This window comes from Flavobacterium sp. GNP008 (assembly GCF_056428965.1).
The window spans coordinates 115,344-346,029 of sequence record NZ_JBWJVL010000001.1 but is presented as its reverse complement, the minus strand read 5'-3'; the positions used below and the strand labels follow the sequence as shown (position 1 = coordinate 346,029).

Annotated in this window: 203 protein-coding genes and 2 tRNA genes (2 of these 205 only partly in view); 150 read left to right on the top strand and 55 right to left on the bottom strand. The window is 33.6% G+C overall.

The window, feature by feature from the left end:
• A protein-coding gene (locus tag AC0608_RS01580; protein WP_417961077.1) for a MarC family NAAT transporter crosses the window boundary here: on the bottom strand, nt 1-24 show its 5' end (the start). 606 nt of this gene lie to the left of the window's left edge; only the first 24 of its 630 coding nucleotides appear in the window; its start codon is at nt 22-24; the stop codon falls past the left edge of the window.
• Nucleotides 25-168: 144 nt separating this feature from the next.
• Between AC0608_RS01580 and AC0608_RS01575 the strand changes: the two genes are divergently transcribed.
• The gene (locus tag AC0608_RS01575) at nt 169-534 is read left to right on the top strand and encodes a CoA-binding protein (protein WP_417961239.1); all 366 of its coding nucleotides are present in this window, start codon (nt 169-171) and stop codon (nt 532-534) included.
• 110 nt (nt 535-644) lie between these two features.
• On the opposite strand, the gene AC0608_RS01570 is transcribed toward AC0608_RS01575, so the two are convergent.
• The gene (locus tag AC0608_RS01570; RefSeq protein ID WP_417961075.1) at nt 645-2,153 is read right to left on the bottom strand and encodes a sodium:solute symporter; all 1,509 of its coding nucleotides are present in this window, start codon (nt 2,151-2,153) and stop codon (nt 645-647) included.
• Between the two features lie 100 nt (nt 2,154-2,253).
• On the opposite strand from AC0608_RS01570, the gene recR reads away from it, so the two are divergent.
• The 82 genes from recR (at nt 2,254) to AC0608_RS01160 (ending at nt 92,846) form a co-directional block, all read left to right on the top strand.
• Nucleotides 2,254-2,874 (top strand): recombination mediator RecR, encoded by a 621-nt coding sequence (gene recR, locus AC0608_RS01565; protein WP_478287920.1) that lies wholly within the window; start codon nt 2,254-2,256, stop codon nt 2,872-2,874.
• Between the two features lie 71 nt (nt 2,875-2,945).
• Entirely contained in the window at nt 2,946-3,737 is a 792-nt protein-coding gene (locus tag AC0608_RS01560; RefSeq protein WP_478287919.1) for a polysaccharide biosynthesis/export family protein, read from the top strand.
• Nucleotides 3,738-3,753: 16 nt separating this feature from the next.
• Nucleotides 3,754-6,210 carry a polysaccharide biosynthesis tyrosine autokinase gene (locus AC0608_RS01555; RefSeq protein WP_478287918.1) on the top strand — a complete coding sequence of 819 codons (2,457 nt, stop codon included), beginning with the start codon at nt 3,754-3,756 and terminating at the stop codon, nt 6,208-6,210.
• 24 nt (nt 6,211-6,234) lie between these two features.
• The gene (locus AC0608_RS01550; protein WP_478287917.1) at nt 6,235-7,230 is read left to right on the top strand and encodes an SDR family oxidoreductase; all 996 of its coding nucleotides are present in this window, start codon (nt 6,235-6,237) and stop codon (nt 7,228-7,230) included.
• A gap of 81 nt (nt 7,231-7,311) precedes the next feature.
• Nucleotides 7,312-8,703 carry a UDP-glucose 6-dehydrogenase gene (locus AC0608_RS01545; RefSeq protein ID WP_478287916.1) on the top strand — a complete coding sequence of 464 codons (1,392 nt, stop codon included), beginning with the start codon at nt 7,312-7,314 and terminating at the stop codon, nt 8,701-8,703.
• A gap of 108 nt (nt 8,704-8,811) precedes the next feature.
• Nucleotides 8,812-9,276 (top strand): UpxY family transcription antiterminator, encoded by a 465-nt coding sequence (locus AC0608_RS01540; protein ID WP_478287915.1) that lies wholly within the window; start codon nt 8,812-8,814, stop codon nt 9,274-9,276.
• A gap of 539 nt (nt 9,277-9,815) precedes the next feature.
• Nucleotides 9,816-11,099, top strand: coding sequence for a nucleotide sugar dehydrogenase (locus AC0608_RS01535; protein WP_478287914.1), 1,284 nt, complete (start codon nt 9,816-9,818; stop codon nt 11,097-11,099).
• Nucleotides 11,100-11,138: 39 nt separating this feature from the next.
• Nucleotides 11,139-11,570: an adenylyltransferase/cytidyltransferase family protein gene (locus AC0608_RS01530; protein WP_478287913.1), complete on the top strand. Its 432-nt coding sequence runs from the start codon at nt 11,139-11,141 to the stop codon at nt 11,568-11,570.
• A gap of 61 nt (nt 11,571-11,631) precedes the next feature.
• Nucleotides 11,632-12,642 (top strand): mannose-1-phosphate guanylyltransferase, encoded by a 1,011-nt coding sequence (locus AC0608_RS01525; protein WP_478287912.1) that lies wholly within the window; start codon nt 11,632-11,634, stop codon nt 12,640-12,642.
• A gap of 222 nt (nt 12,643-12,864) precedes the next feature.
• Nucleotides 12,865-15,276, top strand: a complete 2,412-nt coding sequence (locus AC0608_RS01520; protein ID WP_478287911.1) for an SLBB domain-containing protein — start codon at nt 12,865-12,867, stop codon at nt 15,274-15,276.
• Between the two features lie 116 nt (nt 15,277-15,392).
• Complete coding sequence (locus tag AC0608_RS01515) at nt 15,393-16,463, top strand: Wzz/FepE/Etk N-terminal domain-containing protein (protein ID WP_478287910.1); 1,071 nt, start codon at nt 15,393-15,395, stop codon at nt 16,461-16,463.
• Between the two features lie 36 nt (nt 16,464-16,499).
• On the top strand, nt 16,500-17,687 hold the full coding sequence (locus AC0608_RS01510; protein ID WP_478287909.1) for a UDP-N-acetylglucosamine 4,6-dehydratase: 1,188 nt from the start codon (nt 16,500-16,502) through the stop codon (nt 17,685-17,687).
• A gap of 2 nt (nt 17,688-17,689) precedes the next feature.
• Complete coding sequence (locus tag AC0608_RS01505) at nt 17,690-18,832, top strand: LegC family aminotransferase (RefSeq protein ID WP_478287908.1); 1,143 nt, start codon at nt 17,690-17,692, stop codon at nt 18,830-18,832.
• Nucleotides 18,822-19,445 (top strand): acetyltransferase, encoded by a 624-nt coding sequence (locus AC0608_RS01500; RefSeq protein WP_478287907.1) that lies wholly within the window; start codon nt 18,822-18,824, stop codon nt 19,443-19,445. Before AC0608_RS01505 ends, AC0608_RS01500 begins: the two co-directional genes overlap by 11 nt.
• Nucleotides 19,446-19,447: 2 nt before the next feature.
• Complete coding sequence (neuB, locus tag AC0608_RS01495; RefSeq protein ID WP_478287906.1) at nt 19,448-20,470, top strand: N-acetylneuraminate synthase; 1,023 nt, start codon at nt 19,448-19,450, stop codon at nt 20,468-20,470.
• Nucleotides 20,467-21,579 (top strand): UDP-N-acetylglucosamine 2-epimerase, encoded by a 1,113-nt coding sequence (neuC, locus tag AC0608_RS01490; RefSeq protein WP_478287905.1) that lies wholly within the window; start codon nt 20,467-20,469, stop codon nt 21,577-21,579. Before neuB ends, neuC (AC0608_RS01490) begins: the two co-directional genes overlap by 4 nt.
• Nucleotides 21,566-22,612, top strand: a complete 1,047-nt coding sequence (locus AC0608_RS01485; RefSeq protein ID WP_478287904.1) for a nucleotidyltransferase family protein — start codon at nt 21,566-21,568, stop codon at nt 22,610-22,612. The genes neuC (AC0608_RS01490) and AC0608_RS01485 overlap by 14 nt, the downstream gene beginning before the upstream one ends.
• Before the next feature lies 1 nt (nt 22,613).
• A complete protein-coding gene (locus tag AC0608_RS01480) occupies nt 22,614-23,336 on the top strand; it encodes an acylneuraminate cytidylyltransferase family protein (RefSeq protein ID WP_478287903.1) in 723 nt (240 codons plus the stop codon).
• Nucleotides 23,333-24,256, top strand: a complete 924-nt coding sequence (locus AC0608_RS01475; RefSeq protein ID WP_478287902.1) for a Gfo/Idh/MocA family protein — start codon at nt 23,333-23,335, stop codon at nt 24,254-24,256. The genes AC0608_RS01480 and AC0608_RS01475 overlap by 4 nt, the downstream gene beginning before the upstream one ends.
• On the top strand, nt 24,246-24,989 hold the full coding sequence (locus AC0608_RS01470; RefSeq protein ID WP_478287901.1) for an SDR family oxidoreductase: 744 nt from the start codon (nt 24,246-24,248) through the stop codon (nt 24,987-24,989). The genes AC0608_RS01475 and AC0608_RS01470 overlap by 11 nt, the downstream gene beginning before the upstream one ends.
• On the top strand, nt 24,986-25,957 hold the full coding sequence (locus AC0608_RS01465) for a Gfo/Idh/MocA family oxidoreductase (RefSeq protein ID WP_478287900.1): 972 nt from the start codon (nt 24,986-24,988) through the stop codon (nt 25,955-25,957). The genes AC0608_RS01470 and AC0608_RS01465 overlap by 4 nt, the downstream gene beginning before the upstream one ends.
• Nucleotides 25,957-26,904 carry a Gfo/Idh/MocA family oxidoreductase gene (locus AC0608_RS01460; RefSeq protein ID WP_478287899.1) on the top strand — a complete coding sequence of 316 codons (948 nt, stop codon included), beginning with the start codon at nt 25,957-25,959 and terminating at the stop codon, nt 26,902-26,904. The genes AC0608_RS01465 and AC0608_RS01460 overlap by 1 nt, the downstream gene beginning before the upstream one ends.
• A gap of 40 nt (nt 26,905-26,944) precedes the next feature.
• On the top strand, nt 26,945-27,976 hold the full coding sequence (locus AC0608_RS01455; RefSeq protein WP_478287898.1) for a flavin reductase family protein: 1,032 nt from the start codon (nt 26,945-26,947) through the stop codon (nt 27,974-27,976).
• Between the two features lie 27 nt (nt 27,977-28,003).
• The gene (gene rfbF, locus AC0608_RS01450; protein ID WP_478287897.1) at nt 28,004-28,780 is read left to right on the top strand and encodes a glucose-1-phosphate cytidylyltransferase; all 777 of its coding nucleotides are present in this window, start codon (nt 28,004-28,006) and stop codon (nt 28,778-28,780) included.
• Nucleotides 28,774-29,862 carry a CDP-glucose 4,6-dehydratase gene (gene rfbG, locus AC0608_RS01445; RefSeq protein WP_478287896.1) on the top strand — a complete coding sequence of 363 codons (1,089 nt, stop codon included), beginning with the start codon at nt 28,774-28,776 and terminating at the stop codon, nt 29,860-29,862. Before rfbF ends, rfbG begins: the two co-directional genes overlap by 7 nt.
• 6 nt (nt 29,863-29,868) lie before the next feature.
• Complete coding sequence (locus tag AC0608_RS01440; protein WP_478287895.1) at nt 29,869-30,405, top strand: dTDP-4-dehydrorhamnose 3,5-epimerase family protein; 537 nt, start codon at nt 29,869-29,871, stop codon at nt 30,403-30,405.
• Entirely contained in the window at nt 30,405-31,280 is an 876-nt protein-coding gene (locus AC0608_RS01435) for an NAD-dependent epimerase/dehydratase family protein (protein WP_478287894.1), read from the top strand. Before AC0608_RS01440 ends, AC0608_RS01435 begins: the two co-directional genes overlap by 1 nt.
• The gene (locus tag AC0608_RS01430; RefSeq protein WP_478287893.1) at nt 31,277-32,638 is read left to right on the top strand and encodes a protoporphyrinogen/coproporphyrinogen oxidase; all 1,362 of its coding nucleotides are present in this window, start codon (nt 31,277-31,279) and stop codon (nt 32,636-32,638) included. Before AC0608_RS01435 ends, AC0608_RS01430 begins: the two co-directional genes overlap by 4 nt.
• Nucleotides 32,639-32,681: 43 nt before the next feature.
• Complete coding sequence (gene rfbH / locus AC0608_RS01425; RefSeq protein ID WP_478287892.1) at nt 32,682-33,986, top strand: lipopolysaccharide biosynthesis protein RfbH; 1,305 nt, start codon at nt 32,682-32,684, stop codon at nt 33,984-33,986.
• A 39-nt stretch (nt 33,987-34,025) separates the two neighbouring features.
• Entirely contained in the window at nt 34,026-34,961 is a 936-nt protein-coding gene (locus AC0608_RS01420; RefSeq protein ID WP_478287891.1) for a TIGR00180 family glycosyltransferase, read from the top strand.
• A 32-nt stretch (nt 34,962-34,993) separates the two neighbouring features.
• Nucleotides 34,994-36,427 carry a lipopolysaccharide biosynthesis protein gene (locus tag AC0608_RS01415; protein WP_478287890.1) on the top strand — a complete coding sequence of 478 codons (1,434 nt, stop codon included), beginning with the start codon at nt 34,994-34,996 and terminating at the stop codon, nt 36,425-36,427.
• Between the two features lie 42 nt (nt 36,428-36,469).
• On the top strand, nt 36,470-37,753 hold the full coding sequence (locus AC0608_RS01410; RefSeq protein ID WP_478287889.1) for a capsular polysaccharide export protein, LipB/KpsS family: 1,284 nt from the start codon (nt 36,470-36,472) through the stop codon (nt 37,751-37,753).
• Nucleotides 37,754-37,790: 37 nt separating this feature from the next.
• Complete coding sequence (locus tag AC0608_RS01405) at nt 37,791-39,077, top strand: O-antigen polymerase (RefSeq protein ID WP_478287888.1); 1,287 nt, start codon at nt 37,791-37,793, stop codon at nt 39,075-39,077.
• A gap of 14 nt (nt 39,078-39,091) precedes the next feature.
• Nucleotides 39,092-40,291, top strand: coding sequence for a glycosyltransferase (locus AC0608_RS01400; RefSeq protein WP_478287887.1), 1,200 nt, complete (start codon nt 39,092-39,094; stop codon nt 40,289-40,291).
• A 53-nt stretch (nt 40,292-40,344) separates the two neighbouring features.
• Complete coding sequence (locus AC0608_RS01395; RefSeq protein WP_478287886.1) at nt 40,345-41,448, top strand: glycosyltransferase family 4 protein; 1,104 nt, start codon at nt 40,345-40,347, stop codon at nt 41,446-41,448.
• A 9-nt stretch (nt 41,449-41,457) separates the two neighbouring features.
• Complete coding sequence (locus tag AC0608_RS01390) at nt 41,458-42,408, top strand: NAD-dependent epimerase/dehydratase family protein (protein WP_478287885.1); 951 nt, start codon at nt 41,458-41,460, stop codon at nt 42,406-42,408.
• 55 nt (nt 42,409-42,463) lie between these two features.
• Complete coding sequence (locus tag AC0608_RS01385) at nt 42,464-43,606, top strand: N-acetyl sugar amidotransferase (RefSeq protein WP_478287884.1); 1,143 nt, start codon at nt 42,464-42,466, stop codon at nt 43,604-43,606.
• Nucleotides 43,603-44,217, top strand: a complete 615-nt coding sequence (gene hisH / locus AC0608_RS01380; protein ID WP_478287883.1) for an imidazole glycerol phosphate synthase subunit HisH — start codon at nt 43,603-43,605, stop codon at nt 44,215-44,217. Before AC0608_RS01385 ends, hisH begins: the two co-directional genes overlap by 4 nt.
• Nucleotides 44,218-44,219: 2 nt before the next feature.
• Complete coding sequence (locus tag AC0608_RS01375) at nt 44,220-44,990, top strand: AglZ/HisF2 family acetamidino modification protein (protein ID WP_478287882.1); 771 nt, start codon at nt 44,220-44,222, stop codon at nt 44,988-44,990.
• 135 nt (nt 44,991-45,125) lie between these two features.
• Nucleotides 45,126-46,160 (top strand): polysaccharide biosynthesis protein, encoded by a 1,035-nt coding sequence (locus AC0608_RS01370; RefSeq protein ID WP_478287881.1) that lies wholly within the window; start codon nt 45,126-45,128, stop codon nt 46,158-46,160.
• Nucleotides 46,161-46,236: 76 nt separating this feature from the next.
• Complete coding sequence (locus AC0608_RS01365; protein WP_478287880.1) at nt 46,237-46,650, top strand: cupin domain-containing protein; 414 nt, start codon at nt 46,237-46,239, stop codon at nt 46,648-46,650.
• Between the two features lie 98 nt (nt 46,651-46,748).
• Nucleotides 46,749-47,867, top strand: a complete 1,119-nt coding sequence (locus AC0608_RS01360) for a polysaccharide biosynthesis C-terminal domain-containing protein (protein WP_478287879.1) — start codon at nt 46,749-46,751, stop codon at nt 47,865-47,867.
• 43 nt (nt 47,868-47,910) lie between these two features.
• Nucleotides 47,911-49,053, top strand: coding sequence for a non-hydrolyzing UDP-N-acetylglucosamine 2-epimerase (gene wecB / locus AC0608_RS01355; RefSeq protein ID WP_478287878.1), 1,143 nt, complete (start codon nt 47,911-47,913; stop codon nt 49,051-49,053).
• Between the two features lie 4 nt (nt 49,054-49,057).
• Nucleotides 49,058-50,263, top strand: a complete 1,206-nt coding sequence (locus tag AC0608_RS01350) for a glycosyltransferase family 4 protein (RefSeq protein WP_478287877.1) — start codon at nt 49,058-49,060, stop codon at nt 50,261-50,263.
• A 2-nt stretch (nt 50,264-50,265) separates the two neighbouring features.
• Entirely contained in the window at nt 50,266-51,159 is an 894-nt protein-coding gene (locus tag AC0608_RS01345) for an NAD-dependent epimerase/dehydratase family protein (RefSeq protein WP_478287876.1), read from the top strand.
• Nucleotides 51,160-51,168: 9 nt separating this feature from the next.
• Nucleotides 51,169-51,723, top strand: coding sequence for a dTDP-4-dehydrorhamnose 3,5-epimerase (gene rfbC / locus AC0608_RS01340; protein WP_478287875.1), 555 nt, complete (start codon nt 51,169-51,171; stop codon nt 51,721-51,723).
• Nucleotides 51,713-52,573: a dTDP-4-dehydrorhamnose reductase gene (gene rfbD / locus AC0608_RS01335; RefSeq protein WP_478287874.1), complete on the top strand. Its 861-nt coding sequence runs from the start codon at nt 51,713-51,715 to the stop codon at nt 52,571-52,573. The genes rfbC and rfbD overlap by 11 nt, the downstream gene beginning before the upstream one ends.
• A 1-nt stretch (nt 52,574) precedes the next feature.
• A complete protein-coding gene (rfbB, locus tag AC0608_RS01330; RefSeq protein WP_478287873.1) occupies nt 52,575-53,621 on the top strand; it encodes a dTDP-glucose 4,6-dehydratase in 1,047 nt (348 codons plus the stop codon).
• A 109-nt stretch (nt 53,622-53,730) separates the two neighbouring features.
• The gene (rfbA, locus tag AC0608_RS01325) at nt 53,731-54,600 is read left to right on the top strand and encodes a glucose-1-phosphate thymidylyltransferase RfbA (protein ID WP_478287872.1); all 870 of its coding nucleotides are present in this window, start codon (nt 53,731-53,733) and stop codon (nt 54,598-54,600) included.
• 61 nt (nt 54,601-54,661) lie between these two features.
• Nucleotides 54,662-55,615, top strand: coding sequence for an MraY family glycosyltransferase (locus AC0608_RS01320; protein WP_478287871.1), 954 nt, complete (start codon nt 54,662-54,664; stop codon nt 55,613-55,615).
• Nucleotides 55,616-55,663: 48 nt separating this feature from the next.
• Complete coding sequence (locus AC0608_RS01315) at nt 55,664-56,245, top strand: sugar transferase (protein WP_478287870.1); 582 nt, start codon at nt 55,664-55,666, stop codon at nt 56,243-56,245.
• Nucleotides 56,246-56,303: 58 nt separating this feature from the next.
• Nucleotides 56,304-57,452, top strand: a complete 1,149-nt coding sequence (locus AC0608_RS01310) for a DegT/DnrJ/EryC1/StrS family aminotransferase (RefSeq protein ID WP_478287869.1) — start codon at nt 56,304-56,306, stop codon at nt 57,450-57,452.
• Nucleotides 57,453-57,806: 354 nt separating this feature from the next.
• Complete coding sequence (locus AC0608_RS01305) at nt 57,807-59,774, top strand: polysaccharide biosynthesis protein (RefSeq protein ID WP_478287868.1); 1,968 nt, start codon at nt 57,807-57,809, stop codon at nt 59,772-59,774.
• Between the two features lie 546 nt (nt 59,775-60,320).
• Complete coding sequence (locus AC0608_RS01300) at nt 60,321-61,487, top strand: acyl-CoA dehydrogenase family protein (protein ID WP_478287867.1); 1,167 nt, start codon at nt 60,321-60,323, stop codon at nt 61,485-61,487.
• 557 nt (nt 61,488-62,044) lie between these two features.
• Complete coding sequence (locus AC0608_RS01295) at nt 62,045-62,557, top strand: hypothetical protein (protein ID WP_478287866.1); 513 nt, start codon at nt 62,045-62,047, stop codon at nt 62,555-62,557.
• A gap of 330 nt (nt 62,558-62,887) precedes the next feature.
• A complete protein-coding gene (locus AC0608_RS01290; RefSeq protein ID WP_478287865.1) occupies nt 62,888-63,757 on the top strand; it encodes an ABC transporter permease in 870 nt (289 codons plus the stop codon).
• 122 nt (nt 63,758-63,879) lie between these two features.
• The gene (locus AC0608_RS01285; RefSeq protein WP_478287864.1) at nt 63,880-65,142 is read left to right on the top strand and encodes an ABC transporter ATP-binding protein; all 1,263 of its coding nucleotides are present in this window, start codon (nt 63,880-63,882) and stop codon (nt 65,140-65,142) included.
• A 45-nt stretch (nt 65,143-65,187) separates the two neighbouring features.
• A complete protein-coding gene (locus tag AC0608_RS01280) occupies nt 65,188-65,904 on the top strand; it encodes a class I SAM-dependent methyltransferase (RefSeq protein WP_478287863.1) in 717 nt (238 codons plus the stop codon).
• Between the two features lie 49 nt (nt 65,905-65,953).
• Nucleotides 65,954-66,778 (top strand): glycosyltransferase family 2 protein, encoded by an 825-nt coding sequence (locus AC0608_RS01275; protein WP_478287862.1) that lies wholly within the window; start codon nt 65,954-65,956, stop codon nt 66,776-66,778.
• Entirely contained in the window at nt 66,766-67,695 is a 930-nt protein-coding gene (locus AC0608_RS01270; protein ID WP_478287861.1) for a glycosyltransferase family 2 protein, read from the top strand. Before AC0608_RS01275 ends, AC0608_RS01270 begins: the two co-directional genes overlap by 13 nt.
• 59 nt (nt 67,696-67,754) lie before the next feature.
• Complete coding sequence (locus tag AC0608_RS01265; protein ID WP_478287860.1) at nt 67,755-68,600, top strand: glycosyltransferase; 846 nt, start codon at nt 67,755-67,757, stop codon at nt 68,598-68,600.
• The gene (locus tag AC0608_RS01260; protein WP_478287859.1) at nt 68,600-69,517 is read left to right on the top strand and encodes a glycosyltransferase family A protein; all 918 of its coding nucleotides are present in this window, start codon (nt 68,600-68,602) and stop codon (nt 69,515-69,517) included. Before AC0608_RS01265 ends, AC0608_RS01260 begins: the two co-directional genes overlap by 1 nt.
• Complete coding sequence (locus AC0608_RS01255) at nt 69,499-70,335, top strand: glycosyltransferase family 2 protein (protein WP_478287858.1); 837 nt, start codon at nt 69,499-69,501, stop codon at nt 70,333-70,335. Before AC0608_RS01260 ends, AC0608_RS01255 begins: the two co-directional genes overlap by 19 nt.
• Nucleotides 70,332-71,318, top strand: coding sequence for a glycosyltransferase family 2 protein (locus AC0608_RS01250; RefSeq protein WP_478287857.1), 987 nt, complete (start codon nt 70,332-70,334; stop codon nt 71,316-71,318). The genes AC0608_RS01255 and AC0608_RS01250 overlap by 4 nt, the downstream gene beginning before the upstream one ends.
• Complete coding sequence (locus AC0608_RS01245; protein WP_478287856.1) at nt 71,272-72,477, top strand: hypothetical protein; 1,206 nt, start codon at nt 71,272-71,274, stop codon at nt 72,475-72,477. The genes AC0608_RS01250 and AC0608_RS01245 overlap by 47 nt, the downstream gene beginning before the upstream one ends.
• 88 nt (nt 72,478-72,565) lie before the next feature.
• Nucleotides 72,566-73,519, top strand: coding sequence for a glycosyltransferase family A protein (locus AC0608_RS01240; RefSeq protein WP_478287855.1), 954 nt, complete (start codon nt 72,566-72,568; stop codon nt 73,517-73,519).
• Nucleotides 73,516-74,433: a glycosyltransferase family 2 protein gene (locus AC0608_RS01235; RefSeq protein ID WP_478287854.1), complete on the top strand. Its 918-nt coding sequence runs from the start codon at nt 73,516-73,518 to the stop codon at nt 74,431-74,433. The genes AC0608_RS01240 and AC0608_RS01235 overlap by 4 nt, the downstream gene beginning before the upstream one ends.
• Nucleotides 74,434-74,632: 199 nt before the next feature.
• The gene (locus AC0608_RS01230) at nt 74,633-75,310 is read left to right on the top strand and encodes an acylneuraminate cytidylyltransferase family protein (RefSeq protein ID WP_478287853.1); all 678 of its coding nucleotides are present in this window, start codon (nt 74,633-74,635) and stop codon (nt 75,308-75,310) included.
• A gap of 8 nt (nt 75,311-75,318) precedes the next feature.
• Nucleotides 75,319-76,359 (top strand): N-acetylneuraminate synthase family protein, encoded by a 1,041-nt coding sequence (locus AC0608_RS01225; protein ID WP_478287852.1) that lies wholly within the window; start codon nt 75,319-75,321, stop codon nt 76,357-76,359.
• A 141-nt stretch (nt 76,360-76,500) separates the two neighbouring features.
• Nucleotides 76,501-77,628, top strand: a complete 1,128-nt coding sequence (gene neuC, locus AC0608_RS01220; protein ID WP_478287851.1) for a UDP-N-acetylglucosamine 2-epimerase — start codon at nt 76,501-76,503, stop codon at nt 77,626-77,628.
• On the top strand, nt 77,625-78,530 hold the full coding sequence (locus AC0608_RS01215) for an alpha-1,2-fucosyltransferase (RefSeq protein ID WP_478287850.1): 906 nt from the start codon (nt 77,625-77,627) through the stop codon (nt 78,528-78,530). The genes neuC (AC0608_RS01220) and AC0608_RS01215 overlap by 4 nt, the downstream gene beginning before the upstream one ends.
• Nucleotides 78,527-79,918: a CDP-glycerol glycerophosphotransferase family protein gene (locus tag AC0608_RS01210; protein ID WP_478287849.1), complete on the top strand. Its 1,392-nt coding sequence runs from the start codon at nt 78,527-78,529 to the stop codon at nt 79,916-79,918. The genes AC0608_RS01215 and AC0608_RS01210 overlap by 4 nt, the downstream gene beginning before the upstream one ends.
• Nucleotides 79,909-81,006, top strand: a complete 1,098-nt coding sequence (locus AC0608_RS01205) for a glycosyltransferase family 4 protein (protein ID WP_478287848.1) — start codon at nt 79,909-79,911, stop codon at nt 81,004-81,006. Before AC0608_RS01210 ends, AC0608_RS01205 begins: the two co-directional genes overlap by 10 nt.
• 30 nt (nt 81,007-81,036) lie before the next feature.
• Nucleotides 81,037-82,470, top strand: a complete 1,434-nt coding sequence (locus AC0608_RS01200; protein WP_478287847.1) for an MBOAT family O-acyltransferase — start codon at nt 81,037-81,039, stop codon at nt 82,468-82,470.
• A gap of 119 nt (nt 82,471-82,589) precedes the next feature.
• Nucleotides 82,590-83,465, top strand: coding sequence for a hypothetical protein (locus AC0608_RS01195; RefSeq protein WP_478287846.1), 876 nt, complete (start codon nt 82,590-82,592; stop codon nt 83,463-83,465).
• A gap of 3 nt (nt 83,466-83,468) precedes the next feature.
• Nucleotides 83,469-84,629: a glycosyltransferase family 4 protein gene (locus tag AC0608_RS01190; RefSeq protein WP_478287845.1), complete on the top strand. Its 1,161-nt coding sequence runs from the start codon at nt 83,469-83,471 to the stop codon at nt 84,627-84,629.
• 110 nt (nt 84,630-84,739) lie between these two features.
• Nucleotides 84,740-86,287, top strand: coding sequence for a glycosyltransferase family 2 protein (locus AC0608_RS01185; protein ID WP_478287844.1), 1,548 nt, complete (start codon nt 84,740-84,742; stop codon nt 86,285-86,287).
• 2 nt (nt 86,288-86,289) lie between these two features.
• The gene (locus AC0608_RS01180; protein WP_478287843.1) at nt 86,290-87,285 is read left to right on the top strand and encodes a glycosyltransferase family 2 protein; all 996 of its coding nucleotides are present in this window, start codon (nt 86,290-86,292) and stop codon (nt 87,283-87,285) included.
• A gap of 21 nt (nt 87,286-87,306) precedes the next feature.
• On the top strand, nt 87,307-88,428 hold the full coding sequence (locus AC0608_RS01175; protein WP_478287842.1) for a glycosyltransferase: 1,122 nt from the start codon (nt 87,307-87,309) through the stop codon (nt 88,426-88,428).
• Nucleotides 88,429-88,494: 66 nt separating this feature from the next.
• The gene (locus AC0608_RS01170; protein WP_478287841.1) at nt 88,495-89,604 is read left to right on the top strand and encodes a glycosyltransferase; all 1,110 of its coding nucleotides are present in this window, start codon (nt 88,495-88,497) and stop codon (nt 89,602-89,604) included.
• A gap of 2 nt (nt 89,605-89,606) precedes the next feature.
• The gene (locus AC0608_RS01165; protein WP_478287840.1) at nt 89,607-90,941 is read left to right on the top strand and encodes an O-antigen ligase family protein; all 1,335 of its coding nucleotides are present in this window, start codon (nt 89,607-89,609) and stop codon (nt 90,939-90,941) included.
• A gap of 510 nt (nt 90,942-91,451) precedes the next feature.
• Entirely contained in the window at nt 91,452-92,846 is a 1,395-nt protein-coding gene (locus AC0608_RS01160) for an exopolysaccharide biosynthesis polyprenyl glycosylphosphotransferase (protein ID WP_478287839.1), read from the top strand.
• A gap of 33 nt (nt 92,847-92,879) precedes the next feature.
• Here the strand turns inward: AC0608_RS01160 and AC0608_RS01155 are convergent, their stop codons facing one another.
• Both AC0608_RS01155 and AC0608_RS01150 read right to left on the bottom strand, forming a co-directional pair.
• Entirely contained in the window at nt 92,880-94,019 is a 1,140-nt protein-coding gene (locus AC0608_RS01155; protein WP_478287838.1) for a lipoprotein N-acyltransferase Lnb domain-containing protein, read from the bottom strand.
• A 232-nt stretch (nt 94,020-94,251) separates the two neighbouring features.
• Nucleotides 94,252-95,322 carry a putative type IX sorting system protein PorV2 gene (locus AC0608_RS01150; protein WP_470303378.1) on the bottom strand — a complete coding sequence of 357 codons (1,071 nt, stop codon included), beginning with the start codon at nt 95,320-95,322 and terminating at the stop codon, nt 94,252-94,254.
• A gap of 212 nt (nt 95,323-95,534) precedes the next feature.
• On the opposite strand from AC0608_RS01150, the gene AC0608_RS01145 reads away from it, so the two are divergent.
• On the top strand, nt 95,535-96,251 hold the full coding sequence (locus AC0608_RS01145) for a CDP-alcohol phosphatidyltransferase family protein (RefSeq protein ID WP_478288501.1): 717 nt from the start codon (nt 95,535-95,537) through the stop codon (nt 96,249-96,251).
• A 7-nt stretch (nt 96,252-96,258) separates the two neighbouring features.
• Nucleotides 96,259-97,122 (top strand): glycoside hydrolase family 25 protein, encoded by an 864-nt coding sequence (locus AC0608_RS01140; RefSeq protein ID WP_478287837.1) that lies wholly within the window; start codon nt 96,259-96,261, stop codon nt 97,120-97,122.
• On the opposite strand, the gene AC0608_RS01135 is transcribed toward AC0608_RS01140, so the two are convergent.
• The 5 genes from AC0608_RS01135 to AC0608_RS01115 form a co-directional block, all read right to left on the bottom strand.
• Nucleotides 97,123-97,284 (bottom strand): DUF5808 domain-containing protein, encoded by a 162-nt coding sequence (locus AC0608_RS01135; RefSeq protein WP_478287836.1) that lies wholly within the window; start codon nt 97,282-97,284, stop codon nt 97,123-97,125. It abuts the gene before it with no gap.
• 127 nt (nt 97,285-97,411) lie between these two features.
• Nucleotides 97,412-98,152: an LPS export ABC transporter ATP-binding protein gene (lptB, locus tag AC0608_RS01130; RefSeq protein ID WP_066082639.1), complete on the bottom strand. Its 741-nt coding sequence runs from the start codon at nt 98,150-98,152 to the stop codon at nt 97,412-97,414.
• A gap of 161 nt (nt 98,153-98,313) precedes the next feature.
• Nucleotides 98,314-98,667, bottom strand: coding sequence for a carboxymuconolactone decarboxylase family protein (locus tag AC0608_RS01125; RefSeq protein WP_417958412.1), 354 nt, complete (start codon nt 98,665-98,667; stop codon nt 98,314-98,316).
• On the bottom strand, nt 98,660-99,475 hold the full coding sequence (tatC, locus tag AC0608_RS01120; RefSeq protein ID WP_417958411.1) for a twin-arginine translocase subunit TatC: 816 nt from the start codon (nt 99,473-99,475) through the stop codon (nt 98,660-98,662). The genes AC0608_RS01125 and tatC overlap by 8 nt, the downstream gene beginning before the upstream one ends.
• Entirely contained in the window at nt 99,475-100,440 is a 966-nt protein-coding gene (locus tag AC0608_RS01115) for a KpsF/GutQ family sugar-phosphate isomerase (protein ID WP_478287835.1), read from the bottom strand. The genes tatC and AC0608_RS01115 overlap by 1 nt, the downstream gene beginning before the upstream one ends.
• Nucleotides 100,441-100,525: 85 nt before the next feature.
• On the opposite strand from AC0608_RS01115, the gene recQ reads away from it, so the two are divergent.
• The gene (gene recQ, locus AC0608_RS01110) at nt 100,526-102,721 is read left to right on the top strand and encodes a DNA helicase RecQ (protein ID WP_478287834.1); all 2,196 of its coding nucleotides are present in this window, start codon (nt 100,526-100,528) and stop codon (nt 102,719-102,721) included.
• Between the two features lie 72 nt (nt 102,722-102,793).
• Here recQ and AC0608_RS01105 read toward each other — a convergent pair whose 3' ends face one another.
• Nucleotides 102,794-103,033 (bottom strand): hypothetical protein, encoded by a 240-nt coding sequence (locus tag AC0608_RS01105; protein ID WP_478287833.1) that lies wholly within the window; start codon nt 103,031-103,033, stop codon nt 102,794-102,796.
• A gap of 179 nt (nt 103,034-103,212) precedes the next feature.
• On the opposite strand from AC0608_RS01105, the gene AC0608_RS01100 reads away from it, so the two are divergent.
• Nucleotides 103,213-104,775 (top strand): NAD(P)/FAD-dependent oxidoreductase, encoded by a 1,563-nt coding sequence (locus AC0608_RS01100; RefSeq protein ID WP_478287832.1) that lies wholly within the window; start codon nt 103,213-103,215, stop codon nt 104,773-104,775.
• A gap of 397 nt (nt 104,776-105,172) precedes the next feature.
• On the opposite strand, the gene AC0608_RS01095 is transcribed toward AC0608_RS01100, so the two are convergent.
• The 6 genes from AC0608_RS01095 to AC0608_RS01070 form a co-directional block, all read right to left on the bottom strand.
• Complete coding sequence (locus tag AC0608_RS01095; protein WP_478287831.1) at nt 105,173-107,665, bottom strand: PAS domain-containing hybrid sensor histidine kinase/response regulator; 2,493 nt, start codon at nt 107,663-107,665, stop codon at nt 105,173-105,175.
• 391 nt (nt 107,666-108,056) lie between these two features.
• Nucleotides 108,057-108,869 (bottom strand): CHAD domain-containing protein, encoded by an 813-nt coding sequence (locus AC0608_RS01090; RefSeq protein ID WP_478287830.1) that lies wholly within the window; start codon nt 108,867-108,869, stop codon nt 108,057-108,059.
• A gap of 250 nt (nt 108,870-109,119) precedes the next feature.
• A complete protein-coding gene (locus AC0608_RS01085) occupies nt 109,120-110,427 on the bottom strand; it encodes an amidohydrolase (RefSeq protein ID WP_478287829.1) in 1,308 nt (435 codons plus the stop codon).
• Nucleotides 110,428-110,628: 201 nt separating this feature from the next.
• Nucleotides 110,629-111,258 carry a peptide-methionine (S)-S-oxide reductase MsrA gene (msrA, locus tag AC0608_RS01080; protein ID WP_417989446.1) on the bottom strand — a complete coding sequence of 210 codons (630 nt, stop codon included), beginning with the start codon at nt 111,256-111,258 and terminating at the stop codon, nt 110,629-110,631.
• Between the two features lies 1 nt (nt 111,259).
• Nucleotides 111,260-111,820, bottom strand: coding sequence for a peptide-methionine (R)-S-oxide reductase MsrB (msrB, locus tag AC0608_RS01075; RefSeq protein ID WP_478287828.1), 561 nt, complete (start codon nt 111,818-111,820; stop codon nt 111,260-111,262).
• A 147-nt stretch (nt 111,821-111,967) separates the two neighbouring features.
• A complete protein-coding gene (locus AC0608_RS01070) occupies nt 111,968-112,429 on the bottom strand; it encodes a GNAT family N-acetyltransferase (protein ID WP_478287827.1) in 462 nt (153 codons plus the stop codon).
• A 166-nt stretch (nt 112,430-112,595) separates the two neighbouring features.
• Here AC0608_RS01070 and idi point away from each other — a divergent pair, with 166 nt between their 5' ends.
• The 6 genes from idi (at nt 112,596) to AC0608_RS01040 (ending at nt 115,426) form a co-directional block, all read left to right on the top strand.
• Entirely contained in the window at nt 112,596-113,156 is a 561-nt protein-coding gene (gene idi / locus AC0608_RS01065) for an isopentenyl-diphosphate Delta-isomerase (protein WP_417958399.1), read from the top strand.
• A gap of 13 nt (nt 113,157-113,169) precedes the next feature.
• Nucleotides 113,170-113,580, top strand: a complete 411-nt coding sequence (locus tag AC0608_RS01060; protein WP_417958398.1) for a 6-pyruvoyl trahydropterin synthase family protein — start codon at nt 113,170-113,172, stop codon at nt 113,578-113,580.
• Nucleotides 113,580-114,038: a peroxiredoxin gene (locus AC0608_RS01055; RefSeq protein WP_478287826.1), complete on the top strand. Its 459-nt coding sequence runs from the start codon at nt 113,580-113,582 to the stop codon at nt 114,036-114,038. Before AC0608_RS01060 ends, AC0608_RS01055 begins: the two co-directional genes overlap by 1 nt.
• 376 nt (nt 114,039-114,414) lie before the next feature.
• Nucleotides 114,415-114,681: a hypothetical protein gene (locus tag AC0608_RS01050; RefSeq protein WP_073209770.1), complete on the top strand. Its 267-nt coding sequence runs from the start codon at nt 114,415-114,417 to the stop codon at nt 114,679-114,681.
• A 78-nt stretch (nt 114,682-114,759) separates the two neighbouring features.
• A tRNA-Thr gene (locus AC0608_RS01045) sits at nt 114,760-114,833 on the top strand.
• Between the two features lie 128 nt (nt 114,834-114,961).
• Nucleotides 114,962-115,426: a hypothetical protein gene (locus AC0608_RS01040; RefSeq protein ID WP_478287825.1), complete on the top strand. Its 465-nt coding sequence runs from the start codon at nt 114,962-114,964 to the stop codon at nt 115,424-115,426.
• 136 nt (nt 115,427-115,562) lie between these two features.
• On the opposite strand, the gene AC0608_RS01035 is transcribed toward AC0608_RS01040, so the two are convergent.
• From AC0608_RS01035 to AC0608_RS00990, 10 genes are all read right to left on the bottom strand, one after another.
• Nucleotides 115,563-116,273, bottom strand: a complete 711-nt coding sequence (locus AC0608_RS01035; protein WP_478287824.1) for a DUF4369 domain-containing protein — start codon at nt 116,271-116,273, stop codon at nt 115,563-115,565.
• A gap of 195 nt (nt 116,274-116,468) precedes the next feature.
• Nucleotides 116,469-118,337 carry a M61 family metallopeptidase gene (locus AC0608_RS01030; RefSeq protein ID WP_478287823.1) on the bottom strand — a complete coding sequence of 623 codons (1,869 nt, stop codon included), beginning with the start codon at nt 118,335-118,337 and terminating at the stop codon, nt 116,469-116,471.
• Nucleotides 118,338-118,392: 55 nt separating this feature from the next.
• Nucleotides 118,393-119,340, bottom strand: a complete 948-nt coding sequence (locus AC0608_RS01025; RefSeq protein ID WP_478287822.1) for an alpha/beta hydrolase — start codon at nt 119,338-119,340, stop codon at nt 118,393-118,395.
• 1 nt (nt 119,341) lies between these two features.
• Complete coding sequence (locus AC0608_RS01020) at nt 119,342-119,686, bottom strand: hypothetical protein (protein ID WP_417958392.1); 345 nt, start codon at nt 119,684-119,686, stop codon at nt 119,342-119,344.
• A gap of 62 nt (nt 119,687-119,748) precedes the next feature.
• Nucleotides 119,749-120,027, bottom strand: coding sequence for a DUF2805 domain-containing protein (locus AC0608_RS01015; RefSeq protein WP_126462107.1), 279 nt, complete (start codon nt 120,025-120,027; stop codon nt 119,749-119,751).
• Between the two features lie 118 nt (nt 120,028-120,145).
• Complete coding sequence (locus AC0608_RS01010) at nt 120,146-120,973, bottom strand: sterol desaturase family protein (RefSeq protein WP_417958389.1); 828 nt, start codon at nt 120,971-120,973, stop codon at nt 120,146-120,148.
• A gap of 44 nt (nt 120,974-121,017) precedes the next feature.
• A complete protein-coding gene (locus tag AC0608_RS01005; protein WP_478287821.1) occupies nt 121,018-121,626 on the bottom strand; it encodes an alpha-ketoglutarate-dependent dioxygenase AlkB family protein in 609 nt (202 codons plus the stop codon).
• Between the two features lie 4 nt (nt 121,627-121,630).
• Nucleotides 121,631-121,984: a DoxX family protein gene (locus tag AC0608_RS01000; protein ID WP_478287820.1), complete on the bottom strand. Its 354-nt coding sequence runs from the start codon at nt 121,982-121,984 to the stop codon at nt 121,631-121,633.
• Between the two features lie 68 nt (nt 121,985-122,052).
• Nucleotides 122,053-122,949, bottom strand: a complete 897-nt coding sequence (locus AC0608_RS00995; protein ID WP_478287819.1) for a DMT family transporter — start codon at nt 122,947-122,949, stop codon at nt 122,053-122,055.
• A 159-nt stretch (nt 122,950-123,108) separates the two neighbouring features.
• On the bottom strand, nt 123,109-123,510 hold the full coding sequence (locus tag AC0608_RS00990; RefSeq protein WP_417958383.1) for a DUF2721 domain-containing protein: 402 nt from the start codon (nt 123,508-123,510) through the stop codon (nt 123,109-123,111).
• 162 nt (nt 123,511-123,672) lie between these two features.
• Here AC0608_RS00990 and AC0608_RS00985 point away from each other — a divergent pair, with 162 nt between their 5' ends.
• Nucleotides 123,673-125,778 carry a TonB-dependent receptor domain-containing protein gene (locus tag AC0608_RS00985; protein WP_478287818.1) on the top strand — a complete coding sequence of 702 codons (2,106 nt, stop codon included), beginning with the start codon at nt 123,673-123,675 and terminating at the stop codon, nt 125,776-125,778.
• A 117-nt stretch (nt 125,779-125,895) separates the two neighbouring features.
• Here AC0608_RS00985 and AC0608_RS00980 read toward each other — a convergent pair whose 3' ends face one another.
• Complete coding sequence (locus AC0608_RS00980; RefSeq protein WP_417958380.1) at nt 125,896-126,813, bottom strand: LysR family transcriptional regulator; 918 nt, start codon at nt 126,811-126,813, stop codon at nt 125,896-125,898.
• Nucleotides 126,814-127,087: 274 nt separating this feature from the next.
• Here AC0608_RS00980 and AC0608_RS00975 point away from each other — a divergent pair, with 274 nt between their 5' ends.
• The 5 genes from AC0608_RS00975 to AC0608_RS00955 are packed head-to-tail and all read left to right on the top strand — an operon-like array spanning nt 127,088 to nt 131,540.
• Nucleotides 127,088-127,390, top strand: coding sequence for a hypothetical protein (locus tag AC0608_RS00975; protein ID WP_417958378.1), 303 nt, complete (start codon nt 127,088-127,090; stop codon nt 127,388-127,390).
• Nucleotides 127,383-128,219: a DUF6671 family protein gene (locus tag AC0608_RS00970; protein ID WP_478287817.1), complete on the top strand. Its 837-nt coding sequence runs from the start codon at nt 127,383-127,385 to the stop codon at nt 128,217-128,219. The genes AC0608_RS00975 and AC0608_RS00970 overlap by 8 nt, the downstream gene beginning before the upstream one ends.
• Nucleotides 128,220-128,222: 3 nt before the next feature.
• Nucleotides 128,223-129,182 (top strand): L-threonylcarbamoyladenylate synthase, encoded by a 960-nt coding sequence (locus AC0608_RS00965; RefSeq protein WP_478287816.1) that lies wholly within the window; start codon nt 128,223-128,225, stop codon nt 129,180-129,182.
• 3 nt (nt 129,183-129,185) lie between these two features.
• Complete coding sequence (locus AC0608_RS00960; RefSeq protein ID WP_478287815.1) at nt 129,186-130,538, top strand: dihydroorotase; 1,353 nt, start codon at nt 129,186-129,188, stop codon at nt 130,536-130,538.
• A gap of 36 nt (nt 130,539-130,574) precedes the next feature.
• On the top strand, nt 130,575-131,540 hold the full coding sequence (locus AC0608_RS00955; protein ID WP_478287814.1) for a sodium-dependent bicarbonate transport family permease: 966 nt from the start codon (nt 130,575-130,577) through the stop codon (nt 131,538-131,540).
• A 363-nt stretch (nt 131,541-131,903) separates the two neighbouring features.
• Here AC0608_RS00955 and AC0608_RS00950 read toward each other — a convergent pair whose 3' ends face one another.
• Nucleotides 131,904-132,563 (bottom strand): SLATT domain-containing protein, encoded by a 660-nt coding sequence (locus AC0608_RS00950; RefSeq protein ID WP_478287813.1) that lies wholly within the window; start codon nt 132,561-132,563, stop codon nt 131,904-131,906.
• Between the two features lie 399 nt (nt 132,564-132,962).
• Complete coding sequence (gene htpG / locus AC0608_RS00945) at nt 132,963-134,864, bottom strand: molecular chaperone HtpG (RefSeq protein WP_478287812.1); 1,902 nt, start codon at nt 134,862-134,864, stop codon at nt 132,963-132,965.
• A gap of 180 nt (nt 134,865-135,044) precedes the next feature.
• Between htpG and AC0608_RS00940 the strand changes: the two genes are divergently transcribed.
• The 3 genes from AC0608_RS00940 (at nt 135,045) to AC0608_RS00930 (ending at nt 137,294) form a co-directional block, all read left to right on the top strand.
• Entirely contained in the window at nt 135,045-135,521 is a 477-nt protein-coding gene (locus AC0608_RS00940; RefSeq protein WP_417958368.1) for a lipocalin family protein, read from the top strand.
• A 25-nt stretch (nt 135,522-135,546) separates the two neighbouring features.
• A complete protein-coding gene (locus AC0608_RS00935; protein WP_417958366.1) occupies nt 135,547-136,242 on the top strand; it encodes a YiaD family glycine zipper/OmpA-like lipoprotein in 696 nt (231 codons plus the stop codon).
• 104 nt (nt 136,243-136,346) lie between these two features.
• Complete coding sequence (locus AC0608_RS00930) at nt 136,347-137,294, top strand: ABC transporter ATP-binding protein (protein WP_478287811.1); 948 nt, start codon at nt 136,347-136,349, stop codon at nt 137,292-137,294.
• A 96-nt stretch (nt 137,295-137,390) separates the two neighbouring features.
• Here AC0608_RS00930 and AC0608_RS00925 read toward each other — a convergent pair whose 3' ends face one another.
• Entirely contained in the window at nt 137,391-139,802 is a 2,412-nt protein-coding gene (locus AC0608_RS00925; protein WP_478287810.1) for an alpha/beta hydrolase family protein, read from the bottom strand.
• 287 nt (nt 139,803-140,089) lie between these two features.
• Between AC0608_RS00925 and AC0608_RS00920 the strand changes: the two genes are divergently transcribed.
• From AC0608_RS00920 to AC0608_RS00910, 3 genes are all read left to right on the top strand, one after another.
• On the top strand, nt 140,090-141,097 hold the full coding sequence (locus tag AC0608_RS00920) for a 3-oxoacyl-ACP synthase III family protein (RefSeq protein WP_478287809.1): 1,008 nt from the start codon (nt 140,090-140,092) through the stop codon (nt 141,095-141,097).
• 145 nt (nt 141,098-141,242) lie between these two features.
• Nucleotides 141,243-142,238 (top strand): isoaspartyl peptidase/L-asparaginase family protein, encoded by a 996-nt coding sequence (locus AC0608_RS00915; protein WP_478287808.1) that lies wholly within the window; start codon nt 141,243-141,245, stop codon nt 142,236-142,238.
• Nucleotides 142,239-142,925, top strand: coding sequence for a copper homeostasis protein CutC (locus tag AC0608_RS00910; RefSeq protein WP_478287807.1), 687 nt, complete (start codon nt 142,239-142,241; stop codon nt 142,923-142,925).
• A 69-nt stretch (nt 142,926-142,994) separates the two neighbouring features.
• On the opposite strand, the gene AC0608_RS00905 is transcribed toward AC0608_RS00910, so the two are convergent.
• Nucleotides 142,995-145,394 (bottom strand): TonB-dependent receptor, encoded by a 2,400-nt coding sequence (locus AC0608_RS00905; protein ID WP_478287806.1) that lies wholly within the window; start codon nt 145,392-145,394, stop codon nt 142,995-142,997.
• Between the two features lie 566 nt (nt 145,395-145,960).
• Nucleotides 145,961-146,401, bottom strand: a complete 441-nt coding sequence (locus tag AC0608_RS00900; protein WP_417958355.1) for a retropepsin-like aspartic protease — start codon at nt 146,399-146,401, stop codon at nt 145,961-145,963.
• A gap of 167 nt (nt 146,402-146,568) precedes the next feature.
• Here AC0608_RS00900 and AC0608_RS00895 point away from each other — a divergent pair, with 167 nt between their 5' ends.
• The 13 genes from AC0608_RS00895 (at nt 146,569) to AC0608_RS00835 (ending at nt 162,053) form a co-directional block, all read left to right on the top strand.
• A complete protein-coding gene (locus AC0608_RS00895) occupies nt 146,569-147,336 on the top strand; it encodes a TatD family hydrolase (protein WP_478288500.1) in 768 nt (255 codons plus the stop codon).
• A 65-nt stretch (nt 147,337-147,401) separates the two neighbouring features.
• Nucleotides 147,402-148,538, top strand: coding sequence for a 1-acyl-sn-glycerol-3-phosphate acyltransferase (locus AC0608_RS00890; RefSeq protein ID WP_478287805.1), 1,137 nt, complete (start codon nt 147,402-147,404; stop codon nt 148,536-148,538).
• Nucleotides 148,528-149,556 carry an asparaginase gene (locus AC0608_RS00885; RefSeq protein WP_478288499.1) on the top strand — a complete coding sequence of 343 codons (1,029 nt, stop codon included), beginning with the start codon at nt 148,528-148,530 and terminating at the stop codon, nt 149,554-149,556. Before AC0608_RS00890 ends, AC0608_RS00885 begins: the two co-directional genes overlap by 11 nt.
• A gap of 61 nt (nt 149,557-149,617) precedes the next feature.
• Nucleotides 149,618-149,704, top strand: a tRNA-Ser gene (locus AC0608_RS00880).
• A gap of 326 nt (nt 149,705-150,030) precedes the next feature.
• On the top strand, nt 150,031-150,732 hold the full coding sequence (locus AC0608_RS00875; protein ID WP_478287804.1) for a porin family protein: 702 nt from the start codon (nt 150,031-150,033) through the stop codon (nt 150,730-150,732).
• An 823-nt stretch (nt 150,733-151,555) separates the two neighbouring features.
• A complete protein-coding gene (locus AC0608_RS00870) occupies nt 151,556-154,003 on the top strand; it encodes a bifunctional UDP-N-acetylmuramoyl-tripeptide:D-alanyl-D-alanine ligase/alanine racemase (protein ID WP_478287803.1) in 2,448 nt (815 codons plus the stop codon).
• An 81-nt stretch (nt 154,004-154,084) separates the two neighbouring features.
• Complete coding sequence (gene mscL, locus AC0608_RS00865; protein WP_478287802.1) at nt 154,085-154,501, top strand: large conductance mechanosensitive channel protein MscL; 417 nt, start codon at nt 154,085-154,087, stop codon at nt 154,499-154,501.
• A 265-nt stretch (nt 154,502-154,766) separates the two neighbouring features.
• A complete protein-coding gene (locus AC0608_RS00860) occupies nt 154,767-155,756 on the top strand; it encodes an aspartate-semialdehyde dehydrogenase (protein WP_478287801.1) in 990 nt (329 codons plus the stop codon).
• A gap of 100 nt (nt 155,757-155,856) precedes the next feature.
• The gene (locus AC0608_RS00855; protein ID WP_417958346.1) at nt 155,857-156,204 is read left to right on the top strand and encodes a hypothetical protein; all 348 of its coding nucleotides are present in this window, start codon (nt 155,857-155,859) and stop codon (nt 156,202-156,204) included.
• A gap of 131 nt (nt 156,205-156,335) precedes the next feature.
• A complete protein-coding gene (locus tag AC0608_RS00850) occupies nt 156,336-158,543 on the top strand; it encodes a TonB-dependent receptor (RefSeq protein WP_478287800.1) in 2,208 nt (735 codons plus the stop codon).
• Between the two features lie 151 nt (nt 158,544-158,694).
• Complete coding sequence (locus AC0608_RS00845) at nt 158,695-160,797, top strand: prolyl oligopeptidase family serine peptidase (protein WP_478288498.1); 2,103 nt, start codon at nt 158,695-158,697, stop codon at nt 160,795-160,797.
• Between the two features lie 615 nt (nt 160,798-161,412).
• On the top strand, nt 161,413-161,619 hold the full coding sequence (locus AC0608_RS00840; RefSeq protein WP_478287799.1) for a hypothetical protein: 207 nt from the start codon (nt 161,413-161,415) through the stop codon (nt 161,617-161,619).
• Nucleotides 161,620-161,738: 119 nt separating this feature from the next.
• Entirely contained in the window at nt 161,739-162,053 is a 315-nt protein-coding gene (locus AC0608_RS00835; protein ID WP_478287798.1) for an HPF/RaiA family ribosome-associated protein, read from the top strand.
• A 104-nt stretch (nt 162,054-162,157) separates the two neighbouring features.
• Here AC0608_RS00835 and AC0608_RS00830 read toward each other — a convergent pair whose 3' ends face one another.
• A complete protein-coding gene (locus AC0608_RS00830; RefSeq protein ID WP_478287797.1) occupies nt 162,158-163,738 on the bottom strand; it encodes a L,D-transpeptidase family protein in 1,581 nt (526 codons plus the stop codon).
• 559 nt (nt 163,739-164,297) lie between these two features.
• Here AC0608_RS00830 and AC0608_RS00825 point away from each other — a divergent pair.
• Together AC0608_RS00825 and AC0608_RS00820 are read left to right on the top strand one after the other, a co-directional pair.
• The gene (locus AC0608_RS00825; protein ID WP_478287796.1) at nt 164,298-166,754 is read left to right on the top strand and encodes an AsmA family protein; all 2,457 of its coding nucleotides are present in this window, start codon (nt 164,298-164,300) and stop codon (nt 166,752-166,754) included.
• A gap of 13 nt (nt 166,755-166,767) precedes the next feature.
• Nucleotides 166,768-167,268: a nuclear transport factor 2 family protein gene (locus AC0608_RS00820; RefSeq protein WP_478287795.1), complete on the top strand. Its 501-nt coding sequence runs from the start codon at nt 166,768-166,770 to the stop codon at nt 167,266-167,268.
• Nucleotides 167,269-167,490: 222 nt separating this feature from the next.
• Here AC0608_RS00820 and AC0608_RS00815 read toward each other — a convergent pair whose 3' ends face one another.
• The gene (locus AC0608_RS00815) at nt 167,491-171,777 is read right to left on the bottom strand and encodes a T9SS type B sorting domain-containing protein (RefSeq protein ID WP_478287794.1); all 4,287 of its coding nucleotides are present in this window, start codon (nt 171,775-171,777) and stop codon (nt 167,491-167,493) included.
• A gap of 204 nt (nt 171,778-171,981) precedes the next feature.
• Between AC0608_RS00815 and argS the strand changes: the two genes are divergently transcribed.
• The 9 genes from argS (at nt 171,982) to AC0608_RS00770 (ending at nt 180,818) form a co-directional block, all read left to right on the top strand.
• Nucleotides 171,982-173,760: an arginine--tRNA ligase gene (gene argS, locus AC0608_RS00810; RefSeq protein ID WP_478287793.1), complete on the top strand. Its 1,779-nt coding sequence runs from the start codon at nt 171,982-171,984 to the stop codon at nt 173,758-173,760.
• Between the two features lie 53 nt (nt 173,761-173,813).
• A complete protein-coding gene (locus AC0608_RS00805; RefSeq protein ID WP_478287792.1) occupies nt 173,814-174,530 on the top strand; it encodes a hypothetical protein in 717 nt (238 codons plus the stop codon).
• Between the two features lie 128 nt (nt 174,531-174,658).
• The gene (ffh, locus tag AC0608_RS00800) at nt 174,659-176,008 is read left to right on the top strand and encodes a signal recognition particle protein (protein WP_478287791.1); all 1,350 of its coding nucleotides are present in this window, start codon (nt 174,659-174,661) and stop codon (nt 176,006-176,008) included.
• A gap of 77 nt (nt 176,009-176,085) precedes the next feature.
• Complete coding sequence (locus tag AC0608_RS00795; protein ID WP_478287790.1) at nt 176,086-176,967, top strand: bifunctional 5,10-methylenetetrahydrofolate dehydrogenase/5,10-methenyltetrahydrofolate cyclohydrolase; 882 nt, start codon at nt 176,086-176,088, stop codon at nt 176,965-176,967.
• 223 nt (nt 176,968-177,190) lie between these two features.
• Complete coding sequence (locus tag AC0608_RS00790; RefSeq protein ID WP_478287789.1) at nt 177,191-178,117, top strand: magnesium transporter CorA family protein; 927 nt, start codon at nt 177,191-177,193, stop codon at nt 178,115-178,117.
• A gap of 85 nt (nt 178,118-178,202) precedes the next feature.
• Nucleotides 178,203-178,334, top strand: coding sequence for a hypothetical protein (locus AC0608_RS00785; RefSeq protein WP_478287788.1), 132 nt, complete (start codon nt 178,203-178,205; stop codon nt 178,332-178,334).
• Nucleotides 178,335-178,469: 135 nt separating this feature from the next.
• Nucleotides 178,470-179,084 carry a hypothetical protein gene (locus AC0608_RS00780; RefSeq protein ID WP_478287787.1) on the top strand — a complete coding sequence of 205 codons (615 nt, stop codon included), beginning with the start codon at nt 178,470-178,472 and terminating at the stop codon, nt 179,082-179,084.
• Nucleotides 179,085-179,086: 2 nt separating this feature from the next.
• Nucleotides 179,087-179,380: a winged helix-turn-helix domain-containing protein gene (locus tag AC0608_RS00775; protein ID WP_417958327.1), complete on the top strand. Its 294-nt coding sequence runs from the start codon at nt 179,087-179,089 to the stop codon at nt 179,378-179,380.
• Between the two features lie 52 nt (nt 179,381-179,432).
• Nucleotides 179,433-180,818, top strand: a complete 1,386-nt coding sequence (locus AC0608_RS00770) for a DUF4153 domain-containing protein (protein ID WP_478287786.1) — start codon at nt 179,433-179,435, stop codon at nt 180,816-180,818.
• Nucleotides 180,819-180,858: 40 nt separating this feature from the next.
• Here the strand turns inward: AC0608_RS00770 and rluF are convergent, their stop codons facing one another.
• From rluF to AC0608_RS00750, 4 genes are all read right to left on the bottom strand, one after another.
• The gene (gene rluF, locus AC0608_RS00765) at nt 180,859-181,671 is read right to left on the bottom strand and encodes a 23S rRNA pseudouridine(2604) synthase RluF (RefSeq protein ID WP_478287785.1); all 813 of its coding nucleotides are present in this window, start codon (nt 181,669-181,671) and stop codon (nt 180,859-180,861) included.
• Between the two features lie 94 nt (nt 181,672-181,765).
• Entirely contained in the window at nt 181,766-182,623 is an 858-nt protein-coding gene (locus AC0608_RS00760; protein WP_417958323.1) for an alpha/beta hydrolase, read from the bottom strand.
• Between the two features lie 39 nt (nt 182,624-182,662).
• Nucleotides 182,663-183,442 carry a zinc ribbon domain-containing protein gene (locus tag AC0608_RS00755; RefSeq protein WP_417958322.1) on the bottom strand — a complete coding sequence of 260 codons (780 nt, stop codon included), beginning with the start codon at nt 183,440-183,442 and terminating at the stop codon, nt 182,663-182,665.
• 3 nt (nt 183,443-183,445) lie between these two features.
• Nucleotides 183,446-184,540, bottom strand: a complete 1,095-nt coding sequence (locus tag AC0608_RS00750; protein WP_478287784.1) for a Nif3-like dinuclear metal center hexameric protein — start codon at nt 184,538-184,540, stop codon at nt 183,446-183,448.
• 96 nt (nt 184,541-184,636) lie between these two features.
• On the opposite strand from AC0608_RS00750, the gene lpxK reads away from it, so the two are divergent.
• Nucleotides 184,637-185,671, top strand: a complete 1,035-nt coding sequence (lpxK, locus tag AC0608_RS00745) for a tetraacyldisaccharide 4'-kinase (RefSeq protein WP_478287783.1) — start codon at nt 184,637-184,639, stop codon at nt 185,669-185,671.
• Nucleotides 185,634-186,446 (top strand): purine-nucleoside phosphorylase, encoded by an 813-nt coding sequence (locus AC0608_RS00740; protein ID WP_478287782.1) that lies wholly within the window; start codon nt 185,634-185,636, stop codon nt 186,444-186,446. Before lpxK ends, AC0608_RS00740 begins: the two co-directional genes overlap by 38 nt.
• On the opposite strand, the gene AC0608_RS00735 is transcribed toward AC0608_RS00740, so the two are convergent.
• The 3 genes from AC0608_RS00735 to lipA are packed head-to-tail and all read right to left on the bottom strand — an operon-like array spanning nt 186,443 to nt 190,540.
• Nucleotides 186,443-188,614, bottom strand: a complete 2,172-nt coding sequence (locus tag AC0608_RS00735; RefSeq protein WP_417958316.1) for a tetratricopeptide repeat-containing hybrid sensor histidine kinase/response regulator — start codon at nt 188,612-188,614, stop codon at nt 186,443-186,445. The two genes, AC0608_RS00740 and AC0608_RS00735, sit on opposite strands and share 4 nt — an antisense overlap.
• A 17-nt stretch (nt 188,615-188,631) precedes the next feature.
• On the bottom strand, nt 188,632-189,636 hold the full coding sequence (gene gap / locus AC0608_RS00730; RefSeq protein ID WP_417958315.1) for a type I glyceraldehyde-3-phosphate dehydrogenase: 1,005 nt from the start codon (nt 189,634-189,636) through the stop codon (nt 188,632-188,634).
• 34 nt (nt 189,637-189,670) lie between these two features.
• Nucleotides 189,671-190,540, bottom strand: coding sequence for a lipoyl synthase (gene lipA, locus AC0608_RS00725; protein ID WP_417958313.1), 870 nt, complete (start codon nt 190,538-190,540; stop codon nt 189,671-189,673).
• A gap of 612 nt (nt 190,541-191,152) precedes the next feature.
• Here lipA and AC0608_RS00720 point away from each other — a divergent pair.
• Nucleotides 191,153-191,791: a peroxiredoxin gene (locus AC0608_RS00720; RefSeq protein ID WP_478287781.1), complete on the top strand. Its 639-nt coding sequence runs from the start codon at nt 191,153-191,155 to the stop codon at nt 191,789-191,791.
• An 82-nt stretch (nt 191,792-191,873) separates the two neighbouring features.
• Here the strand turns inward: AC0608_RS00720 and AC0608_RS00715 are convergent, their stop codons facing one another.
• From AC0608_RS00715 to AC0608_RS00685, 7 genes are all read right to left on the bottom strand, one after another.
• On the bottom strand, nt 191,874-192,755 hold the full coding sequence (locus tag AC0608_RS00715) for a DMT family transporter (protein ID WP_478287780.1): 882 nt from the start codon (nt 192,753-192,755) through the stop codon (nt 191,874-191,876).
• The gene (nudK, locus tag AC0608_RS00710; RefSeq protein ID WP_478287779.1) at nt 192,748-193,335 is read right to left on the bottom strand and encodes a GDP-mannose pyrophosphatase NudK; all 588 of its coding nucleotides are present in this window, start codon (nt 193,333-193,335) and stop codon (nt 192,748-192,750) included. Before nudK ends, AC0608_RS00715 begins: the two co-directional genes overlap by 8 nt.
• 63 nt (nt 193,336-193,398) lie before the next feature.
• Nucleotides 193,399-194,670, bottom strand: coding sequence for an adenylosuccinate synthase (locus AC0608_RS00705; RefSeq protein ID WP_478287778.1), 1,272 nt, complete (start codon nt 194,668-194,670; stop codon nt 193,399-193,401).
• Between the two features lie 31 nt (nt 194,671-194,701).
• The gene (locus AC0608_RS00700) at nt 194,702-195,184 is read right to left on the bottom strand and encodes a Fur family transcriptional regulator (RefSeq protein WP_417960829.1); all 483 of its coding nucleotides are present in this window, start codon (nt 195,182-195,184) and stop codon (nt 194,702-194,704) included.
• A 116-nt stretch (nt 195,185-195,300) separates the two neighbouring features.
• Entirely contained in the window at nt 195,301-197,520 is a 2,220-nt protein-coding gene (locus AC0608_RS00695) for a RelA/SpoT family protein (RefSeq protein WP_417960827.1), read from the bottom strand.
• 99 nt (nt 197,521-197,619) lie between these two features.
• The gene (locus AC0608_RS00690; protein ID WP_478287777.1) at nt 197,620-199,167 is read right to left on the bottom strand and encodes a serine hydrolase; all 1,548 of its coding nucleotides are present in this window, start codon (nt 199,165-199,167) and stop codon (nt 197,620-197,622) included.
• A 123-nt stretch (nt 199,168-199,290) separates the two neighbouring features.
• The gene (locus tag AC0608_RS00685) at nt 199,291-200,076 is read right to left on the bottom strand and encodes a TrmH family RNA methyltransferase (RefSeq protein ID WP_478287776.1); all 786 of its coding nucleotides are present in this window, start codon (nt 200,074-200,076) and stop codon (nt 199,291-199,293) included.
• 163 nt (nt 200,077-200,239) lie between these two features.
• Here AC0608_RS00685 and AC0608_RS00680 point away from each other — a divergent pair, with 163 nt between their 5' ends.
• The 5 genes from AC0608_RS00680 to AC0608_RS00660 are packed head-to-tail and all read left to right on the top strand — an operon-like array spanning nt 200,240 to nt 204,794.
• Nucleotides 200,240-200,842, top strand: coding sequence for a trimeric intracellular cation channel family protein (locus tag AC0608_RS00680; RefSeq protein ID WP_478287775.1), 603 nt, complete (start codon nt 200,240-200,242; stop codon nt 200,840-200,842).
• A 35-nt stretch (nt 200,843-200,877) separates the two neighbouring features.
• Entirely contained in the window at nt 200,878-201,828 is a 951-nt protein-coding gene (locus AC0608_RS00675) for a GNAT family N-acetyltransferase (protein ID WP_478287774.1), read from the top strand.
• Entirely contained in the window at nt 201,825-202,940 is a 1,116-nt protein-coding gene (locus AC0608_RS00670) for a DegT/DnrJ/EryC1/StrS family aminotransferase (protein ID WP_478287773.1), read from the top strand. Before AC0608_RS00675 ends, AC0608_RS00670 begins: the two co-directional genes overlap by 4 nt.
• Nucleotides 202,927-203,496 carry an acyltransferase gene (locus AC0608_RS00665; protein ID WP_478287772.1) on the top strand — a complete coding sequence of 190 codons (570 nt, stop codon included), beginning with the start codon at nt 202,927-202,929 and terminating at the stop codon, nt 203,494-203,496. Before AC0608_RS00670 ends, AC0608_RS00665 begins: the two co-directional genes overlap by 14 nt.
• Complete coding sequence (locus tag AC0608_RS00660; RefSeq protein WP_478287771.1) at nt 203,496-204,794, top strand: O-antigen translocase; 1,299 nt, start codon at nt 203,496-203,498, stop codon at nt 204,792-204,794. Before AC0608_RS00665 ends, AC0608_RS00660 begins: the two co-directional genes overlap by 1 nt.
• Here AC0608_RS00660 and AC0608_RS00655 read toward each other — a convergent pair.
• Nucleotides 204,742-205,893, bottom strand: coding sequence for a glycosyltransferase family protein (locus AC0608_RS00655; protein ID WP_478287770.1), 1,152 nt, complete (start codon nt 205,891-205,893; stop codon nt 204,742-204,744). The two genes, AC0608_RS00660 and AC0608_RS00655, sit on opposite strands and share 53 nt — an antisense overlap.
• Before the next feature lie 44 nt (nt 205,894-205,937).
• Between AC0608_RS00655 and AC0608_RS00650 the strand changes: the two genes are divergently transcribed.
• Genes AC0608_RS00650 through AC0608_RS00640 form a run of 3 tightly spaced genes read left to right on the top strand, consistent with a single transcriptional unit; the run spans nt 205,938 to nt 208,254 of the window.
• Nucleotides 205,938-206,762 carry a glycosyltransferase family 2 protein gene (locus tag AC0608_RS00650; RefSeq protein WP_478287769.1) on the top strand — a complete coding sequence of 275 codons (825 nt, stop codon included), beginning with the start codon at nt 205,938-205,940 and terminating at the stop codon, nt 206,760-206,762.
• Nucleotides 206,759-207,166 (top strand): sugar 3,4-ketoisomerase, encoded by a 408-nt coding sequence (locus AC0608_RS00645; RefSeq protein ID WP_417960807.1) that lies wholly within the window; start codon nt 206,759-206,761, stop codon nt 207,164-207,166. Before AC0608_RS00650 ends, AC0608_RS00645 begins: the two co-directional genes overlap by 4 nt.
• A complete protein-coding gene (locus tag AC0608_RS00640; RefSeq protein ID WP_417960805.1) occupies nt 207,163-208,254 on the top strand; it encodes a glycosyltransferase family 4 protein in 1,092 nt (363 codons plus the stop codon). The genes AC0608_RS00645 and AC0608_RS00640 overlap by 4 nt, the downstream gene beginning before the upstream one ends.
• Here AC0608_RS00640 and AC0608_RS00635 read toward each other — a convergent pair.
• Nucleotides 208,251-209,141 (bottom strand): glycosyltransferase family 2 protein, encoded by an 891-nt coding sequence (locus AC0608_RS00635; protein ID WP_478287768.1) that lies wholly within the window; start codon nt 209,139-209,141, stop codon nt 208,251-208,253. The genes AC0608_RS00640 and AC0608_RS00635 overlap by 4 nt on opposite strands.
• Nucleotides 209,141-209,827 (bottom strand): cell division ATP-binding protein FtsE, encoded by a 687-nt coding sequence (locus tag AC0608_RS00630; RefSeq protein WP_478287767.1) that lies wholly within the window; start codon nt 209,825-209,827, stop codon nt 209,141-209,143. The genes AC0608_RS00635 and AC0608_RS00630 overlap by 1 nt, the downstream gene beginning before the upstream one ends.
• Before the next feature lie 247 nt (nt 209,828-210,074).
• Between AC0608_RS00630 and AC0608_RS00625 the strand changes: the two genes are divergently transcribed.
• From AC0608_RS00625 to AC0608_RS00580, 10 genes are all read left to right on the top strand, one after another.
• Nucleotides 210,075-213,089 carry a tetratricopeptide repeat protein gene (locus tag AC0608_RS00625; RefSeq protein ID WP_478287766.1) on the top strand — a complete coding sequence of 1,005 codons (3,015 nt, stop codon included), beginning with the start codon at nt 210,075-210,077 and terminating at the stop codon, nt 213,087-213,089.
• Nucleotides 213,090-213,171: 82 nt separating this feature from the next.
• A complete protein-coding gene (locus AC0608_RS00620; protein WP_478287765.1) occupies nt 213,172-214,035 on the top strand; it encodes a PhzF family phenazine biosynthesis protein in 864 nt (287 codons plus the stop codon).
• Nucleotides 214,036-214,082: 47 nt separating this feature from the next.
• Nucleotides 214,083-215,894 (top strand): porin family protein, encoded by a 1,812-nt coding sequence (locus AC0608_RS00615; RefSeq protein ID WP_478287764.1) that lies wholly within the window; start codon nt 214,083-214,085, stop codon nt 215,892-215,894.
• Between the two features lie 143 nt (nt 215,895-216,037).
• On the top strand, nt 216,038-216,487 hold the full coding sequence (locus AC0608_RS00610) for a hypothetical protein (protein ID WP_478287763.1): 450 nt from the start codon (nt 216,038-216,040) through the stop codon (nt 216,485-216,487).
• A gap of 83 nt (nt 216,488-216,570) precedes the next feature.
• Nucleotides 216,571-218,196 (top strand): amidohydrolase, encoded by a 1,626-nt coding sequence (locus tag AC0608_RS00605; RefSeq protein WP_417960791.1) that lies wholly within the window; start codon nt 216,571-216,573, stop codon nt 218,194-218,196.
• Between the two features lie 195 nt (nt 218,197-218,391).
• Nucleotides 218,392-220,008, top strand: a complete 1,617-nt coding sequence (gene asnB / locus AC0608_RS00600) for an asparagine synthase B (RefSeq protein ID WP_478287762.1) — start codon at nt 218,392-218,394, stop codon at nt 220,006-220,008.
• 180 nt (nt 220,009-220,188) lie between these two features.
• On the top strand, nt 220,189-222,132 hold the full coding sequence (gyrB, locus tag AC0608_RS00595; protein ID WP_478287761.1) for a DNA topoisomerase (ATP-hydrolyzing) subunit B: 1,944 nt from the start codon (nt 220,189-220,191) through the stop codon (nt 222,130-222,132).
• Nucleotides 222,133-222,248: 116 nt separating this feature from the next.
• A complete protein-coding gene (gene mdh / locus AC0608_RS00590) occupies nt 222,249-223,184 on the top strand; it encodes a malate dehydrogenase (protein WP_478287760.1) in 936 nt (311 codons plus the stop codon).
• 225 nt (nt 223,185-223,409) lie between these two features.
• Nucleotides 223,410-226,382, top strand: coding sequence for a protein translocase subunit SecDF (secDF, locus tag AC0608_RS00585; protein ID WP_478287759.1), 2,973 nt, complete (start codon nt 223,410-223,412; stop codon nt 226,380-226,382).
• A gap of 133 nt (nt 226,383-226,515) precedes the next feature.
• Entirely contained in the window at nt 226,516-227,130 is a 615-nt protein-coding gene (locus tag AC0608_RS00580; protein WP_478287758.1) for an acyloxyacyl hydrolase, read from the top strand.
• A gap of 54 nt (nt 227,131-227,184) precedes the next feature.
• On the opposite strand, the gene lgt is transcribed toward AC0608_RS00580, so the two are convergent.
• The 4 genes from lgt to folE form a co-directional block, all read right to left on the bottom strand.
• Nucleotides 227,185-228,111, bottom strand: coding sequence for a prolipoprotein diacylglyceryl transferase (gene lgt / locus AC0608_RS00575; protein WP_478287757.1), 927 nt, complete (start codon nt 228,109-228,111; stop codon nt 227,185-227,187).
• Between the two features lie 66 nt (nt 228,112-228,177).
• Nucleotides 228,178-228,426, bottom strand: a complete 249-nt coding sequence (gene yidD, locus AC0608_RS00570; RefSeq protein ID WP_478287756.1) for a membrane protein insertion efficiency factor YidD — start codon at nt 228,424-228,426, stop codon at nt 228,178-228,180.
• An 84-nt stretch (nt 228,427-228,510) separates the two neighbouring features.
• Nucleotides 228,511-229,989 (bottom strand): cysteine--tRNA ligase, encoded by a 1,479-nt coding sequence (gene cysS / locus AC0608_RS00565; protein ID WP_478287755.1) that lies wholly within the window; start codon nt 229,987-229,989, stop codon nt 228,511-228,513.
• Between the two features lie 126 nt (nt 229,990-230,115).
• Nucleotides 230,116-230,686: the 3' portion of a GTP cyclohydrolase I FolE gene (folE, locus tag AC0608_RS00560; RefSeq protein WP_417960771.1), read on the bottom strand. It continues 101 nt past the right edge of the window; only the last 571 of its 672 coding nucleotides appear in the window; the start codon falls outside the window, past its right edge; it ends in the stop codon at nt 230,116-230,118.

The window sequence follows — 230,686 nt, the reverse complement described above, 5'->3', positions numbered from 1 at the left end:
AAAAAGATAAATAAAGAGATCCATATGTTGTTTTTAAGTGTGTAAAAATACTCTTTTTTTACTTTTTAATGTTAGGGGAATGTTTTTTATTGCTTTTATAACTAAACCTAATAATTGCTAAACGCGTGAACCTTTTTGATTACTTTTGTGAAATATAATTATAACATGATAAAAAATAAAAAAACAGTAGTTCTTGGAGCTTCAACAAAACCTGTTAGGTATTCTTTTATGGCAATTGAAAAACTGGTCGAAAAAGGACATTCGGTTCTTGCGATTGGTCAAAATGCAGGAGAAGTTGCGGGTGTAAAAATCCAGACTAAAGCCATTCCACTTAAAAAAATAGATACGATTACTCTTTATTTAAATCCTGCACGTCAGCGCGATTACTATAATTACATCGTTGAAGCACAACCAAAACGTGTTATTTTCAATCCTGGCACGGAGAATCCGGAGTTTTATCAACTGTTAAAATTAAATGATATAAAGGTAGAAGTAGCGTGTACTCTAGTTATGTTGGCAACGAATCAATATTAGTTTTTTTGGCGCTTTTTTTTAGCTGTTTGCTTTATCTATTCTTATCTCCTTAAAAAAGCGGGATAAGAAAAGGATGTCGCTGCTTACTGAAACTTCGGGGTGGCCTGAAACTAAAATCGTGTTTCTGAAGTAGCCTCTTTGCTAATCAAGAGTAATCCAATAAAAGTGATAAGCCCGTTTACGACAATCAGTTCGTTATCGAAGACATATCCCCAAAATAATGTTTTTGAATTTTCACTGATAAAGAAAGTCACAGCCGGTGATAATAAGCATATAATTGGAACCAGTTTGTCTTTGACTGTTTTTGATTTTACAAACAACCCAAAACAATACAATCCCAAAAGCGGACCATACGTGTAGGAAGCAACCCTGAAAATCATTCCTACAACAGAACTGTCATTAATAGCGTTAAAGAAAATAATGACTAGGAACATTAGAAACGAAAAGCCAATATGAACAAAATGTCTGGTTCGCACAATATTTGGTTTGTTTATATTTTCGACTTTATCCATTGCTAAAAAATCAACACAAAATGAAGTCGTGAGCGCGGTCAAAGCTGAATCTGTAGTGGCAAAGGTAGCTGCTGTCAATCCCAACAAGAAAATAATCGAAGGGATTATTGACAAATGGTTAAAGGCAATTTCAGGAAAAAGTAAATCGGTTCTGGGTTTTCCGGTAATTAAATCGGTTGGAACTTCTATCGCGTATTTGGCGGCATAAATATAAAGCAAAGCTCCTACACTGAGGAAAAATATATTGATAAGTACAAATATTCCAGTAAACGTAAACATGTTTTTTTGAGCTTCACCAATGTTTTTACAACTGAGATTTTTTTGCATTAAATCCTGATCCAAGCCTACCATCGCAATCGTTACAAAAATCCCTCCCAGAATTTGTTTAACAAAATGAAATTTATTGGAGACAAAATCTTCCCAGAAGAAAACCTTGGAATAATTACTGTTTTTTACTTCTTCGAAAGCTTCAAAAGCTGATAAGTTTAAACTTTTACAGATAAAAAAAATAGTTAGGAAAACCGAAGTCACCAGGAAAAAAGTTTGTAACGTATCTGTAATTATTATGGTTTTCAACCCACCACGATAGGTGTATGCGAAAATTAAAACCAGCGAAATCATAACGGTAACGGCAAACGGAATTCTGTAAAAGTCAAATACATACCGTTGTAAAACTATAACAACAAGGTATAATCTAAACGAGGAACCGATTGTTCGGCTAATCAAGAAAATAGTTGCGGCAGTCTTATAGGAATAAATTCCCAATCGTTGTTCAATATACCCATAAATCGAAGTGAGATTCATGCGGTAATAAAGTGGAAGCAATACTTTTGCAATTAGAATAAATCCAATTGCATTTCCCAATACAAATTGGAAATATTTGAATTGCTCCCCATTGGGAGAGCCTACTTCTCCCGGAACCGAAATGAAGGTTACTCCGGAAAGGGCTGTCCCAATCATACCGAAAGCGACCAAATACCACCGGGAGTTTTTATTGGCTTTAAAAAAAGCCTCATTTCCACTGTCTTCTTTACTAACAAAATGAGAAATCAAAAATAGAATTCCGAAATAGAGTATTATTAATGATAGAATGGTAAATGGTGTCATTTTAGGTACATATTGGTTGTGCCAAAGTACATAAATAATCTTCAAATTTTTCAAATTTTCTATTCCGTACGTTTACCACAAATTGACTACTTTTGCTGTTATGGAATTTTCTTCGAAATTAATAGAAAAAGCAGTAAATGAAATGTCTCAGTTGCCTGGAATAGGTAAACGAACGGCATTGCGATTGGTCTTACATTTGTTAAAGCAGCCCAAGGAACAGACCGGTTTTTTATCACAAGCCTTAGTCGCCATGCGCGAAGATATTAAGTATTGTACAAGTTGTCATAATATTTCGGATAGTATGTTGTGCGAAATTTGCGCTAATCAGTCTCGAAACCATCAGATTATTTGTATTGTCGAGGATATTCGGGATGTTATGGCTATTGAAAACACGGGTCAGTTTAGAGGAATTTATCATGTTCTTGGTGGTAAAATTTCCCCTATTGACGGAGTGGGTCCCAGTCAGTTGAATATTACTGCATTAGTCGAAAAAGTAAAATTGGGTAGTGTACACGAAATTATTTTTGCGTTAAGCTCTACAATGGAAGGCGATACCACTAATTTTTATATTTACAAACAAATTGCGGATTGTGAACTAATTATTTCTACTATAGCCAGAGGGATTTCGGTGGGTGATGAGCTGGAATATGCCGATGAAGTTACCTTAGGGAGAAGTATTTTGCAAAGAGTCCCTTTTGAAAAGTTTTTTAAAAATAATTAATTTGTTTAAAAATAGCGTTACTAAATAATAGTAAATGAAAAGCTATATTTGTCGATAAAAAAATATTAAAAATGAGCAGATCCATACTCTATTTATTGATCGTTATTAGTGTGTTGCTTACCTCGTGTATTCCAACTAAAGATTTAATCTATCTTCAGAAAAAAGATAATTCACCAGATGGAAGTACAATAGCCGCAGTAGAATCGAAACCGTATCGATTGCAAATTAATGATGTTTTGAGTATTACTATTAAAGCGATAGATCCAAAATTAGTTAGTATTTTTAATACTACTAATAGTGATGTTGCAGCTGGCAAATCAGAGTCAGGATTGTATTTTGATGGCTTTACAGTTGATGATCATGGCAATATAAGAATTCCAGTTTTGGGGGATTTAAATGTAATTGGGTATACCCTAGATGAAGTTAGATTGCAAGTTGAGAAGCAATTATTAGCCGAATACTTCAATAAGGAAGCTAATATTTTTGTGACTGTAAAACTAGCCGGTTTTCGGTATACAATCAACGGAGAAATAGGTGGTCCTGGGACAAAAACCTTATTTCAGGAACATGTAAATATTATGGAAGCAGTTGCTAATGCAGGTGATATTACGATCACTGGAGATCGAAAATCAGTAACAATTATGCGAAAAACTCCTACTGGAGTAGAAATGCATGATCTAGACCTTACGGATATTAATGTGATGAAATCGCCTTATTTTTATTTACAGCCCAATGATTATGTATATATTAAACCACTCAAACAGAAAACTTGGGGAACCGGAAAAACAGGCATAGAATCATTAGGGACAATTATTACGTTGTTGTCTTTAGCCACAACTACTTTTTTGCTATTAAAAAATTAAAAACTGAGTTTAAAAAATGTTAGATATAAAAGATTTTTCCATTTTTGAAAACCAAGTCAGCTTTGACTTCAAAGGATTTCTAATAAAAATTGGAAGTTATTGGAAATGGTTTTTGATCAGTCTATTGATCACTTTTACGGTGGCCTATCAGGTAAACATTCGTAAAGAAAAAATCTACGGTATGGAAACCCTTATTGCCGTAAAAGAAGAAAGCAATCCTCTTTTTACGTCAAATACCAGTTTGGTATTTAACTGGGGTGGTACTTCAGATCAGGTTCAAGCGATTTCTACAACGTTAAAGTCTCGTTCACACAATGAGTTGGTGGTCGATAAACTGCAATACTATATTGATTATAAGGTTCAGGGCGAATATAATTTGGTAGACGCGTATGGTGCCGTGCCCTTTTTTGTAACGATAGACAAATCAAAAGGTCAGCTGACAGGAACACGCATTGGAATTACGTTTTTGAGTGAAAATGAATATGAAATCAGGATTTCATTTGAGAATCCAAGCGTTTCATTATTAACCTATACCGATAATTCATACAGGAGTACTGCAGTCGAAACGGGCGATTTTGTTAAGAGATATAAAGTAGGGCAGCAAGTCTCTTTGCCATTTTTAAATTGGAAATTACAAATAAAGGATAATCCTGGTTTTTATAAAGGAAACGAATATTTTGTGCAGTTTAATGATTTTGACGGAACAGTTTCCGCATACAAAGGATTAAGTGTTCAATCAGACGAGAAAGGAAGTTCAATAATTACTTTAGGGATGCAAGGTACCAATAAAGCCCGAATGGTAGAATATTTGAACGCCACGGTTAAGATGCTTATTAAAAGACAACTAGATAGTAAGAATCAGTTTGCTACGAATACCATAGCTTTTATAGACAGTACATTAGTTGCAATGGAATCCCAGCTTAAAGAAACGGGTAACGAACTGAAAACTTTTAGAAAAGGAAAGAATATTTATGATATAGAGGAGGGCGGAGCAAAGTTTTCGGAAAAGATTTTGGAATTTGATGTTAAGAAAGACGAGGTTAATCGTAAAATGGCCTATTACAATTCCTTGAAAGCTTATCTTAAAAATAGCGTGAATTATGCCAAACTGCCGGCGCCATCTGTAGCAGGAATTGAAGATCCAAATATTGTAGTAAATGTTTCGAAACTAATAGCGTTATCGACTCAAAGATCCGAAATGGCGTATGCTGTTAAGAGTGATAAGATTTTCAAAGATTTTGATAATCAAATGGAAGCCGTTAAAAATGTACTGTTAGAAAACATTGCTACGGCAAAATCCTCATTGCAGTATGATTTGGCTATGGTTAGCAGTAAAATAAATCAAACAGAAAGCACTATAAAGCAACTTCCTGAGGATCAACAAGAATTGATTAAAATTAAAAGAAAATATGATTTAAGTGATAATATTTATAGCACGTTTCTTCAAAAAAGGAGCGAAGCTGATATTGTGAAAGCAGCAAATTTATCTGATGTTCATTTTATAGATCCTGCAAAGGATGTTGGAGGCGGGTTGATTGGTCCTAAAACTTCCGTTAATTATGTATTGGCATTATTTCTTGGAATTCTATTTCCGTTAATTTTCGTCTTTGGAGTTTTTTTTATCAATAATTCGATTCAAAATGTGGAGGATGTCAGTAAAATGACAAAAATTCCTTTGATAGGAGTTGTTGGTGTAAACAGGGAAGCTACAAATTTAGCCGTATATGATAAACCAAAATCCGCTTTGTCCGAATCATTTAGGGCGATTCGTTCCTCACTTCAGTTTTTGTATAAACAACAAAATGTTGATGGGGCAAAGACTTTAATGATAACCTCTACAGTAAGTGGTGAAGGGAAAACATTTTGTTCGATAAACATTGCTACGGTATTTGCCTTGAGTGAGAAAAAAACAGTGATCATCGGGCTTGATTTGAGAAAACCCAAATTAGCTTTGGAATTTAATTTATCAAAGGATATAGGAGTAGTTAATTATTTAATCAAGCAAAAAACGGTTGATGAAATTATAAACCATACTCACATTCCATATTTGGATGTAATATTATCAGGACCCATTCCTCCCAATCCAGCCGAGATGATTATGAGTGAGAGAATGAAAGATCTGATTGAGGAATTGAAGAAAAAATACGATTATATTATATTGGATACACCACCAGTGGGTCTAGTTTCTGATGCGTTAGAATTAGCACAATATTGCGATGTAACGCTCTATATTGTAAGACAGAATTTTACTAAAAAGGACATGATAACCTTGTTGAACAATCGAGTGAAACGCGGAGAATTAAACAATACTAGCATAATTTTGAACGGTTTAGAAAACAAGGCAAAATATGGCACGGGCTATGGCTATGGATACGGCTACGGGACTTATGCAAACGGGTATTATGAAGAGGATAAGCCGAAAAGTATTTATCAGAATATAGCGCAAAAGATATTAAAAAAGCCAACCAAGTAACGGGTTGTTTTAAAATCAAATCAAATGATAGAGGAAGTACAAAAAGTGATTTTAATTACTGGAGGAGCAGGATTCATAGGTTCTAATCTTTGTGATTATTTTTTATCAAAAGGCTATAAGGTGGTTTGTTTAGACAATTTTGCCACAGGGCACAGACATAATCTAAAAGATTTTATAAACCATCCCAACTTTTGTTTGATTGAAGGAGATATTCGTATTGCAACAGATTGTGCAACTGCCGTTAAAGGAGTAGATTATATATTACATCAGGCGGCTTTAGGATCGGTGCCAAGGTCTATCAATGACCCTGCTACGACGAATGATGTTAATGTTTCCGGATTTTTGAATATGCTGGTAGCAGCAAGAGATGAAAAAGTAAAACGCTTTGTATATGCGGCAAGTTCCTCTACGTATGGGGATTCTGACTTGTTGCCAAAAGTAGAAGAAGTAATTGGAAAACCACTTTCTCCTTATGCCATAACGAAATATGTAAATGAGTTGTACGCTGAGATTTTTAGCAGAACTTATGGTTTAGAAACAATAGGGTTGCGTTATTTTAATGTTTTTGGAAGAAAGCAAGATCCGAATGGGGCATATGCTGCTGTTATTCCAAAATTTGTACAGCAATTCATTGCATTAGAAAGTCCAAAAATAAATGGGGATGGAAATTATTCTCGCGATTTCACTTATATTGATAATGTGATTCAAATGAATGAGTTGGCCATGTTGACACAAAATCCAGAGGCGATCAATACCGTTTATAATACAGCGTATGGGGATAGAAATACGTTGAATGATTTAGTTGGATATCTGAAAGAATTTCTAGTCGAATTCAATTCCAAAATTGGAAGTATTGTGGTTGAATATGGTCCTAATAGAGCGGGAGATATTCCACATTCATTAGCGAGTATAGATAAAGCAAAAAGATTGCTTGGCTATAATCCTAAATTCACGATGCAAGAAGGATTGAAAGTTGCGGTGAAGTGGTATTGGGAGAACTTGCAGGATAAAAGAAATTAGAGACTAGAAAATGTGAGAGGCATCAGGTAAGAATGGAGAGAAGTAGGAACAGAATAAATACAGAATTGAAAAAATAAAAGAATGAAAATTACAAAAATTTGTTGCATCGGCGCCGGCTATGTTGGTGGTCCCACTATGGCAGTCATCGCTCAAAAATGTCCACACATACATGTAACTGTAGTCGATTTGAATGAAGATCGAATTGCGGCTTGGAATGACGAAAATGTAGCTAATATTCCTATTTATGAACCCGGATTAGATAAAATTGTTGCGGAAGCACGGGGTAGAAATCTGTTTTTCTCTACTGATGTAGATAAAGCAATAGATGAAGCTCAAGTGATTTTTATATCGGTAAATACACCCACTAAGACCTATGGAAAAGGAAAAGGGATGGCGGCAGACTTGAAATATATTGAGTTGTGTGCCAGACAAATTGCGCGAGTAGCCAAAGACAATAAAATAGTAGTTGAAAAATCGACACTGCCCGTACGAACAGCAGAGGCGATTAAAAGCATTCTGGATAATACGGGTAACGGAGTGCAGTTTCAAATTCTATCCAATCCGGAGTTTTTAGCTGAAGGAACAGCCGTTTCTGATTTATTAAATCCGGATCGAATCCTTATCGGAGGTGATTCTACAGCGGAAGGTCAGTGTGCCATTCAGTCCCTTGTTGCTGTATACTCGAATTGGGTTGCTTCAGATAAAATATTAACCACTAATGTTTGGTCTTCTGAGTTGTCTAAGCTTACCGCCAATGCTTTTTTAGCACAACGCATTTCTTCGATCAACGCTATGTCCGAACTTTGTGAAAAAACAGGAGCAGATGTGAATGAAGTAGCAAAAGCGATCGGAATGGACAGTAGGATAGGGTCGAAATTTCTAAAAGCTTCCGTTGGTTTTGGGGGTTCTTGTTTTCAAAAAGATATTCTAAATTTAGTTTACATCGCAAAATCGTATGGTTTACATGAAGTTGCGGATTATTGGGAGCAAGTAATAATCATGAATGACCATCAAAAAAGACGGTTCTCTACTACAATTGTTCAGACACTTTATAACACGGTTTCCGATAAAAAAATTACTTTTTTGGGTTGGGCCTTCAAAAAAGACACCAATGACACTAGAGAATCTGCCGCTATTTATGTTGCGGATGATTTGATCAATGAGCACGCCAAAATTGCAGTTTATGATCCGAAAGTTTCTAGTAAAAAAATCGTAGCCGATCTAAATTATTTAGAGACAAGAAATGCAGAGAGTAATGCCGACAGTATATGTTCGTTTGTAGATCCTTATGAAGCGTGCCAAAATGCACATGCTATCGCTGTACTGACAGAGTGGGATGAGTTTATAACGTATGATTGGCAAAAAATATATGATTCTATGCAAAAACCTGCTTTTGTTTTTGACGGTCGAAACTTGCTAAACGGTCCTGATTTGCGATCAATTGGCTTTATTTATCAGGCGATTGGTTCTTAATGGAAAAATATAATAGCAGCGTTAAAAAAGAATGAGCCCAGCTTTTTTTAGCTATAATAATGTATTCTAAATAAGTTGTGAAAATTAATTATTATTACAAAGCAGAAGATGAATTGGTATGTAGTGTATACAAAGCCCAAATGGGAGAAAAAAGTTGCAGAACAATTAAAAAAAATTGGAATTGCGTGTTATTGTCCTTTGATTATACAAGAACGGCAATGGTCGGATAGGAAAAAAAAGGTAGAAGTACCACTTTTTAATTCGTATGTATTTGTTCAGGTTGCGGAAACGGATAGGAACTCTGTGTTTCAATCAGTGGGTGCTGTGCGGTATTTATTTTGGTTGGGAAAACCCGCTATTGTTCGGGATGAAGAGATCAATATTATAAAAAAATGGCTCACTACTCCAGGTGGGAATGAAGTTATGGTAGAGACTTATCAAATTGGGGATAGTATTCAATTAGAATCAGGGCCTTTTGCCAACCATAAAGCTAAAATTAAGGAGGTCACCAATACGCATTATGTATTGGTTTTAGAATCTTTAGGATGTGTCTTGAAAATGAAAATCAAGTAAATAAGGGATTTAGGTAATTCATTTTTAAAAATATATTCTACAATATTTTTGATTTCTATTTGTGTATGTAGTTCAGGTGTTTTAAAAAGGGTATAATTATTGAAATTAAGGATTCTAAAATAACGTCTGTCAATTTTAAGAACTTTTGTTGTAATTAAAAAAAGATTAATATTTTTCATGATTTGTTTATTGTAACGGGTACAAAATCAAATTTTAATTTTTTTTGCAATAGAGTCTTTAAAAGCGATGATTTAGTAGTAAAATTCATTGTTTTTGGGTTTGTTTGGTCTCATTAAATTAGGTGATTTTTTAAAAAAAACATTTCATTATTTTTTTTTTATAATTGATTTTAAGCTTGTTATGTTTTATTTGTTTACCCATCCGTATTTTAAAATTCCGAATGGGTTAAAATTTTAAAATGAATGGCATATTCTAGTTATATTTGCGCCACAATTAGCTCGGCTCCCACTCATCATTATGTGAGTAGGAACCGCGAAGCGGTGGAATAAGCCGAAGAATAGTTAATTCGAATCATCACCATGAGTTCAACTTTAAAAATAGCAGTATTAGGTTTGGGTTATGTAGGTTTGCCATTGGCTAGGCTATTTGCAACTAAATATGCGGTGGTAGGATTTGATATCAATCAGTCCAGAGTGGCTTCTTTGCAATCAGGTACTGATACTACATTTGAAGTAACCGATGACGTATTACAAAAAGTACTGTTAGAAAAATCAAGTAATGCTATTGGCTTGTATTGCACTTCGGATATTGCAGACATAGCAGACTGTACCTATTACATTGTAACGGTTCCCACTCCTGTTGATAAAAATAATCGTCCTGATTTGACTCCTTTGTATAAATCTAGTGAAACAATAGCAAGTGTTTTGAAAAAAGGAGATATTGTTATTTATGAATCTACCGTATATCCGGGTGCTACGGAAGAGGAATGCGTGCCGGTGTTAGAAAGAGTTTCAGGATTACAATTTAATGTTGATTTTTTTGCGGGATATTCCCCTGAAAGAATCAATCCGGGTGATAAAGAGCACACCGTAGATAAGATTTTAAAAGTCACTTCAGGATCTACACCAGAAATTGGACTAAAAGTAGATGCGTTATATAAATCCATCATCACAGCGGGAACGCATTTGGCACCCTCCATAAAAGTAGCCGAAGCGGCTAAGGTAATTGAAAACTCACAACGTGATATCAATATTGCTTTTGTAAACGAATTGGCTAAAATATTTAATTTAATGAATATTGACACCCACGCCGTTTTGGAAGCAGCGGCAACAAAGTGGAATTTCATTCCTTTCAAACCAGGATTAGTTGGCGGACATTGTATTGGGGTAGATCCCTATTATTTAGCGCAACGAGCGCAAGAATTCGGGTATCATCCTGAAATTATTTTGGCAGGGAGGCGATTGAATGATAGTATGGGGGACTATGTGGCTTCACAAGTAGTAAAGGGAATGATTAAGAAAGGAATTTCTGTTAATGGCGCTTCACTTTTAATGCTGGGTATCACTTTCAAAGAAAACTGTCCAGATGTACGCAATACAAAAATTGTTGATGTAATAGCTGCTTTGACGGATTACGGAATTGCAGTAACTATTTATGACCCTGTTGCTAATCCATTTGAAGTCCAACACGAATACGGATTAAACACGACCAATACATTGCCTAATGAAAAATTTGATGCTGTAGTTTTGGGTGTAGCGCATGCTGCATTTTTAGATTTAGACTTAGCGGTATTGCAAAAATCAACGAGTTTGTTGTATGATGTGAAAGGTGTTTTAGGTAATGGAGTTGATGGAAGGTTGTAAAATAACACCTTAAGGATTCAAGCTATAATAGTGGAAAATATGAAAGTAGGAATTACATTTAGTGCTTTTGATTTGTTGCATGCAGGACATATAAAAATGTTAGAAGAAGCGAAACATCAATGTGATTATTTAATTGCCGCTTTACAAACAGATCCTACAATCGACAGACCTGAAAAAAATAGGCCTACCCAAACTGTAGTAGAACGTTATATTCAACTGAAAGGGTGTAAGTATGTAGATGAAATAGTTCCTTATGCGACAGAACAAGATTTAGAGGATATTTTGCGTTCGTTTAAAATAGATGTTCGCATTATTGGCAATGAATATAAAGATAAAAGTTTCACAGGGCGTAGTTATTGTGATGAAAAAGGGATTGCACTTTTTTTTAACGTGCTGGATCACCGTTTTTCCAGTAATAGTCTTCGTAAAGAAATAAAGGAAAAAGAATTGATAAAAGAAGCGAAAATCTAAATAATTTTGAAACACTATGTAAGATAGTTAAAATTATTTGACAGATAACATTAAAGTTAAAATGAAGGTAAATAAGGAATCAATAACACATGTAATTCTTACTGGTGGAGTAGGTAGTAGATTGTGGCCATTGTCGCGGAAAAGCCAACCCAAACAATACCTTGATTTATTTGAAGGGAAGTCGTTGTTTGAGATGACGCTGGAGCGCAATAAAGCTATAGCAGACAAGATTATAGTGGTAGGAAATATTGATAATTGTCATCTCAGTCGAAAAGTGATGGAGAAATCGAATACTACGTATTTAGATATAATTGAGTCGACCCCTAGAAATACTGCAGCAGCAATAGCTTTTGCGGCTTTTGCATCCCAGCCTGAAGATATTTTAATTGTGACCCCATCAGATCATATTATAGATAAAATAGAAAAATACGAGTCAGCTATTGAGGAAGCTGTAGCAAAAGCATTGCAAGGCTATATTGTTACTTTTGGTATTATTCCAACTAAACCGGAAACTGGTTATGGCTATATTGAACGTAAAGGCGATGATGTCCTTTCTTTTAGGGAGAAACCAAACCAAGTTACCGCTAGAGATTTTATATCCAGGGGTAATTTTTTATGGAATAGTGGTATGTTTTGTTTTAAAGCCGGAGTTTTTCTAGAAGAGTTAAAGTCATTTAATTTGGAGGTATATGAAAAATCAAAAATAGTCTGGGACGCCAATATTGATGGAAATTTAGATTTGGCCTTATCACTAAATATTCCGTCAATCAGTATTGATTACGCGGTGATGGAACGAAGTAAGAAAATTAAAGTGGTATGTTCTGAATTCGTTTGGTCTGATTTAGGTTCTTTTGAATCGGTGTATGACTATCTCGTTGCTACCGGACACCCTATTGATAATAATGGCAATATGGTTATTGGCACCAACAATTATACGGCTTTTGTAGGTCTTAAGAATACTATTTTCGTGTCTACCCATACTGCTAATTTAATTTTACAAAAAGATAATTCACAAGATGTAAAGAATGTTTACAATGAACTTGAAAGACAAAATTCTCATTTATTGGATTAAAAAGATACAAATCGAGATGATTTTAGTATTTGATAATTTTAATGTTAGACTTGGACACAAGTTTGAAGTACAGAATAAAATAGGATAAAGTAAATAGAACTTTGCTACAATAAAACTATAAAAAGTTGTTTGTTTTATCTTTATTTACATAAAAATATTATATTTTAAAATAGTGTTTAAAATATTTCGAATTAAAAAAACATACATTTTTACACATTACTTATGAGAAAAATAATTGCTACTCTTTTATTGTTATTTGCTTTTTTTCAATCTTCAAATCTACTTGCACAGGACTTGTTGAAAAGTACTGATTTGACTACTCTAAAAGTAGATAATTTAACTGAAGGTGACATCGCAAAAATTCAAGCACAGTTGCAAAATAATAATCTTACACTAGAGCAAGCAGAGCCAATGGCCCTAGCCAAAGGAATGCCCGCTTCGGAGTTTGCTAAATTAAGAACTCGAATTGCGGGTCTATCATCGTCAACAGGTGTTTCAAATAATACTAATACGAGTGAAGTAGGAGATAGAAAACAAGAAAAAATCGTCAATGCTAAAGTGAAAGATACGCTAAATGCTTTAATTTTTGGTTCAGAGCTTTTCGATAATCCTACTTTGAATTTTGAACCCAATTTAAAACTGGCTACCCCAGTAAATTACGTCTTAGGTCCTGGTGATGAATTACAAGTTAGTGTGTATGGAGTGCAAGAATTTAATGCAAGTATTCCGGTATCTACAGAAGGTAAAATAACCATTCAATATATTGGTCAGATTTCTGTTTCTGGAATGACGATTGAGGCTGCCACTCAAAAAATAAAAGGTGCTATTGCAAGAGTATATAGTACAGTAGGATCTGGACAATCTCAAGTTGCAGTGAGTTTGAGTCGCATCAGAACAATTAGGGTCACTATTATTGGTAGTAGGCAACCCGGTAATTATTCCATATCTTCTTTGGCTACTGTTTATAATGCTTTGTTTTTAGGTGGAGGTCCCGCGAAGAATGGTAGTTATAGAAATATTGAATTGTTGCGAGATAATAAAGTCTATAAAAACATTGATATTTATCGCTTTCTTGTCAATGGAAATCAATCGGACAATGTAGGTTTGAAGGATAATGATGTCATTCGAATTCCTGCGTATAATCAAAGAGTTATTATAGAAGGTCAGGTAAAACGCCCTGGGATTTTTGAAATGAAAAGAGGAGAGACATTTTCGGATTTATTATCTTTTGCTTCTGGGTTTAATGAATTTGCATACACTGCTTCGGTGAATGTACTGCAAAAAACAAATAAAGAATTTAAAGTAAGCGATATTAGGGATTCTGAATTTGATAATTATAAGCCGCTTTCGGGTGATGTTTTCCGAGTATCTAAGATTTTAAATCGTTTTGAAAACCGTATAAAAATTGAAGGTGCTGTTTTTAGACCTGATACCTATTCTTTTTACGAAGGCATGCGCGTATCCGATTTGGTCGCAAAGGCGGAAGGGTTAAAAGAAGATGCTTATAGCAATAGAGCGCGAATTATTAGATTAAAACCCGATTTGACTACGGAAATCGTTAATGTCAATTTGGCTAAAGCCTTGCAAGGTGATCTAGCAGCTGATATTACATTATTTAAAGAGGACTTTGTAACTGTATATTCTATTTTAGATTTTGTAGAAGACTATAAAATAACCATTGATGGGGAGATTAAAAATCCAGGTGTTTATCAGTATTATGAGAATCATACTTTGAACGATTTATTGGTTCAGGCAGGTGGGTTGACAGGTTCAGCTTCTAAAAGAGTAGAGGTAGCGCGAATGATAAAATCAGAAGAAATAGATGATGCAAATCCGATTAAAGCGGAATTGTTTAATATTGAAATTACTGCTGCTAACAATGAGCAATTAAAAAACTTTGAGTTGCAACCATTTGATGTGATTAATATTCGTAAAATGGCCGTTTATGACAAACCAGAAATGGTTGTAGTAAGTGGAGCTGTACATTATGCAGGAAAATATGTTTTAGCGAATAAAAAGGATAAAGTATACGATATTATTAAACGAGCTGGAGGCTTGACAGGAGTTGCTAATGTAGAAGGAGTTAAGATTAAGAGACCTATTCAAGCCAAACAAATTGAAGATCTTGAAAATGTAAATCTGAACTTGGGTAAAAAAGACAGTATCCGAAACAAGCTCACTAAAAAACTAAAAGAAGATTTAAAATTTGCCACCATACCAGTGGATTGGAAAGCAATTGTTAAGAATCCGGAAAGCAACACTAATGTGACTTTATTTCCAGGAGATGAAATTGAAGTAGCAGCTTTTAATGAAGGTGTAAAAGTAACGGGTAATGTATTGTTAACGTCAGAGATTCCGTATACAAAAGGTAAACGATTCGGATATTATATAGATGCTGTTGGGGGAATAGACAATAAAGGATTGAAGAAAAAAGCGTATATCATATATCCAAATGGTAAGGCGGATGTAGCCAGTTCATTTCTATTTATTAGATCCTATCCCAAAGTGAAACCGGGTTCTCAAATTATAGTGCCTGAAAAGCCAGAAACTAAAAAAATGAGTACAGGAGAGTTTGTCAGTATCGCGGGAGTATTAGCGAGTTTGGCAGGGATTGTAATCGCTTTAATCAGGTAATAGTGATCAGTAGCTGTTTACATTTCTTCAAAAACTGCCAGCAGGTTATTGTCAATAACCGTTTTTAAATAGAATCTCTCAATAATAAACTAATACAAGCGTAAAATCTTGATACAATGAACGAACAAAATACAGCCAACGACGAAATTTCTTTAAAGGAATTACTGGAAAAAGGTAGAGAATGGTATGCATATTTAGTTTCGCAATGGAAAATTATACTTCTAGCAGGAATCATAGGGGCAGGTTTAGGATTGGCTTATTCTTTTATAAAAAAACCTATATATACTGCGACCTTGTCCTTTGCACTAGAAGATGAGAAGTCAGGCGGTGGATTAGGAGGTGCCTTAGGTTTGGCGAGTTCGCTAGGTATTGACGTTGGTGGAGGGGGAGGCAGTATTTTTACCGGATCTAATTTGACTGAGTTATTCAAGTCCCGTGCTATGGTTGAACAAACCTTATTGAGTCCTGTAGTTGTTGATGGAGAGACTATTTCTTTGGCTGAAATGTATATTCAAAATCAAGGATGGAGAGACCAATGGAATGATAAACCAAAATTTAAGGCTATCCAGTTTTTACCCAATAGCAAGCGCACCTATTTTACCAGAGTGCATGACAGTATTTTAGGGGTAATATATCAAGATTTGTCAAAAACCGGATTGGCTGTGGGACAAAAAGATAAAAAAATAGCCATAATTACAATAGATGTCAATTCTGCAAATGAATTGTTCTCCAAGTATTTCACCGAAGCTTTAGTCAAGCAGGTTTCCGATTTTTATATAACAACCAAAAGCAAAAAGGCTCGGATTAATATGGCAATTTTACAAAGACAAACGGATTCTATTCGTGACGAACTTAACGGAGCCATTACCGGAGTTGCTGTTGCTAATGATAATACGTTCAATTTGAATCCGGCGCTGAATGTGAGAAGAGCGCCTTCAGCAAGAAGACAAGTAGATGTGCAGGCGAATACGGCTATATTAACCGAATTAGTGAAACAATCAGAATTGGCTAAAGTAACCTTGCGCAAAGAAACGCCATTAATTCAAGTGATTGATAAGCCTATTTTGCCTTTGAAGGAAGAAAAATTTGGTAAACGAAGAGGCTTGGTGTTGGGTGGGTTTTTAACTGGATTTTTAGTGGTGTTGGGTTTGATTGTAAAGAGGCTGTTGAAATCGATAACTCAATAATTGTTATGATATAAATAATATATTTTTAAGAAAAAAATGAATATTATCAAATTAATCGGCAGAGAAGAAGAAATATTTGAAAAAGATATTTCAACTTATGAAAATGAAATATCTAAAATAGTTAGTAATTCTTCTTTCTTAGTAATCGGTGGCGCTGGATCCATAGGTCAAGCCGTAACCAAAGAAATATTCAAACGTAATCCATCAAAATTGCATGTAGTTGATATCAGCGAAAACAATATGGTGGAACTGGTTAGGGATTTGAGGAGTTCGTACGGATATATAGATGGAGATTTTCAAACTTTTGCCTTGGATATTGGATCTGTTGAATATGACACTTTCATAAATTCGGATGGAAAATACGATTATGTTTTAAATCTCTCGGCTTTAAAACATGTGCGTAGCGAAAAAGATCCTTTCACTTTAATGAGGATGATTGATGTGAATGTTTTCAATACTGAGAAAACTTTACAACAATCGATAGAAAATGGAACCAAAAAATATTTCTGTGTTTCTACCGATAAGGCTGCCAATCCCGTAAATATGATGGGGGCTTCCAAGCGCATCATGGAAATGTATTTGATGCGAAAAAGCCAACAAATAAAAATTTCCACGGCTCGTTTTGCGAATGTGGCCTTTTCGGATGGCTCGTTATTGCATGGATTTAATCAGAGAATTTTGAAAAAACAGCCTATAGTGGCTCCAAATGATATTAAACGTTATTTTGTGACTCCAAAAGAATCAGGCGAATTATGTTTGATGTCCTGTGTTTTTGGTGAGAATAGAGATATTTTCTTTCCTAAGCTAAGCGAGAATTTGCATTTAATTTCTTTCGCCGATATTGCAGTGAAATATTTGACCGAAATTGGATATAAACCCTATTTGTGTGAATCGGAAGAGGAAGCTAGAAATAGTGTGGAAGACTTGATTGCGCAAAAAAAATGGCCTTGTTTGTTTACGGCCAGTGACACTACAGGAGAAAAAGATTTTGAAGAGTTTTTTACTGATAAAGAAGTTTTGGATATGGAGCGGTTTGAAAATTTAGGGATTATTAAAAATGAAGCTAACTTTGACCAATCTAAATTAGAAAATTTCACGACCAAAATTACTCAGATGAAAGCAGATAAAAAATGGAGTAAAGAAGAAATAGTCGATTTGTTTCATGATATGATTCCTAATTTTGGACATAAAGAAACGGGTAAATATTTAGATTCAAAAATGTAATTATGGCAGATTTTAATTCGGTTATATCCTTTATAAAAACTCAGTATAAAACGGAAAGTTTTATTCCGTTGCACGTTCCTCATTTTGGAGGTAACGAAAAAAAATACTTGTTAGAAACTATTGATTCTACTTTTGTGTCCTCTGTGGGGGCCTATGTAGATCAATTTGAGTCTATGATGCAAGCCATTACCCAAACGCAAAAAGCAGTTGCGGTTGTCAATGGTACTGCTGGAATTCAAGTGGCATTACGTTTGGTAGGTGTGAAAGCGGGGGATGAAGTATTGACACAAGCCTTGACTTTTGTTGCTACTGCCAATGCTATAGTCTATCAAAACGCAACACCTGTTTTTTTAGATGTTGATTTAGATACTATGGGATTATCGCCTAAAGCTGTTACTTTATTTTTAGAAGAATTTGGCGACTTGCGCCAGGACGGTTGTTATAATAAAAAGACAGGAAAAAAAATAAGTGCTTGTGTACCGATGCATACTTTTGGATTTCCGATACATTTAGACGAATTGATTGCCGTTTGTAACGTTTGGAAAATCCCGATGGTGGAAGATGCTGCCGAATCTTTAGGTAGCGAGTACAAAGGAAAGCCAACAGGGAGTTTAGGAAAGGTTGGTGTTTTTTCATTTAACGGGAATAAGATAGTGACTTGCGGAGGTGGAGGTGCTATTGTTACTAACGACATTTCAATAGGAGAGAAAGGAAAATATTTAACCACTACGGCCAAAATTCCACATCCTTATGAATATGTGCATGATGAAATGGGTTATAATTTCAGAATGCCTAACTTGAATGCAGCTTTGGCATGTGCCCAATTGGAACAGTTGGAAAGTTTTTTAGAAAATAAAAGAAAATTAGCAAAGGAGTATCAATTTTTCTTTGCGACAAAAGGAATAAAATTTAGAACCGAAACACCCGAGACTAAAGCTAACTATTGGTTGATGTGTGTAGAGTTGGAAAACAAAGCTGAACGGGATTTGTTTTTAGAAACTACTAATGCCAATGGAGTGATGACTCGACCAATATGGCAGTTGATGTACCGTTTGCCGATGTATGCCCATTGTCAAAGAGATGAGAATGTAAATGCGGAATTCTTAGAAGAACGAATTGTAAATATACCGAGTAGTGTTAGATAGGGAAGCAATTCTTATCGGGTATTCGGGGCATGCTTTTGTGGTTGTTGAAACGGCTTTAGAAAATGGCTTAGGAATTATTGGTTATTCAGACAAAAAAAAAATGGTTTCAGACCCTTATAATTTATCATATTTAGGATTTGAAAAGAATGATGATTTTATAGGATGGCAAAAAGAAGTTATTTTTGTTCTCGGAATAGGCGATAATAAGTTGAGACAAAATATTGCTAATTTGATTGAAAGTAAAGGAAAGACAGTTGAAACGATTATGCATAAAACGGCTAACATTTCAAAGAGCGTTGTTGTTGGGAACGGCAGTTTTATTAATAAAAATGTTATTGTCAATGCATTTGCAGTAGTTGGAAAAAATGTAATCTTAAATACTGGCTGTATCATCGAGCACGAATGTGTTTTAGCAGATGCGGTTCATATCGCACCTGGAGCAGTTCTAGCAGGAAATGTTAGTATTGGTGAGAGGACATTTGTGGGAGCCAATGCGGTAATAAAACAAGGAATTGTTGTTGGAAAAGATGTTGTAATAGGAGCAGGAACTGTTGTTATTACTAATATACCCGACGGAAAAAAAGTAGTTGGTAATCCAGGCAGAATAATTTAAATATGAACAAAGTAATTATTATAGCCGAAGCTGGTGTAAATCATAATGGAGACATTCAAGTAGCTAAAAAGTTAATTGATGTGGCGGTAGATGCGGGTGTAGATTATGTTAAATTTCAAACTTTTAAAGCCGATAGTTTAGTAAGTAGATCGGCCAAAAAAGCGGAATATCAGAGTGTGAATATCAATGACGGTGATGACTCTCAATATGCTATGTTGAAGAATTTAGAGTTGAGTCACGAAAATCACTTAGAGTTAATGTCTTATTGCTCAGAAAAAAGCATAAAGTTTTTCTCTACAGCATTTGATGTAGAAGGGGTAAATTACCTTAATAATTTAGGGCTTTCTTTTTTTAAAATTCCAAGTGGAGAAATAACCAATTATCCCTATTTAAAAGCAGTTGCATTATGCGGAAAACCAGTTGTTATGTCAACAGGTATGTGTTCCGAAATGGAAATCAAACAAGCGCTCGATGTTTTAGTGAAATTTGGTTTGAATAAAGAGTTTATTTCTATTTTGCATTGCAATACAGAATATCCAACGCCTATGCAAGATGTTAATCTTAAGGCAATGTTGGCTATTCGAGAAAAATTTGGATTGCAAATAGGATATTCAGACCACACGCTTGGTATTGAAGTGCCTATTGCAGCAGTTGCATTGGGAGCTACAATAATTGAAAAACATTTTACTTTGGATAGAACTTTACCAGGACCCGATCATGTGGCTTCATTAGAACCAACTGAATTAAAGGAGATGGTTACTGCAATACGCAACATAGAATTGGCAATGAGTGGAGATGGTGAAAAAAAGCCAAGCGAAAGTGAAACAAAGAACATAGCGATTGCTAGAAAAAGTATTCATATTAATAAGAATTTATCAAAAGGGCATATTATTACTGATGGTGATATTATTTCATTACGACCAGGAGATGGAATTTCTCCAATGGAATGGGAAAATATTATAGGTAAAAAGTTAAATATCTATAAAAACGAATTTGATAAATTATTATTTTCAGATTTTATATGAGAATAGGTATATTAACCAGTTCAAGAGCCGATTACGGAATATATCTTCCCTTGCTTCAAAAAATGAAAAGTGATTCTTTTTTTGAAATGGAAATTATTGCTTTCGGGACCCATTTGTCAAAAAGCCACGGATACACACTAAATGATATTGAGAAGGATGGATATACTTGTATTCATACCATTTCCTCATTGATTTCAAATGATGATGAACAATCTATTTCGTCTTCCTATGGTTTGACGGTGTTGAAGTTTTCGGACTTTTGGGTAAGTCATAGATATGATTTGGTGTTTTGTTTGGGCGATCGTTTTGAAATGAGTGCTGCAGTACAGGCAGGAATTCCTTTTGGGGTAAAATTTACTCACCTACATGGAGGAGAAACTACATTGGGGGCGATAGATAATGTGTACCGTCATCAGATTACACTAGCGTCAAAGTTACATTTTACAGCTACGGCTATTTTTAGAGAAAAAGTAATCGATTTGATTGGTTCATCAGAGAGTGTTTTTGACGTTGGTTCTTTGAGTTTGAATGATAGTAAAGCCTTTGTCCCGATAGATAGAGTTGCTTTCTTCGAAAAATTCAGTATACCTAATGAAGAATTTGTCCTAGTGACTTTTCATCCAGAGACAATGTCTTTACAAGATAATGCTCGATATGCCCAAGAAATGAAAAATGCCTTGGCAACGATTTCTGAAAAAATATTTATAATTATCACAATGCCGAATGCCGATACTCAGGGATCGGTTTATAGAGAAGTCATTGAAAAATTGAAAAATAAATTTTCTGACCGATTTTTGTTGATTGAAAACTTTGGAAAGGTTAATTATTTTTCAGCTATGCATTATGCTAAAATTTTGATAGGTAATACTTCCAGCGGGATTTTAGAAGCGGCATCATTTGGGAAGTACGTAGTTAATGTGGGAGACCGTCAAAAAGGAAGAGTTCAAAGTGATAATGTTTTGAATTGTGAATTTGAAGAAACGGCTATGATTGTAGCTGTTGCCAAAGCCATGAGTTTCGAAGAATACAATGGAGAAAATGTTTATTTCAAAGAGGGAGTAGCCGATAACATAATTAAAATCGTAAAAGAATTTTATGAGAGTATATAAAGACCATTTAATTCTTTCAGGAAGTAAAGTAAAAGAGGCCTTACTACTATTTAATGAATTATCTCAAGACGCTATTCTTTTTGTAGTAGGTGTTGATGATAAATTAATTGGAGCACTTACAGATGGAGATGTAAGACGTGGTTTACTCAAAGGATTTACAATAGATAGTAATATTGATGATATTATTCAAGAAAACCCAAGATATATCACCAAAGGCGAAAATAATCTAGAAAAAATTATTGAATACCGTGAAGGCGATTTCAGAATTGTGCCCGTAGTTGATGAAAATCATAGAGTTGTCAATGTTATTAATTTTAGAAAGATAAGGTCCTATTTACCTATAGATGCTGTGATTATGGCAGGCGGTAGAGGACAACGTTTGCATCCTTTGACAGATACCATTCCAAAGCCACTTTTAAAAGTAGGGAATAAGGCCATTATGGAGCACAATTTGGATCGATTGACTTTGTTTGGCATTGATGATTTTTGGATTTCGGTTAAATATTTAGGTGAACAAATTGAAAGTCACTTTGGTCAAGGAGTAGAAAAAAATATTAAAATAGAATATGTCTGGGAAAAAGAACCCTTAGGAACCATTGGAGCGGTTTCTAAAATTAAAAATTTCGAGCACGATTATATATTGGTGACCAATTCCGATTTGTTAACCAACATCGATTACGAACAGTTTTTTCTTGAGTTTATTAAGCAAGATGCTGATTTAGCTGTTTTAACCATACCATATCAAGTAAGTATTCCTTATGCTGTTTTGGAAACCAATAATGGGACCGTAAAAAGTTTTAAGGAAAAACCAACTTATACCTATTATTCTAATGGGGGAATTTATTTGATGAAAAAAGAAATGTTGAAGTATATTCCGAAAAACACTTTTTTTGACGCTCCCGATTTAATGCAAGAATTGATTAATAATAATCTAAAAGTTATTTCTTTTCCTTTTTCGGGTTATTGGTTGGATGTGGGGAAACATGAAGATTTTGAAAAGGCTCACATAGATATACATAATATTAAGTTTTAAGATGAACATATTAATTACCCTTTGTGCCCGTGGTGGTTCTAAAGGAATTCCAGGGAAAAATATCAAGTTGATAGCAGGCAAGTCACTTATTGCTTATTCAATTGATTTGACGAACAAATTGAAAGCGAAATGGAATGCAAAAGTAGCTTTATCCACAGATGATTCTGAAATAAAGACCGTAGCAGCTGCTCATGGTATTCTTACAGAATATGTAAGACCAGACTATTTAGCTACCGATGTAGCGGGTAAAATCGATACAATTAAAGATTTATTGTTATACGAGGAGTTTTTGGTTGATTATAAATATGATTTTGTTCTAGATTTGGACGTTACTTCTCCATTAAGAACATTAGTGGACGTGGAAAAAGCATTAGAGCTGATGATTGCTAACTCAGAAGCTAAAAATTTATTTTCGGTAAATAATGCGGCTCGAAATCCGTATTTTAATATGGTTGAAGAAAACGGTAATGGTTTTTATTCTTTAGTTAAAACCAATCCTGACGGTAGCGTAATGACACGTCAATCGGCACCAAAAGTATATGATTTGAACGCTTCTTTTTATTGGTATAGACGCTCTTTTTTTGATACAGATTCAAAAAGTGCGATTACTGACAAATCTTTGATTTATGCAATGGATCACATTTGTTTTGATTTAGATCATCCAGTAGATTTCTTGTTTATGGAGTATTTGTTGCAAAATAACAAACTAGATTTCGAATTATGAACGTCTTGATTATTGGCTTAGGATCTATTGCAAGAAAACATATTACAGCTTTGCAATCTTTGAAAGTTGATGCTGAGATTTATGCATTGCGTTCCAACTTAAATGCTTTTATTGAAGAAGATGTTGAGAATATTTATGATTTAGAGAATAGTACAGTTGTATTTGATTTTGCTATTATCTCAAATCCAACTAATTTGCATCATAAGTATATTGAGAAATTAGCCCGTAAAGGAATTCCTTTGTTTATCGAAAAACCAGCAATTCACAGCCTTGAAAATGCAAAAGAATTAGTTCAGCTAATTGAAGATAAAAAAATAGTGACTTATGTTGCTTGCAATCTTAGATTTCATCCTTGTATTGCATTCTTAAAAATGAAATTAGAGACAGAACGCTTAAGAGTTAATGAACTTAATGTGTATTGTGGTTCTTATTTGCCAGATTGGAGAGCAGGAAAGGATTTTAGAACAATATACAGTGCCAATGCGGCAATGGGTGGAGGTGTGCATTTGGATTTATTTCATGAATTAGATTATACTACATGGCTTTTTGGATTGCCTAGTAAAAGTAAATCAATTTTGCGAAATATTTCAAGTTTGGAAATTGATGCGGTTGATTATGCTAATTATGTATTAGAATATGATTCTTTTACAGCAAATATAGTTTTGAATTATTATAGGAGAAAACCAAAACGGGAGATAGAAATTGTTTTGGATGAGGATACTTTGACGGCTGATTTGATAAAGAATGAAATAAAAAATGATGCTGGTGAATATTTGTTTCAAGCAATAGATTTCAGTGTAAAAGACACTTATTTGTTTCAATTAGAGTACTTTATTGGTTGTTTGAAAAACAATCAAGTACCAATGAATAGTTTTGCAGCATCTGTAGAAATTTTAAAAATTTGTTTGAATGACGAATAATAGATTAAAAGATAAAATAATAATTGTTACAGGAGGTTCCGGATTATTAGGCAAGGAAATTATAAAAGATCTTGAAACTAAAGGAGCCACAGCAATTAATGCGGATATTAACGTAGGCACAGATTTTGAAAAAAATACTCTTTCTGTTGATATCACTTCTGAGGAATCTATTGTAAAAGCGATAAAATTGGTAACCGATTTTTATGGTAAAATAGATGGTTTGGTCAATAATGCTTATCCAAGAACCAAAGATTGGGGGACAAAATTTGAGGATATTACATACGAATCTTGGCAAAAAAATGTGGATATGCAAATGAATACCACTTTTTTGTTTATCCAAAAGATAATGCCTGAACTCTTAAAAACAAAAGGATCAATTGTAAATATGACTTCTATTTATGGGGTAGTTGGAAATGATTTGACTATGTATGAAAATACAAGTATCAATACAGCAGCACCTTATTCAGCTATAAAAGGCGGGGTGATTAATTTTACAAGGTATTTGGCTTCTTATTATGGGAGACAAGGTGTACGGGTAAATTGTGTTTCTCCGGGCGGTATTTTTGATAATCAGCATGAGACTTTTGTAGCCAACTACGAGAAAAAAGTTCCAATGGGCAGAATGGGAAATCCGGATGATATAGCACCTGCAGTATCCTTTTTGTTGTCTGATGAAGCAAAATACATAACTGGACAGAATTTAATAGTAGACGGAGGGTGGACTGCAATATGAAAACAAGTTTAATAATCGGTGCGGGGCAATTAGGAAGCAGGCATCTTCAGGGATTAGTTAAATATTTAGGTGAATTAGAAATCTATGTTTTGGATCCATCTATCGACTCACTGAAAATTGCACAAGAAAGAGAGAAGGAAATAACTCACAAGCATGAAGTAATTTATACTCAATCTTGGGAAAAGTTGCCCAGTTTTTTTGATATGGTAATTGTTGCAACCAATGCCAATATAAGGGAGTCAGTTATCAATAAATTGTTAGAGAATCATAAGGTTCGCTTTTTGATTTTAGAAAAGGTTCTTTTTCAAGAATTGGGTGCTTATCAAAGAGTTCATGATTTATTGGTTAAACATAATGTAATTACTTATGTGAATCATCCTCGTAGAATGTTTGAATCCTATGGGAATCTTAAAGCAAATGTAGAGACAAATAGTCAAAGCGTTTATAGCGTTGTTGGTGGTAACTGGGGGCTCGGTTGTAATGCGTTACATTTTTTAGATCTTTTTGTTTACCTGTCAGGGAAAAAGATTCAAGATATAAATGTACATTCTATTGAAGATGAATTACTAGAAAGTTCCCGAAAAGGGTTTGCTGAATTTGCAGGAACATTAACCGGACATTTATCAGATGGCTCGTTTTTTAGCATAACCTCATTAAAAGGAGAGTCGAGTTCTATAACCGTAACAATCTTTAGTAATGAACAACGATTTATTGTTCAAGAAGGGGGAACTCCTCAAATTTATGAGTTAGGAAAAAAGAATTTGTTTAATTGTAAAAACGATACTTTTAAAGTTCAATATCAAAGTGAATTGACAACCAATATTACAGAAAGATTATTAGAAAATAATTTTTGTTCATTGCCAACATACGATGAAGCAAGACACACTCATGAGTTATTTCTAAGAGTAATGCTAGAAAAATATAATAAAATAACGGAATTACAAGCCACAATTTTACCTGTTACATAATGGAAAAAAAAGTATTTCTTATCGGAACGGGACAAATGGCAATTGATTATTTCGCTGTTTTAAAAGATCAAAATTATGATACAACGGTAATAGGACGTGGTGAAGAATCTGCAATAAAATTTGAATCTCAAACGGGAGTTAAACCATTTGTTGGAGGACTTCAAGAATATATAAACAACAATAGTTTGCCTGCAAATGCGTATGTAATAATAGCAACAGGAACAGAAGCCTTAATGTCTTCGTTACTTTTAGCTTTACAAGCAGGGCCATGCAAAGTTTTAATAGAGAAGCCCGCTGCTATTAGCATTGAAGAATTAATTGAGAACGAAGAAAAACTAAAACCATATTCAAATAATGTTTTTGTTGCCTATAATCGGAGATTTTATGCTTCTGTTATAGAAGCCCAAAAAATGATTGAAGAGGATGGTGGTTTGCAAACCATGCATTTTGAGTTTACAGAATGGGCACATAAAATAGAACCATTAACAAAAGCAATAGGTGTCAAGGAAAACTGGTTTTTTGCAAACTCCACACATGTTGTTGACCTTGCTTTTTATTTAGCAGGGAAGCCTGCGAACTGGCAAGGATATTCAAAAGCTGGAAAGTTAAAATGGCATTCTAAAACTAATTTTACTGGCGCAGGAATCACCGATAAAGGTGTTTTGTTTAGCTATCTATCCAATTGGGAAAGTGCAGGAAGATGGGCAATAGAATTACTTACAGAAAAGCGAAGAATATATTTGAAACCTATGGAAAGCATTAGTGTCCAAGAAAAGGGAACAGTTGCAGTTGTAGAACATAAATTTAATGATTCTTTAGATTTGCAATTTAAACCAGGATTGATGAAGCAAGTAGATGCTTACTTGAAAGACGATGAAAATAATTTGTTAAATATAAAAGAGCATTTATTTACGGTAAGAGAAGTTTATTCAAAAATAATTTCTTAAGTCTTAGAAATTTATTATTAAATATTTGTTACTTAAATAAATGAAAAAATTTACTTTAAAAGTTCACGATATAAGACAAGAAACAAAAGATACTATCACGCTTTGTTTCAAGCAACCAGGCTTGCGAAAAATGAATTATCAAGCAGGGCAATACCTTACTTTGTCCATTAGGATTAACGGAAGGAAATATTCAAGACCATATTCTTTTTCTTCGGCTCCTTCTGTAGATTCTTTTTTAGAAACTACTATAAAACGGATTCCAGAGGGGATGTTTTCAAATCACATACATGATACTGTACAAATTGGAGACATAGTAGAAGTATTGGAGCCAATGGGTGATTTTATTCATGAAGAGGACCAGATAGTTGACAGGATTTGTTTTTGGGGAGTTGGTAGTGGGATAACACCATTGATGTCAATAATAAAAGAAATGTTGATTTCGAATCCAAACGTAAAAGTAAATTTGGTTTATGGGAATAAGAATTTTGAATCCACTATATTTTTAGGATTGATCGATGAACTAGTGAAACAGTATCCTAATAATTTACGGGTTTGGCATTTCCATTCCCAATACAATCATGATGAGAATCATCATCACGTAAAAAGCGGACGCATTAGCAAAGAGTTTGTATTTGATTTACTAAAGGATGCAGATGTTGTGAAAACGAAGCATTATATTTGCGGTCCAGTTGATTTGAAAAGCACAATTAAAGAAGCTTTGGACATTTTAAAATGTCCAAAGGAAAATGTTTTTTCGGAAGATTTTGAATTGGTTAAAAATCCAAAAGATTTTGAGGATATTGTTAGTCACAGCGTGAATATTCATTTTCAAGGAATAGACGCTATTGTTAACGTTGAAAAAGGGAAAAGCGTTTTGGAAGCAGCCCTGGATGCAGGAATAGAATTGCCTTATTCATGTCAAACTGGAAGTTGCAATACCTGTAAAGGAAAATTAAAAACAGGTGAATTACGAATGATAGGACTTTCAAAAGAAAGAGATGATTTAGAAAAAGAAGATTATTTATTGTGTTGCAGTTATCCTTTGACTGATGATGTTTCTGTTGAGATTTAAAATTTAAAGATTAAAACGATATAAAATATGAAAGTAGTAATTTTTGCAGGTGGTTTTGGTACGCGCCTTATGGAAGAAACAGAAGCAAGACCTAAACCAATGGTGGAAATTGGTGGAAAACCTATTTTATGGCACATTCTAAAAATGTATGAACAACATGGGTACAATGAATTTGTGATTTGTTTGGGCTATAAAGCAACCTACATCAAAGAATACTTCTATAATTATTATTTGCACAATTCAGATGTTACAATTGAATTAGCTAATAATAATATCAATGTTCATTATTCAGAAACTGAGTCTTTCAAAGTAACATTGATAGACACTGGATTGCATACCAATACAGCGGGAAGATTGAAGCGTATTGAAAAATATGTAACAGGAGAAACATTTATGTTAACCTATGGGGATGGTGTAGCTGATGTCAATTTATCTGCACTTTTAGATTTTCATAAATCACACGGGAGATTAGCTACTTTAACGAGTGTACAAGTACCTGGACGTTTCGGAAATTTAGAAATAAAGCCTCAAGGTGAGGTTGATAGTTTCGTAGAAAAACCAGCGGGTGATGGAATGTGGATTAATGGAGGTTTTTTTGTTTTAGAACCAGGAATCTTTAAATATCTAGAAGGAGATGTGGAAGATACGCAATGGGAAAAGGAACCATTAGGAGCTATTGCTAAAGATCAACAACTGGCGGCATACAAGCATAATGGATTTTGGAAATGTATGGATGCTTTAAGAGATAGAATTGAGTTAGAAACTATGTGGAATTCCGGTAATGCAAAATGGAAAACATGGTAGAATCATTATTTCATAAACTGAAAAGTACATACCAAGGGAAAAAGGTTTTTTTAACTGGGCATACTGGTTTTAAAGGTGCCTGGATGTTAAAAACCTTATCACTTCTAGGAGCAGAGGTCAAAGGATATGCCTTAGCACCTCAAACTAAAGAGGATCTGTTTCATTTGATTGATGGCGAGACAATTTGTATCTCAGTCATTGCCGATTTAAGAAATAAACAACGTCTGGAAGAAGAGCTAATCAGTTTTAAGCCTGATTTCGTTTTTCATTTGGCAGCGCAACCACTCGTACGACTTTCTTATGATATTCCTGCTGAAACTTTTGAAGTAAACGTAATTGGTACGGCCAATGTTTTGGATGCCGTGCGTTTACTCGATAAAAAATGTGATGTGGTGCTTATAACTACTGATAAAGTATATCACAATAGCGAATGGATTTACCCATATCGTGAAAACGACAGATTGGGAGGATACGATCCTTATAGCGCCAGTAAGGCTTGTGCTGAATTGGTAATTGATTCGTACCGAAATTCATTTTTTAATATGAAAAATTACGACCAACATAAAAAAGCCATAGCAGTGGCAAGAGCTGGGAATGTGATTGGTGGAGGTGACTGGTCGAAAGATCGATTGATTCCAGATATTGCTAAGGCATTTGCTGTTGAAAAACCAGTGGTAATTAGAAATCCACAATCCATCAGGCCATGGCAACACGTTTTGGAACCAGTGATAGGGTATCTGCTATTGGGAGCACAAATATGTGCTGAGCCAGCAAAGTATAGCGAGGCTTATAATTTTGGGCCACAATTGTCGGATGCGTTGTCAGTGGAAGAAATGTTGCAATTGGCTATAGAGAGTTGGGGAAAAGGTGAATACATTGTGGAGTATGTTGAGGGTCAGCCACATGAAGCGGGATTGTTGAAGCTGGACATTAGTAAAGCTATAGCTGAATTAAAATGGCAACCCAAAATGAATGCTAGACAAGCAGTGAATATGACGATGGATTGGTATAGTGAGTTTGTTCAGAAAAGAAATCAAATTAATCAGTTTACAGAATTACAGATAAAATCATTTTTACTATAAAATAATATGAATATTGAGACTACCGATTTTAATGATTTATATGTTTTGAAATATAATTCATTCAAGGATGACAGAGGAGAATTTGTTAAGACAATATATAAGGACACTTTTATAGATAACAAATTAGAATGGAATTTTGCTGAAAGTTTTTATTCCGTTTCGCATGAAAATGTTTTTAGAGGGATGCATTTTCAATACAGTCCGAATGATCATGAAAAGTTGGTTTATGTTGTTAAAGGAGCAATTTTGGATATAGTTCTAGATTTGAGATTTCATTCCAAAACGTATGGGAAATATTTTACAATTGAACTTTCTGATAAAAATCGAAAAGGAATGTATATAGGAAAAGGATTTGCACATGGTTTTTTGTCTTTGGAAAACGATACAATTGTAGAATATCATACAACGACAGTACAGAGTAAAGAAAGTGAAGGAGGAGTAAAGTGGAATTCGTTTGGATTTGATTTGCTTATCCAAAATCCTATAATTTCTACGCGTGATGTTTCTTTTGAAAATTTTGATATTAATAAAAAATATTTTTGATGAATATAATTCTAACAGGAGCAACCGGATATGTTGGCGAGAATTTGATTTCAGCTTTTATAAAATTGACAAATCATAAGTTATATGCGATTATTAGAAACACTTCAGATTTGCCAAAGGAAGTTGTTATAATAAAAGATGATTCTAAATTAGAGGAAAATATTCTTTTGGCAAAACCAGACATTGTAATTCATCTAGCATCATATCTTACTTCTAAATCAGAAATTGAAGATGTTGACAAATTAATAAGTTCTAATATAGCTTTTGGAACAAGATTATTAAATGCTCTAAAAAATACTAAATTAAAGTATTTTATAAATATTGGTAGTTTTTCAGAATATCATTTTAATGATGGTATGTTGAATCCTACTTATTTGTACTCAGCAACCAAATCAGCATTTAGATCTATCCTTAAATATTATTCTGAGGTTAATAGATTTAAAGTGGTACATGTTATTCCATATTCTATTTACGGTGGAGTTGATCGTCAAAAAAAAATCATGGATATTTTATTTGAGGCTTTAGACGCTAAAGAACCTGTAAAAATGTCTGACGGATTTCAGTATTTAGATTTTATACATATTAAGGATATAGTTGATTTTTTTGTTGAATTAACTAATAATATAGCTGTTGTAGGTAATGAAGAATTATATTTAGGTACTGGGAAAGCATATAATTTGAGAGAAGTTGCCACTATGATTGAACAGATAACAGGAAAAAAAATCAATGCAGATTGGGGAGCATATCCTCCGAGAGACAGAGATACTTATTTTGCATGTGCTGCTATTGGTAAATTGAAACAAATTTTAAATTGGCAACCAAAAATCACAATTGAAGCTGGTTTAAAATTAAAATATAAAGAGATAGATATATGATACTGATATTAGGTGCAGGTCTAGCCGGTATAAGTTGTTCTTATCATTTGAAACATGATTGCCTAGTAGTTGAAAAGAATAGCTATTCTGGCGGACATATTTATTCACATCAGATAAATGGTTTCACATGGGATGAAGGTCCTCATGTTTCTTTTACCAAACATCAATATGTTAAAGACTTATTTGATTTGAATGTGCAAGGGGAATTTTTAGAATATCCGGTTTATCCGACTAATTATTATAAAGGACATTGGATTTCGCATCCAGCACAGTCCAATTTACACGCTATTCCGGAGCCTGTTAGGTCGAAATGTCTTTCAGATTTTTTGAAAACCAGAAGCGAAGTTAATAAAAATGTTTTGCCAAGTAATTATGACGAATGGATTAAATTGGCATTTGGGGATGAATTTTCGAATCAATTTGTAAGAAACTATACGAAAAAATATTGGACGGTAGATCCCGAACAATTGACAACAGATTGGGTGGGCGAAAGAGTTTTTTTTCCTGATGTAGAAACTGTAAAAAAGGGTTTTGAAGGGCCACTTGAAAAATCTACACATTATATCACTACAGTTCGTTATCCAAAAAAAGGAGGGTATTATAGTTATACAAACCTTTTGAGAAAGGGTATGAATGTTAGTTATAATAAATGTGTTGATAAAATAAACCTAGAATCGAAAACAGTCTCTTTCGCAGATGGTACTGAGCAACATTACACAAAATTGATTAACACATTGCCCTTGCCAGAGTTTGTAAGATTTCTTGATGCAAGCCCAGAGATAAAAGCGGCAGCAGAAGATTTAGTATGTTCTGAACTTTTATTGTTAAATTTTGTAATCAATCATCCTGCTACAGTTGACTCGCTTTGGTTGTATGTTTATGATGATGATAAATATGCTACACGGATAAATTTTACGGAATTATTGTCTCCCGAGAATGGTATTGAAGGAAAATGTGGAATACAAGTAGAGGTTTATTTTTCTAAGTATAAGAAGCAGCCAGAAACGGTTGAGATAATAAGTAAAAAAGTAGCGAAGGAACTAGTTGAAATGGGACTTATTAAAGATGAAAAGTATATTGAAGAAGTAAACACTAATTATGTCAAATATGCTAATGTTATATTTGATCATAAAAGACAACAATCTTTAGATAAAATACTAAATTATTTATGTGGTTTTGGATTAATTCGTGAAAAGGATGATTTGGCTCCTTCAACAGATTGGATTAAGAAAGAATTACCTATAAATAATGAGAAACAAGGAGATATTATGTTAGCAGGCAGATTTGGACAATGGAAATATTATTGGTCTGATGATTGTGTTCTTCGGGGCAAATATGTTGCTGAAAACATCAACTAAGGTTTAGTTATAGAAATTAAAAAAATATATAAAAAACAGAAAAATGGATTATAAAAATATCGATGATACTTTAAAAAAACAATTACTTCCGTCAATTGTAAAAAACATTAATAAAACCATAAAACCTGGGATAGATTACATACCTGTGACAGGTAAAATAATAAGTGAAGAAGACATTCTAAATGGAGTTGATGCTGCAATGGATGGATGGTTGACTGCAGGACGTTTTGCTAACCAATTCGAAGACGATTTTGCGAAATATTTTGGGGCACATAGAGCTTTGTTGGTTAACTCTGGATCGTCAGCTAATTTAGTTGCTTTTTACGCTTTGACATCTCCAAAATTAGGAGAACGAGCTATCAAACCAGGTGACGAAGTAATTACTGTGGCTGCTGGTTTTCCTACTACGATAAACCCGATAATTCAATTTGGTGCTATTCCTGTTTTTATAGATGTTGATATTGCAACGCATAATGTTAAAGCAGATATGATAGAAGCGGCGGTGAGTCCTAAAACCAAAGCGATAATGATTGCTCATTCTTTAGGAAATCCTTTTGATTTGGATGAGGTGATGCGTGTAGCCAAAAAACACAATCTATGGGTGGTAGAAGATGATTGCGATTCGCTTGGAGCTACTTACAAAGGACAAAAAACCGGAACTTTTGGAGATATTTCTACTTTTTCTTTTTATCCAGCACATCATATTACGATGGGAGAAGGTGGAGCTGTGTTGATAAACAACCCAGTATTGTCAAAATTGGCCGAAAGTTTTAGAGACTGGGGTAGAGATTGCTATTGCGAACCAGGAAAAGACAATACTTGTGGCTGTCGTTTTGATCAACAGTTAGGTACTTTACCTTTTGGATACGATCATAAATATACTTATTCTCATATTGGCTTCAATTTGAAAGTGACAGATATGCAAGCTGCTTTTGGGGTGTCTCAAATTAAAAAAATAGACGAATTTGTTCAACGTCGTAGAGAAAATTATGCTGCATTGTACGAACGCATGAAGGAATTTGAGGAAGTATTTATCCTTCCGGAACCAACTCCTAATTCGGATCCTTCTTGGTTTGGTTTTTTACTGACTCTTAGAGAAGGTGATGCCGCAGATCGACACATGCTGGTTCAGCACTTAGAAGAGAAGAAGATTGGGACTCGTTTACTGTTTGGAGGTAACTTATTAAGACAGCCTGCTTATGCTAATATTGATCATCGTGTGGTAGGAGATTTGACAAATACGGATACGATTATGAACCAATCTTTTTGGTTGGGGGTTTGGCCAGGATTGAATGAAAGTCATTATGATTATATGGCTCAAGTTATTAGAGATTATATTAATTCTTAATTTGGAAATTTTTAGAGTATATATTCTAGCTAAAAATAAATGAATAATTTTACATTAATAATACCAACACATAATAGGCATCACTATTTAAAACGCTCAATGGAGTACTTTAAAGATTTACAAGCAGAAGTGATTTATTGTGACTCAAGTCCTGAAAAATACAAAGGAGAGTTCTTTAGTAATATTAAATACATGCATCTTCCAGATAAAAAATTTGCTGAGAAGATATTAATTGCAGTATTAGAAATAAAAACTGATTTTGTTGCAATGTGTGCGGATGATGATTTCATACTAATTGATTCTTTGTACAAAGGTTTTGATTTTCTTACGAAAAATAAAAATTACAAAACAACGGTTGGCAAATATATGGGGTTCAATGAGGTTTTTGACGATAAGTTTTATCCTATTTATCAAAGAATTCCCGAAGATATTGACCTAGGTTCTGATAAAAATGGGGAAGTGTTTTTTAAAAATTACTATCAGATTTTGTGGGCAATGTATGAAAAAGAAGTGTTGGTAAATGCATTTAAAATTATAAATGAGGCTAAATTCCATAATGATAATTTCATAGAGTTGGTTATTGGTGCTTGTGCATGTTATGAGGGAGGAATAAAGTTTTTAAAGGAAATATGGGGTATTAGAGAAATAAGTATTCAAGAACACTGGGGAACAAGACATGTTCCTATTATGAGTATGAAAATCGCTGAGATGAATGGTGATTATCAGAAATTTAAGGAGTTGGTTGATTTTAATACTTTTGCTGGTTGTGCTGATGGGGCTATGAATAGTTACTTGAGTGGGTACAAAAAGAATACGGGTTCTTTGAGAAATAGTATTAGTAAAATGATTCCTGAATTTATTAAAAAAATGATTAGGAAAATCGGTTTTTTTCAAAATTCGGAACCCAAAATTGTTTTAGATCAGATAAGTAAGGAGCATCTTAGCTCAATAACGTTATTGTTAAAGCAAGGATAAATAAATAATTAGATTTTAAATTTAAATAAGTAATGGCCAATTTTACAGGCTTTTTAAAACATGGGGGAAATTATCTTATTGCAAGTGTTGCAACTAGTGCTTTAGCCTTTATTTCTATACCTGTTTACACACGATTACTTACACCCGAAGATTATGGCGTTGTTAGTATTTTTATGGGAGTAGTTGGTCTCTTGGGTAGTGTTATGTCTTTTAGTACAGACAGGTCTGTGAGTCGATATTTTTTTGACCAAAAAGATGAGTTAGATTTTAAACGATTCGTTGGGACTTCTTCCATTTTGGCATTAGCATTTTTTATCATCAATTCTTTTTTGCTTGTTCTATTTGCGGATGAATTTGGTACTCTTGTTGGGCTTGATAAAGAGGTAGTTTATTTAATAATTCCAATTTCAATTGTGAATATAATTGGGTTGACATTTGAACAGATTTATGGACCTCTTAAACGGAGTAAAGAGATTGCACTGTCTTCGGTTGTAAGAGTATTTCTTGGTTTTGCTTTTTCAGTAGCTTTTATTTTTGTTTTTAAAAGCGATAAATTTTATGGGCAAATACTCGGCCAAATAGTTTCAGGATTTTGTATCGTTTTTTTTTGGATTCGTTTAATAAAACCTTATTTTAAATGGTCTTTTGACACCTCTTATGTTAAATATATATTTACATATTCGGTGCCATTAATACCTTATGCCCTAAGTGGCGTGATAATAGAACAATTTGGTAAAATTGCAATAGGGAGTTCACAGGGTATCAGTGAAGCGGGATTTTATAATTTAGCCCTAACAGTAAGTAGTATTGTAAATATTACGATTGCTGTAACACATCAGGCTTGGAATCCCTATTATTTTGAGTATATGAATTCAAAAAACTATACTCAGTTAGACAAAGATTTTATTAAGATTTTTAAAATAACAATACTCGTAGCTTTTGGGGTTGCTTCTTTTGGTAAAGAACTCGGTTTACTGCTTGCGAAAAAAGAATTCTCTGGTGCGTTGTATCTGATCCCAATTTTTACAATAGGCTATGTGTTCTCCCAATTGTCTTTTGCCTATATAAGAAATTTTGGATATACGAAAAAAACCCAGTTTATGACGATAACAATACTTGTTAGTGGAATAAGTAATGTAGTGCTGAATGTTTTTTTTATAAAGTCTTTTGGAGAACTTGGTGCTGCTGTTTCGTTTGTATTGTCGTATGTCATAATGGCTGTATTGGCTTGGTTTATTAATGCCTATTTTGTCAAACTTCATAGCACTCCATTTAAACAGATGTTGATTCCTTTGTCTATAGTTATTCCTTTTTACGTTTCATTGTATTTTGTCATGGATATTCAATCCATTTTTGGAGCAATAATTGTAAAAGCAACATCTTTTTGTTTATTGTTATCAATTCTTTTTTGGACTGATAGAAAAGTGATTTTTCTTTTTTCAAAGAATATCTTAAAACGTAATTAACTTAAAGAAAAGAGGATGCAATTGATTCATAAATTCCACAAAATGGAAGCGGAAAATAATCTTTTTGAGCTTGGGAAAGAGATTAATTTACCATTATGGGATATAATACGGTATAGTGTTTATGTGAAGTATTACTATCCAGAGAAGGATCGTGTAAAATTATCTGAAGATGTTAAACATGGTTTTAAGGACTATTTTAGAATAGTAATTAAATTGGTTTCTTTCATTTTTAGTGTTTTTAGGAAAAACAGTGAGATAGTTATATTGACAGCCTCAAGATATATTGATAAAGAAGGTAGATATTATGACAAATCGGCAATGCCAATTATAAATGCTTTAGATGGTAATTGTATTGTTGTAGAACCTATTTTTGGAAAAGAAGTCGCTTATAATTATATGTACGATTTTTGCGATGTCTTGAGGAGATTTTCTAAATCCAAGAGTATTCCAATTGAATATTATGCAAAAATCAATGCCGTTTTAATTGAAACTTTCGGAGATAGTTTGATTTCTTATGATGAAATTAATTTGCTGGTGAGAAATTTTGGAAGTGATTATTTATTTTACAAATCTTTCTTTTCCCTAATTAATAATAAGAAATTAATTATTTGTACAGGAAACCCAAAAGCTTCCATACTTGCTGCAAAAGAGCTTAATATTGAAACGTATCTGGTACAACATGCGGGTATAGAAATAGACGAAATTGATTATTCTTACCCTAATGGGATAACATCTAAATCTTCCATTTTGTTTCCAGATTATGTACTTACTTTTGGGAATTATTGGTGCAAAGATTTCAATGTTCCTGCTAAAAAAATTATACCGATTGGGAATGATTATTTTTGTAACAAACCTAAAGTTGAATTAGATGATTCTATACTTATTGTTTCTACAATCGTGCATGGAGGTGAATTAAGCAAACTAACATTAAAGGCAGCAAAGGAAAGGCCTGATTTGAAATTTGTATATAAATTGCATCCTAATGAGTTTCATTCTAAAAACGAATATGTTGAATATTTCAAAAATAATAGTAATGTCAGTATAATTTCAAATGAGATTGATACTACTATTTTGATAGGGAAATCACAGCTAGTCGTACTTATTGTATCAGCAGTAATTTATGAAGCTCTAAATCAAAACAAAAAAGTGGCGGTTTTAAAAAAAATAAACTACAAAAGGCAATTGCATTTATCACAATTTAAGAATCTTTATTTTTTCGATTTACCAGAAGAGTTATTTAAAATTTTATCAGAAGGTAAAATAATAAATAAAATGGATTTTTATAAAAAGACGGACTCCAAGATGATTAAAGAGATGTTTAACTAATGAATTTTAATTTTGGGTGTTTGATGCACTTTTCAGTATGATATTAATCTATTTTATTCTCTTATTTATTCTTTTTTTTAAATCAAAATCGATTGTAATTTTTTTTGTTTTATTGCAAGTAGTCTCTTTATTAGGAATGATGCTTATAGGTCAAGATTATCCTATAAATACGTTATTTAAATTTTTTAATGTTATTTTGACAATGGTTATTTTAACTTTAATCATCATTCCATGGAAAAATTTTAAAAATATAAAAGAGATATCTTATTCTAATGAAATAAAGCTAAAAAAACTAACAAGATTTCTCATAACAATTTCTATTTTTCCTTTTATTACTTTTTCAGCTACTTCAATATTTGTGTTTTTATTCGTAGAGGACATTAATGCTTTTAAATATGCTGAAGGTGTCTCGGATGATTTTTATTATAGTCTTCCTTTTGATGTTAGAGCAATAATTCTGTCCGCTTATATGTATGGTTTTAGTTATTTCCTGATTCCATTGCATTTTTACTATTTATCTAAGAGAAATTATCGTTTGTCATTTTGGTGTTTTATTTTCTCTTTGAATATTATTTTATTTGGTCTAACCTATTTTTCACGCTCGGTATTTGTTCATTATGCCTTTATTTATATTGCTTTTCTTATTATTCTTTATGGAACTCTTGAAAATAGAGTTAAGAAATATATTAAAAATATAATGTTTTTATTGCTGGGTTTAATGGTTGTTTACTTTGTAAATATCAGCGTTAAACGTTTTACTACAGATAATTCATATGCCGAAACTATTCCGGCTAATTCATTTATACAAGATCCAGTTCTTTATAGTTATTTTGATTACTTGTCGCAGTGGTATTATAATAATATGTACGTACTTAATTCGTATAATTTTAAAACTTTTAATGGTCAAATTTCATTCCAATCTGTTTTAGGTCTCTTGGGACAATATGGTGTTATTAGCTATGACCCGAGTGCTTATAGTGCTTTAAGACAGCAATTATGGCCGTTGCACTGGTACACTTTTAATGGGTTTGTTGCTTATACTGTTTATGATTTAGGATATGTTCTAGCAATAGTTTTTTCTTTAATTTATTATTTAATTATTAATAGATTAAAACCTAAGAATAATCAAATATCTTTGCTGAATTTGTTTTTAGTAGTGTTATTAATTCAGCTTCCGTTGTTAGCGATATTTTATTCTGCTGTCGGAGGTATTGTAATACCATTGTTGTTGTCAATACCAGTTTTTATTTATATGAAAATTTCTTTTGGAACTAATTCTCAAGCTAAATTAATTGATATTAATGAAAAAAATAATCATAAATAATTAATAAAATTAGCATGAAGTTTTTATTTATTGGTGTCTTTGCCAATCAAGATGTTATATTTAAGTTAAACGAGTTATCAAGCAATGATGGAAACATGTCAATTGCAGCTATGAAATATACTCGTCTTATTGGAGAGGGATTCAAACATAATGTTGGAGACAATAGCACCAATTTATTTTTGGTGCCTATTGGAATGTATCCTGTTTGTAAGGTTTTTTTATGGAATAAAAGAAAAATAGATGGTAATTATTACATTCCTTTCATAAATATTATATTTATAAAGCAATTAACAATTTCATTGTATTTGTTTTATTTTTCAATAAAATGGTATTTCAAAAATGCAGGTAATGAAAAGAGAGTAATCGTTTTTAGTTTTATATATCTTCCATTTCTTATTGCAATTGCGCCTTTGAAGTTTTTGAAAAATATTTATGTTACTTCTTTTGTGCCAGATATGCCTGAATATGAATTTTCATATTCTAAAAACAAATCTTCACTGAAAGAAATATTTATTCCGCTGTATATAAATCTTTCTAAGAGAATTGTTCGTGTAAATGATTTCTATGTTTATATTACCAAATATATGGAGAATAGCTTTGGTAATAAACCTTATCAAATTATAGAAGGTTTTACAGATGCTACAATTAAGGCGGCAGAGAGTGATATTTTTGCTAACAAAAATGCTTTAATGTATGCAGGAGCTCTTTTTGAAAAATTTGGATTAAGAGTGCTTTTAGATGCCTTTCATGGGATAGAAGGTAATTATGAGTTGTGGTTGTTTGGCAATGGTGATATGGAAAAAGAGATAGAGTTGTATTCGCTTAGAGACCCTAGAATAAAATATTTTGGAAATCGTCCTAATGATGAAATACTTGAGTTTGAAAAAAAAGCAAAATTATTGGTAAACCCTAGATTTACGGATAATGAGTTTACTAAATACTCTTTTCCATCCAAATTAATGGAATATATGTCATCTGGGACGCCTGTTCTTACCACAAAACTTCTAGGGATACCAGATGACTATTTTGACAAAATGTTTTATATTGAATCGGAAACTGTCGAAGGGGTTAAGAAATCAATATTAAGTTGTTTGTCAAAATCTCAAGAAGAACTTGATCTGTTCGGAAATAATGCAAAATCCTATGTTTTACAAGAAAAAAATAATTTTATTCAGATAGGAAAACTTATCGAAGTATTGAAAAATAAATTATAAGATAAATCTTGATTACACGGTACGTTTTATACAAAAAAATATTACAATCACACATGAAAATACTTTTTATAGCTCCAATTCCTCTTCCTATAAATGGACAATCTAAAGCAAGTAAAGTTTTGCTAGATAAATTGCTTCATGACAAACAAGATGTAACAATTGTTAATCTTAGTAAAAGTAGCTTAAAAAACGGGTTTAATTCGCTGAAAAGAGTATTTGATATATTTTATATTTTAGTTGAAGTATGGAAAAAAAGAAAAAACAATGACATAATATATTTGTCTTTGGCAGAGTCATTTTTTGGAAATCTTAGGGATTTATTTGTATATGTTATTTGCTATAAGAGTCGTCATAAAATATTTATTCATATGCTAGGTGGTGCTGGAATGAAAAAAATACTTGAAAGTAAAGGAATTCTGCAAAAAATCAATTGTTTCTTCATTAACAAAATTGGTGGGGTTATTGTGGAAGGTCCAGTAAATTTTAATTTTTTTTCAAAAGTTATTAAAAAAGAAAAAATACATATTGTCCCTAATTTTGCAGAAGATTTTTTGTTTGTTAATGATGAAGAAATAAAAGCAAAGTTCTCAGACAAACAAAGCATTCAAATTTTATATTTAAGTAATTTAATACCAGGTAAAGGCTATGATGAATTAGCGGATGCGTATATTGAATTAGAAGAAGCTTCCAAAAAACAAGTGAATATAGTATTTGTTGGAGGTTTCGAATCTCAAGAAAGTGAAAATGAGTTCTTGACAAAAATAAAAACTCATAATGGATTAAATTATATTGGTAAATTCATAGACGGTGAAAAGAAAAGAGAACTCTACTGCCAATCTCACGTGTTTTGTTTACCAACTTATTACCCTTTTGAGGGACAGCCAATAAGTATTTTGGAAGCATATGCAACAGGTTGTGTCGTGATTACCAGTAACCATAGTGGAATACCTTTTATTTTTGCTGACAAAGAAAATGGCTTTATGGTTGAAAAAAAATCTGTTCTATCTATAAAAAAGGCAATTGAAGATGTATTGGGTTATAAAAATCAATTGGAAGAAATTGCTTTTAATAACCGTAATGAGGCTCTTGGAAAATATAGGACATCAATTTATCAGGGGGCTATAGTTGAAATTTTTAATGATTTTTTTAAAAAATAATTTTTTATAATGAACAAATCAATTGCGCTGATAGGAGGAGGTGGTTTTATTGGAACTAATCTAGCAAATTTTTTTATAGAAGAAGATTACAATGTTTTGGTAATTGGTAGAAGTGTGATTGAAGATTTACCAAATATTACAGATAAAATTAAAAGAAGGTTAATAGATGTTAACAAAACATCTAAATTAATAGAAGCTTTAGCTGAATATGAAAATATTGTTTGGTTAGTAAATGATTTGGTTCCAAGTGCTTCTATGGATAGTTTAGCGGATGATTTTAGTTTTAACGTTACTCCGTTAATCCATTTTTTAGAATCTGTAAATAGATTAGAAAATTTAAAACGTTTTGTTTTTATTTCTTCAGGAGGAACAATATATGGTGATTCTCCAAATAAGACATTTTTAAAAGAAGATAGTACTAAAAATCCGATATCAGCCTATGGTTTGTCAAAAATAATTGCCGAAAACTATATTGATTTTATTACAAAAAGATCGTCTTTTGAGAGTATTATTCTACGTCCTTCAAATGTTTACGGTAATCATCAAAACCTTAAGAAGCCCCAAGGTATTGTTGGTTATGCTTTTAATGCTTTAATTAATAATAGAACTATAGACTTGTATGCTGATGGTCGCGTGATACGTGATTTTATACATGTTTTGGATCTAGCGGAAGCGATTAAATGTTGTATTGAAAATAAACATCGAATGGCTAATACAGTAACTTATAATGTTGGGAGTCAAGAGGGATATACGATTAGAGAGGTTTTGGATATGATTAACGAAGTGTCAGGAGAGGATATACAAACAATTTCTAAGCCATCAAGGGTATTTGATTGTGAATTTAATGTCTTGAACATTAGTAAAATTAATTCAGAATTAGGATGGGAACCCAAAGTTAAAATTAAGGATGGATTGGAGAAAGTATGGCTATGGGTAAATTCTGAGATAAAGTTAAATTGATAAATAATTTTTTGTGTTTTTTGAAATATTTAGACAGTAAAATAAAAAGTAAAAAATGAATAATAAACCTTACCAAATCTGCACCAAAACCATTATGGATACCTCGGATCCGAATATCGTTTTTGATGCAAATGGAATATCTGATTACTACCATAATTTTCAAAACATAATTCTACCCAATTGGGATACAGATGAAAAAGGGTATAACGAATTGATGCAAGTTGCTGAGAAAATTAAGAAAGAAGGACAAGGGAAAGATTTTGATTGTATCATTGGTTTAAGTGGTGGGCTTGATAGCTCCTATGTTGCCTATGTTGCGAAAGAAATTATGGGATTACGACCTCTTTTATTTCATGTAGATGCGGGCTGGAATACCGATAAAGCCGTTGGGAATATCGAGAAATTGTGTAATGGTTTAAGATTGGACTTATACACTGATGTTATCAATTGGGAAGAAATGAAAGATTTGCAAGTTGCTTTTCTTAAATCTCAAATTGCCGATCAGGATTTGCCACAGGATTACGCTTTTTTTTCAGGTCTATATAAATTTGCTAAGAAAAATAAAATTAAGTACGTTCTAACCGGTGGAAACTTCTCTACAGAATGTTGCAGAGAACCCGAAGAATGGGGAGGTTTTCCTGGGATTGACACGATGCTAGTGAAAGACATACATTCCAAGTTTGGAAAACACCCGCTTAAGACTTTTCCGTTAGTGGATATTTTGAGCTATAAACTGTATTACCGCTATGTTTTAGGGATGCAAGTTTTTAAACCGTTAAATTTAGTTCCATATATCAAAACGGATGTGGAAAAATTATTGATGGAGAAATTTGGTTGGGAACCTTTTCAGCACAAACACCACGAATCTAGATTTACTCGTTTTTATGAAGATTACTGGTTGCCGAAAAAATTTGGTTTTCAAAAGCGACGTGCCCATTTCTCGAGTTTGATTCTAACTAAGCAAATGACAAGAGAAGAAGCTTTGGAAAGGGTTTCAAAACCCGAATTGAGTGAAGACTTTTTAGAAAAAGAATTTGAATATGTTGCCGATAAATTGGACTTGACGGTGAGTGAATTACAAGAAATATTTGAAGGCGAAAATAAAACCTTTCACGATTATAGAAACAAAATAAAATTAATAGGTTTTGGCGCAATGATAATGCAGAAATTAGGCCTAGAAAAGCGATTATTTAGATGATAACAATTATTGATTACGGTGTGGGTAATATTAATGCTTTTGTGAATGTCTATAAAAGAGTTAATGTTCAAACCAAAATTGCCAAAACTGTGGCTGATTTAGAGGATGCCCAAAAAATGATTTTGCCAGGAGTAGGTCATTTTGATCATGCTATGTCGGAATTGATAAAATCGGGTATGCGCGAAAAATTAGATGAATTGGTCATGGTGAAGAAAGTGCCAGTTATTGGTATTTGCGTAGGCATGCAAATGATGGGGAATTCCAGTGATGAAGGAAAGCTAGAGGGGTTAAAATGGATAGATGCTTCTATAAAGAAATTTGATGAGACCAAAATACAGCAAGTTACAAGACTCCCACACATGGGTTGGAATGATGTACATCCTGTAATCTCGAATCCATTATTTAAGGGATTGGAAAAAGATGCTTTGTTTTATTTTCTACATTCCTATTATTTTGAATGCAATAATGTGGCTGAAATCTTGGCGACTTCAGAGTATGGAGGTGAGTTTACTTGTGCAGCCCAACACGAGAATGTGTATGGGATTCAATTTCACCCAGAAAAAAGTCATCATTACGGAGAAATCTTGTTACGTAATTTCGCAAAATTGTAATCATGCTTAGACCAAGAATTATACCTAGTCTTTTGATTCATGAGAATGGTTTGGTAAAAACCGTGAATTTTAAGAATCCTAAATACGTAGGCGATCCTATTAATGCGGTTAAAATTTTTAATGAAAAAGCGGTTGATGAATTGGCTATTTTTGACATAGACGCGACCGTATTGGGAAAAGAACCCAATTACAGTCTTATCGAGCGTTTGGCTAGTCAATCGATGATGCCCTTGTGTTATGGAGGCGGCGTTAAAACTGTAGAACATGCACAACGTATTTTTAGCCTTGGGATTGAAAAAGTTGCCTTAAGTTCGGCAGTTTTACAAAATCCAAAGTTAATTACCAAAATTTCAGATCGTGTAGGAGCTCAAAGTGTTATAGTAGTTCTCGATGTTAAGAAAAAATTACTTGGTGGGTACGAAGTATATACCCATAATGGTAAAAAAGCCACAGGAATTAATCCTTTTAAATTTGTAGAAGAAGCTCAGAAATTAGGAGCAGGAGAAATAGTAATCAATTCTATCGATAAAGATGGGGTCATGAAAGGGTACGATTTGGATTTAATTGCTAAAGTCCGTGAAAAAATTTCCCTTCCTATGACTGTGTTAGGAGGTGCGGGTTCTTTGGATGATATTGAAAAAGTGATTAATGAACACGGTGTGATTGGAGTAGCTGCAGGAAGTTTATTCGTGTTTAGAGGCCCTTATAAAGCGGTTTTGATAAACTATCCGACACAGTTAGAAAAAAATAAAATTTTTAAAATAAAGCCATAATGAAAATTTTCACGCACATGAGCGCAGATTATAAAGAACGCGGATGAATGCAGTTTTTTTAAATTTTAAAAATAAACAAGGAGCTAAATTTGAGAATATCAGCAAGAATAATTTTTTTAGAAAGAATAAAATAAAATGAAAATACAAGATAAAATCCTCCTTATAACTGGTGGTACTGGTTCTTTTGGTAACGCAGTGTTAAATCGTTTTCTAAATACTGATCATTTCAAAGAAATTCGTATTTTTTCTCGTGATGAGAAGAAACAAGACGATATGCGTAATCAATTGAAGAATGATAGGCTTAAGTTTTACATCGGCGACGTTCGTGATTACAATAGTGTAGAACGTGCGATGCGTGGGGTAGATTATGTCTTTCATGCCGCTGCTTTAAAACAAGTGCCTTCCTGTGAGTTTTTCCCATTAGAAGCAACTAAGACTAATGTATTCGGAACCCAGAATGTGATTGATGCCGCTGGATACAATAAAGTTAAAAAAGTAATTTGCTTGAGCACAGACAAAGCGGCTTACCCTATTAATGCTATGGGAATTTCTAAAGCACTAATGGAAAAAGTGGCTGTAGCTGCATCAAGAAATTTGAGCGACACAACAGTTTGTTTAACCCGTTACGGAAATGTGATGGCATCGAGAGGATCAGTGATTCCACTATTTTTAAAACAAATTCAGGAAGGGAATCCAATTACGATTACGGATCCGAATATGACTCGTTTTTTAATGTCGTTGGATGAAGCTGTAGAACTAGTACTGTTCGCTTTTGAGCATGGTAATCCAGGCGATTTATTTGTAAACAAAGCCCCTGCGGGAACTATTGGAGATTTAGCACAAGCATTAAAAGAAATGTGTAAGTCGGATACTGAAATCAAGATTATTGGCACCCGTCATGGTGAAAAATTATATGAAACCTTGTGTACTCGTGAAGAGATGGTTAAAGCAGAGGATATGGGAGATTTCTACCGAATTCCAGCCGATAACCGTGATTTGAATTATGCACAATATTTTTCGGAGGGAGAACAAGACGTTTCTATTATAGAAGATTATCATTCTCATAATACTGAACAGCAAGGGGTAGAAGGAATGAAAGAACTTTTGGCTACTTTGCCTTTGATTCGTAAGGAAGTTTTTGGTGAGGATGTGGCTCAAATGCCAGGATAGGGATTTTTGATTGCTTCGCCAGTTCGCCTTTGGCTCGTGTAAAGATTAACGATTGCTGATTTTTTGATTTAAAACTATGATTCCAAAAATAATAACAGGAGGAAATCATTCTGATACTAGAGGTACAGTTCGATTTAACAATTCTTTTGATGCAACGGCTATAAAAAGGATTTATCTCATAGAAAATAGCGAGATCGAATTTGTTCGTGGGTGGCAAGGACACTGCATAGAGCAACGGTGGTTTTCTGTTTTGCAAGGTAGTTTTAAAATTGAATTGATTGCCATTGATAATTGGGAGAATCCTTCCAAAGGGTTAAAATCACTCTCTTTTATCGTAAAAGCTGAAACACTTGATGTTCTCCATGTTCCTCAAGGATATGTAAGTAGTATTCAAGCACTCAAGGAAGGAGCTAAACTGTTGGTCATGGCAGATTATTTGTTAGGAACCATTCAAGATGAATATCGATTTGATATTGATTATTTTAAATAGAAAAGTTTCACACAGATTTTTTTAATTTTATGAAATTAAAGAATCAGCATGTAGCTGATCAGCTATTATCAGCATGAAATCAATTGGAAAATATAATTATGATTAAAATAGGAATAACAGGACAGGCAGGTTTTGTCGGGGCGCATCTATACAATACTTTAGGGTTATTCCCAGTAGAATTCCAGAGAATTGATTTTCGAAAAGAATATTTTGCTGATGAAAACAAACTGAATGAATTTGTTTCTCAATGTGATGTTATTGTCCATTTAGCAGCGATGAACCGTCATAATGACGCTCAAGTTATTTATGATACGAATATTGGATTAGTTCAGAAATTAATAAAGGCTCTTGAAGTTACAAGTTCTAAAGCACATATCTTATTCTCCTCTTCTACCCAAGAAGAAAGAGATAACCTGTATGGAAAATCTAAAAAAGAAGGACGGGAGTTAATGATGTATTGGGCAAAAAGATCTGGAGGCAAATTTACCGGAATGATAATTCCTAATGTATTTGGACCTTTCGGACATCCCAATTACAATTCAGTAGTAGCTACCTTTTGCCATAAATTGGCACATAATGAAACTCCCACAATTGAAATTGATGGAGATGTTAAACTAATTTATGTAGAAGAATTGGTTCATGTAATTCTTTCAGAAATTAGAAGTGGAGAAAGTAAATCAGAGACTGTTATTCCTCATACCTCGGAATTTAAAGTTTCTCAACTATTATCGTTGCTTGAAACCTATAAAGAGCAATACCAAGACAACGGGGTAATTCCAACTATCGATACTACATTTGAACTGAATCTGTTCAATACATTTCGCTGTTATATGGATATTGTAACTCATTTTCCAGTAAAATTTGTCGAGCATACAGATCCTAGAGGATCCTTTGTAGAAATCATTCGATTAGGAGTTGGAGGACAAGTATCATTTTCTACGACTGTGCCCGGTATTACCAGAGGAAATCATTACCATACCCGAAAGATAGAACGTTTTGCTGTAATTAAAGGGAAAGCTTTAATTCAATTGCGTCGCATTGGTACAAATGAAGTATTGGATTTTTATCTTGATGGAAATGAACCCGCTTATGTAGATATGCCTATTTGGTATACTCATAATATAAAAAACATTGGGGAAGATATTCTTTATACCAATTTTTGGATTAATGAATTTTATGATCCGAATGATCCAGATACGTATTTTGAGAACGTATAATATTGATTTAAATAAAACCTTTCTTAGGGAAAAAAATAAAATAATGAAAGCACAATTAAAAGTAATGACCGTGGTGGGTACACGACCGGAAATTATACGATTATCGAGAGTGATGGCAGCCTTAGATGCTTCGGAAGCTATTGAGCATGTAATAGTACACACAGGACAAAATTATGATTACGAATTAAACCAAATATTTTTTGAGGATTTGGGGATTCGTAAACCAGATTTTTTCCTGAATGCAGCTGGAGCTACGGCCATAGAAACAGTAGGGCAAATTTTAATTAAAATTGATCCTTTGTTAGAAAGTGAAAAACCAGATGCTTTTTTGGTTTTAGGAGATACCAACAGTTGTTTATGTGCTATTCCAGCTAAAAAAAGACACATTCCAATATTTCATATGGAAGCGGGCAATAGATGTTTCGACCAACGAGTACCAGAGGAAACGAATCGTAAAATTGTGGATCATGTATCAGATGTAAATTTGACTTATAGTGATATTGCACGCGAATATTTACTTCGTGAAGGTTTGCCCGCGGATAGAATTATCAAAACTGGCTCACCAATGTTTGAAGTTTTGAATCATTATTTGTCTGATATTAACGCTTCGGATATTCTGAATAAATTGAATCTTGAGGAAAATAAATATTTTGTTGTTTCGGCTCATAGAGAAGAAAATATTAATAGCGAGAAAAACTTCAAGGGCTTGATGGAAAGCCTGAATTTGATTGCCGAAAAATATGGTTATCCTATTATTGTAAGTACGCATCCAAGAACTCAAAAAATGATCGACTCTAAACAAATTGCCATGCGACCAGAAGTTCAGTTTTTGAAGCCAATGGGGTTTAATGATTACAATGCTTTGCAAATGAAATCTTTTGCTGTTTTATCGGATAGCGGTACTATTTCAGAAGAATCCTCTACATTAAATTTTCCAGCGTTGAACATTCGTGATGCACACGAGCGTCCAGAAGCTATGGAAGAAGCGTCGGTAATGATGGTAGGTTTGAATCCTGAAAGAATTATGCAGGGATTAACGCAATTGCAAACTCAGAAAAGAGGAGCTGAGCGTAATTTAAGAGCTGTAGCCGATTATTCGATGCCCAATGTTTCTGATAAAATGGTACGTATTATTTTGAGTTATACCGATTATGTGAAGAGAGTGGTTTGGAGTGAAATAAATTAATGAAATGAGAGTACTTCTTGTAACCCAATATTTTTACCCAGAGAATTTTAAAAGTAATGATATTGCGCTTGAATTGAAAAAAAGAGGACATGAAGTCACTGTTTTAACTGGATTGCCTAATTACCCCGAAGGTAAAGTCCATGAAAATTATGGGTTTTTTAAAAGGGTAAAAGAAAATTATCAAGGAGTTAACGTGATTAGAACCTGGTTAATTCCGAGAGGAAAAGGTGGAGGAATTCGACTTTTTTTAAATTATTTCAGCTGGGCTTTTTTTGCTTCTATTAGGGCTTTTTTTTTGTCCTTTCAGAAGAAGTTCGATGTGATTTTAGTACATGAACCTTCCCCAATAACGCAAGGATTTCCAGCCATTATGGTTAAAAAAATTCAAAAAATACCGCTTCATTTTTGGGTGTTGGATTTGTGGCCTGAAAGCCTAACATCGGCAGGAGGAATAAACAATAAATATGTTTTGTCTATATTCACAAAAATGGTAAAGTATATTTATAACAATTCAGATAAAATTTTAATTAGTTCCAAAGGATTTAAAGAATCCATTTTAGCTAAAGGAGATTATAATGATAAGCTGGTTTATTTTCCTAATTGGGCTGAGGACTCTATTTTAAAAGGTAATCCGAATTATCATATCCCCGATCTGCCAAAAGGCTTTAAGGTTATTTTTGCGGGTAATATAGGCGTGGCACAGGATGTTAATTCTATAATAAAAACGGCTTTAATTCTTAAAGAGAAGACTGATATTCATTTTATTTTTATAGGAGATGGAAGGAGCAAAGTACAGCTTGATGACTTTGTGCTTGAAAATGATTTAAATCAAACTGTACATTTTTTGGGAAGGTTTCCAATAGATGCGATGAAAACTTTTTTTAATCAAGCAGATGTACTATTAGTTTCTTTAAAAGATGAATTGATTTTTAATGTAACAGTACCTGCAAAATTACAAGCCTATTTATGTACTCAAAAGCCAATTTTAGGAATGTTGAATGGAGAGGGAGCAGCGATTATTAATGATGCAAATTGCGGATTTTCTGTGAATGCTGGAGATTCTGATGGGTTGGCAAAAAAACTACTTAAATTATATAAAATGAGTAATGAAGAGCGAAATATTCTTGGCGGAAATGGATTTAAATATTTTGAAGAAAATTTTACTATGAGTAAGTGTATTGATAATTTAGAATTCATCTTAAAAAAATAATATTGCAAATCACAATAACTGGAGCGACAGGATTTGTAGGAACGAATCTTAAAAATTATTTAAAGGCTTCTCATGATATAAATTCGATGAGTGTTCGTTACATACCCAATCAGCATTTTGAGATAAAGACAGATACTTTAATTCATCTTGGAGGAAAAGCACACGATTTAAAAAAAGTATCTAATCCTACCGATTATTATGAAGCTAATTTTGAGTTGACCAAGCAATTGTTTGATGCTTTTTTAGTATCAGAGGCTGCGGTTTTTATATTTATGAGTACCGTAAAAGCAATTGCGGATGTCGTTGACGGAATATTAAAGGAAGATGTTGTCGCAAACCCTCAAACCCATTATGGGATAGCCAAACAACAAGCGGAGAACTATATTTTATTGCAAGAATTACCTATTGGTAAGCGAGTTTATATCCTGAGACCTTGTATGATTCATGGTCCCGGAAATAAAGGGAATTTGAATTTATTATATCAATTAGTTTCTAGAGGATTGCCATGGCCATTAGGAGATTTCAAAAATGAACGCTCTTTTTTAAGTATTGAAAATCTTTGTTTTGTAATCAAACAATTGTTAGAAAACACAACTATATCCTCAGGAGTTTATCATGTTTCGGATGCTGCGCCTTTATCAACCAACGAACTAATTCGGTTAATAGGAATTAGTTTAGGAAAAAAAGATCGAATTTTTAATATACCTTCCTCATGGATAAAAGGTGTTGCAAAATTAGGCGATCTGTTGCATTTACAACTTAATTCAGAACGCTTGCAAAAGCTGACGGAGAATTATGTGGTGAGTAATGAAAAAATTGTTAATGCAATAGGTAAACCCTTACCCATTGATGTGAAAGAAGGATTGATAAATACCTTTCAATCATTTAAAAAATAAAATTACAATATGACTATTGAAAAAACAACTATAAATGATTTGGTAATCATTACCCCGATAGTTTTTGAAGACTCGAGGGGTTATTTTTTTGAAACTTATAATCAAGCTCAATTTTCAGGAAAAGATATCAATTATTCTTTTAAACAGGACAATCAGTCTTTCTCGGAACGAGGTGTGATTCGGGGATTACATTTGCAGATTAACCCTTTCGCACAAGCTAAATTAATTCGGGTATTACAAGGAGAAATCCTTGATGTAGCAGTCGATTTACGCAAAAATTCTAAAACTTACGGACAGCATGTTAGTGTGGTTTTAAGTGCGGACAATAAAAAACAATTAATGGTACCTCATGGCTTTGCTCATGGTTTTTCGGTTTTGAGTGAAACAGCCTCAGTGATGTATAAAGTAGATCAATTGTACCATAAAGAAAGTGAGAGAGGAATTCGTTTTGATGACCCAACTTTAGCTATTGATTGGCGATTAGATCCTAAAGAAATTATTGTTTCAGAAAAGGATTTAATTTTGCCTAGTTTTAACGAAATAGATTGGAGTTTTGATTCATAAAGGAAAAATTTTAGTTACTGGATCTAAAGGACAATTGGGTTCTGAATTGGCTGTATTGTCAAAAAACTATACTCAGTTTGAATGGATTTTTACTGATAGAGGAGAGCTGGATTTTTGTAATTTAGTAGATTTAGAAACCAAATTAGCCACTATAAGTCCTCAGTCTATTATCAATTGTGCTGCCCATACTGCAGTAGACAGAGCAGAGTCCGAGCTAGAATTGTCGGATGTTTTAAATCACCAAGCAGTTGCTGTACTAGCAAAATGGAGTCATGTCAATGACTGTAAATTGATACATGTTTCTACCGATTATGTTTTTGATGGTACCACAGGTACTGCATTGAGCGAAACTGCTTCAACGAATCCTATTAATGTTTATGGTATGACTAAGTTGGCAGGTGAAAAGGCTTGTTTGCAAGAAAATCCAAATTCAATTATTATTAGGACTTCTTGGGTGTATTCTAGTTTTGGAAATAATTTTGTAAAAATGATGTCCAGATTAATGCAAGAAAGGGATAGCCTAAATGTTGTAAATGATCAGATAGGCAGCCCAACTTATGCCGCAGATTTGGCTCAAGCTATTATGACGATTTTGGCAAATGCTAATTGGCAGGCAGGTATTTATAATTTTTCTAATGAGGGAGAGATTAGTTGGTATGAATTTGCATTGGCAATTAAAGAATTAGGAAATTTTGATTGTGAAGTTAGCGGAATTCTCTCCTCCAATTATCCTACACCTGCAAAACGCCCGCAATATTCTTTGTTGGATAAAACTAAAATAAAAAATACTTTTGGAGTTGTCGTACCGAATTATAAAGATAGTTTGAAAAAATGTTTAAAAATTATATAAAATGAAAAAAATATTAATTACCGGAGGTGCGGGTTTTATAGGATCTCATGTAGTACGACTTTTCGTTAATAAATATCCTCAATATCAAATTTTTAATTTGGATGCGCTTACGTATGCCGGGAATCTCGAAAATATTGTTGATATTGAAAAAGCGCCTAATTATACTTTTATAAAGGGAGATATCGTTGATGCAACATTTATTGATCAATTGTTTACGCAGCATCAATTTGATGGCGTTTTGCATTTAGCTGCCGAATCGCATGTGGATCGTTCTATAACGGATCCGTTATCTTTTGTGAAAACAAATGTTATCGGAACGATGAATTTATTGAATGCGGCTAAGACCACTTGGCAAGGAAATTATGAAGGGAAACGTTTTTACCACATCAGTACCGATGAGGTTTATGGCAGTTTATGTGCCGAAGGATTGTTTACTGAGACAACGGCTTACGATCCTAATTCTCCGTATTCTGCTTCGAAAGCCAGTTCTGATCATTTTGTCAGAGCGTATGGTGAAACGTATGGTTTGCCTTATGTGTTGACCAATTGTTCCAATAATTACGGGCCGTTTCATTTTCCTGAAAAATTAATTCCGTTATTCATCAATAATATCATTCAAAATAAACCTTTACCCGTTTATGGCGATGGGAAATATACCCGTGACTGGCTTTTTGTTGAAGATCATGCAGTAGCAATTGATTTGGTTTTTCATCAAGGAGTTAACCATGATACGTATAATATTGGCGGATTTAATGAATGGCAAAATATTGATTTGGTTAAATTACTTTGCAAAATAATGGATGAGAAATTAGGTCGTCCGGAAGGAACTTCGGAACAATTGATTTCGTATGTGAAAGACCGTCCAGGGCATGATTTGCGTTATGCTATTGATGCCAATAAGATAAACAAAGAATTAGGATGGAAGCCTTCGGTTACTTTTGAGCAAGGATTGGAAAGGACCGTAAATTGGTATTTGGAAAATCAAATCTGGCTGAATAATATTACCTCAGGGGAATATGCTACTTATTACGAAAAACAGTATCATTAGTCAAAAGTCAAAAAATATGAAATCGCCATTAATAAAGAAGGATGCGTTAGCAAACTAATAAATAAAAAGCGATACCATAAATGACAAATAAAAAATAAATTTAACATTTATGAAAGGAATTATATTAGCTGGGGGTTCTGGAACCCGTTTGCATCCGTTAACGCTGGCCATGAGTAAACAAATGATGCCGGTTTATGACAAACCAATGATTTATTATCCGTTGTCTACCTTGATGATGGCAGGAATCAATGAAATATTAATTATTTCTACGCCTCATGATTTACCTAATTTTAAGAAATTGTTAGGGGACGGAGCGTCAATTGGATGTCAATTTAGTTATGCTGAGCAGCCTATTCCTAATGGATTAGCTCAAGCTTTTGTAATTGGAGAAGAATTCATAGGGAAAGATAGCGTAGCTTTAGTTTTAGGAGATAATATTTTCTTTGGTTCCAATATGGATGAATTGTTGAAGTCAAATACCAATCCTGAAGGTGGGGTAGTATTTGCTTATCACGTTTCAGACCCGGAACGTTATGGTGTAGTCGAATTTGATGCTAATTTTAAAGCGCTTTCTATTGAAGAGAAACCGTTGGAACCCAAATCAAATTACGCGGTACCCGGTTTGTATTTTTATGATAATTCAGTAGTCGAAATTGCCAAGAATATCAAACCAAGCGCTCGTGGGGAATACGAAATTACGGATGTGAACAAAGTGTTCCTAGAAAAAGGAGCTTTGAAAGTGGGAATTTTAAGCAGAGGAACCGCATGGTTAGATACTGGTACTTTTAATAGCCTAATGCAAGCGGGACAATTTGTTCAGGTTATTGAAGAGCGTCAAGGATTGAAAGTGGGTTGCATCGAAGAAATTGCATGGAGACAAGGATTTATTACAGAACAACAACTTCAAGAATTAGCGGAGCTTTTGAAAAAATCGGGATATGGAGAGTATCTTTTGGGCTTGTTGAAACACAAGTCATAAGCGTTTCAGGCAGTATTTAAATAATAGATTTCAGGTAATAGATTACATATAGTTTTAGAAAATGGTTTACGTTGCATTAATTATCTTATTGGTTGGTATTGAACTTATTTATTTCAAAATTGCAGATAAGTATAATATCATTGATAAACCCAATAGTAGATCATCACATACTTCTATTACATTAAGAGGTGGCGGTATTATTTTTCCAATAGCCATAAGTATTGCTTTTTTACTGGGATATGTTTCTTGGGCTGTTACGCTTGCGGTAGTCTTAGTGGCTATAGTAAGTTTTATTGATGACATCAAACCGCTGTCTCAGTTGCCTCGTTTTATTTCACATGTCATAGCTGTGGGTTTGGTTTTTTATGAGTTGCAGTTATTTTATGAACCTTTGTGGTTGCTTCCTGTTGTGTTTGTACTCCTTATAGGTTGGGTAAACGCCTTTAATTTTATGGATGGGATCAATGGGATAACCGTCTTGTACGCGGTAGCAGCCATAGGTACTTTTTCTTTTTTACCAATCAACAAAGCCAGCTTACCCTTACTGATTACCATGGGATTGTCTTGTTTGGCTTTTGGCCTATTTAATGTTCGAAAAAAAGCTAAAACCTTTGCAGGGGATGTTGGGAGCATTAGTATGGCACTTTTTTTGGGCTATTTTATGATAAAGACCATTATTGATTCAGGGCAAATCGGGTATATTCTTTTCTTTTCCGTTTATGGGATCGATGCTGTAATTACTATCATTAATAGATTGCTAAAAAAAGAAAATATATTCCAGCCGCACCGCTCTCATTTATACCAATATTTAGCCAATGAAAGAGGGTGTTCTCATGTTTTAGTATCCTTTGTTTATGCCGGATTTCAATTGATAATAAATGGATTTATTATTTATATGGATACCAAAGGGTATTTAACCTTCATTTTTATTGGTGGATTTCTAGTATTACTGACGTTTATTTATTTATTAGTTCGAAATTTTCTTACTCGAAAAATGATCGTCAGAGTTTTATAATTCGTTTTTTGCTTGTATTTTTATCCCGAATAAAATACTTTCAAGGATATGACAAAACGGGTTTTTGATATTATTTTTTCTCTATTCACACTTCTCTTATTTTTTTGGGTTGTGTTAATTTGTTGGTTGCTCGCAGTTATCGATACTCATACTAATGGAATCTTTATCCAAGAGCGTATTGGTCAGTTTGGTAAACCATTCAAAATTTATAAACTCCGTACCATTCAAGTTTTATTATCTTCAGAAAAACCTCGTGTTTCTAAAATAGGGCAGTTACTTCGGAACTATAAACTGGACGAATTACCTCAATTATTTAACGTTTTAAAAGGGGAGATGAGTGTAGTAGGTCCAAGACCTGATTTGCCTGGCTATTATGATTTGTTAGAAGGTGAGAGCCGAAAAATAATTGATTTGAAACCCGGATTAACTAGTTTAGCTTCCATAAAATATAATAAGGAAGAATTGTTACTAGTTAAGTATCAGTTTCCATTAGTTTATAACGATGCAATTATTTTTCCGGATAAAGTTCAATTGAATCTCAAGTATTATTACAATCAGAGTTTTTGGGGTGACATTACTATTATTTGTAAAACAATTTTAATTATTTTTCTTTCTAAAAAAAATAATTAAAAAATACCGAACGAAAACATAAGATTAATCATGTATATTACATTTTTATTTTTAGAAGATGCATAAACATAAAATTTGGCTTTCTACTCCTCACATGGGAGGGAGTGAACTGAAATACATACAAGAAGCTTTTGATTCGAATTGGATTGCTCCTGTGGGTTCAAACATAAACTGTTTTGAAGAGGATTTAGAAAAGTATGTGGGATCATGCCACGTTGCCGTTTTGAATTCTGGAACTGCAGCCATTCATTTGGGATTAATTCTTTTAGGTGTCCAGTCAGGAGATATTGTAATTTGTCAGAGTATGACCTTTTCGGCTTCTGCCAATCCTGTTTTATATTTAGGTGCAACCCCAGTATTTATAGATAGTGAACCAGAAACCTGGAATCTGTGTCCTATTGCGCTTGAAGAAGCGATTATAGATACGATTGCAAAAGGCATAACCCCTAAAGTAATATTAGCGGTGCATTTGTACGGTACTCCATATAAAATTGATGAAGTAAGAGCAGTAGCCAATAAATATGCTATTCCCATTCTTGAAGACAGTGCTGAAGCATTAGGTAGTAGCTATAAAGGATGGAGGTGTGGTACTTTTGGGGATATTGGGATCTTTTCTTTTAATGGGAGTAAAATTATCACTACATCCGGAGGAGGAGCGATAGTCACTCCTTCAGAAGCACTTAAAAAAAAGGCTATTTTTTTGGCCACACAAGCCAGAGATGAAGCACCTCATTATCAGCATAGCGAGATAGGATATAATTATAGGATGAGTAACATAAGTGCAGGTATCGGTCGGGGACAAATGGAAGTTTTGGATGTTCATATTGGGCTAAGAAGAAATATGCATGATTTTTACATCGAATTGTTTGATGATACTCAGGGAGTTATAGTTTTTAAAGTCCCTAATACAGATTATTTTTCTAATTATTGGTTAACGACCATTCTAATAAATCCTGAAGAAACTAATGGTGTAACCAGAGAGATTTTAAGGTTAGCATTAAAAGCAGAAGATATAGAATCTCGTCCTTTGTGGAAACCAATGCATTTACAACCTGTTTTTTGGAAATATCCGTATTATGGTACTACTGTTTCTGAAATGCTTTTTGAAAATGGACTTTGTTTACCCTCCGGTTCTAATTTGACTAAAGAGGATTGTGAAAAGATTAAATCTGTTATTTTGCAATTATTTAAAATAAAATCGTTCTAGAGAGTATAAATCTAGTTTAGTTCATAAAACAAATGGTACTTTAATTACAGTTTATTACTATGTTAAACGCATACTATGGAGCGCTGTTAGAATATAAAGGAAGAGCAAATTAGAGATAAATTACAATTTAAAAACGGTTTTAGAGATCATTTTTGCTAATATATATCCATATAAGTCGTTTTGTGAGATAATATTTTTACAAAAGTTACATTTTAACAAATTACTAAAAACCTTAAAATCAATTTTTTAGTAATTTTATATACGAAAAATAGAATAGAATTGATTTGTTTTCATTTATCAACATATTAAATCTTATTTTTGTTTTGATTAATAAATAATTTTAAAAGCACTACTTTGAGTGATGTTAGCAACACGGATCCTTCCACAATAAAATCGAATTTTTTTTCGAGAGAGAATTTGAAATTCAACATTCATAATTTGAGCTATCTACCCAGATGGATTATTATTATGATGGATTTTTCAGTTTTAGTACTGTCGTTTTTTTTTACGATTCTAATATTTAAAGGAACGGGGTTAGACTACATCATTACACCTTACAGCTTCAGTTTCATAACCGCTCTCTTTGGAATTAATATCTTCTTTTTTTGGTTGTTCAGAACCTATTCTGGAATTATTAGGCATTCATCCTATATCGATGCTGTAAAGCTTTTGTTTTCGCAAATGGCTGTGCTTGTCTTATTCCTTATCTTTAATTTTATATTTGAACTGTACTATGGACAGAAAGCATTTTTAAATACGGCTATATTCATTAATATCGTACTGTCTTTTTGTGGTTTATTTTTATATAGGGTGGTAGTTAAACAAACTTTTGAACTTTATTTTTCGGAAAAAAGGAATGAAAATTTAATACGGACTGTAATTTATGGAACGGATGCGAATGCAATATCTGTAGCCAATGCATTAAAATTTGAAACTCCATGTCGTTTCAAAATTGTTGGATTTGTAGACAAGAAAAATCAAAATGCATCCAAACGAATGTTGGATCTTCCTATTCTGGTGCAAAAGAAAAAGTTGCCGGCATTAATGCGTTCTATAGGAGCAGAAGGAGTTATTATAGCGGATAAGGCTTTATCTAAAGAGGAACAAATTATTATTGTTGATCAGTGTTTAGAATATAATTACAAAGTCTACACAGTGCCACTAATTTCGGATTGGGAAAACCAAAAAGAGATTTCTCAAAAAGTGAAGACCATACAAATTGAAGATCTTTTAGAAAGAAAGCCTATTGTGCTGGATAGTCAGTCGATATCAAATCAGTTAAAAGACAAAGTAATATTAATTACCGGTGCAGCAGGTTCTATAGGTAGTGAAATTGTAAGACAAGTTCTGATTTTTAATCCTAAAAAAATCATTATTTTAGATCAGGCAGAAACTCCATTACATCATTTAAAATTAGAAACCGATAGTATTAATACGAATGTGAAAATACGTACGGTTATAGGAGATATTAGAGATAGAGCCGCTATGGATATGGTTTTTAAATCGTATAAACCTCAGGTTGTTTTTCATGCTGCGGCATACAAGCATGTACCACTGATGGAAGAAAATCCGTGCCAGGCAATTTTTACTAATATTGCAGGTACAAAAAATCTTGCCGATTTAGCGTGTTTGTATAACGTTAAAAAATTTGTCATGGTTTCCACTGATAAGGCTGTGAATCCAAGTAATGTGATGGGAGCTAGTAAAAGAATTGCTGAAAAATACGTCCAGTCCTTGCAGTTAAAAGATCAGATTGCGAAAGGTCCAGAAGCCACAAAATTTATTACGACTCGTTTTGGAAATGTTTTAGGGTCAAATGGTTCTGTAGTACCTTTATTTACTAAACAAATAGCCGAAGGGGGACCATTAACCATTACCCATAAGGATATTATTCGGTATTTTATGACAATACCCGAGGCCTGTCAACTGGTACTCGAGGCAGGTGCTATGGGAAATGGAGGTGAAATTTATATTTTTGATATGGGGAAACCAGTTAAAATTATTGATTTGGCCAGAAAAATGATAAAATTGGCTGGGTTTATTCCTGAAAAAGAGATTAAGATACAAATTGTTGGTTTACGACCTGGTGAAAAATTATACGAGGAGCTACTGAATGATACCTCAAAATCAATACCTACGCATCATGCCAAAATCATGATCGCTCAAGAAATTCAAGAAGAGTTTGAAGGGTTGCATACGGATATCAATGAGTTGATTCGTATTTCTAATTTGTTTACTAATGATGCAATTGTAGCGCAAATGAAAAAAATTGTACCAGAGTTCAAGAGTATGAATTCTGCTTATGAAGTATTGGATAAGTAAAGTTCCTTTTTATATGTTATCAAAAAAAGGTTGTAAGTACTCGTACTCTGCAACCTTTTTTGTTTAAATCAAGGTTGTGTTTTAGTTATTTATATAAGAAAGTTAGTGGAGATTAGCCTTTTTTATTCCTTTATTTTACTGTATAAATTATCTTGTTGTTTAACGAAGATAAAATTTGTAATCAATTATTTATGGGCTAGTTGTAGTAGGTAGTTAAGTTGTATTAGTTATTATTGGCACCTACTTTTAAGTTGTTTAGACTCACTATTCTTTTTCTGTTTATCCTAATTTGTCTGGAGCTTTTTTGTAAATCTAACCTGATATCCGCGTTTAATTTTATTATCATTCAAAAGGAAGAAATAAAACTTGTATCCGCATTAATATATTGCAACTTGGAATTTATTTATAGAAGTATTTTGAAAACAAAAATTATGTAACTTTATAAAGCGAAATTTTTTGCAAGATATAAATGGACTATTGCTGACTTGAGTTTTTTTTAAATAGCTATACTAAAATAAGCATTCTCTAAACCATAAACTATGTAAAATGCTACAAAAGATATTGTTGGAACGAAAGATTTATGGCTCCGAAGAGCATAAGATGATGCAAGAGATGATTAAAGAATTTATTTCAAATGATATTATAGATCATTTAGAAGAATGGGAGAAGAATGGAATGGTATCGCGTGAGATATGGAAGCGAGCAGGAACATTAGGATTATTGTGTCTCGACATGCCAGAATTATACGGAGGCGGAGGATTAGATTTTACATTTAATGCTTTGTTGATTGAAGCCTTTGCCAAGAAAGGAATCACTGGTCCCGGATTTTCGTTGCATTCTGATATTGTAGCCCCTTATTTACTGTATTATGGTACTGAGGCGCAAAAACTAAAATATTTACCACTGATGGCCAAAGGAGAAATTATCACTGCAATAGGAATGACAGAACCTAATTGTGGGAGTGATCTAAAAGCACTTCGAACAACAGCAGAGGATAAAGGAGATCATTATCTTGTAAACGGTCAAAAAACTTTTATTACCAATGGTTTTATGTGTGATATGGCTATAGTGGCTGTGAAAACTAATCCTAATACAGATGAGGAAGGGATTACTTTACTTATTTTAGAATCTACAATGAAAGGTTTTCTTAAAGGGGTTCCCTTCAAAAAAATAGGAATGAAATCGCAAGATACAGCAGAGTTGTTTTTCGATAATGTTAAAGTTCCTAAAGAGAATAGACTTGGAGACGAAAAAACAGGATTTAAAATTATGATGAAGGAATTAGCTAGAGAGCGTCTGACCGTAGGTATTATGGCGGTAGCTACTGCTGAAGGAGCGATTGAAAATACCATCGCATATACAAAGCAACGAACTGCTTTTGAGACTCCTATTTCCGGATTTCAAAACACGCAATTTAAACTAGCAGAATGTACCGCTCAACTACAAATACATCAGGCTTTTTTAGATCGATGTATCGAATTATTAGTGGAACATAAATTAACGACTGAAAGTGCATCGATGATTAAATATTCTGCTACAGATATGTGTGGACTTGTAGTTGATGAATGTTTGCAATTATTTGGTGGTTATGGTTACATGTGGGACTATCCAATTGCTCGGATGTATGCTGATAATCGTGTGGCACGTATTTATGCCGGAACTAATGAAATTATGAAAATAGTCATTGCACGCGGATTACTTAATGATTTTTAATTATTCTTCGCCTTTGAGTGTTACCAATTGAATGAATACCTATTACTTCTTAATTTTACTCTAGAAAGCATTTTATTATTCCTTTTTGGTTTGTTTAAAATTCGGAATAGTTTATCTTCATTTGTATGTTATACTTGTGAAGTATACACAAGAATTCTTTTTTATGAAAGAGGGAGGAATAACTTAAGACTAACAAATCCCAGCTGTAAGCAGCTGTACTTAGCATACAACTCTTTTAAAATTGTAATTAAAGTATACGATCACACAAAAAGACCAGATCTGATTCTTTTAGAGAGTTTTTTTTGTTTAAACCTCAGAAGTAAAAAACAGAAAAGTTCAAATATATTCTTTTAAGTCCTTGGAATAGGTTTTCTGAATAGTATGTGCCTTTGCCTTTTATGAATAATAACTAAGTTTTTAATGGATATTTTTGAAAAAAAAGATTTTAATTGTAATCTTATATATTTACTTTTTAATCAATTAAATTTCGTTTGTAGGCTCTTATGTAAGTTGAAAAGTAGTAGCATTCCGCTCTCAAAACTTAAAAAAAATATATAATGGAAAAATACGTTCGACAATTAATTTCAATAGAATTTGACGACAAAAAAGAAATCTTTAATGGTTTTCTTATTGATTGGACTGAAGATTGGATTTTACTGAAAAATAATCCTTTCGATTTTATAATTGATGGTTTTACAATATTAAAAAATGAAAATGTAAAATCAATTATTCAAGACAAAGATCACGAATTTACAGAAAGAGTAATTAAACTAAAAGGTTTAAAAACAAGTGCAGAGGAAATAATTCCACTAAAAGATTTAACTTCAATTATCAATTTTCTAGCGAATAAATATGGGGTTTTTCAGATTGCAAAAAAATCTGATAAAGCGGTTTATCTTGGGAAATTTATTGAGCTAAATGCGGAAAAACTTGTAATAGATTTTTTAGGAACTGAAGGAGAATTTGAGGGCGAAATGAGTTTTAAGCGAAATAAAATTAGAGTTATAGAATTTGATACTGATTATATCAATTCTTTGAAACTAATTGTCCAAGAAGAAAAGAAAAAATAAGTCGTTGCTGCTATTAGGCTTTTTTTTATCAATGAGAAAGTAATGAAATTAATGTTTTAATCTTATTATTGATTAGCTTAGATTTTTTTTGTGGTGAATCCTGAGTTACGATCAAGCTGTGATTAATTAAGAGATTTTTCTAGATCATCGATATTAAAATAATATTCTATAAAGAATTAAAGCACTGCATGATTTTAATGCAATATTAATGACAAATGATTTATATTTGCTCAGTAATTATTGACTTTAATACATAATAACGAGAAGATCTTTCGTCTTTGTACTAGGTACAAAAGGACAAAATTTATCTTAGGATTTTAGCATATACCAATGAACCAACCCGAACATACAAATACCACTTGGCTGTTTGAAATAACGCCTAAAAATAAGTTTTTCTCACTTAATCTAAAGGAGGTTTGGCAATATAGAGATTTGCTGCTTCTTTTTGTTAAAAGGGATGTGGTAACGGTATATAAACAAACGGTTTTAGGACCACTCTGGTACCTTATACAGCCTTTATTTACCTCGATCACGTTCACCATTATTTTTAATAACGTTGCAGGTATTACTACAGGCAACGTACCCCCTTTTTTGTTTAATTTGGCGGGAATCACCGTTTGGAATTACTTTACTTCCTGTCTCAATGGTACATCAAATACGTTTGGCAGTAATGCTGGAATTTTTGGTAAAGTCTACTTTCCAAGGATTATTGTACCGCTTTCTATTGTAGTATCTAATTTATTGAAGTTTGGGATTCAGTTTTTTATATTTATTTGTTTTTACTTTTATTACTATAATCAAGGTGCATTAATCGCAATGAATGGAGCCACTTTATTCTTTCCGTTGTTGATTGTTATGATGGGTATTTTGGGATTGGGATTGGGGATGTTGATTTCCTCTTTAGTTACTAAATATCGGGATTTCAGTAATTTAGTTGGATTTGGGGTACAATTATTGATGTATTTATCAGCGGTGATGTATCCTATGGCCTTAATTAAAGAAAAATTGCCTAATTATGGTTGGATGGTTGAATATAATCCTTTAGCGTATGTTATAGAAACGACACGATACATGCTATTAGATGTTGGACAAATCTCTGTTTTGGGATTAGGATATACGTTTTTAGTAACTGTAATGGTGTTTTTAGTGGGAGTTTTGATATTTAACAGAACCGAGAAGAGTTTTATAGATACGGTTTAGCGGTCAATGTTCAGTTTTTAGTAATCAGATTACAGGCTATAAAATCAAATTATTATTATTATTTTAATTGTCCATTAATCGATTAACCCGTTAGACGATTAACCAAATAACCCATTTTAATTTTGAAAAAAGACATTATCTTAAAAGCCGAAAATATATCAAAGCAATATCGACTGGGTCAAGTGGGTACTGGTACTATGGCGCACGATTTGAACCGATGGTGGCATCAGGTGCGCGGGAAAGAAGATCCGTATTTAAAAATTGGCGATACCAATGACCGCAGTACAAAAGGTACAAGTGATTATGTCTGGGCACTGCAGGATATTAATTTTGAAGTAGAACGTGGTGAAATTATTGGTATTATTGGTAAAAATGGAGCTGGGAAATCTACTTTACTCAAGATATTATCCCGAGTGACAGCACCCACTACCGGAAGTATTAAGTTTGGAGGTCGCGTGGCTTCTTTACTTGAAGTGGGAACTGGATTCAATGGCGAAATGACCGGTAGGGAAAATATTTACCTGAATGGTGCTATTTTAGGAATGACTAAAAAAGAAATCACCTCTAAGATTGACGAGATTATTGAGTTCTCTGGTTGTGAACGTTACATTGATACCCCTGTAAAACGCTATAGTAGTGGGATGTATGTGCGTTTGGCTTTTGCTGTAGCCGCGTTTCTAGAGCCTGAAATTTTGATTATCGATGAAGTTTTGGCAGTGGGCGATGCAGAGTTTCAGAAAAAAGCGATTGGCAAGATGCAGGATATCTCACAAAAAGGCGGTAGGACTGTGTTGTTTGTGAGTCATGATTTAAGTGCTATTAGTACCTTAACTAAAAATACGATTGTGATGGATAAAGGAAGAGTCCTGGCATTTGAAGAAACTAATAAAGCAATCGCTTTATACTCTTCAATAAATAAGGGAGGGAGTATCTTTACACAAGAAGCAAGAATGGATATACCTACTGTTACTAAAGTAGAAATTAAGACTTCTGAAGGTGGAGCATTGCAAGCAAACGCTAAAGTTTTAAGTATTAAATTTGAGGTTACAATGCCTTGTGAGGATATTAAATGCATGGCTCTATCTTTTCAAATTCTTAATCATTTGCAAGTACCTGTTTTGTATGATTATATTTTTGATACTGATACAAATATTTGCAGAAAAAAAGGAGTAAATAAACTTGTGTTTGCTTATAAGGAGCTGTTATTGTACAAAGGGAATTACAGTATTCGGGTTCATTTAGCAGAAACAAAAACAAAGTCTAAGTTTCAAGAGTTTGATTGTTGTTCCTTTGAAGTTGAAATGATAGGTCAGAAAGAACCTGATTGGGGTTGGCAAAAAAATGTTTGTCAATTTATTGATAAAGGAAGTTGGGAAGTAAATTAATATTTTATTTAAAATCTGGAATAATTTAATAGTAAATAATTTAAAATGACAAATGATTTAAAAAACTATAAAAGCGATTGGTTTATTAATTTAAAGAGTAAAAACATGCGAATTTCTTTTTATGTAATTAGAAAATCATTATTAGAAGCTGTAACTGAATTGAAATCAAGATTACATGGAGTAGTAGTTGATCTTGCTTGCGGAGTAATGCCGTATAAGGAATATCTCCAAAGTGATTCAATTGATAAATATATTGGCATAGACATTGAACCAACGGAATATCATAATCAAGTAAAGCCTGACTTTTATTGGGATGGAAAAAAAATCCCGCTCAATGATGCATCAGTAAACTTTGTAATTGCTACTGAATTTCTAGAACATTATTTTGATACAAATCATGTTCTAAATGAAATTCAAAGGGTTTTGAAACCTGGAGGAACATTTTTCTTTACTGTACCAAGTGTTTGGCCACTGCATGAAGCTCCTTATGATTACCATAGATTTACTCCTTTTGCTTTAGAAGAGCATTTCAAAAAAACAGGATTTTCCTCTTGGGAGATTAAGCCTCTGGGAGGCTTTCATTATAATCTAGCTTTATCATTTGCTTTATGGAATGACTTTAGACTTCCTCAACAAAAACAAAAACTATTAAAACCATTTTTGAATTGGCTAGTCAAATTTTTAATGAAAAAAGATAAAAAAGAATCAAATTTCAAAAATGATCAGATGTATTCAGGATTATATGGATTCGTTGTTAAATAGGATTATTTTTTCTCAATAAGTAACTTAATTGTAGCATAAATTAATAGCCATGAGTATAATAGTTAGTATTGTCATCCCTTGTTTTAATTCTAAAGTTACTCTAGAAGCAACATTAGAATCTGTTTTGAATCAAAAGTATCAAAATTGGGAAGCCATAATTGTAAATGATGGCTCAACAGATGAAACTGAAGAAATCGTATTGCGTTGGATTAGTAAAGACGACAGATTTAAATATTTTACGAAACAGAATGAAGGTCTGGGCAAAACTCGGAATTTTGGAATAAATAAATCGATCGGAACTTTGATATTACCACTTGATTCCGATAATCAATTGGAAGAGTATTTTGTTCAAAATGCAGTTTCTGTTTTTGAAAATAATACTGATGTAGGTGTTGTCTATGGTCACGCACAATATTTTGGTAAAAAAAATGGTTTTTGGGAAGTGGGTAATTATAAATTGGACCAAATGTTAGTGCATAATTATATTGATGCTTGTGCAATTTACAAAAAGAAGTTGTGGGAAGAGGTTGGGGGATATGATGAAAATATGCCTTATCAGGGTCATGAAGATTGGGAGTTATGGGTAGCTTTTGGAACCATAAACGTTGTATTTTATCACTTAAATAAAATTGCTTTTAAATATTTTGTATCGAAAAATTCAATGAGTCAGTTATTCACTAATGAAATTATTTTGAAAAATCAAGACTATATAGTTGAAAAATATTGTAGGCAATATCATGAACAATATACTAAAGCTTTTTTTAAAACCTTAAATATAGATAAATTAATGAGTGAATCAGTTTTAGCTAAAACGAGCAAAGATTTATTATTTATAATTTTGTTTAGGATAAAAAAACGTTTATGGAGCAAATAACTCCTTTAGTATCTATAATTGTTCCCAATTACAATCATGAAAAGTTTTTAAAACAACGTTTAGAAAGTATTTTCAATCAAACGTATGGTCATTTTGAAGTACTATTATTGGATGATTGTAGTACTGATTCCAGTAGAAATATTCTTAATGAATATGCAGATAATCCCAAGGTAAGTCACTGTGTTTTTAATGAAACTAATTCGGGTAATACATTTATCCAATGGAATAGAGGAATTGCTTTAGCAAAAGGAGATTTTATTTGGATTGCTGAATCAGATGATTTTTGTGAGCTGAATTTTTTGGAGAAATTAATTCAACCGCTAGTTCATGATGATAAAACAGTATTGTCTTATTGTCAATCAAAGAGGGTAAATGAGTTTAATACTATTAAAGGGGATTGGTTAAATCATACGGATAGTCTGGATAATACCTTCTTTTTGAAAAATTTTATTTTAGTCGGCAATGAATTTATCGAACGTTTCTTGATTTATAAAAATGTAATTCCTAACGCCAGTGCTGTTTTATTTAGAAAAAAAAATGTTGAAGGTTTAATGGAATTAGATATTGATCCAATTTTAAAAACCTGTGGTGATTGGTTATTTTATTTAAAATTGATTACCAACAATAACGTGGCTTATATTTCTGAATCTTTAAACAATTTTAGATTTCATTCTGAAAGTGTTATTGCGGGCGCTGGAAAAAAAATAAAGTGGAGTTCACTCATTGAAATAGATTTTAAGATGCGTACCAAGATGATTGATTATTTAGTTATTAAAAACCCAAGTAATTATATGTCAGTTCTTAAAATAAATAGGAAAATTATTAAACAGCAAAAATATGAATTAGGTATGTTTTATTTTAGAAATAATGAAAAGATAAAGGGTGTATTAATTTTCTTTAAATTTATTTTTTTATAAAAAATAAATTTAAAGAAAAATTGTACTGAAATAAATCAAGATTTGTAAATTAATAAATAATGCTTTCAATAATTATCTGTTCACGTGCGAGTACAATTAACAAGGAATTGTACGATAATATCAAAAATACGGTTGGCTGCGAGTATGAGTTGGTTATTATTGATAATTCAAATAATTTTTATTCTATTTTTGAAGCTTATAATATAGGAATAGTAAAAAGTAGAGGTGGATATTTGTGTTTGATACATGACGATGTTTGTTTTCAAACAATTGGCTGGGGTGCTTTTATAAATCATAATTTCAATAATAATGATAATATTGGTTTGATAGGTGTTGCGGGAGCAACAGTCAAAACTAAAATGCCTTCGACTTGGTGGGATAATTATGAAGGGCAGGGAATAATCAATATTATTCAACATCATAAAAATAAAGAAAAGGAATTTCACAATTTTGGATTTGATAAAGAGCAAGATGTTCATGTAGTTGTTATTGATGGTGTTTTTATGGCAATGAGAAAGGATGATAGAATCAGATTTCATACTAAAATGAAAGGATACCACGCTTATGATTTAAACATTTCCTTTGAATATAAGAAATATGGATATGATATTATTGTTACTAATAAAATATTAATAGAACATTTTTCATCTGGGGTTATTAATGAAAATTGGATTGAAGCTATTTACAAAATACATAGTTTGTACAAAAGGGAATTGCCTTTTTTTGTGATTGGAAATGCGGTTACTATAAACCATGAAATTACAAATGCCCAACGATTTATAAACAAAAGTTTAAGTTTTGGTTGTAAAAAAATTGCCATTTCTGTTTGGTTGCAATTGTTTTTACTTGAACCATTTTCTAAATATAACTTAAGATTTTTGAAAAATATTATAAAAAAAATCTAATGCTTGCCATTGTAATTCCATATTTTAAACTTAGTTTTTTTGAAGCTACTTTAGAATCGTTATCTAATCAGACGGATAAGCGGTTTAAGGTTTATATAGGCGATGATGCTAGTCTAGAAGATCCTACAGTTTTGTTAGAAAGATATAAGGGTAAATTTGATTTTACTTATCATCGATTTAAAACTAATATAGGCGGAAAAACTTTGATAAAACAATGGGAAAGATGTATCTCTTTGAATGAGGATAAAGAATGGATAATGATTTTGGGAGATGATGATGTTTTATGTAAAACAGTTGTTGAAAGTTGGTATAGAAATTATGAATGTTTTAATTTAAAATCTAATCTTGTTAGGTTTGCTAGTAAATTAATTTTTGAAAATTCTAGCACCTTGTCTAATCTTTATATGCATCCAGTTTGGGAAACATCCTACAATGCTTTTTACAGAAAATTTAAAAAAGTATCACGCAGCTCACTATCTGAATATGTTTTTTCTAAAACATCTTACGAAAAATATGGATTTCATAATTATCCTTTGGGATGGAATAGTGATGATCGTGCTTGGTTAGATTTTTCAGATAATAAGCCAATTTATACAATTAATGAAAGTATTGTTTTTGTTAGAATGTCCTCACTAAATATTTCTGGGCGGAGTGATAATCTCCTTAAAAAGAATTTATCAGAGATTCAATTTTATAAATTTTTGATTTCGAATAAATTTCAATTTTATAATAATGTTCAAAGATTAGAATTGATGAAAAAATACGGTAAAGAAATAAAAAGAACTAGAAAGCTGAATTTACTTGAATGGATTTTTATTATTTATTATTGCTTAATTTTTTTTAATTTTGGTTATTTAAAAAAAGGATATGTTATGTTGTTTAATAAATTGAATATATTTTGGAAAAAGTATCAGTAGTCATTCCGTGTTATAAGCAAGCTCAATACCTAGGAGAAGCTATTAAATCTATTTTAGAGCAGACTCATCAAAATTGGGAATGTATTATTGTAAACGATGGTAGTCCTGATAATACTGAAGATGTAGCTATGATATTCTGTAATCAGGATTCAAGAATAAAATATATTTACCAAAAAAACTCTGGTTTATCAAGCGCAAGAAACTTTGGAATTAAAAATGCATCAAGCGATTTTATTTTAACACTAGATGCTGACGATAAATATGATGCTTCTTTCATAGAAAAAGGATTGAAAGTTTTAAATGATGGTCTAAAAATAGGAGTGGTCAGCAGTTGGATATCCCGGTACAAAGATAAAAAAGAAATTTGTCTTATCAAGCCCAATGGAAAAAGGATTGAAGATTTTTTATTTCAAAATGCAGCTAACGGCACGTCATTATTCCGAAAAAAATGCTGGTCCGAGGTTGGCGGATATGACGAAAACATGAAAAAGGGTTATGAAGATTGGGATTTCTATATTAGGGTATGTGCTAACGGATGGAATGTACATATTATTCCAGAAGTTTTGTTTTTTTATAAACAACATGATCATTCTATGCGATTGGATGCTTATGCTAATCATGATAAAAATATTAAAATGTATATTTATTTGAAGCATAAAGAATTATACTTAAATTATTATGAAGATATGATAAGCTATTTTTTGAATACAATTGATTTAGAAAAACGTAATAATATCAAAATAAAAAACAAAATTGACTTTAAAATCGGATCAGTTTTTTTGATACCATTAAGACTGTTTAAATCTTTGTTAAGATGATTCGGAACCCCACTGTGACTATTATAATGGCGACTTATAACAGAGTCATGTTTATAGAGGAATCATTGACAGCTATTCAAAAACAAACCTATGAATCTTGGGAATGTTTAATAATTGATGATGGAGGGACTGATGAGACATTTGCTGTTATTGCTCCAATTTTAGAAAAAGACAAACGTTTTCAATTCTTAGTAAGAACGGATCACTACCAAAAAGGATTACCTGGCTGTCGAAATTATGGTTTAGATTTGGCAAAAGGGGATTATATTATTTTTTTCGATGATGATGATATCGCCCATCCACTGAATTTAGAAATTTGTGTGTCAGAATTTAATAAACGAGATATTTATTTTTGTCGGTACATTCGAGAAGTATTTCATTCTAAGGATTTCAATTATAATTTTGATTACTCCAAAAAATACACTTTTTTCGATATTGATATAAACGATCTTGAAAAAATGTTAAATAACAGCCTGCAATTTAATTCTTGCGCAGTAATGTGGAAACGAGCATGTTTTGATAGTGATAAGTATGTTGAGGAATTGATGTATGCAGAAGAATGGGAATTATATGCACGAATTGTATCAAATGGATTTAAAGGGATTTCAATAAATAAATGTTTGTTTTATGGTCGAAAACATGAAAATTCCAATACAGGAGAATTTAATAAAAAAAATTCAGTAAGAAGGGCATCGTATGCAAATGCTGTTTTATTAGTACTTAAAAATTTAAAAGAAAAAAAACTGCTCACGCGTTCAATTATAAAATATTTTGTTATATTCTCGTATTCTTACAAAGAATTTAACTTGTTTAAAAACTGTATAAATTTACTTGAATTGTCAAAAACGGAAAAACGATATTGGCAGTTTTTTTATATTTTTTTACCATTAAGAATAGGCTTGTACATGATTATAATGCGTCAAATAAAAGAATGTGATGAAATTTTTAGTAATAGCACAAGATTTAAGAATTTCCGGAACTAGTGAAGGTATTGTTTCTCGGTCTTTCTTATCTAAACTGAGAACAACCTATCCAGAATCTAGTATTGATGTTGTTTATTTGAAAAAATATGTGAGTAATGATCAACTGTATTTATTGCCGGTTGACAACATTGAATCACATATATTAAATCTAAAAATACCATTTTTCACTAAATGGATGAATAAAGTCTATTGGCGCTTATTTCATATTTCATTAAAGGATAGACATATTCATAGTGTATATGCTTCTTACATTGCAAAGATTAATTACCAAAAATACGATCATATTTTTATCAGAAGTTCAGGACTCGATCATGAAATGTTATTAGCGACAAAGGATTTACCAATTTTGAAACATGCGATTATTAATTTTCATGATCCTTACCCGTTGTTTTGGTATGCAGGTTCTAAGACTGAATTGACTAATTTAGAACTTTTTAGAATGAAAGAAATGTATCAAGTTGTTAACCAAGCCAAGACTTGTATGAGTTCCGCAATATTAATGTCTCAAGACATGCAGTATTTGTATGGTTCAAAAAAGTTTTTTTATACTTTACCACATCAATATTGTGAAAAGGTATTTGATTTATCAGATAATAATCAGGTAATTAAGAAGACTAAGAAAGTAACAATATCGTATCATGGAGCCATTCAATTCGGTAGAAATATAGACAATCTTCTAGACGTCTATCAGGGACTGGTAGAGAGCAATAAATTATATTTAGAAAACACCGTTTTTATATTAAGACTCAAAAGCTCAGAAAATGCAAGATTAAGAGAAAAATATAGGAGTACCGCAAATATAATTATTTTAGATGGACTTAATTTTTCTAACTCGTCAAATGAGCAAATTTACGAAGCAGATGTTTTAGTAATTTTAGAAAACGGACCTCTATATTGTAATATTTTAGTAGGGAAAGCTCCTTTTTTAGCATCAATTAATAAACCGATACTATCTATTTCGCCGTTAGATAGCGAATTAAGAAAAATAGTAAAAGAAGAAAAATACATTGCAAATATGAATAACCAAGAAGAGGCAAAGTTGAAATTAGAGAATTTAATAATCGATAGGATGAATTCTAACGTACCCGTTTATCCATTTGGAGATTATTTTTCTGATGAAAATTTCAAGAGAAGTTTACAAAATATAATATGTATTTAAAATATAAATTATAGTTTTAGTATTTATAAATCTATATGATTATATGCGAATAGGATCAAATCCACAAAAGCAAGAGAAAAAAGTTATAATGACAACAAATCACAGGATAGTGATTGTAGTTTATATACCTCATGAAAAAGGTTTTTATAAAGATTCGCTAGCTGTATTTAAAGCATGTTTAGATTCTCTAGTTTATACGATTAATTCTAGTGCATTAATAACTGTAGTAAATAATGGTTCTTACAGTAAAGTAGTTGATTTATTAGCAGAGTATTTAAAAGAACAAAAAATTGATACCGTGATATCTCATAATGTAAATATTGGTAAAATTGATGCTCAAATTGGAGCAGCTAGAGGTGTCAGAGAGCAGCTGATTACACTCTCAGACTCTGATATTTTATTCAGGACAGGCTGGCAGGAAAAAATAGAAGAAGTTTTTATTAAATTTGAAAATGTAGGTTCTGTTTCTCCTATACCTATTCGTACTGGATTATATGCAGGGACAAGTTCTGTTTTAAGACAAATTATTTTTAAGCGATTAAAATTTAAGTTCATTGCTATTCCTGAAAATTTTGAGGATTATAATCGTTTTTTAGCAAGTATAAATTGGGATTTAGATAAAGATAAAGATAATGTGTGGCCTGTTGTAGAAAATAATGGAGTTAAAGCGATTATAGGTTCTGCCCATCAAGTATTAACCCTAAATCGGGACATTTTATTTAATACTTCCCCCTCTAATCCATCCTTAACTCTTGTGGGAGGTAACTCAGAACATAATTATGTTGACACTCCTATTGATAAATCAGGTAAATTACGGTTAGCTACTTATAATAATTATGCATATCATATTGGGAATACGTTGGAAGATTGGATGATTGATATTCAACATTTAAATAAAGAAACGAATAAGAACGAAAATAAAATAATTAAAAATGAAGTGCAGGCTGATTTGTTTAACACAAAAATTAAGGATAAAATTTATAGTATAAAAAAACAAATTTTAAAAACTATTTTTTCAATATTTTATAGTAGCATTCGATGAATAAGATAATTTTTACTATTCTTATTACAACCAAAAATCGAATAAAGGATTTGATATTTACCTTGGATAAAATTCAATATTTATTGGAAAAAGAAAATGTAAAATGCATTATTTGTGATGATGGATCTACCGATGGAACAAGTATTTTTCTACAAACGAATTATCCAGATATTGAACTAATTCAAAACAAAGTAAGTAAAGGGCTTATATTCAGTAGAAATCGATTGTTAAGCTTAGTTAAAACAGAGTTTGCTATTTCTTTAGATGATGATGCGCATTTCATTACTGGAAATCCATTACATTCCATACAAGAACATTTTAAATACAATACGAATTGTGGTATAATTGCACTTCGAATTTTCTGGGGGTTAGAAGAGCCGAAAGAAAGCGTGTCTTCCGATAAAAGAGTACGAGTACAAGGGTTTGTAGGCTGTGCACATGTATGGCGGATGAAAGCTTGGCGCGATATACCTAATTATCCGGATTGGTTTGTTTTTTATGGAGAGGAAGATTTTGTGTCTTACGAACTCTTTAAAAAAAACTGGGAAATTCATTATTTGCCTGAAGTTTTAGTCAATCATCGGGTAAATATAAAGGCAAGAAAAAATAATAAGGATTATACACAACGCTTGAGAATGTCATTGCGTTCCGGGTGGTATTTATTTTTTATGTTTTACCCTTTGCGAAAAATTCCGAAAAAAATAATGTATTCTATTGCGGTTCAAATGAGGTATAAAGTTTTTAAAGGGGATTTAAAAGTTTTAAAAGCCTTGTTTTTGGCAGCATTAGATTTATTTTTGGCACTGCCCAAAATCATTAAAAACAAAAATCGATTGACTAATAAAGAATATGATCAATTTCAAAAGCTACCTGCGACTAAAATATATTGGCAACCAAATAACAATAAAAATTAATTAAAGAAATAAAAAAGCATCTTGTTTGCCCTCTGAGCTAATTCCCGCTTGAAAATTTCCTAGACTACCTATTCTAACAATTCTCAAAACAACTTCTAAAAAATTCAACAAAAGCGGGGGGATTATTTAATTAACAGGTATAAAATTAAAAGGAATGGTAATCATAAAAATAAGTATTTTTACATCACATTATTTTTGAATGAAAAACATAGCCATAATTCCAGCTCGTGGAGGTTCTAAACGATTACCCAATAAAAACATACTTTTATTAGGAGGTATTCCGTTAATCGCTCACAGTATTCTGTTTGCTAAAAAAAACAAGGAGTACATTGACGAGGTTTATGTTTCCACAGATAATGCAGCAATAAAAGAAATTGCCTTGTATTTTGGAGCAAAAGTTATAGACCGTCCAAGATCTATTTCAGGGGATTTAGAGCTTACTGTAAGTGCCTTAAAGCATAGCTTATTGATAATTAATGATCCCGAAATAGAAAATATAATTGTACTTCAACCTACAAATCCGTTGCGGCCTAAAAATATTTTGACAGAAGCCTTTGAAATCCTCGAAAAAGAAAATTACGATAGTTTATTTACTGTTTCCAGAAATAATGAAAAGTTAGGTAAAATTATAAATAGGCAATTTATCCCTTTTAACTACGAAATTGGTCAGCGAAGTCAGGATTTGGAACCCTTGTACTATGAAAATGGGTTATTGTATATTAGTAAAACAAACCTAATTTTGGATAATAAAATAGTCAATGCAGCTGCTTTTCCAATGCTATTAAATCATCCATTTGCTAAAGTAGATATCGATACTCAAGATGATTTTGAATATGCAGAATATTTATATCAAAAACATATAACTCCTAATTCATAACTCATTTTATGAACCCATATATAGAAATTTCAGGACGAAAAATTGGCTTAGATTATCCACCATTAGTGATAGCAGAAATAGGAATTAATCACGAAGGATCTTTGCAAATAGCCAAAGAAATGGTAGATGCAGCGCATCGAGCAGGAGTTGAAGTAGTCAAGCATCAAACCCATATAGTAGAAGATGAGATGAGTGCGGCAGCCAAAAAAGTAATTCCGGGCAATTCTGATGTATCTATTTACGAAATTATGGAACGTTGTGCGCTTAATGAAGCGGATGAATTAGAACTAAAAAACTATGTTGAGGAGAAAGGAATGCTCTTTATATCAACACCTTTTTCTCGAGCTGCAGCAAATCGACTGCAAAAATTTGATATCCAGGCTTATAAAATTGGTTCTGGGGAATGCAACAATTATCCATTATTGGAACACATTGCCACTTTTGGGAAACCGGTCATTTTAAGTACAGGAATGAATACTATTGAAAGTATTACCAAAGCATTGGCTATTTTTGATGCCTACAACGTACCAGTAGCTATATTACATACAACCAATTTATATCCTACGCCAATTCATTTAGTTCGTTTTGGAGCTATGATAGAAATGCACCAAGCATTTCCGGATAAAGTTTTTGGGTTATCTGATCATACGTTGAATAATAATGCATGTTTAGGTGCTGTTGCCTTGGGAGCCAGTATTCTGGAACGCCATTTTACCGATAATATGGAGCGCAACGGTCCGGATATTGTATGCAGTATGGACGAACAATGGACAAAAGAACTCATTGTAAATAGTAATGAAATGTGGCAAATGCGTGGTGGAATAAAAAAGCCTGCTTTAGAGGAACAAGTGACTATTGATTTTGCTTTTGCAACGGTTTGTACTATTGCGAAGATAAAAAAAGGAGAAGTACTTACCAAAGAAAATATTTGGGTAAAACGACCTGGTACTGGAAAAATTCTTGCCGTATATTTTAATGATCTATTGGGTAAAATTGCTGTTAAGGATATTGATAATGATGAACAATTGAATTGGGAAGATATTGATTGAAAATGTATTGGTTAAAGATAGCTAACTGAATTTATAAGGAATAATAAGTATCAAATCTAATAAAGGAAGGAAAGTACTTGAAAATGAAATATTTCAGATATTCAATAATTAAAAGCCAAAATAAGTAGTTAAATATAATACATGAAAAAAATACTTTTCCTAACTGGAACCCGTGCTGATTTCGGAAAAATAAAATCTTTAATTTCAATTTTGGATATACATTCCGATTTCGAAGTTTTTGTTTTTGTTACCGGCATGCATTTATTAAAAGAATACGGGTATACCCTTTTAGAAATTGAACGGTGTAATTTTAAAAATGTACATACGTTTGAAAATCATACCCATGAAACAACAATGGATTTAACACTAGCTAAAACTATTGAAGGTTTATCTAGTTATTGTAAAAAAGTGAGTCCTGATTTGATTGTTGTTCATGGGGATAGAGTAGAAACTTTAGCAGGAGCTATCGTGGGTTCTTTAAATAATATTCTTGTAGCCCATATTGAAGGAGGCGAGTTATCAGGAACTGTAGATGAATTAATTCGGCATAGTGTAAGTAAATTAAGCCATATTCATTTTGTTTCAAATGCTGATGCGGCCAAACGATTGTTACAAATGGGAGAAATGGAAAGCTCTATTTTTACAATTGGTTCTCCAGATATAGATAGTATGTTTTCCGATACATTACCTAGTCTGGAAAAAGTCAAAGACTATTATGAAATAAATTTTGAAAAATTTGCTATTGTAATGTTTCATCCGGTTACCACAGAAGCCGATGAAATGCAAGATTATACTATGAATTTTGTAAATAGTTTGTTAAAGGACTCACACAATTATGTGGTAATTTATCCTAACAATGATTTAGGCAGTCAATGTATTATAAAGGAGTATAAAAGGTTAAAAAATAATGCACGTTTTAGGGTTTTTCCTTCTTTGCGATTCGAGTATTTTTTAACTTTGCTTAAAAATGCACAATTTATTATGGGAAATAGCAGTGCCGGAATAAGAGAAGCACCCTATTATGGGATCCCAATTATTAACATTGGAACACGACAACAAAATAGAGCCATACTTGCTGATATTATCAATGTTGATTATAGTCAAGAAGGAATTTTAGATGCATTAAAGAGTATTGATTCACACCAAGTTCAAATTCTAAATTCTGATTTTGGAGATGGAAATAGTGCTCAATTGTTTGTGAAGGCAATTCAAAATAATGACATTTGGAAGATCAATCATCAAAAGCTGTTTAGAGACTCAATCCAATGATAACATTTTCTCGTTTAGGTAAAAAAGGTAATCTGGGTAATCAATTATTTCAAATTGCTTCAACAATAGGGATTTCCGAAAATTACAAACAAGAATTTTGTTTTCCATATTGGGAATACTCTATTTATTTTGAATTTAATTTCAACAAATGTTCCAATGAAAAATATTGGATGTCAGTAAGTGAAGAGAAATTTAATTATTATGAAAGGGAAATTTTAAATTACAATTATGATTTAAATGGATGGTTGCAATCAGAGAAATATTTTTCTCATTCAAACATAAAAAATGTGTTTAAGTTTAAACTGGAATTCGAAAACAATCTACTAGAAAAGCATAAAATTTTGTTTTCTAGAAAAAGCATTTTAGTAAGTGTAAGAAGAGGGGATTTTGTAAATAATGTAAATTATTTTCAACTTACCTATAAATTTTATTTAACAGCTTTATTACATCATTTTGATAATCTTGAAGAATATAATATTGTTTTTACTAGCGATTCAATTTCCTATTGTAAAAAGCATTTTTCATTTTTGCCAAATGTATTTTTTCTGGAAGATTTAAAACCAATTGAGCAACTATGTTTAGCTTCTAAATTTGACAATTATATTATCAGTAATTCTACCTTTTCTTGGTGGTTAGCTTGGCTGGGAGAAGAAACTAAAACAAAAATAATTAGACCAGTTCAAATTTTTGATGGTGAATTTGCAATAAAGTATGATGAGTCTGATTACTTCCCCGCTAGGTGGATACCACATAACGAAAGTGATTTTAAATTATCAAACCAATATTTTATGCTTAAAATATATGGTTATTTATATGGAGCTAAGGAAAGAATGATATATTTAGTAAAAAAGAAGAAGAAGGTAATTAAAAATCAGATAAAGAAAATTATTGGTTATAAATGAAAAAACTAGCAGTTGTAATTACCGATGGAGTAGGGTTTAGAAATTTCATTTTAAGTGATTTTTTGGTAGAAGCCGAGAAAATATTTGATGAGGTTGTTGTGCTTTCTTGTTTACCAGCAGCTATTTATTCGGAGTTTGCTTTTAAATCTAAAATCATTGAATTAGATGTTTTTGAAGAAAATTTTAAAACATGGTTTTTTAGAAAGGCGAAAGAAGTGGCACATTTACAGCTTCATAAAAAAAATAATTTTGGAATTCAAGATAGTTTGAGAGTGAACGCTACTCAATCTAAAACGCCACGAGGTTATGCTACTCGTTTTATTTTTAAAATAACATCAGTTTTACATTCAGAAAAATGGATTCAAAGATTGAATTATTTTCAGCAGAAATCCTTTGAAAACAATTCAATAACCGTTGGTTATAAAACAATTTTAGAAAAGGAAGATTTTGATTTATTGTTTTTCACTCACCAAAGGCCACCATTTATTGCACCATTGGTTTTTCAGGCAGAACAATTAAAAATAAAGACAGCATCGTTTATTTTTTCATGGGATAATATTGCTTCTAAAGGCAGAATGGCAGCTAATTTTGATTACTATTTAGTATGGAGCGATTTAATGAAAACCGAGTTGCAACAGTTTTATACATCCGTTAAAGAAGAAAATATTGAAGTTTTAGGAACACCACAATTTGAATCGTATGTATTAGATAGGTACAAAATTTCTAAAGCAGAATTTATAGAAAAATTTAATTTAGAAAGTTCTTTAAAAACCATTTGTTTCAGTTGTGGGGATATTTCAACGAGCAAAAACGATGAATTATATATTGAAACTATAGCTAATGCTATTCTTAAAGGGAAAATAAGAGATATAAATTTTATTATTAGAACGTCACCAGCTGAAGATTCAATTCGTTTTGCTGCCTTAGGTGCTAAATTTCCATTCCTAAAATGGAATTATCCCAAATGGAATTTATCACGGATAGGTCATCAGGAAACCTGGTCACAACGTATTCCATCAGTGGAAGATGTAAAAGATCTGAGAGGTTTATTGGAGTTTTCAGATTTAAATATCAATATGTTGTCAACCATGAGTTTGGATTTTATTCAATTTGATAAGCCAGTAATCAATACCGTTTTTGGTAATTTAGAAAATGAATTGTACGACGATCAACGTTTTTTAAATTATGCTCACATTGTAAATGTTGTCAATAGCAAGGCTACCAAAATTGTAAAAAATCAGGAAGAATTAATTATTGCAATAAATTTGTATCTCGAAAATTCGAAATTAGATTCAGAAAACAGAAAACAATTATTACAATTGCAGGTAAGTAAGCCACTTGAAAATACAGGAAAACGAATAGCTGAAGCATTGCAAAGATGGAGTTAAATAAAAAGAAAATAGCAATACTCTGCAATTATGAACTGTTGCCCGAAAGAGTAGGCGGAATGGATTATTTTTTTTGGCAGTTTGACAAAAAATGTAAAGAAAACGGTATTCAAGTAGAGTGGTTTTTTCCAAATCAATCGGATCATGGGGAATATCATAACCTTTGTATTTTTGAAAGTAAGTATTCGTCAATTGAAACCTATTTTATTGAATTTTGTAAAAGGAATAAACCGGAATACTCTCATGTTATTACCCATTTCATCGAATTGTGTACTCCTTTTTTTTATAAAATAAAGCAGTTTATCGCGGCTAAAATAATTGCTGTAGATCATAATCCAAGACCACTTTCCGGTTATCCTTTAAAAAAGAGAATAGAGAAAAGAATCAAAGGAATTTTGTTTTCAAGATATATTGCTGTTTTTGTAGGGGTTTCTAATTTTTCCCGTCTCGAACTAATCAAAGAATTTGGATTCCAAATTGGTAAGAAATCAATCGTAATTCTTAATGGAATAGATAATAATAAATTTAAAAAGAAATTAAATTTTGAATTCAATAACAAATTTATTGTTGCTTCTCATCTCAGAAGCGATAAAGGAATTCAAGATTTAATAGTAGCTGTAAAATATTTAACGGATAACCATGAATATAATTTTTTAATAGATATATATGGGAGTGGTTATTTTGAAATGGAATTGAAAAAGATGATTGAAGATTATTCACTTCAGAAATTTTTTGATTTCAAAGGAAGTGTACCACATCTAAATGAAATCTACTGTAATTATGATTATTTAATTCATCCTTCTCATGGAGAAACATTTTGTTATTCAGTTGTGGAAAGTTTAATATGTAATTTACCAGTTATAACAACGAAGGAACAAGGAAATATATTGGAATTAGTTGAGGATAATAAAAACGGTTTTTTGTTTGAGGTTTGTCAAGTCAATCAGTTACAAGAAATTTTATTTAAAATTTTGAATAATGATTATAGAATCAGTAATTGTTCCATAGTTAATAAAAATCTCAATGATTTAACTTTAACATCGATGGTTAATCATCATTTGGCATTGGTATTAAAGAATAATTTTTAATTTTGCACTGTCAAATCCGTTCCAATTCGTATGTTTTTTAATTCGTTTTCCTTTGCTATTTTCCTCCCTGTTGTATTTGTCTTGTATTGGTTTGTTTTTAATAAAACCAAAAGCACACAAAACGCAGTGCTTATTATCGCCAGCTATTATTTTTATTCCTGTTGGGATTGGCGTTTTTTGTTCTTGCTGGTTTTCTCTACTTTTTTAGACTATTATACTGGTATTCTAATTGAAAAGGCCAAGGCGGAACTGGAGCGAAAATTTTGGTTTTGGTTGAGTATCAGTATGAATTTGGGTTTTCTTGGGGTTTTTAAATATTATAATTTTTTTGCGGATTCTTTCTCCCAGTTATTAAATGGCTTCGGATTACAAACTAGCCCGTTATTATTAAACGTTATTCTCCCGGTGGGTATTTCTTTCTACACTTTTCACGGTTTATCATACGTTATAGATATTTATTTAAAGCGGATTAAGGCCGAATATAATTTTGTGGATTATTCTTTGTTTGTCAGCTATTTTCCTTTATTGGTGGCAGGTCCTATTGAAAGAGCGACGCATTTATTGCCACAGGTGAAAGTAAAACGCAGTTTTGATTATCAAAAAGCCAAAGAAGGTATTTATCAGTTTGTCTGGGGATTGGTCAAGAAGGTGGTGATTGCAGATACCTGTGCGACCTATGCCAACGCTATTTTCGATAATTATCAATCGATGAACTCTTTGTCACTGATTCTTGGTGCCGTTTATTTCGCTTTCCAGATTTATGGAGATTTTTCGGGTTATTCGGATATGGCTTTGGGAATTTCTAAATTATTTGGCATCGATTTACTGCGGAACTTTAATTACCCCTATTTCTCTCGTGATATCGCCGAGTTTTGGCGGAGATGGCACATTTCGCTGTCCTCTTGGTTTAGGGATTATCTTTACATTCCTTTGGGAGGTAGTAGTGGTGGTATGGCGATGAAAATCCGCAATACATTTATAATTTTTTTAGTGAGTGGTTTCTGGCATGGCGCCAATTGGACTTTTATTGCCTGGGGTTTCATTAATGCCTTATATTTTTTACCGTTGTTACTTTTGAAAAGGAATCGCTCTAACATGGAAACAGTATCCTTGAACTGGGATGTAGCGTCTGTTAAAGTTTTCTTTAGCATTGTTAGTACATTTGCGTTAACCTGCTTGGCCTGGATTTTCTTTCGTGTAAAATCGATAGGAGAAGCTTTTGACTATATTGGTCGTATTTTTTCTAATGGAATTTTTCAATCGCAGTATTTGGAAAACGAGCGTTACAATTATGAAATCATTATTCTAGTACTTACTTTTATTGTTGTGGAATGGAATAGCCGAATGCAAGTGGAGCCGATATCAGGAAGATACAGTAATTTGAAATTAGCGTTATGCTTTGCTGCGATTGCAGCTTTGGGAACCTATTCGGATTATAAAGAATTTATTTATTTTCAATTTTAAAGAATAATTTTCGTTTTACTATTTCCCTAAAGGGAGTCGAAAATTTAGAACAGTTTTTAGCATTAGGTATACATAATAATTAGAATTAAGTAGTAAATGAAAAAGAGAATAGAATAATAATGAAGCAGTTTTTAATTTTTACAATCAAAATCCTCGCGCTACTATTTTTACTGGCAGTTGTGTTGGATTTTCTATATACAACTGTTTATTTACAGTCTTCGAATAGAGGGAAAATAGAATCTGTTTACAATTCAGGAGCGCGCGATTATGATGTATTGGTACTTGGGTCTTCCAGAGCTAACAATCATTTTGTTACTCCCTTGTTTGAGGAAAAAGAACTGAAAACGTTTAATTATGGGATGAGTGGAGGGCATTTGTTTGAAGCGTCTTTGTTGTTGAAATTAATGATAGAGCGAAAGTACTGTATAAAAAATTTAATTTTAGAGACGGATTTGAACTTGTCAAACGAGAAGCGTGATGATGGCGTTTCTTCTCGTTTTCTTCCATTTATTCATAATTCTAAAACGATCACCGATCACTTTTCGAAAGAAATAGATTTTGAAGAATTGTATTATTTGCCTTTTTATCGGTATGTGGCATTCGACTCCAAGATTGGGTTTAGGGAACTCTATAAAACAGTAACGAAGGAGCCAAGTACTTATTTAGCACATTTAGGATATTATCCATTAGAAAATGGTAAGGGTAACATGAAAAATGACTTGACAAATTTAAAACCGTTACGCAATAAATATTACGAAGAAATTAAACAAATCTGTAAAGCGAATAACATTAATTTGATTGCTGTGATGACACCGATGTGTACCAATACTAAAGGTTTGAATTATTTTGACAAAGTAAAACAACTGTATCCTGAAATTCATAATTATGAAAAAGCGGTTGAAGGAGATCAGTATTTTTCTTCCTGCGGGCATCTGAATGATACCGGAGCAAGACTGTTTACCAGTGTAATTATAAAAGATTTTTTTAATAAATAATTTATGAAAATAGCTTTTCTGACTCCTGAATACCCACACATAAAGACTGGTAGCTCCGGCGGAATTGGTACGAGTATCAAGAACCTGGCAATGGGACTTTTGGCAGCGGGTTGTTCGGTACGCGTTTTGGTATATGCCCAAAAAGAAGAAGGAATCTTTTTCGATAATGGAATTTGCATACAACAAATAAAAAATATAAAATTAAAAGGATTGTCTTGGTATTTCACCCGAAAAAAACTGGAGCACATTATTAATACCTTATATCTGGATAAAGAAATTGATGTGGTAGAAGCGCCGGATTGGACCGGAATCACCTCTTTTATCTCTCCTAAAAAATGCCCTGTGGTGATTCGGTTAAACGGATCCGATACTTATTTTTGCCATTTAGATCAGCGTCCTGTAAAATGGGTAAATTTATTTCATGAAAAAAGAGCGTTAAAAAAGGCGGATGGCTTGCTATCTGTCAGTCAGTTTACTGCTGATACGACGAATGAGGTGTTTGGTTTAAAAAAACAATTCACTATTATTCCAAATTCTATTGATCTGGATGCATTTAGTCCGGATAATAAAAATAAAGAAAATACGAACACGATTCTATATTTTGGGAGTTTAATTCGTAAAAAAGGATTGTTAGAATTGCCATTTATTTTTAATGAAGTTCATGCAAAAAATCCAAATGCAAAATTGATTTTGGTAGGAAAAGATGTTCCTGATATTATATCAGGGAATTCTTCTACTTGGGGGATGATGCAAGAATTGTTCACACCACAAGCACTACTGCAAGTAACGTATTTTGGAGCGGTGCCATATCAAAACATAAAAGAGCATATTAGTAGGGCAACAGTTTGTGTATTTCCAACATTTGCGGAAGCCTTGCCTGTTTCTTGGATTGAGGCTATGGCTTTGCAAAAAGCAATTGTAGCGTCGAATATAGGTTGGGCTAATGATGTTATTGATGAGGGTATCAATGGGTTTTTGGTAAATCCTAAAAATCATTTGGAGTATGCTACTAAAATTAGTATGTTATTGGAAGATTCGGAATTGCGAAAAAGATTCGGTTTAGCTGCCAAAAAGAAAGTAAGCGAAAAATTCAGTAAAGAGAAAGTGGCAGAACAGAGTTTAGTGTTTTATAAAAAAAATCACAATAAATTGATAGTGCTGTAATTGTAAAAAAGAAGTAAACTGCTATTCACCAAACAGAAACTAAATCGTATTGGAAAATCAGCAGAATGAGTCCTACAATCCTATAAAAATAAAGCGTTATATAAATACAAATGGAAAGTTTTCAATTAAAAGAATTTATTACTGCATCAGGAGAAATCCTATTGTACGCCGGGACTCCAGATTTTCAGCAATTAGAGGTTTTGTCAAAGGAAGCTGGGGATATTTGGCATAGTTCTTTTGAACAAGGCTATAAAAATGCTTTTCCAGAATTGGTTTATCAAACTGCGGTCTTCTTTTGGTATTTAAATGATTTTGACGGTTTGGACCAATGTGTCAGCTGGAGGGTTAATCCTAATGCCTTTGCGGTTCGAAAATCAGTTTGGGACATCTCAAAGGGTTTTGATGCGGATTATGAGAATATTCAAATGCAAGCTTTAGATTTTGGATTTCGATGCAACCGTTTTTTAGGAGGAGTTCCATTATACGTAAAAAATTTATTTACAAATGAAGCTATAGAAAAGGTGATAGTTTCAAGAAGAGATCGTCATCTTTTTTTTAGGAAAAATTATAAAATAAGCCATGCTCTTTTTATGATTTACAGATTAGGTTTCTGGAAAATTTCGGAATGGATTACTTTATTTACTATTAAGCGTGCCTATAAAAAAAAGAATAATATTCCCAGAATTCCATCAAGAGCCCTTTTAACTATTCAAGGAAATCCTACGGTTAGTTATATCATACCTACTATGTACCGTCAAGAATATACTTTACAATTATTAAATGATTTGTCCAATCAAAATTATAAACCTACACAAGTCATTGTGGTAGATGCCACTCCATCGAGCGACAGAGATGAAACTGCCTACGAACAAGAGCAGTATCCCTTTGAATTAAAAGTAATTTGGCAACAGACTAAGGGTAGCTGTAGAGCCAGGAATGAAGCGATCACTTTCTGCACGGGTGATTATATTGTCTTCGGAGATGATGATATTCGAATTCCTGCAGATTTCATCGAAAACCACCTTCGGTTCTTACAAACCTATTCGGTTGGCGCTTGTAACGGACTCGATATCCGTGCGGATCACCACCAACAGAATTTAGAGGATTTGGCCCTTAAGTTAGGACAATTGAAGCGAATCCCATTTATTGCGGGTTGTACCCAAATGTTTAGCAATGCGAATTCTTGCGTTAAACGAGAATTTGTAAATCAGTTGGTTGGCAATGACGTGAATTTTGATGGCGGTTATGGCGAAGACAGCGATTTTGGAATGTCGTTGAGTAAAATCGGAGTCGTGGTATTGGCTAATCCATTTGCAGTTAATTTGCATTTAAAACCGCCTAGTGGTGGCTATCGTTTTTGGGGAACCCAAGCTAAAATTATTGGAAAAAAAAGAAAAGTACAACCTTGGGAGTTGGATAGTCCGGTAAAAAAAATAAAACCAGTTCCTAGTCCAACAATTATGTATGGTGTTATGAAACATTATAGTCCTAAACAATTGACAGAGTATAAGTATAAGCACTTTATCTATTATTTATTTACGGGTTCTAAAGTTGTTTTTCTCTATCGTTTGTTTCGACTTCCCTATAAAAATATTCAATTTAAAAAATCGGTTTTTTATGCACAAAAACTCCGTAATTTAGGAATTAGACACCAATAACAATGAAATTTTCATTAATTATATGCACATATATGCGTGCGGAGCCTTTATTACAGCTTTTAAAGTCTGTGAAAGAGCAAACAAAGTATCCAAATGAAATTATAATCATCGATGGCTCCACTAATCAGTATACGGACGTAATTATCGGGAATAATCAATTTGATCATTTAAATTATTACTCCGTTCCACCGCAACATAGAGGTCTAACCAAACAACGAAACTATGGAATTGAAAGAGTAGCAGTTGATACCGAAATTATTTGTTTTTTAGACGATGATATTGTTTTGACAGCTACTTATTTTGAAGAGTTATTAAAAACCTATCAGATATTCCCACAGGCGTTAGGTGTTGGAGGCTATATTATTGATGAAACTAAATCTGAATTTGTTGGAGAAAAGTATCAGCCAAAAATTGATGAATATTATTTTGACGGATGGAAAAGAAAAGATGGAAGTCGATTTGTGCTGAGAAAAAAATTAGGACTGGACAGTGATTGTCCACCGGGTTATTCTTCCTTGTATTCGCACGGGCGTAGTGTTGGATTTTTACCTCCAAGCGGCAAAACCTATGAAGTAGAAATGCTAATGGGAGGCGTGTCTTCATTTAGAAAAAAAGTATTTGAGACTTTACAGTTTTCTACTTATTTTGAAGGCTATGGGCTCTATGAAGATGCTGATTTTACCTTAAGAGTTTCTAAAACAGGTAAGTTGTATTTGAATACTGCTGCTACATTGTATCATTATCACGATGCTACTGGAAGGCCTAATCAATACCAATACGGCAAAATGGTGGTGCGGAATGGATGGTATGTCTGGCATACAAAAAATCCGAATCCTACAGTAGAGCATCAATTTAAATGGCATTCTATAACCTTACTTTTGACTCTTATTCGATTTAGTAATACCTTTACCAGTAGTAATAAAAAAGAAGCTTTTACGGAAGCTATAGGAAGAACAGTTGGTTGGTGGAGTTTGTGTTTTAATAGGCCTAGAAAATAATATATAAATTGATTTTTAAGTATGAAGTTTGTTATTATCACTCATGTTCCTCACATAAAAGAAGAGAACAAATACTATGCTTATGCTCCCTATGTTCGTGAAATGAATATTTGGGAAAAATATGTACAAGATGTTTTGATAGTAGCACCAACAGTATCAACAACTAAAACGGCTATCGATTGCGCTTATAATCATCCTGATATTAAACTCATTCCGATTGCTAATTTTCATATATTGAATTTAAAAGGCCTTTTAAATACTTTTTTTAAAATACCGAGAATTTATTTTCAAGTTTTCAAAGCCATGCAAGCTGCTGATCACATTCACTTGCGCTGTCCGGGTAACATTGGCTTGTTGGGGTGTTTTGTTCAAATTTTATTTCCTTCAACACCCAAAACAGCTAAATATGCAGGAAATTGGGATCCTAAAGCTAAGCAGCCCTGGACGTATCGACTTCAAAAATGGATATTGAGTAATTCCTTTTTAACCCGAAATATGCAGGTTTTAGTGTATGGGGAATGGGAAGGCAGCTCCCGAAATATTAAACCTTTTTTTACGGCCACCTATTCGGAAAAAGAAAAATTGGCACTAACACCAAAAGTGTTGAATGAAGTTATTAATTTTATTTTTGTGGGTAGTTTAGTCAAAGGGAAGCAGCCACTTTATGCCGTTCAATTGGTCGAAAATTTACATCTGAAAGGGTATTCAGTGCGGTTAAGTATATATGGAGAAGGCGTAGAACGAGAAATAATGGAGGAGTATATTAGGACGCATAAATTAGCAACTATCATTTCATTAAAAGGAAATCACTCCAAAGAAAGGATACAAAAAGCGTATCAAGACAGTCATTTTGTAATTTTGCCTTCCATTAGCGAAGGATGGCCAAAAGTGATTGCAGAAGGTATGTTTTGGGGTTGTGTTCCCATTGCAACTTCCGTTTCGTGTGTGCCTTTTATGCTGGATTATGGGAATAGAGGGATTTTGTTGGATATGAATTTAGACACTGATACAGCTCAAATTGGAAAAATTTTAAGCAATGAGCCTGATTTTTATAATATAAGAAATAAAGCTTCGGACTGGTCGAGGGAGTATACATTGGATGTTTTTGAGCAGGCGATTGAGAGGTTGATTCATTTAAAGTAAAGTAGTATTCAGCGGTGTAAAAATCTAATTTTGAAGAGTTTAGAGCGGAAAAATTGAAGAAGCAAGATGAAACAAGAAAAACAAAAAAATCGTATCATTCAAATTATAGATTCACTAGAGTCTGGAGGTGCAGAGCGGATGGCAGTCAATTTTGCGAATGCATTGGTCCATAGAATTGAGTTTTCAGCATTAGTAGTGACCCGGCGGGAGGGCATATTAAAAAATCAATTGGATGTAAGAGTGAATTATCTGTTTTTAAATAAAAAGAGTTCCGTTGATTTAAAATCAATTTTTAGATTAAGATCATTTGTAAAAGCGCGAAAAATAGATATAATTCACGCTCATGGAACTTCGTTTTTCACCTGTGTATTGCTAAAATTGATTTATCCTAAAGTCAAAATAATATGGCAAGAACATTATGGCGCAAGAGCAGATCAATCCAGATTAGAAAATTTGATTTTGTTTTTCTCTTCTTTTTTATTTTCGGGTGTTTTAGTGGTTAACCATCAGTTAGAAAATTGGGTCAAAAAAAAACTACTAATAAAAAAAGTATTTTACATTCCTAATTTTGTAACATTTGAAAATGACTTTGAAAAGTCAACTTTTTTAGAGGGAGATAAGGACAAGCGTATTGTTTGTTTAGCTAATTTAAAAAAGCCAAAAAATCATATCGCTATTCTCTCTGCGTTCAAAGAAATCAAGTTAAAGGATTTAGGGTGGACTTTGCATCTCATAGGAAAAGATTATGAGGATGGCTACTCAATTCTTTTAAAGGAATTTATTAGAGTAAATAATCTAGAAGACTTCATTTTTATTTATGGTTCTAAAAATGATGTACAAAATATTTTATCACAAGCTTCAATAGGAATTTTAGCTTCAACTTCCGAAGGATTTCCATTAACACTATTAGAATACGGATTAGCGAAATTACCCGTAATGTCAACTAATGTGGGGTATTGTCCTTTAATCATTAAAGATAATCTTAACGGTTTATTATTTGATCCATTAAGCAATAGACATATTCAGGAACAATTACAAAAAATGATTTCTGAGAAAGGACTAAGAGATTCATTTGCGTTACATTTGCATGAATCTATATTGGATAAATATTCCCGTGACGGTGTGATTACGATACTATTATTAAAATACAACAGTTTATTAAAGGCTAAGCAGTAAAAATGAAAAAAGAGGATCAATCCTATCTGTATTTAATTCTTTTCCATGTGTTAATTGGTATATTGGTTTTTTTGTTACCGTTTACATCAAAAATATATGGCTATTCCATTTTTATTTTGGGCATTTATTACATCATAAAAAATCAAAATAAAAATAACGAAGTTCTTATTGTGGCTGCTTATGTTGTAGGTAGCGAAGTTTTTTTGAGGATGACCGGAGGGAATCCTCTATATGAAATTTCTAAATATGGAATAATCGTTTTTATTCTGATCGGGATGTATTTCAGTGGTTTTTCTAAGGGGGCACTACCTTATTGGATTTTTTTACTGTTATTAATTCCCGGTATTATTATTTCTACATTTACTTTGAATTTTGATACTGATATTCGCAAGGCAATTGCCTTTAATATCTCTGGTCCTGTATGTTTAGGGATTGCGTCATTATATACGTTTCGGCGCAAGATTACTTTAATACAAATTAACGCCGTATTGCTTAGTATGGGATTGCCTATTATTACTTGTATGGTATATCTGATCCTTTTTACACCAAATGTCCAAGAGGTAATTACTGGTACAGAATCTAATTTTCAAACATCAGGGGGTTATGGACCCAATCAAGTGGCAACAGTTCTAGGTTTAGGAATGTTTGTTTTTTTTTCAAGAATCATTCTGGATTCCAAAACAAAGTTTCAAGTAATTATTAATGTGATTCTTGCGCTAAATATTACCTATCGCGGCATGCTAACTTTTTCTAGAGGTGGTATGATTACTGGGTTCTTGATGATTGTTTTATTGCTAGTTTTCTTATATTTTAAATCTAATTTTGGAGGAAGAGTAAAATTGAATTATACAATCACAATTTTGATGTTCGCTCTTTTAGCTACTTGGGCGTATACTTCCTTTCAAACAGGAGGTCTTATTGGCAAGCGGTATGCTAATCAAGATGCTGCCGGAAGGGCTAAACAAAGTCAGTTTACAGGCAGGGAGGATGTTGCTCAAAACGAAATCAATACCTTTTTAAAGAACCCTATTTTTGGTGTTGGAGTAGGAAGAGGTGCCGAAATTCGACAGAATGAAACGGGAATTAAAGTTTTATCTCACGATGAAATTACCCGAATGCTAGCAGAACACGGTAGCTTAGGGATACTAGCCCTAATGTTTCTTTTTTTCACACCATTGGTTTTATATTTAGAAAATAAGTTCAATATGTTTCTATTGTGTTTTGTTGCCTTTTGGTTTTTAACGATTAATCATGCCGCCATGCGTACTGCAGCTCCCGCATTTGTATATTCACTTTCGTTATTGAATGTACAATTAGGATTTCCTAGAAGGAAGTAGGTTTGTTAATAAGTTACAGTATTCTATTTTAAAAGATGGTTATGGTCTATAAATACTTTTTTACACAGCAAGTGATTTTAGAATATGAATTAACGATTTTAGATGTTTTAAATCCTTCACAATGGTAACATACTTCCAAAATATATAATGAAATAGACCTTTAAAGGATATTAATTAAGGCACATTCATCAAAAATAGAAATGATATTTTTTGAATTTAAGGTTATTCCTATTAAAGTTTCATGAATTTTATTTCGAAAATATTAAAGTTATAATTTGAAGTATTTTTCAAATAAAAAAGGTTTTTTCTTCTCTAAACTGGACCATTGGACTCTTTAACTTTAATATAATTATTGCGATGAAATAGAAAACGATGTCATTTTGCATAGTGCTTTTAACATAAATGTTGGGTTTATATGTAAATATTAAAATTTTGTTAATTTTTTTTTAAAAGCTTAAAACTTCTTAGTTGCAAAAGCATTAAATTGCACCCATAATTTAAATACCAGCGATGTTTTCAGTTGAAAAAATACATTTTGAAATATCAGAACGGAAAATGATCTTGCGAGTTTTTGATGTTCTATTTGTTTTAATGGCTCTGTACATTACCGGAAAGGTGTTTGCGTTTGATTATTTTAAAGTATCCGCTACTAATTATTACTGGACTATTGTGTTGGCAATCTATATTAATATATTTGGTACTATTTTCGAAATGTATAATCTTCAAGTAGCCAGCAACCAATTTCAGGTTCTTAAAAGTACAATTATTACTGTTTCCACTACCGTATTAGTGTACTTATTAACACCTTTCTTTTCTCCACAATTACCCACAAATCGGTTGCAAATTCTATTGTTTTTTTTGGTAACTTTCATGGCATTATTTACATGGCGCATGTTGTATGTGACATTTTTGGCCTCTAACCGATTCTTTCAAAAAGCAATATTGATTTGTGATCAAGAGCAGGTAAAAGAACTGATTTTAGGATTAGAAAATATCGATCCCCATTATAAAATAATTGGTTTTGTTAATACTGATATTAGTGAACAAAAAGTTGAAGAGTACCATTATGTACAACATATAGAAAGAAATGACTTGTTTTCTTTTGTAAAAGAAAATGGTATCTCTGAAATTGTGATTGCTTCCCAGAAAACAGAGGGTATTACTGCGGATTTGTACCAACAGTTGCTGCACTTATTAGAATCAGGAAGCATTATCAGGGAATACACGCAAGTGTACGAAAGTAAGACGCAGCGTATACCAATGCAGTATATTTCAAGAGATTTTTATCGTTTTTTTCCCTTTAGCCGAAGCAATCAAAATAAATTATACTTATTTATAGTACGTATTTTAGAAGTAAATGTTTCCTTACTGGGTCTAGCTCTAGGTGTGTTTTTGTTTCCTTTTATATTGGTTGGGAATTTAATAGGAAACAGAGGGAGTATTTTTTATTTACAAGAACGTGTGGGTAAAGACGGTGCTGTTTTTAAAATTTTAAAATTCCGTACGATGGTTGGAAATTCCGAATCCAATGGAGCCGTTTTTACTGTTATGAATGATGCGCGTGTGACCTTGTTTGGGAAATTTATGCGTAAAACTAGAATAGATGAATTTCCTCAGTTTATCAATATTTTAAAAGGAGATATGGCCGTTATAGGCCCACGTCCGGAACGACCAGTTTTTGTAAAAGAAATTGCTGAAATAATGCCTTTCTATGAAACCCGACACATTATTAAGCCGGGACTTACCGGTTGGGCTCAAGTCAATTATTCGTATGGAGAAACCATTGAGGATAGTTTAATCAAGCTGCAATATGACTTGTATTATATTAAACACCGAAGTATTTATCTGGATTTAAACATAGTTTTTAAAACCATTACTACTGTATTATTTTACAGGGGACAATAAGGGTAATTATTATTACTAATTAAAGAGCTACTTTTATATGATTATAGGAATTCGCTTTTTATTTTGAATGGCCATTCTCAGTAAAATTATAGTACTGGAGGCTATCAATGGCAGAACCATTACTAAATGTGCTTTGTTGATTATAAAAAAGAAATAGAGTAGTAACGATATTAAGTTAAGTAACGCCAAATTGTAAATTCCTTTTTTATTTCTGATCCAATAGAAATAGAGTAAGCCTAATAAGGTTGGGTTAAATAATAAAATATTATAGTTATATCCTAACTCAAGATGGGAGGAATAAAGACCCACAAACGAAAAGAATAACCCAAGTATCGCCAGTAGTGTCAGGTAGAACAAATCGACACTTTTTTTGTTTATAAAAATGATCAAGCTTAGTAGTATGAGGTAAGAATACGGGTTATTCCACCAAGAGAAGGAAACTTCATTTTTAAATTCAATTATAGTTTTGTTTTTCTGTACCAGAGGGAAGCTTTGAAAAGAAATCTTTTTTAGACTTTTTTGTAGTTCTAAGGGTAAAAATATTTTGGTTCCTAATTGATCAACTTTTTTTCCAAAAATGATACTGGTACCTAATTTTTCATAAAAATGTCCCTCAAAATAGGGATACAATATGGTTCTGTACGAGATTTTAGTATCTGTTTTTTTTACAATTGTAACGGAGTCTAATGTTTTATTAATAATGTCCACTACCATTGATGTACAATTTTTGTCAATGAATTTGTAGGTGTAATGACTTTCTCCTGAAGCTAAGGAGGTATTCAGATTGTCATATAGTTTCTGTTTTAATGTAACTGGAATGTTTAGTTCCTGTTCATATACAGATCTTTTTTCATACTGATATTGATTGATGAAATCCGGATAGGAGTGTACGACAGCAAAATATTGCAAGTCTCCTTTTATAAATTTCATTACAAAATTAGGGGTATTAAAATCAAAAGCACCGTAATTATACACCACATCAATGGCATTGACTGTATCTCGTACGCGAATTGCAGTGTGCCCAAAAAGAGAATATGATTCATTGCCAGTGCCACAAGTGATTACGCTGACCTGTGCTTTTTGGGATAATTGTATGTTTTGTCCGAAACTGTAGTTTACAGTTAAAAAAAAGAATAGGAAAAAGGAATATTTTTTTAATAAGTAAGCGTTCATTCGTTTGCTTGTATAAGGATAAAGTATGTGATTTTTTATATTTAAGACCTATTTTACTATTACACGTAAAGAAATTATTGTGCAAAGATACTTAAAGAAAGAGTGTCACACGGATTTTTTAATCATTTAGAAGGTCAATTGTTGGGGAAGCATTCATATGACTTTGTAGTCTCTAAAATACTTTTATTGTCGGTTTTAATAACGCCGTTTAATTTAGATTGTCACATCCAAATTAATTTCTAAACATGCCCAAATCTACTTTTACCGAAAAAATATTCGAGTAGAGCGCAGCACTTTGATTGCCTAAATCAGTTAACGCATAATCAATCTGAATGCCTTTATATTTAAATCCCAAGCCAATATTAGGTTGGAATCCTACTTTTTCAGTGTTGTCTAGTTGTTCTACATTTTGAAAATTCCCTACTCCGGCACGAACGAAAACTAGATTTGTATACCCAAATTCTAATCCTAAAGCCGGATCGATACTGACAAAATCAGTCGCGATAAGATCATTGGTTTTAGTAAATCGCATATTCATATTGGCAGCAGCCAAAATACTATAATCGTATCGGATGATGAATTTTTTGGCAATTCCTAATTGTGCTTTGGGCGCCGTAATTTCAGTACTTTCCGGTAAATCCTGATTTTCTCCAGGAATTGCATTCGCGATTTTCTGATACTCCTCTTCATCAATATTCCAAACATTATACGTGGTGGTAATGTCGCGAAGCATCAAACCAAATTGCCAGTTGTTTCTTTCGAATTGTAGCCCAACATCAAAACCAAATCCCCATGAATTGGCAAACTTACCAATAATACGTCGGATGATTTTGGAATTGACACCATATTGAAATCCCGGAACAGGTAGTTTTCGAGCATAAGAAAAAGTGAAGCCATAATCAGCAGTCGAAAAAAGACTGATTCGGTTGTAATCGATATTCCCCTGATTGTCGATTAGTTCGGTGGTATTCAGAATGTCGTCTACCCCAAAACGGATCAACGAAATTCCCCAAGCACTGCGATCATCAATAGGGCTGGCATAGGCCAAATAATCGTACTGGGCAATGTTAGCAAAATAATTGGCGTGCATTACTGATACCTGATGGTCTTCCAGATGCATGAGTCCGGCAGGATTCCAATACCCTGAATTGACATCATTGGTAGCCGCTACAACCGTATTTGACATACCCAATGCTGCTGCATCCACGCCGATGTTCATAAACTCATTAGAGTATTTTCTTACGGATTGACTGTAAATAAAGGTGCTAAACAAAAGCGTAGCTACTAAAAAACTTTTTCTCAAAGGTGTCATTTTTATAAACCGAAAGTCTGTTTAATTTTTATCAAAAATATAATTTTTTGCTGAGGTTGTTTCTTCCTTTTATTAAATAAATTTGAGAAAGAAATAATTGCTGCCAAAAACCAATGTTGTTATAAAATCTCTATTAAAAAACGTATATTCCATTCACTTATTATACTAAATTTACCAACTTTGATTCCTTAAACCGTATTATGATGACTATTAAAAAACACATCCCGAATATCATTACTTTACTTAATCTTTTTTGTGGCTGCATCGCTTTAGTGTTTGCTTTTAATCAAGATTTCGAAATAGCCTTTTATTTTGTTTGTCTGGGTATCTTTTTGGATTTTTTTGATGGTTTTTTTGCTCGTTTATTCAACGTTTCCAGTCCGCTGGGCTTGCAATTGGATTCTTTGGCAGACATGGTGACCAGTGGCATTGTTCCAGGATTGGTAATGTTTCAAATGATGGTTAGTCATTTAACAACAGCGCCAGCTGCCCATTTACAGTTTTTTCCTTATTTAGGATTTATAATTGCTATGGGTTCTTGCTACCGTTTGGCTAATTTTAATATTGATACCCGACAAACGGATTCTTTCATCGGGTTGCCCACACCAGCCAATGCGCTGTTTATTCTAAGTTTGCCTTTGGTTTTACAATATACGGATTCAATATTCATCGTCGAACTATTGACCAACCCATGGTTTTTATTAATGTTAACCGTATTGAGTGCGTATATGCTAAATGCTGAAATTCCGTTATTTTCTTTAAAAATCAAGAAGTTTAGTTTTAAAGAAAATACACTTCAAGTTATCTTCTTGATTTGTTCGGTTTTGTTGTTGATTTTCTTCCATTATTTAGGAATTCCTTTGTTGATACTATTTTATGTATTGTTGTCGGTTGTGAATAATAAAGTGCTCAAAAAGTAGTTTTTGTATGAAAAAACAAACCGTACGAAGAAAAACTAATGTAGTTCGTAAACCAAAAAAGAAACCAACTGTTTTCTCCGGAAAGTTGCTACACTATTCTATTATTACTTTTTTCGTGGTACTGCTCGTTGGAGTTGGTTTTCATTATCGAAATGGTTTAGCCTATTATTTTAGTTTTAAATCGGATAAAATTATTAGGGCAGAGAGAGAGGCTAAACGCATCTCGGATGTTCGAAATTATCAGGTTTTAGAAAAACATGAAGGAAAAAGTATAGGTATTGATGTTTCAGAATACCAAGGAAAAATCAATTGGTCGTATGTAGATACTTTAGAAAAAAAATATCCATTGCATTATGTTTTCATCCGTGCCACAGTTGGAAAAGACCGAAAAGACCGAGAATTTAATAGAAATTGGCGTGGTGCCAAAGAAAATAAAATGATTCGCGGCGCCTATCATTACTACCGACCAAATGAAAATTCACTGGAACAAGCTGCACTTTTTATAAAAACGGTTGCCCTTCAAAAAGGAGATTTACCACCCGTTTTAGATATTGAAAAATTGCCTAAAAATCAGTCAATTAGCAATCTTAAATTAGGCCTGAAGCGTTGGTTGCATGCAGTAGAATCCCATTATGGTGTTAAGCCCATTATTTATACCGGTGAGCGGTATTATGATGATTTTTTGAAAGAAGAATTCAGCGACTATCTTTTTTGGATTGCCAATTATAATTTTTATAGGGAGGAAATAGACGAAAATTGGTTGTTCTGGCAATTCACTGAAAAAGGAGCGATTCCGGGTATTAAAGGTCCTGTAGACATCAATATCTATAATGGTGATTTGCAGCAATTGCGGTATATTACTCAGGAGTAGTTATTGATTTTTCAGGATCGTAAAGAGTACAAAAGAAAAAAACATTAGCGCTCCAATCATAAAAAATACTGATTTAGGATTGGCAAAGTTTACAGTGTTTCCCATCCAAGCAATCTTCTTCGGAGGAAAAATACGCCTGTCCTCTTTGTTGTAATAAAACATTCCCCAAATCCAGTTGTCAGGATCTTTGGATCATTTTTCTTGAGTTTTTTGACTTGAGTTATCTTGTTTTTGCATTTTTAATGATTTTTAGTCTTTAAATCTCACCATTCAAAATCTCACCACTTTTTTAAAACTCTAATTTCTTCTTTCTCAACTCAAAATTTTGTCCCAGATAAACGCGACGTACCATTTCATCTTCTACTAATTCTTCTGGAATTCCAGCTTTTAGAATCCCACCTTCAAACATCAAATAGGTTTTATCAGTAATGGCTAAAGTTTCCTGCACGTTATGATCAGTAATAAGAATGCCTATATTTTTATTTTTTAATTGCGCTACAATCCGCTGAATATCCTCCACGGCAACGGGATCGACACCGGCAAAAGGCTCGTCTAACAATATGAATTTAGGGTCAGTAGCCAGACAACGGGCAATTTCGGTACGACGGCGTTCTCCACCCGAAAGTAAATCCCCTCTATTCGTACGAATGTGTTCTAAGCTGAACTCATCGATTAAGCTTTCCATCTTTGCTTCTTGCTCAGCCTTGGACAGTTTTGTCAATTGCAAAACGCTCAATATATTATCCTCGATACTTAATTTTCTAAAAACAGACGCTTCTTGTGCCAAGTATCCAATTCCCTGCTGTGCTCTTTTGTACATAGGATAATCGGTAATATTCAAATCATCAAGAAATATGTTGCCGGAGTTTGGTTTAACCAATCCCACAATCATATAAAAAGAAGTTGTCTTTCCAGCGCCATTGGGTCCCAAGAGCCCCACAATTTCTCCTTGATTTACCTCTACCGAAATGCCTTTTACAACACTGCGTCCTTTATAGGTTTTGATTAGATTTTCGGCTCTTAATTTCATATTTGTTGGCTTAATCGTTTAACCGTTTACTGGTTTAACCCGTCAAATAAACGAATAAACAATTAAACGGTTTTACTTCTTAACAATTATTTGGTACAGGTTTACTCCCCAATGTTCTTATTTGAGTAGTTGTCTGGAATCTTTTAGTTTAAAGAAAAATATTATTTTGTAGCGGTTGCTTCTAAAGCTTCCCAGAATTCATAGGCTCTTCTCAAATGTGGTACAACTATAGTTCCGCCAACGAGTGTTGCAATACCCATAGCTTCCATCATTTCTTCTTTGGTTACGCCTTCTTTATGGCTGGTTTCCAAATGGTATTTTACACAGTCATCACAGCGTAAAACTGCCGAAGCGACTAGTCCCAATAATTCTTTTGTTTTTACATCCAGAGCTCCTGCTGCATAAGCATTGGTATCCAAATTAAAAATTCGCTTTACAATTTTATTATTGTCTGCCAATAATTTTTCGTTCATTTTAGAACGGTACTCATTGAATTCTTCTATTATATCAGCCATTTGCTTTTTTTTGATTTTTTACTACTATTTTTGAAATTAAGATACTTGCTTCATAGATTATTAACATCGGAATTGTTACAATTATTTGGCTCACAACATCTGGAGGAGTGACAATTGCGGCAACTATAAGAATTATAATTACGGCATATTTCCAGTATTTTCGTAAAAAAACTGGAGTTACTAATCCTAGTTTAGTCAAAAAATAGATGATTATTGGTAATTCAAAGAACAGTCCGCAAGCAATTACACTTGTTTTTACCAATCCAATATACGAATCAATACTAAACTGGTTTTTTACTACCGGGCTTATGGTGAACGTAGCAAAGAAATTGACGGACATGGGTACAATTACATAGTAACCAAACAATACTCCTGTAAAGAAAAGCAAGGACGATGAAAAAATAAAAAGTTTTGCATGTTTTTTCTCGGTATCATAGAGTGCCGGACTGATGAATTTCCAAACTTCCCAAAGAATAATTGGGAAACCAAGAATAAATCCAGCAGTTATACAGGTCCAAATCAAAACATTGATTTGTCCTTCCATATTAGTATTTTGAATGATGAAAGGCATTTCTGTTACACAAATACTTTCGGCAAAACCTAAATAATTGGATAAGTCACAAAAAAAGCGGTAGGTTATGAAATTTGAATTGGTCGGGCCAAAAATAATTACGTCAAAAATATAATCACTAACAAAAAAAGTGATCGTTGCTAATATTAATATTGCAATCGTGCTTCGAACTAATAACCATCTTAATTCTTCCAGATGATCTAAAAACGACATTTCGTTTAAGTTTTTTTTCGCCATTATACTATTCCTTCTTTTAAAATATCGTGTAAATGCAATATGCCTTTGTATTTCTTCCCGTCCATAACTACTAATTGAGTGATGGAGAAATCTTCCATGATGTTTAGCGCTTCCACTACCATAGCGTTAGAAGTGGTCATTTTTGGATTTTTTGTCATGATATCCTTTGCTGTTAAATCAGCAAAAGTATCTCTGTCGCTTAACATTCTTCGAATATCTCCATCCGTAATTATCCCAATTACGGTATTGTTTTCAACCACTGCCGTTACCCCAAGACGTTTTTCAGAAATCTCAAAAATAACCTTTTTTATCGATGATTCTGCTGTAACCATAGGTTTTAAGCTGTGTTCCAACATGTCTTTTACACGTAGTAATAATTTTTTGCCTAAGGCACCTCCAGGATGATACACCGCAAAATCTTCCGGTTTGAAATCCCGCATTTCCATCAAACAAACGGCCATCGCATCCCCCATTACTAATTGTGCGGTGGTACTGTTTGTTGGGGCCAGATTGTTGGGACACGATTCAGAATCTACTGTGGTGTTCAGTACAAAATCAGATTCTTTGGACAAAAACGAGCTCATGTTACCGGTTATGGCAATTAGGGTATTTCCAAATCTTTTTAAGAGTGGTACTAAGACTTTTATTTCGGGACTATTGCCGCTTTTTGAAATACAAATAATCACATCTTCGTTTTGAATCATTCCTAAATCTCCATGAATGGCTTCGGAAGCGTGAAGGAAAAGCGATGGTGTTCCTGTAGAATTAAAGGAAGCCACCATTTTTTGAGCAATAATAGCACTTTTTCCTATTCCTGTTACAACTAATCGCCCTTTAGAATTATAGATTTTTTGAACTGCGTTACTAAAATTTTCATCCAGAAAATCAGACAGTTTAGCGATGGATTGGCTCTCCGAAACGATAGTTTTTTTGGCACTGGCCAATATATTTTCTTTAGTGATCAAAACAGAATGATTAAAATTTGTATGTGTAAAAGAAATTTGTACCTTTAGGTGTTGCAAATTTATACAAAATACCACATAATAAAGAATGAATCCAAACGAAATTGACATACACAAAGAATTAAAGAAGTATTTTGGCTTTAGCCAATTCAAAGGGTTGCAGGAACAAGTTATAAAATGTATCCTGAATCAAGAGAATACATTTGTGATAATGCCTACTGGTGGAGGAAAATCACTTTGTTATCAACTGCCAGCACTAATTCAGGAAGGGACTGCTATTGTAGTTTCACCATTGATTGCTTTAATGAAAAATCAGGTGGATGCCATTAGAAGTTTGTCTTCTGAAAATGGTGTAGCTCATGTTTTGAATTCCTCGCTTACTAAAACCGAAATCATTCAAGTAAAGAAAGATATTACCTCCGGATTGACTAAATTGCTTTATGTAGCACCTGAGTCTTTAACCAAAGAGGAATATGTAAATTTTTTAAAAAATGTTAGGATTTCTTTTGTCGCAATTGATGAGGCACATTGTATTTCAGAATGGGGTCATGATTTTAGACCTGAATATCGAAATCTAAAACACATCATTAAGCAACTTGGAGATGTACCTATTATAGGATTAACAGCAACAGCTACCCCTAAAGTACAGGAAGACATCCTGAAGAATTTAGATATGACCGATGCAAAGACTTTTAAAGCATCTTTCAACAGACCCAATTTATATTACGAAGTGCGTACTAAAACGAAGAATATCGAATCAGATATTATTCGTTTTATAAAACAGCACAAGGGGAAATCTGGAATCATTTATTGTTTAAGTCGCAAAAAAGTAGAGGCCATTGCCGAGGTTTTACAGGTAAATGGAATAAGTGCTGTGCCGTATCATGCGGGATTAGATGCTAAAACCCGAGCCAAACATCAGGACATGTTTCTTATGGAAGATGTAGATGTTGTGGTGGCAACTATCGCCTTTGGGATGGGAATTGACAAGCCGGATGTACGATTTGTCATTCATCATGATATTCCTAAATCATTAGAAAGTTATTATCAGGAAACGGGTCGTGCCGGTCGGGATGGGGGCGAAGGTCATTGTTTGGCTTATTACTCCTATAAAGATGTTGAGAAATTAGAAAAATTCATGTCTGGTAAACCTGTTGCTGAGCAGGAAATTGGATTTGCTTTATTGCAGGAAGTTGTTGCGTATGCAGAAACTTCGATGTCAAGAAGAAAATTTTTATTGCATTATTTTGGTGAAGAATTTGATGATATTACAGGCGAAGGAGCTGATATGGATGACAACGTTAGAAATCCAAAAATAAAAATTGAGGCGAAAGATCAAGTAGTACAACTGTTGCAAGTAGTTCGAGACACCAAACATTTGTACAAATCTAAAGAGGTTGTTTTTACGTTAATTGGACGTGTCAATGCTGTGATAAAAGCGCATAGAACGGATACACAATCTTTTTTTGGATGTGGTTCAGCTCATGATGAAAAATACTGGATGGCCTTGTTGCGACAAGTTCTGGTAGCGGGGTACTTATCTAAAGATATTGAAACTTACGGCATAGTTAAAATCACTAATAAAGGATTGGATTTTATTAAAAACCCAAAGTCTTTTATGATGTCTGAGGACCATGAATACAATGAGACTGTAGATGAAGCGATTATAACAGCTTCTAAATCAACGGGAGTTGCTGATGAAGTTTTGATGAGTATGTTGCGTGATTTACGTAAAAAAGTTGCTAAAAAAGTGGGTGTTCCTCCTTTCGTTGTTTTTCAAGATCCATCTCTGGAAGATATGGCTTTGAAATATCCCGTCTCTCAAGAAGAATTAATTAATATTCATGGAGTTGGTGAAGGAAAAGCTAAAAAATACGGAAAAGAATTCTTAGAATTGATAAGTCAATATGTTGAGGAAAACGATATCATTCGTCCGGAGGATTTAGTAGTAAAATCAACCGGTGTCAATTCAGTTAACAAACTGTACATTATTCAAAATATCGACAGGAAGTTGTCTCTAGATGATATTGCTTCTGCCAAAGGAATTAATATGGATGCTTTAATTAAAGAAATGGAGCAGATTGTCTATTCCGGAACCAAGCTGAATATAAAATATTGGATCGATGATATGCTTGATGATGATCAACAAGAAGAAATTCATGATTATTTTATGGAATCTGAATCTGATAATATTGAAAACGCACTCAAAGAATTTGATGGTGATTATGATATTGATGAATTGCGCTTGATGCGAATTAAATTCATCAGCGAGGTAGCTAATTAATCATAAAATCGAAAGGCTTACAATCATAAAGTTTTATAAAGTTTGGTTTTTTAGCATTTCTACTGTATGACTTTAGACTACATAAAGTTCTCCACGATGCGGTTTCAATGCATCTCGAACCTGAATCATAAATTCATCGGTTACTACCATAAAAGCAATAGCTTGCATTTCACCATGAATTTCAAATCCAGTTATACTTAACGGTAATTTTTCAATAGTGATGTATTCTTTCAAATGAATTTCGTGATGTTCTGCTGTTTTTGCGGAAGCTGGCCCGCGGAAATCCCATATCAGTTTTATTTTTCTAGACATTTTGTTAGGTTAATTGTTGTTGACGTACAAAGTTACAAAGTCTATTTATAAAATAAGGTGATTTGAAAAATGGATTTTCTTTTCAATAACAGGAAGTCCGTACAAAATACTACTTTTGCAATTAGATTATTTTAAACATTTTAAAGTCAATAATCTAAAAAATCGAATAATCTATAAAAATGCCTCAAGAACTCTTATTACAAGTATCACCTGAAATAGCAGCAAACGATTTACTGCTAAAAGACCATTTGTCCAAACAAATTACCGTTTCTGTACATGAAATTCAGCATATTTCTATTTTAAAACGGTCAATAGATGCACGTCAAAAAGCAATAAAAATTAATCTTAAAGTTTTAATCTATTTTAAGGGAGAATCGTATCAGGAGAAAAAAATTGAACTTCCAGAGTATAAGAATGTTTCCGAAGCTCAAGAAGTAATCGTTGTTGGTGCTGGACCTGCAGGACTTTTTGCCGCTTTGCAACTAATAGAGTTGGGATTAAAACCAATAGTAATCGAGCGTGGAAAAGACGTTCGAGGCAGAAGAAGAGATTTGAAAGCAATCAATTTGGATCATATTGTTAATGAAGACTCCAATTATTGTTTTGGCGAAGGCGGAGCAGGAACCTATTCGGACGGGAAATTATACACGCGTTCTAAAAAACGAGGTGATGTAACACGCGTTTTGGAATTGTTTGTCGCTTTTGGTGCTTCAGAGGATATTCTGATTGAAGCGCATCCGCATATTGGGACAAATAAATTGCCTCAAATTATTCAAGACATGCGCGAGAAAATTATTGAATGTGGCGGCCAAGTTTTGTTTGAGACGAGATTAACAGATATTATTCTAAAAAACAATGAAGTGCAAGGTGTCGTTACTCAAAAAGGAGATACGATTCTTGCCAATAAACTCATTCTGGCTACAGGACATTCTGCTCGTGATATTTTCGAATTATTAGATAGAAAGAACGTTTTTATAGAGGCTAAACCTTTTGCTTTAGGCGTTAGGGCAGAGCATCCACAATCTTTGATCGATAGTATTCAATACAGCTGTGATTATCGTGGGGAGTATTTGCCTCCAGCTCCATATTCCATCGTGAAACAAGTTGGCGGAAGAGGAATGTATTCGTTCTGTATGTGCCCCGGTGGTGTAATTGCGCCTTGTGCCACAAGCCCTGGCGAAGTGGTTACTAATGGTTGGTCCCCATCCAAAAGAGATCAGGCTACTGCAAATTCTGGAATTGTAATTGAACTTCAACTGGAAGATTTTAAACCTTTTGCTAAATTCGGTGCTTTAGCCGGAATGGAATTTCAAAAAAGTATCGAGCAAAAAGCATGGCATTTGGCAGGAGAAAGCCAAAAAGTGCCTGCGCAACGCATGATTGATTTTACGCAGAACAGAATATCTTCGGATATCCCTAAAACATCTTATGTTCCAGGAACGACTTCAGTAGAAATGGGGCAAGTTTTCCCTGAATTCTTATCACAAATATTGCGTGAAGGTTTTACGGAATTTGGAAAGGCGATGCGTGGTTATTTGACCAATGAGGCAGTGCTTCATGCCCCAGAATCCAGAACGTCATCACCGGTGCGTATTCCCAGAGACCCATTGACTTACGAGCATGTTCAAATAAAAGGGTTGTATCCTTGCGGAGAAGGGGCTGGTTATGCGGGTGGAATAATTTCTGCGGCAATTGATGGTGAAAAATGTGCGTTGATGATTGGTGCTATTTTAAATAATTAGAATACCTCAATATGAACTGCGCTCAAAATTTCAGGCAAATTTATTGTTAATTTGAGAATGCTATACTCGATAGTGTATCGGGTATAGTAATTCTATTTAAAATAGGTAAGGCAACTAATTCGGCATTCACCTACGGAACATTTACAAAAAAATTCGATCTCCCATTTTTAAAAGCAGTAGGATTATTTATTAGAACAACAACTCCATCACTTTATAAGCTTCAATACAAGCAGGTTTGTCTCATATGTTATAATTTCCTTTTCGGCTGTATGTATTGGGGAAGTATAATTTATGAAACGTATTTCGACCGTATTGTACCTTATTTTGGTATTGAATATCTGTGTACTCCATAACATCTAAACTGCTAAATGCGAAAAAAGGTAGTGCTATCAGACTATTATTTTTCAGTATTGAGATCACTTAAACATTGATTCATTTTGGTAAATAATAGTTTTTCATCAATAGGTTTGGACACATAATCATTCATTCCGACTTCTTTACATTTTTTAACGTCTACTGATGTCACATCAGCAGTAAGTGCTATAATTGGAATTTTTGATTTCATAATATTTCTAATGTAAGTAGTGGCTTCGAAACCGTTCATTTCTGGCATTTGTAAATCCATTAAAATAATGTCATACTTGTTTTTTTGCAGTTCTTCTATGCCTAGTTTACCATTATCAGTAATGGTCACATCATAGCCAAAATCGAGAAGTATTATTTTTATTAAAAGTTGATTTAGTGCAATATCTTCTACAACCAATACTTTGATGTTTTGGGCAGTTTTTTCTTTTGATGTTTTTTCTTGTAGTGATTTGAATGTGTCCATAGATTGTATTTCGGGTGTAGTATTTTCTTTTTCGAAACTAAGAATGAAACCAAAGGTAGACCCTTTGCCTTCTTTACTGTTTACTATAATTTTGCCTCCTTGTAGTTCTACAAGTTGTTTTACAATGGCAAGCCCTAATCCAGTCCCTCCAAATGAGCTGCTTGTTCCTGCCGTTGCTTGTTCAAAATTATTAAAGACTTCGGTTAATTTATTTTCGGGAATTCCTATTCCGGTATCTATAATCAGGAATTCGATTGTCGCTTTTTTAGAATCCTGATTCAGCAGGTGAACGCGTATAGTGATCTTTCCATTGGGTGTAAATTTTACAGCATTGCTCATCAAATTAAGCATGATTTGCCGTAAGCGCATCGAATCGCCTAACAGATTTTCAGGAATCCTCAGGTCATAATCATTGATTAGTTGTAAATTTTTCTCCTGCATTTTAGGTTCAAACAAATGGAGCATTGTGGAAACTGACACAGACAAACTTAATGGAAGCTTTTCAAAAGTCATTTTTCCAGCATCAACTTTAGCAATATCAAGGATATCATTAATCAAAACAATCAAAGCATCTCCTGATTCTTTAATGGCATTAATATATTCTTTTTGGGATTCATTCAAATTAGTCTTTAAGACCACATTAGTAAACCCAATTATGGCATTCATAGGTGTGCGTATCTCATGACTCATGTTTGAAAGAAATTGTTGCTTTGACTTTACTGCTTCTTCCGCTATTTTTGTTTTTAATTCCGCATTAATTTTAGCCGCAATTAATTCTTTTTTTGCTACTACCTGTGGTGTAACATCGTAAGCAATGATAGTGACTCCGGAAATTGTTTCGTTGGCTTCCAGATAGGGTTGATATACAAAGTTGAAATAGGTTTCTTCGGTTTTTCCATTGCGTACAATAGGTGCTAATAGTTCGTTTCCGTAAAAAGGAATTCCTGATCTAAAGACCTCTTCAAGTAATTTTGGAAAAGGTAAATCTATGAGTTCAGGTAAAACGGCAATAAATTTTTTTCCTTCTACAGCGTCTCCTTTTCCCCAGATGTCTTTTATGCTTATATTGGCAAGGGTAACAATCATATCTTTCCCTTTTAATATTGCTATTGCAAAAGGAGATTTCATCAGCATCATATTATAGCGTTTTTCGCTATTTTCAATTCTGATCAGTGTTTTTTTATTTATTTCCAGTTCTTTTTCAAGCAGTATTCTTTCTTTTCTCTGGAGTTCATCAGCGAGTCTTCTAACTTCAGTTATGTCTTTTATGGTTAGTAGAATTAATTCTTCGCCAATTGTTTTTTTTACAAAACAATTGGCATTAAGTAACATTGTCTTTTCTCCAAGATTAGGGAAAAAATGTTTTACTTCTAAATCCGGAATACTATCCGTGCATGAAAGGGCATTATTAAGTAACTGATGGAGTTCAGGAATATCCCATAGCCCATTTTTCAATTGAAATAAGTAGTTTCCTTCCGTTTCTTCTTTGGTGATACGATGTTTTTTATAAAAGGATTTACTCGCTGATTTTATACAAAAATCTTTATTGAGTATCAGTATTGTTTCCTGAATGGAATCAATTATTGCTTCAGAATATTCATAGGATTCTTTGAGTAATTCATTATTTCTTTTTAATTCTTGATTATTTGAAATAAGAGATTGATTCTCTGTGATATCCTCCCCTTGTTGTATAATATATTTAACATTATTATCAGCATCTAATACAGGAGTGTGACTTATTTTCCAATAACGAACTTCGTATTCCCCACCGTCAGCGTCTGGTTTTTTAATATCGTATTTTTGGACGGGTAAAAAATCAGTTTCCTTATTTTTTAATACACGATTAAAAGAAGCATTTATGTTTTTTTCTCCATCGGCAACTACATCATCAGGATTATTTGGGAACACCTCGAAAATATTTTTATCTAAAATGTTTTCTCTTTTCGTCATGGTGACTTTCAAGAAAGCATCTGTAACCGCTATTATAGTTAAGTCAGGATTTATAACTAACAGAAGTGCTGGAGAGAAATTGAATAATTCTGGGTAGATGTTTTCTTCCATAAGTGTAACCTTTTGATTTTGTAGGTTTAAATTTATTCGGGGATACTTTATCAACTTTAAGAAGCAGGTTTTAGATTTTGTAAATGTCCTTTTTCTTTCAATTGAGTAGTTAAATGTACTAATTTAATTTCTTTAATTCTTAAAACATCACTAAAGTTCAACAAATGTTAAATTTTTTTGTATGAATAATAATTTCATTTCGTTTATACTTTTTATTAAGTATTTCAAAATAGCATTTCAAGAATGGAGTGCCTGTGCTTTACTTTAGTTTAATTTTTTTAAGTATTTTGTAATAGAAAACAGGGTTATTAATTGTTTTTTCGGAGACATTATAAGATTCGTTGACTCTATTTAGAGGTGATTGTAAAAAATTTAAATAAAAGCTATAACTCTAATCTGAGTTGAGTTGTATTTCAGTGTTGTGTAATTTTGATATCGGAAGTAAAGCATTTATCCTCTCGTGAAGTATTTTGCTTTTGGAGGTGATTGCTACTTTAATGCTTTTAAGTTGCTTTTTTTCGTTTGGATTTGTCTTTTCTGTAATAATAAATCTTTTTAAATGGATGAGGATTACGTGATAATCGTGCCATTCCCCAAGCATATTCAACAAGAAAGTCTTGTCAGGAATCAATTTGTTTTGTTCATCTAAATTGAAGATTTTATCATTGTATTGGTACACTTTTAATCGTTTTCGAAATTCATGAATCTGGTTTTTTTTATAAGCATCCTTACTGATTAATTTTCGCGTCTTATTTCTTATTTTATTGATGTAACGATACGCTTTTTTGCTGCTTATTTTTGTAAGCACAGGAATGATTTTGGGATACTTTTCTTTTAGCTTTTTAATTAGGGGTTTATTTACAATCGTAAAGAATTTTTTTACTAATTTGGTTTCTAGCCTTTTTAGTCGTTTGCAATATTTTCTCAGTAAATAATAGGTAGGTTCTTTTTCAAGAATAATTTGTTCCAGTTGCAGTTCTCTGACTTCTCCGGCTACTCTAAAAATCATTTTAAAAGGTTTAAAGGTTTCCTTTTGTTTAAATTTTTTGGAACAAAAAGCCATTAATTCAAATAATGCTTTTATCTTTTTGATCTCCACGCGGAGTTCGTGGAAAGTTTCTACGGTATACGATAGTGGTTTTTTTTTAAATAAGAGGTTTAAGGCACTTTTTCGTTTTTTAAAATATGTTTGAAGTGCTTTCATTTTACAGTCTTCTAATTGGGGTTTTACTAATAATTCCTTTTACTAAATTCAGAAAATTCAGGGTTAAATCGCACAGTAAGATGTAGTAGTAAATATACTAAAAAATGCTTATTATAGGCAATTAAATGCTTTAAAATCAATGTGTTGATGGATTGTAAAATTTTGCTGCGTTAGTTTTGTGCATAAAAAAACCGAAAATCACTTTTCGGTTGTTGTTTCTGAAATTTTTTAAATTTTTATTTATAATAAATTATTTTTTAGCATTCATTTCCATGTAATCTAAAGTTAGATTTGACATTGCTTTCATTCCTAATACAAAACCACTTTCATCAATGTAAAAATCGGGAGTATGATGCGAGGCCGTTTCAGCTGCATTCGTACCTTTTGGCATACCGCCCAAGAAAAAGAAAAACCCTGGAATCTTGTCTTGGTAATACGAAAAATCTTCAGCTCCCGTCGCTGCGGGTGCTAACAAGATATTATTTTTTCCTGCGACTGATTCTAATGTAGGAACCATTTTTTCGGTCAAGATTGGGTCGTTATAGGTTATTAATGTTTGCTTTGTGATACTTACTTCGGCAGTAGCTCCAGCACTTTCCGCAATATTAGTAGTGATTTGTTTTAATCTGTTGTGAATCATTTCCTGTACTTTTTTATCCAGTGTGCGTATTGTTCCGGCCATTTCAAGTTCTTCGGGTATAATATTGCTGCGTACGCCAGCTGTAATTTTTCCTACACTAACCACAGCAGCGGATTCAGTAAGATTTACGTTTCGGCTAACAATGGTTTGTAAGCCTATTATTATTTGCGAAGCTGTAACAATGGGGTCTATAGATTGCCATGGGCTGGCGCCATGTGATTGTTTGCCTTTTATTTTTATTTTGAACCAGTCTGAGGAAGCCATAGCGCCTTTTGGTCGGTAATTAATTTTGCCTACTTCCATTTGAGCACTGATGTGTAAGCCAAAAATTACATCTACTTTTGGATTTTGAAGAACGCCTTCTTTTACCATTAATGCCGCTCCACCTTCTTCTCCCTCTGGAGCGCCTTCTTCAGCAGGTTGAAAAATGAATTTGACTGTTCCTTTTAATTCACTTTTAATAGATGCTAAAATTTCGGCGGTTCCCATCAGCATGGCTATATGTGAATCATGTCCACACGCATGCATAACTCCCACTGACTGACCGTTATATTCGCCATCAACTTTAGAAGCAAAAGGGATGTTTACTCTCTCTTTTACCGGTAATGCATCCATGTCAGCCCTAAGAGCGACAACAGGCCCTGGTTTTCCTCCTTTTAGAATTCCTACAACACCAGTTTTTGCAACCCCAGTTTGTACTTCAATACCTAAAGAACGCAAATGCATTGCTATTTTTTCGGCAGTTTTAAATTCCCTGTTTCCTAATTCTGGGTTTTGGTGAAAGTCTCTGCGCCATGTAATAACTTTGGACTCTAAAGATGCAGCTTTTTGAGTAATTTTAGATTTGAGAACTGAATTTTGGGCAGAAGCAAAAAAAGAGAAAGCGAATACGCCTGTAAATAAAATAATTTTGTTCATTAGTTGAGGTGGTTTGGTTTAGTACTAGTTATTGTTTGAAAAGAAATTTCGAATGTTTTATTAGTAGGTAAAGTCAGTAAAACAAATATAGCAAAATTATTATGTCGTACTGTAAATTTAAGGGAGTACTAACAAAACATCTTATTTTAAAACAGATACAAAAAAACCGCCTCGTTTAGTTTCGTTGCGGTTGTTGTACTTTTACTGTTTCGGGTTCTTAAGTTTGCTTTTAAATAGTTTTTCAAACTTTTCCATTTTTGGTTGAATTACCATTTGGCAATAGGGTTGCGTTTTATTATTTTGATAATAATTTTGATGATAGGATTCGGCTTTATAAAACTTGGTCAGCGGTTCTAAAGTTGTTACAATAGGAGTGTCATAAATTTTAGCTTTTTTCATTGCATTTATTATCGTTTGTGCTGATTTTTTTTGTGTTTCATTTTTATAAAAAATAGCAGAACGATATTGTGTGCCTACATCTGCTCCCTGACGGTTTAAAGTCGTTGGATCATGTACCGTAAAAAAAACTTTAAAAATTTCATCTAGATTTGTTACGTTTTGATCATAGGTAATTTGAACGACTTCGGCATAACCGGACCGTCCCGTAGACACATCTTCATAAGTAGGATTCACGTTCTTACCACCTGCATATCCTGATATTGCTGATTTTACACCGTTTAGATTTTCATAAACCGCCTCTACACACCAATAACAGCCACCGGCTAATGTTATGGTTTCAAGAGGAGATTCTTTTGTAGCTTTATCAGCTGTTTTGTTTTGTGCAAATACACTACATGTAGTCAATAGGCACACTAAAAATAAGTTTTTCATGTTATTTGGTGTCAGGGATAAAGTCAAGTGCAATAGAGTTCATACAGTATCTTTTTTTGGTTGGTTCTGGTCCGTCATCAAAAAGATGTCCTAAATGCCCGTCACATCTTCCGCAAAGAGCTTCAATTCTTTCCATTCCCAGTGAATTGTCGGTTTTATAAACCACGCTATTTTTATTGTCTTGCTCAAAAAAGCTTGGCCATCCACAATTGCTCGAAAATTTGGCGCCAGAACGAAATAATTTATTGCCACAGGCTGCACAATAATATGTTCCTTTTTCATCCGTGTTCCAATACTTCCCTGTAAAAGGTCTTTCCGTATCGGCATTGCGGGTTACTTCGTAGACATCTTCGGGTAAAACTTTTTTCCATTCGGCATCACTTACGTTAAGTTTTGTCATATCGGTATTTGAATAATACGGATTTCCTGGTTTTTTTAATGAATTTTCCATTGCGATAGGGTTTTTTGTATTGGCTTGTTTTTTTGTTGTTTGTGCACAAGCGGTGAACATAAATAAAGGGATTAAGAATAATACGCTTACTAATTGAGTTTTTGTTTTCATTTTTTTAAATTTATACCACAAAGGTAAAGCGCTTCTAAAAGTTTAAATGTCGCTTACTTTGCAATTTGTTTTTCTTTTAATTAAATTTCTTGTTATAATTTACGATTAAAAGATTCATTTGGATTTGCTATTAACAAAACCTTATAATTATAAAATCATTCGCATGTTTACAAGATGTTTTTTGAATCCTGCTTTCTCATAGGCTTTAATTGCAGAAAGGTTTTCACTGTAAACATCCAGCCTTAGTTCAAACACGTTCTGTAGGTTGCACCATTCTTTCAGCGACTTGATAATTGAATTGTTTACTCCTTTTCCTCTGTGATTAGGATCGGTGTACATAAATCCTAGATAGGCATAAGTGGCATGATTCAAATAGGGTTTTGCTACCTCAATACGGGCATACCCAGAACCAATAAGCTTGCCATTTATCTCGGCTACTACTACTTTTATATGCGGTGCTGAAATCATTTTCTCAATGTCGTAATAATGAATTTTACCTTCTTTTAGAGTAGGATCAAAAGGCCGTTCAGCAGTAATAATCCCTTGTTCAAATTCAAGAAGTTTTTCTAAATCGGTAACATTTGCTTTTCGGAGGATTATAGTGTTCATTGCGTTATTTATAATTTTTATAAAAATACAAAAGAAACATTGAAAGTATAGTGCTAATTTTATTGAGATAATGGTAAAATAATTCCAGTTCAACAAATCGAAACAGAACGTTAAAGCCCCCGTCCTTAAGTATCTTTTTTGTATTTTTGACCTGAAATATATTTATATGTTAGAAGAAAACGTAATATTAGTTAATGAGAAAGATGAGCAAATAGGGTTAATGCCTAAGCTTGAAGCGCATGAAAGAGCGGTCTTACATCGTGCTTTCTCGGTTTTTGTTTTAAACAATGAAAACGAAATCATGTTACAACAGCGGGCAAGTCAAAAATACCACTCTCCTTTGTTGTGGACGAATACTTGTTGCAGTCACCAGCGGGAAGGTGAAACGAACATTCAGGCAGGGAGTCGAAGGTTGTTTGAAGAAATGGGCTTTGAAACAGAATTAAAAGAACTTTTTCATTTTATATACAAAGCTCCTTTTGACAATGGTTTAACAGAACATGAGCTCGATCATGTGATGATTGGTTATTATAATGAGGTTCCAGTTATTAACCCAGAAGAAGTTGAAGCCTGGAAATGGATGAAAATTGAGGATGTAAAAGTGGATATGGAACTTCATCCAGAATTTTATACGGTATGGTTTAAGATAATTTTTGATGAATTTTATCATTTCCTTGAAGAACATACGAGTCCATTAAATACAAGAAGCGCTAAATTAAAGATCTAAATCATTTTTTTTTATGAAAGTTACTATTTCACGAAAAGCCCATTTTAATGCGGCACATAGATTATACAGGAAGGATTGGACTTTCGAACAAAATGATGCGATTTTTGGGAAGTGTAATAATCCTAATTTCCACGGCCATAATTATGAATTAATCGTCAGTGTTACTGGAGCAATTGATCCAGAAACCGGTTATGTCATGGATGTTAAATTCCTGAGTGACATTATTAAAGAAGATGTTGAGAATCAGTTTGACCATAAAAACTTAAATCTTGACGTTCCAGAATTTCAGGATTTGAATCCAACAGCTGAAAATATTGTGGTTGTTATTTGGAATAAAATTAGAAAAAGAATAAAGCCAGAATTTGAATTAGAAGTAGTTCTTTACGAAACACCTCGAAATTTTGTAACCTATAAAGGACAATAATGGTACTAAGAGTAGGAGATACAATTCCTGATTTTATTGCAAAAGACAGTAATGGGAATAATTTTGACAGTAAAAATATTGTGGGTCACAAACCCCTTGTTATATATTTTTATCCAAAAGATAATACTCCGGGTTGTACTGCACAAGCCTGTAGTTTTAGAGATCAATATGAAGATTTTAAGGATTTGGGCGCTGAAGTTATTGGTATAAGTAGTGATAGTGTTGCTTCACATCAACAATTCAGTTCACAATTCAAACTGCCCTTTATTCTTTTGTCAGATGCTGATAAAAAAATCAAAAGACTTTTTGGTGTTCCATCGGGAATGTTTGGTCTATTACCAGGTAGGGTAACGTATATTACAGATAAGAAAGGAGTTGTGCAAATGATTTTTGACAGTATGCTGGCCACAAAGCATATTCCTGTAGCTTTACAAGCTATCAAAAAATTAGTATCTTAAATGATATCTTAATTATTCATTGTAATCTTAGTTTAGCAAATGAGTTGTTCGTTTTAGTTTAATGCAATAGATTCTTATAAAATGGATTCGATGCATGCTACAACTCTTTTATTTCGATTACTATTGAAATTTTAGTTTCTTAATCTATAAAATTCTATAGTTTTATTAGTGTTTTGGAAATTTTTTAAATAGTATGCAAGAACGTAAGGCTTTACAATGTAAAGGGCGAAGTGGTTTTGATTCTTGTTGGTATGAATGTATTCATTCTCAATGGAAAAGCTTCAATTTTAGAAATTTACATTTCATAGTCGGTAATAGAAAGATTATGTGTACTTTTGCAGACGCAAATTAAAATTCAAATTTTAAAATAATAAAAATGGCTAACGTTAAGAATTTAAAAAAAGACATCAACTACGTTTTAGGAGATATTATTGAAGCAGTTTACTTGTTCGAAATTTCTACTACAGGAAAACCTACAACAGAAACTAACGCTTTAATCGACGAAGCTATCGCTGCTTTTGACGCTTTGATCACAAAAGTGAACGCTAAAAAGGTAGAGGATAAAAAAGCACACTTCAAACAAATTAATGTTGAATTGGAACAAACTGCTAATCAATTGATTGCTAAAATCAACGAATTGTAGTCAAAAAAAACGCAAAAAAAGTTTGAATTTGTTTTGGAAAATAGAAATTCAGACTTATATTTGCACCCGTAATGAGTCGCCAGCGTAGCTCAGTTGGCTAGAGCAGCTGATTTGTAATCAGCAGGTCGTGGGTTCGAGTCCCTCCGCCGGCTCTTAATAAAACCATCTAACTTTTGTTAGGTGGTTTTTTGTTTTTAATACCTTCACAATTGAAACATGTTTTAATTACATGTCATAATTTTTTTGTTAAATTTGGAAACTAATCTAAAATAACTAAATTATGGAAGAACATTCAGGTATTGAAAATTTCGAGATGAGATTAAGTGAGTCTGCTAAAGATTTTTTGAAGGAGACAGCCAAATGGGCTTATTTTTTATCTATCCTTGGTTACATCGGAATTGGTTTTATAATTTTTGCCGCTTTATTTGCTGGGACCTTATTCTCTGCTATGGGCAAGATAAATCCTGCCATGGGAGCAATGGGATCATCTTTTGGTATAGTAATGGCTTTTGTGTATTTTTTAATTGCGTTGCTTTATTTTTTTCCAGTGTATTATTTAAATAAATTTGCATTAAATGCTAAAATGGCATTCAAGAATAACGATTCCGAAACATTGACTACGTCTTTAGAATATCTAAAATCACATTATAAATATATTGGAATTATGACATTAGTTGTTTTTTCGCTCTATCTCTTGATGTTTGTAGGGATGATCGTGACAGGGATTGCTTTTAACAATGCTTAAACGGGTTTTATAAATGAAATGTTGAGGTTTAGTTTAGCTTCAGGATTCTATACTTTTTGACAAAAAAAATCATCTTGGTATATAGCAAGATGATTTTTTTTGTATTGTAAGATTAAAATGCAGCTTTTAAAGCTGTTTATTTTTGGTTCTTAATGCTGGTAACATATTCTGTTAATTTCTTGCCATAATGAGACTTTGCTACTTTGGGTGACATTGATTTTTGAATTGTATCTAAATATTTGATATTAATATCATAGATGTCTGATAAGGCAATGTACGGTGCCACTTCAAAGTTTCTGTTGTTTAACGCAAAATTAGTAGCAAATAAATATTTTCGTTTGATATTAGAATCTTGTTTTGCACTGAGGCTATCAACTGCTTTTGTGTTTTGACTTTTTATTGCATTGAATTTTTTTTCAATTAAGGTCAGATTTTCATCAGTGAAACGGGTGCTGATTTTTTTATATTCTTCAAATATTTTTTGATTTTCTGAACCTGTGATTTTTGCATCAGATAAATACCGGTCTAAACTAGTTTCAATAGTTATAGCTCCGGGTTCAGCAAAAAAGGATAGATTATTGTCTAATGAATTGCTAACGCCTCTATCCAAGAACAAATAGAGCATCTCTGGCGATTGAAGAGTAAGATCGCTCTGAAAAGAAGAACTTCCATCAATGATAATAGTGTCGATAGCCACTAGTGTAGTATCAACAATCCTTTGAATGTACAAGGTCCCTTTTTTTAATCCTTTTATATTTCCAGTAATATGTAAATTAGTTTCGGATTTATTCTTGTTGCAAGACACTATTAGTAGGAGTGTAACGAAAGTAATAATTGATTTTTTCATGTGGGGTTAATTTTTTTTGGAATATGGTGTCACCATTCCGTTATGATTTTTTTTGAATGATGGTTATTTTATTTGTATTTCTATTTTGGCGCAAAATAAAGAAAAATGTTGGTAATATTTTGGTGTCGAGGTCAAATTTTACAAAAAAAACCCCAATCTATTTCTAAATTGGGATTTAATGAATTAATTTTTAACTTATGCTTTGAGCCAAGCTTCTTTTAAAGCCTTTTTTGTTGTATCAGTGGCCTTAAGTCCTTCTTTTTCTTCATAAGGAAGTTTTATTTTTCCTTTTATTACTTGTTCCTTACCGTCACGTTTTATTTTAATTGTGATAGCTTCGTTTTCTTTCCATTTTTGACTTTCAGTAATCATTTCATAAATATTGTCTAATGAATATGGTTTGTCATTAAAGGATAGTAAAATGTCTCCTCCTTTTAAACCTAAATTGCTATAAAAAACATTCAATTCCATGTTTGGAATTACGATGATTTCTTTTGTTTGTTGGTTGACAGTAATGTAGGGTGATTGCCCCTTTAAGAAAACATTTGCAGGTGCTTTTTGCATTGATTGAGTAACACCAACTTTAGCTAAATAATTTCCGTAGGGAATAGGTGTAGTACCCGATACATAAGTAGTTAAAAAAGTTCCAACTTCTGGATAAGTTAGTGATGTTATTTTTGCGAATAGCTCATTGTCATTAAAGGGTTTAGATGCGCCATACTCGTTAGATAATTTTTGCATCAAATCCAAAATTCCTTTTTGACCGTTGCTTTTTTCTCTAATAATGATGTCCAGACACATTCCTATTAGGGCACCTTTTTCATAAACGTTTAAATATTGTGTTTTGTAAGGTTCTGTTAATACGTTGGCACTCATTGTAGTAAAAGGCATAGTGTCATTCATAGCATTGGCATGTGTAATTTTTTCTGCTATACGAGTGTAAAATTCCTCTTCGGTAATTAAGCCTTGGTTTATTTGGAAGAGATTAGCAAAATATTCTGTTACGCCTTCATACATCCATAAATGTTCCGACATTTTAGGAGTGTTGTAATCAAAATAGTGAATCTCTTTAGAATGAATGGATAATGGGGTCACAATATGGAAGAATTCATGAGATACAACATCTTTCATTGATTTTACCAATTCTTCTTTTGGCATCATTTCAGGTAAAACTACCGTTGTAGCTGTAGGGTGTTCCAACGCTCCAAATCCTTTAGCATCAGTGTCTTTCATGCTTGATAAATACAATAATACTGTGTATTTTTTTGTAGCATTAATTTTCCCTAGAAAGGTTTTTTGCGCAGTCATCATTGTTTTCATTTCTGGAGTGATGCTTTCTGCAGTTACTTTTCCAGTTGGAGAATAAACCCCAATTAAGATTTCCATGCCATCAACAGTAAAAGTTGTGTAGTCTGGTTTTGCATACATAATTGGATTCTCTACTAACTCAGCATAACGTGCTGTATGGAACACATCATTAGTTGTGCTAGGATCTTGATCCGTCATAGAAGTAGCCCCCCAAAGCATTTCAGGATGTGCTATACTTACCTGGTATGGAAGGTCTTTTTTATCTTGAAAATACCCTACAAAACCATGCATGTTGAGCATAAAGTTTTTACCAACCTCTATATTTGTTCCCGCTGGGGAAAAAATGTCATTGTTACCAAAGCCGCCACCTTTTTCAGTATCAAAGGTGTCGTTTACTAAATAGGTGATCTTTACTAACGTTTTTGCATTCTTGATTGTCCAAGTGTTTTCATCCGTTTTTGCAGTAGCAAGAATATTTCCTTTACTGTCAAATGCCTTAAAATCTTCAATATATTTCCCATAATCATCAATAGAATACGTTCCTGGAACAATTTTAGGAACACTATAAGTTACTTCTTCTAAGATAATTTTTGGTGCTGTAATGCTGACCATTACTTTGTCATCTTTAATGTCGATTAAATTGATTCCCACTTGTACAACATCAGAAACAGATTTTGAGGTTTTAGTCGCCGTAGTAGCAGTTTGACAGCTCCAAATAGCTGAAGCAAATGCTAATGCAAAAATTATTCTTTTCATTTTTTGTGATTTTATTTTTAGTTATTAGTCCCTTCAACACTATAATTGTTACATCTTACAGTGATTTTACAAAGGTTATTATGGAGTTCGGTAACCCTTTCGATATTGGGAGATCAGAATTACTGTAAGAGTTTCTGTTTTCTGTGTTGTCTCCTTTGATTTCTTTAAAAACATGATTCATATTTTCAATTAAAACAAGTTCGGACTCTGGTTTTGCTTTTTTTAATAATGCAGCATCTTCTACAGAGACTTGTAGGTCTTTGGTTCCGTTTATAATTAAAACGGGGATTTTTAGTTTTGTAATTTCTAATTGTGGATTGTATTTTATCCAAGAAATCATATAGGGCTGCACGCTTTTTCTAAAAACAGAGGCTAACATTGGGTTTTTTAGTTCGAAAGTTTTTCCGGTTTTAAGAATGACAAAATTATTTTCCACTTCCTCTTTTAAAGAAGGGGCTTGTTTTGTTATTTGTTCTACAATAACGTCATCAATAGTTCTTCCGGCTCCAGCCAATGAAATAAAAGCATCCGCTTTACCATTTGCCGCAATCATTCCTATTAGAGAACCTTCGCTATGTCCTGCAATTATTATTTTGTTGTATTTCTTTTGATTTTTAAAAAACAATAAAGCGGTTGTCGCGTCGGTGATGAAATTATCAAAAGTAAGCGTTATTTCATTTACCGTTCCACTCTTCATTTGTTTAAGGATTCTTTTATCATAGCTAAAAACCGCAATATCATTTTTAGTTAATTCTTCTGATAAGTATTTCAATGAATTGTTGATTAGTCCTTTTTGATTGCCGTCTCTGTCTGTAGGTCCTGAACCTGCAACGAGAATAACAAGATTTGTCTTTTTGTTTTGTTTTAAAGGAGAATACAACGACCCTTTTATCAATGAATTTATAGTAACTTCTTCTTTATTAAAAGATTTAATTGCTATTTGGGTTTGTGAATAACCGAGTATCGAAAACAATGTCAGGAGTAAGAATAGTGATTTTTTCATTTTATTTCGCATTTAATTTGTTGATTGTCTTTTCTGGATTTTCAACTTCGATAATTAGTTTAGTATAATAGGACTCTTTGAGTTCGACTATAATTGCATTTTTTTTATTGCAAACATCCCAAAAGTTGCGTTTTCCTTTCCTAATGTAAGTTCCAGCAGTAATAATCCATGGTAATTGGGTACCTGGCATTTTCCAACCAATCCAAAAAGTAAATTCATCGTTGCTTTGATACGCCCGAATGATTTTATCTTTCGGTACTCGAATCTTATTTTCAAAAGCCCAAAATTTATGACTTCCAAGGATGTCAAAAATAAATTCATTTTCGTTTGATGTTACTGAAACCATAATTACATTTTTTGAGACCGCTGTTTTAAAACAAAAAACTCCCGAATATCAGGAGTTTTATTTTAATCTAATTTATTTTTTATATAATATTTACCATCTAAATCTTCGTCAAAATCATCGACTTTAATAGGTTTTGGTTTTGGTTTATTTGCGGTAGCTTTCTTTTTCCACATTTCAAATTTTTCTGCCGGCATCTTCTTTTTCATGATCTCAAGAATCTCTTTTTCAGCCAGACCAAATTCTTTTTTTATGATTTCAAAAGGATTTTTTTCTTCTAAAGCCATTGTAACAAGTTTTTCTGTTTGCTCCCAGTTCAATTCTTTTCGGTTACTCTTTTTCATCACGTGAAAATTAATTCAAATAAGTTGTTAATGATTAATAAATTACATTTCTAATTTGTACCAATATTAAGAAAAAAAATAATTAGATTTTCTCAAATGGTCATTTTTTTTATACTTTTTACTTATTTTCTTTCAATGGTTGTTTTTGAAAGGGTATTTTTAATAAATTTTTCAATTCATTATGTTCTTCGGGCCTCGGATGAGTATCGATACCATAAATGATTTCTTCTTTTGAAAGAGTCCTAAAAGTACCAAATAAACGGTCCCAAATCGAAAAGATATTACCATAATTACTATCCGTGTACGGCAGAACATGATGATGGTGTACTTTATGCATGTCCGGGGATACAATAAAATAACTTAAAATAGTATCTAATTTTTTTGGAAGCGATATGTTAGCATGATTGAATTGCGTTGCCACTACGGATAACGTTTGGTAGAGAAAAACCATCCACATGGGACTTCCTATGATTAAAACTCCAAGGGCAGTAAATGTAAACCGGATAACACTTTCGCCAGGATGATGTCGGTTTGCTGTTGTCGTATCAATCCAAGTATCGGTATGATGTATCAAATGAAAACGCCATAAAATTTTGGTTTTATGTTCTACCAGATGCACCAGATACGCACCAATTAGATCCAGTAAAAGCAATCCAACAAATGCATAAAGCCATACCGACATTTGAGGTAGCCATTGTAAAATTCCAAAATTATGGGCAATTGTCCAATCAGCTGTTTTTAATAAAATAAAAGCCAAACAAAAATTGACTAGGATAGTGGTAAATGTCATGAAGATATTAATCCCGGCATGATGCCATTTTTTATACGAGAAGTTAAAAAGAGGAAAAGCATTTTCGATCAGCCAAAAAAAAGTGATGCCACCCACAAGAATTAAGCTTCTATGGCCTGATGAAATAGTAGAAAAATAAGTAATAATGTCATTCATAATTCAGGTATTTATTTCAAATTTAATATTTTTTTCTGAAATACTTATTTGATTACTCGGAAAGTAAGATTTATTCGAGGGGCAATAGGTTTTGTAGTTTTTGGAATCTGATGTTTCCAGAAATGCTGTGTTGTTCCTTTCATGATGATTAAACTGCCGTGTTCAAGAACGATATTTTTCTTTAGTTCTTTTTCGGAATTGTGTTTCAGCTGAAAAGTTCGTTCTGCACCAAAACTCAACGATGCAATTACAGGATTTATTCCTAATTCTTTTTCATTGTCAGCATGCCATCCATTACTGTCTTTGCCGTCTCGATAATAATTCAGTAGTACTGAAGTAAAATTTGTGTCAGCAACCTTTTCGACTTGTGATTTTAGTTTCTGCAAAAGTACATTCCAAGGATGCGGTTGCATGATGATATTAGAATACGAATAAGGTTTTCCTTCATTTCCAAATAAAGCTGTTAAACGAGGTTGTGGGTAAGTTTTTCCGTATACCCGAATTTCATCTTGTTGCCACGGAACCTCTTTTTCAAGTTCAGCAAAAATTATATTTGCTGTCGGTTTGTCAAAAAATTGTGGGTAATAGATGATTTCAGCGTCAGGTAAGAGGAGAACTAATGGTTCAGATGTGGAGTCGAATAGTGATTTCAAAAGATTAAGTATATTGGTAAGCCCAGAAAATTAGAAATAATTGTAACGGCATTCGTAAAAACAAAGCCCATTTTGGCAAACCCATTCTTGCTTTTTTATCCAAATACATGTACAAGTGGGTAGGAAAAATAGCAATTAATAGGGTTATAACTCCCCAAGCAGCATAGGTGGAAAGTAACGTAATACAAAGTGCTACGGACAAAAGTATTTCGGCTATTCCACTTAAGTAATTTAATAATTTTGGATTCGGGAAATACGGCGGAATAATTTTCAAATACAATTTAGGATTTCTGAAATGGTTTATTCCTGCTAAAAAGTAAATGAAAGCCATCACATACAAATGCCAAGGTAAATTCATAATAAAGTTATTTATGACGAATTTATAAAAATTTTAATGAAATTTGAGCAATTGTATTGAAATAGCAATTAGGCTCTTTTTTTTAGGCTAACATTCATGATTACAATTGCCAAGATGATTAAAATTATTCCAATCCATTGAATTAAACTCACTTTTTCATTCAAAAGAAAATACGCCATTAGGACTGATACCGGAAGCTCTAAAGCGGATACGATACTACCTAAACCAATTCCTGTAAGTGGGAAACCAGCATTGAACAATAAAGGTGGAATTATAGTCCCAAAAAGAGCTAATATTATTCCCCATTTCATGAAAATTTCAAAATTGAAAGGAGCTGTTTGTGTTGCTATTGCAAATCCGGTCACGATTACAGCACCACCCAATAGCATGTATAAACTGCGTTGTGCAGAGGAAATATGTGTAGCCACACGATTTGCGGTAAACATTGTAGTAGTAAAGGAAGTTGCTGCCAAAAGCCCTAAAACAATCCCACGCCAGTCTATTTCAATTTTGCTTTGGATAAGATTTGTGGCAAGTGCAGTTCCGATTAATACAATAACGACAGCGATTATTTTTTGTGTGGAAGGTCTCTTTTTTTCTAAAATCATTTCGAATAAAACACCCATCCAAACGGTTTGCATCAATAGAACAATAGCAATGGAAACCGGAATATATTTTACGGCTAAATAATAAAAAATACTGGTCATCCCCAGAGAAGTTCCAGCAAGCATTAATTGAGAAATATTTTTCTTAGATGCTTTTATAACGTCATCTCCTTTTTTAATTTTTTGAAACAGATTAATAAAAAGCATTCCTGTGATTCCATATACAAATTGTGCAATCGTAACTTCGGGAGTGGTGAAGCCTTCGCCGTACGCTATTTTTACAAAAGTAGCCAGCATACCATAACTTGTTGCGCCCAGTCCTACTAAGAAAACTCCTTTTAATACATTGTTCTTTGTCATTTTTTTCGATTTTAAAAAGCGGGCAAAGATAGGGTTTAGTTCCTAGTAATGAGTTATAAACTAGGTGTTAATATTTTAGACCTAAATTGTGTTTTTATTTCGCTTAGAAATGAAGGGATTATAAATTTCATTATTAGATTACTAAGATGAAAGCGATTTTTATTTCACTTTTGTATTTATTAAATCACTTAAATGTAGGCGCAGTGCATTTACGGATATACTAATTTCCCAAAAAGATAACGCCAAGGAAATCAATAATCCTAATAAACTCAACCCAAAGAGATAGATTCCAACCGTTTGCTGTTCCAAGAATAAAAGGAGCATTGCAAAAACGGATAAAAACAGACTCAAAACACCTGCCATTTGCATATTTCGAATCAATGTCAAGCGCAAATTGAGATTTTTGATTTCTAATAAAATGATATCATTGTGTTTTTCGGTATAGGTTTTTTTTAATCCCCTTACAATTGTAGCAATAGTCAAAAATCGATTGGTGTATGCTAATAAAATCAAAGAGGTCGCACCAAAAAGTAGGGCCGGAGTTTCTATGTGTAAAGTCATATTTGCTTGTGTTTTGGAATTGTAATGATTCTCAAAGGTCGTTATTCTTTATAGAAATAGGGCTTCAAAGGTTGCTAATTAGAGCAACCTATAATTTTTTTTTTGATTTTGAGTAACGTTTTGTTTTATAGGACTACTAAATGGGTATTACATATTCAAACAATGAAAAAGAATTATTTACTTAGTATATTTTTTCTAGGGGCTGTATTTACCCTCACAGCTCAAGACGCGCCTGGAAAAGCAGTGGAATTGAATGAAGTTGCAATAGTGAAAACTAAAAAAGCAATAGAGCAAAAGGCCGATAGAACCATATTTGATTTTTCCAGTCAGCCCAGTCTAAATTCTGGTTCTGTATTGGAAGGGATTAAAAAACTACCCGGTCTTATCGCTTCGGATGTTGCGGGAATGCTGTATCAAGGCAAACAATTAGATGTTTTTATGGACGGAAGACCATTGAATATTACCTCAAATGAGTTGAATTCTTTTCTGGAGGGAATGCCTGCCAACGCTATTGAAAAAATTGAAATCATAACACAGCCAGGGGCGGAGTTTCCAGCTACTTCGGGTGGTGCGATTATGAATATCATTACCAATAAAAATGCCAAGAATTATTTAAGTGCGACCTATACCAATAGTACTAATTTTACGAGTTACGACTATTTGCGGTGGAGAGTCAATAATAGTTTGTTGTTGAGTGCTAAGAATAAATATTTTGGATGGCAATTGAATGTAGGACAAAATTATAGAGAAACGGCGGTGTGGACATCATTGACAAAAAAAGAAAACAATGCAACCTCATTGCTTTCGGCTACATCTGCAGCTCGTATCGGGCGCACTAATTTTGCTAAATCAGCGCTGACTTTCGATATAGGGAACGATCGCTTATTATTTAATTATGATGTAAACTACAGTAACAACAATAGTAATACAATAGGAAATGGACCTGGATTCAGCACAAATGATGATTCCTACACGGATGCTTTGCGTCAGGATTTTGTTATTACTTTCCAAAAGAAGTTTGAGGATAAAGCCAAAAAATTAGATTTCAGATTCAATTATAACAGCAATCAGAATGATTTTGCACTGAATTCTAGAAAAGAGAATGTGGTACTATTAGATAATGCCTCAACACAACGATTGTATAACGCCAAATTTGATTATTCACAACCCATTGCATTTTCTGATGAAGGGAAAATAAGTTTTGGAGGTTTGTATGAAGCACTTCTTTTTGAAACCCAAAACATGGAAATTGTCAATTTGGATTATCAGCGTAAAACGGCAGCTGCTTATGGTGAACTACAATCTAAATTTGATAAGTTTAATTTTATTTTGGGTGGAAGAGCTGAGGATTATAATATTACTGGAAAAACCAATACAGCCGAGTTGATTCCATTCCAACAATTCCGTTTTTTTCCAAATGCAAGCGCCCAATATAATTTTAGTAATTCGGTTTATTTTAATGTCAATTACAATAAGAAAATTAGTTTGCCAAGCACTTCCGCTTTAAATCCAAACAACACGAATTACCAAAATCCAAATGTAGATTATTCTGGAAATCCTAATTTGCAACCTACGATTTTTGACAATTATGAAGCCAAATTGAGTGCTTTTGATTACGCTTTTATCGGGTATAATGTGAGTTCTGCTCAGAATCAAGTAATCAACAGAGTGTTGCTTACAGACAATGTCGTTGTGAATACTAGTGTAAACGTTCCAAACATTAAAATTCACAATTTTAATGTCGGTTTGCCTATTCCGTATATGTTGTTTACAAAGGGGCTGAAAGAAACGTTGAAGATGGATGTTAATCCGGATACCATGAACTTTTTATATGTGTATACGGCGTATCAGTTTCATCAGATCCCGGGAATTACGACTCATGGTTTTTGGATGTTCAATTTGATGTCTCAAATTCTGTTGCCAAAAGGCATCAAGTTTGTTGCTAATTTTAATTACATCGTGCCTAAGGGAAATTATTTTTATTTTATTGCTGAGAAACCCTTTAATAATACCTTAGACTTAACATTTTCTAAAAAATTCTTCAAGGATCAATTGTCGGTTTCGATAAGTGCGGATGATGTCCTCAATTCCAATCGATTTTTGTTCAGCTCCTACGATACGCCTTTGTTATTGGCGAATAAAAATGATACGCGTCGTTTTGGGTTTAGCGTAAATTATAAAATTCCAACCAAAAACAAATTGGCCAAAGAAGATCCTAATTTGTTAAACAAAGAGAAAAAAGAAGAGGGAGGCCTTTTAAATCAATAGCGATATTGTTTTTTAGCAGGGGATGCTTTCTATTTGAAGTGCCAAATTGTATTCGATTGTTTTTGTTCAAAGCGACCGTTTGGTACTTAATTGTTACCTTTATTATTATTATTATTATTATTTAATCCAGTTAAATTTTTGTTCAATAATTCTGTTTTTTTCTTCTTGAACGAATTTTAAGTAGGCAGTGGCTACTGGTGAAAATTTCTTGCCTTTTAACCAAATTAAATTCCAGTTGGATTGAATTGGCAGGCCGTGTACCGCAATAATTTGTAAGTCACCGTTATGGAGTTCGTTTTTTATACCGATTAATGGCATGATAGAACATCCAAGTCCAGCGATTACCGCTTGTTTTACCGCTTCATTGCTAGTAAGAACCATTTTTTTTAGGACCGTCAATTGATTGTTTTCTATAAATTTTTCCATGACATATCTGGTTCCTGATCCTTGCTCGCGATAAATCATCGGTAAGGTTTCTATGATTTTTTTATCTTGAATGCCATTCCCTATTTTTTGATCCATGTTAGCAACAAGAAAAAGGGAATTAGGCATAAGCTCTACTTTTTCAATTTGCAGGGTTTCTGGCAGAACGGAAACCAAGGAAAAATCGACTTCGTTTTTTTCTAGATTTTTCAACACTTTAGTCTTATTGGTCACATCCAATATTAATTCAACGCCCTGATGTTGTTTCAAAAATTCAGATAAAAAATAGGGAATGACATATTTCCCTGTGGAGACTACGGAAATTTTTAATCGCCCCGCTAGTTGTCCTTTAAACGCCATTGTTTTATAATTAATGGCATGCACTTCATTTAATATCTTCTCGGCAGCTATCGAAATTTCTTTACCAAAATCAGTTACATATAGTTTTCTGCCAATAACTTCTGTTAGGGGAACATCAAATTGGTCTTGAAAATTTTTTAATTGAATCGATACTGCGGGTTGTGAAAGATGCAGTTCCATCGCCGCCTTTGTAACGCTGTTATTTTGGGTGATTTTTAAAAACACGTGTAGCTGATGCAAGGTATAGTTCATAAATATTTTTTATGTATATCATTACAAATATAAATAAAAATATATGAATATCCGGTTTTACCTTTGTGTGAAATAAATGAGTAGGTATGAAAAAAGAGAATAAGAACAAAAAAATCAGTTTGCTGTTTGCTGTGGTTTGGCTAATTTGTGGACTACTATTATCAATACTGGATCATACAAACATGTTTTGTATAATTTTATTAGGAACAGGAATCTTTTTTAGTACCTACATGTTGATGAAGAATGAAAAATCTAATCTGTTATAAAAAAAGCTATGAAAAAAGAATATCAATTTAAATTAATTGAAGGTCAATTTGAACCTTCCGAGGCAGGGAAAGTCCTCTTTTCTTTGATAAACAGTAAAATTAATTTTCATAATTTGGAGGTATTTAGCAGCCAGATACGATACAATCAAGAGAATCTACATTCAAAAATCAGACTTGAAGCCCTTACAGATGCTTCTGAATACATCAAAGAACTGATTGAAGAAGCTTCGGCAAAGGATCTGGTATTAAGAATTGACAGTGTGATTCAAATCGTTTTAACTTCCAAAATAAAAACAGAAGTGAATGTTTAAAGATAGGAAATTGCTAATTGCAACGAAACATCACAAAGAGCAGGTAATTGCTCCCATATTTGAAAAAGGTTTGGGCGTTCACTGTTTTGTACCTCACAATTATGATTCGGATATTTTCGGAACTTTTTCGGGAGAAGTGGAACGAAAAAATAGTGCATTAGAAACCGTAAGAGCTAAATGTTTATTGGCAATGGAGCAATTTAACTGTGATTTGGGGATTGCTAGTGAAGGTTCTTTTGGTTCGCATCCCTCTCTTTTTTTTGCTCAGGCTGATGATGAACTTTTACTTTTTGTAGATAAAAAAAACAATTTAGAAATCGTTGTTAGAGAACTCAGTCTGAATACTAATTTTTATGGAGCAACAATCAATACTAAAGAAATGCTTCTTGATTTTGCGGATAGGGTTAAGTTTCCGACTCATGGAATAATTTTGAGAGCCAAGCAGGGGGATCTTACTCCTATAATTAAAGGCATTACTACACGCAGTCAGTTAGAAGAATCTTTTGAACATTTAAGTAGTGTTTTTGGGAGCGTTTATGCCGAAACCGATATGCGAGCCCTCCATAACCCCACCCGGATGGGTGTGATAAAGATAGCGGCACAAAAATTACTAGAAACCATAAAAACAGGATGTCCCAGTTGTAAAACGCCTGGTTTTAGCATTACAGCAGTTGAGTCTGGCTTGCCTTGCTCTTTGTGTTCAACACCCACTCGTTCTACGCTGAGTTTTATTTACACTTGCCGGAAGTGTACTTTTAGTTTGCAAAAAATGCATCCTCATCAAAAAACAACGGAAGAACCCGGTTATTGTGATGCCTGTAATCCTTAAATTATGCCTGTAATACGTAATTCGATTTACAATGCCGTAGCGCTTTTAAATAACGACCAAATCATCGGTATTCCTACCGAAACGGTTTATGGTTTGGCAGGAAATATTTACAGCCAAAAAGCCATCCAAAGTATTTTTACGATTAAGCAAAGGCCTTCTTTCAATCCCTTAATCGTCCATATTAAGTCGTTACAGGACTTGCCATTAGTAGCAAGAGACATCCCAGAAAAAGCATTGGAACTGGCAGCTGCGTTTTGGCCGGGGCCTTTAACGTTAGTATTAAAAAAACAAAGTTCTATTCCGGATCTAGTTACAGGTGGCAAAGATACCGTGGCCGTGAGGGTTCCGAATCACCCGCTGACTTTGGCTCTTTTACAACAATTAAGCTATCCGCTTGCCGCACCAAGTGCCAATCCTTTCGGTTCTATTAGTCCAACAAAGGCGGAACATGTCAACGCTTATTTCCACGATACTGTACCAATGGTTTTAGATGGCGGTGCATGCGAAAGGGGAATTGAATCCACCATCATAGGATTTGAAAACGGGGAGCCTGTTGTATACCGATTGGGATCTCTTGCAATTGAAGATATGATAGCAATTGTGGGTACTGTTAAAATTATGACCCATGACGATACTACACCTATAGCACCTGGGATGCTTTCCAGGCATTATGCGCCATTGACTTCGACCCTTTTAACAGCAAATGTCCTTGAGTTGCTTGAAACCTTTTCAAATCAAAAAATTGGGGTGTTAGTATACCAAAATGGGATTTACGATCCAAGAATTACAGCAGAAGAAATTCTATCACCCAAGGGCAGTTTAACCGAAGCTGCTTCGGGATTGTATGCCGCTATGCACCGATTGGACAGCCTAAATCTTGACTTCATTATTGCAGAACGATTTCCAGATATTGGTTTAGGCAGAACGATAAACGATCGATTAGAAAGAGCTACTAAAAAATAATATATGAATACTATTATCAGAAACGCAACGGTAGTTAACGAAGGTCAAATACGTGTTTTAGATGTGTTGCTTTCAGGGGAAAGAATTGAAAAGATAGCACCTGTAATTGTGTTAAACGCTGCAAAAAAATACATTGAAATTGATGCGACAGGGCTCTATCTGCTTCCGGGTGTAATTGATGATCAGGTTCATTTTAGAGAACCCGGACTAACCCATAAAGGCACAATTTTTTCAGAGTCAGTCGCCGCTGTAGCGGGAGGAATCACCTCCTTTATGGATATGCCTAACACGATTCCTAACACGCTGACTCAAGAGTTATTGGAAGAAAAATACACGATGGCGGCTGAGAAATCTATTGCTAATTACTCGTTTTTTATGGGGATTTCGAAGCATAACTTAGAAGAAGCTTTACAAACGGATACCGAAAATGTATGTGGGATCACTGATGATGGACTCTATTTTAACAATGACGAAGGAATTCTAGCGAATTATCCAGATTTTTTAGAGCAGCTTTTTTCAAGAACAGATACGCTTATCGCCTTGCACAGTGAAGATGACGCAATTATAAAAGCAAATATCTGGAAGTTCAAGCTTCAATATGGGACCGACATTCCTTTTTTGTACCATTCCCTGATCCGCGATGAACTTGCTTGTGTAAAAGCGACCAAAAGAGTGCGGTCGATTGCTAAAAAACACGATACGCGCTTGCATCTGTTTCATATTTCAACTTTGGCGGAAGCTGAATTATTTGATAATACGGTACCCATTCGAGATAAACGAATCACCGCCGAAGCTTGTATACACCATCTTTGGTTTTCGGATGCCGATTACTCTAAATTGGGTTCCAAGATTAAATGGAATCCCTCTATTAAAACAAATCAGGATCGAAAAGGTTTAATGCAGGCATTGCTAAACGATAGAATAGATATTATTGCTACGGATCATGCTCCCCATACTATTGCTGAAAAAGCAGGAAATTATTTCCAGGCGCATTCAGGCGGCCCTTTAGTACAACACGCTCTTCTAGCAATATTAGAATTATTTCATCGCGGTGAAATTCCTTTGGAGAAGGTAGTCGAAAAAATGAGCCATAACGTAGCCGAAATTTACAGAATCAAAGAAAGAGGCTTCATACGAGAGGGCTATTTTGCCGATTTAGTTCTAGTTGATTTAAATAAAGAACAGGAAGTAACCACAAGTTCTCTTTTATACAAATGCAAGTGGTCTCCTTTTGTAGGACAGGTTTTTAAAAGCAGCATCAATTCAACTTTTGTAAATGGAAATGTAGTGTATGAAAAAGGACTTGTCCAAACGGATATAAAGGGGAAAAGATTAAAATTTGAAAAGATAAGATAACCAAAATGTATACAATAATTTTAAAACAATTGAAATATGAATCTTAGTTTATTAGTAGATAATTTAACTAACCCGGCCCTATTGTTTTTTGTGTTGGGAATTATAGCCGTCTATGTAAAAAGTGATTTAGAAATTCCGGATAACACCTCTAAATTTATATCACTATACCTTCTTTTTTCAATTGGTTTTAAAGGCGGTCAGGAATTAGCGCACAGTCACTTTAGCGTAGACATAATTTGGTCAATCGTTTTTGGGGTATTGATTGCAGTAATAATTCCATTCTATACCTTTTTTATTTTAAAGAAAAAGTTTAGCATCGAGAATTCGGGCGCTATTGCTGCGGCTTATGGGTCCGTGAGTGCAGTTACCTTTGTAACGGCCATCTCTTTTTTAGAAATTCAAAACTATACTTTTAGCGGCCATATGGTTGCTGTAATGGCGCTTATGGAGGCTCCGGCTATTATTATTGGTGTAATCTTAATTCGGCTGTTTAATAAAGAACACGTTCAGAAAACTAAAATGAGTACAATTGTTAAGCACTCTTTTACTAACGGAAGCGTACTCTTAATTCTTGGAAGTTTGGTTATTGGGTTTTTAGCCAGTGAACAACAGGCTTTAGGAATTAAGCCGTTTACTACTGATATTTTCAAAGGGTTTTTGGCTTTATTTTTATTGGATATGGGAATTGTTAGTGGACGAAAATTAAATGATTTTTTCAAAAGTGGCTGGTTTAGCGTCTTTTTTGCTATTGTTTTTCCATTGATCAACGGATGTATTGTGGCTTTCTTAAGTCAATTCGTTACCGAAGATGTTGGGAATCGTTTTATTTTTGCGGTTCTGGCGGCCAGTGCTTCTTATATTGCCGTTCCGGCCGCGATGAAAATAGCCGTTCCAAAGGCGAATCCAGGGATCTTTTTACCCATGGCTTTGGCAGTAACGTTTCCTTTTAACATTACTTTTGGGATGCCTATTTATTTTTCAATTGTATTGTCTCACATTTGATATGTTGCTTCGTCCAATGTGCCATACATATTAATTGTTTCAGAAACTATAGTTAATAACAAGAATTAGTATAAATGTTAAGTTTTTGAAGCAAAAAAACCTGCAAGGGTAAACTTGCAGGTTTAATTTATAGTTATTTACTCTTGAGTATGTTCACGAGCGGGACACTTGCGCTAGCTGGGGTCTTCGGTTGTTGTGGCTTTATACTTTGTGGACATTTTTTTGTATTATTTGTATTGTTTGCTCACTATTGTGGGCACAGTTTGCAAAACTGCGCTAACTATTTTGGTATATCGGTGCGATCAAGTTTCATTGTTGGTGCTGCGCACGCAACGAAACCCTAGATGTTAGGCAACGTATTTTCTATTTACTAATTAATTTGATTATTAGAATTGCAGGTGCTACCATTAATGATATATAAATTAGTTTTGTCCTTAAAAAATATTCAAACGGAACTATAATATTTTCATACCATTTCACTTTATAATAATCTGGATAACTTAAACGAAATTTTTTATTATCAATTGGTTCGTGATTTTCGTATTTACGTAAAATTATTTGATATTTTTCTTGAAGTTTAAAACAAAATTGCATTTTTTCTTTTTCTGTTGCATCAATTTCATAAGATTTGTAATTCTGTAATTCATTGTAAACATCAGCTAAATCAAGCGCACAGTCGTGAAAGTTTTTAGCTTTTACTAAATAATTTTGTGTGTTTTCAAAAACTGAGAAAATAAGTAGAAATATTGAAATTGCCGTAATAGCAAATGCAATCAAATTTGGGTTATATTCTTTTGCATTATATAAATTATAAACTGATAAGAAACCGAATATGATTAAATAAGCTGATAACAATGTTAGACCTAAATTGGAGTATTTAGCTGTTGTTTTATTTCTCGTGTCTGCATAAAATCTAGTTCCTTTAGTTGACCAAATTTTATGTTTTAGTTCTTCGAGAAAATCTTTATCCAAATGTTCTTTTCCTTTTTCTTTTATAAAAGTTGATTTACTTTCTTTGGTCATTTTTTACTTTTTTTGTAATATGTTGCCTAACTTGTACATACTCGCTGCTCTATAGCCATTATGCACCCAAAATTGGGTAGATTGTCGCTGTTAAATAGCGGATTATTTACAAATATATAAATAATCCTTTACAAATTATCAATTGGTTAGTCCTTTTGCTGAACGAAGTTATAACCTTAAAATGTTGTAAATAGCCCCGATAGAAGCGATAATCCTTTGCTTTGGCGGGAGCCAAAAGCAAAGGATTATCGCTTCTATCGGGACGAAAGTAATTTTGGAAAACAATCGTTCTGCTCCAAAAAAAAAGCTGCCCAAGGTTGGACAGCTTTAGTATTTTGGATATTCCGAAGCAAGTTTAGAATAGAGATTCATACTTACTTCATAAAATGGGTTCTCTGCTTATTTAATCAGCTCAAAACTTCTTTTCACAAAAGCGGTCAACGCTTCTCCTTTTAATAGGTTTTGTGATAATTTAGCTAGGTCAAGCGCTTGTTTGACCAAACTTTCCTGAGCGTCTTTGTCTTTATTGTTTAGAATACTTGTTGCCAATTCAGAATTTGTATTTACTACCAAATTGTACATTTCCGGCATATTTCCCATTCCAAACATTCCACCGCCACCAGACTGACTCATTTCCTTCATTCTACGCATGAATTCCGGTTGCGTGATGATAAATGGGGAAGCATTGCTATCTAAAGCTTCCAGTTGTACGGAGTACGTTTGTTTAGGAACAATAGCTTCTAAAACAGTTTTCAAGTTGGTTTGCTCTTCCTCCGATAATTTAGAAATAGTCGTTTCCTCTTTTTTAATCAAATTATCAATATGATCTGAATCCACACGTACAAACGTCATGTTGCTGTTATCGCCTTCAATTTTTTGAATTAAATGCGAGATAATTGGAGAATCAAGCACTAATACTTCATACCCTTTCTCTTTTGCAATTTCGATATAAGAGTGTTGCGCTTCTCTGTTTCCAGCATATAAAACCACTAATTTCCCGTCTTTATCCGTTTGATTTGCAGCAAGATTTTCTTTTAATTCTTCCAGCGTGTAATATTTGCCATCCACTGTTGGATATAATACAAACGCTCCTGCTTTTTCGTAGAATTTATCTTCAGAAAGCATTCCGTACTCCAAAACGATTTTGATGTCATTCCATTTTTGTTCAAAATCTGCACGATTTTCGTTGAATAACGATTTCAATTTATCCGCTACTTTACGCGTGATGTAATTGGAGATTTTCTTTACCGCGGCATCCGCTTGCAATCCAGAACGAGAAACGTTCAATGGAATGTCCGGTGAATCGATAACTCCTTTCAACATGGTAAGGAATTCAGGAACAATTCCTTCTACATTATCTGTTACGTACACTTGATTTTGGTACAACTGAATTTTATCTTTCTGAATTTGTAAATCCGAACCTAATTTTGGAAAATACAAAATACCAGTTAAATTAAACGGATAATCTACATTCAAATGGATGTGGAATAACGGCTCTTCAAATTGCATAGGATAGACTTCTCTGTAGAAATCCTTGTAATCAGCATCAGATAATTCAGTTGGCTGTTTCGTCCAAGCCGGATTTGGGTTGTTGATGATGTTGTCAACTTCTACTTCAGTAAAAGTTTTATCGATATCTTCTGCAGCAACTTCTTCACCCTTTTTTTGTTCAATTTTTTCTTTTTTGGTTCCAAATTTAATTGGAATAGGCATGAACTTATTGTACTTATTTAGGAGCTGATTGATTTTTGAATCTTCTAAAAATTCTAAAGAATCTTCGGCGATATGCAAAATTATTTCTGTTCCGCGAGTGGTTTTGTCAGCTGGTTCTAAAGTGAATTCCGGGCTACCATCACAAGTCCAGTGTGCACCAGGTTCATCTTTGAATGATTTAGTGATGATTTCCACTTTTTCGGCTACCATAAAAGCAGAATAGAAACCAAGACCAAAATGGCCAATAATTCCAGAATCTTTAGCGGAATCTTTGTATTTGTCCAAAAATTCCTCAGCACCAGAAAATGCGACTTGATTGATGTATTTCTCTACTTCATCCGCCGTCATTCCTAGACCTTGATCGATGATGTGTAGTTTTTTGCCTTCCTTGTCGATTTTTACTTCGATAATTGGGTTGCCATATTCTACTTTAGCTTCACCAATACTGGTTAAATGTTTTAATTTAAGCGTTGCATCCGTTCCGTTAGAAATTAATTCACGCAAGAAAATTTCGTGATCACTGTATAAGAATTTCTTGATTAAGGGAAAGATGTTCTCTACTGAAACATTAATTTTACCTGTTGTCATATTTTGAATTTTTAAGTTTATTTTTATGGATAGAATTCTTTCAAATAGAATACCAATTCTAATAGAAGTGACAAATTGTCGCAAGCGTTAATTATGATATAAAATAATTTAATTCTGAAACAATCTTGTTTCATTGCTTTGTATATTTGTGTAAGTATTAATTCATTAAAATTTAAGAAAATGAAAAAAGTTATTTTATTGTGCACATTAGCGGTTTTGATGTTTGCATGTAAGTCAACATCAGCAACAAGTACAAATACAGATAGAAAATCTCAAGTAGCAATAAAAGGGAATTGGGTAATCAGTTCAGTGACTTATCCTGGTTCACAATACATTAAAGTGAACACTTTTCAGATTGCAGACTCGGAATGTTTTGTAGGTAGTAATTGGAAATTTGTTTCAAATAATAACAAAGGAAATATGGCTTTGACAAAAGCCAATTGCATCACATTCAGTTCGCCAATTACTTGGTTTGTGAATAATGAAGGTCAATTTGTGCTTAAAGTGCTTAATGCGGGAGAAAAAGCTAGAAAAGTTAGAGAAGGGTATGTTTTAAATCTAGCCAATCAAACTGAAACTTCCTTTCAATTGATTGATAAAATTGATGTAGGAGGAAAAATGACAGAGGTGTTGTACCAGTTTCAAAAAGTTAATTAATTAGTAAAAAATAAAAAATAGAGATATGAAAAAGATTTCAGTAGTTGCAATAGCAACAATAATGGTTATAGGTTCACTATTCACAAGTTGTGAGTCCTTAAAAAACACTAACAAAACACAACGAGGTGTAGCCATTGGAGCTGCAGGTGGTGCGGTTTTGGGAGGTATTCTTGGGAATAATGTAGGAAAAGGGGGTAAAGGCGCCATGGGAGCTGTATTAGGTGGTGTTATTGGTGGTGTTGCCGGAGGCGTTATTGGTAATAAAATGGACAAACAGGCCAGAGAGATTGATGCTGTTCTTCCAGGAGCAGAAGTAGTGCGTATTGGAGAAGGAATCAAATTAGTTTTGAATGAAAATGCGGTTCGTTTTGATACCAATAAATCATCTTTGACTGCCAGTGCAAAAGCAAACTTAGATAAACTAGTTCCTGTTTTTGCAGAATATCCGGATACTAATATTACTATTTATGGATATACAGACAACACGGGTACCGCTAGTTACAACTTAAAATTATCAGGCCAAAGAGCCGCATCGGTTAGAAATTATTTGAGTAGTAAAGGAGTTTCTTCTAGTAGATTTCAAGTTACTGGTTTAGGAATTGCTGATCCAATTGCTTCAAATGAAACAGTTGATGGCAGAAGTCAAAACCGTCGTGTTGAATTTGCTATTACTGCAAATGAAAAAATGATTAAAGATGCCGAAGCTGAAGTGAAAAACTAAGCAAAAAAATACCATAAAAACAAAGGCTGTTTCGTCAAGAAGCAGCCTTTTTTTGTGGCCAAATTTAATTAAACATTGTAAATTTGTACTCTTAAATACAAACGATGCTCGAGATAAAAGATATTTCCTTTACTTATATTGATTCCCCCGTTATTGAAAATGTTAGTTTTACTATTGCCAAAGGTCAAAACACTGCTATTATTGGCGAAAGCGGTTGTGGCAAAAGTACGTTGTTAAAACTCATATACGGATTATATGATTTGGATAACGGCGAAATCATTTATAACAAAAAACCTATTTTGGGTCCTAAATACAATCTTATACCAGGAGAAGAATATATCAAGTATTTAGCTCAGGATTTCGATTTAATGCCCTATGTAACCGTTGCGGAAAATGTAGGCAAGTTCTTGTCGAATATGTATCCTGAACAAAAGAAAGCCCGTGTTCAAGAATTATTAGACATGGTCGAAATGACCGCTTTTGCAAAAGTAAAAGCGAAGTTCCTAAGTGGCGGACAGCAACAACGAGTGGCTTTGGCCAGAGTTTTGGCTTTGGAACCCGAAATTATTTTGCTGGATGAACCTTTCAGCCAAATTGATTCCTTTAGAAAAAATTCGTTGCGCCGCAACTTATTTAGGTATTTAAAAGACAAAGGGATTACCTGTATTATCGCCACACATGACAGCACCGATGCATTGTCTTTCTCTGATGAAACGATTGTGGTTCAAAACGGAAAAGTGGTAGCAAAAGGGAACTCAAAAACACTATATCAAAACCCGGCTAATAAATACATAGCCTCGCTTTTTGGGGAAGTAAATGAATTAAAATTATCTCAACTAATAGCGCTTGAAGGCGAAGAGGATGTTGCACTTTTATTGTATCCGCATCAATTGAAAGTGGTTGACAACGGAATGTTGCAAGCGGTTGTAAAACAATGCTATTTTAAAGGAAGCCATTATTTAGTTAAAGCAGCTTTTGAAAGAAGGGCTATTTTCTTTGAACACGATTCAGAATTAGAACGCAATCAGGAAGTAACCTTGATGATTGCTTAAGGATATCCTGTAATTTTATAAGGAATTACAAAGCAAAACCCCAAAATCAATGTGATTTTGGGGTTTTGCTTTGTAAGTTGGTATTGCCTATCCGAATTAATTTTTTAAATACTTTTCTAAGAACTGATCTTGTTCCCAAAGCAAATGTAAAATGTTCTCTTTGGCTACATAACCATGTGCTTCTTTTGGCAGAATTACCATTCTTGCCGGAGCGCCCAAACCTTTCAAAGCTTGAAAATAACGTTCCGTTTGCAGGGTGAACGTTCCCGGATTATTATCTGCTTCACCATGTACTAAAAGCATAGGTGTTTTCATTTTGTCTGCATTCATAAAAGGCGACATCGTATTGTATACTTCAGGAGTTTCCCAGTAGTTGCGTTGCTCCGTCTGAAAACCAAAAGGAGTTAACGTTCTATTGTAAGCACCACTTCGAGCAATTCCACAAGCAAAAAGATTAGAATGAGTCAATAAATTAGCCGTCATAAATGCGCCATAGGAATGACCACCCACAGCTACTTTTTTTCTATTGATGTACCCCATTGCATCTACCGCATTAATGGCTGCTTCAGCATTGTCGACTAATTGCGTCATGAAATTATCATTAGGTTCCGTTGTTCCTTCACCAATAATAGGGAAAGCCGCATCATCAAGCACCACATATCCTTTGGTAACCCAATATACGAAGGAACCATAACTAGGAAAAGTAAATTCATTCGGGTTTTGTGTGCTTTGTCCTGCTGAATTTTTGTCTTTGTATTCTGCTGGATACGCCCAAATCAGCAATGGCATTTTCTCTTTTTTGACTTTGTCGTAACCCACAGGTAAATATAATGTTCCAGACAATTCAACACCATCTTTACGTTTGTATTTAATTACTTCTTTACTCACGTTTTTAATGCTTTCAAAAGGATTTTTGAACGCGGTAATAGGTGTCAGTTTATTTTTTTGTTTGATATTTCGAAGGTAATAGTTTGGATACTCATTTTTAGACTGGATTTGGACTAAAACAGTTCCTTTTTTGAAGTCTTCAATCTCTAATAAATCTTCTTTTTTATCGCTGTAAGTTGAAGTATACAAGCGGTTTGCTTGTAACGTATTCAAATTAAATTCGCTAATAAAAGGGAATTGTCCGTTTTTAGTAAATCCGTTTCCTATGAGGAATGCATTGTCCTTTTCGATAGCCAACACATAACGGTTGTATTGGTTTTTGCGAGTTTCAAAATTCCCAGGATCTGAATACACATCCTGAGAGTTTCTATCAAAAATAACTTTAGGTGTCTGACTTGGGTTTGAAGGATTGATTAAATATGTTTTGGTATTGCGCGTGTCATACCATTCATCTGTAATTATGGCGGTGTTGTCATTTCCCCAAATGATTCGGTCGTAGCGTTGCGGTGTTTTAACAAGGGAAGTAGGTGTGTTTTCAAAAGGGGCGTCCCAAAGGAAAACTTCGTCTCTGAATGCTACTTTATTGGCTGGATCTCCCGCATCTAATGCCTCGGCAAAAACTAATGTTGCTGGTTTGTCTGTTCTCCAGCTCATGTTTCTTTTTCCTTTGCGAACGGCCATGAAGCCTTTTGGAATGATTTCAGTCAGCGGTACTTCATTGACTGCTTTTACTTCGTTTCCAGCTTTATCATAGATTACTGATTTTGATGGAAAACGACTTAACGGAACGATGTATGAAAATGGTTTTTGAATGGTAGTCAGCATGATATAATTTCCGTCAGGAGAGAAACTTTCTCCGGCATACATTGCTGCGTTTTTGAATAAAGTGATGGTTCCGTTGAGGGTTACTTTGTACAATTCAGAAGTCATGATGTTTTCAAAATTGATTTCATCATTCTTATTTTTCAACATGTCCGGATAGGTTCTATTCTGTGATTTCACACCATCAGCGTTAGAAATTATAGGACCGGTTGGTAAATCTTTTTTAGCATCCAAAAGCGCTATTCTATTTTTGGGTAGCATTTTTACCAAAATAGTTTCATTGTCATTCATCCAACTGAATGGATTGCCAAGATTTGCATTTACAGTAGCCGCTGTTAATTTAGTGGCTTTCGCCGAAGCAACATCGATGAACCAAAGCTCAACTCCGGTAGCTGTAGTGTGCGAAAACAAGATTTTTTTATCATTGGGTGACCACGCGATATTACTGATACGAGGATTTGTTGGCAAGCCTAAAACGGGTATTTCATTTTTGTCTTTTATTTTACGTAATTTCAGGTTGTTCACATACGTGACTGTACTCGAAATATTAGTGATTGGATTGATACGCAATCCGCCCAAGCGCAATTCGTCCTGATTTAAATCATCCAGCGATTTGTAGGTATTTCTATAGGACAAAAGCAGGTATTCCTTTTTTGTGTCCATGGATACCGAAGGAGCTCTTTCATAATCTGCTAAATCCAAAATGGATTGGGAGGGTTTCTGATAGCTAAGGTTTTCTTGTGCAAAACCAGTTAGGCTGAGCCCAAGAAATAGAAATAAAGGAAATTTTAACTTCATAGTTTGAATGATTTTAAATTAGGGTGGGTAGTGACAATAATTGGTCTAAAATAATTCAATGTTGTTACATTTGGTGAGAAATATTTCTTTTTAACGTTTTAAGCTTAATGCTGGCACTAATTTAAATTTATTTCGCAGCTGTCTAGAGGTTTTATCTTCAATAAATAAAGGGAAAAAGGGTTAAAATTTGTCGGAATTTTTTTTTGGTAAAAAAACAGTACTTTGTGAGCTCAAATTTTTAAGTATGTTATAAATTTGCACTCTTATTTTAATAAAATAATAATAATATGTATCATTCTAAAATAGCAGGATTAGGTTATTATGTTCCCGAAAACGTGGTTACTAATGACGATTTATCAAAAATCATTGATACCAATGACGAATGGATTCAAGAAAGAACTGGAATTAAGGAGCGACGACACATTATAAAAGGGGAAGATACAACGACTTCTATGGGAGTTAAAGCGGCCGAAATTGCAATTGAGCGTTCTGGTGTTGATAAGGAAGCAATTGATTTTGTAGTTTTTGCTACATTAAGTCCTGATTTTTATTTCCCAGGTCCCGGGGTTTTAGTGCAACGGGATTTAGGCTTAAGAACTGTTGGAGCATTAGATGTAAGAAATCAATGTTCGGGGTTTATTTATGCATTATCTGTTGCGGATCAATATATTAAAACCGGAATGTATAAAAACATATTGGTTATTGGATCTGAGGTACATTCTACAGGATTAGACATGTCGACGCGTGGTAGAGGGGTTTCTGTTATTTTTGGAGACGGTGCCGGAGCAGCAGTTTTGAGCCGAGAAGAAGATTTAACAAAAGGAATTTTATCTACGCATTTACATTCTGAAGGGCAACATGCGGAGGAATTAATTGTAAAAGCGCCAGGAATGGGAGGTCGATGGATTACTGATATTTTGGCAGATAATGATCCGGAAGACGAAAGTTATTTCCCGTATATGAATGGACAATTCGTATTTAAAAATGCGGTGGTTCGTTTCAGTGAGGTAATTAATGAAGGATTGCAAGCAAATAATTTGCAGGTTTCGGATATAGATATGTTGATTCCACATCAGGCAAATTTGAGAATTTCACAGTTTATCCAAAAGAAATTTAATTTGAGCGATGATCAAGTGTATAATAATATTCAAAAATACGGTAATACAACCGCAGCTTCTATTCCGATTGCTTTGACCGAAGCCTGGGAAAAAGGCAAAATAAAATCAGGAGATACAGTAGTTTTAGCTGCTTTTGGAAGTGGATTCACTTGGGGAAGTGCAATTATTAAATGGTAAAATCCTACGATGTTTAGCACTTCATTTACAGCTGTTTCCATGTAAATGTCTCAAGCCTGCACAATTCTTTGTGCAGGCTTTTTTATTTAAAGACTATGTTTTAAATTTGAAAAGCCAAATAAAAATTAATCAAAATACACCTAAAATGACAAATCGTAGAAATTTTATTAAAACAGCAGCCATAGCTTCGGCGGCTGTTGCATTTAATTCATTCAAAGGGAAACCGGATGAGGATAATGATTTTTTATCCCAAAAAGGGAACAAGCCGATTGTACTTTCTACGTGGAATTTTGGACTTCAAGCAAATGCAGCTGCATGGGAAATCTTAAAAGATAAAGGACGTGCTTTAGATGCTGTAGAAGCCGGAGTAAAAATTCCGGAAGCAGATCCAACAGAGCGGAGTGTGGGGTATGGCGGAAGACCGGATAGAGAGGGTCGCGTTACACTCGATGCGTGTATTATGGACGAAAATGCTAACATAGGTTCCGTAGCGTGTTTAGAATTTATAAAGCATCCCATTGCTGTTGCTCGAGCAGTGATGGAAAAAACGCCACATGTTATGTTGGTAGGGGACGGAGCTTTACAGTTTGCCTTGTCTCAAGGTTTTGTTAAAGAAAATTTATTAGTCGAAGAATCTGAAAAGGAATGGAAAGAGTGGTTAAAAACGAGTCAATATAAACCCATTGCCAACATTGAAAATCATGATACTATTGGGATGATTGCTTTGGATGCTGACGGAAATTTATCCGGGGCTTGTTCGACAAGTGGCATGGCTTTCAAAATGCATGGTCGCGTTGGAGATTCTCCAATTATTGGGGCAGGATTGTATGTAGATAATGAAATAGGCGCTGCAACAGCCACAGGACATGGAGAAGAAGTGGTGCGAATTTCAGGCTGCCACTTGGTTGTGGAGTTGATGCGCCAAGGTAAATCCCCTCAAAAAGCCTGTGAGGAAGCGGTTGCCCGAATTGTACATTTAACTAAAAAAAGAAACAAAAATTTAAAAGATATTCAAGTTGGCTTTATAGCCTTAAACAAAAAAGGGGAATATGGGTCGTATTGCATTCAGGGAGGATTTAACTATGCTGTTAATGATGAAACTGGAAACCGATTAATTGATGCGAATTACTTTTTGAAATAAATGAAAAAAGTACAACTGGAAATCGCATGTTTTAATCTTGAGTCGGCGATTATTGCACAGCAAAACGGTGCTGACAGGGTTGAATTGTGTGCTAATATGAAGAATGGAGGTACAACACCCAGTTTTGAAATGACAAAAGCTGCCAGGGAAGTTCTGACCATTGAATTATATGTTATGATTCGGCCCCGTGCTGGGAATTTTAGCTATTCAAACTCTGAATTGGAAGAGATGAAATCAGCAATTCAGATGTTTAAAAAGCTACAGGTAGATGGTTTTGTATTTGGAATTTTAAACCCGGATGGTAGTTTTAATGCAAAACAAAATAGGGATTTAGTACAATTGGCTAACCCATTTCCTTGTACTTTTCACCGTGCTTTTGATGAGATTAGCAATAGAGATGAATCGCTGGAATCAATTATAAAATGCGGTTTTAAAACCATTTTGACTTCAGGGCAAGGAAATAATGTAGTGGAAGGAATAGCGGTACTGACCCATTTAATAGAAAAAGCAAACGATCGGATTATCATTATGCCAGGCGGCGGGTTGCGAGCTGCGAATAGTGTGTTATTAAAAGAAAAAACAAAGGCTATTTTCTATCATTCCTCTGCTATAACAGATTCAAGTGATGTCCCAAATCAGCAGGAAATACAATCCATAAAAGCGAATTTAGAATTTATAGGAAAGTAATTTGATCGAAAAACCCGGAGTTGGCATACTCCGGGTTTTTCTTACTGCAACAAACTATTAAAACTAATTTTATAAAAGCCCGCCGCCTCCTTGGGTTTCGTTTTTATCTCTTTGCTTTCTCTCGGCCGCTTTGTTTTTTCCACTTCCAAATCTATAGTTGAATCCTAAATACACAGTTCTGCTCTCCCAATTGAATTCCCCATTTGATTTATAAGGGCGTTCTCCATTAAAAGCAAAGCGCATTGTTTTAAAAACATCACTGAATCGCGCACTTATAGTTCCGCTTCCTTTTAATACGTTATAACTTGTACCGATATCCATTTTCCACATTGGACTTCGGTCAAACTGCAGACTTAAATCTCTCCCTCTGTACATTCCAAAAAGCTGAAAACGCAAATCTTTGGTCGCTTTAAACGTATTGTTGATGCGGGCGTTGAATGTGGTAACATCAATTTCTACAAATTCATAATTACCCGGAGTATCCTCAATAGTGCCTTTCGTTTTCTTATTATAAGCATCAAAACTAATATTCGCACTCCACCATTTTTTGAAATCTAAGTTTCCGGACACTTCGATACCATACGCATTATTGGTATCAAAATTATCGTAGGAGATAATTTGCCTGTTGGATGCACTTGGATTCGTAAAAATCACTCGCGTTATTTCGTCTTGAATTCTTCTGTAAAAGATACCGGAAGTGATGGAACCAATTTTAGTTTTTCGGGTGTAATTTAATTCAAATGAGTTAGTGAATTGAGGAACCAGAAACGGATTTCCTTCGGAATCTATGGTAGGTGTACTCCATTCTCTAATAGGATTTACCTGAGAAATGCTTGGTCTGTCGACTCTTCTGGAATAATTCAAACTAAAAGAATTGGTGTCAGTTGGATTAAAAGTTATAAAAGCGGATGGGTAAATACTTAAAATGTCATCTTCAAACTTTGAGTCTTCTTCACTTACTTTTCTAAATAAGGCGTCAACATTGTATTGTTCTAAACGAGCTCCCGCTTGAAAATTCCATTTTTTCCATTGCTTTCCTAAAGTTGCATAGGCAGAATAGAGGGTTCTTTCATAAGTAAAATCAGAATTATAGGTATTGTTCAAAAACAAGTTGTTGTCAGTGTTTTCGTTTCTGCTTTCTAAACCTAATTCCAGTTTAGTAGTTTCGGTAAGTGGGTTTACATAATCAAGATTGATAATGGTATTTTTTCCTATCGTTTTTACATCATTCGTAAAGGAATTAGTAGCTCCATTTACATTAGTATATAATGCATTTTCCGGACTGTCATTTTTATTGTAATTCACTTCTAGTTCTAAATTATGACCTTCTTTTTTAAAGTCTAATTTATAATCAAAATTATAGGTTTCAGAGTGGTTTTTACTTTTATTATCAAAAAACTGTAGTCGGTCATTAGTTTGTGCTGAAACATAATCTACCCTAGTATTTCCAAAATCTTTTCCATTAGAAAGGTTTTGATTGGTATAAAAAGAGAATGTATTTTTCTCGTTAATATTAAAATCAAATCCAATTTTTGCTAAATGAGAGGTATTCTTAGAATTCATGTCAAATATCTGCTTGTTTTCATTGTTTGATTCTTTGCTGTTTATAAAGCCATTGTTTGAATATTTCCCATGATTAAAGCCGTAATTTCCGTAGAAATTAAATTTCCCTGATCTATAGTTTAAGTCAAACGACGAATTTACTTTGGGCGTTATCCCAAAGGTTACACCATTGTTTATACTTCCATTAAATCCTAGTTTGCTGTTCTTATTCAAAACGATGTTGATGATTCCGCTCATTCCCTCCGGATTGTATTTAGCAGATGGATTCGTAATTAATTCGATTTGTTTGATCGATGCTGATGGGATTTGTTGTAATACTTGAGCGGCATCCATATTCGTTGGTTTTCCATCAATAAGGATGCGAACATTAGAATTCCCTCTTAAACTAATGGCATTGGTTTGCGGATCTACACTCACTGATGGAATGTTATTCATGATTTCTCCAGCAGTAGCTCCCGCAGAGATCAAATCTTTACCCACATTAATAATCTTTCTATCAATTTTTTGTACAATTGTTGATCTTTCGCTTACTACTTCGACACCAGCCAGCTGAACAGCGTCTTCTTCTAATACAATTGTATTAAAATTAATGCTGCTGTCTACCGTTAATTTTGCTGATTTTGAAACTGTTTTGTACCCCATAAATTGGATTTCTAGAGTGTAATCTTTCAACGCTAAATTTTTTATTTGAAAGATTCCTTTATCAGAGGTGATCCCGCCCGTAATTACTTTACTGTTTTCCTTTACAACAATATTTACATAGGATAATGGTTCGTTGGTAGTCTTGTCAATAATTTTACCAGTAATACTTCCAGAGTTTTCTAGATTTGACTGTTTGACTGAAGTTTGTGCTTGCGTCGAAAAAAACGTTCCGATAATGCAGATTAAGAGTAATTGGAGTTTCATGATTGATTGTGATTTAATTGATTTGATGATGCAAATATAAATACTTATTTTGATTATTATGTATTACAAGGTACTTTTTTATGCATATTACATATTTTGTTTTTAAATGTACCTAATAGACTAGTCAGGCCCGGTTTTGTTACAATGATTTTGCATTTTTATTTATTTAAATGATAAATAAACCAAAGGGCTATCGGTTAGGATAGCCCTTTGGTTTAATTTATATGGAGTCTGTTTTTTGCTTTTTTACTTTTAATAACAGCTGTATCGTTAAATTGATAAACAGAATAGTTGGGAAGCAGGTGCCATATTTCTTTAGGGAAGTGCAATTTTTCAGTACAAAGGGATACGGTTTAAATAGCTTTATGGATAGCTTAGAATTTTGGGAATCTTAGATGGTCGTATCTAGAAGGTTTAGTCTTTGAATAACCGATATTGATAAGCTGTTAGAAATATGTATGAAAGAGAAGGATATAAATGCAAATAAAACTTATAAAATCAATCCCAAAAAATTAAAAAAGAATGCATGGTATTATTAGAGATTTGTATGAGCGAGAACTATTTTTCTATTTTAACAAATACAAATAATGATGGTAGTAATCCACAATCGCCTTTCCTTTCATCAAAACATCAGCTCCAATAATTCCATGAACGGGTTTTGATTTATGTTGTATCAAAGCTTGATTAACGTGAGATAAATCAAAGATAACAATGTCAAAAGCGATGTCTTTCCAAGAGCCCAGCTGCAATTGGTTTTTTGTAGCAATTTGTGTAAACATTCCTGTTCCACCGGCTCCAGCAGCTTTGGTTTTAGATTTTTTTGCTTCCAATAAAAATAAATCAATACTTTCAAATCCGATACAACTATTGGAGGCTCCAGTGTCAAGAATAAAACTTCCCGTTATACCATTTATTTTTGCTTTTATTAATAGGTGCTGAGTTTTGGTAATCTTAAATTTTACTTTTTTGTAGTTTTCTTTTTTAAGAATATTTTGTAGTTTTTTCATTTTTGCTGAATTTTTCAATCATTCACTTTCAGTTTCACAAAGATACATGGAGTTATTTAATGATTACCAGTAAACGCTTATTCAATGCGAATCTTTTCAGAACCATTTTTTCGACAACTTTTATTCTTGTAATTTTGTACTCTTAAACTTAACACTTGGAAACAAAAATAATAATTACCGATACGCATACTCATTTATATTCAGAGGAGTTTGATCAAGATAGAGCCGAAATGATACAACGGGCAATTGATGCCGGTGTTTCGCGTTTTTTCATACCGGCAATTGACTCCACTTGTACAAAATCCATGTATGAGCTGGAAAAAAATTATCCGGAGAATGTATTCTTGATGATGGGATTGCACCCTACGTACGTAAAAGATAATTATCTGGAAGAATTGAAACACGTAGAAAGCGAACTGACTAAAAGAAAATTTTATGCAATAGGTGAAATAGGAATCGATTTGTATTGGGATAAAACTCATTTAGCACAGCAACAAATCGCTTTCAAAAGGCAAATTCAATTAGCTAAACAATACAATTTACCCATTGTAATTCATTGTCGTGAAGCTTTTGATGAGATATTTGAAATTCTGGAACAGGAAAAATCAGCTAATTTATTTGGAATTTTTCATTGTTTTTCAGGAACGCATGAACAGGCTTTAAAGGCTATATCCTATAATATGAAGCTTGGTATAGGAGGTGTAGTCACTTTTAAAAATGGCAAAATCGATCAGTTTTTGAATCAAATCGATTTGAAACATATCGTTTTAGAGACAGATTCTCCCTATTTAGCACCTATTCCTTTTCGAGGCAAACGCAACGAAAGTAGTTATATTGTTAATGTAGTTGCTAAATTAGCACAAATTTATACCCTTTCGGCAAATGAAATTGTGACTGTGACAACGGATAATTCAAAAGCTATTTTTGGGATTTAAAGAAGAATTTACCTTATTTTGATATTTTTTTTGTTCATTTGCCAACACAAAAATTGAGAACCAAAATGCAGAAATTTGACGCTATTCGGCCATTTTACGATTCCGAAATAAATGAAGCACTTCAAAATGTGATGAATCATCCGATGATGAAGGCATTGATGAATTTTACTTTTCCGGATGTCGCTGACGAAGTTTGGAAAGAACAACTTCATAAAACGCATTCTATTCGTGATTTTCAATGTAATTTTATTTACCAATCCGTTAAAAAAGTATTGGAAAAAAGTTCCGAAGGATTGACTACTTCTGGCTTTGAAACGTTAGAGCCTAATACTTCTTATTTGTTTGTCTCGAATCATCGTGATATTCTCTTGGATACGACGTTATTAAATACTGCTTTATTTGAACATGGGCTAGTAATGACTGCTTCGGCAATTGGCGATAATTTAGTCAAAAAATCGTTTCTGAATACGCTGGCTAAACTAAATCGTAACTTTTTAGTGCAACGTGGCTTAACGCCAAGGGAAATGCTGCAAAGCTCTAAGTTGTTATCGGAATATATAAGTAATTTACTGCTTCATGAAAATCGTTCGGTTTGGATTGCACAGCGGGAAGGAAGAACTAAAGATGGTAATGACGAGACCAATCCTGGTGTGTTGAAAATGCTAGGAATGGGTTCTGATGAAAGTAATTTGATGGATTATTTTAAAAAAATAAAAATAGTGCCCGTTTCTATTTCGTATGAGTATGATCCTACGGATGCTTTGAAAATGCCACAACTTATGGCTGAAGCCAATAATGAAGTGTACATCAAAGAAAAAAATGAAGATTTCATGACAATTCTTAGTGGTGCTTTGGGACAAAAGAAACGAATACACATTCACGTAGGGAAGGTTTTAGATAACGAAATAGATGCGATTAAAGCTGACAATGACAGTACCAATAAGCAAATTGTCGCTTTGGCAAAAGTGATTGATGATGCGATTTTGAGTAATTATAAGCTGTGTCCAACCAATTTTATTGCGTATGACATTGTAAATAAAACAGACCGCTATTCCCATTTGTACACAGAAAACGAAAAATCTTTGTTCGAACGCAGACTCGAAATGCGAATTGATCATGACAATCCTGTAGCTTTAGATGGTTTTTTGGCAATGTATGCAAATCCCGTTGTGAATAAATTAAAATACCATGATGTTGTATAAACCCAAAATACTTTTAATCTATACTGGTGGAACCATTGGTATGAGGAAAGATTTTGAAACTGGTGCACTCATGGCTTTCAATTTCAGCAAATTATTGCAACGAATTCCTGAATTGAAACAATTAGACTGTGAAATAGAAACGATTTCATTTGAGAATCCCATTGATTCTTCGAACATGAATCCTGAAAAATGGGCAAAAATTGCTACAATCGTCGAGGATAATTACACTTCTTTTGATGGATTTGTTGTACTTCATGGATCAGATACGATGTCATATTCCGCATCAGCGCTGAGTTTTATGCTCGAAAATTTGTCGAAACCCGTTATTTTTACAGGCTCCCAATTACCTATTGGGGATTTACGTACCGATGCCAAAGAGAATTTGATTACTGCAATTCAAATTGCTTCTTTGCGTCATAATGATGCGCCGGTTATCACTGAAGTATGTCTTTATTTTGAATACAAATTGTACCGAGGCAATAGAACGACAAAGATTAATGCAGAACATTTCAAAGCATTTACTTCGCCTAATTATCCTGAATTAGTGGAATCCGGAGTCCATTTAAAATTGAATTCCGAATTGTTTTTGCCTAAAAACGAAAATAAGGAATTTAAGGTTCATAAAAGCTTAGATAATAATGTGGCTATTATAAAAATGTTTCCTGGAATCAGTGAAGCAGTTTTATCGGCTATTTTAGACATCCCAAATCTTAAAGGTGTTGTTTTAGAAACTTATGGAGCCGGGAATGCACCTACAGAAGAGTGGTTTTTAGGTTTGTTAAAAAAAGCTATTGCTAGAGGGTTACATATAGTGAATGTCACTCAATGTTCTGGCGGAAGTGTGCGAATGGGACAATATGAGACCAGTACAGGCTTGAAAGAAATTGGAGTAATTTCCGGAAAAGACATTACTACTGAAGGCGCAATAACAAAATTAATGTATTTATTAGGCCAAAAAATAGCTCCAAAGGACTTTAAAACTGTTTTTGAAACTTCTTTGCGAGGAGAAATAGCATAATAGTTAGATTTTACTTTCCTAACTCAATTTTTTTCATGTTATTTGCAACCTCAAATAAAATAGAGAGGTGTCCGAGTGGTTGAAGGAGCTAGCCTGGAAAGCTAGTATGTGGGTAACTGCATCGAGGGTTCGAATCCCTTCCTCTCTGCAAAAAAAATTAATGCTTCCTTAAAGGGAAGCATTTTTTGTTTTAAAACAGGATTTTTATTGGTGTAGTGTGAATGGTAAAAAGGATCTAGTATGATTTTTTTGAGTCGCCTTTCAGAAGCATTTTTATTAATCTCATTAAATAGGGTTAAATAAAACAATATTTAATGGGATTTTATTGTGCATTAAAGTTTTGTAAAAAAGATTATTTGCTGTTAAAACAAGCCATAAAACGATCAGAATAGTATATTTGTAAAGTCTAAAAAAGGCATATAAAGTCTAAAATCTGTTTTTAATAGTCATTGAGCAATTTAAACATAAAACAATATGCGATTTTTTCTGAGTTGGTTTCTTTTTTTATCGGTTTTGAAAGTTTTTTCACAAGAAGTTGCAACTACTGAAAATGCACCTCAGATACAGGTTGACTCCTTGTATCGGGAAGATCAGTTTTATTTTGCAATAACCTACAATACTTTGACCGATAAGCCTTCAGGTTTGTCACAAAGTAAATTTTCATCAGGTCTTTCTGCAGGTTTTTTGAGAGATATGCCTATTAATAAAAATAGAACAGTTGCTATTGCTTCCGGCATAGGTTTTTCCTACAATAATTACAATCAAAATCTAGCTATTTCATCACCAAATGGAACTCCAGTTTATACTATTTTAGATTCAGATATGAGGTATAATAAAAACAAGTTTTCTCTTTTATCTGTAGATGTACCTATCGAGTTCAGATGGAGAACTTCTACTTATGAAAGTCATAAATTCTGGAGGATTTACGGCGGAATAAAATTCAGTTATTTATTGTATGATAAATCAGTTTTTGATGGTGATAGCGGGAAAGTACAGGTTACAGGAAATCCGGATTTTAATAAATTGCAATATGGAGCTTACCTATCATCAGGATACAATACAATAAATTTATATGCTTATTATGGCTTGAATTCTTTGTTTAAATCTGCAAACATTAATGGAGAACCGGTTAACATGAAAGCGTTAAATTTTGGAATTATATTCTATATTTTATAACCACAGTACCAACAAAAGTAACTGTGGAACTGCCCCCAGAAAGAATCCGATTAGCAATTCTTTATATGTGTGAGCTTTCATCTCCAGTCGGGAAGAAGCTACAAAACCATTGAGTAAGATAAGTAGTGTGATAATAAATGTATTCTGAATCCGAAGATGCATGCTCAATCCTATCACAAAAACGGTTAGTGAACTGATTGCAATCATATGAAGACTAGCCTTTATATTTGCAAATAGTAGGATCAAAGCTAATAAAGTACTTAAAAGCCCCCCTAATAGAAAAAAATGGAATTCGGGATATCGGTCTATTGTTATGCTTTTTCGGACCAATAGTATAATTAAAAAGCAATGAATAATTAATGGGATTTTGCGTTGGGACACCTCCACAAGCATAATCGAATTTATATTTCCTGTAGCCCGTAACAGGAAGAATATTAAAACAGGGATAATAATGGTAACAATTATAACTTGAAAAAAAACAAATAGTTTCTCTTGATTTGTAAAGTCAGTTCCTTTAGATAAAAGGTAAAACAGGGTAGCCATAGCCGGTATAAATATCGGATGGAGAATATAAGAAAACGGGGGAAGGATTTTTTTCAAGATGCTGATTATTTTTCTAAAACAAATATAAGTAATCTACCAAAATTAGTGGAGCATATTATCATTGTTTCTTTACTTAAATTAACGGGATTGCTAATAATTATAGTATATCTAAGTCTTCGTTTTGAAAAGAAGTGCTATTTTTGAGAAAGTTTTAGAATTCATAAAACCATTAAAAGTATAATTTTCATAAAAGAAATTTATCGCAAACTCTTTTAATTCCATGACCCAAAAAATTATCAGTAGCATTCAAAATATCTCGGCAAAGTTTATCGGGAACAATAGTGCTTCAATTGTAGATGTGATTTCTATTGACAGCCGATCCTTGCAAAACGGACCACAGACTTTGTTTTTTGCGTTGGTAGGAGCCAATAATGATGCGCACCGGTACATCTCGGATTTAATTGGAAAAGGCGTTCGTAATTTTGTGGTTACCCACATTCCGGAGAATTGTACTCATAAGGCTAATTTTTACGTTGTAGAGGATACCGTATTTGCTTTGCAACAGTTTGCGGCGCAGTATCGCAGTTTATTTGATTTCCCTATTATTGGATTAACCGGCAGTAACGGGAAAACAATAGTAAAAGAGTGGCTAAACTTTCTGTTAAGTCCGGATTATAATATTATTCGAAGTCCAAAGAGTTACAACTCACAAATTGGCGTTCCTTTATCAGTTATTGCAATCAATGAGCAACACAATCTCGGAATTTTTGAAGCTGGGATTTCTACCAGTTTCGAAATGGCAAAATTAGAAACCATTATAAAGCCAACGGTTGGTATTCTAACGAATATTGGCTCTGCACACGATGAGGGTTTTATAAATTTGGAAAATAAAATAAAAGAGAAAATTACCCTTTTTCAAAATTCTGAAGTAGTCATTTACCAAAAGGATGAAATGGTTGATGCTGTTTTTTTTCCAAAAACAAAAGCCTTTACCTGGAGTTTTAATATTAAAGAAGCAGATGTTTTTGTTTTTAATACCCTAACCAGGAATGGTACGACAACACTCCAATACCAATATAATCAAAATTCATTCGAATTAAGAATTCCTTTTCAGGATAAAGCATCTATTGAAAATGCCATTTCCTGCTTGATGGTTTTGTTGTATTTTAAATACGATCAAACAACCATTCAAAACCGGATGAATTTGTTGTATCCTGTAGAAATGCGGTTGAAAGTTAAAAACGGAATCAATAATTGCAGTCTTATTGATGACAGTTATAGTTCTGATTTTCAGTCTTTGAAGATAGCCTTAGATTTTCTAGAAAGCCAAAAGCAGTATAAGAAAAAAACAGTTATTCTTTCTGATATTTTTCAAAGTGGTTTAGCTAATGATGCACTCTATTCTAAAGTTTCCCAATTAATAGTCTCTAATAAAATTGATCGAGTTATAGGGATTGGAGAAATGATTTCGACTTTTGCAAATAAATTTACGAATTGTATTACGTTTAATACAACGGCTGAATTTATATCAAAATTTGATGATTTGAATTTTACCAATGAAACAATTTTAATCAAAGGAGCGAGGACGTTTCAATTTGAAGAAATTGTATCTTTACTAGAAGAAAAAACGCACGAAACCGTTTTGGAAATTAACCTCAATGCGATTGGTCACAACTTAAACTTCTTTAAATCAAAATTGAAGCCGAATGTTAAAATTATGGTGATGGTTAAGGCCTTTGGCTATGGGAACGGCGGTTTTGAAATCGCTAAATTACTGGAGCACCACAAAGTAAATTACCTTGGCGTGGCTTTCGCAGATGAAGGGATTTCGCTGAAAAGTGCAGGAATTCATTTGCCTATTATGGTTTTAAATCCTGAAACGACGAGCTTTTCTGCGATTATTCAACATCAATTGGAACCGGAGATTTATAGCTTAAAAGGACTTCATGCGTTCCTTAAAATTGCGGAACAAAAAAACTTAAAACAATTCCCAATTCACATCAAAATTGATACGGGAATGCATCGTTTGGGTTTTGAAGAAGCTGCAATTGATGATTTGATTGCTACTCTAAAAGGAAATCAAACTGTAAAAGTCAAAAGTATTTTGTCACATTTAGCTACAAGTGACGATTTGAATTACAAGGATTTCACGAATTCACAAATAGATTTATTTGAAAAAGTATCATCAAAATTGATGGAGCAATTACAAATCAAACCATTGCGACACATCCTGAATACTTCAGGAATTACTAATTTTCCTGCTTCGCAGTTTGATATGGTGCGGTTAGGGATTGGTCTCTATGGTGTTTCGAATGATGCGGAAGAACAAAAAAAACTTGAAAACGTTGGTACGCTCAAATCTGTAATTTCACAAATAAGGACCATTGCTGCTGGTGAAAGCGTAGGATATGGCAGAAGATTTTTGGCTGAGAAACCTACAAAAGTTGCCACGATACCCATTGGGTATGCGGACGGTATTTCCAGAAGTTGGGGAAATAGTGTGGGGTTTGTTACAATTAAGAAACACAAAGCATTAATTATTGGTAGTATTTGTATGGACATGCTAATGGTTGATGTTACTGAAATTGAATGTACAGAAGGGGATCAAGTAATCATTTTTGGCGAAAGCCCAACGGTAACGGTTATGGCACAAAAATTAAATACAATACCCTACGAGATTCTTACCAGTATTTCCCAACGAGTAAAGCGTGTATTTTATAGGGAATAATTAAATGTAGATAAAGGGATTAATGGCTTAAAATTGTATTAAATTCGTTTAAAAAATAAATTGTAATCTAAAAAATAAATTATGGGGTTCTTTGGCGATTTCAAAGCTTCTTTAATGAAAGGCGATGTTTTAAGTTTGGCAACAGCTGTAGTTATTGCTGGTGCATTTGGTAAAATTGTTGGATCTGCTGTTGATGATATCATTATGCCAATTGTAGGTTTGATTACAGGTGGAATTGATTTTACCCAAAAATTCATCACCTTGGATGGTAACAGTTATCCTGATTTACCTGCAGCTAAAGCCGCAGGAGCCGCAGTACTCACCTATGGGAATTTAGTTCAAGCGATTATTAACTTCGTTATTATTGCTTTTTTCGTTTTTGTAATTTTAAGAGCTGCTGAAAAAGCAAAGAAGAAGGAAGTAGTCGTTGTCGTTGCACCGGTGGGACCAACTCAAGAAGAATTACTAATACAGATAAGAGATTTAATAAAAAAATAATTACCGCTATCCTATATATTCTAATTTATCCTGAATTAATTTCAGGACTAAACCGCTATGTAATTGAGGCGGTTTTTTTTGGTGCAAAAAGTAAATATTTTACAACACAACTAAATCAAAAAGAGAATTTCAGGATTATTATCCAACTAAAACTACTGAATGTTGTATTTGTAACATTTTGTTATTTTTTGTGAAGCTACTTGTTTTGATTTCAATATTACTTACTTTTGTACTTCAAATTTAATATTCAATAATATAATATAAGATGAGAATAGCAGTTGTAGGAGCCACCGGAATGGTTGGCGAAGTAATGTTGAAAGTTTTAGCAGAAAGAAATTTCCCTGTAACAGAGTTAATTCCTGTAGCTTCAGAGCGATCAATAGGGAAAGAAATTGAGTATAAGGGCAAAAAATATAAAGTCGTAGGCATGCAAACTGCGGTAGACATGAAAGCAGATATTGCTCTGTTTTCTGCTGGTGGAGATACATCATTAGAATGGGCTCCAAAATTTGCAGCAGCAGGAACAACCGTTATCGATAATTCATCAGCTTGGAGAATGGATCCAACCAAAAAATTAATTGTGCCGGAAATCAATGCATCAGAATTGACTACAGCAGATAAAATTATCGCAAATCCAAACTGTTCTACCATTCAAATGGTATTGGTTTTGGCTCCTTTGCACAAAAAATACAACATTAAGCGTGTGATTGTTTCTACCTACCAATCCATAACCGGAACCGGAGTAAAAGCAGTGCAACAATTGGAAAATGAATATGCAGGTGTTCAAGGTGAGATGGCTTATAAATATCCAATTCATAGGAATGCCATTCCACAATGTGATTCATTCGAAGAAAATGGATACACTAAAGAAGAAATGAAACTGGTTCGTGAAACCAAAAAAATATTAAGTGACAATACCATTGCCGTTACAGCAACAGCAGTTCGCGTGCCAATTGTAGGCGGACACAGCGAAGCAGTAAACGTAGAATTCTCAAAGGATTTTGACCTAAACGAAGTAAGAAATATTTTGCATCATACCGATGGCGTAGTTGTTCAGGACAACAATGACACTTATACCTACCCAATGCCGATGTATGCTCAAGGTAAAGATGATGTTTTTGTAGGTAGAATTCGTCGTGACGAAAGCCAAGAAAACACCTTGAATATGTGGATTGTTGCGGATAACTTGAGAAAAGGAGCAGCAACAAATACGATACAAATCGCAGAATATTTGATGGAAGCCAAATTGGTGTAAATTATTTTCATTTTTTTAAATAGAACCATTTATCTAACAAAAACACATTTTGTTAAATAAATGGTTTTTATTTTTGCCTGTTTCATTATCTTTGGCTCGGATGAAAAAGAATAAACTCATAATAAGTCTTTCTCTGATTGTTACGGTATTGTTTTCAATGCTGTTTCAGTCTTTTCATACCTATGAGCATTTGGCAAAACAGCTTGCCGAAAAACAATGCCACCATAAATATAATGTTACCGGTACAGAAATAACGCACCACCACCACAAATTAGATCATTGTTATGTTTGTGAATTTGCTTTTGGAAGCTATATTACTCCAAAAGATTTCTCCTACCAATTGTATGCTAAAATTGAAGAAATTCCTCATTTTAATTCTGCTGAGAAAACCATTATTTTCTTTTCCGGTAGTTTATATTTCCTTCGAGGTCCACCAGTAAATAGCTAAATTCAATTTATTTTCCATACAATTTCATGAATTTGATTTTGTTGGATACTTTTTATTTACTTAATAATTTCTATTCTTGGCGAAATTTCTTCTGAATAAAGTCACGAGAAGGAATACTACAATCATTTTCAATGAAAAAATTTATTATAACCCTATTCTTGGGGTTTTCAGCATTGCTTCAAGCACAAAACACGCTTTCTGGAACCGTAACTAATATAAGGAACCAACCTGTAAAAGGCGTTTCAGTATATGCATCAGAATTGCATAAAGGAACCACAACAGATGAAAACGGAAAATATGCATTTTCAAATCTTCCAAATAGGAACTTAAAAATCAGCTTTACATCCATAGGTTTTGCTACACAAAATAAAACCATAAGCAGTCTTCAAAAAGAAAATACGCTTGATATTATCCTGCAAGAAACAATATTCGAAATGGATGAGGTAATTATTTCAACCGCTTTTAATAAAATACAATCACAAAATGTGATGAAAGTAGAGCACGAAAGTATTAAAAATTTGCAGCGAAAAGGAACAGCCACTTTAATTGAAGGATTGGCGACTATTCCCGGAGTTTCTCAGGTTTCTACCGGAACATCTATTGGGAAACCGGTGATTCGTGGTTTGAGCGGGAATCGTGTTTTGGTGTATTCTCAAGGTGTTCGTATAGAAAATCAACAGTTTGGAGACGAACATGGATTGGGGTTAAACGATTCCGGAATAGAAAGTGTGGAGGTGATTAAAGGACCGGCTTCTTTGTTATACGGTTCTGATGCTTTGGGAGGTGTTTTGTATTTTAACCCTGAAAAATTTGCTGATGCGAATACCTTTAAAGCTAATTTTAGTCAAAAATACTTTTCAAATACTGCTGGAAGCAATTCCTCTTTGGGTTTTAAAACTTCCTCCGATAATTGGAAATTTCTTGCTCGTGGAAGTTACAATACGCATTCGGATTATAAAATTGCTGATGGCGACCGAGTGACTAATACCCGGTACAATGAAACTGATTTCAAGACAGGAATTGGTTATAGTAATGCTAAGTTTTCAAGTGTATTGCGTTACAATTATAATAAATTAGATTTAGGAATTCCTGAAAATGGTATTGCGGATCAAACAACAAGCAAGAAAACTGGATTTCCAAAACAAGGAATTTTTAATCACTTATGGAGTTTAAACAATGTTTTCTTTTTCGAAAAATCAAAGTTAGATCTTGATTTAGGGTACATTGCCAATGATCGAAGTGAGTTTGAAGACAGTGATGTAGCAGCTTTGCACATGAAATTGAAAACATTCAATTACAATGCTAAATACCACTTTCCAAAAATGGGAAAAATAGAAACCATTGTTGGGGTTCAGGGTATGTACCAAACCAATAGAAATTCAGGGGAAGAATATTTAATTCCGGATGCGATTACCAATGATTTTGGTGTTTTTGGGACCGCTAATTATGAGTGGAATACCAATGTATTACAAGCGGGATTACGATTTGACAATAGAAACATAACTACGGATGCACAGGGAACCGCAGGGGAACAAGGTTCTTTTAAAGCTATCGATAAATCATACGACAGTTTTAATGCGTCTTTAGGGTACAAAACCAATCTGGCCGATGATATTACGTTGCGTTTGAACGTAGCTTCTGGTTTTAGAGCGCCAAATCTTGCCGAATTAACTTCTAATGGTGTTCATGAAGGAACGAATCGCTATGAAGTAGGAAACAGTGATTTAGCGACCGAGCAAAATGTACAAACAGATTTGAATTTAGAATATAAGAATAGTCATTTTGAGTTTTTTATAAACGGATTTTACAATCACATCAACAATTATATCTACACTTCCCCAACAGGAGAAGTGATTGAAGAAAATATTGTTTTTGATTATATTCAGAATAATGCTAAATTATATGGAGGTGAAGTCGGACTTCATTTTCACCCACATCCGTTGGATTGGTTGCATTTTGAAACGAGCTTTGAAACGGTAACTGGCGAGAAGCAAAACGGAGATTACTTGCCACTAATCCCAGCAAACAATTGGAATAACACCATTAGAACCGAATTCAAAATTAATAATTGGCTCGAAGATGGTTTTGCAACCTTAAATGTTTCCAGTACGTTCAATCAAAAAAATGTAAGTGGATTTGAAACGGAATCGAATGGGTATAACTTGGTAAATTTAGGTTTTGGCGGAACTGTAAAGTTGGGTAAAACTACTTTTGATGTCAATATAAACGGGAATAATTTATTTGATAAAAGATACATTGCACATCTTTCCCGTCTAAAAACCGATGGTATTCCAAACATTGGAAGAAACATCGTTTTAGGTGTGAATTTTAATTTGTAATTCATTTGCTTGAGCAAAACATAAAGCGCTATTCGAAAGAATAGCGCTTTTTTTGGTTTTATTTAAGACTTTTCCTCATTTGGAACACTAACTATTTTCCTATTTTTGTAACAACCTAAAACACAATCTAATGAAAAAAACTTTTTTAATAATGGCTGTATCTTCTGCAATGGCAACTTTCGGCCAAAACCAAAAACCAAAATCGGTGACGTATCCCACCACTAGTAAAGGAGAAACCGTTGACGTATATTTCGATACAAAACTTCCGGATCCCTACCGCTGGCTCGAAGACGACAAATCTGCTGAAACCGGTGCTTGGGTAAAAGCCCAAAACGAAGTGACGTATGGTTATTTAGCGCAAATTCCGTTTCGGGATGTCCTAAAAGCAAGAATGGAAAAACTGTGGAATTATGAAAAAATAGGTGCACCTTTCAAAGAAGGAAATTTCACCTATTACTATAAAAATAACGGTTTGCAAAACCAATCGGTGTTGTATAGAAAAGACGCCAAAGGAACCGAAACCGTGTTCTTGGACCCGAATACGTTTTCTAAAGACGGAACCACTTCGCTGGGCGGACTGGATTTCTCCAAAGACGGTTCTAAAGTGGCCTATGCCATCTCAGAAGGCGGAAGCGACTGGAGAAAAGTCATTATCATGGATGCCATTACCCAAAAAATTATTGAAGACACGATTGTCGATGTGAAATTTAGCGGTGTGTCTTGGAAAGGAAATGAAGGATTCTACTATTCTAGTTATGACAAACCAAAAGGAAGCGAATTATCGGCAAAAACCGACCAGCATAAACTGTATTTTCACCAGTTGGGAACCGCACAAAAAGACGATAAAGTAATTTTTGGTGCCGACCAAAAACGCCGTTATGTAGGTGGTGGCGTGACCGAAGATGATCGTTATTTAGTAATCACCGCATCCAATTCTACTTACGGAAACGAATTGTACATCAAAGACCTGACAAAACCGAACAGTCCTATTGTAACTATTGTTGATAATTTCAAGAGCGACAACGACATCATAGAAAACGAAGGAGGAAAATTATTCATAGAAACCGATTTGAATGCGCCCAATAAACGTATTGTTACCGTGGATGTCAATAACCCAAAACCGGAAAACTGGAAAGATTTCATTGCAGAGACCGAGAATGTATTGTCTCCATCAACAGGTGGCGGTTTTTTCTTTGCCAATTATATGAAAGATGCCGTTTCGGTGGTGAAACAATACGATTATTCAGGGAAACTGGTTCGTGAAATTCAATTGCCAGGAGTAGGAACTGCCGGTGGTTTTGGCGGAAAGAAAAAAGAAAAAACCTTGTATTATTCTTTTACAAATTACATTACTCCGGGTTCTACTTTTTCATTCGAACCACAAGCAGGAACTTCTGCGGTGTATCAAAAACCAAAAGTAGATTTCGATAGCGCGCAATACGAATCGAAACAAGTGTTTTATACCTCTAAGGATGGAACCAAAATCCCAATGATTATCACGCATAAAAAAGGATTGAAACTCGATGGGACAAATCAAACCATGTTGTATGGTTATGGAGGATTTAACGTGAGTTTGACACCAAGTTTCAGTATTGCCAATGCTGTTTGGATGGAAAACGGAGGCGTTTACGCAGTGCCTAATTTACGTGGCGGTGGCGAATACGGTAAAAAATGGCACGATGCGGGAACCAAAATGCAAAAACAAAATGTATTTGATGATTTTATCGCGGCGGCAGAATACCTGATTGCGGAGAAATATACCTCTTCACAATATCTTGCCATTCGCGGTGGGTCAAACGGAGGATTGCTTGTAGGAGCTACCATGACGCAACGTCCCGATTTGATGCGTGTGGCTTTACCAGCAGTGGGTGTGATGGACATGTTGCGTTACCATACCTTTACGGCAGGAGCAGGTTGGGCGTATGATTACGGAACGGCGCAGGACAGTAAGGAAATGTTCAATTACATCAAAGGGTATTCTCCAGTACACAACATCCAAAAAGGGATTCAATATCCAGCAACCATGGTCACTACAGGCGATCACGATGACAGGGTAGTACCGGCACACAGTTTCAAGTTTGCTGCCGAATTGCAGGAGAAACAAACCGGAACAAATCCAACTTTAATTAGAATTGACATTAATGCAGGACACGGCGCTGGAAAATCCGTGGCAGCAACCATCCAGGAAAATGTCGATATTCAGGCCTTTACCTTATATAATATGGGAGTGGTGGTGTTGCCAGAGTTGGAATAACAGGATTTATTTCAGGAGCTATTTCCTGCTATTCGTTGCAATCTTTATATCCGCCGAAAAGGCGGAAATAAAGGATTTCCACTGCTATCAGGGCTAGGGCATTCGATTTCTCAGACTATTGTCATTGCGAGGAGTCGCGAAGTACGTGGCAAAGCAATCACATCATAAATTATAAGAAGTTCAAAAAACGCTATTCGAAAGAGTAGCGTTTTTTTGTAGAATAAATTTACTTATCAAAAAATCAAGTTGAAAACTAAAAATTAATGAGGTCAATTGTAGGCGGGTCAATTGTATAATTAATTATGATTTGGATTTTTTTTACGTTATTAATGAGCCGTTGTGTGAAAAGCAATATTAAAATAGTTTTGTTCCGCTACACTTTAAAATATTTATATTTGTGTAGCAGATAAATAACAATATAGCTCAAAAAAATCTTTGGACTCGTGAAAAATTAATACTTGCTTTTAATCTATATTTAAAAATTGAATTCGGGAAAACTCATAAGGGTAATCCAAAAGTTATTGCTTTGGCAAATATATTAGGAAGAACGCCAAGTTCTAACGAGATGAGGTTAGGTAATTTTGCTAGTGTAGATCAAATCATCAAGGAAGAGAAGTGGGCGGTTTAAAAGCAGACATTACTATTTTCTTTACTGATGATTTTACTGAAGAAAATTCGCAACTACAGTTTTTGGATAATCTAAATTCAAAACAAGAAATCGAAAATTGGGTTGCTAAATTAACTTCTCGATTTGTAATTAAATTTGATTCAGAGTTTGAAAACGAGAATAATTTCATTTATGATTATTTAGAAAATGGATAATCCAATTCCTTCCTAACTCCACAATTTATCTCTTTTATTATCACAATGTTTTATTAATTGGCTCGTTTTTTCATACTGCAATCGGTAAATTTGAAAGACAACATTAAATAAATAAAAAAATGACAGTACAAATTAACACAGACAACAATGTAGAGGGAAACGCACGTTTGAAAGCGTATATTGCAGAGGAATTAGAAATAGCTTTGGCTCGTTTTGAAGATAAAGTAACCCGATTAGAAGTGCATCTTGGTGATGAAAACAGCGATAAAACGGGAGTAAACGACAAACGATGTCTTATTGAGGCTCGACCAATAAACATGCAGCCCGTAGCGGTTACCAATCATGCAGATACCACAGAGAAAGCTTTTCAAGGAGCATTGGACAAAATAAAAAAAGTATTAGACACCGCTTTCGAAAAACAGAAAGCGTATTAAATAGTTGCCACTTGGCAAATAAGCATAAAACTAAAATGACACTATCTCATAATTCGATAGTGTCATTTTTTTGTTAAGTATTCGCGAGAAAAAGAAGTTGCTCTTTATTTGTCAAATAGTAAAGTGGCCAAGGTTTCATCTCTTTTGTATACGTCTTCATAGAAATGTACAATGCCGTCATCACTCACCCAAGCGGTAAAATAACCAATATAGACTGGGATTTTATTTTTAAGCGTGTACCAGTATTCCTCTCCGCTGTTCATGGCAGTTTCTATTTTTTCAGGATTCCATTTTTTATCATCCTTCATTATCATGGCAGCAAGTTCTTTTGGTTTGGCCACACGAATACAACCGTGGCTAAAAGCGCGGTCTTCCTTACTGAATAAACTTTTGGATGGCGTATCGTGTAAATAAATCGCGTTAGAATTAGGGAATAAAAACTTTACTAATCCTAATGAGTTTTCTGGTCCGGGTTTTTGTCTCACATAATCATCTTTCCACTCCATATCATGTTCAGCCAAGTAATTTGGATTATTTTCTATGGCTGGAAGAATTTCTTTCTTAAGGATACTTCCCGGTACATTCCAATAGGGTCTAAAAACAATATATTTCATAGGTGCACTGAAAATAACGGTTTTGTTCATGGCTTTTCCCACGACTACTTTAGAGCGTAATTCAGGTTTTCCATTTCTAAAAAAAGTTAACTCATAGGCAGGAATGTTCACCACGATTAATTCTTTGGACTTAGTGATATCATTCGAAATCCATCGGCAACGTTCCATATTGACCATAATGGTTTTGATGCGATCAGCAACGGATACATTCATATAATTGATGTGTTCCGGCAGAATCGTTTTGTTGATGGTATTACCACTTCGCTTTTTATATTTTAAGATTCCGGTTGCTAATTCGTCATCATACCGTGCACTTTTAGAATCTCGGCTAAGATCACCGGTAATCAATAAACGAGTTCTGATTTGCGCAATTGTTGCGGCACTATCACCAGGTTTGTACGATTTGACATTTGGATCTAACGCAATGGTTTTCCATCCGCCTTTTTTTTCTATTTTACGGTATTCCTGCAAGACGTCTTTAAGTAGGTAATACTGTTTCAAAACCCCTTTTTCATCTTTGTTGATAAGCAAAGGATTGATTAACAATGAATCTAAATAATTGACATACGATTGTCTTTTACGAGGTAAAAACCACCCTAAGTCTTTGGTTTTTTGAGTACTGATCCCATCGTATACTTTATCAGCATAAAAAAAATACAAGGCAGAGCTTAATAACTCGGTATCAATAGTCGCTTTTTGATTATCTTCCGGATTATCATAAATGTCATCCAATCTTTCTTTATATGGAATTTCGGTTTCAATGCCTTCCTGACTCAAATTATTGACTTTGTTGTACAATAAACCGGCAAATTCATTCAGTCCATCTCTGTCAAACCAAATGTAATGAAATTGATGTTTGCGGTATAATTTTTCAACATCCCCTTGGTAACTTTTCAGTTTTGGGTATTTATCAAAAAAAGTGTTAATCTGTGTACTGTCAAAAGCAATTTCAACGGTATTTAAACTTATTTCCTTTTTAGCGGAATCTGTATTGTCTTTCTTTTTACAAGAAATGAGGGTTAACAGTATTGTAAACGCAATAATTAGTATTGGGGATAATAACTTTTTCATAGGTCAGGTTTTAATTCGTAAAGAATTGATTTAAGGCATTACAAAAATACGCCAATTTGAGTGTTGTACTACCAGTCTTGAATGCGTTGCCTTTTTGATAATTTTATTTTTAACGCTATTTTGTTTATAATTTTAAAAAAAATAATGAATTTAATAATTTGTAAATCAATGTTTTAGGTGTTTTTTTAGTATTTAAAAATAAAATATTTTCTATCAAATTGGTTTATTAAAATCCAAAAATTATGAAAAAAATAGTACTACTTTATGTAATTTTTTTACTGCTTTTAGCTTTTAATTGAATTGTTCGAGGGATTAATAAATAAAGAAAAAACGGATGTATTTTTTTAATTCTAATTAGTGACAATAAGAGGATAGTGGTTTTAATTTTTCGGAAAAGGATTTATTGTTTTTTGTTGAAAATAGGATTTAATTTCAATTTAACTTTAGGGATAAAAATAAGAAACTGAAAGATCTAAATTGTAGAAAACCAGTTTTAGACCCATTCATTTCATAAACGAATGTTTTAAACTATCTTTATTTTAAATATACAGAGCGCGACATGAATCAATTTTTGAAGAATATAAAGACATATTTTAAAACGGAGCGATTAAGAAAAACAATAAAGAAAATTGTTGTTTTCTTTGTGGGAATAGTTGTGGTTTTTCTGATATCTTCTGCGGTTTTAGCGCTATATTTTAATAATAACAAAGTAGAAATCATTGCCCAAATCAATGCTAAAATCAATGAAAATATTACGGGTACAATCGATATTGGTGATATCAAATATAAATTTTTAAAGGGATTCCCCAATATGACTTTGGCGCTAAATCAAGTAGAGTTGAAAGACAGTTTATGGGCCGTTCATAAACGTACATTACTCAAGGCGGAACAAATCGAGATTCGTGTCGATCTGTGGGACTTGCTTTCAAATGAGATTAACATAGATAAAATAGAAATTCAGCAAGCCACGTTGTATTTGTTTAAAGGGAAAAACGGAATCGTCAATACCGCTATTTTTAGACCCCAACCCAAAGGTGAAAAATCTAAAAGTTCCACCACTTCTTCTCTCAATGAAGTTGTTTTAGGTCAAGTTCATTTTATTTCTGAAAATCAAGTAGGAAAGAAGTTATTTGATTTTGATATTATTGCTTTAAAAAGTAAAATAGATTTTGACCAAGGCAACTGGAATACCAATATTTATTTGAAAACGTTAGCCAGAAATATGGCTTTCAATACACAAAGAGGAAGTTTTATCAAGGACAAAATTATTGAAGGCGTTTTGGGAGTTGACTTTTCAAGCCAGAAAAACCAGGTCAGTATCAATACGGAAAATCTCGAAATAGGGAAAGAACGGTTTGATATCAACGCGCACTTTAGTTTGGAGAAAAGCAAGTCTCCTTTTGATATTTCCATTAAGACAACTATTCTATGGAAAGACGCTTCGGAATTGTTGAGTGCTAATATCAGCAGCCGAATCAATCAATTTGACTTGAAAAAGCCAATACCTGTTGGCTGTACGATTGTTGGCGATATGAATGCGACAGGTGACCCTGAAATTGTGGTAACTACAAAAACAAAAAATAATGAACTCAAGATACCAGACGGAATCATATCCGACTGTAGTTTTGAAGCCAGTTTTACCAATCAATATGAAAAAGGCGCTGGGTGTAATGATGTTAATTCTACAATAACAATTACGAATCTTTCGGGGAAATACAAAACGATTCCTTTTACAATCCCAGTAGGGATTATTTCAAATTTTGAAAAGACAACTGCGGCGGGAAGTTTTAAATCAGATTTTAATGTATCTAGATTGAATCAGGTAGTTACTAAAGATTTCATCCATTTTTCTGATGGTCAGGCTAAGGTAAATCTGGAATTTAAATTTGACATTTTAGATTTAAAAATACAAAAACCGTTATTCACGGGAAATGTAGCCGTTAGAAATGCAACAGTGAATTATGGTCCACGGAATTTAACTTTCGTAAAAACAGACATTCAGCTTGATTTTACAGAAGAAGCACTTTTGATAAAAAAAATTAATTTTAAAGACCGCCGAAATACGGTTTTTATGGAAGGAAAAATTGATAATTTTCTGACTTTGTATTATGATAATCCAGAAAAAATGATTGTAAACTGGGATATTTATGCTCCTTTTCTAGATGTGAAACAGTTTGTGGGGGTTATTACCAGTCCGGGTCAGAAAAAACAGCAAAAAAAGAAAATAAGCGCCGATTTTTCTCAAGAACTCTATTCTGTAATTAATAAATGCCAAGTCGTATTAAATATAAAGGCAGATAAAATGGTCTACAGTAAACTAGAGGCTACTACTGCTAAAGCCACAGTTTTATTGGTTAATAATCAGTTAGTAGTAAAAAATGGCTGGGTTCAGAGTTCAGGTGGAATAATTTCTTTTGACGGAAAATTGATGCCAAAAGGAGATCTTTTCTTTTTGGATGCTACTGCTAAAATTAATCATGTAGATATTGCTCGCTTTCTTACTTCGCTGAATAATTTTGGGATTCAATCCTTTAAGCCAAAAAACATTAAAGGGCTTCTGAACGCTTCGGCATCGCTGAAAGGAATACTGCTTTCTGGAGGACAATTAAAAACAAATTCACTCTCTGGGCATGCAACATTTGATGTAAGTCAAGGTGCTTTAATCGATTTTGAACCTATTAAAAATATTGGTAAGTTCGCTTTTCCTTTTCGGGATGTTAACAATATTGTGTTTAGTGATTTGTCCGGTAACTTTAAAATAAACGGGGACTTAGTCTATATTCCTAATTTGAAAGTCAGCTCCAGTGTTTTAAATTTAGATGTAAACGGAGTTTATTCGTTCAATAGAGGGACAAATCTGGCTATGACAATTCCGCTGAGAAATCCAAAAAAGGATGAGTTCATCACCGATAAAATAGAAAGAGCTGAAAAGCGCAATAAAGGAATTGTGTTGCATCTACGGGCTGTTGACGTAGATGGAAAAATAAAAATAAGATGGAATAAAAACCATGAATAAATATCTGAATCAAATGAAAAAAATACTGGCAGTTCTTATCGTTCTCACTTTTTCCGGATGCAAAAGCATGATAGAAAATCAAACAGTTTCAAAAGCAAATATCAATTCCACACTTGATTCCTGGCACAAAGCCGCAGCAGAAGCTAATTATAATGCCTATTTTGCTTTGATGGCTGATGATGCAGTTTTTATTGGTACGGATGCAACAGAGAATTGGAATAAAACTGCTTTTCAAGCGTATGCAAAACCGCATTTTGATAAAGGGAAAGCATGGAGTTTTACCACTTTGGAACGTCATATTTATTTTGAAAAAAGTGGCGAAACTGCTTGGTTTGATGAATTATTGAATACCCAGATGAAAATTTGTCGAGGCTCTGGCGTTATGGTAAAAATTGGTAACGAATGGAAAATAAAGCATTATGTTTTGTCTATGACTATTCCAAATGAAAACTCTGATGAAGTGGTAAAAGTTAAAACATTAGTTGAGAATGTTCTAATAAAAAAACTTCAATAGTGGCTCAAATTACCTCTAAATTTAGAATTTTAATTTAGGTGTTCTAAAATAATAATAAAAAACCCTAAACAAATAGAAAGGTAGTTGAATTGAGGTTTTATTTGCTATTTTGATTCTCCCATACGATCTATTTGTAGCAATATAAAAGTTAATATTGCTGTATTTAATGAAACTTTAGGAGGGAATATTCGTTTTTAATAGTTAATAAAGTTCAAGCTTTATTTACCTTTTTAATGAAAAGTGGGATTTATATTCTTTAGTAACATTGTTTTCAGTGTAGGATATAGAAAACCAATAATCATCCGCTGGGAGCGCATATCCATTATAGGTTCCATCCCATCCCGAGCCATTCGGTAAAAGTTCTTTTAACAGTTTTCCATATCGATCGAAAATATATAATTTAAAATTTTCTTCATTTGGTATTCCAAGTATATTCCAAGTATCGTTAAATCCATCTCCGTTTGGAGTAAAAAATCGAGGGCTATTTATGAATCTGACGACTAAGGGGTTTGTTATTGTTCCACAGTTTGCATCAATTACGGTTATTTCATGAATTCCGGAAGTTACATTGTTAAATATGTTACTCATTTGGGGCGTTCCTCCATCTAAGGAATAAAGAAAATTACTTCCATCACCTATAAATGGGACTGCGTTTATGGTTATGGTTTGATTGTCAGTAAACCATCCACTGGTTGTAAAAGTCACAGAGGCTGGTTTTGAGGATTCAATAACGGTAAAAGCTACGCTCTCTGATGTACAGCCCAAAATAGACAGATCAGTAACTTTTAGCGTGTAATTCCCGGGCTCATTTGTTGAAAAATTCTCAGCTGTACTGACTAAAGTTCCATCCTCAGTCTCCCATTCAAAGGAGTATTTAGGTGCGGTAAAGCCGCTTACAATATAAGAATCAGTTGTGGTACCTGTATCAATATCAATACAAATGGGAGGAACGCTGAGCATTGGTTTTGGTTTTTCAGTAATAATAATCACCATGGAGCTTTCTGCAGGACAAATTACCGTTGCTGGTGTACCCGTTTCTGCATACGCGTAAATAGTTGTTGAAACAGTAATGAAATCGCCTGGAAATTTTTCAGTATTATTGTTTCCTGGACCACCAGAGTTTAGAAAGTAGCTGCTAATTGGAGCAGCATAGGGTGGGAGCTCATAGAATTCACATCTTGTTGTACTACTAATTGGGGATATTATTGGGCTAGCATAAATGGTGACAAGAAAAGGATCTTCATCAATGCAAGACACTCTATTGTTGTTTTTTACATATACATAAAGTGTTGTAGTAGCGGTTATAGGAGAGTAGGGCGGTAGTAATTCTCTGCCTGTCCCGTTGGGACCATTGGGAGCTGTATAATAACTGCCCATACCTACTATGGCTGGTAAGTTGAAACTGTTACAAGCATATTGATCTTCTATGTCATTTACAAAAGTAACTAAAACAGTTATGCTGTATTCTGAGACGCAGCTGTTAGGTGCAACAGCAGCTGCATAAACATAAATTGTTTTTGATGTTGTCAAAACCGTGCCTGCAGGTAAGATAGGGTTTGTAGATGATGGACCACCGGCAAACTCATAATATTCTCCGTTTTTTAAATCATCAAGAATATAACTCTGACCACATCGAATAACTTCAACTGGTTTTGCATCGACCAACGGTGATTTATTAATAGTGATCAGGAATTCTTCTTCTACAAAACAAGGTCCTGTAGTGGCTTGGTTGTAGAAATACATAGTTTGAGTAGTGGTTACAGGATATCCAACGGGGCGAAGTTGCCCAGTTCCTTGAGGTCCCGTGAAATAATTGCCGGAGTGAGATACAGGAGGTAAATAATATACATCACATTGTGGAGTTGTATCTGGTATTACCGGTAGGGGTGTAATGTTTATGGTAACGGTAAATTGTGCGTTATCGGTACAGTTTTGCCCTGTAACATAATACCAAAGCGTTGTAGTCGCAGTAATAGATGTGCCTGCAGCAACAAGAACGCCACCACCTGCAGGAGCAGTTCTATATTCTCCAATTGTTAATGTAGGAAGAATATAGGTGGAACAAGAGTTTACATCCGTTGGAGGATTAAGACTAGGCAAGCCAATAAGAATTGTAAGTATTCTTTCAGAAGCACAGTTTTTTGGGGTTGTATTGGTTTCCTTGAAAATATATAGAGTTGTTGTAGTAGTTATAACTGTTCCTACAGGGATCATTGGAAGCTCTTTTTCGGGTCCTGAATAATAGGTGCCTCCATTTGGATCTAGAGGAACGGTGTATGAGTTGCAGTCAAATTGGATTGGATATTTAGGAAGGCGAGTAAACGGAATTATGGTTATTTCAAACGCGCTTTCTTGAGTACAAGAGGGCGTAACAGTGGTGTCTTCAAACCAAATGTATAAAATATTTTGGCCTGCGGTATTTATAACTGTCCCTGGTGCCAATTCTGTGTTTCCAGGAGTATTGGCTCCTCCACTGCGGGTAAAATATCTTCCATACGGCAATGCTGGAAGCTCGTATTCAGTGCAATAAAAGGATTTTTCGGGGGTAATATCACTCAATTTTACAATAGTGATATTAAAAGAGTCTTCATTGGTACACGTTCCTGATTGATTGAAAACATATAAATTAGTTGTCGTACCAGTTATGACATTTCCAGCAAATAATTGTGTTCCAGTTCCATTACTTCCGGTCCAATATTGTGCCCCTGGATTTCTTAAGGCAGGTAAAGTATAGGATGTACATACAAATACGTCATCCAGCAGATCTACAGTTGGTAATGGATTTACAATCAACTTAAAACTAGTAACAACAAAACAATTGTTATCTGAAATATTTTGTAATCGAACCCATAATGTTGCGCTGGGAGACACTAATTCGTTACCCGAATTTAGAGTTACCCTATTGGTATTATTGTTCGCTCCTGTTAATGTAGAATGAACGGAAAGTAAGTTGTACGTATTGCTTTGGGAACCTAATATGGAAGCAATGTTTGTGTTAAGGTTAAAAGTAGCTATTGGAGGTGTTTCAGAAAAATTTCGAGCACATTGGGATAGGTCAACTGGAATTGAGGCAATTATGGGAGAAGGAACAATCTGTAACTGAAAAGACCTAATTTCATAGCATAAGGTAGTCGGATTTTGAATTCTTACAAAAATTGTTTTTCCATTCTCAGCATTCGAAATGGTATGAATATTGGATATTGGAGCGGTATTGCTAGTAGCTGTTGCATTAGTAAGATGGTATGATATTTTAGTAGTTACTGGTAAATCATCTAAAGCACCAGTTGCAGTAGTAGATTGATCAATACCAGCTAAAATGATTGTACTGTTTTTATTTAAATCGAAATCATAGGATGGCGCTCCAGCATCACAGGTGTAAATGGTAGGCACCGTTTGTATTACTCCAATTTTAGGGTAAATTTCTAGAATAATTTCATCGGTAACTTCAATACATCCAGGTTCTTTATAAGAGACACTAAAAGTATGGATCCCAGAACTTATCATTGGAAATAAAGTGTTTAGGTCTAATGTTTCCCCAGTTTGTGCTGGAGAAATTCCCATGTTTTCTTTTTTCCATACAAAGGTAGTGCCAGGACTTAAACCCCTTGCAGATAATATGGGTAAAGTACTTCCTGGACAAATTGCAGAATTGTTTGCTTCGGTATAATCCAAACCTAGTACATCTTGTCCAATGTTAAAACTATTAGCCTCTAAAAATATAGCAGAATCATAGCCCGTATTGTTTCCTCCGTCAGCAATAACTAATTTTATGCGGTAAACGTGATTGATATTTAAGCCAGTTGCAGAAGCTATCATTGAAATGGTTTGTCCGTTGAAGTTTATAGCAGGACCAAATCCGTTGCTGTTAAAAGCACCAAAATAGCTTGGATTGGCAGAAGGACAATTAGCATTGTAAGTGTCATCTCTTATCGTTTCTACTGAAACGGGTAGGTTGGTGTTAGGAATTACGGCTAAATTTACTGATGTGCCCCCGGCAGTAACATCTTTTAAAAGAAAGGCAAATGCATCAGAGAAATTACATTGGGAGGTTCCATATTCTTCTGACACAAATAGAAAAGAAAAATCAAAATTGGGTGTTTTTGGTTGGAAATCAAATTCTATATAGCTGGCATTTATAGAATTAATAGTTATTCCAGACTGAGAAAGTAAATTAGCTTCAAGATCTGAGTCGCCCAACCATGCAGAAGTACCATCACTTAGGATGTTAGTATTTGGTCCTGGGATTTTAGTGACATCTCCGGTACTCAAAACTACACCATTGGAAAAGGGGAAACCAGAATTTGTGTTTTCAAAATACCCTATTCCGTTTGAAGATCCAAATGCTATTCCTGTTCTGGAAGTTATATTCGAGCCTAGAACACAAGGGGAATTTATTAACACCTGATTTATTAATTGGTCAATCGAGTACTGAGTGGTACTAACTGTTATTGACTGCGAAAAACCAGTGTGAAAAACTATCAACAGTATGAAAATAATTATTTTTTTCATGGCCTAGGTTGTTAATTTCTGCATATCAAAAATAATCAAAATTGAATTAATAATTTAAAAAAACGCTGAAATTATGTTAACTCAAACTTAAAGACAGGAGGAGAGTAGCTTTTTTAATTTATTAGTGTTTTTAAGGCGTAATTGAACTCTTTTTATAAGCATATTAAGGAATTAGAATTATCTTTGCATTTTTAAATTTATATCATGACATTATCACAAATTCTTACGCCCTCCATAGAAAAAGCAGTGCACGCTTTATTTGATGTTACCATTGGTAAAGTTGAATTTCAAACTACACGCAAGGAATTTGAAGGGGACATTACATTGGTTATTTTTCCATTGTTGAAAGTAGTTAAAAGTAATCCGGTGGAATTAGGGAATAAAATAGGGGCTTACTTAGTCGAAAACTTGGCTGAGGTTAGTCGTTTTAATGTGGTTTCCGGATTTTTGAATATTGTCATTTCAGATGACTATTATTTGAATTTCTTCGGAAATATCAAAGACGTTGTGAACTTTGGTTTCGTAACACCAAATCCCGAGGATAAAGCGGTAATGGTAGAGTATTCTTCGCCAAACACTAATAAACCATTGCATTTAGGTCACGTACGTAATAATCTTTTGGGGTATTCAGTGGCGGAAATTATCAAAGCTTCTGGTAAAAAAGTATATAAAACCCAAATCATTAATGATAGAGGAATCCATATTTGTAAATCGATGTTGGCTTGGCAAAAATTTGGAAACGGACAAACGCCAGAATCCACAGGTTTAAAAGGAGATAAATTAGTAGGAAATTACTATGTTGCTTTTGATAAAGCATACAAAGAAGAAATAGCGCAATTAAGAAACGCGGGTAAAACCGAAGAGGAAGCTAAAAAACAAGCACCAATCATTCTCGAAGCCCAAGAAATGTTACTAAAATGGGAAGCTGGTGATGCCGCAGTTATGTCCCTTTGGAAAACTATGAACACCTGGGTTTATGATGGTTTTGCTACAACGTATAAAAACCTTGGTGTTGATTTCGATTGTTTTTATTACGAAAGCAACACGTATTTACTAGGAAAAGATGTCGTGCAGATTGGTTTGGACAGAGGTGTTTTTGAGAAAGACCCTGATGGTTCGGTTTGGATTGATTTAACCGAAGAAGGTTTAGATCGTAAAATTGTATTGCGTTCGGATGGTACTGCGGTATATATGACGCAAGATATTGGCACTGCGATTCAGCGTGTAAAAGATTATCCAGATGTAGGCGGAATGGTCTACACGGTAGGAAATGAACAGGATTATCACTTTAAAGTGTTGTTTCTTATTTTGAAAAAACTAGGTTTTGACTGGTCTAAAAACTTGTTCCATTTGTCTTACGGAATGGTAGATTTGCCTTCGGGAAAAATGAAAAGCCGCGAAGGAACGGTCGTCGATGCCGATGATTTGATGCAGGAGATGACGGATACAGCACAAAAAATTGCCGAAGATTTAGGGAAATTAGATGCTTATTCGCCCGAAGAAAAAGCTAATTTATACGGAACGATAGGTTTGGGTGCTTTGAAATATTATATTTTAAAAGTAGATCCTAAAAAACGAATCCTTTTTAATCCAGAAGAATCAGTTGATTTTGCTGGAAATACAGGGCCGTTTATTCAATATACGTATGCCAGAATCCAATCTATTATTCGTAAAGCCAATTTTGATTTTTCAAACAAATCAAAAATAACAACGTTGCACGAAAAAGAGAAAGAATTAGTGAAACAATTAGAGTTGTTTCCAGAGGTTATACAAAATGCAGCACAACATCACAGTCCCGCTTTGCTAGCAAATTTCACGTATGATTTGGTTCGGGAATACAATTCATTCTATCAGGCAGTTCCGATTCTTGGCGAAGAAGATTTAGAGCAGAAAATTTTCAGAGTTCAATTGTCTAAAAAAGTAGCAGATACTATTTCGGCTTCCTTTAAATTATTAGGTATTAGTGTGCCCGAAAGAATGTAATAATGGCATATTTTTTGCGTTAATTATTACTTAAATGATTTAAAGATACAATTATGAAAAAAATTCCAATTTTAGCTTTACTTGTACTTATAATAAGTTCTTGTACAAATGATTCCGCTTCAGAAGGCAATGTAACTTTGAAAGCCTCTGCGGTGTCTACAACAGGTAAGACCTCTCTAACTGCACGTACGGCTGCCTCTACAGTAGTTTTGACTGATTTTAGGATTAATATTGGGAAGATTAAATTTGAAACCGATGTGGAAGACGCGATGTACGGTATGGATCCCAAATATGATGACGTTAAACTTGAGGGGCCTTTTTTATTGGACTTGCTTGATCCAAACCTAACGTTAAGTCCATTTATTACTTCTGTAAATGTTCCGAATGCGAGATATGAGGAAATCGAATTTAAGTTCGAAAAATCTACTTTAGTTGGTGAAATGAATGGCAAGACTTATTTGATTAAGGGAACCATAAATGGGAAACCATTTATTATTTGGAGCGATAAGGATGCCGAACTTGAATTGGATTTTGACGACCATAATAAAGATTTTACAATAAATAGTAATGATATTTCTTTAAACATTAAAATACATCTTGATGCTTTAATGAATAAACTAGCAACTTTGGCAAACCAAGGCCTATTGTTAGATACCGATGGAGACGGAGTTATCGAAATTAGTACTGGTAGTGATGATAGTCACAACGATATTGGGGATTTCATAAAAGATTTACTAGAACAGGAAACAGATTTAGACGATAGAGATTAATCTTCAGTTTCATTGATTTCATAATAAAAGAGGCTATCTGAAGAAGACAGCCTCTTTTTATTTATAATACTATTTAAACTTCAAAATCAAATGCTTAAATTTGCGCCTTAATTAAAGAGAAAAAAATTATGTTCGATAATTTAAGCGATAAACTAGATAAAGCCTTTCATGTACTTAAAGGTCACGGAAAAATCACCGAAATAAATGTTGCCGAAACATTAAAAGAAGTTCGAAGAGCCCTACTTGATGCCGATGTTAACTTTAAAATTGCTAAAGAGTTCACTACTAAGGTTAAAGAAAAGGCAATTGGACAGAATGTATTGACAACTCTTCAACCTGGTCAGTTATTAGTGAAGTTAGTTAAAGATGAACTGACAGAATTAATGGGAGGTGATGTCGCAGGAATTAATCTTTCCGGCAATCCAACGGTTATTTTGATGGCAGGTTTGCAAGGATCTGGAAAAACTACCTTCTCCGGAAAACTAGCAAATTATTTGCTTACAAAAAAGAACAAGAAACCATTATTAGTTGCGTGTGATATATACCGTCCTGCGGCGATTCAACAATTATATGTTGTTGGAGATTCTATAGGAGTTGAGGTATATTCAGAACCAGAAAATAAAAATCCAGTTGAAATTGCTCAAAATGCAATCAAACATGCTAAAGCTAATGGATTTAATGTGGTGATAGTCGATACAGCGGGGCGTTTGGCAGTCGATGAAGAAATGATGAACGAAATAGAACGTGTTCATAAAGCTATCGAACCGCACGAAACATTGTTTGTTGTCGATGCAATGACAGGTCAAGACGCTGTAAATACGGCCAAAACCTTCAACGAGAGATTAAATTTTGATGGTGTTATCTTAACTAAATTAGATGGAGATACCCGTGGAGGAGCTGCAATTTCGATTAAATCGGTTGTTAATAAGCCAATCAAGTTCGTAGGTACAGGGGAGAAGATGGATGCAATTGATGTATTCTATCCGATTCGTATGGCCGAAAGAATTTTGGGGATGGGAGATGTTGTGTCTTTAGTAGAAAGAGCCCAAGAGCAATTCGACGAAGAAGAGGCACGAAAGATCCAGAAGAAAATTGCCAAAAATGAATTCGGTTTTGATGATTTCCTTTCTCAAATTCAACAAGTAAAGAAAATGGGTAATATGAAAGACTTGGTAGGAATGATACCAGGTGCTTCTAAAGCCATGAAGGATGTAGAGATAGAAGACGATGCATTCAAGCATATTGAAGCAATTATTCACTCTATGACACCAGTTGAGAGAAGTAAACCAGCCTTAATTGATGTGAAAAGAAAGGCAAGAATTGCTAAAGGTTCTGGAACCAAAATTGAGCAGGTTAATCAATTAATGAAGCAGTTCGATCAAATGAGTAAGATGATGAAAATGATGCAGGGACCAGGAGGGAAAAACTTAATGAAGATGATGGGCGGAATGAAAGGCGGAATGCCAGGAATGAAATAAAATGAGTAAAAAGCCGAAAGTCTTAAAGTTGTAATGATTTTAAGACTTTCGGCTTTAATATATTAAACCCAATAACAATGCAACTACTAGACGGAAAAAAAACAGCGGAAGATATTAAAAGTGAAATAGCTGTAGAAGTACAAAAAATGAAAGACAATGGGGAGAAAGTTCCTCATTTAGCAGCCCTAATTGTTGGAAATGATGGTGCAAGTTTAACTTATGTAGGGAGTAAAGTAAAGGCTTGTGAAAGAGTAGGTTTTGAATCTACTTTAGTAAAAATGCCAAGTACTACTACTGAAGTTGAATTGCTAAAGAAGATTAAGGAATTGAATGAGAATGATAACATTGATGGATTTATCGTTCAATTGCCGCTTCCGGAACAAATTGATGAGCAAAAAGTATTGATGGCGGTAGATCCAAGTAAAGATGTTGATGGATTTCACCCTGAGAATTTTGGAAAAATGGCTTTAGACATGACAACTTTTATCCCTGCAACTCCGTTTGGAATTTTAGAATTGTTAGAACGATACGGCGTAGAAACTAAAGGAAAGCATACTGTAGTAATAGGACGTAGTCACATTGTGGGAAGACCTATGAGTATATTGATGGGAAGAAAAGGTTTTCCTGGAAATTCAACCGTAACTCTGACTCACAGTTATACTAAAAACATTGAAGAAATTACTATTCAGGCTGATATTATTATTACGGCTCTTGGTGTACCAAATTACTTAAAAGCAAATATGGTGAAAGAGGGAGTTGTGGTTATTGATGTAGGTATTACTCGTGTACCAGATGAAACGAACGAGAAAGGATATGTAATCACCGGTGATGTTGATTTTGAGCAAGTAAGTAAAAAATCATCATTTATTACTCCGGTTCCAGGTGGTGTAGGACCTATGACCATTGCGATGTTGTTGAAAAATACGCTTTTGGCTAGGGAAATGAAAAGAAATAAATAAAAAAATAGTTTTTGATTGAAAGCCTTAAATATACCATTAAGGCTTTTCTTTTCTTAAAAAACGATTAAAATTCTGATAATAGATATTTAATTAGAATTTAAAGAATACTTTCGCAGCACTAAAAAATTACCTTTAAATGGACGATTATTATTCGGAAATGTTAAACTAATATAGCTCTAGAACTATTTTTAAGATGCTGTAAATAAACCTATAGAATTTTGAAATGAAAGCTTTTTACAAAAACAACAACGGATTAATTGCTACTACAGAATGGAGTCCAAACTGCTGGATAAATATTGAATGTCCTACCGAAGCAGAAAAAAAATATTTACTCGAAGACTTACAAATTCCCGAAGCATTTTATAACGATATTGAAGATATTGACGAAAGACCACGGATAGAAATTGAAAATGGTTGGACTTTGATCATCATGCGAATTCCTGTGAAGAGTACTGATGTGAAATTACCTTTTCATACTATTCCAGTGGGTGTTGTTTTTAAAGGAGAAGTATGTATGACCATCAGTTTTCATAAAACAGAAATGCTCACGGATTTTGTTACTTACACCAGACGTAAGAATATCAACATTAAAGATAACTTCGATTTAGTGTTGAAGTTATTGCTGTCTTCTAGCGTTTGGTATTTAAAATATTTAAAACAAGTCAATCAAAAAATAAAATTAGCCGAAGATAATTTAGAGAAATCCATAAAAAATGAGGAGTTACAAGCTTTGTTTCAAATTGAGAAATGTTTGGTATTCTTCATGACATCCTTGAAGGGGAATGATATTTTACTGCATCGAATCAAGAATATAAAAGCTCAGAGAGAGTTTTTTGACACAGAATTAGTAGAAGACGTCGAGATTGAATTGCGCCAAGCCCAAGAAACAACAAGTATTTATAGTGATATTTTAACAGGAATGATGGATGCGTACGCATCTGTAATATCAAACAATATGAATACGATTATGAAGCAGATGACTTCGATTTCGATTATTCTTATGATTCCAACATTGATTGCCAGTTTGTATGGAATGAACGTTCCCAATGATTTACAAGATAATCGCTATGGAATCTGGATTGTTATTTCCGTATCTGTTTTGTTATCTGCTTTTGGCGTGTTTCTATTCAAAAGAAAAAGATGGTTTTGATTTTATATTAACATCTGTAATCTTACTTTTTTATGTCTTTAATAGAATGTTTTTTATATTTAGAAAATTATTAAATACAATAAAAATGAAAATTTCAAACAGAGACATTAAAATATTTTTCTTAGGATTTGCTACGCTTTTTATCATAGAAACAGTTTACGACTGGGATTCTACTATTGGGTCTTTTAAAAGAGGCCGGGATGCAAGCTCAAAATAAATTATGAGAAGTTAAAATCTTTATCAATACCCTTTTCCTTTAAATGAAAGGAAGTTATACTTTATAAAATTAAATCGGTTTCTATTTTGATATCTAATAATAATAGTTAACTTTGTATTTCAAAGTACTTTATTTATGAGTCAAAAACTGCAAGAAGATTTATCACACATTCGTTCCATGATGGAACGTTCTTCAAGATTTATTTCGTTAAGTGGCCTTTCAGGAGTATTTGCTGGGTTATTTGCGTTAGCAGGCTCAATTTATGCATATCAATTATTTAAAAATAATGGTATTGAATATTTTGATGGTAAGCAAAAGATATATAGTTCTGATTTAATAATCGATTTAGTTTTGATTGCTTTAGCAATTCTCGTCTTTGCATTAGGATCGGGTATATTTTTTACGTTGAGAAAAAGTAAAAAGTTTGATTTGCCAGTTTGGACTAATACTACAAAAAAAATGGTGTTAAATTTAGCGATACCTTTAATGGTTGGAGGTGTATTTTGTATGGCACTTATATATCATCAGTTATTCGCTTTGATTGCTCCTGTTACTTTATTGTTTTATGGCTTAGCATTAATAAATGCAGGAAAATATACTTTTTCGGATATTAGATATTTGGGTACATGTGAAATTATTTTAGGTTGTGTTTCCCTTTTTTATCTTGGTTTTGGACTTGTTTTTTGGGCAATAGGATTTGGCGTTTTACACATCCTGTACGGAATAATTGTGTTCAAAAAATACAAATAGAAATGGGAATCATTGATGCATTAAATAAAGATTTTGAAAGTCGGGTCAGATTAGGCATTATGTCTGTTCTGATGGTAAACGACTGGATTGATTTCACTGAAATGAAATCTTTATTAAATATCACGGATGGTAATTTAGCAAGTCATTCTTCGGCATTAGAAAAATCGGGATACATTGAGGTTAAAAAAGAGTTTGTTGGCAAAAAACCGAAAACATCGTATCGAGTTACCCATAGTGGTCGCGCTGCTTTTGTTTCCCACTTGAATAGTCTTGAAAAATTAATTAAATCTAAATAGCCTTTTTTTTAATTTTAAACTTTGAAATGCAAAGTACTTTTAAATTTTTATTATGAAAAAACATCAATTAATTTTAGTCTGTAGCTTGATTTTTACGTTGCTTTTTTACAAGCAAGAGGTAGGCGTTAATCTTGCTATTTTCGGTGTAGTATTAACCGGAATGATTTGCTATTTCTGTCAAGAACGATTTACAACTCGTTTGCATTTAATATTAGTAACCACCTCAGTTTTGTCGTGTTCTGCCTTTGCTTGGTATGGTGATTTTGTGTCTTTTTTGGCTTTAGCCATGTCTGTTCTTTTTTTACAATTTAAAACTCGTGAAGTAAAACTTAAAATATTACAGATTTTCCCCATTATATTTATCAACGGGTTTGCTTCATTAGGTCGCATATTCCTATTTAGTCAATGGCTTCCAAAAAGAGAATTTAAAAATGATTTCGCAAAAAAAATAATTGCTTACGTTTTTATTCCAGCTTTATTCATGAGCTTGTTTTTTGTGGTATATGCATTTGGTAGTGATCATTTTTCATCTCTATTTATGGATTATACCTTGGATTTGGTCATCTTCGAAGTCTTTCTGATAGCTTTGTTAGGATTCTACATTTCGTTTAGTTTTTGGAATTATTGGGTTCCCGATGTTTGCTACGAGTACAACTCAATATTAGATACTGATTTCAGCAACGAAATTAAAAACCAAAATAAAAAGACTTTTTCTTTTCTTGATTTAGATTTCGAGAGAAAGAGTGGCGAAATTACCTTTGTACTTTTGAATGTTATGCTTTTAATTTTTATAGTTGCGTATAATTACGAACAGTTTTTTGAAACAATCGAAGTGTCTACATTGAGTTCAGCCACTCACGAAAGCGTAAATGCAGTAATTTTCTCTATTGTTATGGCTGTAGGTGTAATCTTATTTTATTTTAAAGGAGGATTTAATTTTGATGAAAAAGCAAATCATTTAAAACTTTTAGCTAAAATTTGGATTCTTCTAAATGGAGCTTTAATCATTAGCGCGCTTATCAAAAACTCAGAGTATATTTCCTATTTTGGTTTAACCTACAAAAGATTGGGTGTGTATGCTTTCTTGATTTTGGCAATTATTGGATTGTTTTTTGCCTTTTCAAAAATTATTAATCAAAAAACCAATGCCTATCTTTTCAATCAAATGCTTTGGTATTTCTATGGAACGATTCTGTTATGCAGTTTTGTGAATTGGGGAAACCTGATCACTAATTACAATATCTCCGTTAATAAAGGGGTGGAGCCTATGTTTTTATCCACACTTAATTTTAATGATGAAATTCGCAGTGATTATTTTTTACAAAATAAATTAGATGGACAGTACATTGAAATTTCAAGAGAGAAGGAGATTAGTCGCTATCAATCCGAGCCCTTTTTATCAAAAGCTTTGTATTATGAGTTTATAACTGGTAAATAAAAATAAAAAACCATTCAGAAACTGAATGGTTTTTTTATGCTTAATAATCTCCTTTTCCTTTGAATCTGGGGTCATCTCTTTTGATGAATTCAGTTTTTCTTTTAGGTACTTCTGTTTTAGGTAAACTGGCTTCTTCCGTTTTGCTAGAGGGCTCAATAAGCTCGTTTAATTCTTTGATTTCGGCATCAGTCAAATCACGGTATCGTCCAACAGGAATATCCAATGAAATGTTTATGATTCTAATGCGTTTTAGAGCCGTTACATCATAACCTAAATATTCTGTCATTCTACGGATTTGACGGTTTAAGCCTTGTGTCAATATAATTTTGAAAGTGAATTTGCTAATTTGTTCCACCTTGCATTTTCGGGTAACGGTGTCCAAAATAGGAATTCCATTTCCCATGCGTTCGATAAAACGATCGGTGATGGGTTTGTTTACGGTTACTGTATATTCTTTTTCGTGATTGTTTCGGGCACGTAATATTTTATTAACGATATCACCGTCATTGGTCATGAAAATCAACCCTTCACTGGCTTTGTCCAATCGTCCAATAGGGAAAATACGTTTGGGATAATTGATGTAATCCACAATATTATTGCGCACTTCAAGGTTTGTGGTGCACTCGATTCCTACTGGTTTATAAAAAGCAAGATAAACAGGTTTCTCATTTTTTTCCCGGATTAACTTGCCATCAATACGCACTTCATCATCCGGGGAAACTTTGGTGCCTAATTCTGGAACGATTCCATTGATGGTTACTCGACCCTCTTCAATGATTTTATCAGCTTCACGGCGAGAGCAATACCCGGTTTCTCCAATGAATTTATTTAGGCGTTTTAAATTTTCTTCCATACTGCAAAAGTAGTACTAAATTGTTTAATCGATTATGCCGTTATTTATTTATTTATTTGAAAAATTAATAAATAAATAAAGCCTGAAGTATCGGTTATACTTTAGTGTCTGAATCAAACAAGAAATGGGAAACTTTTTTATACAACTCATCGTCATGCATGCTATGTCCCAAACCTTTCGTTTCTATAAAAACTACATTTTTCCATGCCCCAGCAATTTTTTGGCCTTCTTCAAATAAAACTATAGAGTCGTCAATATCATGAGCGATTAATCCTTTTATATTTAATTTCGAAGCAAATATTTTACCTGAAAATTGTTCCAGGCTCAGTTTGAAATTATTGAGATAATGGACCTCTAGAGATTTTGAAACTTTAAGGTTTAAGCTTAATAATGCAATGTAATTGTTCAGGATTATTTTAAAATCGCTTGGCGCTCCTAGGATTACCATTTTTTTTAGTGCATCATTTTGATAAACAGATTGGTAATACAAGCAGGTTTTTCCGCCTATTGAGTGGCCGATGAGATATTGTGGCTTGAATTTTTGAACTGCAACATGAATAAATTGGGCGTACTGAGGTATATTAAATTCTTTTCCACTGGATAATCCATGAGCGGGACCGTCAATAGCAATGATCGTACTTCCTGATTTTTTTAGATGCGGTAGTAAATTTTCCCATCGAGAAGCATTACTTTCCCATCCATGAACAAGAAGGATAATGGTTTCGTTTCCTTTCCAGGTGTAGGTATGAAAATAATCTTCTTTGAGTTGGAATGTTTCAGACTGTGCTTCTTGCAGAATTTTAGGAAGTTTGTTTTTGGATAATTTTCCTTCTCTGGGTTCACTAAAAAACGCATAAGCAAGTTGCGATGCTTTTTTCGGGAATACAAAACTTAAAATGTTAATGTATAACCCAATGGATTTAGTGAATATAAAAAACAGGACTTTCTTCATAATAAAAAAGTCCCGATGGGGATCGGGACTTGAGTGTAATTAGAATTTAGAAAACAATTGTTCCATTTTCTCTTTTTCTTCGTCAGCCAATGAACTATCGACTAATATTCTTCCGGAGTGTTCATCAGTAATGATTTTCTTTCTGGAAGCGATTTCTACTTGTGTCTGTGGTGGTATAGTAAAGAATGATCCTGCAGATGCTCCCCTTTCAATAGAAACAACAGCTAAACCATTACGAACACTTGTTCTGATTCGTGTGTAAGCCTTCAATAATCTTTCTTCAATTAAAGCTTGAAATTCTGCCGATTTTTCAGACAAGAAAGCTTCTTCTTTTGCTGTTTCAGCCATGATAGCGTCTAACTCTGATTTTTTATGCTTTAAATGATTTGATTTTGCTTCTAATCTTTCTTTAGAACTTGAGATTACTTCTTTCTTGTGTTCAATTGAAGCTTTCATTTCTTTGATTTGTTTTTCAGACAATTGAATTTCTAATTCTTGAAATTCTATTTCTTTAGTCAACGAATTAAATTCTCTGTTGTTACGAACAGTTTCTTGTTGCTTCGTATATTTTTTGATCGCTTCTTTGTGCTCATCAATTGCATTCTTTTTTGCTTTGATTAGATCCTCAATAACTTCAAGTTCTCCTTTCAATTTTTCTGAACGTGTGCTTAAACCAGCCACTTCATCTTCTAAATCTTCCACTTCTAAAGGAAGTTCTCCTCTTACGTTTCTGATTTCGTCAATTCTAGAGTCAATAAGTTGTAAATCATAAATTGCTCTTAACTTGTCCTCAACACTTAATTCTTTCGTATTCGCCATATTCTATAAGTACTTAACTGGATTTGAATTTTCTTCTGATAAAATAACTGCAAAATTAAGGATTTTTTTCCGAAGATACTCTACAATATAATTTTTTGTATAGCGTTCGCTTTCAAAATGACCAATATCTACTAAAAGCAACTTGTTTTCGGCCTCATAAAACTGATGGTATTTTAAATCGGCTGTTAAATAAGCATCAGCTCCAGCTTGAATTGCATTTTTTATTGCAAAACTTCCTGCTCCGCCAAGCACAGCTACTTTTTTAATTTCTTTTTCTAAAAAGTTGGAATGTCGAATTCCTAGACATTGCATCTTTTCTTTTGCAAAAAGTAGAAATTCTTTTTCTTTCATGGGATTTTTTAATTCACCAATCATTCCCAAGCCAATATTTTGATGCTTGTTTTGTAAATCATAAATTTCATAAGCCACCTCTTCATAAACATGGCTTTTGAATAAGTTTTTGAGGATTTTATTTTCCAAATGTTTTTCGAAAGTGACTTCGATTTTAATTTCGTCTCCTTGTACAAATTCAAATCGCTCTCCAACTTGCGGATCGCTATGCTCGTTTCCCATATAAGTTCCTATCCCTTTCGAATTAAAACTGCAGTTTTCATAATTCCCAATCTTTCCCGCTCCAGCATCGAATAATGCATTGCGTACTTCTTCGGCATTTTCAGGAATAGTATAGGTTACTAATTTGCGGATGAAATTCTGCTTCGGAATCAGGATTTTAGTGTTTATCAATCCTAAAGAAGAACTAAAAATTTTATTTACGCCTTCTTGATGATTGTCTAATGCAGTGTGAACGGCATAAATGGCAATATCATTTTTTATGGCTTTAATCACGGCTCGTTCTACGTAGTTTTTTCCTGTTATTTTTTTTAGACCTGAAAATAATATTGGATGAAAACAAACGACCATATTGCAATTTTTTGCAATTGCTTCGTCAATTATGTTTTCTAGTGCATCATGGCAAACTAGAATTCCTTTTGCTTCGGATTCTTGGTTTCCAACCAATAAACCCACATTGTCAAAATCTTCAGCATAGGCTAGAGGTGCCATTTCTTCGAGCACGGAAATGATTTCTTTGATTTTCATAGATCAGATTTTTGATGGTTTAATTCTGGATTTTCGAATTAACAAATTAACGAATAAACAAATCAACTTTAAAATAAAATATTCTACTTTCGTAAAATGAATTTACTGCGAAAATTATTATTTCCGTTTGCCATTTTGTATAGTCTGATAACTAATATTCGGAATTTTCTTTTTGATAAAGGTATTTTAAAATCATATTCATATAATTTGCCAATTATTGCGGTGGGTAATCTTAGCGTTGGCGGCACTGGAAAAACACCGCAAATTGAATATTTGATTCGGTTGCTCTCTGATAAATATAAAGTGGCAACATTAAGCAGAGGGTACAAAAGACAGTCCAAAGGATTTATTTTGGCTCAAGCCGATTCAAATGCTTTGGTACTCGGTGACGAGCCTTTTCAGTTTTATAAAAAATTTGAAACGATTCAAGTTGCAGTTGATGCGAATAGAAAACATGGAATCGAACAGTTACTTGCACAAGCCATACAACCGGAAGTTATTTTACTGGATGATGCTTTTCAACATCGAAGCGTAAAGGCTGGTTTTTATATTTTACTCACTTCTTATGGTGATTTGTATTCGGATGATTTTATATTACCTACTGGAAATTTACGCGAAAGTAGCAGTGGAGCACAAAGAGCGAATGTGATTATTGTTACGAAATGTCCATTTAATCTTTCGATAGAAGAACAGAATGATATTAAAAAAAGATTGAAGGTTGTTGCAGAGCAGAGATTGTACTTTACTTTTATAGCATACGAAGATTTTATTTATGCAGAGAAACAAAGGATTAAGCTGACTGAAATTCAGTCAGCTGGTAAATTACTGGTGGCAGGAATTGCAAAACCGGAACCTTTTTTTGCTTATTTGCAAAATACCAATGATGTTTGCCTGTCTTTTCCGGACCATCATAATTTTACCGATAAAGACATTTTAAAAATTAAAAATTTAGCTCAAAATAACATTATTATCACTACCGAAAAGGATTATGTACGGTTAAAAGGAAGTTTGCCAAGCGAGCAACTTTTCTATTTACCCATACAAAGTTCTTTTGTTTCTGGAAGTGAAAATTTTGATAAAACAATTAGTGATTATGTGGGAAAAAGTTCAAGAAACAGTAAGTCAGATTAAAGAAAAAATCAATTTCACACCAGAATATGGAGTGATATTAGGTTCGGGATTAGGGAGTTTTACAGATGAAATGGATGTAGCGTATACCTTACCATATAATGAAATTCTGAATTTTCCTGTCTCAACAGTTCCAGGTCATAAGGGTGCATTAGTTTTTGGAACCATAGGAACTAAAAAAGTGGTGGCCATGCAGGGGCGTTTTCATTTCTATGAAGGGTATTCTATGGAAGAAGTTACTTTTCCGGTGCGGGTAATGAAATTCTTAGGTGTCGAAAAACTAGTAGTTTCAAACGCTTCAGGCGGGGTAAATCCAAGTTATAAAGTAGGCAATATTGTCCTGATAAAGGACCATATCAATATGACACCGGAACATCCTTTGCGTGGTAAAAACGACGATCGTTTTGGTCCTCGTTTTGTGAATATGAGCGAGCCCTATTCTAGAAAAATGATTGCTAAAGTTACTGAAATAGCTAAAGAATTAAATATTGAAGTTTTTGAAGGAGTATATTTGGGTTTGCAAGGTCCAACTTTTGAAACTTTGGCGGAATATAAAATGGTAAAAATTCTTGGTGCGGATTGTGTAGGAATGTCAACCGTTCCCGAAGTCATTGTGGCACGCCACATGAATTTAGAGACATTTGGAATTTCAGTAATCACTGACATGGGGAACGAAGAAAGCATTGGAACTATTTCACATGATGAAGTATTAGAAGCCGCTAAAAATGCAGAACCAAAAGTGAGAAGTCTTATTAAAGAATTGATTCTGAATTACTAGTTCTTTAAATGTTCAGCGATTATGGTATAAAATTCCTCTGGTATGAACGGTTTAGTAATAACATCGTTCATGCCAAATGATAATAACATCTCGCGATTTTCATGTAGTGAGATTGCAGTAAGCGCAATAATAGGGGTAGTTGTATCAAATGCCCGAATCAGTTCTGTAGCAATAGTACCGTTTATACCTGGTAAATGTACGTCCATAAGAACCAGATCAAATTTGTTTTTACGAACCAAATTTATTGCTTCCTCGCCATTATCAATAACTTCACAGATTATTCCTTTGTTGTAAAGCATTTTGGTAGTTATCATTTGATTGATTTTATTGTCCTCAACTAATAGAATTTTTTTGTTTAACAATTTAGCAGCGTAATCTATTTTATGCGTCGCTTCAATAGGCAACGGTTGTTCTCCTATTTTAAAAGCCAAATGAAACGAAAATGTAGAGCCTTGACCAACGATGCTTGTTAATTTTATTTGTCCACCAAGAATTTTAATTAATTTTTTTACGATAGTTAATCCTAAACCTGTTCCGCCATATTTGCGATTAACTTCTATAGACCCTTGAGAAAAACTATCAAACACGCAAGCTAATTTATCTTTAGGTATTCCTATTCCTGTATCTTTTATTTCAAAATATAATATTGCATTTTGATTTTCTAAACTCTTTAGATTATTAATAACAGTGACATTCCCGTCCTTTGTAAATTTAAGCGCGTTGTTAATCAAATTTAACATAATTTGAGATAGCTTTGTGGGATCGCCAATTAAATAATCAGGAATAGTAGGGTCTATTTCCAAGATGAAATTATTGTTGTTAACCAAAGCTAATTCTTTTAAGGAATTTTTAATATCTCCCAAAAGTTTTTTAAGGTTAAAGCTTATGTTCTCTACTTCTACTTTATTAGATTCAATTTTGTTTATTTCTAAAATTTCATTGATAAATTTTGTTAAATAATCACCTGAAAATTTTAATGAAGATAAATAATCCATTTGAGTTTTCTTAGGTTTTTCTTCTAATAATAAATGGGTGATACCGTTAATGGCATTCAGTGGTGTTCGTAATTCGTGACTTACGGTGGAAAGAAATTCAGATCTTGCCTTTGATGCTTTTTCGGCTTTGTCTTTTGCAATTTCTAATTCTTTATTTTTCTCTTTTAATAATAAATTAGATTGGTTCCTGATGATGTTATTTTTGTACAATGACAGACTCAATAACGATAAAATTGAAATTAACGCTATGGCAAGAATGCTGATCAATTTAGAAAATTTATTTGCTTTTTCTTGTTCCCTATTTTCAGTATTGGTTTGTATAATTTCCTTTAATCGTTCTGATTCTTTGAATTCAGTATAGTCATCTATACCAAGTCTCTCGTTATTTAAAATCGCAAGATGCTCCTTTAGATTTAAATGTTGTTTTAAATGGGAATAGGCGTTATTTTTATCTCGCGTCTTTTCATAAACATTGCTTAAAGCAAGCAAAATATTAGACTTTTGTTGCAAATTCTTTGTTTTGCTATTTAGCTTGAGTGCTTTGTTGAGATAATTTAAAGCTAAATTATTCCTGTTTTTTAAGGCTTCAATATTTCCGGTTTGGTATAATGCTTCTGCTTTAGTGTCTAATAAAGCAGGATTATTAGGTTTTGCAATTATAAAATTGAAAACAGATAAAGCTAAATCTAATTTGTTTTTTGATTTATAAATGAGTCCTTTTTGAAGATTAAATACCTCAGCAGTATCAGAAATTTTTAATTCGCTATAAATGGATTTAGCTTTATTAAAATGCATGGCAGCCCTGTCAAAATTTTCTTTTGCCATATAGGATAAGCCAAGATAGTAAAGGGTTGTGGCTTCATTAGAACTAGAATCTAAGTCTGCATATAACTCGGAACTTTTTAACAACGACTGAATTGCATCGTCATATTTTTTTAAATCGTAATAAAGTTTTCCAAGACTGAAATTTTGTGACGCTAAGTCTTCAATATTTTTACTAAGGTTCGCATATGCAATCGCCTTTTGAGTATAAAATAATGCATCTTTATAATTGTTGTTTTGGATGCAAGAGTTACTCAGACTGCTGTAATAAGAAAGACTGTCTGTTTTCTCATGGGATTGAGAAAACAATATTGTATTAAAAAAAAGTACAAAAACGAAAATATATTTCATTTGTAGCTGATTTTTTGTTAATTGGGTTTTATATTTGTTACAAGTATTAAGTCAATTATTCTTGAGGAATATCCTATTTCATTATCGTACCAGCCTACGACTTTTACCATTTTATCGATAACCGATGTAAGTTGTGCATCAAATATACATGAATTTCTATTGCCAATTACATCGACGGAAACAATTGGGTCTTCGGTATAATCCAAAATGCCTTTTAAAGTAGTTTGTGCAGCAACTTTAAAAGCTGTATTTATTTCATCTATTGTCACGGCACGCTTTACATTAAAGGTGATGTCAGTAAGGGATCCATCGGGTACTGGAACTCGTATCCCACAACCGCCAATTTTTCCTTCAAACTCAGGAAATATTTTTGTTAACGCTTTTGCAGCGCCAGTTGTTGTAGGAACAATAGATTGGCTGGCACCTCGGGCACGGCGTAAGTCTTTGTGTGGCTGATCATGTAAGCTTTGATCCGTTGTGTAGGAATGAATTGTGGTTATGTAAGCTTGTTCTATACCGCAAAGTTCATTCATTACCTTGATCATTGGCGCGGCATTATTAGTAGTGCAACTTGCATTTGATATGATGGTTTCAGTTCCGTCAAGTATGAAATCATTTACCCCTAAAACAATAGTTTTTATGGTGTCTACTTCTGAAGGCGCAGATAGAATTACTTTTTTGGCGCCAGCAATAATATGAGAATTTAATTCTTCAAAAGTCTTGTATTTCCCCGTGGATTCTATGACATAGTCAATATTTATACTTTTCCAATCCAAGTTTGAAATACTTTTTTCATGAAAAAACAAAAAATGATTCCCATCTACCAGAATTCCTTTGTCATCATCGCTTACTGAAAACGGTAAAACTCCGTGGATACTATCGTATTTTACTAAATGGGCCATTGTTTTTTTATCGGCAATATCATTTATGGCAATCACTTCAATCTCAGGATGATTTAGAAGTAATCGGAATAAATTTCGACCAATTCTTCCAAAACCATTAATGGCAATTCTTATTTTCAAATCTATTTATTTATTAATTAGCCAATTGAATTAGTTATAAAATATGTTTCTGTGCTTTGTATGAAGAACGAACAAGTGGTCCGCTTTCTACATGACGGAAACCTAATTCTAAGCCAAATTTTTCATACTTTGCAAATTGTTCGGGTGTTATAAATTCTTTGACGGGCAAATGTTTTTTGCTGGGTTGTAAGTATTGGCCTATTGTAACAATATCTACATTAGCTTGACGCAAATCCCTCATTGTTTGATATACTTCTTCTTCTTGTTCGCCAAGGCCTAGCATAATTCCCGACTTGGTTCTATTTATTCCTTTCTCTTTCAAGTAGCGTAGGACTTCTAAACTTCGGTCGTATTTTGCCTGAATACGCACTTCACGAGTCAATCTGCGAACGGTTTCTACATTGTGCGAAACTACTTCCGGATTGGCTTCCACAATTCTGTCAATATTTCTTTCGATTCCTTGAAAATCAGGAATTAAAGTTTCTAAAGTTGTGTTTGGATTCATTCTGCGAATGGCTTTTACTGTTTCTATCCAAATGATTGAACCGCCATCTTTTAAATCATCTCTGTCAACACTGGTAATTACGGCATGTTTGATGTTCATGATTTTAATTGAACGCGCTACTTTTTCAGGTTCGTCCCAGTCTACGGTTTCTGGTCTTCCGGTTTTTACACCACAAAATCCACAAGAGCGCGTACATACATTTCCTAGAATCATAAATGTAGCCGTACCTTCGCCCCAACATTCACCCATATTAGGGCAACTTCCAGAAGTGCAAATGGTGTTCAAACTATATTTATCTACCAAGCCACGAAGCTCAGTGTATTTTTTACCAATAGGGAGTTTTACCTTCAGCCATTTCGGTTTTCCTACAGGTAAAGTATTTTCTAAAACAGTTTCCATATATCAATATTCAAAGTGCAAAGATAAGGAATGTAGTCTATTTGTAGATTCGTTTATTTGTTTATTTGATCAAAGTAAATGGAAGTCATAAAATAGAATAGTTTACTTTTTTTGAGAATTAGTTGCTTTGCCATTGGTTCTATCCTCACCGAAAGTCTCCTTTCAAGTAATTAGAATATGGGAGGTCTATGCAATCAAGGTTGTATTAAGTTTTTTTGCTTTAGCGGAGTTAAAGAGTAGAATTGTTCTTGGCACATAAATTTAAAACTATTTTTAGAAAGCGATTAGAGTATGTTTTTAATGCAATTATTTACAGACTTCTGAACTAGTTATTGGAAGGATCTTTTTTACTGCTTTATGAAGTGAACTGTTAGTTACATAAGTCTTTAGGAGCTTTTTCCTGCTCTGCACTGAATTTTTCATTTTTTAAAGAAAAAAACGAAAGGATGCCGTTGCGATCAGGGCTAGTGTATAAGGGTCTTTTATTATATTATTTGGATACTATTATTTTTTTGTTTTATAAAAATTAGCACAATTTTAAGACCTGTTTCCTCCGTAGATTGGGTTAATTTGAATACCTTACAGTGGTACTAATCAAAAAATTAAACTACTATGGCAACATTACGCTTAGGCGATATTGCTCCTGATTTTGAAGCAGAAACGTCACAAGGAAAAATAAAATTTCATGAATGGTTAGGGGATTCTTGGTGTGTTTTATTCTCTCACCCAGCTGATTTCACACCGGTTTGTACCACTGAGTTAGGAACAGCAGCCAATTATTATCCGGAATTTGAAAAACGAAATGTAAAAGTAATCGCGCTGAGTGTCGATGGTGTTGATTCGCACATGGAATGGATAAAAGACATTAATGAAACTCAAAATACAACAGTAAATTTTCCAATAATTGCTGATCAAGACAAGCATATTGCAGAATTGTACGATATGATTCATCCCAATGCAAGTGAGAGTTTTACTGTGCGTTCTGTTTTTATAATTGGACCAGACAAAAAAATAAAATTAACATTGACATATCCGGCGTCAACCGGCAGAAATTTCGATGAAATACTACGTGTAATTGATAGTCTACAATTGACAGCTAAATACAGTGTTGCAACACCCGCAAACTGGAAAGATGGTGATAAGGTCGTAATTTCAACAGCAGTTAAGGACGAAGATATTGCTACTAAATTTCCAAAAGGCTACGAAAGAGTTAAACCATATTTAAGAATGACACCTCAGCCTAATAAATAGTAGTTTTAAGCATATCCTTTAACTAGAAAAGCAGAAATAAAATAAATTCATTCTGCTTTTCTAGTTTGTTAAAAGTTAATGATTACTTCTTATTGGTAATTAATAACCCGGAAATAATGATTCCCATGCTTATAATTTGGGTACGTACAATAACTTGATCTAGAAAAAAATAAGCTAGAATTCCACTGAATACGGGAATCAAATAGTAAATTATTGCTGTTTTTGAGGTGCCAATCAATCGAATGGCTTCGTTCCACAGATAAAATGAAATTAAGGAAGCGCAAACGCCAACATAGCTGATTACTAAAACTGTTTTTACGTCAAAAATTACTTTTTTATAATAGATGTGTTCATAAACATAAAAAGGAAAGAGTAAAATTGTACCAATTACAAAAACACTAAATAAAAATACTTTGGGTGATAATTCATCTGGTTTTTGTCGCACCAGTATCGTGTAATAAGCAAAAAAGAAGCAAGCCACGAGCATCAATAAATCCCCAATAGTAAAGCTAATATGGAGTAAAGCCTGTAAGGAGCCTTTAGAAATAAGTACTAAAACTCCTGTGATTATGGTTGTAATTCCCACTATTTTTATAGTACTAATTTTCTCTTTAAAAACAATCCTGGAGAGTACAACAATAAATAGCGGAATCGAAATGGCGATTAACGATAAATTGACTGCATTTGTTGTTTTTCCAGCAAAGTATATCAGTGTATTGAAAATAGTAATTCCCAATACAGCTGTAAGCGTAAGATACTGAATGTGTCTTTTTACAATTTTTAAATTTTTAATAGTACTTTTTATAGCAAACGGTGTCAAGACAATACATGCAACTGACCATCTCCAAAAAGCCAATCCAACTGGAGGGATGTGGTCTTTTATACCACTGGCGATTACCATATTAACTGACCAAAGTAAGGTTGCTAATAAGGCAAACAAAACCCCTTTTGTCGTATTATTCATTAAAAAGGTCGTTAATTCTGGCATATTGTAGTAGCATAATGGTTTTTGAATCTTGCATTTCACCCGATTCAATCATTGCATAGGCATCGTCGAAAGGCATTTCTAGCACATCAATATTTTCTTGTTCGTGTTCTACTCCGCCACCTTCGCTGACTTTCATGGATTCATCGTATTCTCCAACAAATAAATATAAAATTTCAGTTACTGCTCCAGGTGACATGTAGGTTTCCATTACCTTTTGTACTTTAGAAATGCGATATCCCGTTTCTTCCTCCGTTTCTCTAATGATGCATTGTTCCGGATTATCTTGATCTAGAAGTCCGGCACAAACCTCAATCATCATTCCGGTTTCATTTCCGTTAAGGTAGGTTGGTAAGCGAAACTGACGTGTTAGAATAACTGTTTTTTGGAGCCTATTATAAAGTAAAATGGCAGCGCCATTTCCTCGATCGTAGACTTCTCTTTTTTGGGTAATCCAAGAATCATCTTTTTTTTGGTAGTCAAAAGTTACTTTGTTTAAAATGTACCAATTGTCAGAAAGTAATTCGGTTTTTTGTATTTTGATAGTTGGGTTTTTCATTGGGTTGGATGGGATTTTAAACTAAAAAAAACGCTCTGAATTTTCAGAGCGTTTAGTGTAATCTTATTTTAGAATAGTTTGCTTTCTGTCTGGACCTACAGAAATTATTTTAATAGGAACTTCTACTTCTTTTTCAATAAATTCAATGTATTCTTTTAATTCTGTTGGTAATTCATCATACGTAGTCATACCAGTCAAATCAGCTTGCCATCCTTTGAAATCTTGATACACTGGCGTTACATTTTCGGGTTCGATGTTATAAGGGAAATGAGAAATTTTCTCTCCTTTATAATTGTATTCGGTACATACTTTCAACGTTTCAAATCCTGAAAGTACATCCCCTTTCATCATCATCAGTTGTGTTACACCATTCACCTGAACCGCATATTTAAGTGCTACTAAGTCTAACCAGCCACAACGTCTTTGTCTTCCAGTTACAGATCCAAATTCATTTCCTACACGTGCCATAGTTGCACCGTCTTCGTCAAAAAGTTCAGTAGGGAATGGACCACTTCCTACGCGTGTCACATATGCTTTGAAAATACCGTATACTTCTTTAATTTTATTTGGAGCAATCCCTAAACCGGTACAAGCACCAGCAGCAGTTGTATTAGAGGATGTTACAAAGGGATAAGTACCAAAATCAACATCCAATAATGAACCTTGAGCTCCCTCACATAATATTGATTTACCTGCTTTTTGAGCTTGGTGTAAATATTCTTCACTATCAATAAAATCTAATTTTTTTAGTTCTTCGATAGCTTCAAAAAATTCTTTTTCTAATTCCTCTAAATTATATTGTATGGCAACATCATAGAATTTAATCATGGCTTCATGCTTGTCAGCCAAAGCTCTGTAACGGTCTGCAAAATCTTCTAATTCAATATCGCCTACACGAATACCGTTTCTTCCGGTTTTGTCCATATAAGTTGGCCCAATTCCTTTCAGTGTAGAACCTATTTTTGCTTTGCCTTTAGAAGCTTCTGAAGCTGCGTCTAGTAGACGGTGCGTTGGTAAAATTAAATGTGCCTTTCTTGAAATGATTAATTTATTTTTGATGTCTAAATTAAATTTTTCAAGTCCTTCAATTTCTTTTTGAAAAACTACAGGATCAATAACAACTCCGTTTCCAATAATATTTATGGCGGTTTTATGAAAGATACCAGAAGGAATAGTTCTAAGCACATGTTTTATTCCATCAAATTCAAGAGTATGTCCAGCATTTGGTCCACCTTGAAAACGAGCAATAATATCGTAATTTGAAGTTAGAACATCAACAATTTTTCCTTTTCCTTCATCTCCCCATTGTAATCCTAATAATAAATCTACCGTCATTCTGAATGTTATTTGTAGTTAATTTTTATATTTATGAACGCTCTTGTTCGTCCAAGTTGTTTTTTTGTTTCTTAATTCCGTAAAGATATAACGAGTGGTTGGTGATCTCTATATCGAAAATTTCTTCAATTGTTTTTTTGATACTTTGAATCCTTGGGTCACAAAATTCAATCACCTCTCCAGTATCGGTCATAATAATATGATCGTGTTGTTTGTCAAAATATGATTTTTCGTAATGTGCCTGATTTTGCCCAAATTGATGTTTGCGCACTAAAGCACAATCCAGTAGTAATTCAATCGTATTATAGAGGGTTGCTCGACTGACGCGATAATTTTTATTTTTCATTTTGATGTAAAGGTTTTCTACATCAAAATGTTCCTCGCTGTCATAGATTTCCTGAAGGATAGCATAACGTTCAGGAGTTTTGCGGTGTCCTTTTTTTTCAAGATACATTGTAAAAACATTTTTTACAATTTCTTGGTTTTTGGTATTATCTGTGGAAATGAGTGTCATATACTGGCAAAGATAAATTTTTTAGTTTAAAGTTTAAAGTTTCCGGTTTGTTTAGTTTCAAGTTTATTCAGTTTCAGAGGTTGAAACTTAAGGCCAAATACAAAAAACGAAATTTTCTAGGTTTTATATTCCCGCGTTACCTTATCGATTCCATCAATTTTTTTAATATTATTGATCATTTTTTTTAGAATAGTATTGTTTTGTACAATTACCGCTACCTGACCATGAAAAATACCAGCATCGGTATTTAATGCTATACTTTGAATATTAACATGCATATTGTTTGAAATTACTTTTGTTAACTGGTTGGTAAGTCCTAAAACATCCATTCCGGTTATGTTAATAATAGCTTTGAATTCTTCTTGTGAGGAATCAATCCATTTGGCTGTCATTATCCTGTAGGCATAGTTGGATTGCATACCAATGGCATTAGGGCAATCTTTTTTATGCACTTTTATTCCTTCGTTTATCGTTACAAAACCAAACACATCATCGCCAGGAATTGGGTTGCAACAAGGCGACAGCTTATAATCCAGCTTGTCATGTTCTTTGCCAAAAACAAGCATATCATAATTACTGCTTATTATCGGTTTGTGAATGTCTTCATTAGCAGTACTTGGAGAACGTTTTATTTTGTTTTTGAAAAAATTAATAAAAGTATTACTTTTTTGTGCGGCGTAATCTTTGAGTTGTTGATTTTCTATAGCGCCAATTCCCACTCTGTAAAATAAATCTAAACTTGTTTTTAATTTGAAAAAATTGACTAATTCATTAACAACAGCTTCATTTAAGGTAATTTTTAAATGTTTTAATTTTCGGGTAAGGAGTTCTTTTCCTTCCTCACCAATTTTCTTAGTGTTCTCGTTTAAAACATTTTTTATCTTTGTTTTGGCTCTGGAAGTGGTTACATAATCCAGCCAGTTTACTGTAGGTTTTTGATGTTGTGAGGTGATAACTTCTATTTGATCCCCACTTTTTAATTCGAAGTTCAAAGGAACTAATTTCCCGTTAACGCGTGTCCCTCTGGTACGAATCCCTATTTCAGAATGGATGCTAAAAGCAAAATCTAATGAAGTCGCTCCTTTGGGTAACGATTTTATTTCTCCTTTTGGAGTAAAAACAAAAATTTCTTTCGAATATAAATTCATCTTGAAATCTTCTACAAAGCTTACCGCATTTGTCTCCGAATTTTCTAAAGCTTCTTTTAATAAGTTAAGCCATACATCCAGACCGCTTTCTTCGGTAGTTCCGTTTTTATATTTATAATGTGCAGCATATCCTTTTTCAGCGATTTCGTCCATGCGCTCGCTTCGGACTTGTACCTCTACCCATCGCCCTTTTGGTCCCATTACAGTAATGTGTAAGGCTTCATAGCCTGTAGATTTGGGAGAGGAAATCCAATCCCGTAAGCGACTTGGACTTGGCCTATAATGATCGGTTACTATAGAATAAATTTTCCAGGCAATAAATTTTTCTTCGTGTGGTGTTGATTTGTAGACTATACGCAGTGCAAATTTATCATATACCTCATCAAAACTTACATTTTGCGCCTGCATTTTTCTGCGAATAGAATAAATGGATTTAGGCCGACCTTTGATAATGAAATCAATATTCTCGACATCTAATGCTTTTTTTAGCACATCCGTGATATCCCCAATGTAGGCATCTTGTTCCTCTTTTGTTTCTTTTATTTTACTTACAATATCATTATAAACGACAGGTTCCGTGTATTTTAATCCTAAGTCTTCTAGTTTTGTCTTGATGTTATATAACCCTAGCCGGTGCGCTAAGGGTGCGTATATGTATAAAGTTTCGGATGCAATTTTTGTTTGCTTGTCTTCCTGCATAGAATCCATCGTTTGCATGTTGTGCAAACGATCGGCAAGTTTAATTAGAATAACACGAACGTCATCGTTCAAGGTTAATATCATTTTACGAAAATTTTCCGCCTGCATGGATACATTTAAATCTTTTTGTACCAATGATATTTTTGTCAATCCTTCGACAATTTGTGCCACTTTAGGATTAAAAAGGCGTTCGATATCCTGAATAGTAGTTGGTGTATCTTCTACAACGTCGTGCAACAATGCGGCGGCAATAGAAGTGGCTCCCAAACCAATTTCGGAGGCCACAATTTTTGCTACAGCAATAGGATGAAAAATATAAGCTTCACCCGATTTTCTTCGTTGTTCTTTATGGGCTTCCACGGAAACATCAAATGCTTTTCGGATAAGTTTTTTATCATCATCGCTCAAGGTTTGATAGCTAATGCGAAGTAACTCCTTGTATTCTTGAGCAATAGCTTTATTTTCTTTTTCTATATCAATTTCTATCATAACGGCATGGTTCAATTCCTAAAAATAGAAATAAGTTAGGAGATATGCAAGTAAAACAAGTGTCTATATATAAATTGCAAATAGTGCTTTCTAACAAGATTATTGCACTTTGCTAAAATCCAAATCCTGAAAATCATAACTGAAATCAGTTAATTCAGAAATGGGTTTCATCGTTAATCGAACTGCTTTTCCGGTAGCATCACATTCAAAAAATAAATGAGCATCCGCATGAAAATAAGCATTGTTCCATTTTACTACATAGTTTGTGTCTTTGTATAAAAAAACTTCACCAGCAAGTTGAGGAGAACGTTTGGAGGCAAAATAGAGTTTTCCCTTTTTTTCTGTAAGCACGACGTCTCCAAACCACTTGTCATTGTAGGTACCAATAAAACTTTTAAAATCTATTTTAATTTTTTCTTTCTTGTTTTTGGCTACCGTTGCCCAAACTTCATCGGTTACTTTGTCAGCAGTTTCTTCATTCGCTTTTAGTCTGTTGCTATAAATGGTTACGTAATCTTCAGATTGAATTCCCAAATAGCGGTCTTTTATAGTATTGGTAATGGCATTAAAAGCAGCACCGGATTGTTGGTTAGTTAATACAATAATTCCGAGATTTAATTCTGGAAAAAGAGTAACTTGGGTAACAATCCCCTCTAATCCGCCCGTGTGGGAGACTTGTTTGAATCCCTTTACATCACTTAAAAACCAACCTAGTCCGTACCCGCTAAAATGAGTGTTGTAAGGTGGTTTTGTGGTTGCAGGAATTATGGTTTGCAGCTGCCACATCTCGTGCTGCTCTTTTTTAGAAAATAATGGTTTGTTATCAACACCATATTTTCCGGTGTTCATTTGCATGATTGTCCATTTGCTTAAATCATTTATACTGGAATAAATTCCTGCTGCTGCATCAAAAAGTGGGTTTTGATAGCGTTTGATTGTTTTTAGTTTTCCATTTACAGGAACATGAGGCGCAATGATGTTCGTGGTGTCTTTTAAACGTAAAAACGATGCAGCACTGTTGTTCATCTCCAAGGGTTTCATTATGCGTTTCTCAACAAAATCGCACCAGCTCAATCCGCTTGCTACGCGAATGACTTCTCCAGCTACTATGTACAGTAAATTGTCATAATCGTATTGCGTTCTAAATGCTGAAACCGGTTTTAAATACTGTAAATTCTGAATAATATCTGCTGCTGTAAAATTACTTCCGTCAGGCCAAATCATTAAATCGCCTGCGCCTAAACCCAATCCACTGCGATGTGTCAATAAATCCCGAATGGTAAATTCATTAGTTACATAGTCATTATACATCTTGAAATTAGGAAGGTATTGAATGACTTTATCGTCCCATTTTACTTTGCCTTCATCGACTAGCATCGCCAATGCGGCACTTGTAAACGCTTTACTGTTTGAAGCAATCCCAAAAAGGGTATTCGCATCTACTTTTTCGTTAGTCAAAACTGATTTTACGCCATATCCTTTGGCGTGAATTATTTTTCCATCTTTTACAATAGCCACTGCAATTCCAGGAACATCAAACGTTTTTAGCGTACGATCTACTACTTCATCCACTTGGTTCGAAGTGATTTGTGCGAAAGAAAGTGCCGTTGTGAGTAAAGTGATTGCAAATACGAATCTATTTTTCATATTATAAATGTTATTTTTATGCATGAGATTTTTTAATAGGTTTACTTCGTTCAAGTTTTTTTTGTCGAAATGACAAAATCATACGAAAAAGGTGAAGTTCAATATCTTTTTTTAAGCTGTAATCTAAAACCCTCTTTGTCTTTTGGCCTCAAAAATCAGGATGGCAGCAGCAACTGAAACATTCATCGAATCTATTTCGCCTTGCATTGGAATAATAATATTTTGAGTTGCTTCATTTCTCCATTCCTCTGTCAGTCCAGTCGCTTCTGTTCCTACTACCAGGGCCGTTGGAGTGGTGTAATCTTGTGTGTGATAGGAAGTGGAGTTTTGCAACGTTGCGCAATAAAAATTGATCTTTTGTTCTTTCAAAAACGCAATGATTTCTGATGTTGTTCCGGTTGCAATTTGGTTGGTAAACAAACAGCCTACACTAGAGCGAACAATATTTGGATTGTATAAATCACTTTTTGGATTAGCAATAATCACAGCGTCCAGATTAGCAGCATCGGCAGTACGAAGTAAAGCACCAATATTTCCTGGTTTTTCCGGTGCTTCCGCAACAAGGATCAATGGATTTTTAGATAATTTCAAATCCATTAATTGCAGCGATTTGGTTTTGGCAACAGCCAAAATTCCTTCAGTGGTATCGCGATAGGCTAATTTTTGATAGACTTCTTTGTTGATTTCTATCAGTTCTGCATTTTTAGATAATTCTCTGGCTTCGTTTTCTGAACAAATTTCCGGTAAAAACAGAAGTGTTTCCATTTGATAGCCCCCTTTAAGGGCAATCGAAATTTCTCGTTTTCCCTCTATTAAAAAAGTGCCGGATTGTTTGCGTGCTTTAGATTTCTCCTGCAATTGCACTAAAGATTTTATGTATGGATTTTGTACCGAAGTGATTTGTTTCAAGACTCTCAACTATTTAATTAAAAGCTACAAAGATACATAGAGAAAATCCAGTTTTATAATAGGATCTGAATATTTATTTAGAAGCAATAGATTCATTAATTGATTGAGGTTTCAAGCTGGATTCACGAGTATTTTCTTTATTTTTGTCAAAATCTCAATTCAAATGTTTCATTTATTAGACATCATTGGTACGATGGCTTTTGCCATGTCCGGCGCATTGACGGCTATGAATAAAAAGCTGGATCCTTTTGGTGTTTTTATCATTGCATTTGTCACTGCGGTTGGCGGCGGAACCTTACGAGATATCATGATTGGCAGCACGCCAGTGGGATGGATGCTGGACTTGAAATATGTTTATGTAATTAGTATTGGGTTTGTTTTGGCAATCCTTTTTCGAAAAAGATTCGATAGATTACGCACCTCTTTATTTTTATTTGACACGATCGGATTAGGTGTTTTTACTTTAATAGGTCTTGAAAAAGGAATTAATATAGGACTTCATCCCGTTATTTGTATTGCTTTAGGAACGATGACTGCTTGTTTTGGAGGTGTTATCCGAGATATATTATGTACTGAAATCCCAGTAATTTTCAGGAGAGAAATTTATGCAACGATTTGTATTTTGGGCGGAATTGTCTTTTTTTTGCTTCGAAAACTGAATTTAGAAAATGATGTTTTATACTTGGCCACTTCATTGGTTATCATTGCAGTCCGGTTGATGGCCGTAAAATTCAAATGGTATTTACCTACTTTAGAACATAAATAAAAATTGATTACTTTCACAGGGTCTAAAATTTAACAGTGAAAAATTATTCTGTCAAACAATATCGGGAAAGTGATTATGAAAATTGGAATGCTTTTATTGGTAAAGCCAAAAATGCTACTTTTTTATTTCACCGAGATTTTATGGAATACCATAAAGATCGATTCGAAGATTTCTCGTTAATGATTTTCGAAAACGAAAAACTAGTTGCTGTTCTGCCGGCAAATAGAGTTGGAGCAATAGTGTATTCTCATCAAGGTTTGACGTATGGCGGATTGGTTTATTCCCATAAAATAAATGGAGAAAAAGTAGCCGCAATTTTAGATTCTCTTTTGTCTTTTTTTAAAGAAAATAGGATACTATCTTTTTATTATAAACCCATTCCTTTATTTTATGCTTCAAAAGGGAACGCTGAATTAGATTTTTTTATGTTAAAAAAAGGAGCGTTTTTAGACAAAAAAGAAATGAATCTGGCTATCAATTTAGCCATGCCTTTGACGATTTCAAAAAGTAAACTAAAGCATTTCAGAAAAAAGGAACAACTTGATTTAGAGTTGGTGGAAGAAAGTCATTTTAAGTCCTTTTGGGAATCTGTTTTAGTACCAAGGTTATTGGAAAAATTCGGTTCCAAACCAGTGCATACCCTTCAAGAAATAACAGTACTTAAAAAAAAATTCCCCACTAATATCAAACAATTTTCAGTGTATTATCAGGATGAGATTGTTGCGGGCATTACAATATTCGAAACGGAAACGGTTGTGAAATCGCAATATGGCGCCACTACTAAAAAAGGGGAGGAGTTGCGCGCATTGGATTTTTTATTTCTCAATTTAATACAAAAATACAAAAGCGAAGGGAAGCTTTTTTTTGATATGGGTATTGTAAATGCGGCAAATCAAAAAGGGTTTCATGCTGGACTCTTGAAACAGAAAGAAGAATTAGGATGCTCGGTTTACAGTCAGGATTTTTATACAATGCAATTAATATGATACCATTCCTTGATTTAAAAAAAATAAATGAACCGTTTGAAGCTGCTTTTCAAGAAAAATTAAAAGCAGTTTTAGATACTGGGTGGTATGTTTTAGGGAATGAAGTCAAGGAATTCGAAACGAGTTTTGCCAACTATTGCGGTACAAAATATTGTATAGGTGTGGGAAATGGTTTTGATGCTTTAGTGTTGATTTTCAAAGGATATATTCAATTGGGAAAATTACAAAAAGGCGACGAAGTTATTGTTCCCGCCAACACCTATATTGCCAGTATTTTGGCTATTTTACAAGCAGATTTAATTCCTGTTTTGGTTGAGCCAAAGTTGGAAACCTACAACATCAACCCCGATTTAATTACTGAAAAGATTACCTCAAAAACCAAAGCGATTTTAGTTGTTCATTTGTACGGACACTTGGCTGAAATGGATAAGATAAATAAAATTGCTGTTGCTAATGCTTTACTGGTTGTTGAAGATGCGGCTCAGGCTCACGGTGCAATAAAAAATAAAGAATCAGCAATCATAACGCAACAAATAAGCGTAGCATACAGTTTTTATCCTGGAAAAAACTTAGGAGCTTTAGGCGATGGTGGCGCTGTTATTACAAATGATTTAGAATTAGCCAAAACTATTCGATCAATCAGAAATTATGGTTCTGAAACGAAGTATTACAATGACAATATGGGGGTAAATTCAAGATTAGACGAATTACAAGCCGCTTTTCTTAATGTTAAATTACCCAAATTAGATGCTGAAAATGAAAAACGAAGAATAATTGCCAAACGGTATTTATCGGAAATTAACAATGATAAAATAATTTTACCAAATTGGGATTTGTCAAATAATCATGTTTTCCATTTGTTTGTCATTCGAACACAGAACAGACTAAATTTACAAGAATATTTACTGCAACATAATATTCAAACGGTCATACATTATCCCATTCCGCCACATAATCAAAGAGCGCTATCAGCCTGGAATCATTTGTCTTTTCCTATCACGCAAAAAATTCACGATGAAGTACTAAGTTTGCCAATAAGTCCGGTATTAACAAGGGATGAAGTGAGTCATATTGTTGCAATTTTAAATAAATATCAGGATGGGATTAGCTAGTAGAATAAAACAATTGTGCTGTGTTACTTTTCGAATCAAAAAGTATGAGTTTCTTTCGGATTGTAAAAGAGTTTTTGGGAAGCCAAATCTTTTTTATCCCTTGCTGTTAAAAGGAAATGGGAAGATTTATTTTGGGAAGAATGTCCAAATCGGTGTAGTTTCCTCTCCATACTTTTTTTCAGGCTATACCTATATAGAAGCCAGAAATGAAAACAGCGAAATTAACATTGGAAACAATGTTGCTATCAATAATGCTTTTTCTATTGTTTGTTTTTCGAAAGTTACCATCAAAGACCATGTTTTAATAGGTGTAAACTGTTCTATAATAGATAATGATGGACATGATTTGAATAGTACTAAACGAAACCAAGAAAACCCAAATTCCCTTCCAGTGTGTATTGGTGAAAATGTCTTTATTGGATCAAATGTTTCTATTTTAAAAGGAGTTGAAATTGGGGATAATTCTATTATAGGAAATGGGTCTGTCGTGACAAAAAACATTCCCAAAAATGTTGTTGCTGCAGGAAATCCGGCTAAAGTTATGCGAAATTTATAATGTTGAAAATTTTAAAACAAAATGCACTTTTAAAAGTAGTATCACTTAATTCTATTTCGGTAGTGGTGAGTTTTGTTTTGGGAATTATTTCTACAAAAATTGTGTCTGTTTATTTAGGAACTTCTGGAATGGCATTGTTGGGGAGTTTGAGAAACTTCACAGCAATGATGAAGTCCATAGCTACCTTAGGGATAAACAATTCATTAATAAAGTTATTCGTTGAAAATAAAGAGGATAAGAAAGAACTGGGCATCATTTATGCTACTTTTTTTTGGTTTTTCCTGCTAATTGCTACGGTCTTGGGTTTGCTTATTTTACTATTTGCCAATACTATTTCTGAATTATTGCTTTTTACAAATTCGTTTGCTAATCCCATTCGGTTTTTTGGATTGCTACTACCATTGATTGTCATCAATACGTTTTGGATAGCAATCTATAACGCTTTAGAACAGTATAAAAAAATTATAGTTTTACAGATTATTTCAAATGTGCTAATTTTTGGTTTTACCGCATTTTTAATTGTGGAAAACGCTATAAATGGAGGATTGCTGGCGGTTGTGTTCGGCGAATTACTTATGGTTATAGTGACTTTTGTATTTGTCTTAAAAGACAAAAGCTATTTTCAATTCAATCTCCAGAAAGTTTTAAAAAAGAAATACCTGAATGTTATCAAGCAATTTTCTGCTATGGCATTGTTAAGCGCTGTAATTGCACCTGTAACATTAATGCTTATACGGAATTTTATAATTGAAACGCACTCCATTCAAGAAGCTGGAATTTGGGATGCCACCAATAAATTTTCCAGTTTTTATATGTTGGTTTTCAGTTCTGGATTGTCATTGTATTACATGCCTAGATTAGCTTCTCTGACAACAGATCTTGAGTTTAAAGTAGAATTGAAGTCTTATTTTAAATTTTTTGTTCCACTATTTTTAACGGTATTAGTAGCTGTCTTTTTGTTGAAAGGAATTATAGTGGATGTCGCTTTTACAGCAGCATTTTCAAAAGTGAATGAGGTGTTGATTTGGCAACTTTTAGGGGATCTTTTAAGGATAATGACATTAGCTTTTGGCTATCAAATCGTTGTTAAAGCGAGTGTAAAAAAATATTTTATTCTTGAAATAGTGTTCAATGTAGCGTATCTTTTATTATCATTTTATTTAATATCGCTTTTTTCTTTTGAAGGAGCTTTGCTGGCGTATTTTTTTGCTAATTTAATTGTTTTCTTCCTGATTCTATTTATGTTTAGGAAACTGCTTTTAAATTCCAAACTTCCAAGTACTGATACGCTATATTAACCAAATCATGCTCTTTCTCAATAAATGCTCTGGCACGCTTTCCTATAGCGATTATGACCTCGGGATTTTCGATCAGAAAGGAAAGTTCCTTTACCAAAGAATTGACGTCTGGTATTGCATACATATTGATTGGTTCCTTAATGTTATAATGTTTTATGAATTCTTTGCCACCACCGGTAAAAACTACTTTTCCTTTTGCCATAGCTTCCAAGGCATTGTATCCTTGGTCCTTAGCGTAGATTTGATCCAATACAATTTGTGCGGAATTGTATAAATTTATATATTCAGTATAGGGAAGGTTTTCAGCGGTAATCACAGTTACTTTTTCTGGATATTTTTGTTGAATAATCGCTAAGGCTTTTTCAAAATAAGGAATCCCCTTTTTGATATAACTGGAGCGATTTATCCCAAGAAAAATGACAATTTTGTCATTAATTTTTTGTTCTTGAAATCTAATTTTTTGAGTGTTAATAGGATTTGGAACGAAATGGACCGAGTAGCCCATTTTTCCCATTGGAATTTTATAATCTAAATCGGAGGCAATTAGGTTTTGGCAGTTTTCAGCCAACCAATTAAAAGTTTTTCGATAGTTGTTCTTGGTATACTTTAAGGGGTATTCAAAATGGGTTTTTAACGAATTGTCTTCAAAATAGGGCGTCAGAATGCTATGATCAGAGGTTCTTTGTAACAAATAATCAATCACTGGGGTTTCATCACCGCAGATTAGCAAGCTCCTGTTTTTAATTTTTTTGAATACTCTTTTATAAAGTATACGGGACAAAAAAGGAAATGTTTCAATCGCATCAGAATTAATAAACTGTACGTGATCAAAGTTCTTTACATGAGATAATAAAAGATAAAAACGAAGTCCTCTTTCAGCTTTTTCTAAATCAATTCCCGTGAGTTTATGGATGACATTTTTAATTTTTAGAGGGAACCAATATCCGGATATAAACGCAGAATCAAAGGAATAATCAGTGTCAAATTTTTTGAAATGATCGCCAGATGACAACAGAATTACTTCATGCCCCAACATTACCAATCCTTCTTTTAAAGAATTATGCAATCGACTGTATTCACCAATCAAAAGTATTTTCATTTACAAAGCTGAATTATTTATATTTGTGTAAATATAATGACAAATTGATAAAAGAATTTAAAAAAGGCGATCTAGAAATAGTATTGGCTACGATGAATAGAGATTCTTTGGATTTTTTAATTCCTATGTTTCCTTTTTGTCATTTTTCTGAATTGTCAATTGTAATTGTCAATCAAACCGTGAAGAATAAAGTATTGGTTTCTGATTTTCCTTCCATTAGAGTTGTAAATTCATTTGAAAGAGGGTTGTCTAACAGTAGGAATTTAGGATTGTTACATGCAAGAGGAAAACTTGTTTTAATAGCTGATGACGATGAGGTTTTCAAAGAAGATTTTGAGAGTAGTATTCTGGAAGCACATAACAATTATCCTGAGGCATCCAGCATTTGTTTTGCGATAGAAGATTCAGAAGGCTTGTTGTTTAAAAAATATCCCACTCACACAAAACTACAACTAAATTATTTGGATATTTTCAATGTTTTATCCATTGAAATCAGTTTAAAAAAAGCGGTATTTGATCAATTAAATAATAAGTTTGATACTAATTTTGGTCTTGGTAGTCCATTCATGATGGGGGAAGAAGCTGTTTTTTTGTCAGATTTAAAAAAGCAAAAACAAATTATAATCATTGAGCCTAAGGTTATAGCGAGTCATCCAGCGGTTTCAACAGATGATAAATTAAATTATGAACAAAGATATTTCATACAAGGAGCGTTCTTCACTAGAGTTGGAAAGCATAAGTATCAACTCTGGGTTTTGTTAAAACTTTTTTTTGACATTAAACAAAATAAGATTAAAACAAACCAGGTTTTTGCAGCACTAAAAAGCGCAAATAAAGGAAAAGACGCTTTTTTACAAATGATTAAATGAAAACAACCATAAGCGCCATACAGCTACTAAAAATACCTGTCATAGAAGACACGAGAGGGAATTTAGCATTCATTCAAAAGGATTTTTTGCCATTTGAATTTAAGCGCGTGTACTATCTTTTTGATGTGCCGAGTAATGCATATAGAGGCGGACATTCACACATTGATCAGCAAGAAGTTCTGATTGCTTTAAGCGGAAGTTTTGAGGTTGTTCTTCACGATGGTTTAGGGAAAAAGTCATTTGTATTGAACAAACCAAATCTTGGGTTACTGATACCAACAGGAATTTGGAGGGAATTACAGAATTTCTCTTCAGGAGCTGTTTGCTTAGTATTGGCATCAGATGTTTTCGAAGAAGCCGATTATATTCGGGATTTTGATGATTTTTTGGAGTCAAAAAAATGAAGCTTCTTTATATAGTTCCTAACATAAATAACGAAGGAGGAGTCGCTCGAGTGCTTTCGGTAAAAACGAATTGTCTTATAGAAAAATTCGGCTATGAAGTGCATATTTTAACCCAAAATGAAGGTTGTTCTCCATTGTTCTACTCTTTCAATAAAGCGATTGCTTATCATGACATGAAATTGAAAGGCACTTTTTTTCAGTTTTTTAGTTCGTACAGCAATGCTTTAAAAACTAAAGTAGAAGCCATACAGCCGGATTGTATTATTGTTTGTGATAATGGTTTGAAAGCTTTTTTTATTCCTTTTATTTTAAAGACAAAGATCCCTATTATTTTTGAGTGCCACGGTTCTAAATATATTGAGGAAAAGGAGCCGACAAAATATTTCTCTTCAACAAAAATTAAAATACTGTTCAAAGAATTGTCTGCCAGAAAGTTTACCAAGTTTGTTGCCTTATCGAAGGAGAGTTTGAAAGAATGGAATGTAAAAAATGGAATTGTAATTCCAAATCCACTATGGTTTGAAACAACGACTTTCTCAGATTTAAAGGCTAAAAAAGTAATTGCAGTTGGTCGTCATTCGTATGAAAAAGGATTGGATAGAATGTTACCTATCTGGAAAAAAGTTGTAGCGAAACATCCGGATTGGATTTTGGAAATTTTTGGAAAATCATCTGAAAAGAACAATCTAAGAGTGTTGGCTGAAGATCTTCATATTTTGGATAATGTTGTTTTTCATGGCCCCGTTCAGGATATTATTAAAAAATATACAGAAGCTTCATTCTATTTAATGACGTCGCGATTTGAAGGTTTTGGAATGGTGTTGCTTGAAGCAATGGCTTCCGGATTACCCTGTGTTGCTTATGATTGTCCGTGTGGGCCAAGAGCAATAATTGCTCATAACGAAGACGGTTTTTTAATTGAAAATGGTAACGAATCAGAATATGTCAAAGCCGTACAGACCTTAATCGAAAAGGAAGAAATTAGGATTGAAATGGGAAAAAAAGCAAAGTTATCCAGCGAAAAATACCATATAGTTACTATTATGGAAATCTGGAATCAGCTATTCATTGACATCAAAAAAAATTAATTTTTTTGTCCTATCGAGCACAAATAACCCATTCGAAACCAATTAAATAGGAATAAATTAGGGTTGTTTCCTGTCAGATTTTTTAGGAGCGACTTTTCTAAAAAGGGATGTATTTGTGAAATAATATGAGTTAATCTCGTTTTTTTTAAAAAATGATACAGTTGTAATAATCGAACAAACTCAATATCAATTTTTTTACCTTCATATAATAACATTAGATTTTCTAAAGCCTCTTTAGTTTTGTTTAGATAAGCTCGATTGTTATCAATATCTCCATGTACTACGGGATTTTCGATATGGCTAACTTTGGCTTGTAATAGGCGCAATTGACAGGAAAATTGGGTGTCATCATGGCCGTATTTTTTTATATTTCTATCAAATTTTATTTCATCGAAATAGTTTTTTTTAATTACGGTGTTGTTAAAAAGTAACGATTGATAGGTTTTTTTCTTTCTATTTTCGGCATTTTTATCCTCAATAAACCTTCCGTATTTCCAACGCAGTTTTTGATTGTCGGAGGGACATTTTTTAGGATGCAACCGGCCGCCATAAATAACATCAAAATCGTCAAGATTGTCGATGTATTTTTTGATGTAATCTTCATGAATAATTACGGAGTCCCCATCAATAAAAAGTAAATATTGATATTTTGCTTGTTCGGCAAGGGAATTTCTGTTTTCACGATGGGCAAGGTTTTCTTTTACCGAGATGAAACTACAGTTGGGAAATGCATTTATATTCTCATTAAATGCATTTAAACACGATAGCGAAGCGTCATCTTGACATAAAATTTCAAAATGTATCCCGCAATCCATACTTTGTTTGTGTAACTCCGAAACAAGTGGATAAGCGTTGTAATTATAAACAGGAATTAGTATGGAAAGCATTATGCTGTTCGCTGCTGAATAACCTCAAAAATTTTGGAGTCTTCGCATTTCAATGTTTTTGAAGGGAATTTCATTAGTAGGGCATAATCATGCGTTGCCATAATGATGGTCTTTCCGTTAGCATTTATTTTCTTTAACACCTCTAATACTTCGGCACTAGTCTGTGGATCTAAATTTCCTGTAGGTTCATCAGCAAGGATTAATTCTGGATCGTTTAGCAAAGCCCGAGCGATAGCCACACGTTGCTGTTCTCCTCCGGAAAGTTGATGTGGCATTTTTTTGCCAAAATCTCTCATCCCCACTTTATTCAAAACCTCGTCAATTTTATTTTGCATTTCTATGTTGTCTGCCCAGCCAGTGGCTTTCAATACAAATAACATATTGTCATTTACAGTACGGTCCGGTAGTAATTTGAAATCCTGAAAAACGATACCAATCTTTCTTCTCAAAAACGGAATGTCATCTTCTTTTAAAGTGGATAAATCAAAATCTACAATGCTTCCTTCACCTTCAGTCATAGGTAAATCAGCATACAAGGTTTTCATTAAACTACTTTTTCCAGAGCCTGTTTTTCCAATGATATAAAGAAATTCACCATGTTTTACCTCTAAGTTTACGTCAGTTAAAATAGATTTCCCTTCTTGATAAATAGTTACATTTTTTAAAGACAGTACAGATTGTGACATAGTTTGCTTTTGTTTATTGGGTAAAAGTAATAAGATAACGGTTCTATTCAAAATAAATTCTGTTGTATTAGATAGAAAAAAAAATATTACAGACAATATAGGAAAGTCATGATGTTTGAACTGGTTGTTTAAAAAGTAAAGAAGATTAAAATCCAAACTGTAAAAAAAATATTCATAATAAAAACCAATTGCCATTCGTTATAGAGTTCAGAATATAATACATTTGAATTTTTAAAATTAAATCACAATGCGTAAACTTTCCTGGGGGTATTTCTTTTCTTTTTTTATTGTAACAGCTGTAATTTCGGCACAAAAATCTACCATTTATACTCACGAATCTAAAGATTTTAACAAAGCAGTTTCATTGTTTAAAGATTCACAATATGCATCGGCGCAAATTATTTTTAATAAAGTAAAGGAAACAGCCACGACTGATGAGTTAAAATCAGATTGTGCCTATTATGCCGCTAATTGTGCCATTCGGACCAATCAAGCCAATGCAGATGAATTGATGGAGAATTTTGTTTCTGATTACCCTACCAGTGTAAAACAAAATCAGGCATACATTGAGGTGGCACATTATCATTTTGATCAAGGGAATTATCCTCAAGCCTTACAATGGTTTGATAAAGTGGATGAAAGCAGTTTGAACAGAAACGATCAGGATAAATTTAATTTTCAAAAAGGCTATAGTTTTTTTAATGCCAAAAAGAAAAAAGAAGCCACAGTTTATTTGAATAAAGTAGTGAACTCGGTAGAATATGGTTCACAAGCTAAATATTATTTGGGTTTTATGGCGTATGAAGGAGATGATTATAAGCAAGCTACGAAATATTTTGATGAAGTTTCGGGTGAAGAAAAATACAAAGAAAAGCTATCGTATTATCAAGCCGATATGAATTTTAAATTAGGGAATTTCCAGAAAGCAATAGATTTAGGACAGAAAGCAATGGATAAATCAAACCCTTTGGAAAAATCTGAATTAAATAAAATAATTGGCGAAAGCTATTTTAACCTAAAAGAATACGACACCGCAATTCCATTTTTGGTTGCTTACAAAGGAAAAAAAGGGAAATGGAATAATACGGATTTTTATCAGTTGGGATATGCGTATTACAAGCAGAAAGAGTATGAAAATGCGATTTCTCAGTTCAATAAAATAATTGGTGGTAAAGATTTCGTGGCACAAAATGCGTATTATCATTTAGGCGAAAGCTACTTGAATACCGATAAGAAACAACAGGCTTTGAATGCTTTCAAAAATGCCTCTGAAATGGAATTCGATATCGCAATACAAGAGGATGCCAGTCTAAATTATGCTAAATTGAGTTATGAATTAGGAAATTCCTATCAAAGTGCACCCGCTATTCTGCAAGCTTTTCTAAATAAATATCCGGATAATGCTAGCCGTTCAGAGGTAGAACGGCTGTTGATTGATTCTTATATTTCTTCAAAAAATTACAAAGAAGCTTTAGTTTTATTAGAAAAAAACAAATCTCCAGAAAATAAATTGGCCTATCAAAAAGTACTTTTTTATAGGGGTTTAGAGTTGTATACTGACGGAAATTATCCAGAGGCTTTAAAAATGTTTAGTAAATCTTTTAGGGAACAAAAAGACGCTTTTTTCACCGCAAGGGCTACTTTCTGGAAAGGAGAAAGTGAATATGTTGTGAATGATTTTAAAGAGGCATTATTGAGCTTCAAGCAATTTATTGGTTCAAATCAAGCCGCAACAACACCAGAATATAAAAACAGTAATTACAATATTGCTTACGCTTATTTCAAATTGAAAGAGTACGATCAAGCAGGTGATTATTTCCAAAAACAAATTGAGAAGGCGCCTGCTGATAAAGTACGTTTGAATGATTCCTATTTGCGTTTAGCGGATTCTCGTTTTGTAACTTCAAAATATGGACAGGCAATGGATGCGTACAGTAAAGTTATCGAATCTAAGAGTGTCGATGCAGATTATGCGTATTTCCAAAAAGCAATTTCTTATGGTTTTATGGCTAAAAATGATAAGAAAATTGATGAGTTGAATGCCTTTTTACAATTGTATCCAAAATCAGAATACAGAGACGATGCGTTTTTTGAATTGGCAAATACCTATGTTGCCGAGAATAAAAATGAGCTTGCCATAAAAAATTATGAGCGTTTAAATACAGAATTTAAAAAAGGTGCTTTCACTTCAAGATCTATTTTGCGTCAGGGATTGGTGTATTATAATACCGATAAAGACGACCAGGCCTTATTGAAATTTAAAAAAGTAGCGGCGGATTTTCCTAGAACTCCAGAGGCTTTAGAAGCTGTAGCCACCGCACGATTAATATATGTCGACAATGGCAGAGTAGAGGAGTATGCAACCTGGGTTCGAACGTTAGATTTTGTTGCAGTTACAGATGCAGAGCTTGATAATGATACGTATGAGGCTGCTGAAAAACAGTTTCAGCAAAATAATACCAAGCAGGCTATTACAGGATTTAGTGGTTATGTCAATCAGTTTCCCCGAGGAATACATGCTTTGCAGGCTAATTATTATCTGGCTCAACTGTATTTTGCTGAAGGATCCGAGAGCAAATCAATTCCTAATTATGAATATGTAATTGCACAATCCAGAAGTGAATATACGGAACAGTCCTTGTCCCGATTGGCTCAAATTTTTCTTAAAAACAAAGAATATGGCAAAGCAATTCTGGTCTTGTCCCGTTTAGAAAATGAAGCGGATGCTGCTCATAATAAAACATTTGCACAATCAAATTTGATGAAATCTTATTATGATTTGAAAGATTATTCAAATTCGGTTATTTACGCTGAGAAAGTATTGATGAATCCTAAAACGGATGATAATGTAAAAAGTGATGCGCAAATTATTATAGCGCGTGCAGCAATTGAAACGGGTGATGAGGCTAAAGCGAAAGTTGCCTACGCAAAATTAATGACGATTGCCAAAGGAGAATTAGCAGCCGAAGCCTTGTATTATGACGCCTATTTTAAAAATAAGGACCAGAAATTTGATGCTTCTAATGCTGCCGTTCAAAAATTAGCAAAGAATTATTCCAGCTATAAGTATTTTGGAGCCAAAGGTTTGGTCTTAATGGCGAAAAACTTTTACGGTTTAAAAGACAGTTATCAGGCAACGTATATTTTAGAAAATGTAATTCAAAATTTTACTGATTTTCCGGATGTGGTTGCTAATGCAAAAGCGGAATTAGATACTATAAAAGCGGAAGAATCCAAAACAAATGCATCGATAACTAAATAAATAAGGCAGTTATTGTATGTTGGGAAGCATCAAAAAACGGCATGAAATTTTTAGAATAATCGAAAGTCAAAAAACAAATAGAATGAATCTACCTTTTTACATCGTTGATGTTTTTACAAAGCAAAAATATGCAGGCAATCAATTGGCTGTTTTTTTAGAGGCTGAAGCCTTAAGTGATGAACAGATGCAAAAAATTGCCCGTGAGATCAACTTTGCAGAAAGCACATTTATAACAAAGCTTAACCCTGAAAATAGCTTCGCAGAAATTAGGATTTTTACTCCAGAGCACGAAATGAAGTTTGCCGGACATCCAATAATAGGAACATCGTGGGTTTTGATGAATACCATATTTGAAAACCAACCAGAAAAGATTACGTTATCGGTTCCAATTAGTGAAATCCCAGTGCATCAATCGGGAGATTTGGTTTGGTTGCAGGCGGCTCAACCTCAGTTTTTGGATACTTTTTCAGCAGAAGGTTTTTTATCCTTCAGCAATTTAAGCAGTGCTGATTTTGATGATAAATTTTCCATTCAGGAAGTAAGTACCGGAAGCGCCTTTGTAATTGTTCCTTTGAAAAATAAAAAAGCATTGGAGAATTTAATTCTTGACAAGGATAAAATGAGCGAATGGTTGCATACATACTGTAAAACCAATCATAGAGCGTTATATTTTTATTGTTTAGAAGATGCAAAACTCATTAGCAGAATGCTATGTGTTGAAAACAATCAACTTATTGAAGATGCCGCTACGGGAAGTGCCAGCACTTGTTTACAGGCTTTTCTTTTAAAATATTATTCGCCAGAAATTAAAATGGTCAATCATCAGGGGGATTTTATAAACAGAGCCTCCCAGATTTATTTTGATGGAAAATTAAGTGAAAATCATTTTGATATAAAAATAGGCGGAGAAACGCAATTCATTGCAAAAGGGGAATGGGAAGTTTAAAGATTAAGATTATTAGCGTTAGAAATAAGAAGTAAAAAAAATAAAACATGACATTTAAAGTATTAAACATAAAATCATTCACAAATACGGCAGCAAGGTTTTCGGCTCCCTTTCCTTCAGTGAGAGTTGGGTTGGGGATTTTATTTCTTTTAGTTTCCCAATTCTCATTTGCACAAAAAAAAGAGCAAATAGGCACCGAAACTGTAAATGTAGTAAAACCCTACACCCCAAAGATTTCAGATGCTTTCAAAGTAAAAGAAATTCCGGAACTGGACGAGGATGGTAATACCAAAAAGGAAACTATAAAATACAATATATTTTCTTTTCCTGTGGCCTCGACTTTTACACCATCCAAAGGAAAAGCGGAAAGTATCGAGAAAGGAAAAGAAGCACATTTGTTTAAAAATTATGCGACTTTTGGAGTAGGGAATTACGGAACCTTTATTGGGGAGTTATTCGTTAATCATGACCTTAGCGCTACGGATTATGTAGGGGGAATGTTTCGGCATCATTCGTCTCAAGGCGGCATTAAAAGTGTAGAACTGGACAATCGATTTTATGATACCGCTATAGATTTGATGTATGGTTCTAATCAAAAAGAGCTTTCTTGGAATCTGGATTTAGGATATCAAAATCAAATTTATAACTGGTATGGATTGCCTGCTACTTTTGGCAATACTTTGTCGCCTCAGGAGAAATCAATTTTGATTAGTGGTATTGATCCAAAACAAGCTTACAGCACGATATCATTGGGAGGTAATGTAGCATTTAATGAAAGTGTCTTGGATAAAATGACCTTAAAATTTAATCATTTTTCAGATATTTTTGATTCTTCAGAAAATAGATTTTACGCAAAACCTACAATAGAATTTGATGTAATGGAGAGTGTCGTAAAAACGGATTTGATAGTGGATTATGTTGCTGGAAACTTTAAGAATAATTATTCGAAGACTAATACAGAACCCTTGAAATATAGTTTTACAAATTTTGGGATTGCCCCTAGTTTTGCAATGCAAGAAGACGATTGGACTTTGAATATTGGTGCCGCTTTTTTTTACAGTTTGGACAATCAATACAGTAAAAATAAATTTTTTGTGTATCCAAAATTTAATGCTTCCTACAAAGTGGTAGGGGATTTGATGATTTTCTACGCTGGTGCTGAGGGGAATTTAGAGCAAAATTCGTATCAGGATTTTGTGGATATCAATCCGTTTGTATCACCAACATTAAATATTGCGCCTACGGATCAGCAGTACGATGTGTTTGCGGGATTGAAAGGGAAATTGACAAATAATGTGAGTTATAATATTAGAGGTTCTTATATAAATGAAAGAAATAAAGCGTTGTTTAAAAGCAATAGTTACACTGAAAACTCGAATAATCAGGATTACGCTTTTGGAAATTCCTTTCAAGTGGTGTATGACGATATGCGAACATTGAATTTTTACGGAGAACTGAAAGCAGATTTTTCTAAAAATGTGACTTTTGGGATTAATGGAAGCTTTAGCAGTTTTACGAATAGTTTTGAGAATGAAGCCTGGAATTTGCCCGCTATAAAAATAAATTCTACTCTTGATTTTAATATTACAGAAAAGTGGTTTGCTGGTGCGAATGTTTTTTATGTAGGCGAGCGTAAGGAATTTACAATATTGGCATTTGAGCCTGCATATATTGAGGGCACTACAACTTTAAAATCGTATTTTGATGTAAATGCGAATATTGGTTACAAATACAGTGATCGATTGACCGCTTTTGCAAGAGCTAATAACATTACCAATAATGTTTACCAAAAATGGCATAATTATCCAGTTCAAGGTTTTCAAGTCATTCTGGGAGTGAACTACAAATTTGATTTTTAATTTTTTAACTAAAAGACACTTAGATAAAAGGTTTTTATTTGTTCTTTTGGGATAAATTAAATTCTCTTTGTTTATTGAGTTTGTTGATTTACTAAAAATTAGAATTTTTTTTAATGTCTTAGTCCCTTTTTGGCAAAATAATTATGACTTTCAAACAAAAAATACATACTCATTACCTTCAATTAGTGCAGGATCGAATCGATGTTTTCAAAGACATGATTGTCGCCCTTACGGAGGATTCAAAGAACGATGCAAAAGGTTCTGCAGGAGATAAACATGAAACCGCTTTATCAATGATGCATATTGAGCAAGAAAAACTCAATCGTAAATTGAGGGAAGTGCTGGATCAAAAAGTAATTTTGGATAAAATTGATGCTACTGCAATTGCTGAAACTATTATTGTTGGGAGCTTAGTGAAAGCAAACGGGATTTATTTATACCTGAGCGTGGCACTCCCAAAAATTAGTATTCAAGGCATTAATATTATTGCTTTATCACCGCAATCTCCTTTGGGAAATAAATTAATGGGGAACAAAACGGGATTTGCTTTTGAGATAAATACTACAAGATACATTATAGAAGAAATTTTTTGATTGGATATTTTTAAATAAATCATTTGCAGTTTGTCATTTTTTTGGACTTCTTTCTTTATATTAGCCCAACTAAACTGTTTACTATGAAACGTATTGCTTTACTTCTCTCTTTATTTTTATTGATTTCCTGTGATCAAAAAAATAAGATTTCAGTTGATACTATTATTACTGATGCTACTATTTATACGCTCAATAACTCCTTTGCTATTGCTTCGGCTATGGCTATAGAGAACGGAAAAATTGTCGCTATTGGTACTAATCGTGAAATAGCAAACAAATATGAATCCAAGAATACGATAGATGCTGCAGGTAAATTCATGTATCCGGGCTTAATTGACGCGCATTGTCATTTTTATAGTTACGGACTTACGTTACAGGAAGTTGATTTGCGGGGTACCAAAAGTATGGAGGAGATAATTACACGTTTAAAGGCTTTTCAAAAAAATAAGAATCCAGCGTTTATTGTTGGTAACGGTTGGGATCAAAACGATTGGAAAGTAAAAAAGTATCCTACAAAAGCGGATCTAGATGCGGCGTTTCCAGACGTTCCAGTGGTACTGAATAGAATAGATGGACACGCAATTATTGTCAATAGTAAAGCGTTGAAATTAGCTGGAATTACAAAAGACACTAAAGTTGTTGGTGGTCAGATTGAAATTGCAAATGGGGAGCCCACCGGAATTTTAGTAGATAATCCGATGGAATTAGTTTTTAAGATAATTCCAAAACCAACCCGTAAAATACAAATTGCAGCGTTATTGGATGCCGAAAAAATTATGTTTGATTATGGTTTAACAACTGTAAATGACGCCGGATTAGACCCAGATATTATTCATTTGATTGATAGCTTGCAGAAAGCAAAGGTCATGAAACTGAATGTGTATGCCATGGTTACAGTCAATCAGAAGAATATTGATATGTATCTAAAAAAGGGAATTTACAAAACGGATAATCTAAATGTACGATCCTTCAAAATGTATGGTGATGGTGCTTTGGGTTCTCGTGGCGCTTGCATGCACAATCCATATTCTGACATGCCACAACAATACGGTGCTTTGTTGTCTTCGGTTTCAGAATTAAAAGCGGTAGCACGACAAATTGCAGCTTCTAATTTTCAATTGAATACCCATGCTATCGGAGACTCAGCCAATACTGTAATTTTAAAAATATACAAAGAAGTTCTCGCAGGAACTAAAGACCGAAGATGGAAAATTGAGCACGCCCAAGTTTTGAGAGAAGCGGATTTTGATTATTTCAAATTTGGAATTATTCCTTCGGTACAGCCGACACATGCTACTTCAGATATGTATTGGGCTGGTGATAGATTGGGTAAAGAAAGATTGAAAAATGCGTATGCGTATAAAAAATTACTTCAAAAAGCAGGAATGGTGGCTTTAGGAACGGATTTCCCGGTAGAGGAAGTAAATCCAATGTTGACCTTTCATGCGGCTGTTGCCAGAAAAGACAGTAAAGAATTTCCAAAAGGTGGGTTTCAAATGGAAAATGCGCTTACCAGAGCCGAAACTTTAAGGGGAATGACCATCTGGGCTGCTTATTCTAATTTCGAAGAAAAAGAAAAAGGAAGTCTGGAAGTAGGAAAATGGGCTGATTTTGTACTATACGATGAGGACTTAATGAAAGTGGAAGAAAATAAAATGGTAAAGATGAAACCAGTACATACCTATTTAAAAGGGAATAAAGAAAAATAAATAAGGCAGTTTTTAGTGGTGATTTCTAATTGTAAGGGAGTCTTTTAAAATAACGTCGTTTAAATTACAATTTAATTATAAAACCCGGCATTTAGTTTAAATTTTAAACTAAATGCCGGGTTTGTGTTTTGTATTTGTAACCAGTATTGCATCTTTGCTTTATCAAATTAAACAAACCATTTAAAACATACAGTTATGTGCGGAATATTAGCCATTATAGGAAAAGGAAAAGATGAAGAGTTAGTAAAAACACTTTCAAAAAGAATGTCACACCGTGGCCCGGATGAAAGCGATTTACACGTAACAGAAAACGGGCATATTTTAAGTCATGAACGTTTGTCTATCATCGATTTGCATTCAGGAAGACAGCCTATTCAAGGAACTTCAACTGCCTGGATGATTCATAATGGCGAAGTGTACAATCATCAGGAATTGAGGGATGGTGTTTTGAAAGGACACTCTTTTAGAACCAAATCAGATTCGGAAGTTATTGTGCATTTGTATGAGGAGTTTGGTTACGATTTTTGCAACATGCTGGATGGCGATTGGGCATTTGTTGTAGTTGATGGCGATGATTTTATTGCCGGTAGAGACCCAATGGGAGTAAAGCCATTGTATTATGGTTTAGATGAAAGAGGGAGGATTTACTTCTCCTCTGAAATGAAACCTATCGCTGATCAATGCAAAACATTTTCTACTTTTCCTCCGGGACATTATTATACCCAAAAAACAGGTTTTGTGAAATATTACAAGCCAGAATACGAAGACTATTTAAAAGCGGACCAAGAATTAGATTTGGATTTAATAAGAGAAACGTTGACCGAAGCAACTCGTAAGAGATTAATGAGCGATGTGCCCATCGGAGTATTGCTTTCTGGGGGATTAGATTCCTCTTTAACTTCGGCTATTGCCTCAAGATTATTGGCTGAAAGTGGGAAAAAATTACATTCTTTTTCTATCGGATTGGATGCGGATGCGCCGGATGCTGCAGCTGCCAGAAAAGTGGCGGAGTTTTTAGGTACAGAACACCATGAAATTCATTTTACGATTGAAGAAGGAATTAAGATTTTAGACACATTAATCTGGCATTTAGAAACCTATGATGTAACCTCGGTAAGAGCTAGTACGCCCATGTATTTCTTGTCCAAAGCGATTACTGATTTGGGAATTAAAGTGGTGCTTTCTGGAGAGGGTGCTGATGAGATTTTTGGTGGATATTTGTATTTTAGAAATGCACCATCAACAGAAGATTTCCAAAAAGAAACCATTGAAAGAGTTCAAAAATTATTTACTGCCGATTTGCTGAGAGCAGATAAGTCAACCATGGCACACGGATTAGAGGCGAGAGTCCCGTTTTTAGACAAAGCATTCTTAGATATGGCCGTTCGTATCAAAGCAGAAGAGAAAATGCCTAAAACGTATGATGGGAAAGAAAAATATATTTTAAGAAAAGCATTTGATACTCCAGACAATCCATACCTTCCGGCCGAGGTTTTGTGGAGACAAAAAGAGCAGTTTTCTGATGGAGTGGGATACAACTGGATTGATCAATTGATTGAATATTGTTCTTCTCAAGTTACAGACGACCAATTAACTGGTGCGGCGGTGGAATTCCCATACAACTCTCCTACAACTAAAGAAGCGTACTTTTACAGATCCATATTTAATAAGTATTACCCTCAAGTTAGTGCTGCTCAGACGGTTAGAAAATGGATTCCGAAATGGCAGGAAAATCAAGATCCAAGTGGAAGAGCAAATGCTGCCCATGTTCAGGCAGATACCGAAATTGCTAAAGCAGGAGCTACGGTTTAAAATAATAATATGGTTTTATAGGCATAGGAAAACGCTCTCGATTTCGAGAGCGTTTTTTTGTTATTATATGAACAAATGTTAATAACTTAAAAGCTTAAAAAGGGATTTTAACGGTTATATAATTTGCGTTTTTATATATTTGCGTGTTAGACAAAAATTACATTTTTTAGAATAAAACATATGAGCGAAGAAATCAAGAAGGACAATTATTCAGCAGATAGTATTCAGGCATTAGAAGGAATGGAGCATGTTAGAATGCGTCCGTCGATGTATATTGGAGATGTAGGGGTTCGAGGACTCCATCATTTAGTTTATGAGGTTGTAGATAACTCTATTGATGAGGCAATGGGAGGTCATTGTGATACGATTATAGTTGATATTAATGAAGATGGATCTGTTTCTGTTGAGGATAACGGTCGTGGTATTCCAGTTGGAATTCATAAAAAAGAAGGTGTTTCGGCATTGGAGGTTGTAATGACCAAAATTGGCGCTGGAGGAAAGTTTGATAAAGATTCGTATAAAGTTTCCGGGGGGCTTCACGGTGTTGGGGTTTCGGTGGTAAATGCATTATCAAACCATCTTACAGCAACCGTTCACAGTAGTGACGGAAATGTGTACGAGCAAGAATATGAAAAGGGGAAAGCACTTTATCCGGTTAAACAAATTGGTGTAACTACCAAAAGAGGGACAATAGTCACTTTTTATCCCGATGAGACTATTTTTACACAAACTACCGAGTTTTCATACGATACTTTATCAGCGCGTATGCGTGAATTGTCTTATTTGAACAAAGGTATAACCATCACATTTACAGATAAAAGAGAGGTAGATAAAGACGGAAATTTTGTTTCTGAAATTTTCCATTCTACAGAAGGTCTTAAAGAATATATCCGGTATTTAGATGGAAATCGGGAGCCAATCATAGCTCACGTTATTTCTATGGATAACGACAAAGGAGAAATTCCAGTTGAAGTGGCCTTGATTTATAATACAAGCTACACTGAAAATATTTTTTCGTATGTAAATAATATCAATACGCACGAAGGAGGAACGCACTTGCAAGGTTTTAGAACGGGACTTACCAGATCGTTAAAGAAATATGCAGATGCTTCTGGAATGTTAGATAAATTGAAATTTGATATTTCAGGAGATGACTTTCGGGAAGGATTAACGGCTATTATTTCTGTAAAAGTTGCTGAACCTCAATTTGAGGGACAAACAAAAACTAAATTAGGAAATAGAGAAGTGGTTTCGCCGGTAAGTCAAGCTGTTGGAGATATGATTGAGGCTTATTTGGAAGAAAATCCAAATGATGCTCGAATTATTGTTCAAAAAGTAATTCTTGCAGCTCAGGCTCGTCACGCAGCCAAAAAAGCACGTGAAATGGTACAGCGCAAAACCGTAATGGGTGGCGGTGGATTGCCCGGGAAACTATCAGATTGTTCCGAACAAGATCCTGCAAAATGCGAAGTATATCTTGTCGAGGGAGATTCGGCAGGTGGAACGGCTAAGCAAGGTCGTGACCGTGCATTTCAAGCTATTTTACCGTTGCGTGGTAAGATTTTGAATGTCGAAAAAGCAATGGTTCACAAGGTTTTTGAAAACGAAGAGATTAGAAATATTTTTACGGCTCTGGGAGTTACTATAGGAACTGCCGAAGACAGCAAAGCATTGAATATTGAAAAGTTACGCTATCATAAAGTAATTATTATGTGTGATGCCGATGTCGATGGAAGTCACATATCTACTTTAATCTTGACGTTCTTCTTTAGATTTATGAAAGAATTAATTGAAGAGGGACACGTATATATTGCTGCGCCACCTTTGTATTTAGTTAAAAAAGGAAATAAGAAAGAATACGCTTGGAATGACCTACAGCGAGATCAGGCCAATGCAAGAATGGGCGGTAGCGCTGGAATTCAACGCTATAAAGGTCTTGGAGAAATGAATGCGGAACAATTGTGGGAAACTACCATGGACCCAAGTTTCAGAACGTTGCGTCAGGTAACTATTGATAGTTTAGCAGAAGCCGATAGAGTTTTCTCTATGTTAATGGGGGATGAGGTTCCGCCAAGAAGAGAATTTATTGAGAAGAATGCAGTATATGCAAATATTGATGCTTAATTAAAAGGACCTGTTTACTCTCTTTTTTTAGTAATAAAGCGAGTAAACGATTAACCGAATAAGAAAATAACCGATTAACCACAAAAATTAAAAAATAACCGAATAAACTTTAAAATATGAAAGTTACCATTGTAGGAGCAGGGAATGTTGGTGCGACATGTGCGGATGTAATTTCGTACAGAGGGATTGCAAGTGAAGTAGTATTATTAGATATTAGAGAAGGTTTCGCTGAAGGTAAAGCTTTAGATATTATGCAATGTGCTACTAATACTGGTTTTAATACTAAAGTGTCAGGTGTTACTAACGATTATTCTAAAACGGCAGCAAGCGATGTAGTGGTAATTACATCTGGAATTCCTAGAAAACCAGGAATGACTCGTGAAGAACTTATAGGGATCAACGCAGGAATTGTAAAAACGGTTGCAGAAAATGTTTTAAAGCATTCGCCAGATACGATTATAGTAGTAGTTTCTAATCCTATGGATACAATGACTTACTTGGCATTGAAATCCACGGGATTGCCAAAAAATAGAATTATAGGTATGGGTGGAGCATTAGACAGTTCTCGTTTCCGAACCTATTTGTCTTTGGCTTTAGACAAACCGGCTAATGATATTTCAGCAATGGTTATCGGTGGGCACGGTGATACAACTATGATTCCTCTGACACGTTTGGCTTCTTATAATGGAATTCCAGTTTCTCAATTTCTTTCAGAAGAGGCATTGCAAAAAGTTGCTGCAGATACTATGGTAGGTGGAGCGACACTTACGGGACTTTTAGGAACATCCGCTTGGTATGCTCCGGGAGCTTCAGTTGCTTTTTTAGTAGATAGTATTTTGAATGACCAAAAGAAAATGATTGCCTGTTCTGTTTTTGTTGAAGGCGAATACGGTCAAAATGATATTTGTATAGGTGTACCGTGTATTATTGGTAAAAACGGAGTGGAAGAAATTCTTGATATTGAACTTGATGATGCTGAAAAAGCCTTGTTTGCTAAAAGTGCAGATGCTGTTAGACAAATGAATGATGCTTTAAAATCACTTTTGGTATAGAAATTTACATTTTAAAAGAGAAGACTGCATTATTGCAGTCTTTTTCTTGAGATTAATCGATAAATAAATTGGTTAATCTTAACGTTAATTATATATTTGCTCGGTTTAAAAAAAATAATGTAACGCAGAATGTTCTTTTTTAGTATTAAAAATGAATTTAAAGTGTTATTATACAGGGTTTAAAGTAAAAATAAATAAATAAAAAATAATTAATTTTTAGTAATAATGCAGAATAAAGGACTTATTAAATTTTTCGCAATTCTATTTGCATTGGTAAGTATTTACCAACTTTCTTTCACTTTTGTTGCAAACAAAGTAAAAAATGAGGCTAAATCTTTTGCCGGTGGAAATCCTGTAAAAGAAGTAAAATATTTAGATTCTATTGGTAAAGAAAAAGTATTTAATCTTGGGTTTACTAATTTTACATTCAATGAAGTTAGTGACAAACAAATCAACAAAGGTTTAGACTTAGAAGGTGGTATCAATGTGATACTTCAAATATCAGTAAAAGACATCTTAAAAGGGTTATCGAATAATTCTAAGAATCCAGTTTTCAATAAGTCTTTAGCTGATGCTACTGCAAATCAAAAAGGGAATCAAACGTACTTAGATGCTTTCTACGATGCTTTTGATGCTAATTCTAAAGGCAGTGTAAAACTAGCGTCGCCAGATATTTTTGCAAACAGAAGTTTACAAGGTGAAGGTGGGGTAGATTTTCAGATGACAGACGCACAAGTAAAAAAGGTAATCTCTAGAAAAGTTGATGAGTCCGTAGAGAGTGCTTTTGGTGTTTTAAGAAAGCGTATCGATAAATTTGGGGTAACACAGCCTAATATTCAAAAATTAGGAGAGTCAGGAAGAATTCTTGTAGAACTTCCAGGAGCTAAAGATGTAGACAGAATTAAAAAATTGTTGCAGAGTACTGCGCAATTAGAGTTTTGGGAGACCTATAAAATTGAAGAAATTGGTAATTTTTTGATGGCTGCTAATGAGTCATTGAAAAAAACGGAAATCAAAACTACTGAAGTAAAACCAGTTGTAAAAGATTCTTTAAGTGCATTGCTTACTGATGGTAAAGATTCAACGGTTGCAAATAAAGGTGCAAATCCTTTATTTGATAAAATTATTGGCCAAGGTGGAGGTCCAGTTTTGGGACTTTTCTCTCCAAAGGATACAGCAATAGTAAACGGATATTTGAAAAGAGCTGACATTAGAGTCTTATTAGCAGGCGATCAGCGTTATGCGAAATTTGTTTGGGGTATACCTACAATTATTAAAGATGCAAAGGCTAAAGACATTGAAGCAGTTGAGCTGTATGCCTTAAAAGGAAATCGTGATAATGTTGCCGCTATGGGTGGTGGTGTAGTTACGGATGCAAGTGATACATTTGACCAAATGGGTAAACCAGCGGTTTCAATGCAAATGAATGGTCAAGGTGCAAAAGCTTGGGAAGAACTAACAGGTAGAGCGTATACTCAAAAAAGTAATATTGCTATTGTTCTTGATGATGTCGTTTATTCTGCACCGGGAGTTTCTACAGGGCCTATTTCAGGCGGTAGATCTGAAATTTCAGGTAGTTTTGACGTAACACAAACAAAAGATTTAGCGAATGTATTAAGAGCAGGAAAACTTCCAGCGGCGGCTGATATTGTTCAGTCAGAAGTGGTAGGTCCATCCTTAGGACAAGAAGCGATTGATAATGGAACTAACTCAGCTCTTATTGGATTGTTATTAGTATCGCTATGGATGATGATTTATTATGGCAAAGCAGGTTGGTATGCTAATCTTGCCTTGGCGGTTAACTTACTTTTCTTGTTTGGAATTTTAGCCAGTATTGGAGCAGTTCTTACGTTGCCTGGTATTGCCGGTATCGTTTTAACAATGGGAACAGCTGTTGATGCGAATATCATTATTTACGAAAGAGCAAAAGAAGAATTGCGTGCCGGGAAAACACTTGAAGAAGCTATTAAAACTTCCTATAGTTGGAGAGGAGCGATGTCATCAATTACTGATGCGAATGTTACGCATATTTTAACAGGAGCAGTTTTGTTTATTTTTGGTTCAGGTCCAATTAAAGGATTTGCGACTACTTTATTAATTGGTATTGTAACGTCTTTATTTACGTCTATTTTTATTGCAAGAATCTTTATTGATTGGAATATTAGTAAAAAGAATGATTTAACTTTTGTTACTAAGTTTTCTAAAAACATGTTTAATAATTTCCATTTTGATTTCTTAGGAGTAAAAAAGTGGACGTATTTATTTTCAAGTATTGTAGTGGTTATCAGTGTTATCTCTCTAGCTACTAACGGTCTTGATGAAGGTGTAGATTTTGTTGGAGGAAGAACTTTTCAAGTACGTTTTGAAAAACCAATTGAAACAGAAACAGTAAAAGCAGAACTAGCAAAAGTTTTTGACGGTAGTGCTGAAGTAAAAGTTTTTGGTAGTCAAAACCAATTAAAAATTACGACTAAATATAAAGTTGAAGAGCATGGAAGTAAGGCTGACGAGGAAGTAAACAGATTGTTATATGATAATTTGAAACAACACTACTCGGCAGGATTAACCTATGATCAATTTATAAATGCTTATGATGGTAAAAAAGTAGGAGTTTTGCTGGCTTCAAAAGTAGGTCCTACCGTTGCAGAGGATATTAAAACGAATGCATATTGGGCTGTATTAGGCGCTATGCTTATCGTGTTTTTATATTTAATGATCAGTTTTAGAAAATGGCAATACAGTTTAGGAGCAATTGCAGCTGTAGCACATGATGTAATTTTTGTATTAGGTATTTATTCTTTGTGTTATAAATTTATGCCTTTTGGTATGGAAATCGATCAACACTTTATTGCTGCTATTCTTACCGTTATTGGTTATTCGATGAATGATACCGTTATTGTATTTGACAGGGTTAGAGAATATTTAGCAGGTAAAACGAAAGGAACATTCGCTGAGATTGTAAATCAATCTATTAATACAACTATGTCAAGAACAATTAATACATCATTGACAATGATTGTTGTGCTTTTGATTATGTTTATTTTTGGAGGGGAATCTATCAGAGGATTTATATTTGCTATGTTGGTGGGAATCATTGTAGGAACATACTCTTCATTGTTTATTGCAACACCAGTACTTGTGGATACGATTTCGAAAGAAGATAAAAATAAGGTGGAAAAAGCACATCAAGAAAGTTAAAAATAATTTCAGATTAATTTTAAAAGAGGTTCAACGAAAGTTGAATCTCTTTTTTTTATCCAATAATTAGAAGTTTAATTTGTACTTTAACAGTTAGAAATTAAATGGCTTTCGGTTTTAAAGCGCAGGTTTTATGTATGGGAAAATAATTTTTACTATAATCGTTCTTTGGAGTTCGATGTCATTTTACGGGCAAGACAAGGGAAATAAGATTGATTTGGGATTTGCTTATGGCTTTGGCAATCAGCTAAAGAACACCGATTACACCTTTACCAATAGTTATTACAAACTGCAAGTATACTACACAATAAAAAAATACAAAAGTTTAAAATATGAAGTAATGCTTCAGCCAGAACTTAATTTTGCGACTCACCAACTTATGAATTTTTATTTTGTTGAGCCAGATGATCCTGATTATGTAGCCAAGCGAGAAAAATATACCAAGCTTAAGGACATCAAAGAATGCATTCTTAATATTGGTTTGTTAGTAAGAAAACCAATTTTTAAATCAGCTAGTATTTATCTTTTAGGAAGTGTCGGTCCAATGATAACGAATACTGAAACGGAACGATTGTCAAAAGGATTTGCATTTTCAGACGTTTTAGCTGTAGGATTTACGTTCAAAGTTAATAAAGTAACTTTTGACGTGAGGCCAAATTTTCGTCATGTATCTAACGCAGGATTACAAAAAAACAACTCCGGTTACAATACTAAAAACATTGATTTTGGAGTTTTATTTCCGTTATAAAAAAAGCATTAACTACTTTGGGTAGTCAACGCTTTAATAATAAGTTTAATTTTTTTAATTTTTAATTTCTTTATCCGCAGTAAAAACAAAATACAGTCCTATAAGTATAAAGGGAATGCTGAGCCATTGTCCTGTAGAAAATAAGCCTAAGGAACTTTCAAAACCACCTTGACTTTCTTTAACTGATTCCACAATAAAACGAACGGTAAAAAGAAGGACCAGAAACATACCAAATATAAATCCGGTATACTTTCTTTTTTCGGTTTTCCAATACAGGAAAAATAATATTGCAAACACAAAAACATAACAAAATGCTTCGTACAATTGTGTAGGATGGCGTACGGGAACCTGTTCTAATAAAGTAGCGAACTTAGGATCAGTTGCAATAGCTGTATATGCCTCTTTAGGATTCGCTATTTGGGTAGCATTTACAGCATCCATTGGGCTAAAATGATCTTTTATAAATTTAATTCCAAATGGGGATGTTGTTTCATGTCCAATAATTTCAGAATTGAAAAAGTTACCGAGTCGTACAAAAATAGCACCACTGGCAACAGGAATTACGACGCGATCCAAAATCCATAATTGTGGTTTTTTTAATATATTTTTACTGTAAAAATACATTGCAATTATGATAGAAATGGCCGCACCATGACTGGCTAAGCCTTGATAACCTGTAAATTCAAAACTAGGATTGAATCTAAAGGGCAAAATAATTTCTAATAGATGATTGCGATAATATTCCCAATCATAAAAGAAAACATGTCCTAAACGAGCTCCAATCAGTGTGGCCAATACAGTCCAGATGAATAAGGAATCTAATTTTTCGATTGATTCACCTTCGCGTTCAAAGATGTTTTTCATTATATACCAGCCTAATCCAAAAGCAATTACAAACATCAAGCTGTAATATCGAATAATAAAAAAACCTAAATCAATTCCTTCCGATGGATTCCAAACAATGTTTAAAGCGTGTATCATGTATTTTAAATTTGTTTATTTGACGTAAAAATAGAGATTAAAACTAAAATTCGTATTAAAAAAAAGCTAATCTTTAGGCGTATGCCTTTTTTTGGGAACAGGATCATATCCGGTTTTCCCCCAAGGATTACAACATAAAATGCGCTTAATTCCTAAAAATCCCCCATAAAATAAGCCATGATTATTTAAAGCTTCTATCATATAGGTGGAGCATGTTGGGTCAAAACGACAAGCTGAAGGTGTAAACGGTGAAATGGCAACTTGATAAAACCGAACGATCAGTATAAAAGGGAAAATGAGAATTTTTGAAAGCATGATTTATTTTTTCAAATTTAAAATGTCAATATTCTTTTGCCCGTTTTTAGTTACTAGACTTCTTCCGCGTGTTTAAAAATGGGGTTAGATACTAAAAGTTGTACCTTCTTTACCGTCTTTCAATTGAATTCCTATAGCAATCAATTGATCTCTAATTTGGTCTGATAGGGCAAAGTTTTTGTTTTCGCGCGCTTGTTTTCTCATCTCAATAAGCATAGTAATTGTCCCTTCCAATTTGTCGTTATTGCTATCAGAAATTTTTTCGTTTTCCAGACCTAAAACATCAAATACAAAACCATGAATTGCTTTTTTAAAAGTTTTTATATCCTCCGTATTTAGTGTCTCTTTTCCATCTTTCAAAATATTGATATATCGAACTCCCTCAAACAATTGTGCGATTAAAATGGGAGTATTGAAGTCATCATTCATAGCATCGTAACAGGATTGTTTCCATGCTTGAATATCAATAGTGCTATTTGTGGTAGCGGAGATGTCTTTTAATGCATTTAAGGCCTCCATTAATCGTTTATATCCCTTTTCTGCCGCTACAATGGCGTCATCCGAAAAGTCGAGAATGCTCCTGTAATGTGCTTGTAACATAAAAAATCGGGCTACCGAGGCGGAAAAAGCTTTGCTTAAAATCGTATTTTCTCCAGTCAATATTTCTCTTGGTAAAATATTATTCCCAGTTGATTTAGCCATTTTTTTTCCATTCAAAGTCAGCATATTGGCATGAAGCCAATAATTAACTGGAGTTTGACCGGTGCATGCTTCATTTTGCGCAATTTCACATTCATGATGCGGAAATTTTAAATCCATTCCGCCCCCGTGAATGTCAAAGTGGCTGCCTAAGTATTTAGTACTCATGGCAGTACATTCCAGGTGCCATCCGGGAAATCCATCACTCCAAGGCGAAGGCCAACGCATGATGTGTTGTGTTTCTGCTTTTTTCCAAAGTGCAAAATCTTGTGGATTTTTCTTATCGCTTTGTCCGTCAAGATCACGGGTATTGGTTAGCATATCTTCAATATTACGCCCGCTTAAGCGACCGTAATGATTGGTTTCATTGAATTTTACTACATCAAAATACACTGATCCATTGGCTTCATAACCAATACCTTTATCGATAATGGTTTTGATAATTTCAATTTGTTCAATAATATGTCCTGTTGCAGTGGGTTCAATACTTGGTGGTAAAAAATTAAATGCATTCAAAATATCATGAAAATCTACCGTATAGCGTTGTACAACTTCCATCGGTTCCAGTTGTTCCAAACGCGCTTTTTTTGCAATTTTATCCTCTCCTTCATCCACATCATCCACAATATGCCCTACATCCGTAATATTACGAACGTAACGTACTTTATAATCTAAATGTAGAAAATACCTAAAAATTACATCAAAAGACATGAACGTGCGTACATTTCCAAGATGGACATTGCTGTAAACCGTAGGTCCACAAACGTACATTCCAACATTTCCTTCATGAATAGGGGCAAACTTTTCTTTTTCTCCCGAAAGAGAATTGTATATTTTTAAATTTTGACTACTGTATAATGGCATTGCTGTTTTTTTTTGGAGCTTTTCCTGCTTTGTGTTACAATCTTTCTTCGTTAAAAAAACGAAGAAAGGATTTTCACTGCAATCAGGGCTAGGGCTTTATCGCTACGAATGAAATTTATTTTTATTTTAGAACTTTGTTTCTAATTTAATGTAATCCAAAAACTCTCTGCGAGTCACACTATCTTTAAATTTTCCACCAAACTCTGAAGTCACAGTACTGCTTTCGATATCACTGATTCCTCTTGAATTGACACAAAGGTGTTTCGCATCAATCACACAAGCGACATCTTCAGTACCTAAAGCAATTTGTAATTCCTGAACAATTTGCATAGTTAAACGCTCTTGAACCTGAGGTCTTTTGGCATAATACTCCACAATGCGATTCATTTTGGATAAGCCAATAACCGTTCCATTAGAAATATAAGCAACATGAGCTCTACCAATAATTGGTAATAAATGATGTTCACAGGTAGAATAAACGATAATGTTTTTTTCAACTAACATTTCGCCATATTTGTAATTATTGTCAAAAGTGGAAGCTTTGGGTTTCTTATCAGGATTTAAACCGCCAAAAATCTCTTTCACAAACATTTTGGCCACACGATTGGGCGTGCCTTTTAGACTATCATCCGTTAAGTCCATTCCAAGGGTCAGTAGGATATTCTCAACGTCTTTTTTTATTTTCTCAATTTTTTCG

What these genes read in the sequence shown, in the direction of transcription:
- mdh (WP_478287760.1), top strand. Translation starts at nt 222,249, where the DNA reads ATGAAAGTTACCATTGTAGGAGCAGGGAATGTTGGTGCGACATGTGCG.
- AC0608_RS00910 (WP_478287807.1), top strand. Translation starts at nt 142,239, where the DNA reads ATGAAAAAAGTACAACTGGAAATCGCATGTTTTAATCTTGAGTCGGCG.
- AC0608_RS01460 (WP_478287899.1), top strand. Translation starts at nt 25,957, where the DNA reads ATGGAAAAAAAAGTATTTCTTATCGGAACGGGACAAATGGCAATTGAT.
- AC0608_RS01540 (WP_478287915.1), top strand. Translation starts at nt 8,812, where the DNA reads ATGAATTGGTATGTAGTGTATACAAAGCCCAAATGGGAGAAAAAAGTT.
- AC0608_RS01555 (WP_478287918.1), top strand. Translation starts at nt 3,754, where the DNA reads ATGTTAGATATAAAAGATTTTTCCATTTTTGAAAACCAAGTCAGCTTT.
- AC0608_RS00955 (WP_478287814.1), top strand. Translation starts at nt 130,575, where the DNA reads ATGAATCTTAGTTTATTAGTAGATAATTTAACTAACCCGGCCCTATTG.
- AC0608_RS01420 (WP_478287891.1), top strand. Translation starts at nt 34,026, where the DNA reads ATGAATAATTTTACATTAATAATACCAACACATAATAGGCATCACTAT.
- AC0608_RS01570 (WP_417961075.1), bottom strand. Translation starts at nt 2,153, where the DNA reads ATGACACCATTTACCATTCTATCATTAATAATACTCTATTTCGGAATT.
- AC0608_RS00970 (WP_478287817.1), top strand. Translation starts at nt 127,383, where the DNA reads ATGTTTAAAGATAGGAAATTGCTAATTGCAACGAAACATCACAAAGAG.
- AC0608_RS01375 (WP_478287882.1), top strand. Translation starts at nt 44,220, where the DNA reads ATGCTTAGACCAAGAATTATACCTAGTCTTTTGATTCATGAGAATGGT.
- AC0608_RS00990 (WP_417958383.1), bottom strand. Translation starts at nt 123,510, where the DNA reads ATGACTTTACACATAGAAACTCCGGCCCTACTTTTTGGTGCGACCTCT.
- recQ (WP_478287834.1), top strand. Translation starts at nt 100,526, where the DNA reads ATGAATCCAAACGAAATTGACATACACAAAGAATTAAAGAAGTATTTT.
- AC0608_RS01170 (WP_478287841.1), top strand. Translation starts at nt 88,495, where the DNA reads ATGAAACAAGAAAAACAAAAAAATCGTATCATTCAAATTATAGATTCA.
- AC0608_RS00665 (WP_478287772.1), top strand. Translation starts at nt 202,927, where the DNA reads ATGGGATTAGCTAGTAGAATAAAACAATTGTGCTGTGTTACTTTTCGA.
- AC0608_RS01210 (WP_478287849.1), top strand. Translation starts at nt 78,527, where the DNA reads ATGAAAAAACTAGCAGTTGTAATTACCGATGGAGTAGGGTTTAGAAAT.
- AC0608_RS00715 (WP_478287780.1), bottom strand. Translation starts at nt 192,755, where the DNA reads ATGAATAATACGACAAAAGGGGTTTTGTTTGCCTTATTAGCAACCTTA.
- AC0608_RS00860 (WP_478287801.1), top strand. Translation starts at nt 154,767, where the DNA reads ATGAGAATAGCAGTTGTAGGAGCCACCGGAATGGTTGGCGAAGTAATG.
- AC0608_RS00975 (WP_417958378.1), top strand. Translation starts at nt 127,088, where the DNA reads ATGAAAAAAGAATATCAATTTAAATTAATTGAAGGTCAATTTGAACCT.
- AC0608_RS01205 (WP_478287848.1), top strand. Translation starts at nt 79,909, where the DNA reads ATGGAGTTAAATAAAAAGAAAATAGCAATACTCTGCAATTATGAACTG.
- AC0608_RS00875 (WP_478287804.1), top strand. Translation starts at nt 150,031, where the DNA reads ATGCGATTTTTTCTGAGTTGGTTTCTTTTTTTATCGGTTTTGAAAGTT.
- AC0608_RS00760 (WP_417958323.1), bottom strand. Translation starts at nt 182,623, where the DNA reads ATGAAGAAAGTCCTGTTTTTTATATTCACTAAATCCATTGGGTTATAC.
- AC0608_RS01530 (WP_478287913.1), top strand. Translation starts at nt 11,139, where the DNA reads ATGAAAGTAGGAATTACATTTAGTGCTTTTGATTTGTTGCATGCAGGA.
- ffh (WP_478287791.1), top strand. Translation starts at nt 174,659, where the DNA reads ATGTTCGATAATTTAAGCGATAAACTAGATAAAGCCTTTCATGTACTT.
- neuB (WP_478287906.1), top strand. Translation starts at nt 19,448, where the DNA reads ATGAACAAAGTAATTATTATAGCCGAAGCTGGTGTAAATCATAATGGA.
- AC0608_RS00925 (WP_478287810.1), bottom strand. Translation starts at nt 139,802, where the DNA reads ATGAAGTTAAAATTTCCTTTATTTCTATTTCTTGGGCTCAGCCTAACT.
- AC0608_RS00940 (WP_417958368.1), top strand. Translation starts at nt 135,045, where the DNA reads ATGAAAAAAGTTATTTTATTGTGCACATTAGCGGTTTTGATGTTTGCA.
- rfbF (WP_478287897.1), top strand. Translation starts at nt 28,004, where the DNA reads ATGAAAGTAGTAATTTTTGCAGGTGGTTTTGGTACGCGCCTTATGGAA.
- AC0608_RS01510 (WP_478287909.1), top strand. Translation starts at nt 16,500, where the DNA reads ATGAATATTATCAAATTAATCGGCAGAGAAGAAGAAATATTTGAAAAA.
- AC0608_RS00655 (WP_478287770.1), bottom strand. Translation starts at nt 205,893, where the DNA reads ATGAAAATACTTTTGATTGGTGAATACAGTCGATTGCATAATTCTTTA.
- AC0608_RS00980 (WP_417958380.1), bottom strand. Translation starts at nt 126,813, where the DNA reads ATGAACTATACCTTGCATCAGCTACACGTGTTTTTAAAAATCACCCAA.
- rfbG (WP_478287896.1), top strand. Translation starts at nt 28,774, where the DNA reads ATGGTAGAATCATTATTTCATAAACTGAAAAGTACATACCAAGGGAAA.
- AC0608_RS00905 (WP_478287806.1), bottom strand. Translation starts at nt 145,394, where the DNA reads ATGAAACTCCAATTACTCTTAATCTGCATTATCGGAACGTTTTTTTCG.
- AC0608_RS00620 (WP_478287765.1), top strand. Translation starts at nt 213,172, where the DNA reads ATGAATCTACCTTTTTACATCGTTGATGTTTTTACAAAGCAAAAATAT.
- lgt (WP_478287757.1), bottom strand. Translation starts at nt 228,111, where the DNA reads ATGATACACGCTTTAAACATTGTTTGGAATCCATCGGAAGGAATTGAT.
- AC0608_RS01010 (WP_417958389.1), bottom strand. Translation starts at nt 120,973, where the DNA reads ATGAATGACATTATTACTTATTTTTCTACTATTTCATCAGGCCATAGA.
- AC0608_RS01280 (WP_478287863.1), top strand. Translation starts at nt 65,188, where the DNA reads ATGACAAATGATTTAAAAAACTATAAAAGCGATTGGTTTATTAATTTA.
- rfbB (WP_478287873.1), top strand. Translation starts at nt 52,575, where the DNA reads ATGAAAAAAATATTAATTACCGGAGGTGCGGGTTTTATAGGATCTCAT.
- AC0608_RS00965 (WP_478287816.1), top strand. Translation starts at nt 128,223, where the DNA reads ATGCCTGTAATACGTAATTCGATTTACAATGCCGTAGCGCTTTTAAAT.
- argS (WP_478287793.1), top strand. Translation starts at nt 171,982, where the DNA reads ATGACATTATCACAAATTCTTACGCCCTCCATAGAAAAAGCAGTGCAC.
- AC0608_RS00695 (WP_417960827.1), bottom strand. Translation starts at nt 197,520, where the DNA reads ATGATAGAAATTGATATAGAAAAAGAAAATAAAGCTATTGCTCAAGAA.
- AC0608_RS01240 (WP_478287855.1), top strand. Translation starts at nt 72,566, where the DNA reads ATGACAACAAATCACAGGATAGTGATTGTAGTTTATATACCTCATGAA.
- AC0608_RS00645 (WP_417960807.1), top strand. Translation starts at nt 206,759, where the DNA reads ATGAAAACAACCATAAGCGCCATACAGCTACTAAAAATACCTGTCATA.
- AC0608_RS01160 (WP_478287839.1), top strand. Translation starts at nt 91,452, where the DNA reads ATGTTTTCAGTTGAAAAAATACATTTTGAAATATCAGAACGGAAAATG.
- msrB (WP_478287828.1), bottom strand. Translation starts at nt 111,820, where the DNA reads ATGAAAACAAAAACTCAATTAGTAAGCGTATTATTCTTAATCCCTTTA.
- AC0608_RS00930 (WP_478287811.1), top strand. Translation starts at nt 136,347, where the DNA reads ATGCTCGAGATAAAAGATATTTCCTTTACTTATATTGATTCCCCCGTT.
- AC0608_RS00835 (WP_478287798.1), top strand. Translation starts at nt 161,739, where the DNA reads ATGACAGTACAAATTAACACAGACAACAATGTAGAGGGAAACGCACGT.
- rluF (WP_478287785.1), bottom strand. Translation starts at nt 181,671, where the DNA reads ATGGAAGAAAATTTAAAACGCCTAAATAAATTCATTGGAGAAACCGGG.
- AC0608_RS00700 (WP_417960829.1), bottom strand. Translation starts at nt 195,184, where the DNA reads ATGACACTCATTTCCACAGATAATACCAAAAACCAAGAAATTGTAAAA.
- AC0608_RS00890 (WP_478287805.1), top strand. Translation starts at nt 147,402, where the DNA reads ATGCAGAAATTTGACGCTATTCGGCCATTTTACGATTCCGAAATAAAT.
- AC0608_RS01165 (WP_478287840.1), top strand. Translation starts at nt 89,607, where the DNA reads ATGAAAAAAGAGGATCAATCCTATCTGTATTTAATTCTTTTCCATGTG.
- AC0608_RS01225 (WP_478287852.1), top strand. Translation starts at nt 75,319, where the DNA reads ATGAACCCATATATAGAAATTTCAGGACGAAAAATTGGCTTAGATTAT.
- idi (WP_417958399.1), top strand. Translation starts at nt 112,596, where the DNA reads ATGTTAGAAGAAAACGTAATATTAGTTAATGAGAAAGATGAGCAAATA.
- AC0608_RS01155 (WP_478287838.1), bottom strand. Translation starts at nt 94,019, where the DNA reads ATGAACGCTTACTTATTAAAAAAATATTCCTTTTTCCTATTCTTTTTT.
- AC0608_RS01520 (WP_478287911.1), top strand. Translation starts at nt 12,865, where the DNA reads ATGAGAAAAATAATTGCTACTCTTTTATTGTTATTTGCTTTTTTTCAA.
- AC0608_RS00635 (WP_478287768.1), bottom strand. Translation starts at nt 209,141, where the DNA reads ATGCTTTCCATACTAATTCCTGTTTATAATTACAACGCTTATCCACTT.
- AC0608_RS00995 (WP_478287819.1), bottom strand. Translation starts at nt 122,949, where the DNA reads ATGACAAAGAACAATGTATTAAAAGGAGTTTTCTTAGTAGGACTGGGC.
- AC0608_RS01085 (WP_478287829.1), bottom strand. Translation starts at nt 110,427, where the DNA reads ATGAACAAAATTATTTTATTTACAGGCGTATTCGCTTTCTCTTTTTTT.
- AC0608_RS01050 (WP_073209770.1), top strand. Translation starts at nt 114,415, where the DNA reads ATGGCTAACGTTAAGAATTTAAAAAAAGACATCAACTACGTTTTAGGA.
- AC0608_RS01265 (WP_478287860.1), top strand. Translation starts at nt 67,755, where the DNA reads ATGCTTTCAATAATTATCTGTTCACGTGCGAGTACAATTAACAAGGAA.
- AC0608_RS00755 (WP_417958322.1), bottom strand. Translation starts at nt 183,442, where the DNA reads ATGGCGAATACGAAAGAATTAAGTGTTGAGGACAAGTTAAGAGCAATT.
- AC0608_RS01370 (WP_478287881.1), top strand. Translation starts at nt 45,126, where the DNA reads ATGAAAATACAAGATAAAATCCTCCTTATAACTGGTGGTACTGGTTCT.
- AC0608_RS01185 (WP_478287844.1), top strand. Translation starts at nt 84,740, where the DNA reads ATGGAAAGTTTTCAATTAAAAGAATTTATTACTGCATCAGGAGAAATC.
- AC0608_RS00855 (WP_417958346.1), top strand. Translation starts at nt 155,857, where the DNA reads ATGAAAAAGAATAAACTCATAATAAGTCTTTCTCTGATTGTTACGGTA.
- AC0608_RS01515 (WP_478287910.1), top strand. Translation starts at nt 15,393, where the DNA reads ATGAACGAACAAAATACAGCCAACGACGAAATTTCTTTAAAGGAATTA.
- AC0608_RS01195 (WP_478287846.1), top strand. Translation starts at nt 82,590, where the DNA reads ATGAAGCAGTTTTTAATTTTTACAATCAAAATCCTCGCGCTACTATTT.
- AC0608_RS01360 (WP_478287879.1), top strand. Translation starts at nt 46,749, where the DNA reads ATGATTAAAATAGGAATAACAGGACAGGCAGGTTTTGTCGGGGCGCAT.
- AC0608_RS01190 (WP_478287845.1), top strand. Translation starts at nt 83,469, where the DNA reads ATGAAAATAGCTTTTCTGACTCCTGAATACCCACACATAAAGACTGGT.
- AC0608_RS01365 (WP_478287880.1), top strand. Translation starts at nt 46,237, where the DNA reads ATGATTCCAAAAATAATAACAGGAGGAAATCATTCTGATACTAGAGGT.
- AC0608_RS01390 (WP_478287885.1), top strand. Translation starts at nt 41,458, where the DNA reads ATGAACAAATCAATTGCGCTGATAGGAGGAGGTGGTTTTATTGGAACT.
- AC0608_RS00820 (WP_478287795.1), top strand. Translation starts at nt 166,768, where the DNA reads ATGAAAAAAATACTGGCAGTTCTTATCGTTCTCACTTTTTCCGGATGC.
- AC0608_RS01100 (WP_478287832.1), top strand. Translation starts at nt 103,213, where the DNA reads ATGCCTCAAGAACTCTTATTACAAGTATCACCTGAAATAGCAGCAAAC.
- AC0608_RS01295 (WP_478287866.1), top strand. Translation starts at nt 62,045, where the DNA reads ATGGAAAAATACGTTCGACAATTAATTTCAATAGAATTTGACGACAAA.
- neuC (WP_478287905.1), top strand. Translation starts at nt 20,467, where the DNA reads ATGAGAATAGGTATATTAACCAGTTCAAGAGCCGATTACGGAATATAT.
- AC0608_RS00850 (WP_478287800.1), top strand. Translation starts at nt 156,336, where the DNA reads ATGAAAAAATTTATTATAACCCTATTCTTGGGGTTTTCAGCATTGCTT.
- AC0608_RS01020 (WP_417958392.1), bottom strand. Translation starts at nt 119,686, where the DNA reads ATGGTTTCAGTAACATCAAACGAAAATGAATTTATTTTTGACATCCTT.
- AC0608_RS00900 (WP_417958355.1), bottom strand. Translation starts at nt 146,401, where the DNA reads ATGAAAAAACTACAAAATATTCTTAAAAAAGAAAACTACAAAAAAGTA.
- AC0608_RS01175 (WP_478287842.1), top strand. Translation starts at nt 87,307, where the DNA reads ATGAAGTTTGTTATTATCACTCATGTTCCTCACATAAAAGAAGAGAAC.
- lptB (WP_066082639.1), bottom strand. Translation starts at nt 98,152, where the DNA reads ATGAAATTAAGAGCCGAAAATCTAATCAAAACCTATAAAGGACGCAGT.
- AC0608_RS00985 (WP_478287818.1), top strand. Translation starts at nt 123,673, where the DNA reads ATGAAAAAGAATTATTTACTTAGTATATTTTTTCTAGGGGCTGTATTT.
- AC0608_RS01260 (WP_478287859.1), top strand. Translation starts at nt 68,600, where the DNA reads ATGCTTGCCATTGTAATTCCATATTTTAAACTTAGTTTTTTTGAAGCT.
- AC0608_RS00630 (WP_478287767.1), bottom strand. Translation starts at nt 209,827, where the DNA reads ATGTCACAATCTGTACTGTCTTTAAAAAATGTAACTATTTATCAAGAA.
- AC0608_RS01290 (WP_478287865.1), top strand. Translation starts at nt 62,888, where the DNA reads ATGAACCAACCCGAACATACAAATACCACTTGGCTGTTTGAAATAACG.
- AC0608_RS00660 (WP_478287771.1), top strand. Translation starts at nt 203,496, where the DNA reads ATGTTGAAAATTTTAAAACAAAATGCACTTTTAAAAGTAGTATCACTT.
- AC0608_RS01560 (WP_478287919.1), top strand. Translation starts at nt 2,946, where the DNA reads ATGAGCAGATCCATACTCTATTTATTGATCGTTATTAGTGTGTTGCTT.
- secDF (WP_478287759.1), top strand. Translation starts at nt 223,410, where the DNA reads ATGCAGAATAAAGGACTTATTAAATTTTTCGCAATTCTATTTGCATTG.
- AC0608_RS01230 (WP_478287853.1), top strand. Translation starts at nt 74,633, where the DNA reads ATGAAAAACATAGCCATAATTCCAGCTCGTGGAGGTTCTAAACGATTA.
- AC0608_RS00705 (WP_478287778.1), bottom strand. Translation starts at nt 194,670, where the DNA reads ATGACGGTAGATTTATTATTAGGATTACAATGGGGAGATGAAGGAAAA.
- htpG (WP_478287812.1), bottom strand. Translation starts at nt 134,864, where the DNA reads ATGACAACAGGTAAAATTAATGTTTCAGTAGAGAACATCTTTCCCTTA.
- msrA (WP_417989446.1), bottom strand. Translation starts at nt 111,258, where the DNA reads ATGAAAAACTTATTTTTAGTGTGCCTATTGACTACATGTAGTGTATTT.
- AC0608_RS00625 (WP_478287766.1), top strand. Translation starts at nt 210,075, where the DNA reads ATGCGTAAACTTTCCTGGGGGTATTTCTTTTCTTTTTTTATTGTAACA.
- rfbH (WP_478287892.1), top strand. Translation starts at nt 32,682, where the DNA reads ATGGATTATAAAAATATCGATGATACTTTAAAAAAACAATTACTTCCG.
- AC0608_RS01480 (WP_478287903.1), top strand. Translation starts at nt 22,614, where the DNA reads ATGAACATATTAATTACCCTTTGTGCCCGTGGTGGTTCTAAAGGAATT.
- AC0608_RS01055 (WP_478287826.1), top strand. Translation starts at nt 113,580, where the DNA reads ATGGTACTAAGAGTAGGAGATACAATTCCTGATTTTATTGCAAAAGAC.
- AC0608_RS00960 (WP_478287815.1), top strand. Translation starts at nt 129,186, where the DNA reads ATGAATACTATTATCAGAAACGCAACGGTAGTTAACGAAGGTCAAATA.
- AC0608_RS01320 (WP_478287871.1), top strand. Translation starts at nt 54,662, where the DNA reads ATGGTTTACGTTGCATTAATTATCTTATTGGTTGGTATTGAACTTATT.
- lpxK (WP_478287783.1), top strand. Translation starts at nt 184,637, where the DNA reads ATGAATTTACTGCGAAAATTATTATTTCCGTTTGCCATTTTGTATAGT.
- AC0608_RS01180 (WP_478287843.1), top strand. Translation starts at nt 86,290, where the DNA reads ATGAAATTTTCATTAATTATATGCACATATATGCGTGCGGAGCCTTTA.
- AC0608_RS01030 (WP_478287823.1), bottom strand. Translation starts at nt 118,337, where the DNA reads ATGAAAAGAATAATTTTTGCATTAGCATTTGCTTCAGCTATTTGGAGC.
- AC0608_RS01405 (WP_478287888.1), top strand. Translation starts at nt 37,791, where the DNA reads ATGATATTAATCTATTTTATTCTCTTATTTATTCTTTTTTTTAAATCA.
- AC0608_RS00580 (WP_478287758.1), top strand. Translation starts at nt 226,516, where the DNA reads ATGTATGGGAAAATAATTTTTACTATAATCGTTCTTTGGAGTTCGATG.
- AC0608_RS00740 (WP_478287782.1), top strand. Translation starts at nt 185,634, where the DNA reads ATGTGGGAAAAAGTTCAAGAAACAGTAAGTCAGATTAAAGAAAAAATC.
- AC0608_RS00845 (WP_478288498.1), top strand. Translation starts at nt 158,695, where the DNA reads ATGGCTGTATCTTCTGCAATGGCAACTTTCGGCCAAAACCAAAAACCA.
- AC0608_RS01275 (WP_478287862.1), top strand. Translation starts at nt 65,954, where the DNA reads ATGAGTATAATAGTTAGTATTGTCATCCCTTGTTTTAATTCTAAAGTT.
- AC0608_RS00805 (WP_478287792.1), top strand. Translation starts at nt 173,814, where the DNA reads ATGAAAAAAATTCCAATTTTAGCTTTACTTGTACTTATAATAAGTTCT.
- AC0608_RS01435 (WP_478287894.1), top strand. Translation starts at nt 30,405, where the DNA reads ATGAATATAATTCTAACAGGAGCAACCGGATATGTTGGCGAGAATTTG.
- AC0608_RS00825 (WP_478287796.1), top strand. Translation starts at nt 164,298, where the DNA reads ATGAATCAATTTTTGAAGAATATAAAGACATATTTTAAAACGGAGCGA.
- AC0608_RS00615 (WP_478287764.1), top strand. Translation starts at nt 214,083, where the DNA reads ATGACATTTAAAGTATTAAACATAAAATCATTCACAAATACGGCAGCA.
- hisH (WP_478287883.1), top strand. Translation starts at nt 43,603, where the DNA reads ATGATAACAATTATTGATTACGGTGTGGGTAATATTAATGCTTTTGTG.
- AC0608_RS01140 (WP_478287837.1), top strand. Translation starts at nt 96,259, where the DNA reads ATGAAAAAACAAACCGTACGAAGAAAAACTAATGTAGTTCGTAAACCA.
- AC0608_RS01095 (WP_478287831.1), bottom strand. Translation starts at nt 107,665, where the DNA reads ATGGAAGAAAACATCTACCCAGAATTATTCAATTTCTCTCCAGCACTT.
- AC0608_RS01300 (WP_478287867.1), top strand. Translation starts at nt 60,321, where the DNA reads ATGCTACAAAAGATATTGTTGGAACGAAAGATTTATGGCTCCGAAGAG.
- AC0608_RS00720 (WP_478287781.1), top strand. Translation starts at nt 191,153, where the DNA reads ATGGCAACATTACGCTTAGGCGATATTGCTCCTGATTTTGAAGCAGAA.
- AC0608_RS00920 (WP_478287809.1), top strand. Translation starts at nt 140,090, where the DNA reads ATGTATCATTCTAAAATAGCAGGATTAGGTTATTATGTTCCCGAAAAC.
- AC0608_RS00785 (WP_478287788.1), top strand. Translation starts at nt 178,203, where the DNA reads ATGAAAATTTCAAACAGAGACATTAAAATATTTTTCTTAGGATTTGCT.
- AC0608_RS01465 (WP_478287900.1), top strand. Translation starts at nt 24,986, where the DNA reads ATGAAAACAAGTTTAATAATCGGTGCGGGGCAATTAGGAAGCAGGCAT.
- AC0608_RS00950 (WP_478287813.1), bottom strand. Translation starts at nt 132,563, where the DNA reads ATGACCAAAGAAAGTAAATCAACTTTTATAAAAGAAAAAGGAAAAGAA.
- AC0608_RS01200 (WP_478287847.1), top strand. Translation starts at nt 81,037, where the DNA reads ATGTTTTTTAATTCGTTTTCCTTTGCTATTTTCCTCCCTGTTGTATTT.
- AC0608_RS01250 (WP_478287857.1), top strand. Translation starts at nt 70,332, where the DNA reads ATGATTCGGAACCCCACTGTGACTATTATAATGGCGACTTATAACAGA.
- gyrB (WP_478287761.1), top strand. Translation starts at nt 220,189, where the DNA reads ATGAGCGAAGAAATCAAGAAGGACAATTATTCAGCAGATAGTATTCAG.
- AC0608_RS00605 (WP_417960791.1), top strand. Translation starts at nt 216,571, where the DNA reads ATGAAACGTATTGCTTTACTTCTCTCTTTATTTTTATTGATTTCCTGT.
- AC0608_RS00815 (WP_478287794.1), bottom strand. Translation starts at nt 171,777, where the DNA reads ATGAAAAAAATAATTATTTTCATACTGTTGATAGTTTTTCACACTGGT.
- AC0608_RS01525 (WP_478287912.1), top strand. Translation starts at nt 11,632, where the DNA reads ATGAAGGTAAATAAGGAATCAATAACACATGTAATTCTTACTGGTGGA.
- AC0608_RS00610 (WP_478287763.1), top strand. Translation starts at nt 216,038, where the DNA reads ATGACTTTCAAACAAAAAATACATACTCATTACCTTCAATTAGTGCAG.
- AC0608_RS01060 (WP_417958398.1), top strand. Translation starts at nt 113,170, where the DNA reads ATGAAAGTTACTATTTCACGAAAAGCCCATTTTAATGCGGCACATAGA.
- AC0608_RS01550 (WP_478287917.1), top strand. Translation starts at nt 6,235, where the DNA reads ATGATAGAGGAAGTACAAAAAGTGATTTTAATTACTGGAGGAGCAGGA.
- AC0608_RS01105 (WP_478287833.1), bottom strand. Translation starts at nt 103,033, where the DNA reads ATGTCTAGAAAAATAAAACTGATATGGGATTTCCGCGGGCCAGCTTCC.
- yidD (WP_478287756.1), bottom strand. Translation starts at nt 228,426, where the DNA reads ATGCTTTCAAAAATTCTCATTTTCCCTTTTATACTGATCGTTCGGTTT.
- AC0608_RS01475 (WP_478287902.1), top strand. Translation starts at nt 23,333, where the DNA reads ATGAACGTCTTGATTATTGGCTTAGGATCTATTGCAAGAAAACATATT.
- AC0608_RS00935 (WP_417958366.1), top strand. Translation starts at nt 135,547, where the DNA reads ATGAAAAAGATTTCAGTAGTTGCAATAGCAACAATAATGGTTATAGGT.
- AC0608_RS01455 (WP_478287898.1), top strand. Translation starts at nt 26,945, where the DNA reads ATGAAAAAATTTACTTTAAAAGTTCACGATATAAGACAAGAAACAAAA.
- AC0608_RS00680 (WP_478287775.1), top strand. Translation starts at nt 200,240, where the DNA reads ATGTTTCATTTATTAGACATCATTGGTACGATGGCTTTTGCCATGTCC.
- AC0608_RS01485 (WP_478287904.1), top strand. Translation starts at nt 21,566, where the DNA reads ATGAGAGTATATAAAGACCATTTAATTCTTTCAGGAAGTAAAGTAAAA.
- AC0608_RS00790 (WP_478287789.1), top strand. Translation starts at nt 177,191, where the DNA reads ATGAAAGCTTTTTACAAAAACAACAACGGATTAATTGCTACTACAGAA.
- AC0608_RS01505 (WP_478287908.1), top strand. Translation starts at nt 17,690, where the DNA reads ATGGCAGATTTTAATTCGGTTATATCCTTTATAAAAACTCAGTATAAA.
- AC0608_RS00640 (WP_417960805.1), top strand. Translation starts at nt 207,163, where the DNA reads ATGAAGCTTCTTTATATAGTTCCTAACATAAATAACGAAGGAGGAGTC.
- AC0608_RS00750 (WP_478287784.1), bottom strand. Translation starts at nt 184,540, where the DNA reads ATGAAAATCAAAGAAATCATTTCCGTGCTCGAAGAAATGGCACCTCTA.
- AC0608_RS01350 (WP_478287877.1), top strand. Translation starts at nt 49,058, where the DNA reads ATGAGAGTACTTCTTGTAACCCAATATTTTTACCCAGAGAATTTTAAA.
- AC0608_RS01430 (WP_478287893.1), top strand. Translation starts at nt 31,277, where the DNA reads ATGATACTGATATTAGGTGCAGGTCTAGCCGGTATAAGTTGTTCTTAT.
- AC0608_RS01545 (WP_478287916.1), top strand. Translation starts at nt 7,312, where the DNA reads ATGAAAATTACAAAAATTTGTTGCATCGGCGCCGGCTATGTTGGTGGT.
- AC0608_RS01470 (WP_478287901.1), top strand. Translation starts at nt 24,246, where the DNA reads ATGACGAATAATAGATTAAAAGATAAAATAATAATTGTTACAGGAGGT.
- AC0608_RS00670 (WP_478287773.1), top strand. Translation starts at nt 201,825, where the DNA reads ATGATACCATTCCTTGATTTAAAAAAAATAAATGAACCGTTTGAAGCT.
- AC0608_RS01440 (WP_478287895.1), top strand. Translation starts at nt 29,869, where the DNA reads ATGAATATTGAGACTACCGATTTTAATGATTTATATGTTTTGAAATAT.
- AC0608_RS01410 (WP_478287889.1), top strand. Translation starts at nt 36,470, where the DNA reads ATGGAAGCGGAAAATAATCTTTTTGAGCTTGGGAAAGAGATTAATTTA.
- AC0608_RS00830 (WP_478287797.1), bottom strand. Translation starts at nt 163,738, where the DNA reads ATGAAAAAGTTATTATCCCCAATACTAATTATTGCGTTTACAATACTG.
- AC0608_RS01385 (WP_478287884.1), top strand. Translation starts at nt 42,464, where the DNA reads ATGAATAATAAACCTTACCAAATCTGCACCAAAACCATTATGGATACC.
- AC0608_RS01215 (WP_478287850.1), top strand. Translation starts at nt 77,625, where the DNA reads ATGATAACATTTTCTCGTTTAGGTAAAAAAGGTAATCTGGGTAATCAA.
- AC0608_RS01040 (WP_478287825.1), top strand. Translation starts at nt 114,962, where the DNA reads ATGGAAGAACATTCAGGTATTGAAAATTTCGAGATGAGATTAAGTGAG.
- AC0608_RS00735 (WP_417958316.1), bottom strand. Translation starts at nt 188,614, where the DNA reads ATGAAATATATTTTCGTTTTTGTACTTTTTTTTAATACAATATTGTTT.
- neuC (WP_478287851.1), top strand. Translation starts at nt 76,501, where the DNA reads ATGAAAAAAATACTTTTCCTAACTGGAACCCGTGCTGATTTCGGAAAA.
- AC0608_RS01270 (WP_478287861.1), top strand. Translation starts at nt 66,766, where the DNA reads ATGGAGCAAATAACTCCTTTAGTATCTATAATTGTTCCCAATTACAAT.
- AC0608_RS00775 (WP_417958327.1), top strand. Translation starts at nt 179,087, where the DNA reads ATGGGAATCATTGATGCATTAAATAAAGATTTTGAAAGTCGGGTCAGA.
- AC0608_RS01070 (WP_478287827.1), bottom strand. Translation starts at nt 112,429, where the DNA reads ATGAACACTATAATCCTCCGAAAAGCAAATGTTACCGATTTAGAAAAA.
- AC0608_RS00690 (WP_478287777.1), bottom strand. Translation starts at nt 199,167, where the DNA reads ATGAAAAATAGATTCGTATTTGCAATCACTTTACTCACAACGGCACTT.
- asnB (WP_478287762.1), top strand. Translation starts at nt 218,392, where the DNA reads ATGTGCGGAATATTAGCCATTATAGGAAAAGGAAAAGATGAAGAGTTA.
- AC0608_RS00915 (WP_478287808.1), top strand. Translation starts at nt 141,243, where the DNA reads ATGACAAATCGTAGAAATTTTATTAAAACAGCAGCCATAGCTTCGGCG.
- AC0608_RS01310 (WP_478287869.1), top strand. Translation starts at nt 56,304, where the DNA reads ATGCATAAACATAAAATTTGGCTTTCTACTCCTCACATGGGAGGGAGT.
- AC0608_RS01315 (WP_478287870.1), top strand. Translation starts at nt 55,664, where the DNA reads ATGACAAAACGGGTTTTTGATATTATTTTTTCTCTATTCACACTTCTC.
- lipA (WP_417958313.1), bottom strand. Translation starts at nt 190,540, where the DNA reads ATGGAAACTGTTTTAGAAAATACTTTACCTGTAGGAAAACCGAAATGG.
- AC0608_RS00870 (WP_478287803.1), top strand. Translation starts at nt 151,556, where the DNA reads ATGACCCAAAAAATTATCAGTAGCATTCAAAATATCTCGGCAAAGTTT.
- AC0608_RS01135 (WP_478287836.1), bottom strand. Translation starts at nt 97,284, where the DNA reads ATGTTTTATTACAACAAAGAGGACAGGCGTATTTTTCCTCCGAAGAAG.
- mscL (WP_478287802.1), top strand. Translation starts at nt 154,085, where the DNA reads ATGGGGTTCTTTGGCGATTTCAAAGCTTCTTTAATGAAAGGCGATGTT.
- rfbC (WP_478287875.1), top strand. Translation starts at nt 51,169, where the DNA reads ATGACTATTGAAAAAACAACTATAAATGATTTGGTAATCATTACCCCG.
- tatC (WP_417958411.1), bottom strand. Translation starts at nt 99,475, where the DNA reads ATGGCGAAAAAAAACTTAAACGAAATGTCGTTTTTAGATCATCTGGAA.
- AC0608_RS00780 (WP_478287787.1), top strand. Translation starts at nt 178,470, where the DNA reads ATGAGTCAAAAACTGCAAGAAGATTTATCACACATTCGTTCCATGATG.
- AC0608_RS00770 (WP_478287786.1), top strand. Translation starts at nt 179,433, where the DNA reads ATGAAAAAACATCAATTAATTTTAGTCTGTAGCTTGATTTTTACGTTG.
- rfbA (WP_478287872.1), top strand. Translation starts at nt 53,731, where the DNA reads ATGAAAGGAATTATATTAGCTGGGGGTTCTGGAACCCGTTTGCATCCG.
- cysS (WP_478287755.1), bottom strand. Translation starts at nt 229,989, where the DNA reads ATGCCATTATACAGTAGTCAAAATTTAAAAATATACAATTCTCTTTCG.
- recR (WP_478287920.1), top strand. Translation starts at nt 2,254, where the DNA reads ATGGAATTTTCTTCGAAATTAATAGAAAAAGCAGTAAATGAAATGTCT.
- AC0608_RS01025 (WP_478287822.1), bottom strand. Translation starts at nt 119,340, where the DNA reads ATGAAAAAATCACTATTCTTACTCCTGACATTGTTTTCGATACTCGGT.
- AC0608_RS01235 (WP_478287854.1), top strand. Translation starts at nt 73,516, where the DNA reads ATGAATAAGATAATTTTTACTATTCTTATTACAACCAAAAATCGAATA.
- AC0608_RS01015 (WP_126462107.1), bottom strand. Translation starts at nt 120,027, where the DNA reads ATGAAAAAGAGTAACCGAAAAGAATTGAACTGGGAGCAAACAGAAAAA.
- AC0608_RS01035 (WP_478287824.1), bottom strand. Translation starts at nt 116,273, where the DNA reads ATGAAAAAATCAATTATTACTTTCGTTACACTCCTACTAATAGTGTCT.
- AC0608_RS01000 (WP_478287820.1), bottom strand. Translation starts at nt 121,984, where the DNA reads ATGAATTTACCTTGGCATTTGTATGTGATGGCTTTCATTTACTTTTTA.
- wecB (WP_478287878.1), top strand. Translation starts at nt 47,911, where the DNA reads ATGAAAGCACAATTAAAAGTAATGACCGTGGTGGGTACACGACCGGAA.
- nudK (WP_478287779.1), bottom strand. Translation starts at nt 193,335, where the DNA reads ATGAAAAACCCAACTATCAAAATACAAAAAACCGAATTACTTTCTGAC.
- AC0608_RS01125 (WP_417958412.1), bottom strand. Translation starts at nt 98,667, where the DNA reads ATGGCTGATATAATAGAAGAATTCAATGAGTACCGTTCTAAAATGAAC.
- AC0608_RS01395 (WP_478287886.1), top strand. Translation starts at nt 40,345, where the DNA reads ATGAAAATACTTTTTATAGCTCCAATTCCTCTTCCTATAAATGGACAA.
- AC0608_RS01415 (WP_478287890.1), top strand. Translation starts at nt 34,994, where the DNA reads ATGGCCAATTTTACAGGCTTTTTAAAACATGGGGGAAATTATCTTATT.
- AC0608_RS01535 (WP_478287914.1), top strand. Translation starts at nt 9,816, where the DNA reads ATGAGTTCAACTTTAAAAATAGCAGTATTAGGTTTGGGTTATGTAGGT.
- AC0608_RS01400 (WP_478287887.1), top strand. Translation starts at nt 39,092, where the DNA reads ATGAAGTTTTTATTTATTGGTGTCTTTGCCAATCAAGATGTTATATTT.
- AC0608_RS00885 (WP_478288499.1), top strand. Translation starts at nt 148,528, where the DNA reads ATGTTGTATAAACCCAAAATACTTTTAATCTATACTGGTGGAACCATT.
- AC0608_RS00795 (WP_478287790.1), top strand. Translation starts at nt 176,086, where the DNA reads ATGCAACTACTAGACGGAAAAAAAACAGCGGAAGATATTAAAAGTGAA.
- AC0608_RS01145 (WP_478288501.1), top strand. Translation starts at nt 95,535, where the DNA reads ATGACTATTAAAAAACACATCCCGAATATCATTACTTTACTTAATCTT.
- AC0608_RS01090 (WP_478287830.1), bottom strand. Translation starts at nt 108,869, where the DNA reads ATGAAAGCACTTCAAACATATTTTAAAAAACGAAAAAGTGCCTTAAAC.
- AC0608_RS01245 (WP_478287856.1), top strand. Translation starts at nt 71,272, where the DNA reads ATGAAATTTTTAGTAATAGCACAAGATTTAAGAATTTCCGGAACTAGT.